Below are 230,686 nucleotides of genomic sequence, written 5' to 3' on the forward strand. Positions count from 1 at the left end.
CTGGAATCTCATGTTTTTCGTTGGTTTGGTTGTTAAACACTCTAACACCTGTTACAACTTGGCCATCGCCTAAAACTTCATCAGTTTCAGTATTAAATAAAATTTCAATATTCTCAGTGTTCCTAACTCTTGATGCCATAATCTTAGAAGCTCTAAACTCATCCCTTCTAACTAGCATTGTTACTTTTTTACAAAGTTTCGATAAATAATGTGCTTCTTCACAAGCTGAATCTCCAGCTCCAACTATTACTACTTCTTGGTTACGATAAAAGAACCCATCACAAATAGCACATGCCGAAACTCCTCCACCTAGTTTCAAGTATTTTTGTTCAGATTCTAAACCAAGGTATTTTGCTGATGCTCCTGTAGAAATAATTACAGTATCACAGTGAATTTCTTTAGTATCGTTTACCCAAACTTTATGTATATCTCCTGAAAAATCGACTTTAGTTATCCAACCATCTCTTACATCAGTATCAAATCTTTCGGCTTGTTGCTGTAACTGAATCATCATTTCCGGACCAGTAACCCCTTCTGGGTATCCTGGAAAATTTTCAACTTCGTTAGTGGTTGTTAATTGTCCCCCTGGTTGCGAACCTTGATATAACACAGGATTCATATTAGCTCTTGCAGCATAAATTGCTGCGGTATAACCTGCAGGTCCTGAACCTATAATTAGGCACTTTACTCTTTCTATTGTTTCTGACATGTTATTAATCAATTTTTAAACATTAAACCAATTACTGGTTATTTTTTTCTCTATTTCTAAATTTTGGGTGTGTTCGAATTCGTTCTTAATCGCATTATATTCGTAATCCTTACTCCAAACTTCAAAGTTTTCTGCAACGTCTTTAATAGCATCACAAATAAAATAAATTTCTTCATTAGTCATTGTTGGATGAATAGACATGCGCACCCATCCTGGTCTTTCAATTAAACAACCTTCTAAAATTTTAAGCTCAATAGCTTTAGAGGTTGGCAAATCTACATTTAACAGAAAATGTCCATACGTTCCTGCACATGAACAACCTCCACGAGTCTGAATACCATAATAGTCGTTTAAAAGCTTTACTACTAAATTATAATGTGCATCTTCAATATAAAATGAATACACACCTAAGCGATCTTTATGATGTCCAGCTAAAATGCGTAGGTTTTTAATTTTTGATAATTTGTCGAAAATAATATCGTTTATTTCATGTTCTCGTGCCAAAATATTTTCAACACCCATTTGGTCTTTAAGCTTAATTGCCAAAGCTACTTTTATAGCTTGCAAAAATCCTGGTGTACCTCCATCTTCTCTAGATTCTATATCATCAATATAATCATGATCTCCCCATGGGTTTGTGTAAGATACGGTTCCTCCTCCTGGATTATCTGGCACTAAATTTTTATATAATTTCTTATTAAAAATTAATACTCCTGACGCTCCAGGACCTCCTAAAAACTTATGTGGTGAAAACATGACAGCATCTAAATAGGCTTCATCATCTTCTGGATGCATATTAATCTCAACATAAGGTGCCGAACATGCAAAGTCCACAAAACATAATCCATTATTTTGATGAATTAATTTCGCAATAGCGTGATAATCTGTTTTTATTCCTGTAACATTAGAACAAGCTGTTACTGCAGCTATTTTTATAGGATGATCTTTATACTGATTAAGCAGTTTTTTATAGCTTTTCATGCACACCGAGCCTTTTTCATCGCAAGGTATTACCTCAACTTTTGCAATGGTTTCTAACCATGAAGTTTGATTAGAATGGTGCTCCATATGTGTTACAAATACTACTGGACGTAATTCTTCTGGAACGGTTGTGTACTCTTTTAAATTCTCTGATACTTTTAAACCTAAAATGCGCTGAAACTTATTAATAGCTCCAGTCATTCCTGTACCAACAGTTATTAAAACATCATCTTTAGAAGCATTTACATGTTGTTTAATAATGTTGCGTGCCTCGTGGTACGCATGCGTCATTGACGAGCCAGTTATAGAAGTTTCGGTATGTGTATTAGCCACATAAGGGCCAATAACATTCATCATCTTTTCTTCTATAGGTTTATACAACCTTCCACTTGCAGTCCAATCGGCATATATAATGTCCTTTTTTCCATAAGGAGACACAAAAGATTGGTCGATTCCAACGATGTTTTCTCTGAATTTTTGAAAATAGTTTTCTAGCTGTGTTGACATTATCTTCTTAAAATTTAGCGTGTACAAAAATAGTGAAAAGAATTGCTTTAAGTAACTAAAAAATTAAGGTGTTATATTAAAGTCTGTTTTATTGGAGTTTTTAAAAACATTGAGTCCACATTCTAAAAACCGAGCATATTCATCCTCATTTGGAGTGTAAGCAACAGGCTGGTTTAAAATTTTGGTTCCATCTGGATTTAACAAGACATAATAAGGTTGCGAATTGGTTTGAAAAAACTGTGTTTGAAAATGCGCCCATTTGTGTCCATAATTTTTTAAGGTTCTTGTGCCTCCATTAATCCTAGGCACATCTATTTGCTGGCTTTCTGGCAATTCTTTTTTATCATCAACGTATAACGAAATTAGTACATAATCATTCCTTAAATATTTATCAATAGATGGTAATGGCCAAACATGCTCTTCCATTTTTCTACAGTTTACACAAGCATATCCTGTAAAATCTAACATAATGGGTTTGTTAACTTTTTTTGCATATGCAATTCCTGTTTTTAAATCTTTAAAACAATCTAGATTGTTTGGGCAGTCATTAGGTTTCAAGAAACTATACCCTACAGGTGGTGCTAAACCACTTAAAAGTGTTAAAGGTGTGAACGTGTTTGTTTCTTTATTAACCCTAAATCCTGATGCTAAATACACCACAAATGCTGCTACCAAAACTCCTGAAGATATTCTAAAGAATGATAATTTTCTAATAGGTGAATCGTGCGGAAACTTGACTTTTCCTAAAATATATAAAGCTAATCCAGCAAATATAATAATCCATAAACCTAAGAATACTTCAATTTTTAATATTCCCCAATGTTGTACTAAATCGGCATTCGATAAAAACTTAAATGCCAATGCTAATTCTAAAAACCCTAAAACAACTTTGGTTGTATTTAACCAACCTCCCGATTTTGGTAATGCATTTAACATATTAGGGAACATGGCGAACAATGCAAAAGGTAATCCTAAAGACACACCAAATCCTGCCATTCCTGCCGTGAGTTGCCACGCACCACCATCAACAGTTAATGATCCTGCCAGTAAGGATCCTAAAATTGGTCCAGTACAAGAAAACGATACAATAGCCAAAGTTAAAGCCATAAAAAACACTCCTAAAACACCACCAAAATTCTCACCTTGTGTTGTTTTATTTGTCCATTTTGCAGGTAAGGTTAATTCGTAATATCCAAAAAATGAAAATGCAAAAAAGATAAAAATGATAAAGAAAATAACATTCAACACTACATTGGTTGAAATTTCGTTAAGGATATCAGGATTTACAGAATCCAACAAGTGAAATGGCACACTTAATACCACATATACGGCAAAAATAAAAAACCCATAAAGTAGTGCCTTGTAAATTCCAGAGCCATTATCTCCATTGTCTTTTTTAGTAAAGAAACTTACTGTTAAAGGTATCATTGGAAACACGCAAGGCGTTAACAACGCTAACAAACCTCCCAGAAAACCAAGTCCGAAAATACTCCAAAGCGATTTCCCTTGTTCTTTAACATCTGTAGCAATTGAACTTCCTTCATTATTACATTTAATATCTGATTTTGAAATATCTCCTACAGACATCCCATAAAGCAATTGATTTGTATCATTAGAGTTTATAGTAGGCACATTAGTAAGTAAAGCATCCTCTTCATTTGCAACATCCAAGCCTTTATTTACTGAAAAACTAAACTCAAATGGGTTGTCTGGTTTAAATATACACTGCTCATCATCACAGGTCATATATTCAATATTCCCACTTATTCTAAATTGATCTCCAACCACTTTAATTCGTTGCTTAAAGGTGGCTTTATTGAAGAATTTAGAAACCTCCATATCAAACACTTTATCGTGCTTAGTGACTTTGTTTTCATCACTTTCAACAACGCTATCTATGAGTTGATAATTCTCGTTTTCTTCAAAATTAAATATGGTTGGTAAAGGCCCTCCTTCTTCAACAAATTGTGAATATACAGCCCATTTATCTTCAATGTTAGCTGTAAATATGATGTCATATTCGTCATCGCTAATTTTGTTTGTTTCAAATTGCCAAGATACTGGATCTAATATTTGAGAATCTCCTAAATCAAATTCAGGCATGCTTTCTTGCTCCATTAAATTATCTGAAACAACAAACTCAAAAGGCACATCTGTTGGTGGTAAACAGCGTTTATCATCACAAGTCATAAAATTAAGCGTTCCTGTGATGATAGTATTAGGGTTTAAAAGCGTTACGACTTGAGTAAATTCAGCTTTATTATAAAATTTAGATAAGGTCATGTCAAACACTGGATCGTGTTTTGTCACTTTATTCTCATCACTCTCTACAACGTCACCAACTAAAGTCACAGCAGCGTTCTCATCAAAATTAAAAGTTGTGGGTATTGGCCCATCTTCTGGAATGCTTTGAGAATAGATTGCCCAATTATCGTCCACCAAGGCAATAAACTTTAACTTATATTCATTTTCAGAAATCTTTTCTGTTTGAAACTCCCACTTCACAGGCTCTAAAATTTGGGCAGAAAGTGTGACACTCAATAAAAAGGTGAAAAGGGCAATAATATGTTTCATTCTTCTAGTTTTGTTCATGGTAAAAATAAAACAATAGAATTAATGTATTTTAAGTCTCATTTATTTTAACATAACATTAAATGGGTTTTCTATTGTCAATTTATTGAATTAGTGATTACACCCGAAGCTGTTTTCTTATTACTATTTACAAAGTTAACTTTTCAAATAATAACTCTAGTTTATCATCAGATGGTCTAGGAGCATCGGCATCTACAACATATCCTTCTGGGTCAATTAAAATAAATCGTGGAATACCACTACCAGCAATGGCATATTTTTTAATAAAACTTGATTTCCAATCTTTATCCGCTAAAAGTTGTGTTCCTCCTAAATTTTCTTCTTTAACCATTCTTTTCCATTCTTCCTTTGCTTTTGGAGTATCTATAGAAATACTAACAAACTCAATATTCTTATCCTCATATTCTTTCTCTAATTTTTTCAAATAAGGCACTTCTTTTTTACAAGGAGCGCACCAAGTTGCCCAAATATCAATATAGACATACTTTCCTTTAAAATCGCTTAAGGATTTAGTATCGCCAGAAGCAGTTTCATAATTAACAAAACTTGGTGACACATCTCCTTTATTAGGCTTAGCTATTAACTTTTTATACTTATTTGTAATGTATTGTTTATGCTCATCATTGGTAGAGCCTTCAATAAAGGTGTTATAATAATCATCTAACTGGTTAGCATTGTTAATTCCATACATTGCTTTTTTAAACAATAAGTAGTTTTTAACAATAGGGCTTTTTGAATACTTGATTACAGCTTTAAAGTAAGCAATGTTTTTATCCAGTAATGTATCCTCACTATTTAGCTCTTGCGATAATTTATCATATTCTGTCAATATAAAAGTTTGGTATGGCTTTATATTTAACAGTGCTTCATTTTCTAAATCATATAATTCTTTTGGAATTGTTGGGAACGCCTTTGAAACTGTAAACCCATCATCTTTGAGCACATAACGTCTATAGTCTTGGTAGCGGTTAATTCTATTTACCCATTCATATTCAATCTTTTTCTGTTCAATATTTCTCAACTCTTTGGTTAAGTTTTTATATTCCTCCAAAAAAATCAACATCTCTTTTTTAATAAGGTTAATTTTATTTAAAAAAGCAGGCTCATCTAATTTTGCTAACGATAAAAGAGAAGGATTCCCATAGGATAGTTCTTTTAAGTGCTTCTGTATTAAATAGATGTTTTCTATACTTCCCTTCCCTTCAAAAGTGAGCGTTTTGTCAAAATTCTTTATATCAAATTTTACATTTAATTCATTTCCTGGTTTTAAATATATATATGCTTTTTCTCCTTCATAATACATTGAATAATGCCCTTCTGCGAGGTGTAGTGTATCCCTAAATGTACCGTCTTTATGTACTAAAATATTATGAATAGGTTCTTTATCTCTACTACTAATAGCAAGTTTATCGCTATTTTGACTTAATTCAGTATCTACTTTTGCGTTTTTAATAACTCCAGATATTATTATATAATCTGTTGTTTTTTCTGCACAAGATGTAAAAATCAATGTCAGTATTAAAATAGATATTATATTCTTCATTTAATTAAATTTTTAAATAGTGTTTTTTTACTGTTTCCTTACGAAAACATCAGTATTATAGCCTTTAATTTGAATTTCTGTTCCTCCTCCATTTATTGAGGTAGTCAGCCATTCTTTAGCCTTTATTACATATTGACTTCCTTTTTTTCTAGGGTTTGCTTTTTCTGGTTCTTTTTTAGATGAAATTATTTTCCAATCGAAGTTTGAATATATATCTCCTCCTTCTAAGTTTATTTTCATATCTGCTTTAATGCTGTTAGGAAAGGTGACATCTATATCACCATTCATACAACTAAATGCCATTGGCTCATTAGGATTAACTTTTAAAAAATTGGTTATAATATCACCATTCATAGCACTGGCAATTACAGAACCACTAATATCTTTTAATGTTATTTTACCATTTGTATTATTAATGTCCATTATGCCATTTACATTCTCTACATGAACTTCCCCTTGATTATGAGTAGTGACTTTTAAAGAAAATTTTTCAGGTACTTGCACTTCAAAATCTATTATTTTTTTTGAAGAATTTCTGACATTTACTTCATTACCATATTTTTCTACTCTAAACTCAATAGAAGTATTGGAAACTTTTTTTAACCCATTAACTAATTGTTCTTTTTCGTTTGCTTGTATCCTAGCCGTTCCTTTTACAATGACTTCATTCCCAGAATACCCTTTTATGCTTATAGAACCATTCATTGTCGCTATTTCTAGTAGTCCCTTTTCATTAGGGTTATCCATAGGAACAGTAATTATTTTTTGTGCTGTTATATTTAGTGTTAGTAAAAATAACAGTGTTGTAATCGTTTGTTTTAAATGTTTAGTCTTCATTGCTTTTTTGTTTTTTTTAATTCATTTTAAGTCTTAAAGTATAAGGTACATTAAGCTTATTGCATTTTTTTAGTAATTGTTCTAAATGGCTATACTCTGTATACTTTCTTCCATTTTTTCTTTTGCACTTTCATTAATGTTCTCTTTTTCAATTAATTCTTTAAATATTTCAACAGCATCTTTTTCTTGCATTTCTACCATCAAATCTGCCATAGCTATCTGTACTAAAGGTGACTCTTGGTTTATTATTGATGCTACTAAGCCTTCCCTTACCAATGAAATATTTGTATAATTTTTCAAAGCCTCTATGGCTGACAAACGAACATTTACATTCTCATCATTATTTAAGGTCATAAATAACGCTTTAATAATAGTTTCTGTAACATTGTCCATTTTATTCACCTCATTAACCGCTTGTAGTCTTTTATTTGCCGAAGGCTGGTCTAATAAGGTTACAACCAATTGTGAGCGAACATTCTCTATCTCTTGCTTGGCCACAGCCAACTCCTTTTCAGGGAAGCTTTTTGAAGGATTTATATGGTTTCCTATAAAAAACCCAATAGCTAAAGTTGCAAGTGTATATGCTAATTGTTTTGAAAAACTACCAAATAGAAAGTTTTCTATGCTTTTAATAATTGATACCTCTTTAGTGGATTTTGTTTGAGAGTTTAACATTGCGTAAAACTTCATATCCATCTCTGGTGTTGGATCTGGAGTTTCATTATCAAACTCGCTCCAAAATAGCTTTGCTGTTTCAAACTCAATGTTGTACTGAGGGTTTTCTACTAAAAACTGCTTGAACTCTTGTTGCTTATCTTCTGATAAGTTCTCAGATAGATAATCTACTATTGTTTCTTTAAATTCTTTGTAATTCATTGCTATCTGTTATCTAGTGTTAGAAAAATATTTTTTAATTCATTTACAGCCCTATGCACCTTAATTCTTGCGTTTCCTTCTGAGCACCCAATAATTTTACCTATCTCCTTGTATTTTAATTCTTTAAACTTGCTAAGTAAAATGACCTCTTTTTTTTCTGGTGACAACAATTCAATTGCTTTTTTTAAAATGGCTGTATTCTCATTTTTAACAATCACCCCATCAATATCATCTGTTGCGTTTAATGAATACTCTACATCTTCTATATCTTTATGAACATTCTTTTTATTTTTCTTAAAGCTATCATAACTTGTATTTCTAGCAATTTGAAAAATCCACACAACAAATTTGCTCTCCTCTGTATAGGTGTGCTTATATTTCAATATTTTCATAAAGACATTTTGAACTAGATCCTCACTTAAATACGCGTCTTTATTCATGTTATAAAAGAATCCAAAAAGTCGCTTTTTATAACGCTCGTACAATAAGCCTAACTTATGGTTATCTCCAGCTTTTACTCCAAGCATTAAGGCATTGTCTGATAATGTATTCAATTTTATCTTTGTTAGTTGGTTCTTCAATAATTAGGGTATCGTATTTTGCCAATAGTTTCTAGTCAATTTAATATCCCTCTAATAAAAATTAGTTTACTAATTCTTTAAGCTCTAACTATTTTCTACTTTAGAAAAAACAAAAAGTTTCGCTTTCAGTATAGATATACATCTATTTTCTAAAAACGTTACAAAAAATAATTAAATACTTTAAATATTTGATACACTAAGCTATTTTATAATAGCAAAAAACAGATTTTGATGGTGAGCTCGTAAGTAGTAATGCCACTGACCTCCCATAATAATAGATAGCAACTCGAAGTTTAAGTATAGCAACTTCAGAAAGAACGATATTTAGCTACTAAAGAATAAAACAAGGGATTAAAAATCCTTGCATGTAGCAAACTAATGCTTCTTAATATTTTCCTTATGAAGTGCAAATATTACTCAATAGGTTTAAACACAATTTCAAACGATTTATGGTTGTCTAACAGTCTTTTTACCATATCTTGAATATCATTCTTTGTGATTGATTTAACAATGTTCTTAAAATTTTCAGGTGCTTCCATATTATAACCTTCTAAAATTAGGTTTTTTAATAACGACATCTCGTATGCATTAAAGTTCTTACTATCTTCTCTTTCTTTTATAAGATTTGTGGTGACCTTATCAAGGTCGGTTTGAAGTACTGTTCCTTTCTTTATTTTATCAATTTCAGCGTGAACAATGCCAATTAGCTTTTCAACTAAATCCGGATTACAATCGAATGTTACTGACAAATAGGCTATTGATCTTGGCTCTTTAAATACTTGTCCCCAACTACTTGCTCCATAGGTTCCTCCTTCATCTTCTCTTAATAATTCATTATATCTTAATTGAAGTATTTTACCTAATGCTGTCATTAACAATTGATCTTTCAAGTTAAAAGGCATTTCTTTTTTAATGGCCATTTGTACTGATCCTTTAGGGTCTTCCATAGGTAGATAAATATCTTTATCTATGTTTTTAGCAGACCATTCTACTGCATTATTCACCCAGTTTTCTTTAACATTTGTTGTTGGGATACTTGCAATATAATTTTCTAATAGAGGCTTTACGTCTTCTTTTTTAACGTCTCCAACTATAAAAAATGTAAAATCAGCAGCATTGTTAAATCTACTTTTATAAACCGCTTTTGATTTCTCGAAACTCATATCTGCCACAAACGATTTATTAAAAATACGCTTTGTAGAATGATTATGTCCATAAAGCGTCGTAGTAACACTATCGGACATTTTTGAGTTTAAATCTTGACTTCTTCTTACTAAGAAATTATCAATATTCTGCATTAACACTTTATAGCTGGTTTCGTCAAAACGTGGTTTTGTAAAACGCAAGTTTACCATTTGCAACATGGTTTCAACATCTTTAGTTGAAGATGCTCCAACAATAGCCTCAGTAGTTTCTCCAATACTAAAACTTGTATTGGCTGTTTTTCCTGCAAGCACTTTTGGTAAATCGGTCATAGAAAATTCTCCCAATCCAGATAACTGTACCACATTACTAACAATTTCTGCTGAAGGTAATTCATCAACTTTTAATAATGATTTTCCGCCATCGCTTATAGCTTCCAATTTTACATCATTTTTGTTCTTATCTGCAAATTTGTAATACACCTTAATACCATTGCTAAGAGTAAAAGTTGTAAATCCTAACTCGCTGTTTTCTTTTTCTTCTACAATCTTACCAGGAACCAAGTTTACACCATCCATTAACGATTTTGCTTCTTCATCTTCTTCATAAGGTTGAAGCGTTGTGTCATTTTCGGCGTCTTTAATAATCTGATTTGCTTGTTCTTCGGTTAAGTTATTTTTCCCTTCAACTCCTGTAACCACAAGAGTTCGGTTTTTTTGAGTATAAATGTCTTGCATTCTTTGAAGTAAATCTGCTTGAGTAATTTGACTGAACAGCCCTTTTACTATTTCAAATTCTTTTTCAATATCAGTTAAGTGAGCGTTCTCTAAATAATTCTTTTGAATAGATTGAATAATTTGCCCATGCGGACGATCGTTACGTTTCGCTATTTGATTTTCGTAAAAGCTACTAAACTGTGCTTTTACAAGTTTAATTTCAGCATTGGTAAACCCAAATTTTACAGCTCTATTAATTTCGGTCATTACCAACTTAAAGGCTTCTTGTTGTTTTTCTGGTTTTGGTGCTACACGAACATTAAACGCATTGTGCACTCTTGTCATGTCTCCAAAACCAGCTCCAACTGCTATAAATGGTGCATCTGGTTGTTGTGAAATTTCTCGAAAACGCGTACCTAAAATACTTGAAATCATGCTATTTAAAAGTCCAATTCTTAAATCGGCTACAGTTTCATTTTCTAAAGATTTATCGTGACGAATACCAAAAGAAATATTTGCTGTTGACACCTCTTTATCCATAGCAATATCATACATGAGCTTATCATTATCTTCAATCTTTACAATGAAGCGTTCAGGTGCATTTTCAACAGCTGGAATCGTTGAAAATTTTTCTTTAATTTTTACCTCCATGTCATCAACATCAATATCTCCAACAATAGCTATTGCTTGTAGATCTGTTCGATACCAATCGTGATAAAAATCGCGAAGTGCTTTGTACTCAAAATTCTGAATAACATCCATATTGCCAATTGGAATGCGTTTAGCATATTTTGAACCTCCAAACATGGTCTCGATAGATTGCTGCAAAATTCGCATTTGCCCACTTTGGCGTGTTCTCCATTCTTCTTTAATCACACCTCTTTCGGCGTCAATTTCTTCGTCAGTTAACAATAAATAATTAGACCAATCACGAAGAATTTGCAATCCAGTTTCTACTAGCTCAGGTGTGGTTGGCACATTATCAATATTATATACTGTTTCATCAAAAGATGTATAGGCATTAATATCTTTTCCAAATACAATGCCTTCTTTTTCTAGCGTATTTAAAATACCTTTCCCTTCAAAATTCTCGGTACCATTAAAAGCCATGTGCTCTAAAAAATGTGCTAATCCTTGTTGATCATCATTTTCTAAAACTGATCCAACGTTTTGGATGATATAATAACTTGCCACATCTTTAGTGACATCTGTACTATGCAAATAATACGTCATTCCGTTGGGTAAAACGCCTTTTTTAATGGTATTATCTAATGGCAATGGTTGATTTAAATTTAGTGACTGTGCATTAACTACAAACACACATGCGAGAGCAAAAAATTGTAAAAGTATTCTTTTCATCTTCTGTTAGCTTTTCTTAAATTTTATTGAAGTTGCAATTTAATTACTTTTCTTATGGTTTCCTTGTTAAAACATTCTTAATGATAAACAGCAACTAGTTTAAGACATTAAATTAGTGCTTTTTTAATAGCGGAATTGTAAACTTTTACATATTTTTCGAACTAAAGAGAACGACTTAAACCTTAATAATACATGTCTAAATCATATTACGACCCAGCAGACCTTAGGAAATTTGGGAACATCACCGAATGGAGTGAAGAATTAGGAACCAAATTCTTTGATTATTACAACTCTGTTTTTCAAGAAGGAGCACTTACAGCACGTGAAAAATCATTAATTGCCTTAGCAGTATCACATACCGAAAAATGTCCTTACTGCATAGATGCATATTCAAAAGATGGCTTACAACGCGGCTTAACCAAAGAAGAAATGATGGAAGCTGTTCATGTTGGCGCTGCTATTAAAAGTGGTGCTGCATTGGTACATGGTGTACAAATGATGAATAAAGTAAATAAACTAGATGGATAAGAAAGCTTAACGACAAAAGATTTTTTATCTATTTAAAATTTAAATATGGCAAAACTTAAAATACAATCTTTACATAAACGCGACAGCGAATTAGCTAACAGCAACAGGCAATTGGAAATTCTATCTAACGGTATTTTTAAAACTGGAGAATTACCAAAATTTAAAGATAAAATTGCAGAAATAGGTCAGTTTCCTTTAAAACCAAGAAAGCTTGAGGTATTACAGATTAATGTGGGCTATATGTGCAACCAAGTTTGTGAACATTGTCATGTTGATGCTGGACCAGACCGAAAAGAAATTATGACGCGCGAAACTATGCAACAATGTTTGGAGGTTATAAAAAACACTGGAGCACATACGTTAGACTTAACTGGAGGCGCGCCAGAAATGAATCCAAATTTTAAATGGTTTGTCGAGGAAGCTTCAAAAGCTGGTATTAAAGATTTTATTGTACGTTCTAACTTAACCATTATTAGAGCCAATAAGAAATATTACGATTTACCTGATTTTTTTAAAAAGCACAACGTACACGTTATAAGCTCTATGCCACATTGGACTCGTGGAAAAACAGATAAGCAACGTGGCGAAGGTGTGTTTGATCAATCCATAAAAGCGTTGCAAGATTTAAACGCCATAGGTTATGGTGTGCCTAATAGCGATTTAAAATTAGACCTAGTTTATAACCCTTCAGGTGCTTTTTTACCAAGTGATCAAGCCTCTATGGAAAAAGACTTTAAAAGAGCCTTATTAGAAGATTTCAATATTCAGTTTCACAATTTATTTGCTATTACTAATTTACCTATTTCTAGATTTTTAGATTATTTGATTGCTTCCGAAAACTATGAAGATTACATGTACGCATTAGTAGAGGCCTATAATCCGATGGCTGTTGCGAATGTTATGTGCACCAATACCATTTCTGTAAGTTGGGATGGTTGGTTATACGATTGTGATTTTAATCAAATGTTAGATTTAAAAGTAGCTAGTAAAGTAAAACATATAAGTGAATATAATGAAGAGGTACTCAATGACAGAAATATTGTTATTTCGCAACATTGCTATGGGTGTACAGCAGGTGCAGGTAGTAGTTGTCAAGGCTCTGTTGTATAAATTTATTTCTATGAAACTTATAACTCAAATCTTAATTCTACTCTTTTCGATATTTAGTTTCTCACAAGAAACAATGTGTGATTTATTAAAAAACCACAATACTAAAAATATTCCTTATATATCTGTACAAGAATTGGCAATGCCTAAAACAGAAGCCATTATTTTAGATGCTAGAGAACCTAAAGAATACGAAACAAGCCATATAAAGAATGCTATTCATATTGGATACGATAATTTTAATATTGAAACTGTTTCAAGCATCATAAAAAACAAAGATATGCAAATTGTAGTGTATTGTTCAATTGGTATTCGATCGGAAAACATTGCAAAAAAACTAAAGAAAGCTGGCTACACTAAAGTTTATAATCTCTATGGAGGTATTTTTGAATGGAAAAATAAAGATTTTAATGTTTATAATTCAGAAGCAACAGAAACAGAAAGCATACATGTTTTTTCTAAAGAATGGAGCCAATGGCTAACAAAAGGAATAAAAGTATATGAGTAAAAACTTGCTCATCATATTCACCCGAAATCCAGAGCTTGGTAAAGTAAAAACCCGTTTAGCAAAATCTATTGGTGAAGAAAATGCATTAACCATTTACAAAACCCTTCTAGATAGAACTGAAAAAACAACCAGAAATTTAAAGTGCGACAAAGCTGTTTATTATTCAGTAAAAATTAGAGAGCATGATATTTGGGATACTTCAATTTATCAGAAACACCAACAACATGGAGACGATTTAGGTGTTCGCATGCACAATGCTTTTTTTGAAGCATTCAGCAATAATTATGACAAGGTTGCAATTATAGGAAGTGACCTCTTCAATTTAAATCCAAACCATATAAATGAAGCCTTTAAAGCGTTAGGTGAAAATGATATAGTCATAGGTCCTGCTCATGATGGAGGCTACTATTTATTAGCAATGAAATCTTTATATTCACAAGTCTTTAAAAATAAAAAATGGGGAACCTCTACCGTTTTTAAAGACACTATAAAAGATTTAAAAAACAAACATCTTTATTTACTGGAAACATTAAATGATATTGATGTTTACGACGATTTAAAAAATATTCAAGCTTTTAAAAAATATTTAAATAAATGATTAAACAAATAAAAAAAACCACCGAATATTTAATAGAAAAAGGATTTGACAAACCAGAAATAGGCATTATTCTAGGTACTGGTTTAGAGCAGCTTCTTAATGAAATAGACATTATTAATGAAGTTAGTTACAACCATATTCCATACTTCCCAACAGCTACTGTAGAGTTCCATAAAGGAAAGTTAATTTATGGTGTTTTGGAAGGCAAAAAAGTAGTCGTTATGCAAGGTCGCTTTCATGTATATGAAGGCTACTCACTTCAAGATGTGACGTATCCTGTTCGTATTATGGAAAAATTAGGCATTCATACGTTATTAGTATCTAATGCCTCAGGCGCAATTAATTTGAATTTTAACAAAGGTGAATTAATGCTTATTGATGACCATATTAATCTTCAAGGTAGTTCCCCTTTAGCTTTTAAAGGCGTTTCGCAACTAGGAGAACGGTTTACAGACATGAGCACTCCTTACGACCAAGACATTAATTCTAAGTTTGAAAACATAGCTAAAGACAAAGGCATAAAATTGCACAAAGGTGTTTATGTAAGTGTTGTTGGACCTCAATTAGAAACAAGAGCTGAATATAGAATGCTTAAAATAATTGGCGCCGATGCTGTTGGTATGAGTACTGTTCCTGAAATAATTGTGGCCAATCATTTAAAATTAAAAGCAGCAGCAGTGTCAGTTTTAACAGATGAATGCGACCCAGATAATCTAAAACCCATAAACATTGCTGAAATTATTGAAATGGCAGCAAAAGCAGAACCAAATATGATTACGCTTTTTAAAGAATTAATAAAACAATTATAGTGCATTTAAACAAACAAATAGCTGTATTAACTTTAAGATTCCTCTTAGGCTTCATATTCTTTTTTCAAGGATTTGGAAAAGTTTTTAAGTTTGGCCTAGAAAACGTTTATCAAAACTTTTTCTTGTCAAGTTATGCTGACATAATTCCTGAATTCATATTATATTTTACAGCTTATTACACCTCATTAGCAGAATTAGTTGGAGGCGCACTCTTAATAATTGGGTTGAAAATAGATTACACACTGTATATATTAGCATCTGTATTAATAATTGTTACCATAGGCCACGGCTTAAAAGATCCTATTTGGGATTTATCACATGTTATGTTCAGAGCCATATTACTTATAAGCATTTTACTTCTCCCAAAAAAATGGGATACTATTTCTATCGATTCTTTAATGACAAAAAAATAAATAAATTCGACAAAAACTATGAGCAATTATTTAGAAACTACTTACGACGTATATAAAGAAGCGGCATTAACACCAGATGTAGGCTTATGTTGTACCACTAACCCTATTTGGGAATTACCAGGTTTAAAAATTCCTCGTATCATGCAGGAAATGAATTATGGTTGTGGTAGCACAGTACATGCACGTGATTTAACCAACAACCCCAAAATGCTCTATGTTGGCGTTGGTGGTGGTATGGAACTATTGCAATTTGCTTACTTTAATCGTCAAAAAAGTGGTGTAATTGGTGTTGATGTGGTTGATGAAATGCTAGAAGCATCTCGTAAAAATTTCATTGAAGCCGAAGCGCAAAACCCTTGGTTTAAAAGTGAGTTTGTTGATCTTAAAAAAGGCGATGCTATGAATCTTCCTGTTCAAGACAATAGTATTGATGTAGCAGCACAAAATTGCTTATTCAATATTTTTAAAGCAGACGACCTAAAAAAGGCCATTGCCGAAATGTATCGTGTATTAAAACCTCACGGACGTTTAGTAATGAGTGATCCAACCTGTGAACAACCAATGAATGATGAGCTTCGTAATGATGAGCGTTTAAGAGCTTTATGCCTAAGTGGTAGCTTGCCAATTGCTGAATATGTAAAAGCACTAACAGATGCTGGATTTGGAACCATTGAGATTCGTGCAAGAAAACCATACAGAATCTTAGATTCTAAAAATTATCCTACGGACAAATTGATTTATATAGAATCTATTGAAGTTGCCGCAATAAAAGATCCAATGCCAAGTGATGGTCCATGTATATTTACAGGGAAAGCGGCTATCTATTTTGGTGACCAAGACTATTTTGATGACAAAGCTGGACATGTACTTTTAAAAAACCAGCCATTAGCAATTTGCGATAAAACCGCTGGAACTTTAGCAAATCTTAATCGTGATGATATTCATATTAGTGAATCTACTTATCACTATGATGGTGGAGGCTGTTGTTAAACACAAAAAAACATACTATAATGAATCTTATAAAAAAACTATTATTTGTTCCTCTATTTATACTAGGAACTGCAGTATTTGCACAAAAAGTTAATCACGATCAATGGACTACTTTGTTAAAAACCCATGTCGATTCTAAAGGAAATGTAGATTACAAAGGGTTTAAAAAGAACGTTAATAAGTTAGATGCTTATTTAAAAACACTGTCTCAAAACAAACCAGCAAGCAACGCATCTAAAAACGAAAAATTAGCCTACTGGATAAATGTTTATAATGCCTTTACCGTAAAATTAATTATTGATAATTACCCTATAAAAAGCATAAAAGACATTAAACAGCCTTGGGATCAAAAATTCTTTAACATTGGTGGCGAGACCATGTCCTTAAACCATGTTGAACATGAAATACTTCGTAAAATGGCTGAACCACGCATTCACTTTGCTATTGTATGCGCTTCTTTTTCTTGTCCTAAATTACAAAACAAGGCCTTTACAGCCCATAATTTAGAGACACAATTAACAGATGCCACAAAAGAATTTTTAGCAGATACCAACCGAAATGAAATTTCAAAAAATAACATCAAGATTTCAAAAATATTCGATTGGTTTTCAAAAGACTTTACCAAAAATGGAAGCTTGATTGATTTCTTAAATCAATATTCAGACATAAATATTTCACCAAACGCTAAAAAGCGATACAAAGATTACAATTGGGACTTGAATGACTAAAATTTTAATCATTATTCCAATACTTAATGAAGCAGAAACTATTAAGCATCTGTTAGAACATTTATTAAAAAATTCATCAAAAGAAAACATTGCAGAAATTATTGTTGTTGATGGTGGAAGTACTGATGCATCGAAAGATATAGTTTTACCTTTTGTCACTTCAAGTGAATCAAATGTCAGTTTGAGTGTGGTCACTGAGCAAAGTCGAAGTGCAGTCGAAAACAAATTTGATTTGTATCGAGAATCAGATAAAAAAGGGCTTGATACTTTTCCGCAAAGCGAAAACACTCGACCTGACATTCTATTAAAAAACTCAGAAAAAGGCAGAGCCAAACAAATGAATACTGGCTCAAGCTTTGCTACAGGTGATATTTTATACTTCTTACATGCCGATTCGTTTCCTCCTAAAAATTTTGACCTATACATTATTAATGAAGTTGAAAAAGGGAATTTAGCAGGTTGTTTTCGATTACAGTTTAATCATAACCACTGGTGGTTGCGCTTAGCAAGTTGGCTTACACAGTTTCGTTGGAGAGCCTGTCGTGGTGGCGACCAAAGTCAGTTTATTACAAAAGAACTGTTTGATGAGATTGGTGGTTTTGATGAAGCTTATACAATTTATGAAGACAACATTTTAATTAACGAGCTTTATAAACGAAAGCAATTTACAGTCATTAACAAAAAGCTCATCACCTCTGCACGTCGTTACAAACAACACGGTATTTGGAAACTACAATATCACTTTTGGACTATTTACGTGAAAAAATGGCTAGGTGCTTCTGCTGAAGAGCTTTATGATTACTATAAGAAATATGTTGCTTAATTGCTTCAGTATGTTTCCTTAATTATTGCTTCAACAGGCTTATTCTGTGGTGTAAATTGGGTGTTGTTTTCACCACCACTTTTTTCATGGTTGCGAAACCATTTCCAAATAAAGCCTCCAGCAAACCAGTCTTCTTGCCAAAAGGTATCGAATAATGCCTTGGTAGTGTTTACCTGAGCTTTCATGTTTACACTGTTCATATTTCTGTCAGATTTCCAAGGTTCTTTTCCAGAATAATCCACACTTCTATATCCAAATTCAGTGAATAAGATGGGTTTGTCAAATTTATCAGAAACCTCACTTATAACTGCTTTATGTGCCTTCCAACCTTCTAAACATTCTTCAACAGTTGGTGTTTGTGCATCGCTAACAGGAAAGTAAGCATCCACACCAATATAATCTAATTCACTCCAAAATGGTGTACGCTTAAATTCATCCCAATTGGCTGCATACGTAAGTTTGCCTTTATAAACTTTTTTAATTTTATTTATTAATTCGTGCCAATACTCTGGTCTGTGCTCAATAAATTTTTCTAATTCTGTTCCAATACAAAGTAATTCAGCATTTGTTTGTTCTGCTAATTCGGCAAAATCCAAAATAAACCTTGAATATGACGCTTCAAACTGTTGCCATTTTTCTTCCGATGTCATTGTTACATGACCAGTAAAATTACCTCTACCTATCCAAATATGAGGTTTCATCATAACTTTAACTCCTTGCGCATGCAATACTTCTATATACTGTTTAGCGCCTTGCTTTGATTCGCCAAACCATTGTCTCTTTGTATTATAGATAATGGTAGGACTGTTAACATCTCTAAAAAAACCAAAAGGCATAATAGCTGCGTAGTTGGCGTTAATGTTAACTAATGGCTTTACGTGTTCAACTGAAATAGAATCTCTAGACGCTACAAAACTCACACCATTTATTTTTGGAGTTTTATACGTTGTCATACTACAAGAGCATAAAAGGAATATCAAACAAAGCCTAAAAACTATCTTCATAAGTGTTAATTAATTTCTAAATTTAAACAATCTGAAATTATCTAGTTAAGGATTTAACAAAACCTTCGACAAACCTTTTAACTAAACCAAAACTATGGAGCATATTGTTATTATTGGAAATGGAATTTCTGGCGTTACAGCCGCTAGACATATTCGAAAACTTTCCGATAAAAAAATTACTATTGTTTCGGCAGAATCAGATTATTTTTTCTCTCGCACTGCTCTTATGTATGTGTATATGGGACATTTAAAGTTTGAACATACACAACCTTATGAAAATTGGTTTTGGAAAAAAAATCGCATCAATTTAAAAAATGGATATGTCGAAAACGTAGATACAGAAAACAGCACTTTACATTTTGCTAATGGCGACAGTTTACATTACGACAAGCTTATTATTGCCACTGGAAGCAAACCCAACAAGTTTGGATGGCCTGGGCAAAACTTAAATGGTGTCATGGGAATGTATCACAAACAAGATTTAGAGAAGCTAGAAACATATGCGCCTAATAATAAAGTGTGTAAACGTGCTGTAATTGTTGGTGGTGGACTCATTGGTATTGAACTAGCAGAAATGCTACATTCTCGTCATATTCCAGTAACGTTTTTAGTTCGTGAATCTAGTTTTTGGAATGGTGTACTACCCAATGAAGAAAGTCAAATGATAAATAAAGAAATTATAAGCAACGGCATTGATTTACGTTTATCATCTAATTTAAAAGAAATAATTTCGGATAAAAACGGAAAAGTTAAATCTGTAATTATTCAAGAAACTGGAGAAGAAATTCCTTGTAATGTTGTTGGATTAACAGCTGGTGTGTCCCCAAATATTGATTTTTTAAAAGATTCAAATACTCGTACTGAGTCTGGTCAAAGTATTGAAACTGGTAGAGGTGTGAAAGTGAATCGCTACTTAGAAACTAACATCTCAAATATTTATGCTATTGGTGATTGTGCAGAGCAACTTGACCCAATAGGAAATCGCAGACCAATTGAAGCAGTTTGGTACACAGGGCGTATGATGGGAGAAACCATTGCGCAAACCATTTGTGGTAATCGTATAGAATATAAACCTGGACATTGGTTTAACTCAGCTAAGTTTTTTGACATTGAATATCAAACCTACGGTTGGGTTTGGGCACAACCTAAAGAAAATGAAGCGCGTTTTTATTGGGAACATGAAAGTGGCAAGAAATGCATTCATATTAGTTATGATAAAAACACAGGCGAATTTATTGGAATCAACACTTTTGGCATACGAATGCGTCATGAGTTTTTTGATAAAATGCTGACTGAAAAACAATCGGTAAAATATGTGCTAGAACATTTAGCTGACGCCAATTTTGACCCTGAATTTTATAAACTCCATGAAAAAGAGATTGTAACAAAATTCAACATTGAAAATGTCTCAAATATTCAATTAAAAAAGAAAAACTGGAAACGAATCTTTAAAGTCAACTAACTATGAAGCATATACAAAACACAGGGCTTGCTATATTTTTGGTTGGTCTTTTAACATTTACATCGCTCATCTTTATTGGAAAGTATGAAGTGACTCCTGAAATTTTAAACAACCTCATAGATAGCAAAGGCATAAAAAGTGAGCTTTTTATTGATAATATGAAAAACAATGTGGTTGGGAAAGAATTTACCAATCCGTTTTCGCTTTCTTCTAAAATTATTTCTTCTTTAGAAACAGCCAATGAAACGCATAAACAAAATAGCGAATGGGACAAAGTAATTTGGGACAAACCACATAGCTTTTCTTATGAAATAGCCAAACTATCTGGCAGTGGTATTGTTAAGGAGCATAAGTGGTTGTTTTGGTGGTTAACTTTTGGACTTGGTATTCTTGGAGCACTCATGTACATTATTCCAAATGTGATTGTAAAAGGACCTCCAGGGATAAAAAATAATAGGGTTTGGTTTAATGCTGCAACAAATAGAGGTTGGATTGGTTGGTTTGTATTTATCTTTTTGGTTGGTTTTTATTTGCTGCTTTATTTTAGACCAGATTATATTGTTAATTGGACATACATTGTTGACCCTATTAGTAAAAATATTAGTGGAAATTTAGCAAGTCAGTGGTTTTTATATGGATTTTTATACTGTGTTGTTATGACAGTAATGGCAGTACGCATGTACATTAAATACCGTCATAATAAATATCAAATATTACGAACAACCTCTGTATTATTCTTCCAAATTGTATTTGCATTTTTAATTCCTGAAATATTAGTACGCTTTGAAAAACCTTGGTACGATTTTAAAAATGCCTTTCCGTTAGATTACGATTTCTTTTACAGTTGGAATTTAGACCAACTCATCGCCAGTGGTGGATTAGGATTGTTTATTTTAATTTGGGGAATTGTCCTTACACTCGTTATAGTTCCTATAATGGTATATTTCTTTGGGAAACGTTGGTACTGCTCTTGGGTTTGTGGTTGTGGTGGCTTAGCTGAAACACTAGGTGATCCTTACAGACAATTATCCGATAAATCTTTAAAAGCATGGAAGCTAGAGCGATGGTTAGTACATAGTGTTTTGGCATTTGCTTTGGTTATGACAGGGTTTACGCTCTATGCCTATTTTTCTGGTGCTGATGCAGTTTTAGGCATTAAAACACAAACCATACAAGATATTTATGGCTTCTTAATTGGTTCTATATTTGCTGGAGTAATTGGCACAGGATTCTACCCTATTTTTGGAAATCGAGTTTGGTGCAGATTTGGTTGCCCTTTAGCCGCTTATTTAGGCATCGTGCAACGTTTTAAATCACGTTTTAGGATTACCACGAATGGAGGACAATGTATTTCTTGCGGAAATTGTTCTACCTATTGCGAACAAGGTATTGATGTAAGAGCTTATGCACAAAAAGGTGAAAATATTGTACGAGCTAGTTGTGTTGGTTGTGGTATTTGTTCTGCGGTTTGCCCAAGAGGTGTTTTAAAATTAGAAAATGGACCTGAAAAAGGACGAATTAACCCAACCGAAATACTTTTAGGCAATGATGTGGATTTAATGGATTTAGTGAATAACAAATAACTACAAAACTATCGTACTTTTGCAACTCGAAAACAAACACTAAATGCCAATAATTAAAGTCATCATTCCAGCGTATAACGAAGCTGATTCAATAGCAAAGGTCATTAATGATATTCCAAATATTGTTAATGAAACTATTGTAGTGAGTAATAACTCTACAGATAACACCGAAATAAATGCTAGAAAAGCTGGAGCAACCGTTTTAACCCAACCTCGTAAAGGTTATGGTTATGCTTGTTTAAAAGGAATGGACTATGTGGCTGAGCAATCACAAAAACCAGATATCATTGTGTTTTTAGATGGTGATTATAGCGATTATCCTGAAGAATTAACCAAAATAGTACAACCAATTATTGAAAATAATATTGATTTTGTAATTGGTGCTCGCGTTAAACGACTTAGAGAACGGGGTTCTATGACCATGCCACAAATATTTGGAAATTGGTTAGCAACTAGTTTAATGCGGATTATGTTTAGATCAACATTTACCGATTTAGGCCCTTTTAGAGCAATTAAATATGATAAATTATTAGCTCTTAATATGGAAGATAAAACCTATGGCTGGACAGTAGAAATGCAATTAAAAGCCTTGAAACAAAAACTAAGTTATGTTGAAATTCCTGTAAATTATAGAAACCGTATTGGAATTTCTAAAGTTTCAGGAACAATAAAAGGCGCTATCTTTGCAGGTGTAAAAATACTTGGTTGGATTTTTAAATACAGTTTTAAACAATGATTTTAGAAACCATTATAATCATTATATATTCTACTGCACTCATACTTATTTTTATGTATGCATTGGCACAATTAAACCTGTTATTTAACTACTTATCTGCTCAAAAAAAGGAAGACACCTCTCCAAAATTTGATTTAACCAACCCAAATGAAGTGCCTTTTGTTACCATACAACTTCCTGTGTATAACGAATTGTATGTCATGGAACGTTTACTGGAAAATATTTCAAAAATTGACTATCCAAAAAACAAACTAGAAATACAAGTTTTAGACGATTCTACAGACGAGTCGTTTCAAGCTACCGAAAAACACATCCAACTATTACAACAAACAGGTTTAGACATACAACATGTGGTTCGTGAAGATCGAAAAAACTTTAAAGCTGGTGCTTTAAAAGAGGGATTAAAAGTGGCCAAAGGTGAATTCATAGCCATTTTTGATGCCGATTTTTTACCTAAAAAAGATTGGTTACAACGTACCATTCCATTTTTTAAAGACAAAGAAGTTGGCGTAGTGCAAACACGTTGGGGACATATTAACAGAGATTATTCAGTACTTACTAAAATTCAAGCGTTTGCGTTGGATGCTCATTTTTCATTAGAGCAAGTAGGTAGAAATAGTAAAGGGCATTTTATTAATTTTAATGGTACTGCTGGTATTTGGAGGAAAGAATGTATTATTGATGCTGGAAATTGGGAAGGTGATACATTGACTGAAGATTTAGATTTAAGCTACAGAGCGCAGCTTAAAAACTGGAAATTTAAATACTTAGAAGATATTGAAACGCCTGCCGAATTACCTGTGGTGATTAGTGCTGCACGTTCACAACAATTTAGATGGAACAAAGGTGGTGCCGAAAACTTTAGAAAAATGCTATGGAAAGTATTAAAAAACCAAAATATTTCGGCTAAAACTAAAGTTCATGGATTGCTACATCTATTAAATAGCACCATGTTTTTAAACGTCTTGATTGTTGGCATTTTAAGTATTCCAATGCTATATATTAAAAACGAACATGAACAATTAAGCATATACTTTTATGTAATGAGTTTCTTCGTCATTAGTACGCTCATCTTTTTTATTTGCTACTGGTTTATGTTTAAAAAAACGTATGGCAGTAGTTTAAAAAGTTTTGTACAGTATATTGGAATGTTCATTACCTTTTTCTCCATAGCCATGGGCTTTTCACTGCATAACTCCATTGCAGTGATTGAAGGGCATTTAGGAAAACGAAGTGATTTTATACGCACGCCAAAATTCAATATCAATTCGCTTAAAGATAGCTGGAAAGATAATAAATACCTTAAAAAGAATATCTCGTTAAACGTGATTTTTGAAGGCTTATTGATGCTGTATTTTGCCTTTGGAATGTACAGCGCATTCGTAGTTGGTGATCAAGGTGGCGATTTTGGGTTGTTCCCTTTTCACTTAATGTTATTTCTTGGTTTTGGCTATGTGTTTTTTAAGTCACTAACATCTAAGGCTTAATGCAGTTTTGGAAGCTTCATAAAATTCTTTTACTACTTGCTGTAACGTCTATTTTATTCTATTGGTCGTTTGCTTACGATTTAGTAAGAACAGATTATATTAAGCTCTTGAGCCTGTATTCTGGTTTGTTTTTTCTGTTTTATAAACTCATTCAAATATCTAAACACGATTTAAAATTACTCACTTGGATTGCCTTTATATTTCGAACGGTGTTTATACTTGCTATTCCAAACCTATCACAGGATTTTTACCGCTTTATCTGGGATGGTCGTATGATTTTAGAAGGTTTTAACCCTTATCTCTATACGCCAGAATCGTTTATTGCAAATGGTGAATTTCTAGTAGCTCAAGCACAAGAATTATATACTGGAATGGGAGGCTTAAGCGCAAGTCATTTTACCAATTATCCTCCTTTAAATCAGTTGTGTTTTGTATTTGCTGGCTTATTTGCTAGTAAAAATATTCTTGGCTCTGTTGTTGTTTTAAGGCTCATTATTATTGCGGCAGATTTTGGTACGCTTTACTTTGGACAAAAATTACTTGAGAAATTAAAGTTACCAGCACACAACATTTTCTGGTACATTTTAAATCCGTTTATTATTATTGAACTTACTGGAAATTTACATTTTGAAGGTGTGATGATTTTCTTTTTAGTATGGAGTTTGTATTTGCTGTATTCTGGTAAATGGAAATGGGCTGCGGTGGTTTTTGCCTGTTCGGTGTCAATTAAGTTAATGCCGTTGTTGTTTTTGCCTTTGTTCTGGCAATGGTTTACTAAAAGAAACGTCATTGCGAGAGAAACGAAGCAATCTGTTTCTATTAAAGAGATTACCACGTCGCAAGCTCCTCGTAATGACACAGATGTTTTAATTCTGCCGAACACAACAAAATTGATTGGTTTTTACGCTATAATTGGCGTAACCACTATTTTACTGTTTCTACCTTTTTTCTCACAACAATTTATAAATAACTACACTGAAACAGTTGTATTATGGTTTCAAAACTTCGAATTTAATGCTAGCATATATTACATAATTAGAGAAGTTGGTTATTTGTTTAGAGGCTACAACGAAATTGCCATTATTGGAAAGTTTACAGCAATAATGATTCTTATGTTTGTAATTGGCATGGCTTTTCTTAAGAAGAATAAAACCATGGTGCAACTCATTACTACAATGCTTTTTGCTTTATCGTTTTATTATTTTACAGCAACTACTGTACACCCTTGGTATGTTGCTACATTACTTATTTTATCTGTCTTTACCAAATACAAATTCCCGTTGGTGTGGAGTTTTGTAATCATTCTCAGTTATTTGTCGTATGTACAAATAGGAAACGCTAACAAAACAGAAAACCTATGGATCATAGCCTTAGAGTACAGTATTGTATATGCTGTATTTATTTACGAGGTTTGGTTACAACCTAAGCGCAATTTGACTTTGTGAGAAAAAACAACTAATTTTGTTTAGCTGTCGATAAACTTCTAAAACTGAATTTATCTTAACATTAGCAAAAATTAAACCCTTACATATGAAGAAAATCTATTTACCAATATTGACAATCTTATTTGTTTTTACAGCTTGTAATGACAGTGCTAATCAAGAAGAACTGGACAATAGCTCAACCGAATGTGTAGGAGATATTATTTTAACTTCTCAAAATGAAATAAATGAATTTGGGAATAGTGGCTGTACAAAAATAAACGGCTCTTTATTAATCAAAGATAATGATGAATTTGAACCAACTGATTTGACAGATATTGTTGACCTAACACCATTAAATAATTTATCAGAAATTACCGAGGGTTTATCTATTGTTTTCAATGATAAATTAATATCATTGAATGGTTTAAATAATTTGATTAAAGTCGGAGCTTTAAATATTTTCTCAAACAATAATCTAGTTCATATAGATGGTTTTGATAGCTTGATTTCTGTAAACAATGGAATGTCAATCGACAGTAACATCGCATTAGAAGATATAAATAGCTTTAATAATCTAAATACTATAAATAGTTATTTACATATTGACTTCAATCATAACTTGGACAAAATAAGTGGTTTTAATAATCTTCAAGAATTAAATGGATTTTTAAGCTTAAGGTCAAACCTTGAACTAACAGAAATTGATGGATTTAGTGAATTGCAAGTAATAAAAGGTTATTTATATATTGGTGGTAATACGCTATTAAATAACATAAATGGCTTTTCTAATTTAAATGATATACAAGGTCATCTTAACATAGACACAAATAACTCTTTAACAAACCTTGATGGTTTAGAAAACTTGACTAGTATTAGTGGAGATTTAACAATCGGTAAATTTTCAGGAAATGATTTACTAATAAACATCACTGGTTTAGGTAATTTATCTAACGTCGGTGGTAATATTTATATTGGACAAAATGATAGTTTATTAAGCCTCAATGGATTAAATAATTTGACTTCTACAAATGAATTTGAAATACAATATAATGACAGTCTAATTAGTTTAGATGGATTAAACAATTTAATTTCAGTCAATGGAAATTTAAATATTGGTAGTAATAACAATCTGACTGACATAAACGGCCTTTCTAGTCTAGAAGTAGTTTCAGAAAATTTGGGTTTCCATTGGAATTTATCATTAAAAAACTTCTGTCCCTTAACAGGTTTTATACTAAATGGTAATATATTTGGCACACACGGAAATGGATATAACCCTAGTTTTAATGATATTGTGAATGGGAACTGTTCAATATAACTTTTGCTAACAATGCATATAAAAAATTACTTAATCAACTAAATAGAATGATTGACCCGTCCTAAAATAACAACTTTCCCACAAACATATCCACCACTTCCACTAGGATTAAAATAATAATGATCCATTCCAGTTTGCTACTCTCTTTATGATCCATAATATCTTTAAAGAGCTCTAGGTTTTCTTTAATAATATCTATACGGTCGTGAATGAGGTGGTAACGATCTTTTAAATCGAAGGTTTTTTTAAGCTCTATGTTCAATCGATTCAATTGAGCATCTTCCCAAGTAATATCTGGCGAATCGAAAATATACAAGTTCTCCGAAATTTTGTTTTTAATATTAAGTATCTTACCAATAAAGCGTTTAAGCTTATTCCCTGAAATATCGAGTTTTCCTCTATTTTCAAGATATTTTGTATGCTCATTGGTTTCAATTAACAAAGCTTCAGTAATTTCTGAAAAACGGTTTAACGCCACCGATTGTGATGCGTTGAGCATTACTAACCTTATCATTTCAGAATCTAGCTTAGGTAACACCACATGTTCAAACTGAACTTTTAACGTATGGTCTTGAACCACTACATTGATTTCTTCTAAAATTCTTTCAGAAAAATAATTATCGCAATAGGGTTTTATTTGTTTTAAAATTGCGTCTATTTCATTATTGGTCATGTTGAAAAAACTCACCATACCATAATGAAAAATATATACAAACTTATCTTTTGAACTGCTATAAAACAGTTCGTCACTATCTTGAAACAGTAATTGCAACTGCAACTGCTGTTTACTTGCCTTAATATTGATAGTGTTGGCTACGTGATACGCAACAACAGGATACATTGCTAGTTTAACATAATACTAAATGTGTAATAAAATAGTTATAAAGGAAGTTTCATACTTTCTATACGATAGGCTAAATAATCTTCGTCTAAATCGTCATAAACCTCAACAAACGATACTCTAAAGGTTTGGTCAATAAGCGTGTCATCATTTTGAAGGTCAAATTGTTTTAACACTCTTGGATGTACCTCTTCAAAAACCATTTCTCCTCCATTATTAAACAAAAACGTGTAAAAACCGTTTTCGTAAGACTTAAAAACAGCTGTTTGCATGTTATAATTTTTTAATCGTAATTTTCTGGTTCGTCTGATGCTTCTAAATCTGGATCTTGTACAGCTGTAGGGTCATCATCATCATAATCTTCATAATCATCCTCATCGTAATTTTCCATAGTTTTCACTAATTTGGTACTTACTTTTACCAAATACCTAGTATCATCAGTATCTACTTGTACTGCTTCAACAACTTCATTTTTTGCATTCCTAAAAGAAATAATATGATCTTCATCATATCCATCAGGATACTTCTCAACTAACAAGCCTAATATTTCAGGTGTTAATTTCTTAAAATCTACGATAATACGTTTACGATTGTCGTCTGCTCTTTTCATGAGTTAAAAATTATGCTCTATTTGAGGTTTCTTGTAAATTTAACAACAATAACCTTACAAATCCAAAAGATATGCAAAAATTAAAGGTGCAACTATCGTTGCATCACTTTCAATAATAAATTTTGGTGTATCAATATCTAATTTTCCCCAAGTAATTTTCTCGTTTGGCACAGCTCCAGAATACGAACCATAGCTAGTAGTTGAATCACTTATTTGGCAAAAATAACTCCAGAATGGTGTGTCTGTACGTTCCATATCTTGATATAACATTGGCACGACACAAATAGGGAAATCACCTGCAATTCCGCCTCCTATTTGAAAAAAACCAATGCCTTTTTTAGAATTATCTGTGTACCAATTGGCTAAAAAAGTCATGTATTCAATTCCAGATTTCATAGTGCTAGCTTTGAGTTCGCCTTTAAGCACATAGCTTGCAAAAATATTCCCCATAGTACTGTCTTCCCAACCTGGACATACAATGGATAAGTTTTTCTCTGCAGCAGCATACATCCAAGAATCTTTTAAGTCGATTTCATAATATTGCTCAAGCACTCCAGACAACAACATTTTGTACATATATTCGTGTGGTAAATAGCGTTCGCCATTAGCTTCAGCATCTTTCCATATTTTATAAATATGTTCTTGTAATCTTCGGAAAGCTTCTTCTTCTGGAATACACGTATCGGTTACTCTATTTAATCCTTTTTCCAATAATTCCCACTCTTCTTGAGGTGTTAAATCGCGATAGTTAGGTACGCGTTTATAATGCGAATGTGCTACCAAATTCATGATGTCTTCCTCTAGGTTAGCTCCTGTACATGAAATAATGTGTACTTTGTCTTGACGAATCATTTCAGCAAAACTTTTACCAAGTTCTGCAGTACTCATAGCACCTGCTAATGATACTAGCATTTTTGAACCAGACTCTAATTGTGCCTCGTAACCTTTTGCTGCATCAACTAAAGCAGCAGCGTTAAAGTGCAAATAATGTTTTTCTATAAATTGCGAAATTGGGCCTTTAGTAGTCGTCATCTTCAACAAATTTTAGTGTGTTATTTTTATTTACGTAAGTACTTTCAAATGAATTATCATAATCATCATCAGCATCTTCATTTTGGAACTTATAACTTAACATTTTATAATATAGTTTCGCCGCCAGAAAATCAGATGATTTTTCTTTTGCATTAGGACAAAGCTCTACTATATCAAAACCAACTACATTTTTTTCTTCAAACACTTGTTTTAAGAACTCAAGAGTTTCATACCATAACAAACCTCCTGGTTCTGGTGTTCCTGTACTTGGTAAAATTGATGGATCAAACGCATCTAAATCAATGGTGATAAATACATTATCTGTCATTTGGTCAATAGCAGAGTCCATCCAAGTATCGTCTGTTACCATGTCATGAGCAAAATAGGTTTTTTCCTCATCCATAACTGTTTTTTCAATAGCATCCATAGAACGAATTCCCACTTGAATTAAGTTAGTAGTTTGGCTTGCTTCATATACAGCACAAGCGTGATTGCAGGTAGAACCTTCATAGCTTTCACGTAAATCGGCATGTGCATCAAGTTGTAATACAGTTAAATCTGGAAACATTTCGTTAAAAGCTCTAATAGTACCAATAGAAACAGAGTGCTCGCCGCCAAAAATGGTCACAAATTTGTTCTTTTTAATATACTTCTTTGTGGTTTGGTGTACTGCATCAACCATAGCTTCTGGCGAGCTATTTTCAGTTACTGCATCAGCAAGATATATACCTTGTTTATACACTTCGGTATCTGTTTCAATGTCGTAAAGCTCCATGTTTTCAGACGCATTTAAAAATGCTTCAGGACCTTTATCGGCTCCTTTTTGCCATGTGCTTGTACCATCGTAAGGCACAGGAATTAATACAATTTTTGCTTGCTCTAATTTTGCAAGTTCTGCCGGAATTCCAGCATAAGTTTTAGTTTTCATTTTTTTATTTATCAGCTAACACTATGTTAGCATTTTTGTTTATTGTTTGTGTTGTGTTAATATCAGGTTTTGGATCGTAACCCAAAATTTTAAGTAAGTCTTCGCTTTTTTGTTGCTCACAAAAAAGCTCAGTCGTTATATTTCCTTCAGCATCTTTGTTAATTAAAACATGCTTTGGTGTTGGAATTAAGCAGTGTTGCAACCCTCCAAAACCTCCAATGGTTTCTTGATAAGCTCCTGTATTAAAAAAGCCTATATACAATGGTTTTTCTTTATTATACTTTGGCAAATAAATAGCATTCATATGTTGCTCACTATTATAATAATCGTCGCTATCGCAGGTTAAACCACCAAGTAACACACGCTCGTAACTATCATTCCAACGGTTTATAGGCAACATAATAAAGCGCTTATTAATAGCCCAAGTATCAGGAAGTGTTGTGATAAACGACGAGTTAATCATGTTCCATTTTTCACGGTCGTTTTGTTGCTTTTGGTATAGCACTTCGTAAATCGCGCCACCACTTTCACCTACTGTAAAACTTCCAAACTCTGTAAAAATATTTGGCACTTCAACACCTTCTTCTTCACAAGTAATATTGATTTGATTTACAATTTCATCTACAAGATATTCGTAATCAAAATCGAATGCTAATGAGTTTTTAATTGGAAATCCTCCTCCAATATTTAAGCTATCTAAACTTGGACAAATCTTTTTTAAGCTCGTATAAACCTTTAAACATTTTAATAATTCGTTCCAATAGTATGCATTATCTCGAATTCCTGTATTAATGAAAAAGTGAAGCATTTTAAGTTCAACTTTTTCATTATTTTGAATTTGATTTTTGTAAAAAGGTACGATGTTTTTGTAGCCAATTCCTAAGCGAGACGTATAGAATTCAAATTTTGGTTCTTCTTCAGATGCTATTCGTATTCCTATATTGAAGTTGCCATTGATTTCTTGTGATAACAAATCGATTTCCTCATAATTATCAATGATTGGAATACAGTTTTTATGTCCTTCATTAATAAGTCTTGCAATATTAGTAACATATTGCGCGCGCTTAAAACCGTTGCTAATAATATAGGTATTATTGTCAATTTTACCTTCACGCTTTAGATTTTCAACGATATCAATATCAAAAGCCGAAGAGGTTTCAATATGGATATCATTTTTTAACGCTTCATGCAACACATGCTTAAAATGCGAACTTTTAGTACAATAGCAATAGTTGTATTTACCTTTATAGTCATACTTTTCAATAGCAGCAGTAAACCATTGTTTTGCTCGTTGAATATTATTTGATATTTGTGGTAAATACGTGAATTTTAAAGGTGCTCCATACTGTTCAACCAATTGCATTAGGTTAACATTATGAAAGCGTAGTTTGTGTTCCGCAAGTTTAAATTCATCTTGTGGAAAATCGAATGTTTGATTGATTAGATCAATATATTTAGTATTCATTATTAGTTTAAAAAACGTGATTAATTAAAAATTGAAATAAGAAACGCTACGTTTCAAAAAAAACGGAAATAATAATGATGATATATCAAACCTGAAGTGGATTTTGTGTTGTTGGCACAAAACCATACATATGCTGACTAGCAGCGATTGGAGTAACGGAAGTTAGCTTTAAAATTCGGTCGCTTATCCTATAAGCTGCTTTTGAATATGACTTCCTAATTTTCAAAAGCCCGAACATAGAAACAGGTTTCAATTTGTTCAGCTAAATGCGTAGCAAATGTAATTTATTTTTTAATACGCAATACTTTTTTGTGATTTTTTTTGTTGCCTTTGAAAACCCTCTACTAAAATCTCCTTTTCAACAAAAAGGAGATTTTAAATTATAAAAAAAGACCGTTTGAAAAAACGGTCTTTTTTTATACATAATGCATTTCTTTATAAGACAAACATTATTTTTAGGGTTTAACTTATAACTTCAACGTTTATTGCGTTTAAACCTTTTCTACCTTGCTCAGTGTTATACTGAACTTTGTCATCTTCTCTAATTTCATCTGTTAAACCAGAATTATGTACGAAAATATCTTCACCTGTTTCTGATGATTTAATAAATCCAAATCCCTTGATATTGTCAAAAAATTTTACTGTGCCTTCTTGCATCTTTACTTAATTTTATAAATTATTAATTGTTATTTTCACAATAAAGAACATCCTAATTAAGAAAAGCATACTAAAAAATTATTAATGAAATTGAAAACAATTCATATAATTTAAAACACTATTGAAAAAGTAATTGTAAAATAAAATTGGAAAGAAGAGAAAAACTCGTAAAACTAATTGTACTATATACTACCTTAAAACTCTATAGGTATCTTTTATTGTGATGCAAAAATACAACATTTAACTTGCTCTATCTAATATTTTGACATAAATGTTGTTTTGCATATAAACGTTAAACAAAACTAAAAAACCTTAAAGCATCTTCAAGTTATTAACTTCTAGCTCGGTTAGGTGTTTCCAGTGACCACGAGGAATATCTTTTTTAGTAAGTTCAGCTATCATGACACAATCCACTTTAATAATGTCGTATTTAAAGTGTTCAAAAATGGTTCTAATAATGGTGTTTCCAGTGTTTTTAATTTTTAACCCTATTTCTCTTTTAGGAGCACCATCAATATAGCTTATATCTTCAACAGCAATTTCTTTTCCAGCTATTTTAAACCCTTCTTTTATTTGCTTAAGGTCTTCGTATTTTAAGTTTTTATCCAACTCGACATGAAATAATCTTGCCACTCCATTTTTAGAGTTGGTAAATTTATTATGCACAGCATCATCATTAGTAAATAATAATAATCCCGTAGAATTTCTACCTAATCGTCCTATTGGTTTTATACGCGAAGTGGTTGCGTTGGCCACTAAATCCATTACTGTTCTACCTTTACCTTCACTGGTAGTAGTAGCAAAACCTTTGGGTTTATTTAATAGTACATATGCTTTTTTCTCAGGGCTAATACGCGCACCATCATAACGAACTTCATCATCCAGTTTTACCTTATAACCCATTTCGGTAATTACTTTACCGTTTACAGTTACCAAACCAATAGCTATATGCTCATCGGCTTCACGACGTGAACACATGCCTGAATTAGCAATGTATTTATTTAATCTAATTTCGTTAGGATTAGGCGTGCTTTTTTGTTGAGGCTTTTTCTTTATTGGAGCATTTCCTCTTGCATAACTTTCCTTACGTGTGTGATTTGCACCACGTCCAGAAGGTTTTCCTTTTCTTTTATTATCTCGCTGTTTAGCCATTGCTTAAAATTTTTGCAAAGATACTACAATAGTTTGCATTAACTATTAAAATCTACGGTAGATTGACGCTCTCTATTCACACTTAGTTTTGTAACATCAGGACGTGAATAATGCCCAACAGGATCAAAGTTTTGACGCTCTTCATAGACACGATTAAAGTCAATGGTTTGCATAATTAACCCTTCTTTTTCTAGTACAGGTTCCATAATCCATTCGCCATCTGGTCCTGCAATACAACTACCACCATTAGCTAAGGTTTCAGGAGCATTTTGAAGTATTTGATTTAAATGAGGAGTGGCTCGTGGAAAATCACTTTTACTCATTAAACTAGACACAGACACCACGTATGAACGTGATTCTCGTGCTATAAAACGCGTAATATCTTTAGTGTTATGGTCGCTTCCAGGCCATACTGCGATATGCAAGTTTTCACCTAAGCCATAGAGCGCTGCTCTTGGTAATGGCATCCAGTTTTCCCAACAGTTTAATCCTCCAACGGTAAATTGTTTAAGAGGGTGTACCTGCAAACCATTGCCATCTCCAGGTGACCATGTTAAACGTTCATCGTAAGTTGGCTGTAGTTTTCTATGTACCGATTTTATCTCTCCTTTTTGATTGATATACACTAACGAGGCATACACACTATGTCCTCCTCTATCTAACGGACGTTCAATTACACCTAAGTAAATCGCCATTTTATGTTCTTTTGCTAATTGGCAAATACTATCTAAATCGCCATTTTCGATGGTAATAGAATTAGCAACATAATGTCTGTGTAATTCTTTATTAACTTTTTTATCCCATTCGGCGCCTCCTGTTAACGCTAACCAAAATGGATACCCAGGAATTAAACCTTCACCAAATACTATTAGCTCACATTGCTCTTTAGCAGCATCATTAATTGACTGCTCTACTTTTTTAATAGTTTCTTGCTTGTTTAACCATACAGGTGCAATTTGAGCCATGGCTATCTTTAAGGTGTTCTCCATTATAAAATTCGGTTTAAAACAACATTTATGTCAATTAATACTATGCTAAATACGCCAGCAACAATTATAAATTTCAATATGTTATGCAATAATAAATAATGTGATTTGCTGTTTGATTTCCATACTAAAATTAGAAAAATTAAAAGTAACACTACACTTAAATAAAAGAAATACGTCATGCGTCCTACTTGAAAATTGTAAATTAGTAAATAAGCTGGAATAAGTGTTAATATAGCTAAAATGGTAAGCATTACTTTAGACGTCTTCTCACCATAAACTATTGGTATGGTCTTATAACCTAGTGCTAAATCGCCTTTAATATTTTCGAGGTCTTTAGTGAGTTCTCTCATAGACAAAATTAAAAACAAAAACATGGCATGTACAAAAATGACAGATTCAAAATTCTTATAATAAATAAATACTGCAAAAAAGGGTGTAATAGTTAGTATTGCTGATGTTACATTACCAATAATTGGCATTTTCTTTAGTTTGTGCGAATAAAACCAGATACCAAAAATGTAAAACGAAAAGAAAATAACTGCCCTAAATGACACATAACTTGCAAAAATGACTGCGATAAAATTCAACACAAAATAAAACACTAGTTTGGTGTTTTGACTTACCAATCTGTCTAACATAGATTTTTGAGGACGATTGATTAGGTCTTTCTCTGAATCGTAAAAATTATTAATAATATAACCACTTGCAATAGTTGTTGCTGAGGCGAGAATAATCATAAGTAAATTCAAATCGAAAACGACAGATTTTATTGGTTTGTCGTGAGCAAGTATATATATTGCTGATAAATACTGTGCTATAATAACGATGAGTACATTGTAACCTCTAACGACAGAAAACATACTGAAAAACTTCAGTAAAACGTGTTTTTGTTGTCTAGAAAACATATGAAGGTATTTAGAAGTTATAGACTACTTCTAATTTATAATCGGATAATGATTTTTGGGCTTTATCAAAGTCTTCAGTGAAACCTAAAATATAACCTCCTCCTCCAGAACCACAGAGTTTTAAATAATAGTCGTTGGTTTCAAGTCCCTTTTTCCATAACTCATGAAATTGTTTAGGAATCATAGGTTTAAAATGGTTCAATACGACTTTAGATAGTTGCTTTGTATTACTAAATAACGATTTAATATCGCCTTTCAAGAAGTCTTCAACACAAGCATCTGTATGTTTTATAAATTGATCTTTAAGCATTTTTCGGAAACCTTCTTGCTTCATGTTTTCCATAAAAATACCAACCATTGGTGCTGTTTCTCCAATAATGCCACTATCTAATAAAAACACAGCTCCTTTTCCATTACTTTGCTGTGATGGAATTCCAGTGGCTTCAATATTATCTTTGGAGTTGATAAGAATTGGAATACTTAAATAACTATTTAAAGGATCTAGACCAGAAGATTTTCCATGGAAAAAAGATTCCATTTCAGAAAATATAGTCTTTAATTTTAATAGCTTTTCACGAGTTAAGTTCTCTAAAACCGTTATTTTATCTTGAGCGTATTTATCGTAAATAGCTGCTACTAAAGCACCACTACTACCAACACCATATCCTTGTGGAATTGAGGAATCAAAATACATTCCAGAATTCACATCGGCTTTAAGCGATTTAAAATCAAAAGACACTAAATCAACATCTATGGTTTCTAAATAGTTGACAAATGATTTTAGGTTTTTATTAGAAATAATTGCATGTTCTGATGGGTTATCGTCTTTCTTCAATGCACCATTGTAGAAACTATAAGGAATAGAAAGTCCCTTAGAATCTTTAATGATTCCGTACTCTCCAAAGAGTAATATTTTTGAATAAAATAAGGGTCCTTTCATAAGTGTTATACTATTTTGTTTAACAATATAGTAATATTTTTAAACATTTATACAAATCTAACTAATTTTTTTAGCACCAAAGCCAATTCTGTCACAAATATAATGACCATTTTGGCAATACACAACTAACTCATTATTAATGAATTCATAAATCTCTTTCGCCTCCTTTTCTGGATATAAAATATGTACGTTTGCTCCTGCATCTAAAGTAAAGCAAATATGCAAACCTGTGTCTTGTCTAAAACGCCAAATTTTATTGATTATTTCAAGTGTATTAGGCTTCATTAAAATAAAATATGGCATACTTGTCATCATCATTCCATGGAGCGTTAGAGCCTCGCTTTCAACAATTTTAATAAACGATTTTAAATCTCCTTCTTTAAATATGCTTACCAACTTAGAGAGATTTTCATGAGCTTGTGCAAAACGCTGTTCAGCAAAAGGATGGTTATGCATTAAGTTATGGCCTACTGTACTACTTACTTGCTTTTCGCCTTTATCAACCAACAAAATCGTATCATGATAGTTTTTAAAATTCTCGTGAACTTCAAAAGGATATTTTACACCAAATAAATCGGAACTATTAGGAATCTCTTTATGATTCCCCCAAACTATTAAATCACCCTCAATACTTCTGCAAGCACTACCAGAACCTAATCGCGCTAAAAATGATGCCTTTTGGTTGAAAAACTCGTCAGATATTTCAGGGTTTAACGCTTTTTCCATACTCATTAAACAAAGTGACAATGCACTCATTCCTGATGCCGAAGATGCAATACCTGAACTGTGGGGGAATGTGTTTTTTGTATCTATTACAAAATGATAGTCTCTTAAAAAAGGTACATATACTTCAATTCGCTCTAAAAAAGTTTGGATTTTTGGTTTAAAATCATCCTTTTTTTCTCCATCTAGGAATATTTCAAAAGAAAAGTCAGTATTATTTTCTTTTTTCGAACATGTTAAAGTTGTAGTTGTCTTACATGCGTCAAGTGTAAAACTAATGGAAGGATTTGCTGGAATTTGCTGTTTCTTTTTTCCCCAATATTTTACTAGAGCTATATTACTAGGTGAAGACCAAGAGTATTTATCTCCTACAAAATTTTTATTATAATTTTTTAATATAAAGTCTTTCTCTGCCATTATTTATTAATCTACTGACAAAGATAACAACTTTAACATTGTGTTGTAATTTCTTGCTGTGGCATATGTGTTGAGTTTTCGTTCAAAAAATTTGGCATCAAATTTTGACTGACCAAAACCATTCGCCGAATAATAATAAATAAAATCTTCAATAATTTGATACGCTTCTCCTTCGTAAATCTTTTCTGAAGTAATTTTTACTAACTCTTTATCTGGAGTATTGTGCAACATTATAAAGTAACTAGCCTTTTTTTCGTCTTCTGAAAATGGAGAATTATTAAAAATACGTTGTAAATCTTGTCTGGTTTTAACTAAAACAGACACTTCAAATCCAAAATAATTTGTAATAGCCTCCTTAACTGTTTTTTCAATTTTTAGATTACTTTTTTCTGAAGATTGTAAAATCACATTACCGCTTTGAATATAGGTGCGTACATTTTTAAATCCAGATTGAGAAAACAATTCACGCAACTCTGCCATTGGCACTTTTTTATGCCCTCCAACATTAATTCCTTTTAAAAGCGCAATGTATGTACTCATTTTGACATGGCTTTGGCTGCAATATAAGCTCCTGTCCAAGCATTTTGAAAGTTAAAACCTCCAGTTATAGCATCGATATTAATAACCTCTCCAGCAAAATATAAATTGTTATGTAATTTACTCTCAAAGGTTCTAAAATTGATTTCTTTTAAATTCACTCCTCCAGCTGTTACAAACTCTTCTTTAAAAGTACTTTTTCCATCTACACTAAAAACAGCTTGAGTAAGTTGCGAAGCTAAATTTTCTAATTGCCCTTTGTTTAAATCTGCCCAACGAGTTTCTCGATTCATATTGGAAGCTAAAACCAGTTTTTGCCATAGGCGCTTTGGCAGCTCAAACTGTGTAGATTTATAAACTGTTTTCTTTGCAAATTCCTGTTTAAACTCTTTCAAATTATCTAAACAATCTTCAAGTGATTGTCTTATAAAATTGACTTCTATTTTGAATTTATAATTGCGTTTAGCTAGCTCTATCGCTCCAAATGCAGACAGCTTTAAAATTGAAGGCGCGCTCATTCCAACATGTGTAATTAGCAAAGGACCTTCGCTCCAAAGATTAGTTTCTAGGACTTTAACCTCAACATTTTGAGCGACTACACCAGGAATATCTTTAATGCGCTCATCCTTAATATCGAATGTAAAAAGTGATGGAACAGGTTGCAAAATAGTGTGACCTAATCCTTCAAGTAATTGCCAAATCTTAGTATTGCTTCCTGTTGCAATTAATAATTTTTTAGAAAAAAAATTTCCTTGAGACGTTTCTAATTGCCAATAGTTTTCTTCTTTTTGAATTGACTTTACCGAATGATTATATAAAACTTCTACTTGATGCTTTTTTGCTTCATTTAAGAAGCAATCTATAATGGTTTGAGAAGAATCTGTAATAGGAAACATACGTCCATCTTCCTCAATTTTTAATTCTACGCCACGCTTTTCAAACCACTCTATAGTATCACCTGTCATGAATTGATGAAAAGGTCCCAACAATTCTTTTTCTCCACGAGGATAATTGAGTACTAACTCTGAAGGAATAAACTCGGCATGTGTGACATTGCATCGACCACCACCTGAAACTCTAACTTTATGCAAACCTTCTTTTCCGCGTTCAAGAATGGTAACTTTTAATTTAGGGTTTTGTTCAGCAATATTGATAGCTGCAAAAAAACCTGCGGCTCCACCACCAACTATAATAACATCGTAATGTTTCATTATTTATGTATTGGTCTCATTAATCCTTCTTGAGCTACTGAAGCAATTAATTTTCCTTCTCTAGAAAAAATATTGCCTTTTGCAAATCCTCTAGCATTAGATGTGTTAGGTGATTCAATAGAATATAGTAACCAATCATCAAAATCAAAGTCTCTAAAATACCACATCGAGTGGTCTAAACTTGCTGTTTGTGTATTTCCCCAATGAGCTTTACTGGCATGACGATTCATAGCTGCTGCTAAAATATTATAATCGGAAATATAGGTAAGTATTTGTTGCTTTACTGCTAAATCTAGTTGTGTTGGATTTCCTTTTAATTTAAACCACACATTCGTGAATGGTGGTAAATCTTCTTTATTAAAAGGGTTAACAACCTCAACAGGTTTAAACTCTACAGGTCTGTCAACCTGCAAAAACTCTTTGGTTCTTGGAGGGATTACTTCGCCAAACTGCTCTAACATATCTGTCCAACTCAACAACTCTTCTGGTTGTTTAATAGTATTATTCATTTCTATTTGATGATTATAACCCTCTTCTTTTTTATGAAATGAAGCTGATAAAATAAATATAGTTGTTTCTTTTTGATGTGCTGTTACTCTACGTACTGAGAAGCTTCCACCATCTCTAACAATACTAACATTATAAGTTATGGGCAACTCTAAATTTCCAGCTTCCAAAAAATAAGAATGCATAGAGTGTAATATTCTACCATTAGTAATCGTTCTACAAGCTGCATTTATTGCTTGCGCCAAAACCTGACCTCCAAACACATTTGGACTCCCAACGGTTTTACTTATACCATTATATTCATTATTGCCTACCTTTTTTAAGGTTAAGATGTTTAGTAAATCATCAACAGTCGTCATTATTAATCATTTTTATTAATTCTTTATTGCCTTTTTAAGCTCCCTATCAGTTAAAGGTCTTGTTAATTCATTTCTGACTCTTATTTTTTTATACATCATTCTTCTACGCTCAACACCAAAAAAACCGACCTTTATATGTGCTAAAAAAATCTTATCTAATTCGTTAAACTTTTTTAAATCAAATTCGGCTCCTTTATCATCTCCCAAGACCTTTTTAATTGCTGCCCTTTCAAAATAAAACCTAGCCTCATCTTTATATTTTTCAACAAATTTATTGTACATTTTTAAAGCTTTTTCATATTTTCCCTTTTCATTTAATCGCTTTGCTTTACTATAATCATCATTAAATGTACCCTTCTTATTTATAAAGTGAAATTTAATTTTATAGGTATAACTTGCTTCTTTTCCATGAATTAAAGTTGGGTTCCATAAACCATCCGTTTTTTGCACTGCCAACATAGCGTTTAATCCATTGGTTTTACTGCTATTAATTTCAGGAACAACATCTATTACTTCACCTTTTTCATTAATTGTAAAAGAAATTATTACTGTACCATCGCCTGTTTCTTTATTCCCATTAAACATGAAGAATTTTGATGTAATAAATTCACTAACATCTTCTTCCTTGAAAGTAGCTCGGGTAAATTCTTCTTGAGAAACTATACTAGCACAATACATTAAAAGTATTATAAATAAAAAAGTGTAGTGTTTCATAACTAGTAGCGCTTTTATTGCTCTTAAAAGTAAGAAAACTATATAGTTTTTTGTGAATGTATTATGTAGTTTTAATAAAAAGATTCACTTAGATATAAATTTATAAATAGTTTAGCATTTTAAATTTTATATTACCTTATTATCTCAATATATTGATATTAAACCCAATATTTATGATGTTGCAAATTCATCAACTAATTATCTTTTTTCTTTTTTTTACCTCTTGCGATACAGGAGAGCTTACTGTAATTGCTGATTTACCTAACGATTTAAAAGAAATTTCTGCAACTGAAACTTTACCAAACTCCAATTTAATTTGGGTTATTGAAGATGCAGGAAACAAAAACAATATTTATGGTTTAAATACTAAAGGAAAGATTATAAAAGATATTGATGTCAATAACGCTAGTAATATAGATTGGGAAGATTTAACCTCAGATAGTTTTGGCAATTTATACATTGGTGATTTTGGAAATAACAGTAAAAACAGAGATGATTTTACTATTTATAAAATTGCAAATACAAATACTGCTGAAAATAAAATTACTGCAGAGAGGATCAATTTTATACTTCCAAAGGACATGAAATCTAAAGATTTTGAAGCCTTTTTTCTTTTAAATAATCACTTTTATATTTTCAGTAAAGAAAATAAATCTAGTGTGCTTATAAAAGTTCCTAATAAAATAGGAAAGCATACTGCAGAATTAGTGATTGATTTTAATTTAGATGGCAAACACCACAAAATAACTTCGGCTGATGTTAGTGATGATGGTAAAACCATTATACTTTTAAACCATGACAAACTATGGAAAATTACCGATTTTAAAGATGATGCTTTTTTTAAAGGCACTATTGAAGAATTACCCTTTGAGCACGACTCACAAAAAGAAGGTGTTTGTTTTTTAAGTAAGACGGAAGTTTACATTACAGATGAAAAAAACAAAGGTGAAGGTGGTAACTTATATCTTTTTAATATGAATTAAAAACTTAACCCAAACCCAAAAGAAAATCGAAATCCTTCAGCACTATTAAAGAAATTAAAAGTACCTGATAAACTTTCGGCTGCTGTTATCCACAAACCACCACCATAATCGTTGTGCCATTTGTTTGAGTTTTTACCTCTTAACCAAACCCTACCAACATCAGCTCCTCCAAAAACACCTATTTGTAATGGTAATATATTAGTTTTAAATGATGGAAAACTATACCTAAGATCTGCACTTCCAACAAACGAGCTTTTACCTGTAAAACGCTCAGTTCTATAACCTCTTAACCCATTATTACCTCCAATATTAGCAGCTTGATAAAACACAAGTTCATCACCAAATCTTACTTGGGTTCTTACATCTGTTTTTAGTACCAGTTTTTTATTTTTTGATAACGCATTATAAAACCCTAGATCAGAATTAATAAAGCCGTAGGTGTTTTTAGTATCCTTAAATTCGGTTTTACCACCAATATTCAACATGAAGTTCATCCCTCTCGAAGGGTTTATAGTATTATCAAAACTTTTGTAGTTATATTCTATTTCTACACCTCCAAATAAGCGTCTTTTGTAAAATTCGGTATTAATTTCAGGAGCAAATTCTGATATAAATCGATCTTTGGTTTCTTCAATTTCTATACCTTCAAAAATCGTTCTAATTCCAAAGTCGCTACCAAAACCACCTTTTTTCACAACGCCTATTTTAGTGGCAATAATGCCTGTTTTAACCCTATTAAAGTCTAAATCATCTTCATTGTTTTCTGTTTCATTACCATAGCCAAAAAAGTTATTAGTAAAATTCTCTGAAGTAAATGTTCCAGATACATTTAAATTCCAATCTTGAAATATATTTGCAAACTCTCCATTATAATTGAGAGCAAAACCTTTAGTTGCAAAAAAGTAACCACCTTTAAAGCGATGTTGTTGTGAAAAAGGGTTTCGCTGAAAGCCCTTAACCGTTTTTACAAACGAGACACCTAATTGAAACCCATCATCTGGGTTATAACCCATATTTGGGGTGATGATTGATGCTTTTGTAATGTTTTTATTAAAATCAAAAAGATTTAGAGTATAGATATCGGTAAATTTTATTTGCCCTCCCTTATTTTCTTGTATTGTGTTTTCTTTATATTTATGGTCATACACTTTAATACGCCTGCCATTTTTTATAATATAAGTGTCATTTCCTTGACCTCCAATAAGTCTTGTATAGATTAAATTATTTGCTTTTCCTGTAACTTTAAAAACATCTTTATCATCTAAACCGTAAATCCAAATCTCTTTAGTAATATCCCTATGGAATGTTTTATCAACCAAAACCTCACCTTTTTCACCATCAATAATTCTTGAGATTTTTATGTGAGTTTCTTTATTGCCTGTTCGGGTTACTTCAATATAATCGTCCTTATCTGTACCTTTAAGAATCACTAATTCGCTTAAATAATTGTAATATCGTATTGCAATATCTTGCAGGTTAGCATGTCTTCCTTTAAATTTTTGCTTGATATCTTTTAATGTTTCATCCTGCACTGATTCTGGTACTTTTGAGAACGCTAAATCAATAACCTCATCTGTAATATTGTCTTGTAAAAATTTAGCTTGTTCTAACCACTTATTTTTATTTGCTTGTTGAATAAGAACTCGGTCTAATTTAATTCCTGCACTATTCATCCACTCAATATCTCTTAATTCTTCGTCATACACCTGAAGTTGCTTTGTAGGCCCCGAAATAATTTTCATAACCCCTAATAATGCACCATCAAAATTTGAAAACACCTGATCCCTATCCCTTGGAATTGGTTTAAAGTAGGTATCGCCATTTTCCAAATCAAATTGTGCCCATTGCCATTGGTCTTGGTGCCTATCCCAATCGCCAATTAGCATATCAAAAAGGCGTGCTCTTACAAAAGCATCTTCATCTATTTTATACTTTTCGTCTTTACGGATTTTTTTTATAATATCATATGTGCTTTTAACATCATTAACATACCCAAAGTTTTTTTCTTTAGCATAATTTTTTTCCGGACGCTCCTCAATAGTATATAATTCTCCTCCAAATTCTTCATTATATATTCCTAAGGCTTCATGCTTAGGAATATAATATAGTTGTGGATTGGTATGATAGACTTTTGCTGCTTCTGACAAATCTGGCACTACAGTAAACGCATAAGGATGTGCAGCTGTATAAAAATCTAGAACAAGATTTTCTACTGTTGTTTTCTCAAACTCATCTTGTATATATGTGTCTTTAAAAAGTACTGTTTGTAAATATTGTGTTGCGCTTTTACGAAGTGCTCTCATATTAAGTTCTTTTCCATCTTTGGCTCTTAATCGGAGTGAACGTGTTTGATGACCCCCACCTTTCCTTACAACTTCTAACCCTCCATAAAGCGTGTCGAGAGTAGCTACCTTAGCTTTAATTTTTGTGCTATAAATATCACGATAATGGTTTCCCCAAAGCGATTTAAAGAACCCTGTTTTATCGGTTTCTTCTTTGGTGTAAATAGACACTTCTATTTCTTGAGGGAAGCTTTTTGGTAGCTTAAATTTAGAAACATCAAACTCTTTTCTTGGTTTAAACACTTCTTTTTGATAGAGTAGCTTAGCTTTTCCATTTTCCACTCCATGAAATTTCACCCAACTACTTCCATCCTTAAAAACGGTTAACTCAGCAAAGCCTTGTTTGCCATATGAGAACAATCCGTTTTTACCCAATGAGGCTACAGATTCTTTAGACCCTGAACCAGATACTATTTGTTTTATAGATTTATTTTCTATGTACTGTAATGAATGCTCATGACCTGAAACAAAAACCACATTTTTGGCATTTAAAGTCATTGTTTCCAACCTATTCATTAACTTATTGTAACGTTCATTATAACGATCTTGTATTGAAACGCCTCCTTGGGTTCTTACTTGTGCTAAAAGTGATGCTATAATTGGAACAGGAATTTTCTTTTGCGTTGGAAAAATATGCTTTGAAGCATTATAATAACCTCCATGAATGCCATTGGTGTACATTGGATGGTGCATTGCAAAAATCACCGTTTTATTTTGTGCCTTTTTTAATTCACCTTCAATTTCTTCAAATAATCGTTCTCTAGTTTTAATTTCACAATCGTCATTAATGGTTGGGTTATCGTTCCAGTTTTCTAGATACCACTGAGTATCTATAATAATTAATTGAATTGTTTCACCTATATCTACACTTTTTAAGGGGCAACCATCTTCTGGCAAAAAGGTATTTTTACCTAATGCTTCTTCTATATACTTTTCTTCGCGTTTTAAACCTTTAAGTTTGTTTGAATACCAATCATGATTCCCAGGGATAAAAATGGTAGTTCCTTTAAAATTCTCAACAGCATTTATTTGTGCATTTAATGCGTTTTCGGCACTTGCTCTTCCTTTTTGATTTTTATCAGGTAACCCTGACGGATAAATGTTGTCTCCCAAAAAAATGGTATAGTCTCCCTTTGTTTCCTTATCTGAAATATACGATTGAAACGTTTTTAAACCATCCGAAAGATTGTTTTTTGGAGACAAACCAGCATCTCCAATAAGGTAAAATGTTTTATCTATTTCTTTATCTGGAAAATTGTTTTGAAACTTATCTGCATTTGCATATTGTACTTTATGAGTTGCACATGCATTGAATAACAACGATAAAAAAAAGACAGCTATTATTTTAGCATTTAATTTCATTAAGGATTGATTAAAAATCTAAGGTTTAAATTTCATGTTACATGTTTCACAAAGATAAGTATCTGCTTTTAAAGTTATTTTGTCTAAACTACGAACAACCTCGTTTATAAAATGTGAATAAGCATCAGTATTTGGTGATACATTCTTAGAGCTAATTTTTTTATAGAACTCCCCATCCCATTCCTGACTTCCCCAACAATTAGGGCAAATACCTTCAGGTGCTTTACCTGTTTCTTTTTTTTCTAACTTTTTCCCAAAATAGCTTTTAACATTGTTTATTAAATTCATTTTTCTTAATCTTTTTCTAATTATAATAGTTTGTTATATACATTATTTTAATTTTTTAGCATGAAGCTTTCTAAATTTGGCTAGCTTTGGTGTAATAACAAAGCTGCAATATCCTTGTTCTTGATTGTTTTTATAGTAATCTTGATGTTCTTTTTCTGCTTCATAAAAGATACTGAAAGAACTAATTTCGGTTACTATTGGATTTTCATAATAAGATGCCATTTCTTTAAAAACAACTTCGGCTATTTCTTTTTGAGCTTCATTATGATAATAAATCACGGAGCGATACTGCGTACCTCTATCAGCACCTTGACGGTTTAATGTTGTTGGATCGTGGGTAGTCATGAAAATACTTAAAATGTCATAATAAGAAATAATGTTGGCATCAAAAGTAATTTGAACGACTTCGGCATGACCTGTTAAACCAGAACACACCTCACGGTAAGTAGGGCGACCTGGAGCATTCCCTCCAGAATATCCAGACACCACTTTCTCAACACCCTTAACCTCTATAAACACAGCTTCGGTACACCAAAAGCAGCCTCCTCCAAGGGTTGCCAATTGCAAATTTTTAGTTGTCATTTACTCTCTCTTTATCTAATTTTATGGCTTGTGAGTTAATACAATAACGCAACCCACTAGGTTCTGGTCCATCTGGAAACACGTGTCCTAAGTGTGCGTCGCATGTGTTACACATTACCTCTACACGCACCATACCAAAGCTTGAATCTTTTTTATACTTAATGGCATTTTCTTTTATAGGCTGTGTAAAACTTGGCCAACCTGTTCCTGAACTAAACTTAATTGAAGAGTCAAACAAAGGTGTGTTACAACAAATACAATTGTATTGTCCTTCGTCATAAACACTACAAAGAGCTCCGCTATGAGCTGCTTCAGTTCCCTTTTTTCGGGTAATTCTATATTGTTCAGGAGTTAATTGAGCTTGCCATTGTGCTTCTGTTTTATCAACACGTCTATCTGGCTTTGCATTTCCGTTAACTGCGAAATTAATTACGTTTTTCCAAGTGAGCATATTCTTTAATTCTAATTAGTAGCCATATAATATTCTAAGCTTAGTCTAAAATATATAAATATCCTTACAGTTGCTTTTGTTAGCATTAAAAAATAAAAGCGACCAATATGCCACTTTGCTTTACATTAATTAAAGTTTAGTATTTTTACTTAAAATCATTGTATTCGCATGGATAATATTCTTGTTGAAACTGAAAAATTTGTCACTCAGTTATTAAACAACCATCTTGACAATAAATTTGTTTATCACAATTTAGCTCATACACAACGTGTTGTTGAAAAAGGAACTGAGCTTGCCGAACTTGCTGAACTAAACGACATTGAAAAAGAGCACCTTTTACTTTGTGCTTGGTTACACGATACAGGTTACACAAAAACCATTGAAGATCATGAAGATGAAAGCATTAAAATAGCTTCTAGTTTTTTAAAGAAACAAGGCTATAATAATGAAGGTATCGACATTGTAAATGGTTTGATTTTATCAACCAAAATAACTCACGAACCAACAAATAACCTAGAAAAATTGATTCGTGATGCAGATTGCTCTCATATTGGTAGCAAAAGCTACCTAAACACCTCGGAGTTGCTAAGAAAAGAATGGGAATTAACTTGTAACAAGACATTAACCGAACATGAGTGGTTAAACGAGAATATTGATTTTTTAACTAACAGGCATCGTTTTTACAGTGATGAAGCTTCATCTATTTGGGATAAAGCAAAAGGGAGAAATTTATCACAATTACTAAAAATGCAAAAAAAATTAGTATTGGAGCGTTCTAAATTAAAGCAAAAGAAAGAAGAGCTAAAGTTAAAAAAGAACAGGGTTAAATTACCTGAACGCGGTATTGAAACCATGTTTAGAGTCACTTTAAAAAACCATATGCATTTAAGTAATATTGCCGATACGAAAGCAAATATTTTGCTGTCTGTAAACGCCATAATTATTTCGTTAGTGCTTTCTAATTTAGTTTCTAAGCTAGACAATCCATCAAACAGTTATTTAATTTGGCCTACAGTAATTTTTGTCGCTTTTACGGTTGTTTCTATTGTACTATCTATTATTGCAACACGTCCTAATGTGACTAGTGGTAAGTTTACAAAAGATGATGTTGCAAATAAAAAAGTAAATCTTTTATTTTTTGGAAACTTTCACAAAATGAGCTTAAACGATTTTGAATGGGCTATGGGAGAGATGATGCAAGACAGAGATTATTTATATTCTTCAATGAAAAAGGATCTTTATTTTTTAGGAAAAGTTTTAGACAGAAAGTATAAAATATTACGCCTTACTTATACTGTTTTTATGATTGGCATCATAGTTTCTGTAATTACCTTTGGAATTGCATTTAGTTCTATTGGGTAAACCAAAGCTTCAACAACATGTTTTAGATTTTTTAAGATTTAACGTTATTTTTTAATTTCTTTCATTAAATCATTATAGGTATAGAAGGCTTTGTCGTTGTCTTTTTTATGATATAGCACACTTACCCTTATGGCTTTTAAACCTGTAACACCTTGCAAATCTTGCAATTCTAATATTTCTATATCACAATCAAGAATAGATTTTGATTGTAAAAAGTTAATGTATCTTAAGTATTCTGCTTCATCTTCTTTTTGTGAATACACAATAGCTATTTTACCAGATTGCGTAACACGTTCGTTTGTGCCTTTTATAAGTGCCTTATCAACGCGTTTTTTAACAACTTCATATCTTGCGTTATAGGTGCCATCTACATCAAAGCGCTTTTCATCCATTCTAAATCGTATAGATAAAGGCTGGTTAAATACTAAAATCATTGATGCAACATCTAGTGATAGTGGGTACTCACTTTGGCTATTGTAAAACTCTCTTTCCATTTCACACATTACCTGTAACTGCCATAATCGCAAATTATAAAGGTAAACAACATTAAAGCTATCTTCTTTTGTAATGGATTCGCCAATATACATATTGTGCTCAACACCATCTGTTTTATAACGCTCGAAAAAGTGAGGATACATTTGTTGTGCATCTACTTGCTTTTGATCTAAAAGGTTAGACATTTTTTTATTAATTAAAGCAATAGTATCGTCATACTTTTTTCTGTAATAATAAACTACTCCTAGGTCTTTATTTATTTTACCAAAATAGTCTTCTATGTCTTTAGAATAAGCTTTATCTTTTTTCTGAAGAAACCTAAATAACGGCTCTATTTCTCTTTTAAAAAATCCAGATATTTGTTGCTCGCTATCAACTTTAAAATCTACATTAATCTCTTTTGTGTAAGATTGTATTTGAAATTTTATTTGCTCATAAATTGGCATGTGTTCTTTCTCAGGAAGCTTTTTAAATATTTTTTCAGCTAACGACAATTGCAGAATTAAATCTTTTTTTGTGGCATTGTTTCTAGAGTGTGATGATCCTTTTACATCCATTTGCCCAAACAAAGGATATACTTTTTTAAAGCTTATATTTTTGAATGTTGCATTGGCTGCGAAACGTTGTTTATCTATTAAAAACTGCTTAGCAGCACTTTTAAATTTCCAAGACACGCTTGGGTGAATAGAGGTACACTCTTGTTGTATTATTGCTTCAATTAAATTTTCTTCATCATTTTTAGAGCGCTCAACTGCCGACACAATAAATGGCATTACATCTTCTAATTTATTAGCATTAATACTATTTAACGCTAGTGGTTCATTTGATGCTATTTCTAAAACACCCATTAACCCATCGTCATTTGCTATTGGAGCAAAAATAGCACTTTTAATACCCTGCTCATGAAGTGCATCTATATGTGGCGTTTTTCTCTTAGAAGCCTTAAACATCTTATCAACATCTGATACTGAAAAATATTTATTGTCTTGTAACAACCTTTTGTATGACCATTTACACAATGCATCTGAACATTTTAATTTTTCTGCTTTATTTAACAGAAAACTTTTTCCTCCTACATCATAAATACGCTCAAAAGTACTTTCTTCCTTATTATAAATTGAAAAGCCTATTTGAATATCATTAACTCCTAAAAGAGATCTAAAAATTTTGCTAAAATCTTCTACGATATTCTCATCACTACATTTTTCATCGCCAATAAGTGCTGACTTTACGTTTGAAATGGATTGATCATCAGTAACATCAAAAATATTTGAAATTACAAATCCCTTGAAAGTGTAGCTATTTGGCGGGAATTTTTCTTTCCACAAATCGATATTCTCAAAACTATCCAAAAGTATTTCATAATCTTCTTGGGTAATTTTGGGCGCACTCTTTTTAGGGGTTATTTCAATAAAATCTGCATTATACAGTATTTTATAATAACGCATAACGCCGTTAACATCTGGAATTTCGTAATAAAATGGACGCTTAAAATTTAAACTATAACCATAACAAAAAGCTAATATAATAGTACATGCCATAATGTAGGTATCATCTTTTGGCATGTTCTTAATTTTTAATTCAAAGTCATCACCTGCAGTGCTAATAATGTTTTTAAATCGATCTGAAGAATTAAAAATTAAATTATGAAATGGTACAGATGCTGTCTTAATCTCATTTTTTGTTAACACAGGACTAAAAGAATCTTGAAGAATTACACTAATTTCTTTTTTTCTTTTCTTTAATATACTAGTCTCACTAAATCCTTTTCTTAGCTCAGGGTACGTCTCAGCTATTTTTAGTATTCGTTTAGCTTTTTCTAAAATCAATTCGTCGTCACTCTCAGCTAAAACCTCATAATGCTTAAGCAGTTTATCAAAGCTTACTTTAAGCTCTAAGGGAGATTCAATATTTTCATTAATATCATGCATAATCTCATAAATACTTTAAGCAAATTTACGAATATTTAGCTTTAGTCGTGTATTAAGTAAGTTCATAACATATTATTTAATTGATAGGCAAAAGCTAGCTAATTATCTCTCCATCACTCATAGTAATGATTCGATCTGTTTTTTTGGCAAAATCTTCATCATGGGTTACAATAAGAAGTGATAGTCCTTGTTCATCGCAAAGTTGTTTGAAAATATTAAAAACATTTTCAGAGTTATGGCTATCAAGGTTTCCTGTTGGCTCGTCTCCCATAATTATTGATGGGTTATTAATTAAGGCTCTGGCAATAGCTACTCTTTGCTTCTCTCCTCCAGAAATTCTTGATGCTCTTTTTAACGCTAAATGTTCAATGCCAAGAATTTTTAATTTTTGCATGGCTTCGTGCTCAATTTCTTCAAACGATTTTTCGCCTAATTTTTTTGCTGGTAGCATCACATTTTCTAAAACTGAAAATTCAGATAACAGATAATGAAACTGAAAAACAAAACCAATATGTTTATTCCTTATACAGGAAAGCTTGTTGTGGTTCTGACCAGTAAGCAACTCATTATTTAAATATAGTTGTCCTTCATAATCTGTATCCATTGTTGAAAGAATATATAGCAATGTTGACTTACCACAACCTGATTTTCCCATAATTGAGGCAAATTCACCTTTTTTTATTGAGATATTGATGTTCTTGAGCACATGAAACAACACAGGTTTCCTGAAATATTTATTAATGTTTTTTGTTTGAAGAACGATACTCATTATTGCCCTCTAATTATGTTAACTGGATCTATTTTTTTAGCTTTTTTGGATGGTAAATACCCTGCAAAAAAAGTAGAAATTAATGCAAAGGTGATTCCTATAACATAAAACCAAGGATCAAAGTTTACAGGAAAGGTTTTAATGGTTGGCAACGCCTCTGTTTCAAAAGGTAAATTATTAATCAAACTTGTAAGTCCGAAACCTATTAACAACCCTAAAACACCTCCAACAACACCAATGATTAGTGCTTGACTCATAAAAATGTATTGCACATCTTTTCCTGAAAACCCTGTAGCTTTTAAAATAGCTATATCGTTCATCTTCTCATAAATAAACATGTTAAGAATGTTATAAATACCAAATCCAGCCACAATTAATAAGGTAATTGAAACCGCATATGTAATTAAGTTTCTAATGGTAGTTCCGGTTTCAAATTGTGCATTGGCTGTTTTAATATCAATTGCTTTTAGCTTAAACTGAGTTTCTATTTCTTGAGCCATGTTGTAAGCAACTTCAATATCAAAAAGTTTTACATTAACATCTGTTATATAATTCTCTGCTTCGCCTAAAATTCGTTGTACTGTTTTAATATTTGCAAAACTTTGTATGGCATCTAAATCGGCTAAACCACTTTGATAGATCCCAACAATTTTAAGAGGAAAAATATCACCTTTAATAGTACTTATTTGAACTCTATCGCCTACATCTAGCGACATTTTACTAGCAACTCCAGACCCAAGCAAAATACCATTTTCTGTTTTTTGTAAATCTTCATGGCTTCCTTTTACAATGTAATTTTGAAAGTTGAATAAGCGTGCTTCTTCTAGTGGTTGTATGCCTGTTAAGTTACCTCCCAATTCTATAGAACCTGCTATATAAAATATTTGTGTTTTTATTTGCGGAATGGCTCCTTTAACTCGCTTATCTTTTTTTAAATATTTAACTATTGGCAATGCATTATGAATCTTTTTCTGACTTTGCTTTGGCTTTATGGAGTGTACTACCTTAAAACTGTTTTTAACTTCTTCATATAATGCTATAGGCTGTTTTTTGGAAGGCTCAATTTCGTTGTAAATATGTATATGAGGTGTTTGATTCAATATTAAACCGTCTAACATTTTATTCAATCCTGTCATAAAGCACACCAAAGTAATATATGCACCTATACCAAACGTTACACCAAGTGCAGCAACCGACGTTTGTTTGAGTTTACTCAACAAGTGTGTTTTTGCAATGGTTAATATGATTTTCCAATTAATCACTTTTTGGCTTATATATATAGGTTTCAGAATCTATGCCTTCAAGAATTTCAACAAACTCGAGGTTTTCTAATCCAGTTTTAACAGTAACCAAACCATCTTCTGTTTGTACTTGATTGCTTGAAGTTAAATACGCCTTAGGAATTGTAAGCACTTTTTCTTTTTCACTTACTATAATATTTGCTTCTCCTGATAGCCCTGAATACAACTTATTAGGAGTGTCAATAAATACAGCTTCTATCGTAAATGTTTGATTTCGTAAATCTTTTTTGGGTAATATTTTAGAAACTTTTGCTAAAAATATGTCATCTTTATAAGCATCTAAACTAACCACGACTTTTTGGTCTAATTCAATTTTTATAATATCAACTTCGTCAATAAGCATTTCAATAATAAAATTATTAGAACTTCCAACCGCTGCTATTGGTTCCATTGTAGTAATAAGTTCACCCTTACTCTTATAAAGTGCATAAACCACACCATTTATCTTACTTTTGATGGTAAAGTCGGTTGTATTAATTAATGATGCCTTATAACTATTTTCAGCTTGTTTAATGGCTGTACTAAGTTCATTTTTAGTACGCTCATATCTACTACGTAACAATTGCAAATTGTTTTTAGAAAGTCTGTAATTAAGTTCTTTTGTATCGTATTCTATTTTTGAACCAATGTTTTGCTCCCAAAGGTTTTTTTGTCTGTAAAAATTAATGGAATCATTTTTATATTTTAAAGAAGCGGCTTCAATTTCATCTTGTACGCCTTTTAAAATAGCAGCACTTCCATTATAATTATCTCTTGCTAAATCGAGAGCTAATTTTGCGTTTTGTGTATTTAATTTTGGTGTGCTATTTGTTATTTGAATGATGGGATCCTCTTTTTCGACCTCCTGACCTTCTTCAACTAAATTAGCTTCTAAAATACCTGATACTACCGAATATACCTGGTATAGACTATCAGGTTGTATTATTGCAGATGAATAAACAGACTCCGTTAGGTTTTGTATTTGAGGTAAAATTTTGTCTTCATCATTTTTACATGATACCATTAAAATAAAGAGTAGTACCCAAATTATATGTTTCATTATTTTTACAATAAGTAGTAAATATATCTACATTAAAGATACTATAAAATGACTTTGGTCAAGAAAATGAAATAAAAAAAGCCTCTCAATTCGAGAAGCTTTTTGTTTCGTGCGGATGAAGGGAGTCGAACCCCCACGCCTCGCGGCACTAGATCCTAAGTCTAGCGTGTCTACCAATTCCACCACATCCGCAAAATTGTGCGTGCAAATATAAGCATTACTTTGAATAATCAAATGCATCTACTATAAATTTCTAGTTCTTTTTGTTACTTTTATAATCCTTTAAAATTACTTTAATGAATAACATAACATCTTACGTTTCTAAAAACAAAGAACGCTTTCTAAGCGAACTACTAGAATTATTGAAAATTCCTTCCATAAGCGCCGATTCTGCTTATAAAAATGACGTTTTATTAACTGCTGAATTTGTTTCAGAAAGTTTAAAAAAAGCTGGCTGTGACAATGTCGAAATATGCAAGACAGAAGGGTATCCTATTGTTTATGCAGATAAAATTATTGATTCTAATTTACCAACCGTTTTGGTTTATGGACATTATGATGTACAACCACCAGACCCATTAAATTTATGGAATTCTCCTCCTTTTGAGCCTGTTATTAAGAACACCGATTTACACCCTGAAGGCGCTATTTTTGCAAGAGGAGCTTGTGATGACAAAGGGCAATTCTACATGCATGTAAAAGCCATAGAGTTTTTAATATCGACAAACCAATTACCATGTAATGTGAAGTTTATGATTGAAGGCGAAGAAGAAGTCGGAAGCACAAGTCTAGCTGGATTTGTAAAAAACAACCACGAAAAATTGGCCAATGATGTCATTTTGATTTCTGATACAGGCATGATTGCCAAAGATGTGCCTTCTATCACTACTGGACTTAGAGGTTTAAGTTATGTTGAAGTAGAAATAACTGGCCCAAATCGCGATTTACATTCTGGCTTATATGGTGGCGCAGTCGCAAACCCAATCAATGTTTTAACAAAAATGATTGCATCACTACACGATGAAAACAACCATATTACTATTCCTGGGTTTTATGATAAAGTGGAAGAATTATCACTTGAAGAACGAGCTGAAATGGCAAAAGCACCTTTTTCATTAGAAGCATATAAAAAAGCATTGGATATTGATGTGGTTTATGGCGAAGAAGGTTATACAACCAATGAGCGTAATTCAATCCGACCAACACTTGACGTCAACGGAATTTGGGGAGGCTACATTGGTGAAGGTGCAAAAACGGTCATTGCTAGTAAAGCCTATGCCAAAATTTCTATGCGCTTAGTACCAGATCAGGATTGGTTAGAAATTACCAATTTATTTAAAACACATTTCGAAAGTATTGCGCCTAAAGGTGTTAAAGTAAAAGTCACACCGCATCATGGTGGTCAAGCATATGTAACACCAATTAATAGTATAGGTTACCAAGCAGCATCTAAAGCCTATGAAGACACTTTTGGAAAAACACCAATACCACAACGAAGTGGTGGAAGTATTCCAATTGTGGCATTATTTGAAAAAGAATTAAAAAGTAAAACCATATTAATGGGATTTGGTCTAGATAGTGATGCTATTCATTCGCCTAATGAGCATTTTGGACTTTTCAACTACTACAAAGGCATCGAAACCATTCCTTTGTTCTATAAATATTTTACCGAGTTAAAAATGAAATAGTTCCAAATTCCTTACATTTATACATCCAACTAAAACATAATTCTCATGAAATCTAAATTTGTACAATTAATTGTAATAGTTTTTACAATTTCAACGGTTTTCAGCTGTTCAAATTCAACCTCTTCTGAAAAAAAACAACTTACCGAAGCCGACTATAAAAAAGCTACTGCTCATATGAGTAGTGATTTAAATAAGCTTATTTCTAATCAAATTACAAGTCAAAAATGGCTAGACGATGGTTCTTTTTTATATTCAAAGCAAACTGAAAATGGTAACGAATACATTCTTGTAAATCCTACTTCCAAAGAAAAAACAATGGCTTTTGATATTGAAAAACTGGCTTCTAGTTTATCATCAAAACTAGATGAAACCATTGATGCAAAAGATTTATCATTAAGAAATGTTGATTATTCAAAAAATTCAAACAGCCTTACATTCTCTTATGATGGGAATAATTATTCTTGTAATCTTGCTGATTTTTCAATTTCAGATTTTAAAGATACTTCGCCAGAAGTAGGTCGCATTGAACATCTATCTCCTAACGGAAAATTAGCTGCTTATATAGACAATTTCAACCTTTGGGTAAGAGATGTAAATACTAATAAAAAAACACAGTTAACATTTGATGGTATTGAAGATTACAGCTATGCGATTAACAACGCAGGATGGACCAAAGGGGATAATGCCGTTTTAAAATGGTCACCTAATTCTGATAAAATTGCCACTTTCAGGCAAGATGCACGAGGTGTTGGCGAAATGTATTTAACCTCCACAAATGTTGGTCATCCTAGACTGGAAGCTTGGAAACACCCTTTACCTGGAGATTTAAAAGTATTTAAAATTGAGCGTGTTATTATTCATTTAGATGGTACACCAAGAATGACACAACTAAAAATGGAATCGGATTTTCAACGTTCCACAACAACCGATCATATTGCTGGAAGAGGTGGTGAGTTTTTGGATGTAGAATGGAGTGAAGATGGGTCTCAATTGTCTTTTGTATCATCTTCAAGAGATCATAAAATTGCACATTTAAGAATTGCCAATTCAAATACTGGTGATGTTCGCTCAGTTTTAAAAGAAGAAACTGAAACCTATTTCGAATCTGGTGTGAGAATGAGAAACTGGCATTTATTAGAGAAAAGCAATGAAGTGATTTGGTTTTCCGAAAGAGATAATTGGGGACATTTATACTTATACGATTTAGCAACTGGAAATTTAAAACAGCAAATAACTAAAGGTGAATGGGCTGTTCAGCAATTAATACATATTGATGAAGACAGTAGAGAATTATTTTTTACAGCAGGTGGAAAAGAAGACGGAAACCCATATCATCAATACTTATACAAAGTAGATTTTGATGGTAATAATTTGACTAATTTAACACCAGATGCTGGAACACATAGCATCAATTTTTCACCTAATTACGATTATTTTGTTGACACCTATTCTACAGTCGAAAATCCTCCTATAGCTGTGTTAAGAAATAGAAATGGAGAAAAAATAGTTGACTTAGAAACCGCTGATATTACTAGATTAAAAGCCAACAACTGGCAGCAACCAATCGAGTTTAATGTAAAGGCAAGAGATAATAAAACCGATTTATACGGTATTATGTACTTACCTAGTCATTACTCAGAAACAGGCTCATATCCTGTGTTAAATTACATTTATCCTGGTCCACAATCTGGCAGTGTTCGTGGTTTTGGTTTTAGCGCAGTAAGTAGAGATTATCAAGCCGTGGCAGAATTAGGTTTTGTAGTAGTCGCTGTAAATGCTATGGGAACTCCGGGACGTTCTAAATCTTTCCACGATTTTTATTACGGAAATATGGGCGACAATGGTATTCCTGATAATATAGCAACTATTAAGCAATTAGCTGAACAATATAAAGGAATGGATCTTGATCGCGTTGGTATTTGGGGACATTCTGGTGGTGGTTTTGCATCAACAAGAGCATTATTTGCTTACCCAGATTTTTATAAAGTAGCTGTTTCTGGTGCAGGAAATCACGATAACAGAAATTACGAAGCAGATTGGGGCGAAAAATGGCAAGGGCTTTTAGTTACCGATAAAGAAAGTGGCACAACAAATTATGACAATCAAGCAAACCAGTTGATAGCTGAAAACTTAAAGGGAAAACTTCTTATAACTCATGGCTCAATGGATAATAATGTACCTCCATCAAACACGATGTTGGTTGTTGAAGCCTTAATTAAAGCCAATAAAGATTTTGATTTTATTTTATTCCCAAATAAAAGACATGGTTATGGTGACATGACTGACTACATGACAAGAAGGCGTTGGGATTATTGGGTAAAACATTTATTGAATATGGAACCTCCTAAAGAGTTTTCATTAGATAATTTTTAATCAAATTACTGCTTAATAAAGCATGAATGAAGAATGACCATTTAGTTCGACTGTTAGAACTAAGTTTAGCCACATTATTTATTAGCACCTCAGGTGCTTTGGGTAAATTTATTGCAATGCCAACGCCAGTTATTGTATGGTGGCGTTGTGCATTGGCTTTGGTGCTTTTGTTTATTTTTTCTAAAATTGTTAGAATTCGTTTAGCTCCTAAATCGAAAAAAGATTTACCAACCATAATTATTAGTGCGTTGTTTCTCGGCGCGCATTGGATAACCTATTTTTATTCGCTGAAACTATCCAATGTAGCTATAGGCATGTTGTCGTTATATACATTTCCTGTAATTACTGCGTTGTTAGAACCTTTTTTTACAAAAATAAAACTCGAAATAAGTCATGTGTTTTTAGGGTTACTCATTTTAGCAGGTATTTATATTTTATCGCCTGAGTTAAATCTTGAAAACTCGCAAGTTAAAGGATTGCTATTAGGAATACTTTCGGCTGTTTGCTATGCTTTACGAATTTTGATTTTAAAGAAGCACGCCAAAAATTATCATGGTACAACATTAATGATTTATCAGCTGATTGTGTTAACCATTGTATTAGTACCTTTTATATTTGTTATGGATACCAGCGGAATTAAAACTCAGTATCCTTATGTGATTTTGTTAGCACTACTCACAACTGCCATTGGACATTCTCTATTTGTACACAGTTTAAAATATTTCTCAGCAAGTTCAGCAAGTATTATTAGCAGCTTTTTGCCTATTTATGGGATTATTATTGCTTACTTTTTCTTAGGAGAGGTTCCTAAACTAAACACCGTTATTGGTGGCAGTTTAATTATGTTAACCGTAATTATTGAAAGTGTGTTGTCTAAAAAAAGGATGGTTAACAAATAGCATTCCTACCTATTGTACATTTTGACTCATTAAACATTATTTTATGTCAGTTCGAGTCATTTTCAATAGAAAATTGTATCGAGAACTCTTCGTTTGAAACAAAAATTTGATTCTCGATACTAATTTCACTCATTTTCGATCGTGAAATTCACTCGAATTGACAAATTTTAATCAAAATGCATAATGGGTTTATTCCTTTACAACTTTATAGGATAACGTTCGTCCTTCGTTTTCAATATTCACAAAATAAATACCATTAGAAAATGGTGAAAAATCGACTTCAATATATTGTTTATCAATAGGCTTTTTTAAAACCTCTTTTCCTTCAATCGACACTATAGATAGCATTGCTTTATGTATGTTTTCAGGGATTTTAATATTCAATTTTGAGGTTACTGGGTTTGGAAACACTTCAATACTTTCCTTGTTAAACCCATCAATATCAAGTGTATTAAAGTTTACACAGCTACTAACTTCTACGCAGGAACCTACAGTTACTTCTACGGCATAATTACCATTGGATGATGGTGTAAAGGTTTGTCCTGTTTCAGAAGGAATTACAGTCATATTATTATCACAATCTAACCATTGGTATGTTGCTCCAGGTTGATTTGCAGAAATATTAGATACTGTTGCTGTCACTGTATTATCAATAGGTTGCAAGCTTCCTTTTGTCGCTATATAGTATAATGACAACTTTGTTAAATCTGTAAAATAGTCCATATCTAAATCGGAAAATCTATCATTAGCAGTATGGTAATTTGGTGTTTCATCATTATTAAACCACGATTCTCCCATTAACACAGCTGGATACCCATTACTCCAAAACCATGCATGATCAGATGCAGCTGTTCCAGGATTTACCACATTGACATTTAAATTTAGCCCTGAATTTGTCAATGCTGTTAATATATCGTCCTTTACAGTTAAAGAACCTGCAATGTTTCTAACATCAATGTCAAAGTCGTTATCACCATCACTATCGTGAGCCATCATATCCAAATTTAAAACACCTAAAATAGTATCGCCATTAGCTCCTGCTGCATTAGCATAATATCTAGAGCCTACCAATCCATCTTCTTCTTCATCCCAAAGGGCATAAACAATAGTATTATCAAAACATTGCGTCGATAGTATTCTGGCAATTTCCAATATAGCTGTGGTTCCGCTGGCATTATCATCGGCACAGTAATCGGCTACAGTGTCGTAATGTGCACAAATAATGTAGATATTGTCTGGATTGGTTTTACCTAATTGTGTAGCAATAATGTTTCGTCCATTATAAGTTGTAGAACCATATGTAACTGTATAAGCTTGATCGTTAATGGTTAAATTATTGTATTTAGATAGTTTTTCTATTAAATAATTAGCAGCTAAATCGTTATTAGCACTCTGTCTGTTTAAAATAGTAACAGTACTTCCATTGACAGTAGCTTGATCTTCACCAGAAAATTCGCGAATAGTTTTCGTCAACGTATCTTGACTCACCTTATTCATTAAGTCTGAAACTGTTTGAGCAGACATTGCAAACGACATTAAGAATGTCATTACAATAAAAGTCGTAAGCTTATTCATTTTGGGTTTGTTAAGTATTCCTTATCAAATATAAGTCATTTATAAAAAAAGGCTCGTTTTAAACTTAACGAACCTTTTTTATTGTCTATAAAATCAAACATTAAAATCAACAAATAAAGCCAACTAACTAAACTTTTATTGCTCTAAATGTTTTGTAAATGTAGTGCATAACTTTAAGCTACACAGTAACATTTGTTACAGAAACCTCTATTTACTTGTTAAAATTGTTCCTATTTTAAAATAAATATTTGGTTTTTATTTTTTTTATTCTACATTTGTAGAGTTAATTCTAATTTTGTAGAGCTATGCAGTTATCTAAAACCGAAGAGCAGTTAATGCAACATTTATGGCGACTTGAAAAGGCATTTATGAAAGATATTTTAGAGGCTTATGACGACCCTAAACCTGCAACCACAACAATTGCCACCTTATTAAAACGTATGGCTGGAAAAGGATTTGTTGCTTATAATCTTTACGGAAAATCTAGGGAATACTATCCGCTTGTAAAAAAGAAAGATTACTTTTCCAAGCATGTAAACGGACTTATAAAAAACTTTTTTAATGATAGTGCCACACAATTTGCATCGTTCTTTACCAAAGAAACGAACTTGAGTAAAGATGAACTGGAAAGTCTAAAAGAGCTAATAGACAGTGAAATTAAAAAGAAATAAAAATGGGGTTGTATCTTTTAAAATTTTCGGCATGCTTGCTTATATTATTAGTGTTTTATAAGCTCGTTCTTGAAAAGGAAAATATGCATATGTTTAAACGCTTCTATCTTTTAGGAGCCTTAGTTTTAGCCATTGTTATTCCTTTAGTAACTTTTACACAATATGTTGAGCCATTAGATCAAACTATTAGTTTATCTACTCAAGATGCACTTATCACTAATAGCATTGCTGTTACTGAAACAAATACCAACTATTTGCCTTACATCATTTGGTTAATTTATACAATTGGCGTATTGCTATTTGGCTTTAAGTTCTTTAGAAATTTGTACCTATTAAATCATAAAATCAAACACAACCCTAAGCAACATTATAATAAATTTACGCATGTATTATTAAAAGATTTAATTGTCCCACACACTTTTTTTAATTATATCTTTTTTAATAAATCTAAGTTTGAGGCCAACGATATTCCTGAGGAAGTTTTTTGGCACGAACAAACACATGCTAATCAAAAACACAGTATAGATGTTGTGTTTATTGAAGCTTTACAGGTGCTGCTTTGGTTTAACCCGTTAATCTATATTATTAAGCACGCCATTAAATTAAACCACGAGTTTTTAGCAGACCAAAGCGTCTTACAAAAAGGCATCAAAACAAACAGATATCAAGAAATTATTTTAGCATTCTCATCAAGTGCTGCACAACCACAATTGGCAAACGCCATAAATTATTCATTAATTAAAAAACGATTTACAGTTATGAAAACTCAAACCACAACACGAGGTATTTGGCTCAGAAGCCTCATACTATTACCATTACTAGCATTAATGCTATATAGCTTTAGTGATACTAAAGTTGTTGAAAAAACAAGTATTAAGTCTATTGATAAATATCCATCAGCTAGTTCTCAAGAAACAATAACCAACAAGATAAACAAAAACTGGTTTATTACCATAGATGGTATAAAGTACTACTATACTTTTAATAACAAAGTATCTAAATATTACAACGAAAAAGGAGAAGAAATAAAATTAGATATTGTTAAAGAGTACAATAAGAAGTATGCAAGTTATATTGATTTAAAAGACAGTGGAAATCATTATGTTCATAAGGCTAAAGAAGAAAAACAGGCTATTGATGTTGTTTTCTCTGATTTAGGAGGCATGTACTTTAGAATGTCTTCAAAAGACAAAGCTAAAGTTAAACGTCCTATTTCACCAATTAAACCTTATATAAAAATTACATATAAAAACGGTAAAGTTGTTTATAAAAAAAGGAGTGAGCTTACAGAAAAGGACAAAGAAAACATGATCGTTCCACCTCCCCCAGCAAAACAACAAAAAGTCACAAAATCTCAGCTCAAGGAATATAATAAACTTGCTAAAAAATACAACAACATGTCTAAAGATGAGATGCGTGTTAAAAAAAGTGATGTGGAGCGTTTAAAGTACCTTTACAGCATCATGAACGATGCGCAAAAAAAGGATGCAGAGCCATTCCCTAGTATTCCGCCGCCACCTCCAGCACCAAAAGCTCCTATGGCGGATAAAGAAGTAGAAGCAGCAATGCCTCCTCCACCACCAATTCCAGCAGATGCTACACCTGAGCAAAAAGCCAAGTATAAAAAAGTAATTGCTAAATATGCCAAAAAATATCCTAAAAGTGTGTCTAGACGTAAATCTAAGTCTGGTGAAATGATTGAAGAAGTAGAAGTTCCTATAAGCATGTTTCCACCTCCACCACCTATGCCTAAAAATGCAACGCCTGAGCAAAAAAGAAAATACGAAGAAAGTATAAAAAAATATAAACTAGCAGTGGCAGAGTCTAAACAAAAAATGGCTAGAGTGAGAGAAGCAAGAAGTACTGAAAGAGCTCAACTTAAAGAAGTAAAAGAACAATACGCTGCCCAAAGAAAAGCATCACAAGAAGTGAAGCTTGCAAGAGTTGCCGAAATGAAGCAGCGACAAGAAAATCTAAAACAAGAAAAATTACAACGTGTTGTTGAAAGGGGAGCTATTAGTGAAGAACGCAGAAAAGAACTAGCAAAAGAAAAGCTAAGGCGTGTGGAATTAAGACAAGTTGAAATGGAACAACGCCAAGAAAAGCTAAAACAGGAAAAAATGCAACATGTAGTTGAAAGACAAGCCATTAGTGAAGAACGAAAAGCGCAATTAGCAAGTGTGAAGCTAATGGAAGTAAAAGAACGGCAAATTGAAAAAGAAAAACGACAGGTAGCTCTTCTTAAAGAAAAACTTAAACACGTTGAAGAACGCAAGGCAATGTCAGAACAAAAGAGGGAATATGCTGCGCAACAAAAAGCATCGCAAGAAGAAAAACCGTATAAGTTATCTTTAGTTGACAAATCACCAGTGTATAATGGTTGTAACAATTCCAGTTCTGAATTTGAAATTAGAAAATGTCTCTCAGAAAGTTTTACTAATCACTTTGAAAAAAACCTTAATTTAGAAATTATTAATAAAGTAAGATCAAAGGCAGATAGAAAGTTTGTTTTGGTAATGTTCAACATAGACAAAAACGGTCATCTCTCTTCGGTACGCAGCTCATCTAAAAATGAAGACCTAAAAAAAGAATTAGGGCGAATAATAGAACTTGTTCCAAAATTAAAACCTGGAATAAGAAAGGGTGAAGTTGTGAAAACCAAATATAGTGTATCTATTAATTTTGAAACGGACAACATTATAATTAAAGGGACATCTTCAGTTTACTAAAACAAAAGCCTCGATTTTCGAGGCTTTTTTGTAACAAATAGTAAAAAAAAGCGTTCTAATAGACAAACTTGTCCTGAGCTTGTCGAAGGATCAATCAAAACTACGACACTATGTTACAGCAATTTTTCATCATCTGCTCAGGTTCCGACACCGATATTTTAAAAAACTGCTCCAAAGGTGAGCAAAACAAATATGCAGGCATTGGCGCAACCGTGTTTTTTACAGCATTTATGGCCTTTATAGCTGCTAGCTATGCCCTTTATACCGTTTTTGACAATTTGTTTACAGCTATAGGATTTGGTCTTGTTTGGGGATTACTTATCTTTAATTTAGATAGATATATCGTTTCTACTATCAAGAAAACTGGCAACATTATTGATGAACTCATACAAGCCTCTCCTAGAATTATTTTAGCAATCATTATTGCTGTGGTGATTTCAAAACCATTAGAGTTAAAGATTTTCGAAAAAGAAATTAATCAAGTCTTATTGGAACAAAAAAACGAATTTACACTGGCCAATAAAGAACAGATTGCACAACAATACACGCCAACGGTTGAATCTTTGACTAGTGATATTAAAGCACTTCAAGATGAAATTGACACCAAAGAAGCCGAAGTAAACAATTACTACAACACATATATCGCTGAAGCCGAAGGACGTGAAGGCACCATGCTTTTAGGCAAAGGGCCTGTATATAAAGAAAAGCGTGATAAACATGATGCCGAATTAGCCACTTTACAAGAATTAAAAGAAACCAATAAAGCTAAAATCATAGCTGCTGAAGCACAAATAGCACAATTAAATGCCGATTACGAATCGGCCGTAACAACCTCGCAACCTATAATTGATAATTTTGATGGTTTAATGGCGCGTGTCAATGCTCTAGGTGAATTGCCTTGGTTGCCTTCTTTCTTTATTTTCTTATTGTTTTTAGTGATTGAAACATCACCAATTTTTGCAAAACTATTATCTCCAAAGGGTGAGTATGACATTAAGTTTTTAGAAAACGAGTCGAAACTTAAAACGTGGGCAGAACAACAAGAGCATCAACGAAAAGCCGTTTTAAATACTGACAACATCATTAATGACCGAGTATATGGTGATATTAGTGAAGAAGAAGAATTGTATGCATACAAGAAAAAAATTGCTCGTGAACTCATGAAAAAACAGCAAGAAGCTTTTTATAAGAAACAGACTAAAATGCTATAAATCTCAATTAGATTTTTCTATTTTTAGCTAATCTTAACCATCAGATTAGCTACATTGAAAAAAAGTACTATATACTCAACTCAAGAAGCCGAAGACATCCTTTTTCAGCTTTATAATATTAAAGGGAAAGCGTTTGAGCTTCCAGGAGAAATTGATTTTAATTTTAGAATTAAAACTGAGAGTCATGACGACTATATTCTAAAAATTTCCCGTCCGAACGAGAATAAAAACTATTTAGATTTTCAACAGCAATTATTGCAACATATTGAAAAAAATGAGGAAAAAATTGTCGCACCTAAAGTCATTAAAAATTTTGACAATGAGTCCATTTCTTCAATAACTGATGATGCTGAAAATATAATCTTTGTAAGATTATTAACGTGGATTCCTGGACGGCTTTGGAGTCAAGTAAATCCGCAATTAGATAATTTGCGTTTTAGTTTAGGTGAGCAATGTGGTTTATTAACCAACGCTTTACAAACATTTGACCACAAAGAAGCCCATCGTAAATTTGCGTGGGATACCGCACAATCACTTTGGACTAAAGAACACCTTCATTTATTTGAAGTTGATGAGCAAATAATTCTTCTTTCATTTCAACAAGAATTTGAGTTATCACTAAGTGATTACGACAAACTTCGAAAAGGTGTCGTTCACAATGATGCTAATGATAATAACATTGTTGTTTCAACAGAGCTTATCAACCCTAAAGTAAAAGCATGTATCGATTATGGCGATGCAGTTTATACACAAATCATTAATGATGTTGCCATTACTTGCGCTTATGCTATCATGCATCATAACGACCCTTTAGATGCAGCTTTATCTATTGTAAAAGGGTATCATGAGTCGTTTCCTTTGCTAGAAGAAGAACTAAAACATCTTTACAATTGCATTGCCATGCGTTTGGTTATTTCGGTTACTAAATCTGCTATAAACAAGTTTAAAGAACCCAATAATGAATATTTACTTATAAGTGAAAAACCAGCTTGGGAGGTTTTAAAAAAATGGCATCAAATAAGTTCGGATTTTGCACATTATAGCTTTCGAGTAGCTTGTGGTTTTCCAGCGCATCCTGATACTGAAAAATTTAACAATTGGGCTTTAAAAAACATATTTAAAGTATCTGATTTATTTCCTAATGCCTCAAGTGATGACTTTCATCATATTGATTTGAGTGTGTCCAGCACTTGGATAGGGCATGAAAAAGAATTTAATGATTTAGATTTATTTCAGTTTAAAATTGACAGGCTACAAACAAAACATGCTAACAAGGTCATAGCAGGAGGTTATTTAGAACCTCGACCTATTTATACCTCAACCGCTTATGATAAAGTTGGAAATAATGGTCGTGAAAGTAGAACCATTCACTTAGGTATTGATTTTTGGTTTCATGCCAACACTCCTGTGCATGCCTTGTTTGATGGCGAAGTTGTTACAGCTTGTAATGATGCTGGCGATAAAGAATATGGTGGCTTAGTGATTCTTAAACATTGTGTTGAAAATTTCGAATTCTTCACCTTGTATGGACATAATACCGTTGAAAGTGCTAAAAAACATCAACTTGGAGACATCATTAAAAAAGGCGATAAAATAGCCGAATTAGGTAATTATCCAGAAAACGGTAATTGGGCACCTCACCTACATTTTCAGATTATGATGAGTATGCTAGATTATGAAGTAGATTTTCCAGGTGTTGCTTATTTCAAACAGCTCAATGTTTGGGAAGGACTTTGTCCAGACCCAAATTTGCTGTTTAAATCTGATGCTCTTAAGAGTTCAAATACATCAACAAATGATGAGCTTATTACTTACAGAAAACAACATTTAGGTAAAAGTTTGAGCCTACAATACAAAACACCCATTAAAATGGTGAGAGGTGCTGGTGTGTATTTGATGGATCAATTTGCTCAAAAATATCTCGATACAGTAAATAATGTGGCTCATGTTGGCCATGAACATTTTAGGGTTGTAAAGGCTGGACAGGATCAAATGGCTTTACTAAATACCAATTCACGCTATTTGCACGACAATATCAATGCACTTGCTAAAGAACTTATTGAAACCTTACCGCCTGAATTAAATGTGCTTCATTTTGTGAATTCAGGAAGTGAAGCCAATGAATTGGCCATTAGAATGGCTAAGGTCTATTCTGGAGAAAAAGACTTTATTGTTAGTGAATTTGGTTATCATGGCAATACCAATTTGTGTGTCGATATATCGTCTTATAAATTTGATGGAAAAGGTGGCAAAGGTGCTCCTGAATACACACATATATTTCCAATCCCAAATACATTTAGAGGAAAATATCGAGGAGAAAATACAGCAGACAATTATGCTAAAGAAGTACAACATTGCATTGATAATATAAAAAGCAAAAAACGTAATGTTGCAGCCTTTATCATTGAGCCTATTATAAGTTGTGGTGGACAAGTAGAATTACCTGAAGGTTTTTTATCAAAAGCTTATAGCATGGTTCGAAAAGCAGGAGGTGTTTGTATTTCTGACGAAGTTCAAACAGGTTGTGGTCGAATGGGAAAAACGTTTTGGGGGTTTCAACTTCATGACGTTGTTCCAGATATTGTAACCATTGGTAAGCCTCTTGGTAATGGTCATCCAGTTGCTGCTGTGGCTTGCACACAAAAAGTTGCCGATGCATTTGCTAATGGCATGGAGTATTTTAACACCTTTGGTGGTAACCCTGTTTCATGTGCTATTGCTTCAGAAGTTTTACGAACTGTAAAAACAGAACAATTGCAACAAAATGCTTTAGAGGTAGGTGAGTTTTTAAAAGCTGAGCTAAAAAAGCTATCGAAAAAATTTCCAATAATTGGTGATGTACGTGGTCAAGGTTTGTTTTTAGGTATTGAGCTGGTTGATGATAGTTTGAATCCTTTAGCATCACAAACAGATTATCTCTCAAATAGAATGAAAGATCATGGTATTTTAATGAGTATTGATGGCCCAGACCATAATGTCTTGAAAATTAAACCTCCTATTGTGTTTAGTAAAGAAAATGCTAAAGAATTATTATTCTATTTAAGAAAAATTCTAACTGAAGATTTCATGACGACTTATTAAACCTAATATTAAGCAGCACTATGCGTTTTAATATGCTCATAAAGTTCTTTACAACCCAAACCAATAATTGTGAGTTTTTTGTTTTTAGAAATAGCTCTGTTGTGAAGTTTGGTAATAGCACTTACTCCATCTCTGTCAATACTGTCCAATCCTTCAATATTGATTTTAAGCTCATCAACTTTAGAGAAAATATTTTTAAAAGTATGTTGAAAAATACTAAGATTTTCTTTGGTAAGATTACCTTTTATCTTGTAACAATTATCGCAATTAGAAATTTCCAGAACCATAGGTTAGTGTTTTATAGGTGTATAGCTGCTGAAAATCAAATATTTAATCTAATTTCTGAAAAATAATCCTATATCTATATATTTTTCGATAAACGGAATAAATTTTAGATTTGAAAACTATTATAAATCAACTAATATCATCTACTAAGAAATATGACTCCAATTGTTAGAAAAGCAACTCTAGAAGACCTCCCTGTTTTGATGGAATTTATGGATGGGCTAGTTAACGCCGAAAGACCAATGGATCCAACTATTAAGGACGGAAAAGTAATATATTATGACCTTACTGAAATCATGGCGAATAAAGAATCTGATTTATATGTTGTTGAATTAAACAACGAATTAGTGGCTTCAGGTTATGCTAAAATAAAAGACGACAGACCCTATTTAAAACATAAAAAACAGGGTTATTTAGGTTTTATGTTTGTTCCAGAAAAGCATCGTGGCAATGGTTATAACAAACTCATTATGGATGCTTTACTAAAGTGGTGCAAAGAACGAAACGTTTTTGAAATACGTTTAGATGTTTATGAAGATAACCCTTCAGCCATTAGAGCTTATGAAAAAGCTGGCTTAAAAAAGCATCTTATTACAATGCGAATGAATTTAAAAGATTAAAACTTTCTATCTGGATGAAAAGGGTTTATATCTAAAGATAGTTTTTTATCTGAAATTATCTCTGAAACCAACTTTCCTGTGGCAGTAGCCATACTCCAACCCATCATGGCATGTCCTGCTGCTATGGTTAAATTATTGCATTTTTTAGACTTCCCAATGTAAGGCAATCCATCTGGTGATACAGGGCGTAATCCGCAAGCTGCATTGTTTTTTTCTTCTTCGGTTAGTTCAACATTTGGGTAATATTTTTTTGCCGCGTTTGCAATGGCTTCTACTCGTACTTTATTAATATTTTGATTGATTCCTGCTATTTCCATAGTCCCCGCAAATCTTGTAAACCCGTTCATTGGTGTTATGGCTACCTTAGCCTCAGCTAAGATTGCTGGAATAGTTATTCCTGTATCCCTCTCAGAATTAACACGATAGCCTTTTCCTGCTTGCAAAAGGAGTTTAATCCCCAATTTTTTACTCAACATGCTACTCCACGATCCTGCTGCAAGTACAAATTCATCAGCTTCAATTGTCTGCTTATCTGTTTTAATGGATTTTATACTATTATTATTAACCTCTAAATCAATGACTCTTTCATTGGTATAAAATTGCACATCCTTGTTTTTAAGAGCAGCTTTTAACCCAGTCATAAATTCATGTGGTGTTGTATGGTGGTCACATTTAAAATAAGCGGCTCCAATAGCATTTATCTCAACATTAGGCTCTAATTCTTTAATTTCAGCAGCACTAACTTCTCTAGCTTCTAAACCTAATCTATTAGCGTAATGCGCAATGTTTACTTCTGTTTCAAGCGCCTTCTCTGTTTGGCATAGCATAAACAATCCTTTAGTTACATAATGGGAATCTATATTTTCAGTCTTAGAAATGTCCCTGTAGAGTTCTTGACTTAAAACTGCAATATCTTTAATAACTGGTGCAGCCTTTTCAACATGTCTAGGATTACAAGATTTATTAAAAGCCCAAGTCCATCTTAAAAAATCTGACTCTAATCGTGGTTTTATATATAGAGGACTCGATTTATCAAACATCCATTTTATACCTTTTCTCATCACTCCAGGAGCAGACAATGGTATAATATGACTTGGCGATAAATAGCCTGCATTCACATAAGAGGCTCCAGCATCCATGTTTGATTGATCTATAACTGTAACCTGATATCCTTGATTTTGAAGGTAATACGCAGATGATAAACCCATTATCCCTCCGCCAATAACTACAACTTTTTTACTCATTTAATCCCATTTAAAATCCCATATTGGTTTTACCTCCAATAGGTGTTCAATAAAATAATTCCAACGTTTTTTAATAAAATATTTTCGAGCTTTGCCTTCATAACCATGTCGCTGACTTGGAAAAATTAATAAATCAAAATCCTTATCTGCATTGACCAAAGCTTCAGCTAATTTAAAGGTTGCTGATGGATTTACGTTATCATCAATACCACCATGAACCAATAACAATTTTCCTTTTAATTTTTTAGCATTTGTAATGTTTGACACTTTTTCATAAGTCTCATCAACTGGCCAACCTTGATACATTTCTGGCCACCACGCTTTCTCCATTCTAAAATCATGGTCTCCAGAACTCGCGACACCAACTTTATAAAAATCCGAAAAACCTAACATAGCTCTTCCTGTATCATAACCACCAGCTGAGTGACCAAAAATACCAACTTTTTCTATATTAATCCATGAATATTTTTGAGCCAGATGTTTTATTGCTAATACATGGTCTTCTAAATTATTTTCCATGTTTTTATAGGAATGGTTGTGAAATTCTTTAGAGCGTCCTGACGTTCCTAAACCATCAATTCCAACAACAATAAAACCAAACTCTGCTAAAGATTGATTACTTAAACCTCTATCAAACGATTTTGGAAACACTTGCGTATGTGGTCCTGTATATGTGGCATCAATGATTGGGTAGAACTTAGAAGCATCAAAATTTGTTGGTTTCCAGATTGCACCATAAATGGTGGTTTTTCCATCTTTGGCAGTTAGTTCAAAAACTTCTGGTGATTTCCAGCCTTTAGAAACGACTTCAGAAACATCAGCTTTTGTTAATTCTGCTAGAATTTTTCCGTTTTTAGAGTCTCTTAAAACTGTTCTTGTCGGAATGTTTATGGTTGAATAGTTATCTGTGAAATACTTTCCATCTTCTGAAAAACTAACAATATGATGTGTATTCTCAGGCGTCAACAATGTGACTTTACCTTCAAAATTAACTCTATAAAGTTTTTGATGATAAGGGTTTGCATTAGGTTCTTTCCCTGAAGCTAAAAAGTAGATGTTTTCTTTATCTTCATCAGTATGTTCTACGGAATTTATATAATAATTCCCAGTAGTTAAAGGCTTTGTTTCTTTGGTTTTTATGTCAACCATGTATAATTGTCGCCAACCGCTTCGCTCTGATAAAAAGACGATTTTTTGTTTGTCATCAAGCTTTCTAAACCAAAAATTATCAATATTTGTTTCGCTGGTTTTCTCAATTAATGTTAGCTCTTTACCATCATGTAAATTAATATGTTTAAGGATTTCTTTCTTATAACCTCGTATAGGGTAATTAGCTAATAATTCTCCCGGATTTTCCATCCATTCAACAGCAACCGAATTAATATGTGTTCCCGTTGGCAAGCTTGTTTTTACTTCTTTTTTGTTTGAAATATCATAAAAAACAGGAGTTATATGTACCATTGTAGTATCTCCTGGTGAGCCTCGATAATAGGATAATAGTTTTGGTTTATAAAGCGAGTCGATGCTATGATCTAACATATACATTTTCTCAGCATTTCGAGTATCTACAATACTTGTTGCAATCCATTTTGAATCTGGAGACCAGTTAACAAAAAACCGTTTTGGTCGCTCACCATTTTCTCCTTCCATTTTGTCATACCAACCATACCATGATGCATATTCATAGCCTTTTTCCCCTTTTGAGCTCAATTGGTATTCTTGATTATTCTCGGTTGATTTTATGAATAGATTATAATCTTTGGTAAAGGCAATCCATTTACCATTAGGTGATTTAGATTCAAATTCGTTGTTTTCTTCTTGCTTTTTTTCTTCTTTCAGTTGAAGTTCATAGGATTTAAGATTTAAAGTATAGGTCTTTCCATCAAAACTCAAATCCAAATTTCCATACTTTAGTCTTTCAATATTGGAAATAGAGATATTATTTGCTTCAACAGTTTTATCATTCAATTTGCTTAATGCTGTAGCCAACTTTACGTGATCAAACAAATCAACAACTTTATAGTTTTTGAAGTCAACTGTTTTATAAGATTTGTTGTTGTTACTATAATCATTAAACCAAAGTCCCGAACCATCTTTAAACCAATTAATAGTTGTATAAAGGTTGAAAGCTGTTTTGTTATTATAATTGTCGTACATAAAACTGACAGCTCTTTTATAATCTTCTTTTGTAACCTCTTGCGCTTGAAAAGGCATTGAAATTAACATTAACGCTACAAACAAAATTGAAATCTGCTTCATGTTTTATTATTTTATAATTACTACAATCCCAAAACAAGTTTGAGAAGATTTGATTCAAAATTAAATCACTTGAAACCCATGTGCATAAGGATCGTCTTCATCATCAATAAAAATGGTATTGTACCCATACACTTTTGCCCAACCTTGGATACTTGGTACAATGGCTAATTTACTGTCTAAAATAGTTTCTTTTTCAACACGACCAATAAATTTACTACCAATAAAACTTTCATGAATAAATGGTTCTCCAACTTTTAGTTTTCCTTTAGCGTATAATTGTGCTAATCTTGCAGAAGTTCCTGTTCCGCAAGGCGAACGATCAATAGCTTTGTCTCCATAAAATACTGCATTTCTACCTGAAGATGTTGGATCGATAGGATTTCCTGTCCACAACATGTGTGTGACATCACGAATGGTTTCATTTTCTGGATGAATAAATAGATTTGGGTATTTTTTATTGATGCGTTCTCTAACCACTTGTGAATACTGTACAATTTTACTCGCTGTAAAATCATGCACTCCTGAAAAATTTTGCTGAGGATCTACAATAGCGTAATAATTTCCGCCATAAGCCACATCAAATGTAATTTCGCCTAGTTCAGGACATTCAACGGTTAAATTTTCGGCAGCTAAATAACTTTTTACATTAGTGAGTTTCACCCAATCTACTTTTCCATTGGTTTGCTGATACTCAATTTCAACCAAACCAGCAGGTGCTTCCATTCTAATTTTTCCAGGAATTTTTGGCATTACTAAGCCTTCCTCAATGGCAACAGTAATGGTTCCAATAGTACCATGCCCACACATTGGCAAACAGCCTGAAGTTTCTATAAACAAAATAGCAAAATCGTTTTCTGGATTGTGAGGTGGAAATAAAAAACTGCCACTCATCATGTCGTGACCTCGAGGTTCAAACATGAGTCCTTTACGAATCCAATCGAACTCTTTTAAAAAATGTTGGCGTTTTTCGCTCATAGTTGCACCAACCAAATTTGGATGCCCTTCGGTTACCACACGAACTGGATTTCCACAAGTGTGAGCATCAATGCAAACAAACTTTGTTCTACTCATTTAATTTATTCTGAATATAATCATCCATTCGCTTTTCCATAATAGAAAGTGTTACCGTTCCTTCTTCAAGAATTACTTCATGAAATTCACGAATGTTAAATTTTTCTCCAAGAGCTTCTTCAGCTTTTTTACGGAGTTCTCTTATTTTTATTTCTCCTATTTTATACGATAATGCTTGTCCAGGCCACGAAATATAACGATCAGTTTCGGTAGTTACTTCATGAATGGATAGGGCTGTATTTTCAGCCATATAATTAAGCATTTGTTGTCTTGTCCACCCTTTTGCATGAACACCTGTATCTACTACCAATCTGCAAGCTCGCCACATTTCGTAGGTTAATTGTCCAAATTTTTCATAAGGTGTTGTATAGATGCCCATTTCCTCAGCTAAATATTCAGAGTACAATCCCCAACCTTCACCATAGGCAGATAAATATAGGTTTCTTCTAAATTGTGGAATAGTTTCTGGTAATTCGTTGTTCAAAGACATTTGTAAATGGTGTCCTGGAACTGCTTCGTGAGCTGTTAATGCTGGAATTGTATAAAGTGTTCTACTCGGTAAATTGTAGGTGTTTACCCAATAAAATCCAGCAGTTGCATCACTATATGACCCTGAATATCTTCCGCCTGTATAATTTGGTGCAATTGCTGCTGGAACTGGAACAACACCATATGGTTTCCTTGGTAATGTGATGAAGTATTTTGGTAGTTCAGCATCAATTCTTTTTGAGATATCACGAGCGAACATTAATAGTTCTTTAGCTGTTTTTGGATAAAATTGTTCGTCTGTACGCAAAAATTTTAAAAAGTCTGCAAAGCTTCCTTCAAACCCTAAATCATCAATAATTTTTTGCATTTCTGCTTTAATTCTTGCCACTTCATTTAATCCAATTTGATGAATATCATCTGCTGTATACTTCGTGCTTGTAGTATAATAATTGATCCTATTTTGATAAAATGCTTCTCCATTAGGTGTCGAAGAAACCCCTAATCCTTTTCGGGTATTTGGAAAATAGTCATTCTCAAAATAGCTTTTAATCTTCTTATATTGATTGACTGCGTTTTTTTGCACACTCACCTTGGCAACTTTAATGATTGAATCTTTTAGTGCTTTTGAAAACGAGTCTGGTAGGTTTTGGAATGGCTTATAAAATTCGCTTTTAGTAACATCTGAAACGATGTGCTTATCATACGTAATTTCATAATTATTAAACACTGCTTTTGGTTGTGAAATACCTTCTTTAACTCCTGCTCTTAATAAATCTAAATTATAATCAACTCGTTGTGGCAACTCTTCAAGCTGCTCTAAATATTTAATGACTTGCTCTTTGTTTTTGAATGTCCTATTAGCCATTCTACTTAAATTCAAATGAAAAGCTCTCTCATTTGTAATAGGATTCAAGTACATCTTAAACGTATGCGTATCTATTTTATCCTGTAATACAAACAGTAGTAACTCTCTTGAAATTTGCTCAGATTCTGATAAGCCTTCAACACTAACTTTTTCTAATTCTGCTTTGAGTGATTTTGCAAAATCCGATTCTTCTTGATAGTATTTAATAGTGTTTTCAACAGATTCATTGCGCTTGAAATCGTAATTTCTATCTGCTTCATATTTTGCAATAATGTCATTCAATTTATCGGAATTCGAAGAAGCTTTAAAAGCTAAAATTCCAAATAAAACGAAGACAACTAAATACTTGAGCAATTTCATAATTATTCTTTTTAAATTTTTTGGCTAGTTAGTTTGCCATTAACATTTCGAATAATTCCTAATGGGTTTTCATTTTTTAACTCATCTGGAAGTAAGTCATTTGGCCAATCTTGAAAGCTAAATGGTCTTACAAATCGTTTAATCGAATCTACACCAACCGCTGTAAATCTCGAATCTGTTGATGCTGGATAAGGTCCTCCATGTAGCATTGAAGGACACACCTCAACACCAGTTGGAACTCCATTGAATATAATGCGTCCAACTCTATTTTGAAGCGCATTAACAACGTTAGAGTATTCTGCTACTTCATTATCATCTGAAATAATAGTTCCAGTAAGTTGTCCTTCTAAATTAGAAATAATATCTTCTAATTGTTGTTTGTCTTCACACTGTACAACTAACGAAAATGGTCCAAATACTTCGTGATGTAATGTTGGATTATTTAAAAAAGTATCTCCTTCAACAGTTGTCACAACTTGTCTGGCATAATTAGGTTCTACATCATTTTCATAACCAGCTAATACTTTTATTCCGCTTTGTGATAATGCTTTAGATTTATTGGTTTCATATGCTCCAGCAATATTTGGATGCAACATACAAGACGGTTCAACTTTTACGATTTCTTCAGCTAAAGTATTCACAAAACTGGTCAACCCTGCAGATTTCACACCAATAATCAAACCTGGATTTGTACAAAACTGCCCTGTTCCTAAAGTAATTGAGCCTGCATACGTTTTAGCAATTGTTTCAGCTCTATTATTTAATGCTTGTGGCAAAATAACAACTGGATTAATACTTCCCATTTCAGCAAATACTGGAATTGGTTCATCTCGTTTTGCAGCTAAATCGTATAATGCGCGACCACCATGAATACTGCCTGTAAAACCAACTGCCTTCACTTTAGGATGCTGTACTAATTGTTGTCCAACTTCTATTCCGCTAGAATTAAGGTTAGAAAATACACCATTAGGCATACCAGTTTTTTCTGCAGCCTTAATCACTGCACTACTAACCATTTCGCCTGTTGCTGCATGCATTGGATGCGATTTTACAATTACAGGGCATCCTGATGCAATGGCTGCTGCTGTATCTCCTCCTGCTGTTGAAAATGCGAATGGAAAGTTGGATGCTCCAAAAACAACAACTGGTCCTAAAGGCACATTCATTTTTCGTAAATCTACTTTGGGTAGTGGTTTTCTATCTGGTTGTGCAGTATCTATAGATGCATCTACCCAATTACCTTCTTCTACATGATTCGCAAAAGCACGTAATTGCCCAAGTGTTCTTCCTCTTTCTCCCTTGGCTCTTCCATTCGGCAATCCACTTTCTGAAGAATAAACCTGTAATAACTCATCGCCTAATGCTTCTATTTCGTCTGCAATAGCTCTAAGGAATTGTGCTTTTTTTGCTCCTGAAGTTTTGGAATATGTTTTGAAAGCTTCAGTAGCTAATTCTGCTGCTTGATTAACCTCATCTTGAGAAGCCTCAGTTATTTCCCATTGGTTTTCTATGTTCAACAAAGGGTTAAACGTTTTGAACGTTTTGCTTCCTTTGGCTGATAGTTGATTTCCTATATAATTTTTCCCTGTTATCATTGATTTTCAATTCTTTTTAGGTGAGTTTCAACATCGACAGGTTTATGTACTATTTTGGTTGAAACTGGATATTTTTCTAATAAATTTTTTGGTCTAATTGGTCGTTTTTCAAAACCACCTCCACAATTTGGGCATACATGCTGTAATACACTCTCAACACAATCTTTACAGTAGGTACATTCAAACGTACAAATCATTGCCTCACTAGAATCGTGTGGCAATGATTTGTTGCAATGTTCGCATGTTGGTCTTATTTCTAACATATATTACATAACTATACTAACTCTTGTAAATTCTTATATTCTGGAAGTGTTGGTCTGGTTCGCATTCCTTTAGCAATAATTGCTAGTACTTTTGTTCTTTCTTCTCCAAAAAGAGGTAAACGTGGTGCACGTACATTTTCGGTTCCTATTCCAGTAGCTACTTCAGCTAGCTTGATATTTTGTACTAATTTAGGGTTAATATCTAACTCTAGCAATGGTAAAAACCATCTATAAATTGCTAAAGCTTCTTGTATTCTTCCTGCTTTTTGCAGTTCGTAAATAGCAACGGTTTCTCGTGGAAAAGCACAAACCAAACCTGCTATCCATCCATCGGCTCCCATTAATAAACTTTCTAATGCTAAAGTGTCAACTCCAGTCATTATTTTAAGCCTATCTCCAAATCTGTTTTTTATTCTCGTTACATTAGATATATCTCTAGTTGATTCTTTTACAGCTTCTATATTATCACATTTTAAGAGCTCATCAAACATATCTAAAGTCACTTCAATTTTATAATCTACAGGATTATTATACACCATAATTGGCAACGATGTATTGTTAGCAACTGCTTTAAAATATTCTACGGTTTCTCTATCTCCGGCTTTATAGCGCATTGGAGGTAACATCATTAAACCTTTTGCACCATCATCTTCTGCTTTTTTCGCCGCTGCAATAGCTCCTTTAGTTGATTGCTCAGCTACATTCATTAACACAGGAACTTTTCCGTTAACTATTTTAACTGTTTCTTGTGTTAGAATGCTTTTTTCCTCATCTAATAAGGTACTTGCTTCTCCTAGGGTTCCTCCTAAAACAATACCGTGGACTCCAGCATCTAATTGTGCTTTGATATTGGTTTCAAACATTTGTAAATCTAAAACATCATCATTTGTGAACTTTGTTGTTACTGCAGGCATTACGCCTTTCCATTTTAAACTCATTATACTAAATTTTGTTTTGATAAAAGTAGCATGGATTTTAAATAAAATATAATGTTTCTTTATCCATAATTTATACTATATTATCCTTAAATATTATTAATTATAATATATTGAATATTATTTACATATTTTAGTGATATGAAAGTATTACCGTTTCAAATACCAAAACCAGAATATCATGCACTAATTTATCAAGAAGATAAAGAACTAGTGTTCTATGATAAGTTTCATCAGCATGAAGAAATTCAGGTGAGTTTTATTGCCGAAGGTGAAGGTACTCTTGTGGTTGGAGACACCATTAACTACTACAAAAAAGGTGATCTTCTTGCTATTGGAAGCAACTTACCACATGTTTTTAAAAGTGATATCTCATTAAATAAAGCTTCAGAAATGTTGACCCTATTTTTTTCAAAAGATGCCTTTGGAACCTCTTTTTTTGAACTAGAAGAATTAAGGGATCTAAAACCTTTTTTTAAAAAGGTTAATTACGGATTTAAGGTATCTCCAAAATCAAAAATCCTTGAAACTTATTTTCTACAATTAGCTAAAAGCAGTAAACTGCAACGTTTTATCATACTGCTAGAAGTTTTAAAAACGCTTTCAAAATCTAGAACACAACCGTTATCTTCTTTTATATATGACAAAAAATATACTGATAGCGAAGGGAAACGTATGAGAGATGTTATGGATTTTACCATGCAGAATTATCATCAACAAATTAGTTTGGACGATGTGGCTCAAGTTTCATCTATGACAAAAAATGCGTTTTGTAAATACTTTAAAAAGCGTACTAACAAATCTTATTTTACCTTTTTAAACGAGTTACGTATTGAAAATGCGTGTAAATTGCTCATATCAGAAGAAAGGTTGCTAATTGCAGACATTGCAGAAAAATCTGGATTTAATAATATCTCTAATTTTAATAGGCAATTTAAAACTATTAGGAAAATGTCGCCATCAGAATTTCGAAAAGCTAAAGTTGTTTAATCGATTCTATAAAAAATCATAACAGTTTAATTAGAGGTAACTTTTAAGCCTAATCTAACTCCTTTAGTTTAGCTTGAGCATCTTGATTTCCATCTATTTTGACGGCTTTTTTATAGTTTGTAACTGCCTCTGATTTATTTTTTTGGGATAAAAAATAATTACCTAAAGCAACAAAACTTTTTGACTCATTAGGATAAAAATTGGCATTCATTTCTAAATAGGCTAAGGATTTTTTAGGAAGGTTATGGCCATCTAACATAAAGAAACCAATGTCGTTGAGCATTTGCCATTCTGGTTTTACTTCACGCTTTAAACGAGTACTTAATTTTTTATAATGCGAATAAAACGGTTCTGTTAATTCTTTGGCAGTATATGCTTTTGGTGTGTTAAAACGCCACATCTCTGGGAATGGAAACCAAGAGAAAACAGATCGTAATCCATTATATTGAGCTGGAACAACAACACTTCCATGATCTTCATCATTAAAATATTCCCAAGTAAAATTAAGCATTTCACTATTTTTTACTAATACATCATGAAACTTTAGATTTGCTCTAATCTGTTCAGTAGGAACTGTTTTATCTTTTCTCACCTTAACTGTATCCATTTCTTTTCCAATACTATTTGCTACAGCTATATATAATGACTTTTCCTTTTTATTTCCTTTACTTATTTGGTCTTGAGTTGCTTTTACTAGATTTTCTTTATCCCACCAAAGACTTGGATCTATTGCTAAATAATTATCAAAAGAGTTTTCGTGATACAAATAAGAGTAAAGCACAAAGAGACCGCCCGTTGAGTGACCAATAATTGTGTTGTTGTTTTCTGTTGGATATTTATTATTTATAAATGGTTTTAATTCTTTGTCTATAAATTTTATAAAATTACTAGCACCTCCTGAAGTTTCCGATTTGTGCCCACGTTGAAAAGGCACATTGGTATGTGTAAAATCTCTTGTTCTGTCAGTATTTGTAATACCAACAATAATAGATTTAGGAGTTTTAAAAGGTATTAATTGTTTTTGCATTCCGGTAACAACATAGAAAAGTTGGGATGCATCTAAGATGTATATAACAGGATATTTTTCACTATTATCAAAATCTTCGGGTAAGTGTATCCAAATTTTCCTTTGTTCTTTTAGTATATTAGAATACAAGCTATCAACTTCTCCTATTACTATTTGCATTTCGCTATTTTGATCAAACTGTGCTATTCCTTTGAAGCATAAGCACAATATAATTGTTGTAATTATAATTTTAAGCTTTCTCATTTGATTGGTTGGCTTTAGTCTTTAACTAAGCAGTGTTATCAATAATAATGCCAGATACAAACACATTTTTTACTTTAATTTATTGAAATTAGAATACGTTTTTCAAACTATCTTTAACTTAAAAACAGAACTAAGCCATTTACAATAATTGAGCGAAGTATTAATTCAAATATTAAATCCAAATTGCTTTAATTTTGACTTTATATTTTTTTAACGTAATCGGTAATAATTACAATTTGGGTTGGTCCAACTTTGCCTTCGATATATTTTTCATTATCTCTATCTAAACGAATATTTCTAACAGCAGTTCCTTGCTTTGCAACCATACTTGAACCTTTTACTTTCAAGTCTTTTATAAGCACTACAGAATCACCAGCTTCTAAAACTACACCATTAACATCACGATGTATTACTTTATTTGAGTCGTCTTCACCTTCGCCAGTTGCTTTTGCAAATTCTAGGATTTCTTCATCTAAATACATCATATCCAATAAGTCTTGTGGCCAACCTTTGCTTTTTAATCTTGAAAGCATTCTCCAAGCCATTACTTGAACAGGACGATGTTCACTCCACATACTATCGTTTAAGCATCTCCAGTGATTTGCATCTGTGATTTCTGGATTATCAATTTGCTCAACACATGTTTTACAAGCCATTAGTGCGTTATCCAAACTTTCATCTTTTGATGGAGGCACTACATACACTTGAAGGTTTTCGTTACTTGAACATAACTCACATTTTTCTTGACTTCTCTTTTTTAGTTCTCTTTCTAAACTCATCTTTTTAGCTTCTAGATTTAAAATGCAATAATACAGTTATATAATTGTTTCTACAAGTTGTTAAGCTCTTCTCGAAGCTTCTTTGTCATTCCTTTTACAACCATATCGTAACTATGATCTATGAGTTCTAAAATCAATTTTGGCGGCAGTTCATTTTTATGAATAGCTAAAGTATTCCAATGTTTATTACTCACATAAGGTCCAGCGTAAACACTCTCGTAGCTATCTCTTAATTCCTCTGTATATTCTGGATCACATTTTACGGTAATAGCAGCTTCTCCTTTTTCAAACTTGTCTAAAGGTGCCATTAAAAACATTTTATTCATTACTTTAAATACAAGTGTATTTTCATCAAACGGAAAACTTTCAGTCGCAGCTTTTTTTGATAAGCAATGATCTCTTATTTGGTCTATGTGCATCAATCTATGAGTTTTTGGTCTTTATCTTGAATTTTTAAGGATCCATAATCTAGTTTCCAACCAATAGTTTGCACAATATTTTCTATTAATAAAATTGCTTCTAAGGCTTCTTTTTGTGCAGCTTGATACAAACCACTTTCAGGAATTTTATCTTTTATATGAATCTTAGCTTCGTTCTGCAAATCGGTAAGATCGTTTGCTTCAAATTTATTGAAGTATCCATCTTTTTTATCGTAATAATCTAAGGTGGTTTCGATTGATAATACTTCAGCTTCAGGAAAATTTTGTAATACAAGCGTTTTAGTATTCGCGTTTGCTTTCATTTCTATTTTAGATAAATCAAATCCTATGTAGGCTTTAGCATTAACCACAACAAGTGCCTTTTTTTTACTAGTGATAAGCTTTAAGAATTTTTGCTTGACATCTTGATAATGATATATTTCTGCGAAATCACCTTCAACTGTTATGAATTTGCAAACGCTTTTAACTTTATCTAATAGTATAACAGATTGTGAATTAGCCAATTTTTTTGACTGCTGAAATTTTAAAAAAACAATGACACCTACTGTTAATAAAACACCTACTACTAATCCTAAAATCGCTTCCATTTTATTCGTATAACTTATATAAAACAGGTTTACTTGGAGTCGCATCATTCTCAAATGGTGCAATTTGAAGGTTTAATATGTACTTACCATCTTCAATGGTATTTGGTACAAAAATAAATTCTGTGATAGTTGCTTCAGTGCGTATTTTTCCATCGGTATTCCAAAAAGCATTATGTGAAAGTAATTCGCCATCATCTCGCTCTCTATCTACACTTGGTAAGTCTATAAGCAAATGTTTAACACCTTTATTTTTTAAATAAATAGCTGCTTCTTCCAATAAATATGGTGGGTTTGTATTTGAATATTGCTGCGTTAGTTTTTCCTTGGTATTAGGCAACGTTCTAATAATCACTGCTTCGCGTTTCTTGTTGCCAATAGCAAAACGTAATTGTTTTGCTGAAATAACAAAATCGTCAGCTAGCTTTTCAGGTGCTACAGTTACCACTTCAGCTACAAAAAAGAACTGTTTTAAACATTGATTAATGCTGTATTTCTTTTCAGTAATATGTCCAACACACTCGGTATGTGTACCATGAGCATGCGGATTAAACTTTATATTATTGAAATTTACAGGAGCTCCATGTTTTACGCTTACAATAAAATCGTCCATTTCAACAGGTTCAATACTTGGTTCATTAATATACCAAGCATTTACGTTGCTTTTTGTGGCACGTAGAGGAATTGAAATATCTAAAGGTTTATCAATATAAATGGCGTAGGTACGACTGTTTACGTTTATAACTGCTTTCATGTAATATGGTTGTTAAGCGTAAATTTAAGGATTATAAGAGAAACAAACTTGATGAAATTCCATCAATTAAAAATTTTCCTTTTTGGGTTGCTTGTAACTTCTCGATACAATTGCTATCGCAATCACTCGAAGTGACAATTAGTAATTGTTGATTAATAAATTCTTTTGAAGCTGTTAGTAAATGCTCTTTAAACTCAGACCCGAAATCTTCTTCAATTTTTAATAATGAAACTCCCCATATGGTTCTTAATCCTGTCATAACACACTCATTAAATCTATTTTTTTTAGTGAGTGTTTCAACTGTTGATGGTAGTTGGTTTTGTTGAATAGATTTGATGTATTTAGTATTATTAGCAATATTCCAGCTACGCTGATTATTATAAAACGAATGTGCTGAAGGACCAATGCCTAAATACGATTTTCCTTGCCAATAACTTGTATTGTGTTTAGAGAAATAATTAGGTTTTCCAAAATTTGAAATTTCATAATGCACAAAGCCTTGTTTATCGGTTTCAGCTATTAAATGATTAAAATGCTCTAAAGCTAATTCTTCATCTATTGGTGGATAGGTGCCTTTTTTTATAAAACTATCTAAGGCTGTTTTTGGCTCCACTGTTAAGGCATAACTAGAAATATGATTGACACCAAAGTTGAACGCTATTTTTAGGTTTTCATTCCATTTTTCTAAGCTCATGTTTGGGATGCCATAAATTAAATCAATCGTGATATTATCAAAATAACGAGTTGCTTCCTTCAAACATTCTTTGGCTTCTGTTGCATTATGCGCACGATTCATGCTTTTTAAATCGTCTTCAAAGAAGGATTGAATACCAATACTCAATCGGTTGATTTGCGAATTAGCAAGTTCTTTTACTCGTTTTTCTGTTAAATCATCTGGATTGGCTTCTAATGTAATTTCGGGATTATCGACAACTTGATAGTTAGTGTAAACTGCATTAATTAGTAACGATAATTCTTCATTCGTCAATAATGATGGTGTGCCTCCACCAAAATAAATAGTTTCTATAGATTGATTTTGAAACTCCTCTTTTCGTAATTCCAATTCTTTTATTAAGGCATTAATGAGCTCTTCTTTTTTCTTTAATGAGGTAGAAAAATGAAAATCGCAATAGTGACACGCTTGTTTACAAAATGGTATGTGGATGTAGATAGCTGCCCCATCTAACTTCCCCAAAGGGGAAGAATTATTACTCAAATAATCTGAAATTTTTATGTTTTCCATGCTAATCGAAACCTATCTGACTGCAACTGCATACTGCTAACTTATTTTTTTAGAATTCTGTTTTACAAAACTCTCCCAACCTGAATAGCTTTTACCAACATTGACACGTCCTGAGTTGTAAAAATGACATACTGCTGCTGCTAGACCATCTGTCGCATCTAGATTTTTTGGTAATGTTTTTAATCCTAAAGTACTTTGCAACATTTTGGCGACTTGCTCTTTACTTGCATTACCGTTTCCAGTAATGGCCATTTTAATCTTTTTTGGTAAATATTCGGTAATTGGAATTTGTCTTGACAAGCCAGCTGCCATAGCAACACCTTGTGCTCTACCTAGTTTTAACATACTTTGTACGTTCTTACCGAAAAAAGGTGCTTCGATAGCTATTTCATCTGGGTGATGCGTATCGATAAGTTCTATAGTGCGTTCAAAAATGAGTTTTAATTTTAAGTAATGATCGCTATACTTTTTTAAATCCAACTCGTTAAGTTGCAAAAACTGCATTTGCTTACCAACTACTTTTATAAGCCCAAAACCCATAATGGTTGTCCCAGGATCTATTCCTAATATAATTTGTTCTTTAGCCATTAATTACAATATCTACAACCACTTAAAGCTACTGAAAGTCCAACTGTGGCATACATTAAATCTCCATTAAATGAGTAACCGTCTGTTACAACATCATACTTTACTTTATTCGTGAAACTTTTTGCATAAGCTACATCTACAAACAAAGACAACTTACGCGATAAGCTATAATACACTTCCAATCCTATCAATCCATTTAAATACGTATAGGTATTCTCAGAATCATTTAATAGTGGCTTAGTAAAACTTACTCCTGGTCCTGCATGTGCTTGGATTGACATTTCTTGAGGCAAAAAACTCAATAAATCATTAAAATCATACACCACTTGCGCATTAACACGTGTATAATTTAATTTAAATTTCTGTGAGCCTTCATCACTTTTTGACCTGTTATAACCAACATCCAGTTTTGCCCCTAATTTGTTAGGCTTAAACATATAACGAACACCAAAATTAATGGTTGGTAAGTTGATGTCTTTAGCAAAATAGCCATCATTTTTGCCATTATCAATTGGGTTATTTACTCCAACTGCCAATTGTAATCGTATCTTTTCGGAATCGCCTTGAGCAAAACTAAAGGATATGACGCTAAATAGAAGTAAACAAAGTAAAGGTCGTTTATATTTATTTTTTATAAAGGTCATTTACAATAATAGTTTTAATTTGTGACAAAATGATTAGCAGAATTCCATACAAAACTAAGCAATTCTTTTTTGTACTTATTAAGTTAAGCATTGTAGTTGGTGCTGCCTATTTTATTTATGACAAACTTGTAAATAATAAGGAATTAGATTTTTTAGTCTTTGTTGATTTTTTAGTTAAAAATGGTGCTTTTTCGCTCAAAAACATCATTTTTTTATTGGTTTTAACCATTTTTAATTGGTTTTTTGAAATTTTAAAATGGCAAAATTTAGTAAAATCTATTACTCAAATCTCATTTTTAGAAGCATTTAAACAAAGTTTAGCATCGCATACAGCATCTTTATTTACGCCAAATAGGATTGGAGATTATGCGGCTAAAACTATATATTTTAGAAGTGACCAACGCAAAAAAATAGTCCTTTTAAATTTAATTGGCAATATGGTTCAGATGAGTATAACCCTTTTATTTGGAATTGTTGGCTTTTATATATTTATTTCTCAATATGAGGTTGATATTTCTTATTACAAACTAGTTAGACTATTAACCTACGCTTTAATAGGCGTTGTTGCTATAGGGTTTGGTGTGTCGCATAAACGATTTAGTATCAAAGGATTTTCGTTTTTAAAAATATGGACGTTTGTAAGGAGTGTGTCTGCAAAAATTCACCTGAAAAATATAGCCTATTCCTTGTTTAGATATCTTATTTTTTCATTTCAATTTTATTATCTATATATAGTATTTGGAGTAGATATTACCTACATAAACGCCATGGTTTTAATATGTACCATGTACCTCTTGGTTTCTATTATACCAACCATATTTATTTTTGATGTTATCGTTAAAGGGAGTGTAGCTTTGTACATATTTGGTTTTGTCGAAATCAATAATATTACCATTTTAAGCGTTACTACACTAATGTGGCTATTAAACTTTGTACTTCCAAGTGTGTTTGGAAGCTACTATGTACTTAATTTTAATTTGCCAACTGCTTCTAACATCGATGACTAAATGATTTTTATCATTATAATTACAACCGTTTTATATAGCCTTTTGATAGGTAGTTTTGTTATTGGATTTAACAAAATAAGAATGTTTAACGAACCTTTTTTGAGACACTTAACGCGATTCACTATTATAGTCCCTTTTAGAAATGAAGAAGAACATTTATCCGATCTAATCAAGTCTTTAGAAAGTTTAAACTACCCTAAAAATCATTTCGAAGTGATCTTTGTAGATGATGATTCTACTGACAATTCTGTGGAACTAAGCTCAAGACTATTAAGTTGTTCGCAATTAGATTTTCAAATTATAAAAAATAATCGTGCATCTAATTCACCAAAAAAAGATGCTATTACCACAGCCATTAAAAAAGCTAAGTACCATTGGATTGCAACCACTGATGCCGACTGTGAAGTGCCCAATACATGGTTAGAAATAAGCAACTCCTTTATCAACAGTTATGATGTTGCCATGATAGTTGCGCCTGTTGTTTTTAAATCTTCAGATTCATTTTTCAACCAATTTCAAGCCTTAGATATGTTAAGTCTTCAGGCTGCAACTATTGGAGGCTTTGGTCTCTCATTTCCTTTTTTATGTAATGGTGCCAATTTAATGTATCGAAAAGACTTATTTAAAGAACTTAATGGCTTTGAAAACAATGACGACATTGCCAGTGGTGATGATATTTTTTTGCTTGAAAAAGCAATAAAAAAATACCCAGAATTAGTTAAGTATATGAAGTCTAAAAATGCTATAGTTTTTACTAAGGTAGAAACATCTTTATCTGACCTTATACAACAACGTATTCGTTGGGCTTCAAAAACAAGTACTTACAAAAATGCGTTTGGGAAGTTTGTTGGCTTACTAGTTTTATTGGTGAATGCTCTAATTGTCATTACTCTTTTTTTAAGTGTTTTTGGTTTATTTTACTGGCTTTACTTTGTTGCTGTTTTAATACTAAAACTATCTGTAGATTATATACTACTGTATAAATCGGTTAACTTTTTTAATCAAAAACATCTTTTAAACAATTACTTTTTTAGTGGTTTACTATATCCGTTTTTTGTTGTTTTTATTGCTTTTAAAGCAATGTTCTCAACATACAAATGGAAAGATAGAAGTTTTAAAAAATAAGTATCTTTCTAATCGATATGCAAAAACTATCTAATTATAAAACGTCTAATCCTGCGTTTTCCAATTATTTCTGGAAAAACAACCCAAACACTTCAAAAACGATGAGTGTTAGAGGTATTATTATTAAATCGATAGTTTGCATTTTTATTATTGCTTTAATAACTGGTTTTATTTGGAAATTATATGATAATGGTACCAATGTAAGGTGGTTTACTTTAGGAGGAATGCTCGCTGCGATAATAATAAGTATCGTTATTTCGGTAAGGCAACATTGGTCGCATGTTTTAGTGCCATTATATGCCATTGCAAAAGGCTGTTTTTTAGGTGGGTTTAGTGCTTTTATAAAAGCGAAGTATCCTGAACTGCCTTTTCAAGCCATTGGTGTTACCATTATTACCTTTTTTACCATTTTAGTATTGTATCAAACACAGATTATAGTCCTTACCAAAAAACTTAGAAGTGTTATTATTACTGCTGCTCTCTCAATATTTATCGTGTATTTCATTTCATTTATTTTAAGCCTTTTCGGTATAAGGTCATTTCTTTGGGGAACCTCCTGGTTAGCAATTGTGTTTAACATTATTGCAGCAACAGTCGCTGCATTTACATTGCTGTTAGACTTTAATTATATTGAAAAACATAAGAATAAAGCCGACAAATACAAAGAATGGATTGCCACTTGGGGATTATTAGTATCACTCGTTTGGTTATATACCGAGATTTTAAGACTTATGAGAAAATTTGCTATTAAATTTTAACTATTCTACCTTGATTATGATTGGGATTTTAAACTCAGTCTTTACTTGCTGGCCTCTTTTAATAGCTGGAGAAATTTCAGGTAAATTATTAAGACTTTCGATTAAAAAGGTATTGATATCAGGTATTTGAGAAGTAATGTTAGGATTATCTTCAATACTTAATACTCGTAAATCTCCTTTTTCTGAAATAGAAAAAGACATGTTTATCGTGTCGTTTAAATCTTTTGTAACCACAATTTTTCTTAGTGCTAACTGCGACATAATATGGTTTGTAAGTGTTGTCTGAAAACATTGCTTACGAAGTTCTTTTGTACCTGAGTTATTACAATTATCAAACGAAGGATATTCATCAACATCGTTCCAATTAAACGTTTCGAGTTCCTCATTGATAATATCCTGAGTATTTACCTTTTTCTTTTCAAAATAATCGCAAGAGGTTAGGCAAATAATTAAAACAAAAAACTTTAGGTACTTCATTTTCAAAAACTGAAGTGGAAAAGTACGATTTTTTTAAATCAATCGGTGGTTTGGTGCTTTTCTTCTTTTAGTTTGTATTAACAAAAAAGCCAAAGTTATAATAACTAAGGCTTTTCAATTTACACCAATAATGTTTCAAATAAATGTATAACCAACTAATTTTTCTTTTTCTCTAACTCATAAATTATTGGTACAGAATATGGTACAATTACGGTTTCACCATTGTGCTTTCCGGGTGTCATTTTTGGCAGTAATTTTATAACTCTAATGGCTTCTTTTTCCAATTCTGGGTGCTTAGCTCTGGCTCTAATATTTGTGATATCTCCTGTTTTACTAATTTTAAACATGGTAGGCACTTTTTGTCTTGGTAATAAATCAAGATCTTTAGGTAAGTTTTTACCAAACTCGTTTAAAATAAAGTTTGAAATACCCTCGGTTGTACATTTTCTTAATTCTTCCCTAGAGGTTTTTGATTTACAACCAGGATATATAGGCATTTCATCAATGACTGCAAAAGGAACTTCTTTATGGTTTTGTTGGTTTTTTACTTCATTTTTGTTTTTATTAGATTCTATTACTTCTCTATTTACTTGAAAAATAATTGGTAATGAATAAGGCACTACCACTGTTTTGCCTTTTTGCTTTCCAGGAATCATTTTTGGCAGGCTTTTAATCACTCGTTTAGCTTCTTCTTCTAATCTTGAGTGTGGTGCTCTTGCTTTAACATCTTCAATATTACCTTCTGTATTAATTTTGAACATGACCCTTATCATTTGTCTTCCTAACAATCCTAAGTCTTTAGCTAAATCTGAATTAAAGTTTTTTATAACATGCTTTGTAATGGCATCCGAAGTACATTTTCTTCTTTCATCGGCGGATAGAGTTTTGCAATCTTCAAACATTGGTGGTTGTTCTATAACAGCATAAGGTATTTCAATCTCATTTAGCATTCTTAACTTGGCCTCTTCCTGTTTGACTTTATTGCCATTAGTAGGTTTGTCGTCTGTTTTGTCGGCTACTTCAAAAATAATAGGTAAGGAATAAGGCACTACCACTGTTTTGCCTTTTTGCTTTCCAGGAATCATTTTTGGCAGGCTTTTAATCACTCGTTTAGCTTCTTCTTCTAATTTTGGATGTGCTGCTCTTGCCATTACACTTACAATATCGCCTTCCTGATTAATTTTGAACATGACCCTTATCATTTGTCTTCCTGACAAACCTAATTCTTTAGCTAAATCTATGTTGAAATTTTGTTGTACATGATTTGTGATAGCGTTAGAAGTACATTTTCTTCTTTCATCTGCGGATAGAGTTTCGCAATCTTCAAACATTGGTGGTTGTTCTATCACAGCATATGGTATTTCCACTTCATCAATCATTACTAATTCTTGTTGTCTAGGTTTATTATTATCCTTGCTAAAGGAAGCTGTCATATTCTTACTCTCGATAATTAGTTTTTTATAATAGTTGTTATTCTTAATTAATGCCATTTTTTCATCATACTCTTTTTGTTTAGCTGTTGTTAAATTGCTAAAATCATCAACGACTATTCTTAGAGTCGAAGGTGCAGCGTTATCTTCCCATTCTTTTTTGGCTATTTCAGTTTTTTTATAAGCTAAATAATCATCGTAGTCTCCTTTAATTATTCCAAATCCACTATGAATTTTTTCTGTTAATCCTTCTACTACGTCTGATGGTAATCTTTTTGGGTTTTCATCAATATATTTCTGATAAGCCATAAACTTATAATATTCTTCTTCTGAAAGCCTATACTTATTATAATCAGGTAAATACTCATCAGCAATTTGTTTAAGCGATACACCTTCCTTTTCTTTCTTTAATAATTCTTTATAAAATTTCTCTTTTAGCTTTTTCTGAGATATTTTCTGACTTGTTTCACTAGGAATTTTGTTGTCTTGTGCATAAGATGAACTATACATTAACATTCCTAACACCACTGGAATCAGCAACGCATATTTAAGCTTTAGTATTTGTTTTGATTTTGATTTAGATAACATCATGATTCGTTTTTTAATTAATGATTTTTTAAAAAATGCATTGATAAATGACACATTTTGCGTTTCAAAAACCTGTGTTAATAAATTTTGATAATAGTCTGATTTGTTTTGTGTTTTCAAAGCTTCTTGGTCTGCTATAAATTCATGCAAAGAGCGAATTCGTGCTTGGTACATATATACCAATGGGTTAAACCAAAATAGTATGCGTTGTAGCTCGAAGAACAATAAATCTAAAGTGTGTTTTTGCGTTACATGCACCAGCTCATGTTTTATAATGACTTTTTGTTCTTCTTTTTTTAGATTGGCTCCTAAAAACACATAATGAAAAAAAGAAAATGCCGAGGTGCTGTTTATTAATTCCACTAACAATACATTACCCTTCCAACGCTTTGGGTTTTTGTAAATAAGTATAAAAATGTGTGTGATTTTAAAAAGAAACAACAAGCAAGCCAACATAACTCCTAAGTAAAATATAGTTTCTAAATCCCAAGAAACAGCTTGTTCGGTAATTTCAACTTCTGGCAATACTACGGTTGTATTATTAATCGCTTTGTTTCCTATAAACACTTCTGGCAAGGCAACCACATAATCTTTAGGTACAATTTCTTTAAAAGCCGTTACTTTAATAAATGGTAAGATTAAGGACAATATAGAGGTGCCGATTAAATAAAACCTGTTCCAGTTAAAAAAGGTTTCCTTTTTTAAAAACACATCATAGACCAATAAAAAGAACACCTGAAATGCTATAATTTGAATAATATATTGTACCATAACTATTCCTTTTTATTGATTTCCTTCAATACCGATTCCAACTCGTTTAAATTAATATCGTTCTTTTTTACAAAAAACGACACCATACTTTTAAATGACCCTTGAAAGTAATTATCTACCAATTTATTTAGAGATTGATTGCTGTAATCCTGCTGCTGCACTAGAGGAAAGTATATATGTCCTTTGCCTTTCTTCTCATAATCAACAAAGCCTTTACTTTCAAGAATTCTAACAATTGTTGATACTGTATTATAAGCAGGTTTGGGTTCTGGAAGCACTTCTATAATGGCTTTTACATTAGCCTTTTTTAATTGCCATAGCACTTGCATAATATCTTCTTCGGCTTTTGTTAACTGTTTCATGAATTGATAATTTTAAACTAAGTTTTTAGTTGAACAATAAAACAAATATAACTAAATTTTTAGTTTGAACTAATTTCTTAGTTAAAAAATGTAACATTTAGGGTGTAACTTCGTCAAACAATCAGTATTAATCACACGTATTAAATGGATATATTTTTAGTTTTTGTAGCCGCATTATTTATGTTTTTGGGTATTATTGGTAGTTTTTTACCTGTGTTGCCTGGGCCATTAACCAGCTGGTTTGGATTATTAATTTTACATCTAACCGATACCATTCCAATGAATTGGACATTTCTAGGCATTTGGTTAGCTGTTGCGATATTTATTTGGGTATTAGATTATGTTATTCCTGCCATGGGAACCAAAAGATTTGGAGGCAGTAAATATGGTATGATTGGCACAACCATTGGACTTCTAGTTGGGTTGTTTTCCCCTATTCCTTTTGGGATTATTATAGGTGCTTTTATTGGTGCTTTAATTGGCGAGCTCATTAATAAAAACGATAAAGATGTTGCATTAAAAGCTGCATTTGGCTCTTTTCTTGGGTTTTTAACCTCAACCTTTTTAAAATTTATTTTTGCAATTATTTATTTAGGGCTATACTTTATGAAGGTCTGGGAATACAAAAGCGCTTTGTTTTAAATAAAAAAACCGCATGACCAACTTTTGTTGGTCATGTGGCGTGTCAATTGCTATTAATTCAACAAATAAATTAGAGGGATAATTAATTTTCTTCGTTGTCTTTTTCAAATATAAATGTAAGCTTGCAATTTTTGTTGTGGTAAAACCGTAAACTTATTACGGGAAAACCGTAGTTTATGTATAATTCATATCTAAATGAGAGATTTTAAAAAATCACAAAAGTGAAAATTTAACATTTAAGTTATGAGGAAGTATATATTTTTCTTACAAGAACCCTTTATGTCTTGCTTCTTTTAGGAGTGTTTCATCATTTCCATCTTCAACATCAAATAATAGTTTTAGGTGTTTTTTTCGTTTTTCAATAGCACTCATTGACAAATCAATATGTTCCTTAAGTGATTTTGTTTTTACACCTTTTGATAGTAAGTGAAGTATTTTACGATTGGTTTCATCTAAATAGATATCGCTTGTAATAGTAGTTTTTAAAAATGTATTTACAGTACTACTGTAATATGGTGGATTTGTTAATATATGCTGAAAAGCTTCGGCTAACTCACTTGATGTTAAGTCGCTTTTAATTAATAAGCCTTCTGGGTTTATTTCTTTAATGATATTTAATATTCTAAATGATTCATTAAACATGGTTAAGATAACAACTTTAGCATCTGGCAAATATTCTCTAGCTATTTTTGCAAGATCTTCTCCAGAAGTAATCAATCCATCTTTTGAAGCTGGTAAGCTAATATCAAAAAAACATACATCATATAAACTATCTAGACTGCTTGATGCTTTTTTTATTAATTCAAAAGCCATGTCGCAATCGTGTGCTATGTCAATATCTAAATGTTGGTGTGGTTTTTTTGTAGCTACTAAGGTCATTTGATATCCTTCTATAATCATTGGATGATCATCGACCATAAGTATTTTTAAATGTTGTTCCATAATAGCTATTAGACAGGAATAAATATTTTAATAATGGTTCCAACATCAATTTTAGAATATACTTCGACTTTACCTCCTATATCCCTAATTCTAGAGTCAATGTTTTTTAATCCTATTCCTTTTCTTGCTTTATTGACATTAAAGCCAGAACCATCATCTTCTATAGTACATAAAATTACGTTATTTTTTAATTGGAAACTAATTTTTACAAGACTTGCATTAGCATGTTTGTAAATATTTTGCATGGTTTCCTGTAACATTCTATAAATGTGAATTTTAGTTTTGTTAGGCATTTCCTCCCAATCAATACTATCGTCATTTGTAAATTTATAACTAATATTATATGCTGTAGTTTGGGTTTCTACTAATGCTTTTATAATATCTATAAATCTTGAATCTGCAACAAAATCGGAATTTAAATCGTGAGATATTTTTCTAATTTCGGTTTCTATGGTTTTAAGTTGTTCTATATATTGACTTCTACTTTTGGCAGCTTCTTCAGTTTGCACTAGGTTTAAGCTATCTAAGCTTAACCTTGTTCCAAATAGTTTTCCTAAAATACCATCGTGAAGTTCTTCGGATATTCGTTTTTTCTCATGGGTTCGTCCTTCTTCAATTTTATCTTGTTGTGCTAACATTAAATTATAAATTTCTTCATTAGCCTCTTGTTGCTTTTGAATAAATTCTAACTTACGGTTTTTTGCTCTTTGTGTGATAACAAAATATAACAGCGTTAAACTAATAAGGAGTCCAACAGAAATAATTAGAAACAATTGTCGTTCCTTAGATAATTGTTCTTTTTCTTCTTCTAATATATCTGTTTCGTATTCAATTCGGGCAAATTTGTCTCGAATAGCTCTTTCATTATTTAAAAGACTATCATTAAGCTTTATATGCTCATATAAATACGCTTTTCCTTTTTCTCCTTCTTCTGTAAAAGAAAGTAATTTTAAAGACCTTAATATCTCTTCTGTTGAGTTTAATTCTCTAGCAACATCTAATGTCTTTTTTGTGTAAAATTCTGCTGACTCTTTATTGTTATTCTCTAAATAAAATTCCGCCATATCATTACCAATACCTAAAAGTCCATAAGGGTCGTTCAAACTATCTGTTATTTTATATGCTTCTTTAAAAATTTGTTCAGCCTCTTCTTTATTATTTGGGTTTAATTTTAATTTTGCTAATGCTTCATTGCCTTTTGCTATGACATAAATAGAAGGGTCTAACTCAATAAACGCTTTGTTTTTTGAAATCTCATTAAAAATATTAAGTGCTTCATTATATTTTCCTTTTTGCAATAAGGAATACCCTATGTTATTCCTGCTATTGACCAAATACCATAGGTTCTCCTTAATATCTTCGCTAACTTTTAGTGCTTGAGTTTGGTAATTAATAGCCTGATCATAATTCTCCAGTTTCACAGATATGACAGCAAGTAAATTTAATAAATGATATGTCGTTTCTAGATTTCTCTGACTAGCCTTTAATTCCCTAATAAGCTTTAAAGCGCTTATAGCATTCTTTTCAGAGCCTATATAGTCCCGTTCCGTTTCTTGAATATTAGCCATTGTAAACAATGTCTCAGCTCTATTGCGAATATCTCCCATTCTATCATAAACTTTTACTGCATTATAGTAGTAGTAATAAGCACTATCGTTTTGTGTTTGGGTTTTATAATAGTAGCCTAGATTTTGATAGGTATATGCTATATAGGTGGTGTCTTGAAGTTTTTTTGCCAAAATGAGATTTGATTTATTGATTTTACCAAACTCATCATTCAAATCAAAATATAAGTATAAGCGAGATAAATTCCAGCTGCTTTTTAAGAGTGTTGTATCTATCGCTAGTTCTTTAGACTGTTGAACTGCCAAATTAGCCAGTGTAATTCTTTCATCAGGGCTAAGTTCCCTATCATTAGATAACTTCCTCAAATTTAAAATACTATCTAGTTGTACTTGAGGCTCTTTAGATTGCGCTGAGAGACATACACTTATAAAAGATAGCATTACAAAAAAACAGTTTTTCAAACCTTAGATTTTCAATATATTCAAATTTAAGCTAAAAATAATAACTTTAGGTGAATTAAAAAGGTATATACATAAAAAGAAAAAGCCCATTATATATTAATTATAATGGACTTTTTTATTATAAATTAGCAATCTTTACAGTTGCTCTTGACCTGGTTTAATTCCATCCTTTTTTCCAACAGATGCAATAAGTTTTGTATCCTTTTTAACTTCTTTATAAGAAGCTACTTGAGATTCTGAAAAGTTTAGTTCTGTTTCTGTTTGTTTACTTGTTCCTGAAATAGTTAAGCAAAATACTGCTGCTACTAATAATGTAATTTTTAGGGATTTCATAGTTATTCGTTTTGGGGTTATTATTATATCTATTATTATTTTACATTTTTAATGTACTAATAGTTATAGTTTGTGAGGGAGCACAATGGACCAATAATAACTAAACACAAACAGTGTTTAACAAATAATTTTTGAGGGTTACAATTAAATAATTGTAAAAAAGGATTAATTAAATTTTCTTAAAAAGCATGAGGGAATTGTTTGGGGCTTTTAAGAGACGTAAATATAGTATTGGATAGATGGAAGAATTAAAAATACCGATTAAGTGTTTGATATATTCGATGAAATACATTAAAAAGATAATTTTCCTACAAATAAAATGAGTTTACCTGTTAAAAATTGCATTGCTAAGATATGGCTTTTATTTAATAATTAAAGTAATGCTTCTTTTAAAATAGATACTGGATGCTTTGACTCTTTATCTATTCCGTCTTTTATTTGATGTCTACAACTTGTCCCTGAAGCCACAATAGTTAAGTCTTTATTTAGATTTCTGAGCTTTTTAAATAGTGATTCTTCTCCTATTTGCATGCTTAGGTCGTAATGTTCCTTTTCGTAACCAAACGATCCTGCCATACCACAACAACCACTATTTATAATAGTAACGACGTAGTTTTTAGGAAGCGATAACATATTAAACGTATGTGAGCTGTTACTCAATGCCTTTTGATGACAGTGCGCGTGTATTTTAATAGTTATTGCTTTATCATGAAACCTTTGCGATGATATTTTTCCTTGCGTAATTTGATTATCAATAAACTCTTCAATTGTAAATGTATGTTTTGAAATATTTAGTGCAGACTTTTTATCATCAGCTAATCGCAAATATTCATCTCTAAATGTGAGTATGGCTGAAGGCTCAATACCAACAAGAGGCACTTCCTTATCAATAACATCCTTAAAAATAGTAATGTTTTTATTTGCTATGGCTTTTGCTTTATCTAAAATACCTTTCGATATATAACTTCTCCCGCTTTCTTCGTGATTAATAATGTGAACTTTATAACCAAGGTTCGTTAATAGGCTAATGGCATCAATACCTACCTCAACATCATAAAAATTTGTAAACTCATCAATAAATAAATAGAGTTCTCCGTTTTTGTTTTGCTCTATCTCAAACCGTTGCTTATTCTTTTTATACCTGTTAAAAAAAGTTGTTCTATGTAACTTAGGAATACTTCTTTGTACAGCAACTCCTATTATTTTTTTAACAATTGAAGTATTTAATAAGGCATTTGTAATTGCTGGAAACTTACTTCCTAACTTATTCCATTTGTTACTAGACGCAAATAGTTTGGTTCTAAACGGAATACCATGCGCTTTATAATATTGATATTGAAACTCTGCCTTTAAAGCTGACACATCTACATTACTTGGGCATTCACTTGCACAAGCTTTACAACTTAAACATAAATCGAAAACCTGCTTAAGCGCTTCACTATCAAATTTATTAGTTTTCTTTGAAGTAGTTAATACGTCTCGCAACGCATTAGCACGTGCTCTAGTAGTATCTTTTTCGTTTTTAGTGGCTCTATAACTCGGACACATAGTACCTCCAGCAAAGGCAGGTTTTCTACAATCGCCTGAACCATTGCATTTTTCGGCAGCACGAAGAATGCCTTGGCTATCCGAAAAATCCGTTATAGTTTCAATGTCTGGTTCAATTCTATCTGTTTCATACCTCAAGTTTTTATCCATTGGAAACGGATTTACAATCTTACCTTGATTAAAGATATTATCAGGATCGAAAGTAAATTTGACTTTTTTTATCAACTGATAATTTTTTTCTCCAATCATTATTGGAATAAATTCTGCTCTTACAATACCGTCTCCATGTTCGCCACTAAATGATCCTCCATTCTTTTTTACTAGAAGTGCTGTTTCGTAAGTGATTTGTCTAAATAGTTGTACATCTTCTGCTTTTTTAAGATTCAGTATTGGACGTAAGTGCAATTCGCCAGCACCAGCATGTGCATAATACACTGCTTTTTGGCCAAACTTATCCATCATCGCTGTAAATTCTTCAATATAATCTGGAAGGTCATCTACTTCTACTGCTGTATCCTCAATACAAGGCACTGCTTTTTTATCTCCTGCTATGTTTCCAAGCAATCCTAAACCAGCTTTTCGTAAGCTAATAGCTTTATTAACATCCTCGTTAAACAACATTGGGTAAGCATACCCCAAATTATGTTCTTTTAAAACAGCAATGACATTTTCAGCAAGTTGTTTTGCTATTTTTAAATCGTCATGTCTTACTTCTAACATTAAAATAGCTTCAGGATCGTCTTCGATAAAAAATCTATTTTTAAGTTGCTCACGATTATTTTTAGTACAGTCTAAAATGGTTTTGTCCATAAGCTCACACATGTATAAATTATGTTTCATAGCATGAACCACTGCTTGTAAACTCTCATTCACACTTGTAAAATGCGCTGCAATTAACACACTGTTTTCAGGAGGAAGTGCATCTAACTTTAAGGTTATTTCTGTAGTAAAAGCAAGCGTTCCTTCGCTTCCACATAATAACTTCGCAATGTTTATGTGGTTATTAGAATCACTAAAAATCTCCGAATCAATTAAAGCATCTAGTGCATATCCTGTATTTCTACGATGAATGTTAGGTTTTGGGAACCTCTTAGCTATTTCTTTTTGAACATGTTTATTTGAAAGCTCCTTAAGAAGGGTTTTATAAATGCTACCTTCTAAATCATCTTGAGATATTTTTTGTTCAAATTCTTTTTTTAAAAGTGAGCCAAATTCAACTTCAGAGCCATCACTTAAAATAGTATTAAGAGTTAATACTTTATCTCTAGTAACTCCATATTGAATGGAGGTGGTTCCAGATGAATTATTTCCAACCATACCACCTATCATACATCGATTACTTGTAGAGGTGTTAGGCCCAAAAAATAATCCGTGAGGTTTTAAAAATTCATTTAATTCGTCACGAATAACTCCAGGTTGAATTGTTATAGTTTTTTCTTCTTTATTAAACTCAAGTATTTTATTGAAGTATTTAGAAACATCTACAACCATGCCTTTACCAACACACTGTCCTGCTAAAGATGTTCCTGCTGTTCTTGGAATAAGCGTTGTTTTGTTGTTTTTTGCAAAGCGGATTAACAACTTAATATCCTTAACAGTTTTTGGTAACGCTACTGCTTCAGGTAACATTCTATAAGCCGAAGCATCGGTTGCATAAATAGTACGATGAAGCTCATCAAAATAAAGCTCTCCAGAAAAATTTGCTTTTAAATCGTTATAACGTTTGCTATCTACCTGCAATTAATAATATTTTATAAGGTAAATATAAACAATGACTCCATATAGTAGATATTAGATAACGCCATAATTAAACTAATTAAGGTTAGTTAGCTTTATTAAGCTTTTCACAATGTATAACATGTTCGGTTACTCCTCCTTTAAGAGACACAACATGATACTTTTCGAAAACTTCATGAAACTTTTTAAAATTAAATTTTGTTAAAAGCACTTGACTAAAGAAAGTGTTTTGCCTCATAAGTTTATGAGTACTTTTAATAATATTATTGCTTTTTTCTTTACTAAAAAACGAAAAAGGAATTGACGATACAACACCATCTATATCCTTGTTTAAATACTGATTAATGTTTTCGGCGCCATCATTAATAATAATTAATCTATCATCCGAAATATGTTCTCTTACATAATCACAAAATTTCTTATTTACTTCAAAGGCATAGAGCTTTGACGAAAGTGAAATGGTATTTAAAATTTCTTGAGTTATATTACCATGTCCTATTCCAAATTCAACAATAATTTTACCTTCTTCTTTAGGTAGTTGTTTACATATTTCAATTTCTACTTTTCTACTAGTTTCAGTTATAGCACCAGTAACTAAAATGTTTTTAGCAAAAGCTATAGATGTTTTTAATTTTTTTTTCATTTATGAGTGAAAAATCTATTTACGGCGAAGATATTAACGAAACCTGAAATCCCAAGATATTCCAAAAGAATAAATCCAAAAATAATTACCAGGATCAAAACTTATTTCTTGATGTGAAACACCAGCCTGAACTCCCCAAGAATTTTTATTATTACTTGAGGTAAAATAATAGCCTACATTAAATTTTTGAGACTTAAGATTAATGATTTCATCCTCGTTGCCTTCAAAATTAAATCTATAAATATCAGGTGAAAACCCCATACCAGCAGCTATACTTAAATAATTGTTTGCATCACTTCTATATTTTCTATACGTAAGGGTTCCCGATTTACTTGCTTTTGGTTCTCCTGGTGTTACATAGGCTCTAAACGACCAATAACTATTGCCAGAATACCAGCCAACCGAACCTGTATAAATGGTTGTTGTTGAACTATATTTTAAAGCTCTAAATCCTAAGGAAGCTTCTAGACTTAATGGCAAGGATTTGTGCAATTCGGCACCATAACGAATATCAGGATATAAAAATGAATTAGATACACCAAAGTTAAGATACGCATACAATCCAGGAAGTATTCTTGGGTACGCATCTACTTCAAACTGTGCTCCAGTAGATGCAAAACGATGACTAACATTTAATTTTCCGTGAATGCTACCAAATTTTGTTTGCCTTACATACTTTAAGAGGTAATACTGCATTGGATCAAAAACTTGAGAATACAAATCGACAGAACTTTTTAAACCAATAGTGTTTAGGCTTAAATCGCTAATTAAACTTGTTTTATAAGCAAGCGTTTTTTCATGATTTGGATGTAATAAAAGACTGTTATTAATTGTTTTTAATGCTTCCTGCTTATTGCCTGAAGCATCTTCGGCGCTTGCTTTTAAATATAAAATATCTGGATTGTTAGGAAACTGCTTTAATGCCTTTTTAGACATTTCCAGAGCTTTAAAAGGCGATTCGCTCCACAACTCGTTTTTTATAGCTGCTTCCCATGTGGTTAATCGTTGAGGGGATTTTTCCAAAACATATGAAAACTCTTTTCTAGCTTTATCATAAGCTCCATCCCAAGAATAGGTACTAGCCAAAAACGAACGTATGTCATGATAATCAGGGTACTTTGTTAATATTAGCAGTAATGAATCTTGAGCTTGAGCTCTTTGATTATTAAAAGCCATGTCTCTAGCTACTTTAAAAACTCTATCTGGATCGCCTTTAAATTCTTTTTCCTGAGCAAATCCGCAAAGTGTTAAAGAAAACAGTAATAAAAAAATTGTCTTTTTCATGTTTTTGGATTGCTTTATTTTAGACTTGCTTTAAAGGTTTTATATTCTTCAACATCAGGGTGAACCTTAAGAATACTATCAATAACTACATTGGCTTGCTCCACTTTTTCTAATCGTTGGTATGCTTTTGCCATTTTAAAGCTTATGTCTGGGTTTAGCACATCATTTTTAATTGATTGTTGAAATATTATTTTTGACTTATCATCCTGACCAGACCACCAATACAAATCTAAAATTGCCAAATATGCATCGTCATAATATGGCGATCGTTGTATGGCATTTAACAGTACTTTTTCAGATTCCTCGTAAACACCTTCCCAAGCTAGTGTTCGTCCTTTTAAAATGATTGCATCTGTATAATTTGGGAATTCATTTAAAATATAATCGCAAAGTATTCGAGCTGTTTTATAGTCTTTATTAAAAGCCTTATCTCTTGCTATAAACAATAGCTCGTCAAAGGTTTTATCTTTTGAGTGTTTTTCAATAACCGCTAGTTGTTGTTTTGTAAACTTAATTTTTGGAGTGACATAAATATTTAATGAGTCTGGGAAAATTTTATTTCTTTGGGTGACGTAAGCATTCATTTTTTTAAACGCCATCAACGAGTCTTTAATGACTGACTCTACCTCATCTTCTTTAACTTTATAGGTGCCAAAATTTTCTTTTATTTTAAACAACTCTCCATTTGCATATAAATAATCTTTATAAATCATGTCATTTAGACTGCCTTTATACCTCATTAACGGAATATTTTTAGTGTTCCTAAAATGCTTAGCAGTATCCAAGCCTTTACCAATCCAAGGAGTAGCTTCAAGTGGTTTTAATTTATGGTTGTTCGACAAATAGCTTAATACACTTGGGGCAACATCCCAATGTGATGAAATAGATTTAAATTTTTCTGATTTTTTAAGCATTGGGCTATAAATAAAAAAGGGCACATGAAACCTGCAAAGCTTATCTTTTTGAGTAATTGGAATTAACCTATGGTCTCCTGTGATTATAAAAATAGTATTATTATAATCTGGTCTTTTTGAGTATGCTTCCATAAATGTTTTAATACTCTCGTCAGTATAAAGTAAACACCCAAAAATATCTTTATGATTTGAAACCCTTTCTTTGTAGTTACTAGATTTCACTGATGTTTTTAACATTTCATCAACTCTCGATATATAGGCTTCTTTATTTGGAAATTCAAATGGTTCATGATTAGATAATGTCATAATTATATCTAATCTAGGTTGCTTCTCTACATCAATAGATGATATTGCTTTTCTAAAGATTTCACTATCAGGATAACCCCAAGAAAACCCTCCATCGTTGCTTTTTGTTTTAACGAAATCTGAGCCATATTTACTTTCGTCAATTAAATTATGAACCCCATTGTACTCAAGGAAATTTACTTTTCTATCGAAACTAGATGGTCCTCCTGAATAATAAGAAGTTTGGTAACCATTATGTTTTAACACACTTATTAACGATAAATGTGAAGGCACATCGGTTAATTCTAAAAATCCAGTTTCTCCAAAAGGTAAAGAACCAAACAAGGATGGTAAAATTCCAAAAGATCTTCCTGTGGTGCTTACAAAATTATCCCAATACAATGATTTAGAAATAAGAGAATCTAAATAAGGTGTGAAGCCACTATATTGATTGTCTGCAACAAACTCAGCACCTAAACCTTCAACAACTATTACTACCACATTAGGTTTTTCTTCGCCACTTTCAATAAATGTTGATAAAACATCTTCTGTTTCATTAAATGGTTTTAATAACGGGTAATCTTCTCTATCGAATAGATTTAGGGCACTTATTTTATTTTTCTCTTTTTGAAACTTAACAATATCCTTGGTTAAAAACGCTGTTTTATTTTGATATAATTCTGAAGATGTTTCTGAAAAAACCAACTTTAAACTACCAAATAACAATACAAAAAATAATAAAACGCCTAATACTTTTCTATTGTTTGCATATTTATTGATTACTAAAAATGTTGCAAAAAACAACAATGGGAACAGTATAAATGGCAACAAATATGTTAAAGACATAGACTCGGAAGCTGACACTGTACTAGTAACATCATCATAAGAGTACCCTAAAATATCTGCTCCTAAATTAATAAGCGTGGTTAAACTGTATTTTACTAATGAGAATTGTAATATTATTAGTAAAAGAAATATCAAGTTAACAGCTACAAATGCTGCTTTTTTTGAAAATAGCTGAATGGCATAAAATATTGGAAAGAATATTATGCCAATAATTAGTCCTGTCCAAAAATCATTTATTAATTTATATAGCGCAGCACTTCCTAAGTTAGAAATTACTATTCCTGCTGTTTTAGAAAAATATAGCTCGTATAGGCTTATAACCCAAAAAGCACAAATTAGCGCTAACGTTAAAAACACATAACTGTAAATTTTATCTTTTTTAATTGTAAAGTTCATGTCTATATATTTTAAGCTTCAACGGTTGAAAGTCCTTTTCTCACCATTTCTCCCCATTTCTTTTTCTTATTAAAATAATAATCAATATTTCCTCTAATAGCTGCATACAAAATAAACGGATGTAACACAAAAGGCTCTAAAGCACTAAGCAGCACTAGCTTAAAACCCGTTCCTTTCTTTTTGTATTGATGAAAGGTTAACTCTTCTGAATAAATAGCTACAATTGAGAATAGTACTGAGAACAAATATGATAGAAGCAAAAATGTTAGCGCAAATTCCCATCTCACTTCCTTTAATGCTACTAAAATTGTAAAATAAATAATTCCAACAGCTTCAATTATTGGAGCAAGGCGTTCAAAAATTAACCAATAAGGATAACTTAATAAACCAAACGATCCATATTTAGGATTGAACCCTATTTTTCGGTGTTTCTTTAAAGTCTCTATGGTTCCTCTAGTCCATCTATTACGCTGAGAGATAAATATTTTGTAGGTGTCTGGAGCTTCAGTCCAACACAAAGGATCTGGAATATAGGATACTTTATATTTTCTTCCTTGTTCTTCCATATAGCGACGCATACGCACAATAATTTCCATATCTTCGCCAACAGTATTTGTATCGTATCCACCAACTTTAATTGCGATTTCTTTATCGAAAATTCCGAAGGCTCCAGAAATAACCAACAAACCATTTAACCTACTCCAAGCCATTCTCCCTAAGAGAAATGCTCTTAAGTATTCTAAAATTTGAGACTGAACCAATAAATTTTTGGGAAGATTTACGTCAATTAATTTCCCTCCTCTAATGACACATGAATTAGCAATACGAATTACTCCTCCTGTTGCAATAACTTTAGAATCGGTTACTTCAAGAAAAGGCTTTATCATTTTTTGAAGCGCATCTTCAAGCAATAAACAATCAACATCAATACAAGCTACATATTTACTTTTGCTTATATTAAGTCCCATATTTAACGCATCGGCTTTTCCACCATTTTCTTTATCTACAACCATTAGCTTTTCAAAAGCTGGATTTTTTGATTTAAAAACGCCTGCTCTTAATGGTTGTGTTTTTAATTTTTCGTTTACTACGTAATCTATTTTCTCAAGATCGTATGATTCTATTAACTTTTCTAAGCTATCATCCCTACTCCCATCATTTATAATTACAACGCTATAGTTAGCATAATGATTAGAAAGTAAAGACCTTACATTTTCTACTATGTTTAAGCTTTCATTATATGCTGGAGCAATTATTGTAATGGAAGGAGACTCTGTTGATGATAAAATATCTTTATAATTAACAAAGCTGTTTTTCTTTAAATATTTTAAGGTTTCTTTTCCTGAAAGAATTGAAAGCACTATGTATGATGTAATAGCAGCAAATGCATATCCAAAAAACAAATAATGAAGTATTTGTAAAATTATTTTTACTGTACTAGTATCCATACGCTATACGTTTTCGAGTTTTAACATTGCTAAACTTTTTTGACTAGGTGGCAGCTTATTTAATCCTAAGTATTTATCTATATTGATAGATTTTAGAATTTTAAGGGCTAGTAATTGTATTTCAAAGTCTTTATGAAACAAATGCTTTTCTACAAAAGGCTCATCGTCTGGAATGACTAATTTTTCCAACAATCCGAAGAAGCTTATTTGTTCTTCTAAGCTTAATTGGGTGAAGTTTGCTTTTAACACATCTTTAGCTTCAATTCCATATAAATGTGTAAGAACTTCAATAACCTGTATTCTAACCTGTTTACTGTTATGAGAAAGCATATTCATTAACTCATCTTTCACTTCATATTGATTGTAAACTTTAGCGAGTTTTAGTGCGAATAAAACAACGGTTTCGTTTTTAGATTGTAACCATGGTTTTATATCGCATATTTCCTGATCGTTAGATTTTTGAAGAATTTCTAGTATTTGTATTTGATCCCATTCAGATAGTGGCGTCTTAATTATATCTAAAAAATTTAAGCCTTCAAAATAGAATAGATTAACAAAATATAGATGGGCTTCTTTCCTAACCTCTCTTACAGGATGTACTAATAGTTGCTCTATTTTTTCTTGAACAGATTCTATTTTAAACTTAGTAAGTTCTCCAATACCTTTAGCTTTTACATGCCATTTTTTACTGTTTATTTTGATTAATGCGTAATGCATTAAACCTGTGTTTTTATATAGTACTTTTAAGGCATCTGTCACCTCTCCTGACACTTCGTTCATTAATTTGTATAACACAGAGATAATGACTTTGCGCTTAGATTTTACTGTGACGTGTTTTTTTAGTTCTTCAATGATGTTTTTTTGAATTTCAGATATCCCTCCTTCTTCTGTTCCTGAGTATAAATATTCAATAAGCAATGCTTCATATTCTTTTCTGAACTCTAAACTATTAGCTTCTTTCTTCCTTAATATTGTACGAACAAATTTTAAATATACCGTCAATAAAATAATTAGAGCACCTAAAATAGCACTGACTACCCAAGCCAACTTAATTAGGTAAGGGTATTCATTAAAATTATCTATAAGTATTTGAAAATCTATCATTGGGGCTGAGGGTTTTCTGTACTTAATTTAATTGCCGTTTGACTCGGATAACCAACTCATTTGGACTAAAAGGTTTTCCCATAAAATCATTAGCTCCTAAATCAAAGGCCTTTAAAACCATTTCCTCTTGACCAGCAGAAGAAAAAACAATAATAGGAACATTTAATTCTAGTTTATTTCTTACGTGACTTATCACTTCTAATCCGCTAATAAAAGGCATCATAATATCTGTAATTATCAAATCTGGTAATTGCTCTTCAATTAAAGCTAAAGCTTCTTTACCATCGGCTGCCATAAACAATTCATGCCCTTCTTTTTCAAGTCGAAACTTTAAGAGTAAGGATAGTGTTGAGTTATCTTCGGCAAGAACTATTTTTTTTCTATCCATGAGACATAACATTAAGTTCAAATTGTATTTCTTTCTTTACATGAATTAAGTTTTGTACTACTAATTCTACTAAATCATCTATCTTTTCTAGATGCATTTCCTTTCTAAAACAAGTTTCTAATTCTAAAATAGGATCTACTAAAGAAGCTATTCCAAACATTGCTATGTTTGGCTTAATCTTGTGAGTTTCTTGAAACAAAGGCTGCCAATTTTTAGTTGGTAATTCTTTTTCTATTGTAGCTAAATACTCGTCAATTCCTTCAACAAATAACTCTAGTATAGTGTTTAAAATTTCCTTATCACCAAAGGTTTCTTCCTTTAAGCTTTGCAGATTTATATAACTGTAGGCTGTTTGATTCACAACGTTAAATATTAAATTTGGGTTAATTTTATTACTAACTCTCAATGATTAGCTTAAAACATGGTGCAATATATAAAATAATATCGATTAAATGACGTTTTTTTTCGATGAAATGCGTTTTTGTGTTAATATTTTTGATTTTTGTACTTTTCATGAACTAAAACCAACCACATGAATTCTAGAATACTTTTATTATTTTTTGCCATATCTCTTCTTTTTTTTAGTTGTAGCAAAGGCATTACTTACGATATTATTATTATAAACGGTCAAGTGTTTGATGGCACTGGAAGCGATGCTGTTTCAACAGACATTGGCATTAAAGATTCTATTATTGTAACCATTGGAGATTTATCTCAAGCTAAATCCAACCGCATTATTAATGCAAATGGTCTTGCCGTTACTCCTGGTTTTATAGATGCACATGCACATTTAGAACCAATTTTTCAATTATCAAATTGCGAAAGCCATATTAGACAGGGTGTTACTACAAGTCTTGGAGGCCCTGATGGTTCTGGCCCTTGGCCATTTGGCAAATATTTAGATAGCTTACAACAAATAGGTGTTGGAATGAACGTAGCTTATTTAGTTGGTCATAATACCGTGAGAAGGAATATTATGAACTTAGATAACAGGGCTCCAACTGATGATGAATTAGACCAAATGAAAACTCAAGTATCTCAAGCCATGGACGAAGGTGCTTTTGGTATTTCTACAGGATTAAAATATTTACCTGGAAGTTTTTCTGAAGTAGATGAAGTTATCGAGCTATCAAAAGAAGCTTCTAAAAAAGGTGGTATATATACATCGCACTTAAGAGATGAAGGCTTAGGTTTATTTGATGCTGTTAATGAAGCTATTGTTATTTCGGATAAAGCGAATATCCCTGTTGTGCTCACCCATCATAAAGTTATAGGCAAACCAATGTGGGTAAAAAGCAATGAATCATTAGCACTAGTTGATTCAGCTAGGGTAGCAGGATTAAATATTATGATAGACCAATATCCTTATAATGCTAGTTACACAGGAATTTCTGTACTAATTCCTGGTTGGGCAAGAGCTGGAGGCAATAAAGCCTTTATAGCGCGAGTTGCAAATCCAAAACTTAAAGACAGTATAAAAGCCGGAATAGTGTTTAATATTCTAAATGATCGTGGAGGAGACGATTTAGACAGGATTCAGTTTGCAAAAGTAAGCTGGATGCCAGAATTAGAAGGTAAAACTTTAAAATATTGGTGTGAGCAAAAAGGATTAGAGCCTACAGTCGAAAATGGTGCTGACCTCGTTATTGAAGCACAAGTAAATGGAGGTGCATCTTGTGTGTTTCACGCTATGGATGAACGTGATGTTGAAAACATCTTGAAACACCCTCAAACTATGGTCGCTTCGGATGGTAGATTGGTTAAACCAGGCGATGGCCACCCTCATCCTAGATGGTATGGCACATTTCCAAGAGTTTTAGGTCATTATGTTCGTGAAAAAGGAGTCATTACATTAAGTGAAGCCATTTACAAAATGACAGCTTTACCAGCAAAAAACATAGGGTTAAAAGACAGAGGTCTTTTAAAAGAAAACATGAAAGCTGATATTACAATTTTTAACCCTCAAACCATTATTGATAAAGGTACTTTTGAAAAACCTCATCAATATCCAGAAGGCATTTATTATGTTTTGGTAAATGGCCAAATAGTTATAGATGACAAAAGCTTTAAAAACATTAAAGCTGGTGTAGTTTTAAGAAAAAATTAAAATTACCTAACTATAATTTTCTTATCAATTACTCCGTGAGAAGACGTGTTAAATTTTAAAACATAAACACCATGACTTACATTAATAGCTACTTGATTAGTTGACGCATCAATACTATGCACCGATAATTCTTGACCTGCTATGTTATAAATGGTTAATTTGTTTAAGTCAATATCATTAATATTATTAATTCTAATTTTTGAAATATTAGAGTCGTAATACGCTAAAAGTCCATGATTAATTTCAAGCACTTCGTTGTTTATTGAGTATTCTTGCGCTTTAAACACTAATAAAAATCTATCATTATAGATGCCTGCTTTAAGTTTTAAATTAAATACATCATTATTAATTTTAAAGCTCTCATTTGTCTCTTTATCTTTTACATAAATTGATGCTCTTGGATCAATATTTTTAAGCTCTTTAATTCTAATACTAATAACTCCAGCTTCATCAACAACTAACCCTAAAGGAAATTCTTGGGTATTATTTAAGTCATCTACTCCTTGAATTACAAATTTTTCAGCACCAATAGTCCAGTACATATCCTCTTTGTTTACATCAACCATAAATGCATCATACCCTAAATCAAAACCTTTTGAAGCATTGTTATTAACGCCCAACAATAATTGACGATGATAGCCTTTTGGCGAATCGTAAATTATTCTAATAGATGGTGTGTCTTTAGCTACTTTATTAGTACTAGTATTTGGTTTATTTGATTTCTTTTTTCCTGAAGTCCTCAAAAAAGAAGACGAAGCATCTTGTTCTGTCACAAATACACGCTGAGTATTTTTAAATACTATATTCCCTCCTGCTATTGTAGATATATTAGCTGATGGCGTATTATTATCTGGATGACTATCTAAAGCTGTTAATACAAAAAAGCCTTGATTTACAGGAATATATTGACCTGGAACCTTAGTACCAATTGCTGCGTTTCCTCCATCCGAAGTATTGTTAATTCTAGTATCATTTGAAATTGCTGGAGTTCCTCCAGTTAAATTATAAGTAGCATAGCCACCTACATAATCTCTTAAGTAATGGGAATTTTCTTCTCCAAAATGGTCCCAAAAATATACAGCACCATTAATAACATTTACAGTATTATTTCCACCATCGTTTTCACTTAAATGATCTAAAATAAACTCTCTTGCATCAATTGCAGATGGATAAGGATTTCCTATTAATCGTTCTACATCGCCAGAACTTTTATCGAGTGGTAAAGTAATATCGCCATTATTTGGTAAGCCTTTAAACACATAATTCTGATTATTGACTATAGTAACAGAACCTGATGTACCTTTCATTGTAAACCCTTCGCCTGCTAGTAAAAGCGATGTTTCGTCAATAGGAGTCCAGGCATCATAATTGTCTTGAGATCCGTAAAATTTATACATCCAATAGGTACTAAGTGTTCTTGGTGTTGTTGGCGTATCGGAATCTGCTGCAGTATGAGCAGCATCATATGTTAAGCCTTGATACGCGGCAGAATTAGTTCCATCGTTTAAAACACCACTAATCGTATGGTTTGCATTTGTACTTGCGGTTCCTGTTCCTCGTGTTCCAGCATTACCAGTTACAGGACCAACAGAAGACGACCAATAATTGTAATTAAAACCATTAGCTGTTCCTTGTTGATCGCGCTCTAGATGACCACCACTATCAGCATCAATAATACTACCATCGGTTTGTATTAATTGTGATTCGCCCACAAGGTCTATCACACCATCTATTTCTAAATAATTAGTTACTGTTAAAGCCTGACCTGCATTATTTTCTATTGGTGCAGTTACAACTGGATCTGCTATTGTAAGTGTTCCTGCTGTTTGCTTTAAACCCAATAGTGTAATATCTCGATCACCAGACGTAATATCATGTGCAATTTCAACAATATTCCAATCTATTATTGTGCTACCATCTAAACTTAGTGAGTTAGGTATTATTTGATCTGCACTATTACTCCATGTTGTACCAGCATCCCAAGCACCATTGGCTACCGAAACATAAGGTAAAGGTGTTGTTTGGTCGTCAAGTATTGTTTTTGTTTTATTCAAGTAATTTAACCTCAAGAAATACCTATCGTCTGTTAAGCCTTCTATGGTTGAGCCATAAAACGAATTAAAGTCATAATACACTCTTAAACTACTCCAAGGTATTGTGTCTGTAGGATTGTTTATTGCAGCTTGAGGAAGTATTTTACCTTCAACATAATCCGTCCCAGCAATATCAAACCTTTCAATTTCTTGATTCATTAAATATCTTACCTGATCTTGTGATAGTGCTATATCCCAAACATAGACCTCATCTATGTCTCCTAATAGCGGGTTGGTTACAGTATCTTTATCTGTATATAAAGCTCCAATTGCATAATGGTTATAGTTTGGAGATGGGTGTACGACATTTTGAACCGATTTATCCAATACACCATCTACATACATTAATAACGTTCCGCTATCGTAAACATATGTTGTGTGATGCCATTTACCGTCATCTATATCCATATTGGAAGTAAACTTGGGTGTTGCAGGATCATCGATATATACCTCTACATTTCCAGTTGCATTTAATCTAATTTGAAGCTTATCGCCCTTTGCCATTACCGTTCTATTACTAGCATTTGCTGGAATTTTTAACCACGCAGAAATAGTAAAATTGTCTGTATTCAAGTTCAATAAATAATCTCCCACCAGATAATCACCAGAAGCAATGTTTATAGAATGATTTTCTGTTAATTTTGATGTTTTTCCAAAGGTGAAATATTTAGTACCATCAAAATTATACCACGTTTCTAAGTTTGTGCCTCCATCAGACCTTAACGGAATGACATCAATAATATCTCCATTGGCAAAATTGGCGTTATCTGCTACTATTAAAGCATATTCTTCATCGGCTGTTTTTGTAAAACTACTAAAGGCTACTGAGGGTATAGAAACATACACTGTTTCGATATCGCCACCAGAACCAGATTCTATAGATTCTACAATTTTCCATTGTCTATCAATACGAGTTAATGTAGTTGTAACTCCAGTGGCTATTGTTACCGTATTGTTATTTGCACCTGTAAAAGCACCATTGTTATTTCCCCACACAAGAAAATCGCCATCGGCAACAAACTCATTTGGATTAGCACTATTTGTAGTGGCAACTCCTCCTAAGCCTATAGTTACAGCATTAGCATAGTTAATAGATTTTGATTGTTTTTGATTTAAATCGGAAATGGAGTCTCTACCTATACCAGCTACATGATAATTATAGCCTGCATTAGCAGTAGCATCCCAAACCTTGGTATTAAAAGAGTTAATATAGTCTTTTGTAGCTTCGGTTGAGGCTCCCAGAGTAATCCCATATTTAATCCCTAAATAAGATTCAACTTTTTGCCTATCTGCATCACTTAAACGTTCAGCAAAGGTGAAAATTTCAGCGACCCTACCATTTAAACTTCCTTGTATATCATAATTTCTGCCAATCCAAAACCTAGTTCCGTGAACTGTAAACGGTGGCAATATATCAGTATAACCAACATTTGAAAACAATAAACTATTTTTAGTCGATGTTGTCAACACATTAGAGTTATATAAAATATCTTGGCCTGTCGGTAAAATCGAAGCATTGTTCCTTACATTTATAATCCCTGCTTTTTCGTACGACGAATTAAGCTCTGCTTCACCATGATATGACAATATCCCTGGATAATTTTGATTATAGGACAAGGTTTCATTAGTAAATTCAGATGAATAATCACCAAAACCAATACCTGTAATATCTCCAGCAGCACCAGAATCTATTCCAGCAAAAATGGTATTTTTTGCAGATGCATTGGTAATTGTAGCATCAGGAGTCATAACAATGAATATATCTTGACTATAAAATCCATTGCTATTATTATACATATACTGCTCTAAAACCCCTCCATCATTTTCAAATTTTATCACAGGGTTGAAGTTTATATTATCTGTGGCAGTATCCAAATATGTTGGTTCTTTACCTACAACTGTTGTTGCGTCCTTACCATTGGTTCCTAAGTCTAACCAATCTGTAACACTTAAACCAGAAGTCACAACACCTCTTGTAGATTTTAACCATAATCTAAAATCTGCTGTAATACCACCAGGTCCAGGAATATTAAAGTTAAACATTTCGGCACTAACCGTAAATGTAAATGTTGTATTATCTGTATTACTTATACTTATTACTGATGATTGCGTTCCTGTTCCTGCCACTGGAGCAGTAAATGTTACCGAAATTACTGTGTAATAATACGGATCTAAACTAACTGGCAATGTACCATAAGGCCAAGTAACTGCAAAATCATTATTAGAACTAGCTAATGCAGTAACATCAAGACTACAGCTACCTATGTTAGCAACAATAAAATTTCTTGTTACTGTATTCCCTTCATCCAACACTCCAAAGTAGGTAGCATTAGTATCTGAAGTCGTTGTATCTCCATGGTTTATATCTTGCCACGGATTACCTCCTAACACATAAATTTCGGGGGAGGAAGTTACTTCTAAGGTAAATGTAAAATCTGGTTGATTTTTTATTTCTACTGTAACTAAAGTACTTGCTGTAGCACATGAAGGACTTATATTTTCTATTTCAAAATCAAGAAACTTTTTCCCTCCTCTACATGAATAAGGTTTAATATTTCTTTTAGGATTGTTTGGGTTTATATCAAAATCTACAGTATTAAATATATCTACATCTTGTATCTTTAAATTTTTGCAGCTTGTTGTTGATACATTTGTAATTCTGAAATCTAAACTTGCACCTGCTGTAATTGAAATTGTAGAACCCTGAGTTACAACTGCTCCACCTACTACTTCCAGTTGCATAGTTTGCGAATACACAGTTGAGCAAAACAACAATAAAAACACTATTGTGTTGAAATACAATGTTTTAAAGATTAGAGCCCTTTTCATTTTTACCAATTTAGGGTTAATTTTCACGTCTTAAAATTTGATAAAAACATATCAAATTATCGATAAAACGCTTTAAATCATCGATAAAAGTACACTTTTTATTTGATTTTGCAAAAAAACAAGCCTTATAGTTACTATGACATAACTAAAATAGTTGTCATAATAATAAAAAATACTATAAATCTAAATGAAATATCCCTAAGGGGGTTAAACTAAAAAAACAAGGGTTGTTTTAATTTTACAATTATTTCACGATAAGCTTTTTATTAATCATTCCGTGAGACGGTGAATTGAAGTTTAAAAGATAAACACCATCGCTAACATTAATAGATACCGCTTTAGTTGATTTATCAATTTTATAAGCCAAAATTTCTTGACCTGCAAGATTATAAACAGCTAAACCACTTAAGCCAATATTGTTTGTATTATGGATTAGAATTTTTGAAGTTTTAGAATCGTAATATACCTGTAGTCCATGGTTCAATACTTTTTCTTCTGTTGACAATTGTTGATTTTGAAACACTAATGAAAATCTATCATTATAAATACCTGCATCAAGCTTTAAACTAAATACATCATTATTAATTTTAAAATGCTCATCTGTCTCATTATCTTTTATATAAATTGAAGTAGAGGTATTTATATGCTCTAATTCATCAATTCTAATATTTATAACTCCACTTTCTTCAACAATTAATCCTAACGGAAATTCTGAAGTCTCGCTTAAATCATCAACTCCTTGTATTACAAATTTCTCATCATTAATAGTCCAATACATATCCTCTTCATTAACATCAGCCATAAACGCATCATACCCTAAATCAAAGCCTTGTGAAGCCTTAGCATTAACACCTAATAATAATTGACGATGATATCCTTTAGGAGAATCATACATTAGCCTAATTGATGGTGTGGTTTCTGTAGCTCGATTATTAGACACTTTGCTTTTAGACATTTTTTTACCAGATGTCCTTAAGAAAACGGATGATGGGTCTTGTTCTGTCACAAAAACACGTTGGCTGTTTTTAAAGACAATGTTTCCGCCGTCAACCACATCAATTGCAGCACCATTATTATCATTAAAACCATCTAATGCAGTTGACACAAAAAAGCCTTGATTTACAGGAATATATTGTCCTGGCATTTTAGTACCTGTCGCCATATTATTGTTAATTCTAGAATCATTAGAAATTGCTACAGTGCCTCCAGTTAAATTATAAGTTGCATACCCTCCAACAATATCATTTAAACTATGTGAGTTTTGCTCACCAAAATGATCCCAAAAATACAAAGCACCGTTAATTACCGTTCCATTTGTATTATTACCTCCATCTGCCACACTTAAATTATCTAATATAAATTTGGTAGCATCAATTGCTGATGGATAAGGATTTCCTATTAACCGATCTACATCTCCAGAACTTTTATCAAGTGGTAAAGTAATACTGCCATTGTTTGGCAAGCCTTTAAACACATAGTTTTGATACGTTGAAATTGCAACAGTTCCTGAAGTTCCTTTCATTGTAAAGCCTTCACCTGGAAGCAATGATGATGTTTCGTCAACAGATGTCCAAGCATTGTAATCGCCTTCTGAACCATAAAACTTATACATCCAATAGGTACTGAGTGTTTTTGGTGTTGTTGGCGTATCAGAATCTGCTGCAGTATGGGCAGCATCATATGTTAAGCCTTGATACGTGGCAGAATTGGTTCCATCGTTCAAAACACCACTAATAGTATGGTTTGCATTTGTACTTGCAGCTCCTGTTCCTCTAGTTACCATATTTCCTGTTATTGGGCCAACAGAAGACGACCAGTAATTATAATTAAAACCATTAGCGGTTCCTTGCTGATCTCGTTCAATATAACCACCACTATCAGCATCAATAACACTTCCCTCTGGTTGTATTAATTGTGATTCGCCCTCTAAATCTATAACGCCATCAAGCTCTAAGTAGTTATTAATTGTTAAACTATATCCAGTACCAGTGCCTGTAGCAATATTAGTAGCCCCATCTATGGTTAAAGTTCCAACTTCGGAAACCAAACCAGAAACTATAATATCCCTATTTCCCGAAGTTATATCGTTGATTAAATGAACAATATTCCAGTCTATCATAGTAGTTCCGTCAATACCTAAAGAGTTTGGTAAATAAACATCCGTATTATAAAGCCAAGTCTCTGGTGTATCCCATGTACCATCACCATCAGTTTCATAAGGCAATGGTGCTGTTACAATTTGAGAACCTGTAATATTTTGAGGAATACCATCTACACTACTAATTGAACTATCAAAAGCCGTATTGGAATCTAGAGGATAATACCCTATTAAATTTGTCCATAATAGCCCTCCAGAAATATTCAACTTAGTTTCAGCTCCTTGAACATTCGTTGTATTTTGTTGGATATGCTGATTCATCATTTCTCTAATTTGAGTTTCACTTAAAGCAACATTCCAAATACGAACTTCTTGAATCGCTCCATCAAAATAATTCATATGAGTTGGTACTGTAGCAAAATTTTGCGTGTTGGCACCTATTAAAAAATCATTTGCTGAGTTAATTGGTGCTGAAGAAGGTGAAGCTGAATTAACCTCTATACCATCTATATACATTCTCACAGTTGTCCCGTCGTAGGTAACAGACACATAGTGCCATTCATTATTAGGTATAGCATAAGGAGAAGTTATATTTACCACTTCATTATTAGAATTGTCATACCAGATTAAATTTGGATAATTATTTTTTAAACTTAAATGATAACCTGTTTTTAATGAATTGTCTATATTCCCTTTAGACATTATAGTACCTGTAGCTACTGTATTTTCTTGATAGACCCATGACTCTAATGAAAAAGAACCATTTAAGTCATGATTATCATCAATATCAACATATTCATCAACGCCATTAAAATCAATTAAATAGTCAATAATATTAATAGAATAATCTTCAACTTCACCATCAAAACCAGAATCACAACTCAAAGGATAATTATTATATCTTGTAGCAACACGCATTCTTGTAGAACCAATAACTGCTCCCGTAGGCGGTGTAATTGACATAGGAGAATTAGAAGTAAGCCCATCAGTTACGTTAGTTGCAGAGCCCATATCATATTCTTCTCCAGGGTCGTTAAAATCTCCATCTCTATTCCAATCAATCCAAACATTTGTATATATAGTATAATTACCATCTGTATTTACTCGAACTGTCAAATCATGAATTGAGCTTTTATAAATATTAGTAGACATATTGGTAAAGTCTTCGTAGGCGTTATCTTTTGGAATTTCATTATCTGCATTATCAATCGTATTAAAAGAAACATACGTTACACTTGTATCCCAAGTAGTATTTCCTCCAGAATTACAATAATCACCAACGCCTTGTATATTGAATGTATATGGATTTTCATCAGAATCATTATTTGCAATAGACACGGTTGCTGTATGAACTCCCACAGTAGTAGGGTCGTAAGTAATAGTAAATGTAGTGTTATTTGTTATTGTAGGGTTTGGGACTGTTGTTAATGTAAAATCAGCAGTATTACCAGTTAAAGTTATATAAGGATTAGGATCTGTTAAAGTAACGTCTGTACTCCCCAAGTTTTGGATTGTAAACGTATGAGCGACTGAACCAGTAGTTGTTAAAACACCCCCAAAATCAGTATTATCAGCGACTGAAATTGCAGTATTTCCATTTGGGATATCTACACCATTACCAGTAACGTTTATTTCTGGTCCAATAATAACAGTTTGCAAACCACTTAAATCTACTATTTGAATTTCATGATTCATTGGATTACCACTCCTATGAGCCCAATGTGCTGCTTGGGTTGTAGATTTTAAATAATAATTTCGCCAACCCCTACCATAAGCCGTACCTCTTCCTCTAGTTATAGATGTTCCTAAAATTAGAGCTTGATTAACATCTGTTAACCCTGCGGAAGTAATATCAATTGTATTTTCTCCACCCCTGTTTGAATTATCTTGAAACCGTGTTACATTTAAACCTGTGTTTTCCAAGACATGTACAAAATGCCTATTAGTACCATTAGAATCATGATCGTTGTTAAATGTCCAATCTACACGTTGATTATTATTTCCTGGTTCTGTTAAAGGCCATAAATCGGAAATGGCGTCATTGACACCACTAGCATTAGTATCGGCTCTAAAATGACTAAAAATAACTGCATCATTCCATGACGTTACATTAGTTGCCGCACCTGTACCGTCGGAGCCATCTCTTAACGTTATTGTTCCTGCATCACCATTTACATTACCTGAATCACCATGTAAAACTGTCCAATTAACTCCAGTAAACTCGACAAGTGTAATATAAACGGTAACATTATTTGCATTAGATCCTTTTTGCACCCTTAAGGTATTAGCATTTTCTAAATAAGCAATTGCTGTTCCAGAATCCCCATCTTGATTTGTTGAATTATTCATTATACCTGTTACAAAAGGAATACATTTGTTGGCATTAATAATTCCTACTAAAGCTTGTGTAACACTATTGTTGGCACCATTTAAATTAACAGCATACCTACCTCTTACAATCAATTCATTGCCACCACCTATGGGTCCAATATATTCCCAAAGAGACGTATTAAACCTCATGTCTCTGTTATCAGAATTCGCTTCTCTGTAATAGGTTAAAGTATTAACACCTGTAAGCTGTCTAGCACCTGCCATATCATCTCCAGATCTGTTTGACGAATTTGTGGGTGAACCAGCGTGTGACTTACGATTATTGTTGGCTAACTCAATAACACTGTTTAATGAATTCACTGATGTAAATACGGTATTTACACCGCCTGTTCTAGCAATATCGTTTTCTATATGCTGAACTTTAAAATCTGGTGTTTGCGCATAAACGCCATAAAACACAAATGTAAAAATGAAAGCAAGGACATTATTCCTTAATTGAGGGGTAATTAGGTACATGGATTAATAACAATTGACACCTCAAATATAAAAATATTTTAAAGATTAGCGTGAATAAATTACTACAAATACCTATAAATGAGATTTTTTTAATTAATGTTAGAGTTAATTAATTATTTTGCCTATCAATTTTAATATATTTACTACTATACTTAAATACGAAAAGTGTAGCTTAATTTAGAATCATTATGAAAGTCTTTTTAAAAGAAGCTACTGTAGTAATGAGAATGAGCAAAAATGAGACTGAAGCATTATCATTAGATGGTTGGATATTAGGCTTCGTGAAATTTATTAATAATAGAAATGTCAAAGCGACAGGATTTGAAGAAAAAATTATAAAAATGAAATCTATGATATTTGAAGATATTGCTTATATGCTGGTTTTGTACACTTCATATATTCCTAGAGTAAGTAAAGCACCTCGCGAAGGTGTTGATAGTTTTCATTTAATTAAAAAAGACGGAAGCTGGAAGATTGTTTCAATATTAAATGAAATTCCGAGTGCAGATAGACCTAAACCAACTATTCTAGAGAATTAAATTCAAATAAAAAGTTGACAACTTGACTTTGACAACTTAATTTATATTAAACCATCTTCAATAATTTTTAAAACCATTGATTTATTAGATTTACTAACTGGGATTTTAATATCTGACAGTAATAGGTGGTTATCTTTAAAAGCAGTTACTTTTTTGAAATTAACAATATAGGAATAATGAACACGAGCAAATTGTGTGTTTGGCAATGTGGTTTCCAATTTTTTTAAACTGTTATTTACAATATATGTTTTTTTTGATGTAACAAATTTCACATAGTCTTTTAACCCTTCTATAAATAATAAATCATCAAAATCTACTCTTACGAAATCCCTTCCTGACTTAACAAAAACAAAATTTTCATTTAAAAGCTCTAAGTTAATTTCTCTATTTAACGGGAACTTATAAACCGCATTCACAAAGCGATCAAAATTTATTGGTTTTACTAAATAATCTAATGCATTTTTTTCATAGCTTTCAACTGCATAAGAGGAATAAGCTGTTGTAAAAATCACCTTTGTTTTATCCTGGTTTATAAAAGACAAAAACTTCATCCCGTTAATATCAGGCATTTCTATGTCTAGAAATATTAAATCTACCTTATTATTTTTAATGAATGTTATAGCTGTGAGAGGACTTACAAATACACCTAACAACTCTAGAATTGGTGTTTTATCAACGTATTCTTGAAGTAATTTTTGAGCATAAGGCTCATCGTCTATAATAATACATGAAATTTTCAAATCTTGGGAATGATTAATTTAGATTTAAATACTTTTTTATTTTTATCAAAAGTCAGTTTATAATTGTTTCCAAATAATAAATCCAATCGTTTTTTTAAATTATTAATACCCATACCGTCCCTACTATTATCAATGGTATTATTTAGCCATAAACTGTTTTCAACTGTTAAAATAATATCATCTGTTTCATTAATTTCAATATGGACATAGTTTTCTGAGTTATTCTTATTTATGCCATGCTTAAAAGCATTTTCTACCAATGGCAATAAAAGCATTGTAGGAATATTAATATTTTCATTTTTAATATTAACTTTAAAATTAACAGATACATGAGGTATTCTTATCTTTTCTAATTCTAAGTAAGCTTTGATAAACTCAACTTCTTTTAGCAAAGGTATTTCATCAATATCATTATGCTCTAATAAATACCTCATTAATTCAGAAAGCTTCTCAACCACATCAGGTGCTAAATCAGATTTATTCCTTGTTAGATATAATAAGCTATTTAACGTATTAAAAAGAAAATGAGGGTTTATTTGAGCCTTTAAATATTTCATTTCCGTTTCAAGTCTACTTTTAGACTGCTCTAATTGTTGTTTTTGAAGTAAAAAGTTATCAAAAGTAAATTTTATTAAAGCGCTAATGATAAGTGCATTTATAGCTGAACCAATCGTTCTGACTATTTGACCTCCACTAAAATTATAATACTCTGAGAAACTTGATTTAGGTTCTGACTTAGAAAAAGCAAAATATTCAAAACTTAAGCTCAAAACAATAATAATGAATAAAAAAAGCAATGTAATAATTGAGTATTTTAGATATTGCTTTCTTTCGACAAATGGTAGGATATAGAAAGCATGAAAGTAAGTAAGCACAGAGTAAAAAACTGTTGCCTTAGCACTAAAAAGAACAGAGTTTATAACATTGTTATACTGCCTTTCCAAAAAAAAGAAATATATAAAAAAAGAAACCCAAAATATAAATTGAGCAATTACTATTGTTTTTTTTGGGTTTTTTATAAAAATATCACTCTTTATCATTAAATAAATATAGGACTTTTGAACTACAATAAAGCACTAATTAATTAGAGAGCTAGGTAAGCAACACTTATTAATCATCTTATCTATTCTTAACTCTTTTATTCCTTGTTTATACTATTAATGCTGTGCAATAATTCTCTCAAAGTTTTTCTGACCACCATGATATGTTGATTGCTATATCGATTAAATTGGTTATCTCTTTTAAACTTCAAATAAGCATTAAGATTTAGTATTGTTTTTTAAGGCTTTATACCTCTCAATATTAATTTCTATATGGTATATATCTAGAAAACCATTTTGAGCAGATGTTAAAGAACGATATAAATCTTTATAAGTATCATAAACTAAAGGTTGTGAATTTAAGCTACCTCCATAAGAATAATACAATACTTTTCCATCTGGAGATAATCCAGGTTGACCATCATTCCCTGATGAGTTAATTTTAGCGCCAAGATTTATTGGCTGTCCCCAAATGTCTTCTTCTTTAAAACTAATCCAAAGGTCATTACCACCAAACCCTCCTTCCATATTAGCAGTGAAAATAATAAAAGATTCATCTTTAGATACGACAGCGTCTAAATAGTTAATATCATCATTAATAAAAGATAATTTTTTTGGTGCAGAATATTCACTTTCTTTTTCATTCCATTTTGACACATACAAAGCATTTTTATTTTCTCCCTTTGCCGTGAAATAAAGATTCTTGTTCTTGCTTAAAGATGGGTACAAAAGCATTCCAAGGTCATTAAATGAACCTTCTAAGTATATTGGTTTACTCCATTCATTATTTATTAGTGTAGAATACCAAATATTATAATCCCATTTCTTATACTCTAAATTAGATTCTGTAGGTCTATCGGAAATAAAAAACAACTGATTCTCATTAAAAAGAAAAGGATCTGCATCTAAATACTTTCCTGAAAAAGGAAGCAGTTTAGGTTTGTTCCATTCTCCTGCTTCTTTTTCTGAATAACAAATTGCAAGACTAGACCACATAGGGTTTCCTATTGTAAAAAATAACACATCATTATTTTTTGTTAAAGTAGCATTAAACTCCATAGCTCCTCTTGATATGATGCCTTTGCCCAATATTGTTGGTTTTGATTGACTGTATGAGTTTGTGATACAAAGGAAAAACCCAATAAAAAACAATATAGTGTGTAAATATTTCATAGATAAAAATGATATTATTTATATAACACGACAAATTAAAAACCTTAAAACACAATGGAAAACATTAATCTACAGCTCGACCTGATAAATAGATAAGTGATACGTTTTAATCTATATAATGAAGTTATCTATTAAGTGAGTTTGAAAGTAGAATAAATTTTTTAACGAGGTGTTCATCTGTTTTTTTTGTACAAAAATTAATAGTATGTACTACTCAACAAAAAATATCATGAAGAAACTATATTTAATCCTATTATTTATTATTTCAAGTAACAATGTGTCTGCACAAATAAAAGATACTATAACTATTTCGGGCAGCAACCTAAAAACTGAATTTATAAAAAAAGGCAGGCATAGTTATATAGTATATTTTAAAGACTCATTACAAGCACCATCTAAAAATATTCAAATAGTTGAAATTAACATTAAAGATAAAATCCATAATGGTAAAAAAGCCATTACTATAGAGCAATCATGGGAAAGAGATACCGTAATACACACTGCCAATACCATCTTAAAACATTCAGATTTATCAACTCTTTACCATGAATATTTTTGGAAAGGCAATAAGTCACACATTTCATACGATTTTGTAAATAAAAAGATAAACTTCAAAAGTAAAGTTGCCGATTCTACTAAAACAAAAACACAAGAAAATTTTATTAACTCATTTAAAAATTATAACCTTAATTGGCATTCTGATTTGGTGATTTTTCCTCTTCTCCCTTTTAAAGAAAATCGAGTTTTTAAAATAAATTTTTATGACCCTCCTTCGGAATCAATGGAAGTTTATTATACAGTTATTGGCAGTGATTATCTTACAAATTCATTAGGTAAAAAAATAGATTGCTGGGTATTAGAATTTCCTGTACCAAAAAAATATGGAGGCGGTTATCAACATTTCTGGATTTCAAAAAAAGATAGAGAACTTCTAAAAGAAGAAGATTTATTTGGCAAAATGTACCGCTATAAACTAAAACTAGGTGTCTCTGAAAAAAATTAATAAAATAACAGCTAAAAACCACAACCAGAATGTTGTGGTTTTATGTTTTTATATAAAAAATCGCTTAGCTTTTCAACCTCTTCATTTTCCTTTACCCTATACTTTCCTCTTATCTAAATCTAAATAGAAAAGTATATTGATTTCTTATTATTCATGATTTTATATTTTTGGTTAATGGTGTCCCTAAGTATGTTTTAGATACACCTTATGGTATGTTTTTAAAGGAATACACTTGGCAAATTGGCATTTAATTAAAGAATACTAAATGCTATAAAACCAAAAAAGCCTCTCCCTTTCAACACTGTTCAGGGCAGGCTATAAGGAAAAGCTTCTATAATTAGCAAAAAAAATCAATCTACATCTCTTCTAGTCCAACAATTACTGAAGCTCCAAATGAGGAGTAATTTACTCCTTCAATATCATTAGAGTTGGTGATAAACTGATAAATATATTCATCTGATGAAATAGAAAAAACAGATCTAGATTTATCAAAATAATTGCCATTATAAACTTTATGATAAATTTTTATAAGATCAGAGTTTGTTCTAAAAATAACCGCATCTTGATTATTCCCATTTCCTAAATCTCCAATTATTAATAAACCTTTATCTTCTGTTTCTAAAACTTTGTTTGCAAATGGTTGCTTTGTGCTAACTCCATTTAAACCAATGGTTTTATCGTTAACTACATTTCCATCTCCATCAATTGTTAATATACTATAATCAAACAAACTTGTACTAACTGAAACTAATCTACCATTGGATAGTGTGTTTATCGCACCTGAATTAGTAGAATTCAAATTCAACTTCCAATTAAGTTCTCCTAATTGATTTAAGTTAACAATCCAGTTATCCACCTTATTGAAGTCTCCATCTAATGAATTTACCTTACATAATAGTGAATAGCCTCCTTGTGTAATCAAAACTTCACGACCATAGTCTCCTTCACTTCCACCAAAGTTTTTTTCAAATTCAATATCTCCAGTTGAAGAAATTTTAACAAACCAAATATCATGATCACCATAACTATTAGAAACATCATTATCATCAGACTCAGTAGAACCAACAAAAACAAAACCTCCATCATTAGTTTGCTTTATTAGATGCTCCCCTCTTAAAGATTCTGCTTTACTTCCTCCATAATTTTTTTCCCAAATTAAATTTCCATTACTATCTGTTTTTATAACCCAAATATCATAATCACCATAATTATTAGAGACATCACCATCTGAAGAAGTTGTCCAACCAATAATTAAATAACCTCCATCATTAGTTTGGATAATTGACTCTGCATAGTCACTCTCTGAACCACCATATTCTTTGTCCCATGTTATGTTAAAATTTGAATCAAGTTTTATTATTTCATAGTTACCAGAATGAACTATGCCAATATAGCCACCATCAGTAGTTTTTATTAATTTCCAGAATTCTTTCCCATCAATTACCTTCATCGTGCTAAAATTAGGATTAACCTCATCGGGTGTCTCAGTTGGATTATTGGTATCATCTTTTGTTGAACAATTAAAAAGGAATAGAAATAAAATAAGTAGTAGGTAAGAGTTTTTCATTTTTATTTATTTATAAAACATTTAAGGGTTTTTCAAGACAATAATACAAAAATTCCTACAAAAATAAAAAAGCCTCTCCAATAAAGGAAAAGCTTCTCAAAGGTCTGTTTCCAGACTACTTGAAACATCTCTGTGTCACAACACAACTAATTTTTGTTGCTAAAAAAGTTCAACTTAGCTAGAGCTTATTATAATCCTTATATCTTTTTTATTTTTTAGAAACAATCTTTCCTTTATATAAAATTAGCCATGAGCTATTTATATTGTCAATATCATCTATCGGGTTCTTTTTCATAATAATTAAATTAGCTAATTTATTCTTCTTCAATTCTCCTGTGTATTTATAAAGTCCTAAAAATTCTAAAGGATTTTTGATAGTTGCTTTTAAAATTTCAAAAGTGTCAACTCCAGCTTTTTGGGTTAAAGATAATTCATTATATATTGAAACTCCCGTAATAACTCCAGGGGTACCAGCATCAGTCCCAGTAATTAAAATGTTACCACTTTCTTGTACTTTTTTAGTATTAAAATAAAGATTTTCTAATTGATACTTCAATGATTCTGCTTTTGGCCACCAGGTATTCCATTGTTTATTTGACGCATCATTGGTTAAAGAATCCTCATATTTTTCAGTATAACTATTCCAAACATCAAACTTAAATTGCCTTTTTACTGATTTTTGAAAATTAAAACTTGTTTCGTATATTGTTGCTGTAGGTATATAAATAGCATTATTTTTTTGCATTAGTTTTAAAAATTCATCATCTACTTTCTCAGTTACAATACCATGCACTAACCCGTCTACTCCTAATCTTAAAACTGTTTTAGCCTTTTCTAAATCGGCTACATGCACTAAAACTTTCATATCTTTACTATGAGCATAGTTAATTAAAAATTTCATTAATTCTTTATCGAATATAGGGTGTTCACCACCTAACCAAGACATATCATCGTAAGTAAACTTAACATGTCTAAATTTTAAACTATGAAGTGAATCTATTATTTTAATTACCTCTGTATTATTTTCAACATAATAACTTCCCCAACCACCATTCTTAGGAGCTATCGAAGGACCCGTAAAATATGTAAAAGGGTATTTATTGGCTTTATCTTTAACTTTTTCAATAACTTCAGAACTAACCCCTATTGGATTATTTGGGTTGAGAATAGCTTGAACGCCATATAAAACTAACTGTTCAAGAACCTCCAATTGTTTTTTCGTACTACCTCCTCCACTAAAATTAAAATCCCCCATTGTCATGTGGTGATGCATATCAACTAAAGAAGGAATGGCATAAGAACCCTTACAGTCAATGATTTTTCCATCAAATTTTTTTAATAATGTCCTTTTTGTTTTTGATACATCTACAATTTTATTATCAACCACTAAAATTGACTTATTTTTATCAATCCGCTTTTTTTCTAGATTAACAATATTTACATTCTCAAGAAGTATAGCATTTTGCGATAAAGAGATATTAGCAATTAAGGTTAGAAATAATGTTAGAGTTGTTGTTTTCATCATATTTTGTTTAATAATTTTTACACTTTAAAGATTACAAAAAACAAAGAAGTGTTACAGTATTTTTAAAATATGCTGTGTATGGCTATATTTTTGATTTGGTTCACAACTATATAGCTTTAAATACTTAACCATCCTATTCTCTGATCTCAAATGGTATTATTATTTGAAAGTAATAGTGAAAGCAAACAGTAATCTTAAGTTGTAAAAAATAACCAAACTTATTACCCCTATTAGAATTTTACAAACTTAAATTTTACCTTATTATTACAGTAAATTAGTTAGATTAACAAATTTGTTTTCACCTTAAAAAGGACGACATAAAACAAAAAAAGCCTCTCCAATAAAGGAAAAGCTCTTTTTATTATGCTAGTAAAGCCTCAATATGATATTATTTTGATCGACATTTTAAGCTTAAGCTTCTTTCTTTCTTCCTAAGAACCATCCAACAACTCCACCAACGATAGCCGAAATAATTGTCATTACAATAATATCTACAATAACTCCGGTTAAATTTGGAATGTGTGTAGAACCTAACTGAATTAAATCGAAAGAAGCTCCAATTAAAAAGCCTAATAGAGCTCCTGTTTTAGCTCCACTTGTGAAGGTCGAAATGTTTGCCCATCGCCCATAAATAATTGCAAAAAGTAATCCCCATGTTATGTGTCCTAAAATCATTGGAACCCATTGCATTTCATCATCACCTCTCATAACTCCACTTGCTGATCCAGAATTTTCCACAAAAAAGTCAGTTAATACATTTCCGTAAACAATAAAACCCAGTAAAAAAGCGATAACCGCTCCAACCAAGCCTGCTAATAAAACCTTGTTGTTTGACATAATAATTAGTTTTAGTTAGTATTTTATTAAGTTAGCCAATAACTAAAATAAGAAAAATAACTATGGTATTGTAAATTAGATAGTTAAAAGCTTAAATCACTTGTATTTTACACTCACTAAAAACAAAAAAGCCTCTCCAATAAAGGAAAAGCTTCTCAAAGGTCTGTTTCCAGACTACTTGACACATTTCTGTGTCACAACACAACTAATCTTTGTTGCTAAAAAAAAGCCTCAACTAGGTTAAGGCTTTTAACAATCTTGCGGTCTGGACGGTAGAAACAAATAACCTTACTTCATTTGTGTAATAATTAGGTTGGAAACCATTTTTTTATCATAGACATGAGCCTTTTCTAAGCATTCATCTACAAGGAAAATATAATTCCTTGTCTGCCCTATATATTTATTTTGGCTATCAGATTTAATGCTTTCCTTATTATAAATAAACTCAACCATTTTCTTTTCTTTGTTAATCTCCTTAATTTCAGTGAAAGATGACTGAACAGTATATAAAAAGAATAAAAAAATGACGTATGACAAATTAGTGTATGAAGAGCTTATATTGTTACCATTTATAAGTTTATACTTTCTTCTAAATTCAAACTCTAAAATATTAAACAAAAACAAGGAAGGTATAATTAGATTATTTAGAATATAAGGTAACAGATTATCTGGATTTCTAAATGCTTCAACTATACTAAATACTATAATAGTATAAACCCAATATGCCAAAAAATTATGATGCTTAATTATTAATTTTAATCTCTTAAAAAATCTTTTTTCATCAATTATCTTCATATTCATTTCTGCGTTTTTTTCCATTCTACCAGAGGTTATCACCAGATATGCTATGAAAAGAGAGCCAAACAGAATTATACTATTCCTAACAATGTCTGGCATAAAAAGAGTTATTATTTCTGAAAACTCAAGGTAATTATAAATTTCTATATTAAAATGATTGTAAACCAGTGACAACTTTATATATCCACAAACAATTAATGTAGTTCCTAAATAAGGAATTAATAGCTTTAATATCTTAGATTCTATATGCATTATACATTTTGTTTTTTTTAAAGTCATAAAGTATTGTAAAGAGGATTCATCCGTTGAGCTAAAAATAATATAATTAATCAACTGAGTGGAAATCTTTAAATTTAATGAATATAGCAACTATATCATTTTCTATACCATGCTTTATTAATGCTTTAGTTATTCTATTAGTGCCATAATCTAGTTGTGTTGAATAATAATTCTTTACTAATATTAGAATCTTTTCTTTTTCTTCCTGAATGAAATTGTCTGAAGATAAATGCGTGATTAATAAATCATATTCTGCCATAATAAACTTCCAATTTTGATAGATAGGCTCATTTATATGGTGCACAATTTGGGTCTTACTCCAATTATCTTTAATTGCATTTGCATATGCGTTTAAAGCTCCTTGACCTTTAGCATGACCAAAATTTAGGTTTAATAAATCTAATTTTAATTCTTTAAACAGTTCAAGAGCTACTTTAAAATTACTAGATAAGCCTTGATTTATAATATCTTGATTTAGTAGTTCAAATTGTATTCTATTCGCTTTTATTTGAGCTTGAAATGACAAATACACTAAAATAGCACCAAGCAAATTTATTATTGGAGCAGTAATGCCACCAATTGTGTCACCAATTTGACCTGTCTGGGTAAAATCAAATCCATTCCAAATTGCTGGTCTTGTAAACATATACACACTTGTTATAAGCATAAGAATTATTCCTATTAACAAGAGAATAGATGTCTTTTTATTAAGTGGCTTTTTCATTTATTTAAAGATATTTATTTTCAATGAGGTATTTTATTAGCTCATCTAATTTTTCAAAGCATGATTTAGTCATTTTATTCATTTTGGCAGTTTGTTGTTTAGCATTTTCTTTTTGCTTAACTGTATCTTTGAATGGTTTTAAGTAACCTCTATCTCCAGATAGTCTCATTGAACTATATTCATGGAAACTCTTTAGTTCGTTTGTAAAGCTATTAAGCAAAACGTTTAATTTTGGGTCTGATATTTTATTCTTAATCAGCCTAACTTTATCATAAAATTTTGTGGTTTTATAAATAGCTTCATCTTTATATCCATACCAAGCGTCTTGCTTGTAGATATCTTCTTGAAAGGAGTCTAAATCTAAATAATTAAGTAACTTTTTAATTACCTTCTGGTCTCTTTTGTTTGGCTCTAGCTTTAATAACAAGTGTTTTTTATTCAAACGGTAAAGTTCATATACTAAAATACTGATAATAATAGTTAGTGTTGCAATTAGAGAGTCTTTCCAATTAGCTAATATATCAGGTAGTTTGAAGTAGTTAGTGCTATAAGTTATAATAACTGGGATAAAAATTAGACCTATATACCAGCGGTTTATAATTCTACTCATATTTGGAATCTATTTGTTATAATTATTTGTAAGTTTATACTGTAAATATAAGATTTACAAGACGTTCTTTAAAAATAAAAAGTTGCTTAGGAGAGAGACTATAAATATAATGGTTTAAAGTGAAATTTAGTACTTAACGCACTGCAATTATTAAACCACTCTTGAGGTCTGACCAAGACCGCAATATTTTCAAAACTATCTAGCATTAATACACCTTTCACAACAACCCAAGCTCAACACCAACCTTATATTAACCCTATTAGGTTAAATATTCCTCAGATATAATTATAGCACTCGCAAACTAATAACCTCCATCTACAAAACTACAATAGTCCTCTTTAGAAATAATCATATTATCCAAAATGGTGACATCTAAATAATCTGCTACTTTTTTAATCTTATTGTATAGTTGTTTATCTGCTTGACTAGGCTTAAGGTTTCCACTTGGGTGATTATGTACCAATATGACATTACTTGATGCTGATTTTAGTATGACTGCAAACAACAATTTTAAATCAACCATAGTGGCATGTAGTCCTCCTTTGGAAACTGTATAAATACCTAACACTTCATTAGCCCTGTTAAGTAATAATACTTTAAATTCTTCATAAAGCTCTATTGTGTCCTTATCCCAATTATCAAGTAATACTTTATAAGCAGATTGGCTATTTATTATCTTAGGACGATCTTGTTTGGTTGTAGTTGGACTGTATTTTAATTCTATTTCTGATATGGTTTCGGTCATGGTTTAGTTTTAAGTTAGATTTTTAATTGAATGTTCCTATAGATAAATAAAAAGGACAGCTTTTTAGGCCATCCTTTTATCATTTAATTATTTGTTTTTTCCTTTACGGAGTACCTCTTGAAACCCTTATGAATAAAGGGATTGAAATTAAAATGATGAAGTTGTTTTTCATCACTTAGTTTTAATTCAATTTTATGCTGCCATACTTAATGACTTATAATCGGTGTCATTTAACCATTCCGATAATAAAGTACGCATCCGTTTACTAGGTATAAAAAGATTCATTTCTTCATGGTTACGTATAGCTCCTCTCCATATCCATTGCAAAAGTTCAGCTAAAGCCCAATTATTCTCATCCACTTTAACATTACCGCTTCTAAAGAAATCAATAATATTTGGGTCTAAAAACCTATTGGCTAGATATATCATAGTTCCTTTATGGGCATATTTATTGGTTGCTCGTTCATTAACTGGAACAAAACCTCTGGAATAGCCTTTGCCTTTTAATTTACTTTCAAACTTTTTAAAAGTTGTAAATGCCGTATCGTTTGATGTTGCTGCAAAGTTCCTTTGAAGTATGTTAGATACCGTGTCCTTTATCTGCTTAAATTCCTTTGAGGTTTTATTGCGCAACCAACTCACACAAAATGCTGAATGGTGGTCACCCCATTTATTACTTAACCCTTCATAGATATTCAATAGTTTGGAAATCTTGAATTTCATTATCGCTTCATCTTGGTCAGAATGCTTTTCTAATTCATATGGTATTTTATAATACTTAAAATAACTTGCCAATAAACTCCCCTCGAACAAATAGGTTAATACTGTTACAGATTTAAAACTTTGGAATATTTCAGGTGGGAATGCCCATACTAATAGTCTGTCATTGACATGTACAACATTGGCAGTATCACAATATGGCTTTAATGCTGAATAAAACCCTTTGTAATCATCACCTGTATAGGTCACTTCTCCTGTTTTATCATTCTTTACCAATAACCCTTGTTTAAAGGCTATTTTAATGTCATCAGCACTTATTTTAATAACCTCAATAGGCGTTAAAACTTCATCTAATATCAAATCATAATCTTTAAAGAAACTATAGTCACTGCGTTGTAATTTGGAAAACAAACTATGCGTTGTTACTATGTTCTTGCCGTTATTAGCCATAGTTAAAAGGTTATTTCTCTTGTGCAATATTTCCCATTCGCCCAAATGGTTCTTAACATTTGTTACTTTAGGTTGGAACGTGTTTGGTACATTCTCTAAAATCCGTTCTACTTCATTTAAAAATGGGGTCACATATAAAAAACTCCCCTTGTTCTTTTTCATATTTGCTATGGCCTTGGTGGTTTTTCCACTGCCCATGATAGCATCATGAATCTTTACTTTTTTCATTCTTTTAATCATCTTCGTTTGCATGCATTGTACATGCGTTCATATTGTTCCAGTAATAACCTCACTGGAATCCTTTAGTTTAATATGTACGGTGGTTATTATTTGAACTGAATAGAAACTTGTTTGTGTCCAAATAACTTATATGTGTAGTTGCTTTGATTTATCACTGTCATTCTTCCTCTTCATTTCAAACCGCATTTACATAAAGATAGTGAATATAAGCTCTCAAAGCAAGTTTTTTGCTATGTATTTTCTCACAATAATTATTATAATCTATAATGAAAAAAGCTTACAAATCATACTTGTTCCTTTTTAAAATTTGGGTTTACAAGTCATTTATTTCTCTAAAACGATATCGAAATAATGGTACTGGTAGAATTCATTTTTGATTTCAAACACGGTCACTAACTTATCGGTATTCCATATTCTATCGACAGTAAGTTCTTGACCAAGTGTAAAATCATTTACAGGCTTAATAACTCTCACTTTGAAAGGTGTCCTCAATGCTTTTAGTTTATTTTGGAAATTAATGATGTATATCACTCGTGGCGAGCTGAATTGAAGTGTTTTTAAAAGTTGTTTTGCATTCATGGGTTAATTGAATTAATTATAGGTTGTACTTGATTTTGTATAAAAGTGCTATGATATACTATGTAGATGTATAATTTTTGATGTTATAATCACTCATTTTAGGGGTTTATTGATAGAGGCAAGTATTTAATTCATCTGTTGAAAACTACAGACATAAAAAAAAGCCTCTAGGTTTCCCTAGAAGCTCATGTTGTTAGTGTACTACTTCTGATTCCAGTAATTGTTCTTTCATCACTTCTTCTGGATTATCGACATAATCCCATTTGTATGAAAGCTCTACTACCTTATCCGTATTCGGAATTGTGTAGCTGTATGGCTCACAAGGTACTTTCTCAATACTGCCTGGAAACTTAGTTCCTATTAAATCCTTACACATTTCTTCATCAAAACTAGCAGCTACTGTGCATGTTCTTGAAGTAAAATACAATTGACCATCTGCGCTCTTTACTGGTTCGATTCCACCGCTTAGAACTAGAACAAAAAATTCTCCTCCTTTTTTACTTTTTCTTTTTAAATAATCTTTTACTGTGACCATCTTTTTTAAATTTTAATTAAACAATAGGGGGAGTGAAGCCCCAAATGTTAAATAAGGGTGCTTTGGTGGTGGGTTACATCACGCTTTCGATAAAAAACGTTCTGAAAAAAATTATAAAAATTTTGAAAATATATTTTTAAGGACAAGTAGGACTATAACCAGTAAGATGATTAAAACTAGCTATAGTAATTCCTACCTGTAAGTTTGTAAAGATGCTGTTATTTATCTGTGGGAATATTTGGTTTTATCTATACATCCACAATAATGACCTTACCTAATCTATCTACTGCCGATATGATTTCGTTTGCTGATAGTTTCTTTTTAGGTTCAAAATAAAGCTTGCATGTTATATCATTAGATTGATGGTGTGTTTGACAATTGATTAAATAAGATTTATCTAATTCAAATCCTGATTCTTCTGCTTCCTCTCGGTGTAGTAATAATGCTGCTGGGGATTTCCCTGCAATTGGTTTGATTTCAAAAATATCTAGTGTTGAATCATCTGTATCTTTATGATATAAACGTACAGTGCCAACAAATAAAGACTTAAAATTGGTATTGTCATCAACTGGCTTGAAAACTTCACTATAGACCTTTAAATAAGCTGATTTCAGAGCCTTATTCATGTCTTCTTTTGATACATCAAATTGGTTTCGCTTAATCACACCCTTTAATTCCTGTTGTGAATTTAACAAGCACATGATTATTCCAATAGTGTCAACTGATGCTCCTAATTGGTTTTTATCATTGATATACTGCTGTAAACCCTTGAGCATTTTGGTTTCAAAATAAGTAGCAAGGTCAGTTGATTTCATGTTAATTTACCTTTTGAAAAACATAAATTTCTGATTCTATTGAATTTGGGTCAGTATCTGCATCTATTTTAAGTGTAGTTGCAGTTAGTTCAACTATCAAGTAGTCACCTATATTTCCATTATCAACTTGACCATTTAAAGTAATTCTTAAGATATTTTGATTAACAATCTGCCAATCTCCAGTATTATCGAATTCAAGCCCACATGTTGTTACTGGATAATACCCTGTTTGAGCAAAGTTTCCATTGGTTGAAATTGTAGTTCTTCCTGTTTGTTCACAGTCACTATAATTGTCTGTTGTCATTGTGCCACTAGAATCTATAAATACAGCTTGTAACGGCTTCCAAACGCCTATTATTTCATCATTTGTATCGTCATTATTATCTGTGGAGTTATCGGAACTACACCCAGTTAATAATAGACTTAACATTACGATTCCTAGAATCGATTTTAAAATTTGATTTTTCATTTTATTAGGTTTTAAGTTAAACAATAGATTTAGTATCCATCAAATATAATTAAAAATGTAGTATTTTAAGGTTACAATAAATAATCTCTGAAATTGGAATTTTATTGCATGGCGCAATTATCTGATAAGAGACTTAATCAATTAAAAGAATCTATTCCAAAAATAGTTGGATTGAGAATTAAAGAATTAAGAAATGAAAGAGGACTCACTCAGACTGAACTTGCTGAATTAGTAGGTAAGGATAGACAGTATTTATACAAAATAGAAAAAGGTAGAGTAACACCAAACGTTGTTACAATCTCAGCATTAGTTTATGCATTAGAAATTTCATTAACGGACTTTTTTGATTTTAAAATATAGACACCCTCTTTAAATTCAAATAAAAACTTGACAACTTGACTTTGACAACTTGCCAAGTTATTCTAAAGTTTTATATGGGTAGTATATTTATCTAGATGGACTCCTTCCTTTAAAACTTTCCAAAAATTAAGGAAAGTCATTAAGTTTTTTAATGTTTTTCCTTAATAGAGTGTACATTAGTTTAGGTAAATTACACTTCTAGTTTTTTTTAAAACCCTTTTATTTAATATTCAAAATATACGTAGTTCTACGTATTGTATGAAAATAAAATTCTTTCTAGCTTTAAAAACATTAAAATCCAAACTCTAAAATATAATGAAAAAACAATCCAACCCAATCCAGCCCCCAAACGTTTTGTATAAAACAAAATTCGTTTATCAAGTATAAACACCTACTACATCAACCTTTTTTAATCTATTTATTTATATCAACAATTAGTTGATATAAGTCACATTTTTATTAACCAACAACAAAACAATGAAAAATATACGTTTTATTACAATAACACTATTTGCCCTATTACTCCTTAACCTAGTTAGTTGTGAAAAAGAACAAGTAATTATTGAAGAGCACTCAAGATTTAATGTTAAAAGCTTAAATCAGGAACAAATTCAATCTAATCCGCCGTTAATAAAAAAACTATCTAAGTTAAACTATAAGAAAAAATACAAGCACTCAAATAATAGTGAAGCTAGAGAAATTTACAATCCAAAATATGGTTTTACAATTAATACAGATTACATAAAATATATTGAGGACACAGAAAATGGGAACCATTCTTATAGTTTCCCAATAACAAGGGACAATCCTACAAATGATAAATTAGAAAACCTCTTACTCCATTCTAATTCAGAAAACGGATATGATGCATATATTATTCAATACGGATTTACAGCTAGTCAATATGCATCACTTGATGAAAATAATATAAATACATTTAAAACTTTATTATTTCCAATAGATTTTGACACTTCTATATTTAATAATGGAGAATTAACGAGAGCTGTTTATGAGTGTAGTGAAACTTGGGAATACATTACTCATACAGGGCACGAGGGTGGTGAACTTCACGGAATAAACAGTGATGGCACTTGCGCTGTTGGATGTAATTATGGAACATCTGAATGGGTTTTAACAGACATATCCTGTGGGTGGTACGATGATGGAACTGGTGGTGGCGATGATGTAGATGAAACAGAGCCTGCTGAAGGTGGCGGTGGAGGAGTTGATTATAACAACCCAATTGCATCACCCACAACAAACCCTGAACCTTCTGATGCAGAACTATTAGCTAAAAGCATTGCAGGTCGCTTGAACCTTTCAGAAATAGAACGTAATTGGCTAATGAAGCAAGACGCTCTAGTTATGAGTTTAAATGAAACTTTAGCTTCAAATTCCATTGAAGCTGAAAATGAAGTTAGAATGATCATTAAAGCTGAAATAGTTAATCATCCTGACAATAATACTCCTCAGTGGGATTATTCCAGAAGCGGTACTTTTCCTAATCGTCCTTCGCTAGAATATAAAGCAACTCATAACCCAAATTTAGGTGAAACGATGTATTTACTTAAAAATGGATTAGTTCTTTATCAATCTTCAACAAATAGAAAAATTAATAAATCTGTTTCAAATAGTATTTCATCAACCGAGGTGTCTACTGATGGTTACAATTACATTTATAGTTACCAAAATAAAAAATGGTATGAATATAGACTCCCTCCTCCAACATATGTTAGTGCTGATATAGATTTTTTATTAGGAGCTTTCTGGGACGGAGTTAAAATTGTTGGGCGCTATGCCACTCCTGTTGAGGATATAATAATATTAATTGATGGAAATGATTTTGACGGTGTAGAGCAAAGCAAAGCACAAACTGCTGGCTTCATGATTTTAGGATTTATACCTGGAGGAAAAATTGTAAAACCTATCTCTAAAGTTGTCAAGGGAACTCAAGTATGGAGAGTTGTAATAAGGTCTGGAGGCAAAACATTTACAAGGGTTGTTAGAGAACTTACAGAAGATGTGTTGCAGCATCTTGAACGTTATGCCCCTGGCACTAAAGATTTAATTGATGATGCTCTAAGGAAAGGTGAGGTTTTAGACCATGAAATTATTATTGAAGCATCGGAAGTTATTGAAGATATATCAATCTCTAAAGGTAGAAATTTAACTTGGCAAGAAGTAAAAGCACTCTTTAAAAGAGGAAATGATTTTAATAAAAAGGCTCTAGATGAGGAATGGTATGATTTTCATGAAATATATTTATCTAATGGAAAAAGATTAGATAGCTATGATCCTCTAACTGGAGAAATAGTTTCAAGGAAAGCAACAGATTTAGGAGAAGTTCAATTTTCTACATTTGAAAAATATTTAAGGGAAATGCATCAAAAATATGCACCAGGTACAGTTATTAGATCCAATAAATATTCTGATTTGGATGGATTAATTTTACATGGACAACAAATTCTAGAAATCCCAGCTAGCAATCAATCTTTATCAAATATTCAAGATTTTATTGATTTTGCAAGAGATAATTACGATATTGAAATCCGTTTTAGACCTGAATAATTATGAAACTACTTCCTGAAATAAAACTAATATTAGAAAACATAAAATTTGAAAACACTTATAGAACCATTTCTAAGAACTATTCTGTAGATAAAGAAGAAATGTTAGAAAACCATTCTATTGAAAAAGTTTTATCAATTTTTAAATCTTTAAACTATAGTTTTAAATATAATAAAAAGGAAAAATTTTATGGTCTTAACCAAAGTGTTGAAGATTACCTCTTCACTTTCAATATTTCATTAAGATATGGTATAGTAGAGTTCATTTGGGCACTTCGTAAAAATGGTGAGTTAATTACACTGGGGGGACCTTGGGCTTTTATTATTAGATTGTTAAACAATGGAGATAAGGCTAATATAAAAAAGCCATCTTTTAGTAATTATGAAGATTTGGAATCTATTTTAAAAGAAGGCTTGTCTTTGTATGAAGATTTTAAATTAGAAGTCTTAAAGATAGAACCTTAATAAGTTAGGTTTAATATTAGATTAAAATCTAAATGCCTAGTGTGGATTGACTTTTCTACCCTTAAACAAATGAAAAGGGAAGTTAACTACTTCCCTTTATTCTTTTTATTTCTTTAGCAATCCTACTTTCTACAACCTTACCATAATGGTCTTGTGTAGTCTGTAATTTAGAATGACCTAATAGCTTACTTACAATTTCCATTGGCACATCATTAAATAACAACACAGTACTGGCAAAGGTCTTTCTGGCTATGTGATGTGTTAAATTAAACTCTATACCGACCACATTAGCTATTTCCTTTAAATAAACATTAAACTTAGTATTAGACATTCTAGGGAGCACATAATCGCTTTCACTACTATATAACTCCATTATAGCTTTAGCCTTTGGTAATAATGGCACTTTAAAGTTCTTCTTGGTCTTCTGCCTATTAATGTTAATCCACAACTCTCCATCAAATTCTGTAGTGAATTGATTCTTCTTTAAATTACTCATCTCACTAAATCCTAATCCAGTATAACAGCAGAACACAAACATGTCTTTTATCTGTTGAATCCTAACAATAGAAAAAGTAGTTTCCTCTAGTTTTTTAAGTTGCTCTGGATTTAAAAAAACTATAGGTTTTCTCACTGTTTTAGGTCTATACAACATAAACGGGTCTTTACTTAAATAATCCTCTGCAACTGCAAACTTTATCACCTTTCTGAACCTCTGTACAGCCTTATTTAAGGTGCTTTGTTGGAACTTCTTCTCCACTTTAAGGAAATACACATAATCATCTATAAAATTGCTTCTAAGAGCCTTTAATTTGATATCTTTTTGCTTGTATTTATGCTTAATAAAGTCCTTTAAATGCTTACCTGATTCTAAGTACTTTTTATAGGTTACTTCTTGAATATCTATGCCTATTAGTTTCTTTATTCTTTGGCTGTGCATATCATACACTTCTACTACTCCACGTTCTTTTTTAAGTGGTTTTCCTTTGTACTGCATATAGATATCATGTACATCAAAGTTCACTTCATTAACCTGTAGAAATAAAAAAGCCTGATTAAGTTTTGTTCTTATCAGGCTCAGTTGAGTGTTTATTAGTTCTGCATCTAGTTCAGGTGGTTCTACTAACTGTTTTTTAGAGTTCCAGTTATTTGGGTTGATGAATTTTCCTGTTGAGAATTCTTTACGTTCTAGTTTATATGTAATTCTACATTTTAGAGCAGAACTTCCTTTTTTATTATTTCTACTACGTACTAATAGAAACAATATTTTCATATCATATTTATTCATTGTTTTGATTATTAAATTGTTAGAAAAAAAGGTGTGCATTTTAGAAAAGAGAAAAGACACCTAATTACACACCTGAGCAATATCTTTTAAAACAGTTTTACATGTTTTTTGTTATTAAGTTATGGACACTACGGAAATTGGATTTTAATGTCCTTTTATGAAAGAGCCCTTTGGTTTAACTTGTATTTCAAATGAGATTAATAACAAAAATACTTGGCTTAATTTCTCTATACTTAATCATATTATTTATGATAGGAATAGGCTTTTCAGGCATACTTTCTATATGGGTAGATAACTCATTTGAAATTATTTTCCAAAACATGATAAACCCAATGATAATGGTCTTTACACCATTTTACATATACTATATTTTACCTGAAAAAATAAGAAAGAAGATTAAAGATATTTTTAAATAACCTTATAAAAACAAAAAAGCCTCTCCAATAAAGGAAAAGCTTCTCAAAGGTCTGTTTCCAGACTACTTGACACATTTCTGTGTCACAACACAACTAATCTTTGTCGCTAAAAAAAAGCCCCAACTGGGTCGGAGCTTTAAGCAATCTTGCGGTCTGGACGGGACTCGAACCCGCGACCCCCTGCGTGACAGGCAGGTATTCTAACCAGCTGAACTACCAAACCGTTGCGTTATTGCGGTTGCAAATATACATTGCATTTTTTATAACACAAATCTTTTTTAAAAAATTTTCAATAAAATCTCCCTAAACAAATTTTTGTCGTTCTAACATATAGGTTGTTAGCACCTTATTAAAACTCTCATTTATATCAGCCTCAAAATATTTTATTTGATACTGCCCACACTTAAGCTTAATATTGTTAAAATATCGCGCCACTGCTTTTTCATAGTTCTCCTTAATGTTTTCAGCATATAAATCAATATACTCGCCTGTTTCAACATCTACAAATCGTTTAGGGGCATTATCAAAATCGAAATTAAATTCCTTTTCTTTATCCATCACATGAAACAGAACAACTTCATGCTTATTATACTTTAAATGCCTTAAAGCATCAAAAAGTTTAACATCATCAATCCCATCTTGAAACATATCTGTAAACAAAAATATTAGTGAACGTCTGTGAATTTTTTCTGCTATTTGATGAAGATATTCGTAAGTATTAGTTGTTTTTTGAACAGATTTTGAAACAACCATTTTACTTAACTGGTCTAATAACATTCTATGATGACGTTCACTCCCTTTTTCAGGTGAATAATAATCGTAGGTATTACTATAAATACTTAAACCAACAGCATCTCGTTGTTTTTTTAATATATGCATAATGGATGCAGCAGCTAATGCTGAAAACCCTATTTTATTTAGCGAATCTATATTAAACTCCTTGAACTCTGGATAATGCATGGAGCTACTATTATCAATAATTAAGTGACACCGCAAATTAGTTTCTTCGTCGTATCGCTTAGTAAACAACTTGTCAGTTTTAGCAAATAATTTCCAATCTATATGGCGTGTACTTTCACCTCGATTGTATATTTTATGCTCCGCAAATTCTGCCGAAAACCCATGAAACGGACTTTTATGCATGCCAGCTATAAAGCCTTCAACCACTTGTTTAGCTAGTAATTCGAGATTTTTAAATCCTGAGGTTTTATTTACTTCGTCTCTTAAATTCATTATTCTTTGATGCTTTCAAAAATAGTTTGTGCTCTAAAAATTGGATCTGATGCTTGAAGCAACTTGTTTTTTAATATAGAACTAAAATCAGGGTTTTCACTTAAAAACTCTTCAATAATCGTTTTCGCATACGCTGAATTATATCTTCCTATAGTACTACTAAGCCATCTTTTTGGAAAAAATATATCTCCAGTAAGTTGAATTTCTTCCAACAACTCTAAACTTTTCTTTAAATGTTTTTGCCCACTTTCTTGACGTAATGGATGATGTATGTTTCCCAAAGCATTTAATACCCAAGATTCTTTTGCTCTGTTTTTAGCATCTTTAAACGATTCGAATAATTTGTCGCGTGTTGTTTCATCATTTGATAGGGATGGTAATAAAAATTTGAAACGTTCCAACTTATCAGGATTAGTGATTTGTATTTCGGCTGTTTTTAAAATATTTTGTGTTTCTGGGTGATTATATAACGCTAATGTTGATGCCAAATTGGTGTAATCATCTTTATTTAATTTTAGATCTTTAATGTTGGTTGTTTTACTCCAAATGGCGTATAAAAAATCTTGCCCTTTGTTTGAATAGGCTACCGCTTTATAAAGACCGAATAGTGACTTTTTAATTCCTGAGGTTTCTGTTCCTTCTAATCGTTGTCTAACATCTGTCTCTAAAGCTTCTTGAACATTATCCCTTTCCTCTTTGGTTAAATATGTCCAAAAAATACTTTGTAGTTTTCCTGAAATCAATCGTACTAAAACTTCTTCCTGCTCTTCTAAAACTGCTCGTTTAAATAATTGATAGGTCTCAATTGGTGCTACGTCATTATTCAACGTTTTTTCATATAAATTAACATAAGAATAGCCTCTTGCAACTTCATCTTTAAGATTTAATATAGCATTTAAACTTTTGTTTTGAACCGGAAAAACACCATAACCAAATCCGTTGTAATTATAAATTATATCTAATGGTCTTTGCAATCCAATGGCCTCTTTAATAGTAATGTCCTTATTTTGCATTGCTACGTTTATCACGTGAATCGAATCTTTATATACAAGTCCAATCTTAAATTTTTGTGGCCAAATTTTATCGCTTTTATCTTCAGCTTTTTGACTTATAGTAAAGTTGGAAATCGTGTTATTTGATGTGTAATTAATATCGTCAGTAAAAATTGGTCGCCCTGATTGATTTACCCAAACATCGCTCCAAGCTTTCATATCAACCTCTGTTTTCTTATCAAGAATAGACACCAATTCATTCCAATCGGCATTTCCATTTGCGTAGGTTTTAATATACTCCTGTATGCCTTCCTGAAAAGCTTGTTTTCCCATAGTAGCCTCCAGTTGTCGCATCATAATTGGCGCTTTGTTGTAAATAATATTCCCATATAAAGAGCCAGCATTTTTTAGATTGCCTAAGTGTTGACGAATAGGTGTTGCTCCTTGTGTACGGTCTTCGGCGTAAGCACTAGAATAGTGTGATAATACAAACTGCAAATCGTGATTAAACTCTGGAAAACTAGGATTGGCTATTTTATCTGCCATAAAATTGGCAAATACTTCTTTCATCCAAACATCGTTAAACCATTTCATAGTCACTAAATCTCCAAACCACATATGTGACACTTCATGGGCTATTAACTTCCCTCTACCTAACTTAGAGCTTTTAGTAGCTGTTTCGTCTAAAAACAGAACTGGTTCTCTATACTGTATTGCTCCAACATGCTCCATGCCTCCATATTGAAATCCTGGAATGGTAGCAAAATCTAATTTTTGAAACGGAAATTTATAATTGGTATAATCTTCTAAAAAACGAACTGCTTCATAATGCAGTCTGAAAATTTCTGGAACACTAGCTATGATTTTTGCAGAATCGGTTTCTCGATATAACAAATTCATTTTAAAATCGTCAATGGTTTTTTGACTCGTCTCGAAAACACCTGCAACAAATGAGAATAAATACGTACTCATTTTATCGGCAGGATGGTATATATGCCTAGTTGTATTTTCTTCTGTAATAGTTTCTTGCAACAATGCGCCACACAATACTTGCCAATCTTTTGGAGCCGAAATGTTTAAGTGATAAACCGCTTTTAAATCTGGTTGATCAAAACATGGAAACAATGTACTTGCTCTATCTGGCACTAATAAGGTATATAAATATTCTTTGTTCCTATTTAATGATAATTCGCCAGCATTAAAGTTAATTTCAATAGTATTTTTTCCTTGTTTTAAGTGTGTAGCATCAATTATTAAATGCTCATTTTCATGCTTTATATCAATATCATCTTCATTAGCATTAACATTTAAAAGCAATGACTTGTCTGCATTGAAATCTAAAATAAGTGGTTGTTGTAGGTTATTAATATTGACTTCCAATGTTAACTTTGAAACGACAGGTTTACCTAGCGATTCTGGTATATTAAAGGTTAAATAATACTCGATATTTGAAAGTTGCTCTGCTCTAAATTCAGCCAAATCTAACGAAATACCTTTTGCTAATAACTCTGTTTTGGTGGTTGTATTATTATTACATGCTACCAAAAAAAGGGCTAAAAGCCCTAAATATATTTGCTTCATCATACGACTATAAAAAGTAAGAGGTATTAAAAATAGAAAAGGTTTGGCGCATTGCCAAACCTTTTCTATAAGCTTATTTGTTAAATTTTACTTATAACAATGAATCGATTGCTTCAGTATATGCATTTTTAGGTGCAACACCAACTTGTCTCCCTACTACTTCTCCATTTTGAAATACTAAAACTGTTGGGATGTTTCTAACACCATACTTAGCAGCAAATTCTTGATTTGCATCTACATCTACTTTACCAACAACAGCTTTACCATCGTATTCCTCACTTATTTGGTCAATGATTGGTCCAACCATTCTACATGGTCCACACCAAGCAGCCCAAAAATCTACCATTACTGGTTTGTCGCTTTTTAAAACCGTTTCTTCAAACGTTGCATCTGTTATTTCTAATGCCATAATATGTTTATTTAATGTATTTTATTACTGATTTATATGCAAAATTAGTCAAAAATTTTACCAAAGCTTACAAAGACACTATTTGTTTTGCTTATTTCAAGATTGATTGATGTTATAAAGCTTAATTCAACTTATAAAACACTTGTTGACTTTCTAATTCTTCAAGTAACTCTTGAGAAATTCTAACCTTTTGTTTACGACTAGGCATTTGCAGCTTTATTTGCTCTTTGTTATCGTAAATCACAAAGTTTAAATGATGATTTCCTTCATGCATTCTCAACAACTCCTTAATACTTTTTATGCGTTCTTCTTTTATATCTTTTATATCGAATTGAATAGATAGTTTCTTAGCATACGTATCCAAAACATCATGCAATAACTGGAAATTATTAAACTGAATTCTCGGGTCGCTCTTTTTGCCAGTTTCCCTATTTACCCAACCTTCTTTAATAAAAGCTCTTACATACACAAAATTACTTACCATTAAAAAATGCCTAAACTTTAAATACTCTTCCCCAAAAATTCTGAATTCAAACGAATCCATATAGTCTTCAATAGTAAATAGTGCCCACCCTTTTCCTTGCTTACTCACACGATGTTGCACATCGGTTACCACACCTCCAAAGGTTAGTTCTCTATTAACATAACTATGCAAATCTTTAAACAAAGACACTTCAGCATTACAAAAGGTGTTCATTTCTATTTTAAAATCATCTAAAGGGTGACCGGAAATATATATACCCACCACCTCCCTTTCTCTAGCAAGTTTTTCCATGGTTCCCCATTCTTCACAAGGAGGCACTTCTGGTTCTGGAATTTGCACATCACTAGCCTCTCCAAATAAACTCACTTGCGCTGAATTTTCGCTTTCTTGATATTTATTGGCATATTTAATTGTTTTTTCTAAAAATGTAATACCATCTCCTGTATCGTGAAAATATTGTGCACGATGTGTCTCTTTAAAACAATCAAACCCTCCTGCATTGGCTAGATTTTCAAAAGCTTTTTTATTGGCTGCTCGCAAATCGATTCGTTTAGCAAAATCGAAAATAGATTTATAGTGACCATCTTTTTTTCTATTCTCTACAATAGTTTTTACAGCACCATGACCAACACCTTTTATAGCTCCCATCCCAAAGCGAACGGCATTATCTTGGTTTACCGAAAATTTATAATACGATTCATTCACATCTGGCCCAAGTACATTTAATTTCATACGCTTGCATTCCTCCATAAAGAAGGTTACCTGCTTAATATCGTTCATGTTGTTTGACAACACCGCTGCCATATATTCGGCTGGATAATGCGCTTTTAAATAAGCTGTTTGATACGCTATCCATGCATAGCACGTAGAATGCGATTTATTGAAAGCATAACTTGCAAAAGCTTCCCAGTCTTTCCAAATTTTCTCAAGCTTCTTCTTATCCATTCCTTTTGCAGCTGCTTGGTCTATAAATTTAGGTTTCATTTTATCAAGTACAGCTTTTTGTTTTTTACCCATGGCTTTACGTAGCACATCGGCTTCACCTTTGGTAAAATCTGCTAGTTTTTGAGATAAGAGCATTACTTGCTCTTGATAGACTGTAATACCATAGGTTTCCTTAAGGTATTCTTCCATTTCCGGAAGATCGTACTCAATGTCTTCGTCACCATGTTTACGAGCAATAAAGCTTGGAATGTATTCCATTGGCCCTGGACGATACAAGGCATTCATCGCAATAAGGTCATCAAAAACCGTAGGTTTTAAATCCTTCATATGCTTTTGCATTCCTGGGGATTCGTACTGGAAAATCCCAACCGTTTCCCCTCTTTGGAATAGCGCATAAGTATCTTCGTCATCTATCGGAAAATTATCAGGTTCCAGCTCAATACCATGTTTTGCCTTTACAATTTTGACCGTATCCTTTATAAGTGTTAAGGTTTTAAGGCCAAGGAAATCCATTTTCAACAGTCCAGCATCTTCCACAACTGAGTTATCAAATTGTGTGACATACAAATCGGAATCTTTTGCTGTAGCTACAGGCACATAGTTGGTAATATCACTAGGCGTAATAATGACACCACAAGCATGAATTCCTGTATTTCTAACGGAGCCCTCTAAAGTTCTTGCGAGATTAACCGTTTCGGCTTCTAGGTCTTCACCATCTGCAATATTTAGTAATTGGTTGACTTTTTCTAAATCTTCGGCTCTAAATTTTTTACTTAATTCCTTTTCATCTAAACCAAAAATTTTATTCAATTTAGACATTGTTGGAATAAGCTTTGCTATTCTATCGGCATCAAATAATGGTAAATCCAACACTCTTGCGGTATCACGAATGGAGGACTTTGCAGCCATGGTTCCATACGTGATAATTTGCGCTACTTGATTAGCTCCATATTTATTAATTACATAGTCCATAACACGACCTCTCCCTTCATCATCAAAATCGATATCAATATCAGGCATACTCACACGATCTGGGTTTAGGAAACGCTCAAAAAGTAAATCGTACTTTAAAGGATCAATATTAGTAATCCACAAGCAATAAGCCACCACAGACCCAGCTGCCGAACCACGACCAGGACCAACAGACACATCCATGTTTCTTGCTTCTCGAATAAAGTCTTCAACAATTAAGAAATATCCTGGATATCCTGTGTTTTCAATGGTTTCTAGTTCAAAATCCAATCGCTCTTGAATCTCTTCTGTGATTTCCCCATAGCGCTTTTTGGCACCTTCATACGTTATGTGCCTTAAATATGCATTTTCGCCTCGTTTACCACCATCAACCAGATCTTGATCATCTTTAAACTCATCTGGAATACTGAACTCAGGTAACAAAACGTCTCTCGCTAATTCAAATGCTTCAACTTTGTCAACAACTTCTTGAATATTAATGATAGCCTCAGGAGCATCCTTAAACAACGCTTTCATTTCATCAGAAGACTTAAAATAATACTCTTGATTTGGCAAACCATAACGGTAACCGCGACCTCTACCTATTGGAGTGCCTTGTTTTTCACCATCTTTAACACATAGCAAAATATCATGCGCATTGGCATCTTCTTGCTCACAATAGTAGTTATTATTAGTAGCAACTAGCTTAACGTTATGCTTTTTTGCAAATTCTTTAAGTACTATGTTTACACGTCGTTCATCTTCTTGATTATGTTGCATGATTTCTAAATAGAAATCATCTTTAAATTGTTCTTTCCACCAAACAAGTGCTTCTTCTGCTTGTTTTTCACCAACATTTAGAATCTTACCAGACACTTCTCCATAGAGATTTCCTGAAAGTACAATAATATCTTCTTTGTATTGCTCAACAACAGTTTTATCAATTCTTGGCACGTAATAAAAACCATCTGTATAGGCAATAGATGCCATTTTTACCAAATTTTGATAGCCATTTTTATTTTTGGCCAGCATGACTATTTGATACCCATAGTCTTTATGAGATTTGTTTAAATGGTCTTCACAGACAAAAAACTCGCAACCTACAATGGGTTTTATTTCTTGACCAACTGGTATTTCTCCTTTTTCAAGAGCCTCTTTGTTTTGCTCTTTAATGATCCTATTATGATTTTTCACCTCTTTTACAAAGTGAAACGCTCCCATCATGTTAGCATGGTCTGTCAACGCCACAGCATTCATGTTGTGCTTTGCGGTTGAAGCCACTAAATCCCTAATACTTATGGTAGATTGCAATACCGAAAATTGCGAATGGTTATGCAAGTGAACAAAATTGACCTCTTCTAACTCTGAAGCATCAACTGAGCTTTTTTCAATATTAACTTCTTGCGATTTTTGAAGCTGCTCATTAATTTTAGCTGAAGCCTTTTTAAGGTTAATATGCTTTAACCCTATTAGCTGAATTTCCTTTGGATTAGCCTCAGTAAATTTTTCGAAGTAATCTGGTTGAACATCTAATTGTTCTTTGGTGTACTCTTGTCTTCTTATTAATTCTAGAAAACAGCGTGTGGTTGCTTCAACATCGGCAGTGGCATTATGAGCTTCGTTAAAAGCTTCACCAAATAAATATTCGTGAAGTTCTGTTAAAGTTGGCAATTTAAATTTTCCGCCACGACCTCCAGGAATTTTACACATTTCGGCTGTATGCTCTGTACATGTATCTAGAATTGGAAGTTCTAATAATTTAGTTACGGTATCTTCACGAAAAAACTCGCAACCCATAATATTTAAGTCAAAACCTACATTTTGCCCAACTACAAATTTTGACTTATTGAGAGCTTCATTAAATTTTTCTAAAACCTCTATTAGCGGCAACCCTTGTTCTTGTGCTAACTCTGTAGAAATGCCATGAATTTTTTCGGCATCATATGGTATATTAAAACCCTCAGGCTTAATCAAATAATCTTGATGTTCGATACAATTTCCTGTAGCATCATGCAATTGCCATGCAATTTGAATAGCTCTAGGCCAATTATCAATGTCTGTAATTGGAGCATCCCATCGCTTAGGCAAACCTGTTGTTTCTGTATCAAAAACTAAATACATAAATGAGTTTTAAGGTGAAAATTTAGAACCTTAAAAATAGGAATAATTATAGGTTTAAAAACGGAAAGTTATAAACAGTTTTAAACAAAAAACGCAACCAAAATGGTTGCGTTTTTTCTATAGTATATTAAAAGTGTTATGAAACTAACTCTTCATGTACTTTCTCTGTATTAATGGCTGATTGAATAGCATTTCTCTGCTTTGTTAGTAAAGAATCAATCGTTGGTGGCAATACGCTGTTTGCTAAAATTTCGTTATATTCTTCTAAATTAGCTTCTTCGCCTTTAATAGCTTCTTCAAGAATAGCCTCTTCATTGTTGGACGAAAATGTCGCTTTTAGTGTCATCCAGTTTCTGTGCATTGCTCCTTTAAAAGAACCATTGTCTTCCGGTATTTCACCATATCTTAGAATCTCGGTTCTTAAGTCTTTTGCAAATTCACTTCTCTCAGATGCTCTTTTTTTAAAATACATTTTTAAATTTTTATTATCAATATTGTCAATGGCATTTAAATAGCCTTTTTCAGCATCGTAATTTTTAACTAATAGTTCGTTTAACTTGTTTGAAATTTTTTCGGAATACTTCATAATATCTTTTTCATTTTTAAATTTCAATAAATTCTTTAAAGATGCGTATTGTTTCACATCTGCATACATAACCTAACGATTATTACGCTTCATGTCAAGTATATTAACACCTTTAATAAAAGTTTAAGATTCTTTAACAAATTGAAGTTAAAGTTGTTAGCAGAATTTGTTTAAGTGCCTACTGAATTTGCAACAAGCCACCTGTTAAAGGCACTTTATAAAACACGCCTTTATTGAAGTTGATTACTTTTAACCCATCAGCAGTATATGCATAGAACCAAAAGGTTCCATAAACATTCTTAGGATCGTCATTATCTATATCTTCAACAATAATTTCGCCACTTGTTGGGTAACTACCTAAGCTTGGATCTGGAGCATTTTTGGTGGAATAAATAGTACCATCAACATCTTTAAAAATTGCAACGTTATCACTTTCTAATCCAAGACTAAATGTTCCTCTAGCATCACTTGTTGTTATTAATTGAATTGTTTCACCGGAAAATCTACCTTCAATAACGAAACCTCCATTATCGATATCTGCAGCAAAAAAATTTGATCTCCATAACTCATTCTGCTTACTTGCCTGTAACGCTGGCGAATTAAACCTAATTTCATCACTACAATTTAACAGCAAAAAAACAATCAAAAAGCTTACAACTATTCTTTTCATAACAAAATAACGACTTTAAGACTTCAAAAGTATAATAAAAAAGCAAACTAAATAATTGTGAATTAGAAAAATATAGTATCTTTGCGCTCTTATTAATAATCGAGGTCGTGAACCTCACTAATTAATTTTTATGGCAGTTAAATTAAGACTACAAAGACACGGTAAAAAAGGAAAACCTTTTTACTGGATTGTTGCAGCAGATGCAAGATCAAAAAGAGACGGTAAATTCTTAGAAAAATTAGGAACTTACAATCCAAACGTAAACCCAGCAATTATAGATTTAGATGTTGATGGTGCAGTAAAATGGCTTCAAAATGGAGCACAACCTACTGACACTGCCAGAGCTATTTTATCTTACAAAGGTGCTATGTTAAAAAATCATTTAGCAGGTGGTGTACGTAAAGGTGCTTTAACAGAAGAAGAAGCTGAAAAGAAGTTTCAAGCTTGGTTAGACGAAAAAGCAGCTAAAGTAGAAGCTAAAAAAGATGGTTTAGCAAAAGCTGATGCTGATGCTAAAGCTAAAATTCTTGAAGCAGAAAAAGCAGCAAACGAAGCTCGTATCGCGGCAGCAGCTCCAGTTGTTGAAGAAACAACCGAAGATGCACCTGCTGAAGAAGCACAAGCTACAAACGAAGAAGAATAAAAAAATATTTTTTTATACTTTTAAACCCAGACCTTGTGTCTGGGTTTTTTATTCCCACATAAGTATGAATCTTATAGTTTGAGTTAATAACATTAAAAGATTTCCATTTTCATGGAAACAAAAACATCCATTTTTGATGAAAAAAGAAGATTGTTTTTATTTAGGAAAGATTGTTAAAAAGTACAGCTTTAAAGGAGAACTATTGGCTAAACTAGACACTGATCAACCTGATCTTTATGAGCATTTAGATGCCATATTTGTTCAGGTTAGAAATAATTTACTCCCTTTTTTTATTGAAAGTTCACAACTTCATAAATCTGATTTATTGCGTATTAAATTTGAAGAAGTAGATACCGAAGCCGATGCTGATGCATTACTAAAAAGTGAACTGTATTTACCTTTAGAGTTATTACCAAAGCTCGAGGGGAATAAATTTTACTTTCATGAGATTATTGGCTTTAAAATTCATGATAAAAATTTTGGGGACGTAGGCATCATTAAAGGTATTAACGACTCGACAGCTCAAGCACTTTTTGAGGTTGATAGAGATGGTGTTGAAATTTTAATTCCAATGAATGATGAGTTTATTGTAGAAGTAAATAGAGAAACAAAAACTATTTTAGTTGAAACACCAGAAGGCTTAATAGATTTATACTTCTAAAGTCTCCTTTACTTTAATACTATCTATTTTAATACTATTCATTTTAGAATGAAGTAAATCTCGTTGTTCCGCCAACAGCTTGCATAAAGATAAAGACAAGTTAAGCTCCTGTAGTAAATCATTGTAATTATCAATGCTCCACTCTTTAATATTGCATATTTGATCGAGCAATTCTGGAGTATAATCTTCCTTTAGCAAGGGTCTTAAATTTTTCCAAAAAATATAATAGGCTCTACTTAATTTATTTAATCCTTCAAAATTTTGGGGTTTTTCTCCCAGCTTAATTGTTTCTTTTCTTAATGCTCTAATAAACTCATTTCTTTCAAAAGCGAGTTCTCTAAAAAAAGATTTTAAATTATTATCATTAACAATATCATGGGCATCTGTAAAAATTTTTTCAGCCTCATAATTCATCATTAATAGATTATTAGCTTTTTTTATAACCTTTTCTGAATGCTTTACTTTCATATTCCTACTTCTTAACATTTACATAAATATAACTCAAAAAGTGTGTTTAAATTATAAATTTTAACACGATTTAATAACTAAGTTTTCAACATTTAAAGAATTACTCTTTCAATGAAGTTGACATCACAAATTATTAATACATTTAGTCTCAAAAATTCAATATGCCTTACAAACCTTTTCTTTTTAAGAAGTTTAAAGTCAACCAAAATAAAAGTGCTATGAAAATTGGCACAGATGCTGTATTGCTTGGTGCTTGGACATCCATAAATCGAAATCCTTTTTCTGTTTTAGATATTGGAGCTGGAACTGGAGTTGTGGCGCTTATGTTAGCTCAAAGATGTTATGCAGAACTCATAGATGCTGTTGAAATTGAAGATAATGCCTATGAACAATGCACTGAGAATTTTGAAGACTCTCCATGGAACGATAGGTTGTTTTGTTATCATGCTTCATTAGAAGCGTTTGTTGAAGAAATTGACGAGACATACGATTTGATTGTGTCTAATCCTCCATTCTATTCAGATGACTTTAAAAGTAAAAATAACCAGCGTGACTTAGCAAGGTTTGAAGACGCTTTACCTTTTGACCATTTATTAGATAGTGTTTCAAAATTACTTTCAAGTAATGGTCTGTTTTCTGTTATTATTCCATTTAAAGAAGAACAATCTTTCATGGACATAGCAACAAGTTTTAATCTATTTCCAAAACGGATTTTAAGAGTTAAAGGTAATCCAAATTCAGACACAAAGAGAAGTCTTATAGAATTTTCTTTTACTAAAGGTCAGGTCGAAACTAATGACCTTATTATAGAAAATGGACGTCATCAATACACACAAGACTACGTCAATTTAACAAAAGATTTTTATTTAAAAATGTAATTAATAACTGCGATGCATAGGTCGTGTTAAACACGTTGGACCTCCACCACCTTTCACACTAATATCCTCACCTTTGTAAGTCGTTACTTGGCATCCTGCATCTTCTAACAATTGCTTTGTTTTTGGATTTCCTGCAACCATTAGGCATTGTCTTGGTGCAATTACCAACACATTACAACCCATGGATTCAAATTCTTCATTAGGCACTTCAATTAATTCGAAACCTCTATTTAGTAATTCGTCTCTAAATTTAATAGGCATTAAAGGCGAATACACCACTACTAAATCTTTATCAACTGGACTTAAAATACTCATTAAATGAAATACATCATTTTTTCCTTTATAATGTGGTAATTCAGCAACGACAACATCAATACCTTTAGGCTCTAATAAGGCCTTAAGTTGTGCGATGCCTTCTTCATTAGTTCTGTAAGTATGACCAACTACTAAGGTTGTTGAATCTAACCAAGCAACATCGCCTCCTTCTAGAGTTCCAGGTGCTTCAATAATTCCTAATATTGGAATATTAGCTTGTTTGTAAATTTCTGAATGCGATTGAGGTTCATTAATACGTCCTCCTTTTCCCATATTACAAATTATCATCCCAAAATCTGTAGCAATCGAAGCATCTCTGCAATATATAGAATCAATTTGTACATTATTATCAAAAGGAAAATCATGTGTTTCAATATTGTTGTTTAAAAAATACTCTTGAAACGTTTTATATTCTTCCAAAGCACTATCAAAATCTGGACGAGACAAATAATTAAGTTCACGCCATTGTTCACCTAAATAAATGTCTGATACGAATGCATTTTTTGCTGGTTTTATATATACCGCTTTTAGTTTTAAATATTCTGAATGATGTGTTGCTTTCTTCATACTAGTTTTTACTTTGATTCCATTTCATCATTACGTAAAACGGAACGCCTGCCAATAATAATAAAAATCCATAGAATACTGTATCACTTCCTGAGCCATAAATTGCCCAAAATGAATAGGCGAATCCCAAAATAGAAAGCAAGCTAATTTTAAATTTATTATTCAAAAAAACACCTTTGTTAATTGTAATTATCACATATGCTGCTGCTACAAATAGATACGGAATTAAAGCTGTTAAAGTTGTAAGGAGTGCTATAAACTCAAACTGATCAACGAGTCCTTCCGAAAAATTCATTAGCATAACAATAGAGCTTAAAACACTTCCAATAATTAGCCCTAAATAAGGAGCTTCTTTATCGTTTTGCTTTTTAAATACTCTCGGAAACATATTATCTCTTGCAGTTGCCATTGGTAATTGTCCTGCAATTAAAATCCATCCATTAAGTGCTCCAATAGCTGAAATAGCTGCTCCAGCTGCTACAAAATAGCCTGTATATTCTCCTCCAATAATTTTTCCTGCTTCTGCAAAAGGTGCTGGCGATATCATTAATTGGTCGATTGGCAAAATCCCAAACAACACAACGGTTCCTAGAATGTACACTAAAGTTGTAATAGTTGTTCCTAACATTGTAGCTTTTGGTACTGTTTTTTCTGGATTTTTGACATTTTCAGCTGGAATAGTTGCACATTCAATTCCTAAAAAAGCAAATAACGTTAATGTTGCTACAGCTGAAAAAGCCTGTAAATTATTTTGACCTGAAATATTAAATTCTGGGAAATTGTCCAAGCTAAAAAAGAAAAAACCGAGAATAATTATAACAACTAAAGGCAATAATTTTAAAATAGTCGTCACCACTTGAAACTTTCCAGATGTTTTTACACCCTTGATATTTATCCAAGTAAAAAACCAAATAAAACCTAATCCTATTAATACAGCCAATAATGAGTTGGTTTCTAATATTGGAAAGAAAATGGTCAGGGCACTAATAATAGCCACTGCAATTCCAGCATTAACAACCCAACACGAAATCCAATAACCCCAAGCCACTAAAAATCCTATAAAATCACCAAATCCTTCTTTGGCAAACACATAAGGACCTCCGCTTTTGTTCACTAAGACCTTACTTAAATTGCTGAATATCTTTGCTAAAACTAAAGCTCCTGCAGCAGTAAATAGCCATCCTAATAAACTAATACTTCCGTATTTTGCCAATGTTGCTGGCAATACAAAAATACCTGAACCAATCATATTCCCAACAACTAAGGAGGTTGCAGTAATTAATCCTATCTTTTGGGATTTAGATGCCATTTATTTAGTTTAAAAAGAGATAAGGTTTAATTACGTAAATTAGGAGCGACGTACGAATATACAATTATATTATTTTTAATGAAGACATATCATATCCATCCAGATATAAAAAAGGCTGAAACACTTCCTGCTAAATTTTATAAAGACGCCGAAACTTTTGAGGCTTTAAAAGAATATGTGTTTTTGAAATCTTGGCAATTTGTTGGTGATGAAAATCTGGTAAGACTTCCTCAATCTGTACATCCTTTTGTGTTATTAGATTCTTTTTTAACTGAACCTATGATGTTGACTCGAGATCAAGATGATGGAGTTAGTTGCTTAACTAATGTGTGTACGCATCGTGGTAATGTTGTAGCTTTACATTCTGGTAAATCTAAAAAATTAACCTGTATGTATCATGGAAGACGCTTTAACCTTAAAGGTGAATTTGAACATATGCCAGAATTTAATGACGCCGAAGATTTTCCCAGACCATGCGATAATTTACACCAATTTCCACTAAGGAAATTTGGACCTTTACTGTTTGCAGGTTTAAATCCTTCATTCGATTTCCAACAAGTGATTGATAAGATGAACGAACGTATTGGATTTTTACCTTTAGATGAGTTTCGTTTGGATAATTCTATTTCAAAAGACTTTTTAGTGCATGCACATTGGGCTTTGTATTGTGATAATTATTTAGAAGGCTTTCATGTGCCTTTTGTTCATGAAGACTTAAATGCAGTTTTAGATTACGGAAGCTATAAGACTGAAGTTTACGACTATTGTAATCTTCAAATTGGCTATACCGATGAAGCTACTGAAGTGTTTGATTTACCTATAGACCATATTGATTATGGCAAAAATGTTGCAGCCTATTATTATTGGGTATTCCCAAATATGATGTTCAATTTTTACCCTTGGGGATTATCTGTAAACGTAGTAAAACCCTTAGACATGAATCGTACAAAAGTATCATTCATGTCTTATGTATATGACCCATCAAAACTTGACAAAGGCGCAGGAAGTGGTCTTGAAAAAGTAGAACGAGAAGATGAGTTTGTGGTTGAGCATGTTCAAAAAGGTGTACGCTCGTCTTTTTATAAAGCAGGCCGCTTTTCTCCTACGCGAGAACAAGGTGTGCATCATTTTCATTTATTACTTAGTAAGTTTTTAAGCAGTTAAATTTCTCGTTAAAATCCTTAGTGATTCGTTTTGCTTTAGTTAAATTTGAAGCTCAAAATTAAAGCAGATGAATCGAGCATTTATGCGAACACCATCTGACAACTATTTAAAATAAAAATCACCAGATGAAACCAGATTTATTTGAAGCTCCAGATTACTACAATTTAGACGAGCTTTTATCCGAAGAACATAAATTAGTACGTGATGCAGCTAGAGAATGGGTAAAACGTGATGTATCACCTATCATAGAAGAATATGCTCAAAAGGCAGAATTCCCTAATCAAATTATAAATGGATTAGCTGACATTGGTGCTTTTGGGCCTTACATTCCAATGGAATATGGAGGCGCAGGATTAGACCAAATTTCTTACGGATTAATTATGCAAGAAATTGAGCGTGGCGATTCTGGTGTACGAAGCACAGCATCTGTGCAATCATCATTAGTGATGTATCCTATTTGGAAATATGGAAATGAAGAACAACGTCAAAAATATTTGCCAAAATTGGCTTCAGGCGAATGGATGGGTTGCTTTGGTTTAACCGAGCCTGACCACGGAAGTAATCCTGGAGGCATGACCACTAATTTTAAAGATATGGGAGACCATTATCTTTTAAATGGTGCTAAAATGTGGATTAGTAATGCTCCTTTTGCGCAAGTAGCTGTTGTTTGGGCTAAAAATGAAGAAGGTCGTATTCATGGGTTGATTGTAGAGCGTGGAATGGAAGGTTTTTCAACGCCAGAAACTCATAACAAGTGGTCACTTCGTGCTTCAGCAACTGGAGAGCTTATTTTCGACAATGTAAAAGTTCCAAAGGAAAATTTATTACCTAACAAATCAGGATTAGGAGCACCTCTTGGCTGCTTAGATTCTGCTCGTTATGGGATTGCTTGGGGAGCGATTGGTGCAGCAATGGATTGTTATGACACTGCACTCAGATATAGTAAAGAACGTATTCAGTTCGGAAAACCAATTGGACAATTTCAATTACAACAAAAAAAATTAGCCGAAATGATTACCGAAATCACTAAAGCACAATTATTAACTTGGAGACTTGGTGTACTACGTAACGAAGGCAAAGCCACCTCAGCACAAATTTCTATGGCAAAACGAAACAATGTTGATATGGCAATTAATATTGCTAGGGAAGCAAGACAGATGTTAGGAGGTATGGGAATTACTGGTGAGTATAGTATTATGCGTCACTCCATGAACTTAGAAAGTGTGATTACTTATGAAGGCACCCATGACATCCATTTGCTAATTACAGGTTTAGACATTACAGGGCTAAATGCTTTTAAATAGGTCGCTAAGCGACATTTAATTATCTCACTCTTGTGAATAATTATCCTTTTTAGTTTAACTAATGCTTCTATTTATTTAGGAGCATTTTTGTTGAAATTTATTTACATTTACTAAATGTCTTCAAAATCAAGATTAGATCGCGCATACAAAGAAGCAAAAACACTGTTGTTTGACAATTCCAGTAAATTTATTTTGTTTAGTGATTGTCACAGAGGCGATAATAGTTTTGCTGATGACTTTGCAAATAATCGAAATATTTATTTTCACGCTTTAAAGCATTATTATACTGAAGGATTTCAATATTGTGAACTTGGTGATGGCGACGAACTCTGGGAAAATTTGTCGTTTGATTCTATTTTAAATGCTCACAAGAACGTGTATATGCTTGTGAAACAATTTCATGAGCAAAAACGCTTACACATGATTTGGGGAAACCATGATATGATATATAGAAATCCTAGTTATGTTGAAAAACATTTATCTACTTACTTTGACCCCAAAATTGGTGAAGATGTTGAATTATTCTGTAATATTCAGTATCATGAAGGGATTGTTTTAAAGCATTCAGAAACGAATCAAGAGTTATTTTTAACGCACGGTCATCAAGCCGATTGGTGGAATTACACATTTTGGAGATGGAGTCGTTTTTTGGTTCGTGTGCTTTGGAAACCATTAAATGTCATGGGAATTGCAGACCCAACAAGTCCAGCAAAAAACTACAAAGAACTTATTAAAGTAGAGCGTCGAACAAAAAAATGGATTGCTGAAAACAACAATTTAATTACCATTGTTGGACATACGCATAGACCACGTTTTCCTCAACCTGGTGATATTGCATTTTTTAATGATGGTAGCTGTGTACACCCAAGAAGCATTACAGGCATTGAAATTGAAAATGGTGCTATTTCATTAATTAAATGGAGTATTGCGACTAAAGAAGATGGCACACTTCAAATCAAACGTACCTTACTAGAAGGCCCTCAAAAATTGATTGATTATAAAACAGAATAAATCTAAATATCATTACGAGCATAGCGAAGTAATCTATTTGTTTTCAACTCTAAATTAAAAAGATTGCCACATCCTTCGTCCTCGCAATGATAGTGCCAACTAACTTTCAGGAGCTAACTCGACTTCCAAACCATCCATGTCTGGTGTGATTTGAATTTGGCAACCCAAACGAGAATTATCCTTTACATAAAAGGCTTCACTTAGCATAGCTTCTTCGTCATCCTGCATTTCTGGAAGTTCATGATTTGACTTTACATAGCACTGGCAGGAAGCACACATCGCCATACCGCCACAAATACCAATAGTGCCTTCTGGTGCAAGTTCGTAAGCACGAACAACTTCCATAAGGTTCATAGCCATATCAGTTGGTGCATCAATAGTATGAGACACACCATCTCTATCAACAATTGTTATTTTAACGTCTTGATTTTCTTCCACTAATCAATCTTTTTAACTACTGCTTTAGGTGCTGTTTTACTTGTACCATCAAACCCATGAACACCACTTACGGTTGTATATTTTAGTACATATTTTTTTCCTGGATTAATAATTTGATAAGCAGCTTGACACATTAACGTTGCTTCATGGAAACCACACAAAATCAGCTTTAATTTTCCTGGATAGGTATTAACATCACCTATGGCAAAAATTCCTGGAATATTAGTTTGGTAATCTAAAGCATTATTTACTTTAATAGCATTTTTCTCAATTTCTAATCCCCAATTTGCAATTGGTCCAAGCTTAGGTGACAGCCCAAAAAGAGGCACAAAATGGTCGCATGTAATATTAAACTCCTTTAACTCCTCTCCTGATTGTTTTACTACAACACCTTCAACATGACCATTACCAATAATACCCATAACTTCGGCAGGAGTTACGAGATTGATTTTCCCCAGGTTTTTTAATTCTTGAACTTTCTCTACAGAATCGAGATGACCTCTAAACTCATTTCTTCTGTGTATCAAAGTTACTTCACTTGCAACATCAGATAAAAAAATACTCCAATCGAGAGCAGAATCTCCTCCTCCAGCAATCACTACTTTTTTATCTCTATATATTTCTGGATCTTTAATGATATATTCAACTCCTTTGTCTTCAAAATTTGCAATATTCGGAATTAGGGGTTTACGTGGCTCAAAACTTCCTAAACCTCCAGCAATAGCAACCACTGGTGCTTGATGCTTTGTGCCTTTATTTGTAGTGACAATAAAGGTGCCATCTTCTTGTTTTTCGATAGTTTCAGCACGCTCTCCTAAAGTAAACCCTGGTTCAAACTGCTTACATTGTTCCAAAAGCTTTTCGGTTAAATCTCCTGCAAGTATTTCGGGATAAGCAGGAATATCATAGATTGGTTTTTTTGGATATATTTCGGTACACTGTCCTCCTGGTTGTGGTAATGCATCTATTAAATGGCACTTTAATTTTAGTAGTCCTGCTTCAAAAACGGTAAATAATCCTGTAGGTCCAGCTCCAATAATGAGTATATCAGTAGAAATCATTAAAATTCAATTTATTAAGCGCAAAAATATTAATTAATAGTGTGGCAAAATGTGATAAAAGTCACTTTAGGCTTCAATATTGATAACACGTTCTATTTGAGGCGCATACTTTTTTATGGTCATTTCTACACCAGATTTAAGTGTCATTTGATTGACACTACAACTTGTACAAGCTCCTTCTAGTTGTACTTTTACTAATTTATCATCTTCGATTGCTAATAGCGAAATATCTCCTCCATCACTTTGCAAGAAAGGACGAATTTCATCCAATGCTTTTTCAATGTTTAGCTTAAGTTCTTCCGATGTCATCATATCTTATTTGTTTACTGCTGAGCATCCAGCCATTGTCGTTATTTTAATGGCTTCCGTTGGAGGCAAATCTTCATTTCTATTTACAACTTCTTGAACCACTTGTCGTGTCAAACCCTCAAAAGCTTCTTGTATTGGCGTTGCTGTTTGCATAGCAGCTGGTCGTCCAACATCACCTGCTTCCCTTACACTTTGAACTAAAGGAATCTCACCAAGGAAAGGTACTTTTAAATCTTCTGCTAAATTCTTAGCACCTTCTTGTCCGAAAATATAATATTTATTTTCAGGTAATTCTTGAGGTGTAAAATAAGACATATTCTCTACGATACCTAGTACTGGAACGTTGATATTTTCTTGCTGAAACATTGCCACTCCTTTTTTCGCATCTGCTAAAGCTACGTTTTGAGGTGTACTAACTACAACAGCTCCTGTTATTGGAAGTGATTGCATAATACTTAAGTGAATATCACCAGTTCCTGGAGGTAAATCTATAAGTAAAAAGTCTAACGCTCCCCAATCAGCATCAAAAATCATTTGATTTAATGCCTTTGCAGCCATAGGTCCACGCCAAATAACCGCTTGATTTGGTTCTGTAAAAAAGCCTATCGATAAAATTTTAACCCCATAATTTTCAACGGGTTTCATTTTAGATTTCCCTTCAATGTTAACTGCTAACGGTCGTGCATCTGCAACGTCGTACATAATTGGAATAGATGGTCCGTAAATATCGGCATCTAAAATACCTACCTTGAATCCCATTTTAGATAACGTTACAGCCATATTTGACGTAACTGTAGATTTTCCAACGCCACCTTTTCCTGAAGCAATGGCAACAATGTTTTTTATTCCAGGTATGGCATTCCCTTTTATTTGGTTAGAAGCATCAGCTTTTGGGGCATCAACTTTTACGTTCACTTTTACTTTAGCTTTTTCATACACAAGGTCATGAATGGTTTTCATGATATCCACCTCTGTACGTTTTTTTGCTTGTAAACTTGGATTTTTAATAGTAATATCAACAATAACTTCATCTGCAAAAGTCATTACATTCTTAACAGCACCACTTTCTATCATGTTTTGTCCTTCACCAGGAACTGCTATAGATTCTAATGCTTTTAATATATCTTCCTTGCTTAACTTCACGTGTATCTTATTTAGATTAATTCTAAGATGCAAATATAATTAATATAGCTGGAAGAGTGAAGCTAGAAGTTTGAAGTTTTTTATAGTACTATTATTGATTTCTATGGAATGTAAATTCAATATTATTTGTAAATTTTTCAAAAAATTAGGAAATAGTTACAATTCCCTAAAAGGATCCCAATATAGTTTTTCAAAATCTTGAATCTGGTTATCTATAACTTTAACACCTTCGCTTTCTAAAAGTTGCTGCATAAGGTTTGTACCATCAAAATGATGTTTGCCTGTTAGCAGCCCTTTTCTGTTAACCACACGATGCGCTGGCACATCTTTTCCGCTCGATCCATTCATGGCATAGCCAACCATACGTGCGCTTCTAGCTGCACCTAAATACTTTGCAATAGCTCCATAACTGGTTACTCGTCCATAAGGAATAAGTTTAGCTACTTCATATACCTTATCAAAAAAATTAAGTGTTTCAGGTTTCATTCGCTAAAGTTCTTTTATAATATTAATTAGTGTAAAAATTGCTATAACACCTGTTATTGAGCCTATAAAATAGTTCATGGTTTTTTGTGATGTTAACTTTTCATTTTTTATTTTATCGAAAAAGAAAATATAAATATACAGCATTACAAAAGTTCCTGTTGCTGCTCCAGCTACATAGGCAATAATGCTATACATTTCGAATGTTAGCCAACCAAAAGACGCTAACGTAATCGTCATATAGGCTTGATATGGAATAGGAAATACGTTTAATGCAGACAACAACACACCTTTAAAAAAGCTACTGCGCTTACTTATTATGCTTGCTTCAAGGTCTGGTTTAGGCTGTTTTCTCGCCAGCAACAAAAAATAGATAGTAATTAAAACAAATATCACAAACGCTACGCGCTGTAAAATATCAATCACCTCTGGATGGTTACTTAAATATTTCGCAAAAATTGTTGCAACATAGGTTTGCACACAAACTATTACACAAACACCTATTGAAAATAAAATACCATGATTTGAGCCTTCTTTTAAACTAATTTTAGCAGCAGTCATATTTAACAAACCAGGAGGAATAACACCAACCAATGCAATAATTAAACCTAAAAAGAAGATAACAGTAATGCCCACTAATTACTTTATTTTAAATCTAATATACGTAATTGGTTTGTTTTGTTCTAAATATTGGCTTTCATAAAATGTTTGAATACTAGTAACTTCTTCTGGACTGCCCTCTTGTTTATATACATTATGGTTAGCATAAAGTACCTCATGACCCTCGCCATGTAGTAATCCTAGCGTGTAACCATGCATAAACTCGCTGTCGGTTTTTAAGTTTATAACACCATTTGGTTTTAGTACTTTTTTATAACGTTTTAAAAACTTAGAGTTAGTCATTCTATGTTTTGTTCGCTTGTATTTTATTTGAGGATCTGGAAAAGTTATCCAAATTTCATCTACTTCATTTTCGGCAAATGCGTATTCAATAAGTTCAATTTGAGTGCGTAAAAAGGCTACGTTTTCAATTTGTTCTTCTATAGCTGTTTTGGCACCTCTCCAAAAACGTGCTCCTTTTATATCAATACCAATAAAGTTTTTGTTTGGATATTTTTTTGCTAATTCCACACTGTACTCACCTTTACCGCAACCTAATTCTAAAACTAGTGGATTATCATTTTTAAAAAATTCATGCCTCCAATTTCCCTTTAAATGATAGGTGTTTTCAACCAAATCTGCTCTAGTTGGCTGAAACACATTGTTAAAAGTTTCGTTTTCTTTAAATCTTTTGAGCTTATTTTTACTTCCCACGTGTTATTGATATTTGGGCAAAAATAAACAAATTAATGAGAGGCATTAATATCCTTATATTTGATTTTCATTATGAGCAAGAGAATTTTAATAGCCCCTTTAAACTGGGGATTAGGTCACGCTACACGATGCATACCAATTGTGAATGCCTTACTAAAATTTGGTTTTGACCCAATTATTGCAAGTGATGGAAACGCTTTATCGCTCTTACAAAAAGAGTTTCCCAATTTAAAAAGTATTGAGCTACCATCTTACAACATTACATACTCAAAAAATGGAAGTCATTTAAAATTAAAACTGCTGAAAGATGCACCAAAAATATTAAAAGCCATTAAAAAAGAGCACCTTGTTATTGAAGATTTGGTTACTAAAAATAAGATTGATGGCATTATTTCGGATAACCGATTTGGTGTTTGCTCAAAAACTGTTCCTTCAGTATATATTACACATCAATTGCATGTTTTAAGTGGGAGTACAACATTTATAAGCAGCAAGTTACACCAAAAAATCATTAGAAAATTCGATGAATGTTGGGTTCCTGATTTCGAAGAGCACAATAATCTTAGTGGTAAACTTGGTCATTTAAAAAACTTAAATGTTTCTATAAAATATATTGGAGCATTGAGTAGGTTTAAAAAAATAGATTTACCAAAAACCTATAATGTTATAGCTATATTATCTGGTCCTGAACCTCAGAGAACACTTTTAGAAAACAAACTTCTATTAGAATTAAATAATTACAGTGGAAATGTGATTTTAGTTAAAGGTGTAATCGAGCATGAGCAACAAATAATAACCCAAAATAATTTAACAATCTATAATTTTATGACCTCAACAGAACTACAAACAGCTATTAATGAAAGTGATTTAGTGTTGTCGCGTTCTGGTTATACTACCATTATGGATTTAGTCAAACTAGAAAAAAAAGCGTTTTTTATACCAACGCCAGGACAATTTGAACAAGAGTATTTAGCAAAAAAATTTAAAAAAGAAAACATTGCGCCTTTTTGTAATCAAAATGATTTTTTTGTTGAAAAGTTACAAGAAGCAAAAAACTACAAAGGGTTTTCGCCTATTAAAAGTAAAACTAATTATAAAGAATTATTTAGCCTTTTCGAGCGTGAATGAAAACTCACTTCCAATACCATACTCGCTTTCAACATATAGTTTTTCTTGATGCGCCTCAATAATGTGCTTAACAATGGCCAACCCTAATCCAGAGCCTCCTTCTTTTCGCGAGCCACTTTTATCAACCCTGTAGAAACGCTCAAATAATCTTGGAATATGAACCTTCTCTATACCTTCGCCATTATCGGTCACTCTTACAATAACTTTATTTTTAATAAGATTTTCTATGCTAACTTCTGTTGTCCCATTAATTTCTCCATATTTTATGGAATTTACAATTAAATTAGACAACACTTGTTGGATACGTTCTTTATCGCCATTTACCATTATAGGACGCTTATATTCCATATCGAAAGTGAGTGAGATTTTTTTCTTGGAGGCTTTCATTTCCAATAAGTCAAAAACGTTTTTCACCAACTCTACAATATCAAACGTTGTAACCTCCAATCTCAAATCACCAGCTTCAAACTTGGTAATCATATCCAAGTCCTTTATAATGTAGATTAATCGCTCTACACCCTTATCTGCTCTTTTTAAGTACTTTTCCCTAAGGGTTTCATTTTCGGCTGCGCCATCAATTAATGTACTAATATAACCTTGCACCATAAATAGTGGTGTTTTAAGTTCGTGTGATACATTGCCAATAAACTCCTTTCGGTATTGTTCACGTATTTTAAGAGCTTCTATTTCAATTTTTTTATTCCTAGCATACTTATCAATTTCCTGAGTAAGCGTTGCCATATCTGTGGTGATTTTATTTCTATCGAAGGTACTGGATTCCAACAACGTTAAATCGTCGTATATTTTTTTAACCCTCTTATAGATAAACTGTTGTACACGAAACTGAATTATGAGAAATGACACTAAAAAACACACTAAAGTAAAGGTTGCTATAGCTAGTATATTTAAAGAATAAAACACATACAAAAAAACACTCACAAAGAGTGTTAGGATTAACGTTATAAATATAGACGATTTAAACGCAAATTTATACGATCTTTTAAAGGTTTTTGCCATTAATCAACAAACTTATATCCAACGCCTTTTACTGTTTTAAACGTTTTGTCACCAATTTTTTCTCGAAGTTTTCTTATATGAACATCTATGGTTCGTCCTCCAACAACAACTTCATTTCCCCATACTTGGTCTAAAATTTCCTCTCTTTTAAAAACTTTTCCTGGTTTGGAGGTCAATAAAGATAATAATTCAAACTCTTTTCTAGGAAGAATAATTTCCTTTCCTTTTAATAGTATTTTATAAGCATCTCTATCGATGGTTAAATCACCTATTTTAACTACGTTTTCTTGTTTTTCTTGCTCTTTATAGCGCCTAAGTAAAGCTTTTACTTTACTAACTAATACCTTGGGTTTAATAGGCTTTGTAATATAATCGTCGGCTCCAGCTTCAAAACCTGCAACTTGCGAATAGTCTTCACCTCTAGCGGTTAAAAACGTTACCAATACATTTTTAAGTTCGGGAATAAGTCTAATTTGTTCACAAGCCTCAATGCCATCCATTTCAGGCATCATCACATCTAAAATAATAAGCTGTGGCTTTTCTTTTTTTGCTTTTTTTACAGCCTCAATGCCATTTTCGGCTGTTACAACTGTGTATCCTTCTGATGACAAGTTGTAACCAACAATCTCTAAAATATCGGGTTCATCATCAACTAAAAGTATTTTAATGTGCTTTTTATCCATTAGTGTTATGTCGTAAATTCTACACTACAAAGATAAAATTAAACAAAAAGAATAAGAATTAAATTAGGTTTAATAACATTTTGGTAACGTGCCTCTTACATTATTTTAACTTTTTCGACAAAACACTCCTTTTTTTAACAAGCCTTTGGTATAACTTTTGCAGTTCTTTTAGTAGCTTTACAAACAGTGATTAACAGCAGAACCCATTTTTATGAAAAAAAACTACATTTTTAAATTTTTAATTGTAACGATGCTTTTTGCATCTGTATCCTCTTTTGCGCAATCTAATGATGGAATTGCTGCAAAAAAGAACATTGAAAATATTGAGGGTTTAACCATTTTTCCAAACCCAGTAAACAATGGTAAAGTATATATAAGCACCAAACACAACCTTACTAAAAACATTGAAATATTTGATGTGTTAGGCAAAAAAGTGATCTCGCAAGTACTTTATGGTAAAGAACTTAAAATACAAGACCTAAATCCAGGGGTTTATATTTTAAAAATTAAAGAAGGTAAATTCTCTGCTACACGTAAATTAGTAGTACGATAGTTTAACAAAACGTTATATTTATATGAAAAACAGCCTTTTAGGGCTGTTTTTTTGCATTTAAACGTAAAATTTTTCTTATATTAGGTGTCCTAATTAATTAATCCTCGTTTTATGAAAAAATTTTACTTTTTATTTAGTGCCCTTTTTATAACCTCTTTGTCCTTTGGGCAATTAGTCATTAATGAAATTGATGCTGATTCTCCTGGAACCGACGCGGCTGAGTTTATTGAATTGAAATGGACCCCAAATACCTCTCTTGATGGTTTTGTTGTAGTTCTATTTAATGGCTCTGATGATTTAAGTTACGATGCATTTGATTTAGATGGTTATAGTACTGACGCAAACGGATTCTTCATTCTAGCAAACACTGCCCTAATATCTCCTGGTGATTACGATATTCCACCTGGAGGATCCGGAGCAATTCAAAATGGAGCAGATGCTATTGCTATATACCAAGATGATGGCTCAAACTGGCCAAATGACACAGCTATCACTCTTACAAATCTAATAGATGTTATTGTATATGACACTAATGATAGTGATGATGCAGGCTTGTTATCTGGATTTTCAGTATCTACTCAATATAATGAAGGAGCTAATGGTAATAAGGATGGACATTCTTTACAAAGACAAGGAGATGGTACCTTTGAAGCCTTAAGCCCTACATTTAGAGCAGATAACGCTACACCTTCTGGACCAGTTCAAGTAGCTAATATAGCCGCGCTTAAAACTGATGTAGATGCCAATGGTGCTGGAGGATCATATGAGCTTCAGAGTACACCAACCATAACTTACACTAGGGTTTCCAGAAATCAAAAATACATACAAGATGCCACAGGTGGCATTTTAATTGATGATGCCTCAGGAACCATTACCACATCTTTCTCTGTTGGAGATGGTATGAGTGGTTTAGTCGGTACTGCTTCTATATATAATGGTATTTTACAATTTGTACCAACACAAGATGCGTCTGTTGCAGCTGGTTCAACAATTACTCCTGAAGTGGTAACCATAGCAAACCTCTTAGCAAATGTTGATGATTATGAGTCTAAATTGGTTAGAATAAATACTGTAAGTTTTACAGAAGCTGGTGGCACCTTTGCTACTGGCACTGATTACACTATTAATGATGCTTCCTCTCGTGGAGGTTCAAGTATGACTTTTAGGACTAGCTTTAGTGAAGCAGATTATATTGGACAAACTATTCCTTCTGGAAATGTTAATATGGAAGTTTTAGTTGGTGAATTTAATGGCACTCCTCAAGTAACTGGAATTGATATGGCTGGTATCACCCTTTCAACCAAAGAAAACCAAATAGATGGTTTTGAGTTATATCCTAACCCAACATCAAGTGCGTTCGTAAATATTTTTAGCGATAAACGTACACCAATGAAGGTAAGTGTGTTTGATATTTTAGGTAAACAAGTAATACAAAAAACTATTACTAACAATCGTTTAAATGTCTCTAACCTAACTACTGGTGTGTATATTTTAAGAGCAGAACAAGACCATGCTTTTACCACACGAAAATTAGTAATTAACTAATTATAATTAAATAGAATTAAAAAAAGCGTTGCCAATGGCAACGCTTTTTTATTTTATATACTTTTGTTCTCGATACATCCAGACGTTTCTGTCTGGACACTCGAACTGACAAAGGTTATATGACTAGCAAAAATGATATATTTAGCATAAACTCTCAAAATCAATTTGAGCAATTGGCTTTAGCTATTTTTAAGCATCAATTTGAAAACAATACCGTATATCGTTCTTTCTGTGACTTGTTGTACAAGCATCCTAGCGATATATATTGTGTTAATGACATTCCATTTTTACCCATTCAGTTTTTTAAGTCTCATAAAGTGGTTAGCTCTCAAGCAAAAGCTAAAGAAATCTTTACAAGTAGTGGTACCACAGGGCAAACAACTAGTAAGCATTTTGTGACTGATATTACACTATACCAAGAAAGCTTTAGAAAAGGATTTAAGCATTTTTATGGTAATATTGAAGATTACGTCGTGTTAGCCTTATTGCCATCTTATTTAGAGCGTGATGGCTCGTCATTAATCTACATGGTTAATAATATGGTTACGCACTCTAAACAGCCTGAAAGCGGATTTTATTTAAATGATTTAAAAGCTTTAAAAAACACGTTACTTGACTTAGAATCTAGAAATAAAAAAACGCTATTGATTGGTGTATCGTTTGCCTTGTTAGATTTTGTAGAAAAACACCAACTTAAGTTAAATAATACTATTATTATGGAAACTGGTGGTATGAAAGGTAAACGCAAAGAGCTTATTAGAACCGAGCTTCACGATATTTTAAAACAAGGTTTTGGCGTAAACACCATACACAGCGAATATGGCATGACTGAATTACTAAGTCAAGCCTATTCTAAAGGTGATAGTCTTTTTAAAACACCTCCTTGGATGCGTATATTAACTCGCGATACTGAAGACGCTTTAACCATTCAAGACTATGGTAAAACTGGAGGCATTAATATTATAGATTTGGCCAATATAAATTCATGTGCTTTTATTGCCACTCAAGATTTAGGAAAGGTATATGAAGATGGTAGTTTTGAGGTTTTAGGGCGTTTTGACAACTCCGATATTCGAGGCTGTAACCTCATGGTTATTTAAAAATTAGATTATTTTTTTATTATGTAAGCATATCTATAGACTTGCGACTTAAAGGACATAGTAAATAGATTTGCTATGAAAAAGTAAAATTAGGTTGGTTAGTTTTTTTGAAGTCTGGTTGTAATAGTCTTATTTACAACCAGACTTCTTCTTTTTATATCGCTTTTAGAATATAGGTATTACGCTTTCCTTTGTTTAAAATGACGTACGTATCGTTTATTAAATCGGCTGTTGTAATTTTATAATCTTCTTTTACTTTTTCTTTATTAACAGACACCGAATTTTCTTTTAAAGCGCGTCTTGCTTCTCCGTTTGATACTAAAAAGTTGGTTTTAGCTGCCAAAGCAGCAATCATGTCTAATCCTTCTGTTAAGTCTGCCTTAGACAATTCGGCTTGTGGCACGCCTTCAAACACATCTAAAAAGGTGGCTTCGTCTAAAGTTTTTATATCTTCTTTAAAGCTCTTACTAAATAAAATGTTCGATGCTTTTTCGGCATTTTCAAAATCTTCAACAGAGTGTACCATAGAGGTAATTTCTTTAGCTAAACGCTTTTGTAAAATTCTTAAATGTGGTGCTTCCTGATGTTCCTTTATTAGGGATTCCACGTCATCTTTCGTTAAAAAGGTGAATATCTTTATGTACTTAACAGCATCTTCGTCGCTAGAGTTTAGCCAATATTGGTAAAACTTATAAGGCGATGTACGTTTGGCATCTAACCACACATTTCCACCTTCAGATTTACCAAATTTAGACCCATCCGATTTTGTAATTAAAGGACACGTAATAGCATAACCTTTACCGTTTCCTATACGTCTAATAAGTTCGGTTCCTGTGGTGATATTTCCCCATTGGTCACTGCCTCCCATTTGAATCGTACATTGATTATCTCTGTATAAATGAAGAAAATCGTAACCCTGAACCAGTTGATAAGTAAACTCGGTAAAACTCATCCCTTCGGAAGCTTCAGAAGAAATCCTGTTTTTTACAGAATCTTTACTCATCATATAATTTACCGTAATATGCTTACCAACATCGCGAATAAACTCTAAAAATGAGAATTCTTTCATCCAGTCGTAATTATTCACTAACACCGCAGCGTTAGCTTCATTACTTTCAAAATCAAGAAAGTGAGCTAATTGGTTTTTAATAGCTTCTTGATTATGGCGTAAGGTTTTTTCATCTAACAAATTACGTTCACTAGATTTTCCGGATGGATCTCCAATCATTCCTGTAGCACCACCAACTAAAGCCACTGGTTTGTGTCCACAGCGTTGGTAATGTGCCAATAACATAATTGGCACTAAATTCCCAATGTGCAAAGAATCGGCAGTTGGATCAAATCCAACATAAGCACTACGCATGCTTTCTTTTAAATGTTCTTCTACTCCAGGCATGGTGTCGTGTACCATCCCTCTCCATGTTAATTCTTCAATGAAATTCTTTGCCATTTGATTTAAAAATTTGAACAAAGATAATTTTTTACCTAATGATGAGAAAAGAAAAAACACTAATTTAGTTGTATGATATTAGTTACAGGAGGAACAGGTTTAGTTGGCAGTCATTTACTCTATCAATTAGTTGTAAGCGGAAAAGCTGTTAGAGCAATTTATAGAACTAAAAAAAAGATTAAAGCAGTAAAAAAAGTGTTTTCTTATTATAGTGAAGATTATGAAAACTTGTTTGCTAAAATTGAATGGTTTGAAGCTACTTTAAATAATATACCTCAAATAAATGAAGCTTTTAAAGATATTACTTATGTGTATCATTGTGCAGCATTTATCTCGTTTGACCCTAAAGATTACCATACTTTAAGACGCGTTAATATTGAAGGCACTGCAAACATAGTAAACCTTAGTGTTTCGCAAAATGTGAAAAAACTCTGCTATGTAAGTTCTATAGCTACTATTGGTAAAAAAGAAAACAACCTATTAATTACTGAAGAAACACATTGGAACCCTGAAGCTGAACAAAGTGTTTATTCCATTACTAAATATGGTGCCGAAATGGAAGTTTGGAGAGGCACTCAAGAAGGTCTAGATGCAGTAATTGTTAATCCAGGTGTTATTATTGGCTCTGGATTTTGGAGAGGTGGTGGCAGTGGTAGCTTAATAAAACTGGTCTATAAAGGTTTTATTAGGCTCACTGAAGGCGTGGTTGGCTATGTTAGTGTGAAAGATGTAGCTAATACCATGATTAAGTTAATGGAAAGCAACATCATAAACGAGCGTTATATTTTGGTATCTGACAACCTATCTTATACAGATTTTTTTACTAAAACAGCTAATTATTTAAATGTTAAAGCTCCACAAAAAAAGGCCTCTAAGTTTTTATTAAGTATAGCTTGGAGATTGGATTGGTTACGAAGTAAGTTATTTAATAAAAAACGTAGGTTGGTTAAACAAACTACAAAAACCATTACCACAAAATCGTATTACAGTAACAACAAAATAAAAAATGCTATTGATTATAACTTTGCACCTATTGACGAATATCTACCTGAGACGTGTCAATTTTTTTTGAAGGAATTATAGTTTCAACTTCAGGCGCTCGGGTTGATTTTTCTTGATCGCGTCGTTTTTTTCGTTCTTCAGCTTCTATATTTTTAATGGAGTCTAAAACTTTCTTTTCTTCAGTCAGTCTATTTTTTACTTGGTTAAAAATCTCCTCGTAAGTTTCTAGTTTATAAGCATAATACTCGTTACTTAAAGCAAATTGCACACTATCTATTCCATATTTTTCGTACACAAAATCTTCCGGAAAAACACCATTTTCTTCAAGTAATTTTTTATTAACTCCTTTTGACGCAGTTAAAATTGACATATCGTACAATATGTTAACCATGTCTTGTTTTTTAATCAGGTTCTTTGGTTTTTTAGGTCTTTCAATATTGTTAGAATTACACCCAACAAAAATTAAAACACACAGTATTGCAACTATTTTAAGATACTTCATTATCTATTAAACGTTAATCGTTTTGCGGCTTTTACTTCATGAAATTTTGAGTTTTCATAAACTAAATTTCCATTTACCAATGTATGTGTTACCTTCGATTTAAACCTTGTGCCCTCAAAAGGCGACCACTTACATTTATATAGCACGTTGTCTTTGTTAACTGTCCAAGGATCGTTATCGTCAACAATTACCAAATCTGCAAAATAGCCTTCTTTAATATAGCCTCTTTTTTCTACTTGAAACAATATCGCAGGGTTATGACACATTTTTTCTACTAATTTTTCTACTGAAATTTTCCCTTGGTGATGCGCTTCGAACATTGCTACAAGTGCATGTTGCACTAATGGACCTCCAGAAGGTGCTTTAGTATAAACGTTATTTTTTTCTTCTAAAGTATGTGGCGCATGGTCGGTTGCAATCACATCTATTCTATCATCAAGTAAGGCGTCCCATAACTGCGCTCTATCATTTACAGTTTTTACCGCTGGATTCCACTTTATTAAGGTTCCCTTTTCTTCATAATCCTTATCAGAAAACCAAAGGTGATGTACGCATACCTCAGCTGTAATTTTTTTATCCTTTAGCGGAATTTTATTTGTAAATAAGTTGGTTTCTTTCCCTGTTGATAGATGAAAAACATGTAATCTTGCACCTGTTTTTTTAGCAAGCTCAATAGCTTTAGACGATGATAAATAACAAGCTTCTTCACTTCTAATAATTGGGTGGTATTTTATTGGAATATCCTCACCGTATTTTTCAATATAATTTGCTGTGTTTTTTCTAATGGTTGCTTCGTCTTCGCAGTGTACACTAATTAATAAATTGGTGTTTGAAAAAATGTTCTCCAACACTTCAGGGTTATCAACTAGCATATTTCCTGTTGATGAACCTAAAAATAATTTTAAACCTGCAACATTTTTATCATCAACCTTTAAAATTTCATCTAAATTATCATTAGTGCCTCCAAACATAAACGAATAATTTACAAAAGATGTTTTTGAAGCTATTTCAAATTTATCTTCTAATTTTTCTATAGTTGTAGTCTGCGGATTTGTGTTTGGCATTTCAATAAACGAGGTAATGCCTCCTGCTGCCGCAGCTCTAGATTCGGTTGCAATAGTTGCTTTATGAGTTAATCCTGGCTCTCTAAAATGTACTTGATCATCAATAACTCCAGGCATTACATACTTGTTCTCGGCATCAATAATTTGTGCCTCAGGAGCGTTAATAGTGCTGCTTATTTCTCTAATAAATTCGCCTTCAATTAAAATATCGCCTTTAGTAATACTTCCTTCATTTACTATTCTAGCATTCTTAATAAGTACTTTTTTATTACTCATGTTATCTTTTTCTAAATAAACTTTTTAATTTCATTGAAATCACTCCAAATATTGCTTCAGAAATTATGCCACCACTCAATTTAGATTCGCCTTTTGTTCTATCGGTAAAAATTACCGGAACTTCAGTTATTTTAAATTTTTGTAAGTAGGTTTTGAATTTCATTTCTATTTGAAATGCATAGCCTACAAATTTTATCTTATCTAAATTAATACTTTCTAGAACTTTTCGTTTGTAGCATACAAATCCAGCTGTGGTGTCGTGAATTTTCATTCCAGTAATTATCCTAACATACTTAGACGCTAGGTAAGATAGTAATACCCTAGACATTGGCCAATTAACTACATTAACGCCTTTTACATAACGTGAACCAATAGACATATCTGCACCATCTACATGACAGGCATTGTACAACCTAGATAAATCGTTGGGGTTATGCGAAAAATCGGCATCCATTTCAAAAATATAATCATACCCTTTATCTAAACACCATTTAAATCCGTGAATATAAGCTGTACCCAAACCCGACTTTTCCTTACGAACTTCTAAAAACAATTTATCTTTAAACTCGTTTTGTAATTCTTTTACCTTTAATGCGGTTAAATCTGGTGAATTATCGTCAACCACTAAAATATGAAATTGCTTTTCTAAAGAAAATGTCGCTCTAATAATGGCTTCAATATTCTCAATTTCGTTAAAAGTTGGTATAATAACAATTGTGTCTTGCATTAAAAAAGTAATTTTAGCAAAAGTAAGTTTTTTAATGCATTAATTTTATAGAAATATTCTTCATAATTTAGCAATTATGTTACGCGAAATAATCTCAAACGAGTGGTACACAATTCTTTTTGTTTTATGCCTATCAATTTTGGCATTTGCAAAATATGCCTTTACTATTAGGTTTAATGACTTTTTATTACTTGTTGGCAACTCTAAATATTTAAAAATTTATGCTAGAGAGCAAAAGTTTATTGACCAATTTGATGCTTTGCTTTTTATAAATTTCGTCATTTCAATATCATTATTTTCTTTCTTAGGATACACCACTTTTATAGACAATATTGAATTTAATATAGCTTTATTTTTTAAGATTTTATTTGGTGTTGGAGCCATTATACTTATTAAGGTCTTAATTGAACGACTTATTGGAAGCCTTTTTGAAATAGATACGCTTATAGATTCTTATCTTTTTCAAAAAACTAATTATAAAAATTTTATTGGATTACTGTTATTTCCATTAAATATATTATTAGTTTTTACTGTAACCTTAAACCATACTGTTTTTTATATAGCTATCGGGTTATTGTTTCTAATAAACTTCATTGGCTTTATTACATCTATTAAAACGCATCAAAAAACAATAATAAATAACATTTTCTATTTTATTTTGTATCTTTGCGCACTTGAAATTGCACCTTATGTGATTTTATATAAACTGTTATTAAATAGTTAATTAAGAGTAAAAGCTAAGTCAACCTATGAAAGTGAAAACAATTTTGGTTTCCCAACCAGAGCCTAAAGTAGAAAATTCTCCTTATTTTGATTTACAAGAAAAGCAACGAGTTAAAATTGATTTCAGACCTTTTATACATGTTGAAGGCGTTTCTGCAAAAGAAATAAGATTACAGAAAGTTGATCTTAGTAATTATACTGCTATTATTTTAACAAGTAGAAATGCTGTAGATCACTTTTTTAGAGTTGCCGATGAGATGCGCTTTAAAGTACCTGATACCATGAAGTATTTTTGCCAATCAGAGGCTGTTGCCTACTATTTGCAAAAGTACGTTGTCTATAGAAAACGAAAGATTTATGTTGGAAAACGAAATTTCTCAGACTTATCACCTCTAATTAAAAAATACAAAGACGAAAAATTCTTACTTCCAACAACTGATAAGCTTAAACCTCAGGTTCCTGAAACATTAAACGATTTGGGTGTTAATTGGAAACAAGCTACTTTTTACAAAACTGTAATTAGTGATTTATCTGATTTAGAAAACGTATTTTACGATGTATTAGTATTTTTTAGTCCATCTGGTATAGAGTCGTTATTTCACAACTTTCCTAATTTTAAACAAAATAATACACGAATTGCTGTTTTTGGCAATACAACCATTAAAGCAGTTGAAGATAAAGGGTTACGAGTTGATATAGCTGCGCCTACTCCTGAAACGCCATCAATGACAATGGCTTTAGAAAAATACATACAAACTGTTAACAAAAAATAAGTTACCTGTTTTTAAATAACATAAAAAAGCGTGATTCTTCCGAATCACGCTTTTTTATTATTTGGACTACAAAATGTTCTATCTCACTTTTGGAGCTCCAGCCATAATGTCGTCATTAGCATAATCTTCAAACTTTTTAAAGTTTTCTTTAAAAGAGTTTGCTAGTTTATCTGCCATGTTATAATAACCTTCATCATTATTCCACATAGTTCTCGGACTTAAAACCTCATCTGGCACATTAGGACATGTTCTTGGTTGTTGAACACCAAAAACAGAATGAACATGATAATTTTCTTTATTAGCAGCTTCTAATTCTCCATTCATTGCTGCTGTAATCATAGCTCTTGTGTATTTGAGTTTCATTCTCGTACCAACACCATAAGGACCTCCTGTCCAACCTGTATTAACTAGCCATACATTTACACCAGCTTCCTGCATTTTTTTACTGAGCATTTCGGCGTATTTTGTTGGATGTAGTGGCATAAATGGTGCTCCAAAACAAGCTGAAAAACTTGGTAAAGGTTCATCTATACCTGCTTCAGTTCCTGCTACTTTTGCAGTATATCCAGAAATAAAATGATACGCTGCTTGACCTGGTGTTAGTTTTGAAATTGGAGGTAAAACTCCAAAAGCATCTGCGGTTAAAAAGAATATATTTTTTGGGTTCTTACCAATTGATGGTTTTTGAATATTATCAATGTGGTAAATTGGATAGCTAACTCTTGTATTTTGAGTGATAGTGGTGTTCTCGAAATCTACCACACCATTTTCATCCATGATCACGTTTTCAAGAATTGCTCCTCTTTTAATAGCACGATAAATGTCTGGTTCCTTTTCTTCTGTTAAATCAATAACTTTTGCGTAGCAGCCTCCTTCAAAGTTAAACACTGTATTTTCGTTGGTCCAACCATGTTCGTCATCGCCTATTAATTTTCTTTCAGGGTCAGCAGATAGGGTTGTTTTTCCAGTTCCAGATAACCCGAAGAAAATAGCAGTATCACCATCTTTACCAACATTTGCACTACAGTGCATTGGCAATGTGTTTTTAAATACTGGTAATACAAAGTTTAGAGCAGAAAAAATGCCTTTTTTAATTTCACCTGTATAACCTGTTCCACCTATAATTGCTGTTTTTCTAGTAAAGTCTAAAATTGCAAAATTATGTTGACGTGTTCCATCTATTTCAGGATCAGCCATAAAACCTGGTGCGTTTATGACAGTCCATTCAGGTTCAAAAGATTTTAATTGTTTTTCAGTAGGGCGTAAAAACATGTTATAAGCAAACATATTGCTCCAAGGGTATTCATTTATGACACGAATATTTGTATAGTAATTTTCATCAGCACATGCGTAGCAGTCTCTAACAAAAACTTCTTTTTCTGATAAATAATTAGTTACTTTATCATACAATTTTTGAAATGCATCACTTTCAAACGGAATATTAATGCTTCCCCACCAAACTCTATCTTTAGTAATATCATCTTTTACTATAAAACGATCTTTTGGAGAACGTCCTGTAAATTCACCAGTATTTATAGCTAAAGCTCCCGATGATGCCTCAACGCCTAAGCCTTTTGCTATTGTGATGTCATGAAGTTGATCTGGTGTTAGTTGGTAATTTACTTTTGCATTTTTGATCCCGTATGTTTCTAACGAAATCGTTTTCGAAGTATGGGTGTTTTCCACCATAATTTTGTGTGTTGTTTAGAGTACAAAAATATAAATTTTTATAAAATCACGTTTTAAAACTCGATATTATTCTTCTTTAAATTTTATAAAACTAATAAGCATAACTATCCAAGATAGAATTAATAATAAACCACCTATGGGAGTTATAAAAGCTATCGATTTAAAATTAAATGATGTAAGTGTGTTTGTCGCTAGACCATAAATAGAGCCAGAAAACAGTAGTACACCTAAAACAACCAAATAAAGTATTCTTTTTTTTACAATTGCATTTAAATAAGTGGCGTTTGCTATAAATAAAAGTAATAAGGCATGATACATTTGGTATCTTACCCCAGTTTGAAACGTATCTATTTCTTCAACCGAGAGTTTTTTTTCCAGTCCGTGTGCAGCGAAAGCGCCTAATATTACTGCTAACACACCTAAAATACTTGCTGAAATTACTATTTTTTTGTTCATATTATTTATAAATTTTAAGTTTTAAAAACAATTTCATTTACTACATTCGTGAAACATTTAATTACAAAATTACTCATCTAATTTCATTATGCGAAACATATTAGTTATAGGTTCTGGCAAATCAACATCTTACTTAATAAAATACTTTCTAGAAAAATCAGAATCAGAAAATCTGCATATTACTATTGGCGATATAAATATTGAAAACGCTAAAAAACTAATTAATAATCACCCAAATGCAAATGCCATAACCTTAGATGTTTTTGATAAAGGTTCTCGAAAAAAAGCGATTGAAAATGCCGATATTGTTGTATCAATGCTTCCAGCACGTTTTCATATTGAAGTTGCAAAAGATTGTATTACTTACGGAACAAATATGGTAACTGCTTCCTATGTAAGTCCCGAAATGCAAGCCTTAGATTCGGCTGCTAAATCTAAAGACCTTGTTTTTATGAATGAAATTGGTGTAGATCCTGGAATAGATCATATGAGTGCTATGCAAGTGATTGATAAAATTCGTGATAAAGGCGGTGAAATTATACTATTTGAATCGTTTACTGGTGGACTTGTAGCACCTGAAAGCGATAACAACCTATGGAATTATAAGTTTACATGGAACCCAAGAAATGTTGTGGTTGCTGGTCAAGGTGGTGCTGCTAAATTTTTACAAGAAGGCACTTATAAATACATTCCGTACCACCGATTATTTAGACGCACAGAGTTTTTAGATGTTGATGGCTATGGCCGTTTTGAGGCTTATGCTAATCGCGACTCCTTAAAATACCAAAGTGCTTATGGACTAAACAATGCTAAAACGTTATATCGTGGCACTATGAGACGCGTTGGGTTTAGTCGTGCGTGGCAAATGTTTGTATTACTTGGAATGACTGACGACAGCTATACTATTGATGATAGCGAAAACATGAGCTACCGTGATTTTATAAACGCTTTTTTACCGTACAGTCCAACCGACTCAGTAGAACTAAAATTTAGACATCAACTAAAAATAGATCAAGATGATATTGTTTGGGAAAAGTTAGAAGAATTAGATGTTTTTAACTCTAAAAAAATGGTGGGTCTTAAAAAAGCAACGCCTGCCCAAATATTGCAAAAAATACTTATGGATAGCTGGACACTTGATAAAGAGGATAAAGACATGATAGTTATGTACCATAAATTTGGATATGAATTAAAAGGAAAGAAATACCAAATAGATTCAACCATGGTATCTATAGGAGAGGATCAGACCTATACAGCCATGGCAAAAACCGTTGGTTTACCAGTAGCCATTGCAACGCTTGCTATTTTGAACGGAAAAATAACCACCCCTGGTGTTCAAATTCCTATTTCGAAAGAAGTATATGAACCTATTTTAAAAGAATTAGAAACTTTTAATATTGCTTTTACCGAAAAAGAAGTGCCTTATTTAGGATACAATCCATTAACAACTTAATCTTTCATTCTAATATACTTTTAGTACTTTTATGTTTAATTATGAAAGTATAGTAACAAATGAAGTTTGTAAATCAAAACCTATATATAGATGGTATCGATAAAAAGATACTTCGTGCGTTAATGAATGATGCACGAACTCCTGTTTTAGAAATTGCACGTCAGGTTGGTATTTCTGGTGCAGCCATTCACCAACGATTACGAAAATTGGAAAAATCTGGTTTGTTAGCAGGTTCAAAATTTATAATTAACCCAAAAGTATTAGGTTATACTACTATGGCTTTTGTTGGTGTATTTTTAGACAAAGCAATGAATAATCCTGATGCTGTAAGACAACTTAAAAAGATTCCTGAAGTATTAGAATGTCACTATACCACAGGAAACTGGAGTATTTTCGTTAAAATATTATGCAAGGATAATGCACACCTTATGCATGTATTGAATACAGACATACAAACCATTTCTGGTGTTTCCAGAACTGAAACTTTCATTTCTCTAGACCAGCAAATTGACAGGCAAATCAATATATAACGTCACTTCGAGTAATTTTTTGTAATACAAAAAATTGTATCGAGAAGGGCTAACAGATAACCCGTTCTCGATACAAAATTGTTCCACAATTTCACTCGAACTAACTAGGGTCAAAAAAAGCCAGATAAAAATATCTGGCTTTAGTTATATTATTTGAATCTTAGGTTAATCTCTTCCTCCAAACACTTGAAGTGCCCAGTACAACAATGATGCTAAGGCACCAATAGCTGCAACTAAATACGTTCTAGCAGCCCACTTTAAAGCATCTTGTGCTGCATCATGTTCTTCTCTGGATACCATATGTTTATTCTCTAACCAAACTAAAGCCCTGTTACTTGCATCATACTCCACAGGAAGCGTAATAAAACTGAATAACGTTGCAAAACCCATAAATACTAAACCAGCAACTGCAACCCACCATCCTAGACCTAATCCTGTAGCGCCTCCTAAAACAAGACCACCAATAACTAGCCATTGTGACATTCCTGAAGTAATACTCACAATTGGCACTAAAGCCGAACGCATACCTAAAGCACTATACGCTTGTGCGTGTTGTACAGCGTGTCCACACTCGTGTGCTGCAACCGCTGCCGCTGCTGCATTTCGTTGATTATAAACCGATTCACTTAAGTTTACCGTTTTATTTTTTGGGTTATAATGGTCTGTTAGCTGTCCTGGAGTAGAAATCACTTCAACATCATAAATACCATTATCTGCCAGCATTTTTTCGGCAATTTCCTTACCACTCATACCATTACGTAATTGTACTCTTGAGTACTTGGCAAATTTTTGTTTTAATTGATTACTCACTAACCAACTTACTAAAGCAATCGCTCCAATTAATATATAATATCCTATCATTTTTTTATTTTTAGCATTGTAAATTTAGACAAAGTATAGCAAAAAATAAGCCAAATTTTCGTTAAGAAATTTTGTCAGTATTATTTTAAATTCCTTCCCTAAAAAGGAAAGGTGTCACGTAGTGACGGAAGGGTTATTTAACCACCTCGCCTTTCAGGTATTATAAAAACTGAAGGCACTCCTCCTTAAAAAGAAGGAGAGCGAATTCCTATTTAAAATATTACCACGTCACTTCATTCCTCGTAATGACGTTACCCAACAATATTCACAATTTTACCTGGAACTACAATCACTTTTTTAGGTTCACGACCTTGTAATTGTTCCTTTGTTTTATCGTTTGCCAACACAGCCGCTTCAATCTCTTCTTTGCTTAAATCTAATGACAACTCCATCGTAAAACGCATTTTACCATTAAACGAAATTGGATAATTCTTCGTGCTTTCTACCAAATGGCTTTCATCAAATTTTGGAAAATCGGCAGTTGAAATTGATATATTATGACCTAATTTGCTCCACAACTCTTCTGCAATATGTGGTGCATACGGCGACATTAACACCAATAATGGCTCTAAAACATCTCTACTTGTACACTTTTGGGCTGTTAACTCATTAACCGCAATCATAAAGGTTGAAACAGACGTATTGAATGAAAAGTTCTCGATATCTTCTTCTACTTTCTTTATGGTTTTATGCAGTGTTTTTAAAGCGTCTTTTGTTGGTGCAGCATCAGTAACTTTTAAGCCATTATCGTCGTTATACAATTTCCATAATTTTTTTAGAAAACTATGCACGCCTGTAATACCAGCTGTATTCCAAGGTTTGTATTGCTCTAATGGTCCCAAAAACATTTCATACAACCTTAAACTGTCTGCGCCATACTGTTCGCAAATGTTATCTGGATTAACGACGTTGTATTTAGATTTGGACATTTTTTCGACGTCTCGTTTTACTTTAAAAGTTCCGTCTTCTTCACAAATAAACTCGGCATCCTTAAATTCAGGTCGCCAATTTTTAAATGCTTCAATATCTAATTCATCAGAGGAATTCACAAAAGATACATCTGCGTGAATTGGAGCAATACTAAAGTCATTCAAATCAAATTTAGAATTAGAAATATTGATTTCTAATAACTTTTTAATATCTGCCTTTTCTTTTATCAACTCATTAGAAATAAAAATGATAGGAATATCAGAATGTTTTACGCCTAGTTCTTTATTCTTTTTGCGACTTTGCAAATCATTTTTTAAATTCAAATTAACCCTATAAACAAAAGCACTCGTCCCTAATATCATCCCTTGGTTAATCAGCTTTTTAGCAAACTCATCATAAGGCACTAACCCTAAGTCAAACATGAATTTTTGCCAGAAACGCGAGTACAATAAATGTCCTGTAGCGTGCTCGCTTCCACCAATGTACAAATCTACTTGCTCCCAATAATTAATCGCGTCTTGAGAAAAAATCTCCTCGTCATTATGAGGGTCCATATAACGATTAAAATACTGTGAGCTTCCTGCCCAACCAGGCATGGTGTTAAGTTCGAGAGGATAAATGCCGTTATCGGACACTGAGGTTCTCGAAGTGTCCGATGAGTCGGTGGCTTCGAGTGCCTCAGCCACCAAATCATTTGAAACAACTTTATTTGTTTTTGTACACCAAGCCCAAACCGTAGCGTTTCCTAATGGTGGCTCGCCAGTTTCGGTTGGCAAATACTTTTCTACTTCAGGTAAGGTGATTGGTAAATGCTTAGCATCAATCATTTGAGGCATTCCATTTACGTAATACACAGGGAAAGGTTCGCCCCAATAACGCTGACGAGAAAACACAGCGTCACGTAATCTATAATTGGTTTTTCCTTGTCCTTGACCCAGTTTTTCTAATTCGTAAATGGCTGTTTTTACCGCTTTCTTATACGTCAGTCCATTTAAAAAATCACTATTAGTAATAATGGTATTGTCTTTATCTGCAAAGGCTTCTTCCGAAATATCAACCCCTTCAAAAATATTTGGAATTGGAATATTAAAATGTTTAGCAAAGTCGTAATCACGTTGGTCACCACAAGGCACCGACATGACTGCTCCAGTTCCGTAACCAGCTAATACGTAATCACCAATCCAAATCGGGATTGGTTCTTTGGTGAATGGATGTTCTGCGTAAGCACCTGTAAACGCACCTGTAATGGTTTTTACATCTGCCATTCTATCGCGTTCACTGCGTTTTGCAGTGGCTTCAATATAGGCGTCCACCTCAGCTTTTTGTTCAGGTGTTGTGATTTTTGACACTAGCTCGTGTTCTGGAGCTAAGGTCATGAAAGACACTCCAAAAATAGTGTCAGGTCGTGTGGTGAAGACATCGATTTTATGAGACCCTATAGCTGCGTTCGACACAACAGATTGCTGAATTTCGGACACTGAGGTTCTCGAAGTCTCTGATTTGCTTTGTTGCGCTTCGAGAGCCTCAGCGCCCAAAACGTTAAACGTTACAGAAGCACCAACTGATTTTCCAATCCAGTTGCGTTGAATTTCTTTTAAAGGTTCTGGCCAATCAATGGTGTCTAATCCTTGAAGTAAACGCTCTGCATATGCTGAAATACGCATACTCCATTGAGTCATTTTTTTTCTAATAACAGGATGTCCACCACGTTCAGAAACACCATTGACAATTTCGTCATTGGCTAGCACTGTTCCTAAAGCAGGACACCAGTTTACTTCGGTTTCAGCTAAATAGGTTAATCTATATTTAAGTAATATTTCTTGTTGTTGTTCAGATGAAAAGTTGTTCCATGCTTCAGCAGTAAACACTTCAACATCATCATCACAAGCAGTATTAACACTTTTGTTTCCTTCAGCTTCAAAAATTTTAATTAATCCTGAAATGTTTTCAGCTTTATCTGCATTATTATTATACCATGAATTGAATAGCTGTATAAAAATCCACTGTGTCCATTTGTAATAACTAGGATCACTAGTTCTTACTTCACGAGACCAATCGAACGAAAAACCAATTTGGTCTAACTGACGACGATAAGTTTTAATGTTTTCTTCGGTTGTTATTGCTGGATGTTGCCCAGTTTGAATAGCATACTGTTCTGCAGGCAACCCGAAACTGTCATAGCCTTGAGGGTGTAATACGTTAAATCCTTTATGTCGTTTATAACGCGCATAAATATCACTAGCAATATACCCTAATGGATGCCCAACATGCAAGCCTGCTCCAGATGGATAAGGAAACATGTCTAACACATAATACTTAGGTTTTTCGCTATTATTTTCGGCTTTAAACGTCTGGTTTTCTGCCCAATATTTTTGCCATTTGGCTTCTATCTCGTTGAAATGGTATTTCATCGTATTGCTTTCCGTAATTAAAAGCGCAAATTTACGGTTTATAAACAAACTGTAAAACCTTTATAATATTTAGTGGTTATTATTTTGCAAGACGCTACATATTATGTAACATTGCTACTTTAAATGTAGCAATATGAATTACAACTCACAACCAACTCCAGGAAAACCAGTAAGAGGTTCTAAGACAGGACAACCTATTATGGTCATTTTCGATTTGCTTGGTAGAAAATGGGCTATGGGAATAATTTGGCACTTAAATAATGGCCCAAGCACTTTTAGAGCATTACAAGCGTATTGCGAAAACATTTCTCCCACCACATTAAATAAGAGAATAAAAGAACTTTCCAATGCCCATTTAATAATGAAAACACTTGATGGTTATGCGCTAACTGAACAAGGTAAAGAACTCTTTAACCTAATCTCTCCGTTAGGAAAATGGGCTAAAACATGGGCTAAAAAAATTACAATTTAAAATAATGGACACTTTTAGAATAATTGAAAAACCTAACTCAAGTGAATATCCAGAATATTCAAATATATACATGAGTTTATTGGATGAAAATGAAAGCATACTCATTCAGCTTTGGCAAAATTTCTTATCAATAAAAAAATTGATTTATAGTTTGCCTGAAGAAAAGCTTTACTTTAGATATGCAGAAAACAAATGGACTATTAAGGAAATTTTAGTTCACCTTATTGATGACGAACGTATTTTTTCTTATCGTGCATTAAGATATGCAAGGAATGACAAGACAGCTTTGCACGGGTTTGAGGAAAATGATTATGCATTTTATTCAGATGCAAATAATAGAAGTTTAGATAGTATATTTGAAGAATACGAATCAGTAAGAAAAGCAACTTTAACACTTTTTAATAACCTACCAGAAGATTGTTTTTTAAGGAGTGGCTCTGGAATAGATACTGATGGAAGCATTATTAATAAAAGAACTGTTAGAGCATTAGTCTATCATATAGCTGGTCATGAATTAAGGCATTTAAATATTATTAAGGAACACTATTTATAACTCACAAATAATTTTAACTATTGAAAAATAATATTTTTAAAGCGCATTTAGCTTTACTAGGTGCCAATGTTATTTATGGAGCCAATTACCTAATTGCAAAAGGTATTATGCCTAATAAAATAGGCCCTTCGGCTTTTGTGTTTTTAAGGATTATTGGAGCTGGCATTTTATTCTGGATTATTAAGTCTTTTATAAAAGAACGCATTGCGAAAAAAGATTTATTGAGACTAATGCTTTGTGGAATTTTAGGTGTTACCACCAACCAATTACTGTTTTTTCATGGCTTAAATTTAACATCACCAATTGATGCTTCTATAATTATCACCTCTATTCCTGTAATGGTTTTGGTGTTTAGTGCCATTATTTTAAAAGAAAAAATCACCACTAATAAGCTTATTGGAATCACCGTTGGAGGTATTGGAGCTATACTATTGGTTTGGTATGGTAAGAGTGCTGCTGGAACCAGTTCAACCATAGGAAACTTGTTTGTGTTTATTAATGCATGTTCTTATGCGTTGTATTTGGTAATTGTAAAGCCTATGATGAAAAAATACAATGCGTTAAATGTGATTAGTTGGGTGTTTTTATTTGGTTTTGTTTTTATGTTTCCGTTTGGTATAGGCGATTTTTTAGCTACAGATTTTTCGGCTTTTGACTTAAACACTTATTTAGCTGTAGGTTTTGTGGTTGTGTTTACTACGTTTTTTGCCTATTTATTTAATATTTATGCGCTTAACTATGTATCGCCTTCGGTTACTGGAAGCTATGTGTATTTACAACCTGCTGTTAGCTTTATTATGGTAAGTATTTATGCTTATGTATTAATGCATAACGAATATGCACAAGACATAAATCTTATTAAAATATTAAGTTGTTTATTGGTGGTTTCTGGCGTGTATTTAATAAGTAGAAAGCCTAAATCAAAGTTAACATAATCCGCGTGCTTTTCTTTCCTGAGGCAATAAACAGTGATATATAAAGGCATTTGCAGGTGTTGATATATGTAATTCTTTACCTTGTTTTACAATATAGCCATTAAAATTTTCGAGCTCACTTGGTCGTCCAGCCATAACATCGCGTTGCATTGATGCTGTGGTTCCGTGATTAAAATTATCTATAATCCTTAAAATCAACTCAATATCATCATTAGTAAGTTCAATCCCTTTTATATTAGCTATGGCTACAATTTCATTAGCTGTTTGATACATAATTTGCCTTAATTCGTTATCTTTTCTAATCTCTCCATAAACCGCTCGCGTAATAGCTCCAATACCACTAATAGTGGTGATAAACAAAAACTTTTTCCAAATATCTAATTGAATATTTTTTGAAATAGTGCTTTTAAACCCTGCTTTATCAAAAGCTGATTTTACTTTTTTTACTCGTGAAGTCAATTCGCTATCATATTCACCGAACACAATTTCTGGTTCAAAAGCGAAATGATTAATTACACCTGGTGTTTCAATTTTACTTACTATTTTACATAAACCTGCAAGCACATTTTCATGTGGAAGAATATTGCGCAACCTATCAGCATTATCAGCACCATTTTGCAATGGCAACACCATAGTGTTTTTAGTAATAACATCTTTAAGCTCTTTAGCAATCGCTTCAATTTGCCATGATTTTACACCAAGAATGATTAAATCTGGATTTTTTATGCCTCCATAATTATCCGTAGCCTTAGGATGAACAGTAAAATCGCCATCCACACTAAGTACTTTTAATCCGTTAGTTTTTATAGCTTGATGCGTTTTTCCTCTAACTATAAACGTAACATTAAAACCAGCTTGAGCTAGTTTTCCACCAAAATAGCCACCAACACCTCCTGCACCTATTACAACAATGTTCATATGTTTTAGTTATTATAATTATAGATTAAAGATACTTTTATATTTTTACGCTAACAAGAAAAAGTTTATGAGTTCAGCATTTGAAAAACATCAAAAACGTCGTTTAATTTCGTCTTACTTTTCGGTAGTGATTAGTATTGCATTAGTCCTATTTTTATTAGGCCTTTTAGGCATGTTGGTTTTAAATGCTAAAACTATTTCGGATAATTTCAAAGAACGTGTAGTGATGACTATTTACCTAAACGATACTGCAAAAGATGTAGAAATTAATCAATTGGAAAAAAGTTTAACACTAGCTAGTTATATAAAGGAAACCAAATACATTTCGAAGGAAGATGCTGCCGATTTTATGAAAGGCGAATATGGTGAAGATTTTTTGGATGATATAGGACATAACCCTTTACAAAACTCTATTGAGGTTAATTTAAAAGCCGATTTTGTTACCGAGCAACGACTTGATAGTATTTCGCAAGCTACCTTAACTAAGGCATTTGTAGATGATGTGCGTTACGACAAAGATTTAGTATCGATGATGAATAGTAACGTTAAACGTATAAGCCTTTGGGTGTTAATTATTAGTGCCTTATTTACGCTTATTGCTGTATTGCTTATCAATAGCTCTATTAGATTAGCTGTATATTCTAAACGTTTTACTATAAAAACCATGCAAATGGTTGGTGCAACCAAACAGTTTATTAGACGTCCTTTTATTTGGAAAAGCATTAAACTAGGTATTATTGGAGCTGTGTTAGCTTTGATAGGTATGGCCATTGTCCTGTATTATGTGGATAAAACGTTTGCCGATTTACAATTATTAAGTAACACAATATTAATTGCTGGTTTGTTTTTAGGTGTGTTTTTAATTGGCATTTTAATTACTTGGATAAGCACTTACATTGCCACACAACGCTTTTTAAATTTGAAAACCGATCAGTTGTATTATTAATTATTTAAAAATAAAGTTTGTCAAATCTCGTTAATACATTTAATTGACCAACAATTTAAAGATGAAACAAAAAATACCATTTTTTGTCCTTACCCTTTTTTTTTCTGTATTTTTAGTTTTTAAATCGTGTGTTATTAATAATCCGCAACCCGAAAATTGCGACATTGTAGATGTAACCATTAAGAAAATAACCGAAGGATCTTCATACGATATTGTGTTTCATGATACGGGAACAGATTCCTATTATATCGATAGAGGTTTAGAACAAGGTTTAAATTTAGAAACCCTTAACGCTAAAGTTTTAAATAAAACTGTTACTTTGCACTTACCAAAACTAATGTTTGGCACATCGGAACATATTGCACAATTAGCCATTGGTGATGACATTATTTTTACCGAATTCGATTAATTATGGGAGAACAAAAACGCAAGCAAGACTCAAAAAGCAATTTCCTCTTTGGAAAAAAGAACTATAAATTTATGCTTATTGGCATCATTTTTATTGCTGTAGGCTTTATTTTAATGTCTGGTGGTGGTAGTGACGACCCGAATGTTTTTGATGAAAGTATTTTTAATTGGAGACGTATTCGTTTAGCTCCAACACTAGTGCTCATTGGATTTGGTATTCAAATTTATGCGATTCTTTTAAATCCTGATAAAACCAACACTAAGAAATAAAAATTCCTACCCTTAAACTAAGGTTAGTCAATTTTAATACTTTTGCCCACATGGAAGTAATCGATGCTATTTTATTAGGAATTATTCAAGGGCTTACCGAGTTTTTACCTGTTTCGTCTAGTGGTCATTTAGAACTTGGCAAAGCTATACTTGGTGATGATTTAGTGCCTGAAGAAAGTCTTTTATTCACTGTAGTTTTACATTTTGCTACAGCCTTAAGCACCATAGTTGTTTTTAGAAAAGACGTTTACAACATCCTAAAAGGTGTATTTGCTTTTAAATGGAATGAAGATACTAAGTTTGTGGCAAAAATTGCCGTTTCCATGATTCCTGCTGCTATTATTGGCTTTACTTTCGAGAGTGAACTATCAGCACTTTTTGATGGTAACATTAAGTTGGTTGGATTTATGTTAATCATTACAGCATTGTTACTCTACTTAGCTGATAAAGCAAAAAATACTAATAAAAAAGTATCATTTTCTAACGCTTTGGTTATTGGGTTTTCTCAGGCTATTGCCATGTTACCTGGAATTTCACGTTCAGGTGCCACTATATCAACCTCAGTGCTTTTAGGGAATGACAAAACAAAAGCGGCTCGTTTTTCATTTTTAATGGTAGTGCCTCTAATTTTTGGCAAAATTGCTAAAGATATTTTAAGTGGTGATTTAACTTACGAAAGCCAAAATTTTTCACTACTGTCTATTGGCTTTGTGGCGGCTTTTATCTCAGGCTTATTTGCCTGCACATGGATGATTGCTTTAGTTAAAAAGAGTAAGTTAAAATACTTTGCTTATTACTGTGTGATTGTGGGTTTAATTGCCATTGTTTTCTCATTTTACAACTAGATGAAAACGTTAGAAGACTTTAAAAACGGTCAAGTATTATTAATTGACAAGCCTCTAAATTGGACATCATTTCAGGTGGTAAATAAGCTACGTTGGCATATTAGAAAGACCTTCGGTATAAAAAAAATAAAGGTCGGTCATGCAGGTACTTTAGATCCTCTTGCTACAGGTTTATTAGTGATTTGTACTGGAAAAATGACTAAACAAATAGACACGTTTCAAGCACAAGTAAAAGAATATACAGGAACCATTACCTTAGGCAGTACTACACCATCGTTTGATCTTGAAACCGAGATAGACAACACCTTTTCTACTGAGCATATTTCAGAAGAATTGATTAAAAAAACCACAACACAATTTATTGGCGATATAGAACAATATCCTCCTGTGTTTTCTGCCATTAAAAAAGATGGGAAACGGCTGTACGAATTTGCTCGGGAAGGGAAATCTGTAGAAATTAAATCAAGAAACATCCATATTTCAGAATTCGAAATTACGCGATTTGAAAATAAAGAGGTAGATTTTAGAGTGGTTTGCAGTAAAGGCACTTATATTAGGTCGCTCGCTCACGATTTTGGTAAAGCCTTACAATCTGGTGGTCATTTAACTGCTTTAAGACGAACAAAAATTGGAGATTTTCATGTTGACTCGGCGCAAACAATCGAGACGTTTATTGATGGTTTAAATATTCCTTAAAGCATAACTTTATTTGGAGATAATTTCTATTTAAACTATTTTCCACTATTGAACGTATATCATTATGCGCAATTTATTATTGTAAATGTCTGTTTCGAACACATATAAAGCTTTAATTATAACTGTATTACTATCTACTGTTGTACTATTCCTTGGGTTTACTATTCATATTAAAAAACAAACCAAGTTAGTAGCCGAAACGTTCTATGAAATGGACACAGAAACTGTTGAAGATAAGGAACAAGAGGAACTTGATGATATTTTAAAAAGTTTAGACAACTTATTATCAACTCCTGCTACCAATCAAGCTTTTAATGAAACTAAAACTTATGAAAATGATAAGGCAGTTGATGAGGCTTTTGAAGAGCAAATGGAAGCCATAAAAAATCGTACAAGTATTGAAGAACTAAAAGCTGCTAATCAAAACAACAATGTGTTAACTGCTTCAAATAGCGGAAGCAATAAAGACAAGTCTTCTGCTTTTGGAAATATAAATGACATTGTTAGCAAACGCCTTGAAAGTCAAAAAAACGCTCAAAATAGTGCTAATAAAAATAGCTCTGTAAGCTACTCTTTAGTTGATAGATTACATACCTTTTTGCCAACACCCATTTATTTATGTGAACAAGGCGGAAAAATAGTCGTTAATATTACTGTAAATCATGAAGGAAATGTTATAGATGCTTATATTAACGCTTCGTCATCTTCAGAAAATGGTTGCTTAATTGACCATGCTTTAGAGTATGCCAAAGAGTCTAAATTTACACGCAATCCAAAAAAAGCAACCCAATTAGGTACGATTACTTTTTTGTTTAGAGGCAAAAACTAGGCTGAAATTCACAAAGCATTTCCGTTAAGTCTTCTAGTGTACTTTGTCCTTTATCTTTATTATACCAAACCTGCAAATCTTGTTTAAACTCAGGTGTTAATTTTCCATGCTGCTCTTTATAGTCGTTTACCAGTTTTGTTGCCTTTTTTGGTCTAGGACCATAGGTAGAAACCACCTCCATAGTATTGGCATCAATCATTATTAATTTAGGAATAGACTTGTTTCCATTGGTTAAAAATAAATTCATTAAATCTTCATTATCGTCACGCAATGCGATACGCAATTCAATAGTATCGCTTAACTCTGCAACTTTATTTACAACAGGCAAAACATGAGCCGCATCACCACACCAACTCTCAGTAATAACCAACCAGATAACTTTAGTATTGTAAGCTTTTATTTTTGCTTCAATATCTTTTGGAATTTCTATTTTTTTATCCCATCTACTCATACGCTTTTCATTGAGCATTGTGTAGTTAATATATGCTTCAGAAATTACATCTCCTGTAGTAAACTTATCTAAAGCCAGCCTTTTCATTAATCTTTTAAAGTCAGAATAATTAATACTATTTTCTAAACCTTGTTTTATAATTTGCTGCATAATTGTAACTTTATAGTATGTAAAATTAATTTACTTACATACTTTATTTTATGATTTTTGTCATACACTAAGTCTGCTATTAACTTATATCCTTACAATTTTAAATATGAGCACTAAACACAAATGCGGTTGGTGTGTTGGAGACACACTATATGAAGCGTATCATGATAAAGAATGGGGCGTTCCTGTTTACGATGACGCTACGTTGTTTGAATTTTTAATTCTTGAAACATTTCAAGCTGGATTAAGCTGGATTACCATATTGCGTAAACGTGAAAATTTTAGACTCGCTTTTGATGATTTTGATTATAAAAAAATAGTGTGTTATAATCAGGAAAAAATTGACTTATTGCTTCAGGATGCTGGTATTATTAGAAATAAACTAAAGATTAATGCAACCATTACTAATGCACAGGCCTTTATGAAAATTCAAGATGAATTTGGGAGTTTTAGCAGTTATATTTGGAAATTTACTAATGGTAAGCCTATAAAAAATAACTTGGTAAATTATAAAAATGCTCCAGCAAATACAACACTAAGCGACACCATAAGCAAGGACCTGAAAAAGCGTGGTTTTAAGTTTGTTGGCAGCACTGTGGTATATGCACATATGCAAGCTACTGGAATGGTTAACGACCACGAAGTATCTTGTTTTAGATATAATGAGGTTTAAAAATTGACAGGTTTTATGAGTTCTAGATCCTTTGCATCGTATGGAATATGCTCCAATATTCTTTGAATGGCTTCAATTCTTGCTTTGCTTTTTCTATTGGCTTTTATAACTATCCAAGGTGCTAATTGGGTGTTTGTTTTTTCAAACATTTTCTTTTTATAATCTGTGTAATCATCCCAAAGCTCTAGTGCTTTTGCATCTACATCACTAAATTTCCAGCGTTTTAAAGGGCTTTTCTTAATGTCTTCAAATCGTTCGGCTTGTTCTTCTTTAGAAATTGAAAAATAGAATTTAATAAGTCGAATACCAGATTCAATAAGCATTCTTTCAAACTCATTAACCTGATTCATAAAAATTTGATATTCCTCTTGAGTACAGAAACCGTTAACAGGTTCTACAACAGCGCGGTTGTACCAGCTTCTATCAAAAAATACAATCTTTCCTTTTTTAGGCAAATGATTTATATAACGTTGAAAATACCATTGGCTTTTTTCGTCGTCGGTTGGTTTTGGTAATGCTACTACTTTAAACTCACGAGGGTTTAGGTGTTGTGTTGTGCGTCTAATTGCGCCACCTTTACCTGCAGCGTCTCGACCTTCAAACAGAATGACTACTTTTTCATCGTTATCTTCTACCCATTTTTGCAACTTTATTAACTCTTCTTGTAGTTCTTTTAGTTTATTTTCATACTTCACATAACGCAATATTTTAGGAATGGTATAATGCTCTTCTTTTAAGAATTGCTTGATGCCTTTTTTTGAGTTTAAGAGTTTTAAATCTTTTGGTGTTAAATTTTCTGTCATTTTCAATGTCTTTACTTAATGGCTCTGTGGTAACGTTGAACTACATTTGGATCTCGTAACATGGTTAAACCTGATTTACGCTTTCCATCATAATCAAATTTAGAGAGTACATAGCGCATACTTTCTAATCTAGCTTGTTTTTTATTATTGGTAACGATTAAAATCCATGGACTAAATGTAGTATGCGTTTTGCTAAACATTTGTTCTTTATAAAATGTATAATCATCCCAACGCACTTGACCTTCTTTATCTACTGGACTAAACTTCCAGCGTTTTAAAGGGTTTTTTAGTCTTGATTCAAAACGTCGTGCTTGTTCGTCTTTAGTTATTGAAAACCAAAACTTTATAATATCGACACCGTCTTCATAAAGCATATGTTCAAACTCGGTTACTTGCACCATAAATTTTTCATATTGCTTATCGGTACAAAACCCCATAACAGGTTCTACAACAGCGCGATTGTACCAACTTCTATCAAAAAATACGATTTCTCCAGGCTCAGGAAGCTCTTTAATATAGCGTCTAAAATACCATTGTCCTTGCTCAACTTCGGTTGGTTTTGTAAGTGCTACAACTCGCATAGAACGAGGGTTTAGGTGTTCGGTAAACCTACGTATAGACCCTCCTTTTCCAGCAGCATCTCGTCCTTCAAAAATAATACAAACACGTTTTTTATGTTTAGCCACCCAATGTTGCAAGTTCACTAACTCAGCTTGTAATTGCTCGAGTTCTTTTTCATACTCAGCCTTAGCAATAATTTCATCTAAAGTATTTTTATCAATCTTATTCTTAAGAATCTCTAAAAATTGTTCCTTGTTTTCGTAATGTTTAAAATCTTCTTTTGTAAGCATTAATTCCCTATTATGTTTACGAATATTAATATTTTATTTTTTCCAGCCTATGAAATATGTCAATTTAAGTGTTTTATAAACTCTTTTCTTGGTATATGTTCTGCTCCTAGGCTTTTTAAATGACTTGTATATACTTGGCAATCTATTAAATTATAATTTGAATTTTTCACAAATGTTATAAAACCTACTTTACTAGCATTGCTTTTTTTAGTAAACATGCTTTCACCACAAAATACTTTTTCGTTTAAATCTATGCCATAGAGACCAGCAACAAGATTTTTGTCTTCCCAAACCTCAATAGACTTTGCATATCCCAAGTCGTGCAATTTGCTATAAGCCTTAATCATCTCATCGGTAATCCACGTACTAGATTGTCCTTGTCTTTTTGCAAGTGCACATGCTTTAATTACGCTATTAAAGTCTTTATTGACCGTAACGGTAAAATTGCTGTTTTTTAAAACTTGTTTCATGCTTTTGCTTACTTTTAGTTTCTCCGGAAAAAGTACAAATCTAGGGTCTGGAGACCACCATAAAATAGGCTGACCAACTTCGTACCATGGGAAAATTCCTTTTTTGTAGGCATCTATTAAACGATCAACCGTTAAATCACCTCCTATAGCAAGCAACCCTTCTTCGTTGGCCATAGAAACTTTTGGAAAGCTAATTTTATTAGTTAGGAAATGCATTTTAGTAATACGACTTATTTAGTTTCTTGTTGTTCGAAAATTACCAAAATTTACAGCAACAAAAAAGCCTCAATGTTTTTATTGAGACTTTTTGTTTTGATTAGTTTTTTTAAAAAGGAAGATCATCGTGCTCGTCTTCGTTTAAGCTATCTACGGGCTCAAAAGCTTCAGCTGGTGGTACTGGAGGCACATTACCAGAAGCTTCTTGTTGTATATTTTCAATTCTCCAACCTTGTATTGAGTTAAAATATTTTGTTTCTCCTTGAGGGTTTACCCACTCTCTTCCTCTAAGGTTGATGTTTATTTTTACCTGTTGTCCAACTTGATAATTATTTAATAAATCTGTTTTATCTTGAACAAATTCAATCATTATATGTTGTGGATATTGCTCTTCGGTTGTTACTACAATTTCTCTCTTTCTAAATCCATTTGTTCCAAACGTTTGAGTTTCTCCAATTACTTTAATTTTTCCTTGTACTTCCATCGGTTCTTATATATTATTTATTTCTGTTTATTTTTCTGTTAATAATAGCTTCCATGCACTTTCTACATCGCCATAACTCAAATAGTTTTGAGCAATTTTATGCCTTTCTCTATGCGACATGTCTTTAATATTAGGGTAACGTTTACTTACATCAACTAAAAAAGCCTCTACCTCTTTGCTACTTGGTAGTGCTTCAACATTACCTAACATGCCTAAATCGTTTCCTGTTAAAATCATACTATTTTTAACATGTTCTGGCATTGCATCTACTCCAATTCCTAGAGTTGTTAAGGGCTTTGGTATTTCAAAAAATCCTTTATTTGCTCTACTGTAATAACTTCCTCCAGCTCTCGCAACTAAATCTAGTTGTTCTTGATTAATGGTTTTATCGTCATTAAGTACTTCGTCTGTGATATGAATTTTAACGACTTCACATATTATTAAATTTCCTGCGCCACCTTCGGTTCCTAATTTGACAATATCGTTCACTTTACATTCAAATTGTATTGGAGACTCTGCTACACGAAAAGGTTTTACAGCATCTGAGGCAAGCATTGTTAATCCTGCTTTATCAAATTCGTTAACATTTTCAGGATATTCGGTACTACTTAAAGACATTTGCTGAACAATGTCAAAATTCACCACATTTATAACCACTTCTTTTACTTGCTCAACATTATCTAAAGTATGTTTTGTTGAACTATCTCTAACGCGTCTTGCAGGAGAAAATACCAAAATTGGTGGATTTGCACTAAACACATTAAAGAAGCTGAAAGGTGACAAATTAGGATTTCCTTCAGCATCTAAAGTACTAGCAAACGCAATAGGCCTTGGCGCTATAGCACTAAGCAAATAGCTGTGCAATTTTGCAACTGGCAATTCTTTTGGTTCAAATGAAAACATATTAAATTTTTTGAGCAACAAAGTTAACAATCTAAGTAGTAACTAAAAACCATTTTACTAACAACTAGAGCAATAATATTAACATAATTGCATTATATTTAAAATTGAAAACCAAACTTATCTTTTTTGAGTAATAGAAACATTTTACGTTGGGTTATTATAGTAGCGTCTTTTGCTATTATTTCGTTAATTCTTTGGAATACTTATACGTTTTTTCAACACTTTAAGGCTGAAGAACGTGTGAAAATGGAGAATTGGGCAAATGCTCAAAGAGAAATTAATAGGACCCTAGATTTAAATGCTGATTTAGGTGACCTTCCTCTTCAAATTCTTTCAAGTAACAAAACAACTCCCATGATAAGGTATAATGTTGATGGAAGTTATAATTATAATAATATAGATGAAGAAAAAGCCAAAGACACTTCATATATAAAGAAATTAATAATACAATTCGAAAAAGAAAATGAGCCAATTGAAATGGTTTATAGCGATCCAGTAACTAACGAAACAGAAAGTGCAGGGATTCTTTATTATGGAAACTCTCCTTTATTGGAAAAGTTAAAATACTATCCTCTTGCCTTAATACTAATCATTGTATTGTTTGCTGCTGTGGTATTTTTCTTTTACAGAAGCTCCAGGGTAGCTACCCAAAATAAATTATGGTCTGGAATGGCTAAAGAAACGGCTCATCAAATTGGCACGCCTTTATCCTCATTAATTGGTTGGACCGAAATACTAAAAATGGAGAACACAGATCCTGAGCATATTAAAGAAATTGAAAAGGACATAAATAGACTTCAAACCATAACGGATAGATTTAGCAAAATTGGGTCTGTTCCAACCCTAGAACTATCAAACATTGTAAACGAAACCAAAGACTCTTATGATTATTTAAAAAGTCGGTCTTCTAAACTGGTTGAATTTGAGTTTTTAGCACCAAGTGAAACCATTAATGTTAACTTAAATAAACAACTTTATAGTTGGACAATTGAGAACTTAGTAAAAAATGCCATTGATGCCATGAAAGGAAAAGGGCATTTAAAAATTGAAGTTGTTCCTAACGACAAGTATGTTCATATAAAAGTGACTGACACTGGAAAAGGCATTCCTAAAGCTAGATTTAAAAAAATATTTGAACCTGGGTTTACTAGTAAAAAACGTGGTTGGGGATTAGGCTTGTCGCTTGCTAAACGTATTGTTGAGGACTACCATGATGGAAAAATTAAAGTAGTGTCTTCTGAAATTGGCAAAGGCACCACCATACAAGTTTCTTTGAAAATAATCAATTCATAACATAATGAAACACAATTATGTTCATATAAAAACTGAGTCACTTAACAACCATTGCCCTGAGTGCTTTTCAACTGAAGGGCTACAATTATCTTTTAAACAAAAATATAGCGAAGCACTCTTTTATAAAGCAATAACCGATGATATTGCTTATACATTAAGCTGTAAGGTATGCAATACTGAAATTTTTCCAGTACGTTGGACAGACGATATTGAACGTGTTGTTGATTATAAGAAAAAAGCATTTACACCAAATCCAAAATCGTTTAAATTAAAACGTTTAGCTTGGATGCTTATAATTACTCTAGATGTTTTAATATTACTTGCAATTTTATTTACAGTTGGTATTATTAAAATTTAAAGATTACTATGTATAGCCTTTGCAGTTGCTTCAAACTCCTTTTTAGACAAGGAAACTTTACTTGTAAAACGTACATCCTCCATTGAATTTAAAGGAATTAAATGCACATGTACATGAGGTACTTCCAACCCAATAACCGACATGCCAACACGCTTACAATCAATCGTTTTTTCAATAGCAATGGCTACTTTTCTAGAAAAACTCATAAGTCCGTTATAGGTCACCTCATCGAGATCGAAAATTTTATCTATTTCTTTTTTTGGAATACATAATGTATGACCTTTAGCATTTGGGTTTACATCTAGAAAGGCTAAAAAATCTTCGGTTTCAGCAACCTTATAACAAGGAATTTCTCCATTAACTATTTTTGTAAAAATGCTTGCCATTAGGACCTTGATATTTCTAAAATTTCAAAATTAATGATGCCATTAGGAACTTGAATAGCTGCAACATCACCTACAGATTTACCAAGTAACCCTTTTCCAATAGGAGAATTTATAGATATTTTACCTGAGGCTAAATCTGCTTCTCCATCAGCTACTAAGGTATAAGTCATTTCCATACCATTGGCTTGGTTTTTAATTTTAACAACAGATAATGCCAACACTTTTGATAAATCTAATTGGGATTCATCAATTAATCTTGCACCTGCTAAAGCTTCTTCTAGTTTAGCAATTTTCATTTCAAGCATTCCTTGTGCTTCCTTTGCTGCATCATACTCAGCATTTTCGCTCAAATCTCCTTTATCTCTAGCTTCAGCAATGGCATTAGATGCTTTTGGACGCTCAATATCTTTTAATTGCCTTAACTCGTCTCTTAGTTTCTTTAATCCCTCTGCAGTGTAATACGATACGTTGCTCATAACTTCATAGTTTATTTAATAAAAAGATTCCGAAACTCACTTCGATGTAGCTCAGTGCAAGCATTCGGAATAAAAAAATCTCGCTCACACGAGATTGTAACACAAATATACAAAATATTACATTAATTACGTTTTTATTGTAAATTGCAAATGATTTATTCTCACTATGAAAAAGCCCTTATATAGCCTTGTTTTAATTTTTCTATTCTCTTCGTGTAGTAAGAGCGATGTTAACAATAGAAACTGTAGATTTTTATTAAATGTTGGTGTTAATACAAGTATTAATTTAAATGTTTTTCCTTATAGTAATTTACAGTTTGTAAGTAATTCGGTATATGTTCCAAATGTTGGAAATGGTGGTGTTATTGTCACCAATTCTGGAACTGGTTATTTGGCTTGGGACGCTAGCGACCCTAATCATACACCAAATACTTGTTCGCGATTAGAAATAAACGGATTAGAAGGCACTTGTGGCTGTACTGATGCTAATGTTTATAGCCTAATTACTGGACAACCATTAAGTGACCCAGACTTAAACTGCGGATTAAAAGCTTATCGTGTTGAACAAAGTGGTAATGACCTAATTATAAGTAATTGACAAAAAAGCGACCTCTAAAAGTCGCTTTCTTGATTAGGCTTAAGGCAGGAAATTAAAATTTCAATGTCATGCCAACTAAAAAGTTAATGGTTGCTTGCGGATAATAACCTTGTTCTTCAATAGCTGTTAATCCACTCCATGTATTTAAGTACGTATAGCCTCTATCAACATACTCGTTATTAAAAAGATTATTTATTAATCCTTTAAAAACTATTGATTTAAAAACACTATTCATTTTTAGCTCATACATCGCATTAAAATCACTCACAAAATAACCATCAATTTTTGATGCCTCAGTATCGGTATTACTTAAATATTGAGAGCTCACATACTTACCTAATAAAGCTAGTTGTATATTCTTAATTGGTTTATATGTAATAGAATTTCCAGAAATTAAGCTAGGTGAAAAAGCAATGTTTGTTTTTCCAAAGTTGGTTAAACCTCCATCTCTATCAATTATTAGCTCATTTATTTTATTCTCACTTATGGCAACATTAGAATTAAGTGTCCATTTATTTGAAACATCAAAATTTGCATCAATCTCTAAACCTAGTCGATAACTCTTATCTATATTTTCTCTTAAATATTCACCTGAATTATCCAAAGCCCCTGTAAGTACCAACTGGTTTTTATAGTTCATGTAATACAAGTTTGTATTGACACTTAGTTTTTCGTTAGCAAATCGCCATCCTAATTCAAAATCGTTGAGGCTTTCATGTTTTACTCGAGCAGCGTTACTTTCAAAATCGTTTCTGTTTGGTTCTTTATTGGCTCTTGCGTACGATGCATATAAACTATTATTATTGTTTATTTTATAAGTTAACCCAAGTTTTGGATTGAAAAAACTATAATTTTCATCTACATTAATGGGTATTCTATTAGATGTTAATCCAACAGTTTTATAGTTTACAAATCGTCCTTGTACATCTACAAATGCCTTTACATTATTTGATACTTTAAAACTAGCTTTTGAAAAGATGCTCCAATCGGTTTTATCGGATGTGCTAAAGTAGTATCTATCATTTATATTAGTATTAGGTGCTAAATTACTAGCCCAAATTACTTCACCATAATGGTCGTTAGTATAAGTACTAACTGATGCGCCTGAAATAATTTCAATGCTATTCTCTATGTAAGTTACAGAACCATTTGCTACGTAAAAATGATTATCTAACCACCTGCGTACAATGACATCACTACCATCATTAATTAAATTATTGTAATCTTCGGCATCCCTATCATCTTTAAACTGCTCAAAATAGCCTTCACCTCTTGTGTAGTTAAGTCCAAGGTTTGTTGACCATTGACTATTTAATTGCTCGTTCCAATGTAATTGATAATGGTTTTGCCAGTAATTATCGGTTTCATTATCGTATGTATAAGGGTTTTGACGTCTGTCTTCCTCTAGCTCCTCAGCCGACAAACCATACCATGCTTGATAGGTGTGCTCTTCTCCTCCAAAGACCAATGCTTTTATTAACGTATTTTCATCAACATAACTTCCTTGCAAGAAATACGATTTTAAATCGGCAAATGCTCTGTCAACATAACCATCAGAATAGATGTTAGACAATCTTCCAGCAAATTCGAAATGGTCATTGATTTTTCCTGTAGTGAATTTTACCGTATGTTTTCTAGTACCAAACGATCCGAATGAGTTTGAAACTTCACCTCCTGCTTCATTAGAGATAGCATCAGTTAAAATATTTAAACTTGCTCCAAACGCCCCAGATCCATTGGTTGAAGTCCCAACACCACGCTGTAATTGCAGGTTTTGTGTAGATGAGGCAAAATCGCCTAGATTTACCCAAAATGTTCCTTGGCTTTCGCTATCGTTATAAGAAATTCCGTTAATGGTAACATTAATACGTGTAGCATCCGAACCACGAACACGAAGATAAGAATATCCAATTCCAGCTCCAGCATCAGAGGATGTTATTACCGAAGGTAAATAATTTAATAGTGCTGGAATGTCTTGTCCTAGATTTCGTTTTTCTAGGTCTTCTTTCTTGACATTGGAATGCGTTATAGGTGATGTAGGTTGAACACGTACAGCCTTAACTAAAATCTCATCCAGTTTTTCGATTTTGGTCGTGTCTTGTGCTTTTTGATTTTCTTGTGCTGTTACACTGACTGACAACACGAGTAGTGTTAAAAAAAGAAATAAATTTTTCATATCGATTAAATAAAATTATAATCGAATAAAAAGAGGTAATTATTCTTTTGTTGTTAAAATTGATTTTGAAAAAGACCTTTCGACTGCGCTCAAGGTGACAGAATCAAAAAATTATACATTGGCGATTATCGCCTTCCTAAACAGCATTACCTGTTCTAGGTTCAATGGGTATGATCTCAGCCTCTCGGAGTTAAAAGTTAAAAGTTGACAATTAAAAGTTTTTAAGAATACTGATAACTGCTTACTGATGACTGCTAACTGAAAAGCACCCCTTTATGAGAACGCTACAAATATAAATATGTATTAGGAATTACAAATTATGAATTGCTATTTTTTTAGTTCTATAAAAAATTAATTCTGTTATTAAACTTATTTCTCTCTGAACTGCGACTAAAACTGAAAACTTAATCTAAATCTGGTTTTTTTCTGTTCGCTTTCTTTTCGGCTTTTTGACGTTTTTTTGCTAATCTTTTGTTTTTAACTGCCTTAGGCGTTTTAGTTGGAACACGTTTTTTTTGCTCTTTTAGTCCTTTTGCTATTAAATCTAAAAACTTTGCAATAACTATTTGCTTGTTTTTAAGCTGGCTTCGAGTTTCTGAACATTGCAAGATTAGTACATTGTCATTATTTAATCGATTGCTTAAAAACTCTTTTAATCTTTCTTTCTCTTGATTAGTTATATTTTTTGAGTTTTCTAAATCGTAGTATAGTTCAACTTTTGTAGCAACCTTATTTACGTTTTGTCCTCCACTGCCAGAGCTACGTACTGCTTTAAATTTAAGTTCGGTTATGAGCTGCTCTTGATTCAATTTATTTTAACTTGATGTGTTTCTTTTAAAAGGTCGTTAACCGTTTTTATAGGGTTAAATGTAATTAGCGGAACTTCAACAAAAATGGTATTCCAATAGGCCATACTACCATTCCATAAACCTGGAAGCTCTAATGCTTTTAAGTCTTTTCCAGATTTTGTTTTTGTGGTAATAAAGGCTGTATTTTTGTCAATAAATTTTGTTAAATCATACTTTTCTCCTTTATAATTTTTAACCCCACACACTAAATCTACAGGATTAAAATGAGTCGCATTTTTAAGAATCTCAATCTGTTGAGGGTCGTTTTTATCTATTTGTGCAGACTCTACAATTTGCAAAGAAACAGTTGCCGAAGCATCTTTCACCCAAAATGGACCTCCTCCTGGTTCGCCTTGGTTTTTCACCATTCCACAAACACGAATGGGTTTATTAAGCTGACTTTTTAAATACGTTTTCTTCTCTTGAAAGTTTAGATTATTGAAATTATAATTTAATACAATATTAAGTTTCTGAGTTAAAAAATTAGTAATCTCTATAAGCTGCTCATTACTTACCTTAGTGTCTAGAATATGTTGATAATTAAAAATATTCTCTTGAATTTTTAAAAGAATTCCTCCAAGCATTTTTTTGTATTTAGCAACCTCATCTACATAGTTGCTAACAACTACGTTATCTATATTTTTTATAAAAATAACATCGGCATCTATATTGTTTAAGTTTTCAATAAGCGCACCATGCCCTGAAGGTCTAAATACCAACTTCTTATTTTTATCTCTTAAAGGCTCATTTGATAATGTTACAGCAATGGTGTCGGTTGCTTGCTTTTGATATGAAAACGAAATATTGAACTTTGTTAAAGTAGAGTGTTCAATTACATCTTTAACTGTATTTATTTTTTTAGAGAATTTTTGTTGATGCGTTTTAGAAACTGTAAAATGTAAATCGGCTTCGTTTTTAGAGGATGCATATTTAGCAGCTTCAAATAAATGTTCTTCAAAGGCTGTTAAAACATAGTTTTTATATTGATGAAATGGCAGTAGTCCTTTTGGTGACGAAGAAAAATTTAAAAGGTTTTTATCCAACATGGTTTTTACAAATAACCATTGCTGTTCATCGCTGGAGAGAGTATTATAATTTGAGTGCGTGTCATTTAATTTTAATATGACCTCATTAAAAAAAGGAAGTTTATTTAATCCTTCAAAAAAAATAGCTAATTCCTTATTATTTGAGTTTTTTAAATAAGCCTCAAGAGGCTTATTTTTAGGATTGTATCCTTCTAAAAACTGGAACAATGCTTTAAACATTCTTGTTGCAGCTCCAGAAGCTGGAACAAATTTTACAATTGAAACATTGTCTTTTTTAGAATTGTAAAGTGTTATTAGTTCATTAATATCTTCTTCGTTAAAAGACCAAATACCATCTCCAACTGTTGCAGCACTTTTAAGGTTAACAAAAGGAATTCCTTTTTTAAAAAGTTCTAATTGAGATAATACTTTATCTACTGTTAATCCTTTTTTTTCTATTTGCTTAATGTCTTCTTTAGTAAAATTCAATGGTGCTCTTTAATTAATTTATCAATATGCTTAACTGCTTCTTCCAGTCGTTCTTTTTTATTGCCTTTAAGCAATACATAGGGTCTGTTATACTTTTTTAATGCATCTTCAAAGGCCTTAAACATACGCTCTCTCTCATTGGGCTTGTCACGTAAGTCATCTGCTTCCCATGGTACATCTATATAAGTTAAAAAATACAAGTCATAGGTGTTTTCAATAGCATACTTATCCAAAATAGGATCACAAGTTCCAGAATAATAAGCTTCAGAATACACTTTGGTTTCTAGCAAATCGGTATCGCAAATTAAAACAGAATCTGTTTTTTTAGCAAGCTCGTTTTCTAAAGCCATTTGCCCAATAGCAATAGGAACTAAATCTTTAGGCTCACATGTTCTTCGCTCGTTATTCCAAACATTTTGCAAATATTCTCTGGCATATTCTGGTACCCAAACAGAATTATAATATCTAGCTAAATGCCTAGATAAGGTTGTTTTTCCTGTCGATTCGGGACCAAACAGCACTACTTTGACGCAGCTTGCAGGTTCTTGTTTAAGTTGTTTTTCCATTCAATATATCCTAAAACAGCTAGTATTAAAAATATGGTGAATTGAATTCCTGAGAAACCCAATCCTTTTATAAAGTATAACGGAATTGAAATAATGTTACCTCCAATCCATAATAGCCAATGTTCAATTTTTTTGTTTGCCATCATCCACATGGCAGCAAAGAAAATACCTGTTGTAAATGTGTCAAAATAATCGGTAATTCTATCAAATCTATTAAAATACAAGTAAACACATATCACAAATATTGCTGTGCTTATAAAAATACCAACAGCTTTTAGTATATCTTTTTCTGAAGATTTCGTGATTTCAATATGTTCTCCTTGTATGAGTTTAGTCCACATATACCAACCATAAATACTCATTAATGTGTAGTAAATATTTATAATCAAATCACCATAAAGTGTAAACTGATAGCATATATACACATAAATAGCTGTGCTAATAATACCTGTTGGATACACCCAAATGCTTTCCTTTTTTGCAAACCAAACACTGGCCACTCCAAAAACAACTGCTAGTATTTCTAAACTAATATTTAGTGTTGTAGCAGTTTTATAAGGTTCGATAAAAAAATTAACTATCTCGTTCATACTAATTCATTAAAAAAAGATACATCTTCTTCGAAAGCAGTTCCAATAACCACGATGTCTGCTCCTGATTTGAAAGCTTTATCTAGTTGTGCTTTGCTTCGTATGCCACCACCAATAATTAATGGAATATTTAGATCTTGTTTTACAGTTGAAATTATCTCTGTACTAACGGGATGCAACGCACCACTTCCTGCTTCTAAATAGATGAGTTTCATTCCTAGTAATTCTCCAGCTTTAGCTGTATCCGAGATAGCTTGAATATTATGTCTTGACATTGGAATAGTCTCTGTAATTCTTTGTACTGAGGTTTCTTTACCATTTTCAATCAACAAATATCCTGTTGGAATAATCTCAAGATGAGTTTTACGTAATTTTGAAACTGATTCTATATGTTTTCCTATCAAATAGTCTGGGTTTCTACCTGAAATCAATGACAAAAACAATAAACCATCTGCTCTATCAGTAAGCTGGTTGACGTCTCCTGGAAATAAAACAATAGGTAAGCTTGTAAAACGTCTTATTTCTGTTACTAATTTTTCAGTAGCACTCTCAATTACTGAACTACCACCAACAAAAACATGAGTTACTTTAGATTTGTTTACTTTTTCAATAAAACTAGATATATCATTAAGTTTTATTTTATCAGGATCTATTAAAACTGCTAATAATTTTTTCTTCTCAGAAATCGAGTCAAGTATATTTTGGTAGATGCTTTTCATTTAGCTAATAACATAAGCACAAGTAAACCCTTCAAACTCTAAAAACTTAGTGTTATAACGATACTTTTTGTTTTTAAAATCTATCCAAGCCACTGTTTCACTATCTTTTATCATAAATGGAATGACTAAAAAATGATCTTTAAAAACCATTCCAGGCGTTGCAAACAACTTGTATAACGACTCTTTAACACACCAAATAATGGTTAATTCATTAATATAGTTTTCTGAATCTTTTTTTAAATAATTGAACTCATAATCAATAAACTTTGGTGCAATTCGAGCAATTTTATCGCGCTGCATTTCTATATCAATCCCAACCTCTGCATCACTAATAATAACACCAACAAATAAAAAAGAATGTGTAATTGAAATACACTTACCATCTTTTAAGTGAGGCTTCCCATAATCATCATAAAATAAATCTTGGTCTGTGTAACCTAAATCCCGGAGAATATGTCGTACACTTAAAAATCCTCTTTGATGCCATTCGCTTTTCATTCCTAATACACGCTCCATACTATTAGGTTTCAAATCCAACGGCTTCAGTAATTCGTCATAAGATTCGGTAATCTTCCAGATTTTAACAGTAGTTTGTGAATTTGGAGTAAAGGTTTTATAAAGTGGCATTTACTTTTCTGAAAGTTAATAGTTATCTTTGCAACGCTAAAGTGTACTTGGCATTTTTAACATAGCGAATTTAACTATTTTTAAATTCTAAAACCAAAGTTGTCGCTTTTAAAAACACATAGAAAAAATATACTTATATGAACACAAAAACAATTCCTTACGTAGCTAACAAAGTTAAAGATATGTCGCTTGCGGCTTGGGGAAGAAAAGAAATTGAATTGGCTGAAGCTGAAATGCCTGGATTAATGAGCCTTCGTGAAGAGTACAAAGATTCTCAACCCTTAAAAGGCGCTCGTATTGCAGGTTGTTTGCATATGACGATTCAAACGGCTGTGTTAATTGAAACATTACAAGCTTTAGGTGCTGAAGTGACTTGGAGTTCTTGTAATATTTTCTCAACACAAGATCAAGCTGCCGCTGCAATTGCTGATGCTGGAACTGCTGTTTATGCATGGAAAGACATGACAGAAGAAGAATTTGATTGGTGTATTGAGCAAACCTTATTTTTTGGTGAAGATCGCAAACCATTAAACATGATTCTTGATGATGGAGGCGATTTAACCAATATGGTCTTAGATAAATATCCTGAATTGGTTGATGGCATTAATGGTTTAAGTGAAGAAACCACTACAGGAGTTCATAGATTATATGAGCGTATGGAAAACGGAACGTTGCCAATGCCTGCAATAAACGTAAACGATAGTGTTACTAAATCTAAATTCGATAACAAATACGGTTGTCGTGAAAGTGCTGTTGATGCAATTAGACGTGCTACAGATATTATGCTAGCTGGAAAACGCGTGGTTGTTTGTGGTTATGGTGATGTTGGTAAAGGTACTGCTGCCTCATTTAAAGGTGCTGGAAGTATTGTAACTGTTACTGAAATTGACCCAATTTGTGCGCTACAAGCTGCTATGGATGGTTTTGAAGTGAAGAAACTTGAGACCGTAGTTGGTAATGCAGATATCGTTATTACAACCACTGGAAATAAAGACATTGTTCGTGGCGAACACTTTGAAGCTATGAAAGACAAAACCATTGTATGTAACATTGGTCATTTTGATAACGAAATTGACATGGCTTGGTTAAACAAAAACCACGGTCATACAAAAGATGTTATTAAACCTCAAGTTGATAAATACGATGTAAATGGAAAAGACGTGATTGTTTTAGCGCAAGGTCGTCTAGTAAATTTAGGTTGTGCAACAGGTCACCCAAGTTTTGTAATGAGTAACTCATTTACAAATCAAACTTTGGCTCAAATAGAACTTTGGAATAATAAAGATGCCTACGAAAACAAAGTATATATGTTACCAAAGCATCTTGATGAAAAAGTAGCCAAGCTTCATTTAGAAAAAATAGGCGTTGAATTAACAGAGCTTAAAAAAGATCAAGCAGATTATATTGGTGTTAAAGTTGAAGGGCCTTATAAACCTGAGTATTATAGATACTAAAGTATTTTCATTCTTGTGAAGACAAAATCTATTATATAAAAAAACCTCCCAATGTCGAGAGGTTTTTTTATTTTTAATCTCTAAATCAATCTATAACTCTTTCTGAAAAAAGATTAATGTATTATAGTTTTTTATGGTTTTAGGTTAGGTATTGGGTATAGAAATAGCGAAGCCTACAGGAAAATGTTAAATATGGAGATTATTCAAAGATTAGATTTTTATTCTATCTTATTATTTATGAGTATGGGACAGCTATTTCTAAGTATGTTATACTTAATTAGTAAACCTAATAAAGATAGTAGTGCCATATTTTTAATCTTAGTTCTTTTTATTTTCTCTTTAAATATAGTGGAACCTGTTTTTATAAAAACCCATTTTTTATCTTCTGTTCCTCATTTACTTTATATTGGACCATTCTTTCTGCTTTTGCTTGGTCCAGCAATGTATTTTCAAACTATTGCTATTAAAGAAGTAAAGTTTAAGTGGAGGACTGTTTATTTTCTTCATATACTTCCTTTTGTTTTAGATAAGCTATGGAGATTTCCTAATTTTTTACAATCTGCATCTGAAAAGAGAAAGATTATAGATAGGTTTTATGAATTTAAATTGTCTGATGAATATCTATATCCAAATATTGACATTGTTTCATTATTGTTTCAATTACATCCAGTTATTTATCTTTTTATTTCAATTACAATTCTCCTGAAGGATATAAAAACACCACAAACAAGATTTCATAGAAATCATACAGTTTATATTATTGGATTTACTTCTGTAGTGTGCTTTTATTTATTTGGAAATTGGCTCTTTTATTCTTTACAACCATTTCCGAATGAGATGTATTGGCAAGTACTTTCAATTTTATTTTTCATTCTTGCTAGCTACATTAGTTATGCAGTTATTAATAATCTTTTAAAACCAAGAAAGCAAAAGAGAAACCTTAGATTAAATTCTAAAATGATTGACATGCATGCTCAGATTAAAGAATTAATGTTAAAAAATAAGCCTTATTTAAATGAGGATATTTCATTAGATAAAATAGCTAGACAAATGAATATGTCTTCCAAAGTATTTTCCAAAATCATCAATGAATTTGAGCAGCAAAACTTCTCTGATTTTATTAATAGCTATAGAATAGCAGATGCAAAAGAATTAATCATTGACCCTAAAATGGAACAATACACTATAGAAGCAATAGCACATGAAGTTGGCTTTTCTAATAAAATGTCGTTTAATAGAGCTTTCAAAAAGTATTTAAACATGACACCTTCTGAATATAAATCAATAAATAAGTAACAGAATAGGTTATTGTTACCTAAAAGATCTTCATTTTAACGTCTATTTAACAAGTCCTAAAATAGTTTTGAGCAAATTCAAACTATAAATAATGAAGACACTAGTTTCTTTTTTCTTTTTATTGATACTTTCTAACCCCCTGTCAGTAAAAAATAATTTACATCTACAAAAAAACAAGTACATTTATTTCTCATCTAATTTAAATTCGAGAGGCAGAGATATTGTTAGAATTAGTGCAGATGGAAGTGGCCCAAGAGTAAAGCTAACTTCAAATAATGGTAGAGGGCATTATCCACATCACAATGGACCTAAATTATCTCCTGATGGGACAAAAATTGCATACCATAGTGATACAGATGGGCATGATAATTATTCTATCTGGGTGATGAATATCGACGGAAGCAATAAAAGAAGACTTACAAAAGAAGAAGGATTGTATTCAAATTGGAGCGCAGATGGGAAAAGCATCATTTTTAGCGGTAGAAGAAATGGTACTTGGGAAATCCTAATGGTTCCTGCTATTGGAGGAAAAGAAATAAACTTAACACAAAACTATAAAAAGAAGAAACGACCAAGTTGGGGAGCTACAAGTACTTCTCATCCAGATGGAAAATCAATTATCTATTCTTATATAAGAGAAAAAGTTTTATACTCAATGAATCTCCAAACTAAAGAGATTAAACAAATATCTCCTAATGGAGAAAGTTATACTAATCCCTCATTTTCAAAAGATGGCAAGAGAATAGCTGTAAACAGAAAAATAGATAAAAGCTACGATATGATTACGATGTCTCCTAACGGAAATAGTATTAGTCTCATTGTCAAAAATGTTATTTCATACTCTGCTCCTTCTTGGTCAGATTCAGGAAGAGAAATTTTATTTGTGGGGTCGGCGAAAGGAAATCAAGAATTGTTCAAAATCAGTTTAGATACAAAAAAGGAAATTCAATTGACAAATAATTCCAATTTTGATGCTTTTCCCACTTGGTAACTAAAATCAATTTAAAAAACGAATATATTATGAGAAACTTCTTAGCATTATTAGTAATTACTTCAATAAACTTCAGCAAAATTTTTGCGCAAGCACCTTCAGATTTTGCACCATCAATTTCCCCTAATGATAAATTTATTACATTCTATTCCTATCGTCATGGAAATGCAGAAATTTTCAAAATGGCATCGGATGGGTCTAAACAAACTCGCTTAACTTTTAATCAAAAATCTCACGATTTTGAACCTGTATGGTCTCCAAAAGGAAATGCAATAGCATATATATCAAGCCCGATTGACGATTTTAAGAATTCAGAAATTATGATAATGGATACGACTGGAAGGCAAATTAGTAATGTAACTAATTCCCCAGGAGCTGATTTTTCTCCATCATGGTCACCTGATGGTAAATCAATTGCTTTTTACTCAGAACGTGACGGAAATCCTGAAATTTATACACTTTCCTTAAAAGAAGGAAAAGCAACAAGAATTACCCATTCTTCCTCTCGGGATATTTACCCTTCATGGAGTCCAGACGGAAAAAAGATTGCTTTTGTTTCTAATAGAGACAATGAAAAGGAAGAGATTTATACATACGATATAGATACCAAAAAAATAAACCGAATTACAAATAATGATTTTAGTGAACTTGGACCGAAGTGGTCATCAAAAGGGGATAGGTTAATATTTGGAGCTAATTTAGATGGTGACATAGATGTATTCACTATTGATTTAAAAGGAAATAACATTAAAAATCTATCAAATAATTATGTTGATGATTGGTTTGCTATTTATTCAAATGATGACTCAAAGATTTTTTTTACATCAACACTTAATGGAGGTAATGATATTTATAGCCTTAACATATTAACAAAAGAGTTGAAAAACCTTACTAAAACCTCAACATTTAATGGGAGCCCATCTATAGGCAATGACAGATATATTTATTTTAACTCTAAAAGAGATAACAACTCTGAGATTTATAGAATAGATATTGATGGAAGAAATGAAATGAGAATTACTAATAGCCCAGAAGCCGAATTAGCTCCATTTGGTTTTAAGGAAAAAATCGTCTACGAAGAAAATAAAGACATTTATTTGTTAAACACGAAAACTAAAAAGAAAAGAAACCTGACAAAAAGTAAAGCTGAAGAGCATTCAGTGGTTTTTTCTCCTAACGGTAAATCAATACTCTTCATTTCAAATGAAAATGAATCTCATGATCATATTTATGTAATGGATTTAAAAACTCAGAGAAAGAAACAACTAACCACAGGAAATGCTCACAATGGTTATGCTTCCTGGTCTTCTGATGGCTCTAGAATTGTATTTCATAGTCAGATAGAAAAAACTACAGACGTTTGGATAATGAATAGCGATGGGTCAAATCAAAAAAAAATTACAGATGGTAAAGGATCCAACTATAACCCTACAATAGCTCCAGATAACAAAACCATTGTTTTTGTATCTAATCGTGATGGTAGAAGTTTAAGAGAATTGTATAAAATAAATATTAATAATCAGAAAATTGTACAGATTACAAAAAATCATGGAAGAAACAATAACCCTAGATGGGCCAATGATGGGAAAAAGATTGTTTTTGAATCAAATAAGGATGGAAATTATCATATTTACTCTATGGATCCTAATGGGAAAAATTTGAAACAACTTACTTTTTTAAAATAAATAATAAATCTTAAAATTTTTTTGTGATAAAAAAACCTGTCCAAATAAGAGGTTTTATATTTTTTTAGACTTAAATTTAATTCATATCACTTGGCTAAAATTGGTGTTGAGTTAACAGAACTTAAAAAAGATCAAGCAGATTATATTGGTTTAAAGTTGAAGGGTCTTATAAACCTGAATATTATAGATACTAAAAAAAGACCGCTAGCACTTCTAGAGTATAGATCGCTTCGCTTTTAGGTATTAAAAAAACCCCAAACACTTATGTTTGGGGTTTTTTATTTAATCTATCGTAAAATGTCACTTCAAGTGATTCCGAAGTATGAGGAATTGTATCGAGAACTGACATTAATCATATTGCTTTATTCAATCTTATTTTTTAGTAGCTTAGAGCATGTTAAAAAGACAACCAAAAACTCTTATTCCATTAATTCAAGAATTAGAACGCTATGTCGCTGTTAAAGACAAAAGAAATGCCAAGGTTTCTACATCTGATGTGGCTTGGCAAATAGACCATTCATTAAAAGTTATTAATTTGGTCTGCGACACTTTATTAAAATCTAACCCAGAGGATTATAAAAGAAACTTCAATACATGGCGACTATTATTGTTCACTATTGGTTATTTTCCAAGAGGAAAGGTAAAAGCCCCAAAGTTTGTTAGACCTCCTGAAATTATTTCTATTGAAGATTTGAATGTACAAATTCAAACAGCTTATCAAAATATTGAAAAGCTAAAATCTGCTGATAAACATGCACATTTTAAGCATTTTGTTTTTGGTGTGTTACATAAAAAAAGAACCATTCGCTTTTTGCAACTACATACAAATCATCATTTAAAAATAATTAGAGATATATTAAATTCTAATTAAAGTAGTAAGCCCTAAATACTATAATTTTAGTCACTTCGAGTGGTTCTGAAGCATGAAGAATTGTATCGAGAAGTATTTGTAAAAAGTTCTCGATATAAAATTCTTTCTCAAGAATTTTACTCGAACTGACGAACAACAAAAACCCCTTTCTGAAAACTGAAAGGGGTCTTAATATCAATATTAATGTTAATCTTTATTTTTTTATTGGAAATTTAATGAAACTATCGTTATACCATTTTACAATTAATGGCTCTTTTGCATCAGCAATGGTTTCATCGCTCACATCTTTTCCTGTACCATAATTTAATTGCTCATAAGCATGTTTATTAACATTTAACACTATTACCAAACGACTTCCTTTTCTCAATTTCTTACTGGTCATTCTAACATTGGTAAACGGAAAAGAGGTAATTTCATTAGGTTTCAATAAGTGTCTTGTTTCAATATTTTTAGCATGACTTGCTCTCCCCACATATCGCAATGTTAATTTAAAATATTTTCCCTCGGGTGTCTGTTCATATAACAACATAGAACAATCCATATCTTTTTTATTGATGGCTATTTTCAATTCTCCAAAAAATGATCCATTAAGCTCTACATCTTCTTCGAATGCAGGTGTAATAAACGAAAAACCGTTTCCAACAGTAAGTGTTTCATTAATTGTGAATGGTGTAAAATAATTGTGCTGCGCTTCTGGTGCCCTATCCGAAAAGTCAACTTCTTGCTCTAAATACTCTAAAACTTCTGGTTTTCCCTCCGTAAACGAAAAATGTTGATTGCTCCCATTATTACCTGAGTCGAACGTGGACTTAAAAACTACTCCAGATGGTTTATTATTGAAATAGTATTTCAATGTGTGATTACTCATATTATTAATAGAGGACGCATGTCCCCAAGTATTAGCACTCATAATCTGGTAATTAATCTTATCCTTTAGCAACTCAGGCTTTGGAGCTTCTTTAAAAATATAATCAAACCAATCAAAAATTAAATTTGTGATGTTAATCTGTGCGACTTCATCAATAGCATAACCCCCCACTTCTTTGTCTGGAATACTCTGTGAACCAAAATGGGTATAAGGACCGATTACTAGATAGTTCTCTGCGTTTTTATTATATTTATAATGTTCTTTTAAATAATGCATAGCACCAATCTGCCCACCATCGTAATACCCCGTTGTTGTTAATACCGGAATATCTATTTGAGCAAAATCCTCCTTGTATGGCATCATGTTTTGCCAATAAGCATCATATGTGGGATGATCTAGCCATTTTCTAAAAATGGGATTGTCTAAACCGTCCAGACTATCCATCGATCGATACGCTGTTCCTTTTTCATATTGTTCCTGATATAAGTTCCCCCACCTTTTACCATCATTGTACAATTCGTTATTTAAATATTTGTTTGTGGATACATAATGAGGCCAAGGGTAAAAAAAATGTGGGATAACCCCGTTTTCCATGGGCTCTGCAATCCCTGGAGCCGCAGTTGCTGAGGGGACAATTGTTTTTAAGGCAGGATGTAGTTTTTTTGCTGCTGCCCATTGCACAAAGCCTACATAACTGCCACCATACATGCCTACTTCCCCATTATTCCAGGATTGTTTACTAATCCAATCAATAACATCATAAACATCGTTAGATTCATGTTCATAAGGTATAATTTCATCTGGACTCAACCCCTTCCCTCTTGTGTAAGAAACCACCCCAACATATCCATTATTAGCAGCTTTTATCGCTCTATTAATATCCGTTTTTCGAGTATAAACGGTATGAAATAAAATAGCCGTTTGCGGTGTTTTTATATTTTTATCTCTAACTATGATTGTAGCTATTTTGGCTCCGTCTCTTGTGGTTATTAATACAGAATCCTGAACCAAATATTGCTTTCCTTCTTTTTCAACTGTTCTTGGTTTTTGAAATGACTCTGTTGTTTGGCAAGAACCAATAGATGTTATCGTTAACATCAAAAATCCCATAATGTAAATTGGTATTGTTTTCATAATATAGTTCCTTTTTAATTGATTGATGTATTCTTATAAATTGTATAATGCCCTTAATTCTTATTAGGGTTTGAATACTTAATTAATTCGCTTGAATACAAAAAACCATTTCCACTATCTTGTGTGTGCTTTAAATAATCTTTTAAATCTGGACAATACCACCAAAAATCAACCATTTCCCCTTTTCCTCCAGTTGCAAAATTTTCTATTACTCCGTCGTACTTTATTTTATAAGCCCAAAATTCACCAGCCTTTACAGTTATTTTCTCAAATGAAACAACTTCAACATCACGATTATATCTTCCTTTCTCTCCTGATTCATTTTCCCAATTTTCTATGTGTTTCCACTTTTTACCTAGCTTCAATGGCCAATCACGAAAAGGATTTTTACTTTGCTTTCTGTTTACAATTTCAGTTATTTTAACAGTGTCTTTAAGGTGGACGTAATGAAAGCCTAAATCGCCTTTATAGTTTACTACTTCTTTAACATCTACTCCCTCTCCAAGTACTTCACCTTCAACGGAACGTTGCCATTTCCAAGTCCATTTTTCTCCAACAGTAAAATCATTTAATGTTGGTTTATTTGTTTCTAACAATGTGTTTTCACCACAAGAAAACAGTAGTGAAATTACAGCTACGTATAAAAATTTAAGTATGTAATGCATTATTTTAGTCTGTTTCATAATATGATTTTATTATTTGACTCTATTTATGATACAAAGCAATGAAGTTTTTAAATAAATAAAAAGAGAAAGTACAGGAGCGTAAATAAACAGAAATGAGCGTAAAATACTTTGTACAATTATTCTCTTACAGGCTATTCCAATTTTTAAACCTTACGGATTGTCTACTTGACACCTCTATCGTTTCACCCGTAGTTAGTGTAATATGAAGTCTATTATTAAAATGTGGATGAATTTCTTTTATGTAGTGTATGTTGATTATCTGACTTCTATTGGCTCTAAAAAAAACAGTTGCATCCAACTTCTCCTCTAGTAGGTTTAACGATCTCTTTATCATTGCCTTATTTTTGCCAAAATATAATCTGGCATAATTATCCAAAGACTCTATAAATCGAATATCGCTTAAAGGAATAAAATAACATTGCTCGCCATCTTTGATGAATATTTTTTTATTCATCTCATAAGGTTCTTGTCTTATCTCTTCTTTTTTCGATAGTTCCAATTTTACCTTCTCCATGGTACTTGCAAAGCGCTCATCCCGTAAGGGTTTTACAATATAATCTAAGGCATTCACTTCAAAAGCTTGAACTGCATATTGATTATAGGCCGTAGTAAATACCACTTCTGGTACAGTTGTTAGCTCTTCCAGCAAATCGAACCCTGATTTTTCAGGCATATGAATATCTAAGAAGATAAGATCTGGTTTTTCTTCTGCTATTAGAGCAATTGCAGCATCCACATTATTTGCTTCACCAACAATTACAAATTCAGGATAGGGCAAAAGCGCTCTTTTAACCTCCTCACGTGCCAATCGTTCATCATCAATTATTATGGTTTTATATGTGCTCATTCTGTTACAATTGGAATTAATAAAGTTGCAACTATTTTTTTTCCTGATGCTTCGCTTATTTTTATACTTGCTTTTCCCTTATATTGTATTTCTAATCTCTTTTTTAAATTACTTAACCCCAACCCATTTTTCTTTTCATAATTAAGCTTTCCAGGATTTTTTACTATAATTTCAATAAAATTAACGGTTTCTTTAATTGAAATTTCAACCAACCCTCCTTCAACATATTTATCAACACCATGTTTTATAGCATTCTCAACTAAAAGTTGAATACTTAAAGTCGGGATCATAAAATTTTCTAAAGATTCATCAATATCAAATATTACATTTAATCGCTCTTCAAATCTCATTTTTTCAAGTTCTATATAATCCTTAACTAAAAGTAATTCTTCTTTAATAGGAAGTAGATCTCGATCTTTTTCATAAAGTGATGAGCGTAATAGATCCGACAACAAATCCACAGCTCTTCTAGCAGTTTTAGGATTTTCCATGACCAACGATTTAATAGAGTTCAAGGAATTAAATAAAAAATGTGGGTTTAATTGCGCCGATAAATTATCTAATTGTGCTTGTTTTGCAATAATTGAAAGCTGAGCATTCGCTTTTGCAGTATGTATTTCTTTTTTATAAAAATGATATAAGTGATACGCAAGCACCCAAATAGAAATTTGTCTTAACCCAGTCAATAAAACAGGATTCCACACTAAAACATTCTCTAAGAACACATCCCGATTAAATACCATATATACAAAAAAAGAAGTCTTTAGCATCATTATTTGCATAAATGCAACGGACAATAAAAGCACAAGAGGGATTGCCTTAATTAATAACTTTTTTATATTTAATTCGTTCCATTTTCCTCTCAATGCATAGTAACGATATAAATGTGTAAGACCAATACAAATAGCTACATCTAAAACATAATTTATTAATGCATGAAAAACATTAAATTGATCTCTTACTAAAGCAATATAAAGCCATAACAACGATACAACACCCCAACCTATAAGTTGGCATTTCCAGTAAAGCGATATTGAAATCAATTTTTTAATTTTTCCAAGCATAGTACAAAAAAAAGTATCCCAATTCAGTAAATAAAGAAAAAGTACATAAGTGCAGATATTTGGCATTAAGTGTAAAAATATAGGTTTTACACCATACTCAAAAAACAAAAGCCCTTTCTGAAAACAGAAAGGGCTTTAAATATTTTAAAAAGAAACTATGTTTTAAGCCTCAAAAGGCTCTATAGAAACATACGACTTATTATCTTTCTTTTTCTCAAATTTTACTATGCCATCAACTTTAGCATGTAATGTATGATCTTTTCCAGCGTAAACATTTTCACCTGGATTATGTGCAGTACCTCTTTGTCTTACAATGATGTTTCCTGCAACAGCAGCTTGACCACCAAAAATCTTAACACCCAATCGTTTCGATTCTGATTCTCTACCGTTTTTCGAACTTCCGACTCCTTTTTTATGTGCCATTTTATTTCGATTTTAGTTTTTAAAAATTAACTTAAAGCAGCTATTAAATCGGCTTTCTTCATAGAAGAAATTCCAGAAACTCCTTTTGCCTTAGCCATCTCTTTTAATTCAGCAACGGTCATTTTGCTTAAATCTTGAGTAGCTTCTTCTTTTTTAGCTGGCTTTGCTTCTGCTTTTGGAGCAGCAGCTTTTGGTTCAGCTTTTTTAGTTTCTTTCTTTGGAGCAGTTTTTTCAGCTTTAGCTGGTTTTGCTCCTGAAGCAACAATCCCTTCAATTTGAATTTCAGTTAAAGATTGTCTGTGTCCATTTTTAACACGGTAACCTTTACGTCTTTTCTTTTTGAAAACTATTACTTTATCACCTTTAAGGTGCTTTAAGACTTTTGCACTTACTTGTGCTCCGCCTATAGCTGGGGCGCCTACAGTTACATTGTCACCATCTGCCACTAAAAGAACGTTATCGAAAGCTACTTTCTTTCCTTCTTCAGTTTGTAAACGGTGAACAAACACTTTTTGGTCTTTTTCAACTTTAAATTGTTGCCCTGCTATCTCTACAATTGCGTACATAGCGTAACGTTTAAATATTTATTAATTAAAATTTTTATTCAAAAATGAGTGCAAATATAAGCCTATTTACTTAATCTACAAACGTTTTAAAGTATTTAATAGGTTTAATTTAGAGTATCTAATTGCGTTTATTAGCAAGATAAATACCTAAAAGAATTAAAATAGTTGCTAAACCCTGCAAAACACTAAAGCTTTCACCATCTAAAATTCCCCACATTAGTGCAATTAATGGCATAGAATAGGTTACTGATGATGCAAAAACAGGTGTTGCCATTTGCACTAATTTATTAAAAAGTACTTTTGCTAAAGCAGTTCCGAAAGCCGAAAGAATAACAATATAGAGCATTGACATAGCAAAATCATGATTACTAAAATCTACCTTGTCTAAAAAATTGGTTGATAACAACACTATAATGGCTGGAATGATAATAGTTACAAAATTTCCAACTGCTATGCTTATAGCTTTAACGTCTTGTAGATGTTTTTTTATGATATTGACATTAATACCATACATAATTGAGGAAAGAACAACTAACCCTGCATATAAATAGTTTTGTTGAGGGTTTAATTCAGCACCTTTTAATATTAATAATGCTGTACCAACAAAGCCAATAATAACACCCAATATTTGTCTTTTTGTTGAAGCTATTTTAAATATTGCAAAGCCCAACAAAATGGTATTTAATGGTGTAAGTGAGTTTAATATGGATGCGACTGAACTATCTATTTCAGTCTCTGCAAAAGCAAATAAAAATACTGGAAAAAAGGTCCCTAAAAGCCCTGAAATAGCCAGCCATTTCCATTGAGCTTTGGTAATATCTTTTATTGTATAGAAGCCAAAAATAAAGATAAAACAAGCAGAAATAATAATTCTTAAAGCACCTAGTTGTAGTGGTGTTAAGCCAATTAAACTCTTTTTAATAAGAATAAATGAGCTTCCCCAAATAAGAGATAAAATAGCTAGATATATCCATTTTTTATTTCCTAAATGCATGTACTATATCTTCTTTACAAATAAATTTAGAATGCAAATAACAGTATTTATTACTAATTTTGTAAACAACTCTAATATTTAAAACCTATGAAGACATTAAAAAACACATTAGTACTTGTTATGGCAATAGCACTAATGACATCTTGTAAAAATAAAACCACTCCTGAAGTTAAAACGGTAAAAACAGAAGTTGCTATTAATACAGAAAATGTTTTAAACCCTGATGCTACTTTTATAAAATCAGAATTTACAATTGATGGTATGACTTGCGAAATGGGTTGTGCTAAACTTATCGAAAAAAACATTAGCAAAATGAATGGTGTAAAATCTGTTAAAGTAGATTTTAATAAAAAACTTGCTATGGTTGAATATGATGAATCCATGGTTAATCATTCTTCATTAGAAGCAACAGTAACCAATTCTGACGAGACTTATAAAGTCAGCAACATGAAAATTGTTAATTCATTTTCTAACGAAGACAAAGAAGTCAAAGAATGTGGAATGGGGTGTTGTAAAGGAAAAACCGAAGCTGAAAAAAAGGAAATTAAAGAAAATTGCAATAAGGCTTGCTGCGCTGATGAGAAAGCAAAAGCATAATTTTAAAAAATTACCCAAACAAAAAAAAGCCACTTTAAAGCGGCTTTTTTTGTTTATTTATTCATCAAATCCTCAATTTCATCGGCTTCAATTGGGATGTTTTTCATTAAGTTTATCGGTTCACCTGCTTCTTGAATCACTACATCATCTTCCAATCTAATTCCCATACTTTCCTCTTGAATATAAATTCCAGGTTCCACAGTAAACACCATATTTGCTTTCATTGGTGTTTTTAATTCACCATAATCATGTGTGTCTAATCCTATATGATGTGATGTTCCATGCATAAAGTATTTTTTATAAGCAGGCCATTTAGGGTCTTCGTTTTGTACATCGACTTTATCTAACAATCCTAAGCCTAATAATTCTGAGGTCATTATTTTACCTACCTCAACATGATAATCCGCCCAAATTGTTCCAGGAACCAACATTTTAGTTGCTTCATCTTTTACACGGTTTACAGCATTATACACAGCTCTTTGTCTGTCTGTAAATCTCCCATTAACAGGGATCGTTCTTGTCATATCACTAGAATAGTTGGCGTATTCTGCACCAACATCCATGAGCAACATATCGCCATCTTTACAGACTTGGTTGTTTTCAATATAATGTAATACGCAAGCATTAAAACCAGAGCCTATAATTGGTGTGTAAGCAAAACCTTTAGACCTATTTCTAAGAAATTCATGCATATATTCGGCTTCAATTTCATATTCCATAACACCTGGTTTTATAAACTCCAGCACGCGTCTAAATCCTTTTTCAGTAATGTTACATGCTGTTTGCAATAACGCTATTTCTTCTGACTCTTTCACGCCACGAATGTTTTGCATTATTGTAAAACTCTTTGCCCAGTTATGAGCTGGAAACTTATCTTTTACACCTTTAATAAAACGCGCTTCACGAGACTCTAACTCTACTGCTTGACGGTAATGTTCATTGGTATTAAAATAAACGGTTTCAGCTTCAGTCATTAAATCAAAAAATACTTTATCAAAATCGCTTAACCAATACACCGTTTCTATGCCAGATGTTTTTGTAGCTTGCTCTTTTGTAAGTTTTGCACCTTCCCAAATAGCAATGTGGTCATTGGTTTCTCTTACAAATAACACTTCACGATGTGCTTTATTGATCGCATCCGGAAACAACAACAAAATACTTTCTTCTTGATCCACACCACTTAAATAAAAAATATCGCTCTGCTGTTCAAAAGGCATGGTACTATCTGCTCCTGTTGTAAACACATCATTGGAATTAAAAACCGCAATAGCTTTTGGTTTCATTTGAGCTATAAATTTTGCTCTATTCTTTATAAAAAGCCTGTTGGATATTGGATGGTATTTCATGTATGTTTTGTTTATAAGTTTTCAATGAAAAACAAATGTAACCATTACTTTATAGAAATAAAAAACATCCTTATACAAGTGTTATTTTAATTAAATGCTTGGTCGTTATTATTGATTTAAGTAATTTCAACTTTCTTTTTAACCAACCAAAAAACAAACACTATTCAAAAATGAAAAAATTAAGTATTCTTTTAACAATCGCTTTCATCGCATTTTCGTGTACTAAAGAAGATAAAAAGTTAAGCAATGCTGAGTTATTTGCTAAAATAGACACAGAAATCAAAGCTAATTCACAAGCCTATAACGATTTAAAGGTTTCATCTGAAACAATTGGTCATCGACTCACAGGCTCTGAAAATGGTGCTAAAGCGGAAACATTTACCTACAACAAATTTAAAGAATATGGTTTTGATGACGTGGTTTATCAACCTTTTGAAGTTGAAGCTTGGTCACGCGGAGATGTATCTTTACAAATTGATGGAAACGACACAAAGGTTGTTACCTTAGGGCACTCACCTGTTGAAGCCAGTGTTAGCGGAACTATTGTAGATATGGGAAATGGGCTTGAAGCAGATTATGCTGCAAATCCAGACGCTGTAAAAGGTAAAATTGCTCTAGTCTATATTGGAATCCTTCCCGGAAGTGAAGAAGGTTTAACGAACCTACATAGAAGTGAGAAATCCGCTATCGCTATTAAATATGGAGCTATTGGTATCATTATTATCAATCAAGTTGATAATGGTGTATTACTTACTGGAACTGCTTCGGTAACTGGTGCTTTATTACCAATTCCTGCAGTTTGTATTGCAAAGAAAGATGGAATGGCATTAAAAGAGAAATTAAAAACATCTTCTTCTACTGCTACTATTAATATGACTAACAATAGTAACATGATTAAAGCAAGAAATGTTATTGCTACAATTAAAGGAAGTGAACTTCCTGATGAAGAAATTGTTATTGGAGGTCACTTAGATTCTTGGGATTTAGCTACTGGTGCAATAGATAATGGAATAGGCTCATTTGCAGTTATAGATATTGCTCGTGCTTTTAAAGCAAATAACTTAAACCCAAAACGCACCGTGAAATTTGTAATGTTTATGGGTGAAGAACAAGGTTTATTTGGTTCAAGACACATGGTTGCCGAAGCTGTTAAAGATGGTAGCATCGACAACATAAAATATATGATAAACCTTGACATGGCTGGAAATCCTGTTGGAATGAACGCAGGCGGACAATTAAACAATGAGAATTTCTTTAAAGAACTAGGAGCAACTATCCAGCAGCAAGATAGCATCTTTAAAAATACGTTTTCTAACAGATCTGGACTGCATAGCGATCACCAACCATTTATGTTAGAAGGAATTCCAATTCTTTCTCTACATAGTAATTTAGATCGTTCTATTTACGGGTGCTACCATTCTGATTGTGATAGCTTTGATTTAGTAAACGAAGAACATATTACCAATACCGCTCGTTTTGGAACCATGATTCTATATGGTTTAGCTAATGCCGAAACACTTCCTGCTACAAAAATGGATAGTGAAACCACAAAGGAATTTATGATTAAAAATAACCTAAAAGAAAAACTAATTATTGGTGGTGATTGGAAATGGCAGGAATAACGATTTTTTAATTATTCCTGAAATTCTGGATACAAGGTTTTAAGTTCTGTTTCAGATATTGAAATCATATTTACATCTAACGTAATTTTAGAAAGAGGCTCGTCAATCGAGTCTCTTTCTACATTAACAATAGTGTCAACCACATCCATGCCTTTAATCACTTTTCCAAAAACCGTATAATCACCATCCAAACGATGTAATCCATCTTTATTATGAACAATATAAAATTGGCAACGCGCAGATAATTTCTCCGGATTTCCATCACGTCCAGCTCCCAAAGCTCCATAGGTGTGTGTTAACGAATCAACAAACTCTGGTTCTAGTAAGTATTCAGGGTCGTTAAATCCTTCAGGTGTATCTGGGCAACCTCCTTGGGCAACAAAATTTGGTATCACTCTGTTAAAAGATAAACTGTCCCAATAGCCTTTGTTTGCCAACTCAATAAAACTAGCTTTATGATTTGGCGTTTCATCATACAACCAAAGTAATATCTCACCCTTTGGTGTATTTATTTGACCTATATCATGCATCTTTTCAGTGTTGCACGATATCATTAAAAGCGTAATAAATAGAGTTGCAATTTTTTTCATAACGACTAGTTTAAGTTTAAAATTAGCAAATAAATGTTAAAAAATGTTTTTTAATAAGTAGCATTTGACCGTTTATGAAGTTTTAAGTATTTTCATCACTTCTTAAAACAACCAACCAAAAATGAAAAATTTCAAACTATTTCTACTTCTAAATCTTGCATTTATATTTAGTATCAATGCTCAAGAATCCATTGTGAAAAATGTGCCTTTCACCAATATTGGCCCAACAATTATGAGTGGTCGTATTGTTGACTTTGATGTGAACCCAAATAACCCAATAGAATTCTATGCAGCTTATGCTTCAGGTGGTTTGTGGTACACAAATAATAATGGTACTTCGTTTACTCCTGTTGCCGACAATGCTCCTACACAAAATATGGGTGATATAGCTGTAGATTGGAACAGTGGCACCATTTGGATTGGAACTGGTGAAAGTAACTCGTCTCGTTCATCTTATTCAGGAATTGGAATCTTAAAAAGCACTGATAAAGGTAAAACATGGACTAATGTTGGCTTAGAAAATTCACAACATATTGGCAGAATAGTTATCAACCCAAATAATCCTGATGATGTAACTGTTGCAGCTGTTGGAAACTTATATACTTCAAGCTCAGAAAGAGGGATTTATAAAACTACCGATGGTGGAAAAACTTGGAAAAATGTATTGTTTATAAATAACGGTACAGGAGCAATCGATTTAAGTGTCTCTCCAACAAACCCTAACGTGATGTTCGCTGCAATGTGGGAACGCGAAAGAAAAGCATGGGATTTTGATGGTGATGGAGAAAATTCAGGCATTTATAAAAGTACTGATGGTGGACATACATGGACTAACATGACACCAGAAGGCAGTGGTTTTCCAACAGGAACTGGTGTTGGCCGTATTGGTGTATCAGTGTTTAATGACAATGTTGTGTATGCACTTTTAGACAATCAATTTAGACGTCCTCCTGGAAAGACAAGAACATCTCAAGGATTACAAAAAGATGATTTTAAAACTATGAGTAACGCCGATTTTTTAAGCTTAGATAACAAAAGTTTAAATGGCTATTTACGCAATAACCGTTTCCCTAGAAAATATACTGCCGAAAGTGTAAAAGCATCTGTTAAAGATGGAAAAGTAAAACCAAGTGATTTAGCTCTATATCTTGAAAATGCTAACGCAGCTTTATTCAACTCACCAGTCATTGGTGCCGAAGTGTATAAATCTACCAATGGTGGAAAAACCTGGAAAAAGACCCACGATGATTACTTAGATGGCGTATATAGTTCGTATGGATATTATTTTGGTGTAATTGCTGTAAACCCTTCTAACGAAAGTAAAGTTTATATTTTAGGTGTACCATTGCTAAAATCGGATGATGGTGGAAAAACGTTTTCACGTATTGGAAAAGAAAATGTACATAGTGACCATCAAGCTATATGGTTAAATCCAAAAAAAGAAGGACATATTATTAACGGAAATGATGGTGGTGTTAATATTACTTATGATGATGGCGAAAACTGGACAAAAAACAACTCTACATCTGTAGGTCAATTCTATTATATAAATGTTGACAATCAAAAACCATACAATGTATATGGTGGTTTGCAAGATAATGGCGTATGGTTTGGACCAAGTACTTATAGAGCTTCCAAAAGTTGGGAAGGAGGAGGTAGATACCCTTACCGAAGAATTGGAGGTGGAGACGGTATGCAAGTACAAATAGATAGCCGCAACAATAACATCGTATATTCTGGATCTCAATTTGGGTTTTATTCAAGACAAAATCTAGAAACTGGAGAACGTATTAGCATCAATCCTAAGCACGAATTAGGAGATTCTCCTTACAGGTATAATTGGCAAACGCCTATTTTATTATCGCCTCACAATCAAGATATTTTGTACATGGGTTCTAATAAGTTACTACGTTCTTTAGACCAAGGTGAAACATTTGAAGTGATTTCAGATGATTTAACCACAGGTGGTAAAAAAGGAAATGTCCCTTACGGAACACTTACAGCAATTTCTGAAAGTCCTTTTAAATTTGGAATGATTTACACAGGAAGTGACGATGGTTACATTAACTTAACTACTAATGGTGGTGGTTCTTGGACTAGAGTATCTGATAATTTACCTCAAGGACTTTGGGTGTCCAGAGTTATTGCGTCTCAACATAAAAAAGAACGTGTATATGCAACACTTAATGGTTATAGAAATGACGACTTTAAAGTATATGCTTATGTAAGTGAAGATATGGGAAAAACGTGGAAATCTATTACTAACGGTATTTCTGATGCACCTGTAAATGTCATTAAAGAAGACACTAAAGACGAAAATATTTTATACTTAGGAACAGATAATGGTGTGTATGCATCGTTTGATAGAGGCAATAATTGGCACGAATTTTCAAATGGTTTAACAAAAGCTGCAGTGCACGATTTAGTGGTGCATCCAGAAGCAAATGATTTAGTAGTTGGTACACATGGACGCTCTATTTACAAAGCAAATATTTCAGACTTACAAAAATACAGTACTATTGGTACAAAGGCCATTACTGTTTTTAAACCATCTCCTGTACAAATGCCTAGGTTTAGAGGAAGATCGTTTGAACCTTCAGCAACCATATCATTTTATTCTAGCGCCAAAGCCACTCAAGGCATTAATATTTTGTCTGAAGGAGGTGCTTTATTAAACTCCATTAAAGTGAAAGCTGACAAAGGGTTTAACTATGCTAAATACGATTTAACGATATCAAGCGGCGGAAGAAAAGATTTAATGAAAGAAAACAGTAAGTTAAACATTCCAAAAGCTCAAAACGGTAAATACTATTTACCAAAAGGCACTTATACTATAGAAATTGGTAGCCAAAAAACGATTTTAGAAATAAAGTGAAAAATTTAAAACACAAAAAAACTCCATGATGATTGTCATGGAGTTTTTTATGTTTTATTAATAGTATAACAAGGCTAATTTGGTCTCTCAAAAGCTATCATTTTGAGATTTTTGTTTTTTAAATAAACGTTGTTGCTGTTTTACGGTCATAGTACTATTATCGTGACTCCATCCTGGAGGCCCAAATACATACATTAACTTGTGTGCTAATTTTGGGGATTTTTTGGTATCGTTCCAAATGTCTTTAAATTCATGAGTTAGTATCACTAATGGGTTGTAAGACTCAGGTGCATGAATCACACCGTATTGTATATCAATATCATCATCCAATTCTTTCCAAGTGCCAAATAGCTTGTCGAAAATATTAAGAAAACCTCCATGGTTTTTATCTAAATACTCCACATTTTGAGCATGGTGGACTTGGTGCATTGTGTGAGTGTTAAATATTTTTTCAATAACACCCATTTTAGGAACATATACTGAATGTAGCTGAAACTGCCAAAGCGCTTCAATACCTAAACAAACTACAACCATTTCTGGAGGAAAACCAATAGCAGGCATCCACATATAAAAAAGTGGTTTATATAAAATCGTAAACCATCCGTTTCTAATGGCTGTTCCTAGATTAAAATTGTTTGAAGAGTGATGTACAATATGTGCAGCCCATAAAATACGTATTTCATGATTTGCTCTATGAAACCAATAATAAGAAAAATCATCTGCTAACTGACAAAGTATCCAAACATACCAAAAATAGCCAAACGACTCATATCCCAAAATATTGGTACGTACACCATTTTCCACGACGTTAAACAAATCGTAAGTAAAATTAAAGATAACAATTGCCGAAATAATTTTAATTAGTGGTGCAATAACAACCGAACCTATTCCCATTATACCACTAGCCATAAGATCTTTCCAGTCATAAAGATTTTTATCTCCATGAGCTTTACTGTAGGTTAATTCTAATAAAATAAAAGCGATAAAACTAGGTACTCCATAAACCAAGGGGTTGGTAAAATCCATAAATATTTTAAAATTTTGATAAAGGTACTAATATTGAAAACGAAAAATGTAACATCTATGTTTTAACTATTACGAAGATTTTAAAATCTCTAATAAAACGTCTTTTTTAACAATGCTTGACACTTCTTTTACACTTTTTTAACACTACTTGCTTAAAATCAATTTAGCTTTACTCCTTTTTACAAATTCCTTTTAAAAAGTTGTTGTTCTTTTTGGAACAATATTTGTGAGATAAAAAGACTAATAAACTAACTAAACCATCAATCAATGTCAAAATCCTTCATAGCACTTATTATAATGTGCTTAACTTTCTCGTTTCAATCTAATTCACAAGAAACACCTCAAAACGACCAAACAGAAGATCTTAAAATATATCTAGATTGCAGATTTTGTGATAATACATTTTTAAAACAAAACTTAGGGAATGTACAGTTTGTTCGCGATCAAGCACAAGGCGATGTCCATTTGTTTTTCCTCGCACAAGGTACTGGTAGTGGAGGTAGACGTTATGATGTTGATTTTATTGGTAAAAATGACTTTGAGTCTATAAACTATAAATTATCATTTACCACTGATTCAAATATGACAGGTGACGATGTTAGAAAACGAATTTTAGAAAAAATCAAGTTAGGTTTGGTTCGTTTTTGGATAGAAAAAGGAACTTTAGACGGTATTTCGGTGTCTGCACCTACTCCTAAGGTTGAAGAAGCCGAAAAAACAAAAACAGAAGTTGAAGACCCTTGGAATTCTTGGTTTTTTAGACTTGGAGCTAATGGGTGGTTCAATGGTCAAGAAACCAATAATTCAAGTAATATAAATTTAAATATATCTGCGAGACGTGTTACCGAAAAAAACAAGTTCTTTATGCGTATTGGGTTTAATGAAAATAAATCTACATTCTCTTATAATGGTGATGATATTGTTTCAATAAACAGCGGGAAATCTTTATATGTAAACGATGTATTGAGTATTAATGACCATTGGTCTTATGGCTTTTTTGGAGGTTTAGGAACGTCTACTTTTGGTAATTATGCATTATACTGGAATTTTAAACCTGCATTGGAATACAATTTTTTTAAATATAACGAATCCGCTAACAAACAATTGGTGTTGAGTTACAGTAATGGCATTAGATATAACGATTATACTGAAAGAACAGTCTTTCTTAAAAATTCTGAATATCTATGGGAACATTCTATTTCACTTGGTGGTAGTGTAAGGCAAGAATGGGGCGATGTAAATGGTGAAATATCTTTTGACCAATATTTACATGACACTACACTAAATTCTTTAAATTTTAACTTAAGAACAAATATAAGATTATTTAAAGGTTTTAATTTCAACATTGGTGGTGGCTATAGTATCACTAGAAATCAAATTAACATATCTTCTGGAGGCGCATCGCTTGAAGATATCCTATTACGACAACAACAATTACAATCAGGTTATAATTACTTCTTTAATGTTGGGATAAGCTATTCGTTTGGCTCTATTTATAACACAGTAGTTAATCCAAGGTTTAACTTCTAAATTATAACCATTCTAAATAACAAAATCAACACTCTTGTTTTTTGCTAGAAAGACCACCCTGAAGTATTTTTGTGTCAACTTATAAATAACGACACATTATGAGTGGATTTTTTAAATCTTCGATTGGAAGAAAAGTAGCCATGGCATTATCTGCCTTCTTCCTAATGTTTTTCTTAATAATACATTTAGCTGTTAATATTACATCCTTATTTAGTGTAGAACTTTTTAATCAGTTATCACACTTTATGGGAACTAATCCATTAGTGCAATTGGCATTACAACCCGTTTTAATTTTTGGTGTGGTATTCCATTTTGTAATGGGCTTTATTTTAGAAATAAAAAACCGCAAAGCTATTGGTATTTCATATGCCAAAAATAACGGTGCTGCAAATTCAACTTGGATTAGCAGAAACATGATTTACAGCGGACTTGTTATTTTAGCCTTTTTAGTCTTACACTTTATAGATTTTTGGTTTCCAGAAATGAAGCTAAAGTATATTGAAGGAGACATGACAGGAGTAATCGCTGGCACACAAGAGTTTAGATACTTTGAAGAGTTGCAACACAAATTTCTTAGTCCTATTAGAGTTGGAGCATATGTATTAGCCTTTATTTTTCTTGCATTGCATTTACTACATGGTTTTACCTCAGCGTTTCAATCAATGGGCTCAACTGCTGGGCGCAAAAAAGCGTTACAAACTTTCGGGAAAATATATGCTTATGCAATTCCACTAGGATTTATTATCATCGCTGTTTGGCATCATTTTAATCACCTATAACATTTTACAACTATGAGTGTTTTAAATTCAAAAGTACCTAAGGGTCCCATTAAAGATAAATGGACCACTTATAAAGATAAAATAAATTTAGTAAATCCTGCCAATAAGCGTCATATAGATATTATTGTTGTTGGAACTGGTTTAGCTGGAGGTTCAGCAGCTGCTACCTTAGCAGAACTAGGCTATAATGTAAAAGCCTTTTGTTATCAAGATTCTCCAAGACGTGCGCACTCTATTGCTGCACAAGGTGGAATTAACGCCGCAAAAAACTATCAAGGTGATGGCGATTCAACCTATAGATTGTTTTACGATACTGTAAAAGGTGGTGATTATCGTTCGCGTGAAGCAAACGTCTATCGTTTAGCTGAAGTATCAGCAAACATTATTGACCAATGTGTAGCTCAAGGAGTCCCATTTGCACGTGATTATGGTGGGTTACTTGACAACCGTTCGTTTGGAGGTGTGTTAGTATCTAGAACATTTTATGCTAAAGGACAAACAGGACAGCAGTTATTACTTGGTGCTTACTCAGCAATGAACAGACAAATTGCTCGTGGAAAAATTCAAATGTATAACCGTCACGAAATGTTAGACGTTGTAAAAGTTGATGGAAAAGCACGCGGAATTATTGCACGCGATTTAATTACTGGAAAAATAGAACGCCATTCAGCTCACGCAGTTGTAATTGCTTCAGGAGGGTATGGAAATGTTTATTTCCTTTCTACTAACGCTATGGGAAGTAATGCTACAGCTGCTTGGAAGATTCATAAAAAGGGAGCGTTTTTCGCTAATCCATGCTATACACAAATTCATCCAACATGTATTCCGCGTTCGGGAGATTACCAGTCTAAACTAACATTGATGTCTGAGTCACTTCGTAACGATGGTCGTATTTGGGTGCCAAAAAATATGGATGATGTAATGGCTATTCGCGAAGGTCGTAAAAAACCAACCGATTTATCGGAAGACGAACGCGATTATTACCTAGAACGTCGTTATCCAGCCTTTGGTAACTTAGTGCCACGTGATGTGGCTTCTCGTGCTGCAAAAGAGCGTTGCGATGCTGGCTATGGTGTCAATGCAACTGGTGAAGCAGTATATTTAGATTTTGCTTCAGCTATAGAACGTTATGGAAAAGAGCAAGCAAAACTTAATCATATTGAAAACCCTACAAAAGAAAAGATTACTGAGTTAGGTGAAGGCATCATTGAAGCTAAATATGGAAACTTATTCCAAATGTATGAGAAAATTGTAGATGAAAATCCATACAAAACACCAATGATGATTTATCCTGCAACACATTACACAATGGGTGGTGTTTGGGTAGATTACAATTTAATGACCACAGTTGACGGGTTGTATTGTATTGGTGAAGCCAATTTCTCTGATCATGGTGCTAACAGACTTGGTGCTTCAGCATTAATGCAAGGATTAGCAGATGGTTACTTTGTGCTACCTTACACTATTGGAGATTATTTATCTAATGACATTAGAACTGGTCCTATTTCTACCGAAACTAAAGAATTTGAAGACGCTGAAAAAGAAGTAACAGATAGAATTAACTTCTTTATGAATAACAACGGAACAAAATCGGTTGACTACTTCCATAAAAGGCTTGGAAAAGTTATGTGGGACAAAGTTGGTATGGCTCGAAATGAAAAAGGTTTAAAAGAAGCTATGGCTGAAATTAAACAAATTCGAGAAGAATTTTGGAAAGACGTAAAAGTTCCTGGAAATGCTAACGAGATGAATCCAGAATTAGAAAAAGCAGGTCGTGTTGCCGATTTTCTTGAATTAGGAGAGTTATTTGCTAAAGATGCTTTAATACGTAATGAGTCTTGTGGAGGTCATTTCCGAGAAGAATCAGTAGAATTAGAAGGCGAACAAAAAGGTGAAGCAAAACGAAACGACAAAGATTTTGCTTTTGTTTCTGCTTGGGAATATAAAGGAGAACCTGCTGATGCAGTGCTACATAAAGAAGAATTAGAGTTTAAAGACATCGAACTAAAACAACGTTCATACAAATAAGAAGACATTATGAATTTAACACTTAAAATTTGGAGACAAAAAGACTCAAATGCAAAGGGTCAAATGGTCGATTATAAAGTCAATGATATTTCAGAGCATATGTCTTTTCTTGAAATGATGGATGTTTTAAATGAGCAATTAATTAATTCTGGAGAAGAACCTGTAGCTTTCGATCACGATTGTCGAGAAGGTATCTGCGGCATGTGCT

Annotated in this window: 210 protein-coding genes, 2 tRNA genes and 1 pseudogene (2 of these 213 running past the window's edge); 77 read left to right on the forward strand and 136 right to left on the reverse strand. The window is 32.3% G+C overall.

The window, feature by feature from the left end; all coding sequences use genetic code 11:
* The 8 genes from trxB to E5167_RS00845 all read right to left on the reverse strand — a co-directional run.
* Positions 1–709: the 5' portion of a thioredoxin-disulfide reductase gene (trxB, locus tag E5167_RS00810; protein ID WP_136840051.1), read on the reverse strand. It extends 242 nt beyond the left edge of the window; the window shows 709 of its 951 coding nt (coding positions 1–709); the start codon lies at positions 707–709; its stop codon lies off the left edge, out of view.
* Positions 710–724: 15 nt separating this feature from the next.
* Positions 725–2,197, reverse strand: coding sequence for an aminotransferase class V-fold PLP-dependent enzyme (locus tag E5167_RS00815; RefSeq protein ID WP_136840053.1), 1,473 nt, complete (start codon positions 2,195–2,197; stop codon positions 725–727).
* 63 nt (positions 2,198–2,260) lie between these two features.
* Positions 2,261–4,771 carry a protein-disulfide reductase DsbD family protein gene (locus E5167_RS00820; RefSeq protein WP_136840054.1) on the reverse strand — a complete coding sequence of 837 codons (2,511 nt, stop codon included), beginning with the start codon at positions 4,769–4,771 and terminating at the stop codon, positions 2,261–2,263.
* 145 nt (positions 4,772–4,916) lie between these two features.
* On the reverse strand, positions 4,917–6,332 hold the full coding sequence (locus E5167_RS00825) for a TlpA family protein disulfide reductase (protein ID WP_136840056.1): 1,416 nt from the start codon (positions 6,330–6,332) through the stop codon (positions 4,917–4,919).
* A 27-nt stretch (positions 6,333–6,359) separates the two neighbouring features.
* On the reverse strand, positions 6,360–7,169 hold the full coding sequence (locus tag E5167_RS00830; RefSeq protein WP_136840058.1) for a DUF4097 family beta strand repeat-containing protein: 810 nt from the start codon (positions 7,167–7,169) through the stop codon (positions 6,360–6,362).
* Between the two features lie 81 nt (positions 7,170–7,250).
* Positions 7,251–8,045, reverse strand: coding sequence for a HEAT repeat domain-containing protein (locus E5167_RS00835; protein WP_136840059.1), 795 nt, complete (start codon positions 8,043–8,045; stop codon positions 7,251–7,253).
* A gap of 2 nt (positions 8,046–8,047) precedes the next feature.
* Positions 8,048–8,599, reverse strand: coding sequence for an RNA polymerase sigma factor (locus E5167_RS00840; RefSeq protein ID WP_136840061.1), 552 nt, complete (start codon positions 8,597–8,599; stop codon positions 8,048–8,050).
* 440 nt (positions 8,600–9,039) lie between these two features.
* A complete protein-coding gene (locus E5167_RS00845) occupies positions 9,040–11,844 on the reverse strand; it encodes a M16 family metallopeptidase (RefSeq protein ID WP_136840063.1) in 2,805 nt (934 codons plus the stop codon).
* A gap of 192 nt (positions 11,845–12,036) precedes the next feature.
* Here E5167_RS00845 and E5167_RS00850 point away from each other — a divergent pair, with 192 nt between their 5' ends.
* The 9 genes from E5167_RS00850 to E5167_RS00890 are packed head-to-tail and all read left to right on the forward strand — an operon-like array spanning position 12,037 to position 18,348.
* On the forward strand, positions 12,037–12,372 hold the full coding sequence (locus E5167_RS00850) for an arsenosugar biosynthesis-associated peroxidase-like protein (protein WP_136840065.1): 336 nt from the start codon (positions 12,037–12,039) through the stop codon (positions 12,370–12,372).
* 45 nt (positions 12,373–12,417) lie between these two features.
* Positions 12,418–13,482 (forward strand): arsenosugar biosynthesis radical SAM (seleno)protein ArsS, encoded by a 1,065-nt coding sequence (arsS, locus tag E5167_RS00855; RefSeq protein ID WP_136840067.1) that lies wholly within the window; start codon positions 12,418–12,420, stop codon positions 13,480–13,482.
* Positions 13,483–13,492: 10 nt separating this feature from the next.
* Positions 13,493–13,987, forward strand: a complete 495-nt coding sequence (locus E5167_RS00860; protein ID WP_136840069.1) for a rhodanese-like domain-containing protein — start codon at positions 13,493–13,495, stop codon at positions 13,985–13,987.
* The gene (locus E5167_RS00865; RefSeq protein ID WP_136840071.1) at positions 13,980–14,585 is read left to right on the forward strand and encodes a TIGR04282 family arsenosugar biosynthesis glycosyltransferase; all 606 of its coding nucleotides are present in this window, start codon (positions 13,980–13,982) and stop codon (positions 14,583–14,585) included. Before E5167_RS00860 ends, E5167_RS00865 begins: the two co-directional genes overlap by 8 nt.
* Positions 14,582–15,394: a purine-nucleoside phosphorylase gene (locus E5167_RS00870; RefSeq protein ID WP_136840073.1), complete on the forward strand. Its 813-nt coding sequence runs from the start codon at positions 14,582–14,584 to the stop codon at positions 15,392–15,394. Before E5167_RS00865 ends, E5167_RS00870 begins: the two co-directional genes overlap by 4 nt.
* Positions 15,394–15,807 (forward strand): DoxX family membrane protein, encoded by a 414-nt coding sequence (locus E5167_RS00875; protein WP_169301350.1) that lies wholly within the window; start codon positions 15,394–15,396, stop codon positions 15,805–15,807. The genes E5167_RS00870 and E5167_RS00875 overlap by 1 nt, the downstream gene beginning before the upstream one ends.
* An 18-nt stretch (positions 15,808–15,825) precedes the next feature.
* Complete coding sequence (gene arsM, locus E5167_RS00880) at positions 15,826–16,797, forward strand: arsenosugar biosynthesis arsenite methyltransferase ArsM (protein ID WP_136840076.1); 972 nt, start codon at positions 15,826–15,828, stop codon at positions 16,795–16,797.
* Between the two features lie 20 nt (positions 16,798–16,817).
* A complete protein-coding gene (locus tag E5167_RS00885; RefSeq protein ID WP_136840077.1) occupies positions 16,818–17,525 on the forward strand; it encodes a DUF547 domain-containing protein in 708 nt (235 codons plus the stop codon).
* Positions 17,518–18,348 carry a TIGR04283 family arsenosugar biosynthesis glycosyltransferase gene (locus E5167_RS00890; RefSeq protein ID WP_136840079.1) on the forward strand — a complete coding sequence of 277 codons (831 nt, stop codon included), beginning with the start codon at positions 17,518–17,520 and terminating at the stop codon, positions 18,346–18,348. The genes E5167_RS00885 and E5167_RS00890 overlap by 8 nt, the downstream gene beginning before the upstream one ends.
* Positions 18,349–18,353: 5 nt before the next feature.
* On the opposite strand, the gene E5167_RS00895 is transcribed toward E5167_RS00890, so the two are convergent.
* A complete protein-coding gene (locus tag E5167_RS00895) occupies positions 18,354–19,301 on the reverse strand; it encodes a glycoside hydrolase family 113 (protein WP_136840081.1) in 948 nt (315 codons plus the stop codon).
* A 145-nt stretch (positions 19,302–19,446) separates the two neighbouring features.
* Between E5167_RS00895 and E5167_RS00900 the strand changes: the two genes are divergently transcribed.
* From E5167_RS00900 to E5167_RS00925, 6 genes are all read left to right on the forward strand, one after another.
* On the forward strand, positions 19,447–20,814 hold the full coding sequence (locus E5167_RS00900; protein ID WP_136840083.1) for an NAD(P)/FAD-dependent oxidoreductase: 1,368 nt from the start codon (positions 19,447–19,449) through the stop codon (positions 20,812–20,814).
* Between the two features lie 2 nt (positions 20,815–20,816).
* Positions 20,817–22,397, forward strand: coding sequence for a 4Fe-4S binding protein (locus E5167_RS00905; protein ID WP_136840085.1), 1,581 nt, complete (start codon positions 20,817–20,819; stop codon positions 22,395–22,397).
* A 43-nt stretch (positions 22,398–22,440) separates the two neighbouring features.
* Complete coding sequence (locus tag E5167_RS00910) at positions 22,441–23,133, forward strand: glycosyltransferase family 2 protein (protein ID WP_136840087.1); 693 nt, start codon at positions 22,441–22,443, stop codon at positions 23,131–23,133.
* The gene (locus tag E5167_RS00915; protein WP_136840089.1) at positions 23,130–24,620 is read left to right on the forward strand and encodes a cellulose synthase family protein; all 1,491 of its coding nucleotides are present in this window, start codon (positions 23,130–23,132) and stop codon (positions 24,618–24,620) included. Before E5167_RS00910 ends, E5167_RS00915 begins: the two co-directional genes overlap by 4 nt.
* Positions 24,620–26,065: a mannosyltransferase gene (locus E5167_RS00920; protein ID WP_136840091.1), complete on the forward strand. Its 1,446-nt coding sequence runs from the start codon at positions 24,620–24,622 to the stop codon at positions 26,063–26,065. Before E5167_RS00915 ends, E5167_RS00920 begins: the two co-directional genes overlap by 1 nt.
* A gap of 85 nt (positions 26,066–26,150) precedes the next feature.
* Positions 26,151–27,362: a hypothetical protein gene (locus tag E5167_RS00925; protein WP_136840093.1), complete on the forward strand. Its 1,212-nt coding sequence runs from the start codon at positions 26,151–26,153 to the stop codon at positions 27,360–27,362.
* A 61-nt stretch (positions 27,363–27,423) separates the two neighbouring features.
* On the opposite strand, the gene E5167_RS00930 is transcribed toward E5167_RS00925, so the two are convergent.
* From E5167_RS00930 to E5167_RS01005, 16 genes are all read right to left on the reverse strand, one after another.
* Positions 27,424–28,203: an RMD1 family protein gene (locus E5167_RS00930; protein WP_136840095.1), complete on the reverse strand. Its 780-nt coding sequence runs from the start codon at positions 28,201–28,203 to the stop codon at positions 27,424–27,426.
* Positions 28,204–28,241: 38 nt separating this feature from the next.
* Positions 28,242–28,475, reverse strand: a complete 234-nt coding sequence (locus E5167_RS00935; RefSeq protein ID WP_136840097.1) for a hypothetical protein — start codon at positions 28,473–28,475, stop codon at positions 28,242–28,244.
* An 11-nt stretch (positions 28,476–28,486) separates the two neighbouring features.
* Positions 28,487–28,813: a hypothetical protein gene (locus E5167_RS00940; RefSeq protein ID WP_136840099.1), complete on the reverse strand. Its 327-nt coding sequence runs from the start codon at positions 28,811–28,813 to the stop codon at positions 28,487–28,489.
* 54 nt (positions 28,814–28,867) lie between these two features.
* A complete protein-coding gene (locus E5167_RS00945) occupies positions 28,868–29,845 on the reverse strand; it encodes a deoxyhypusine synthase family protein (protein ID WP_136840101.1) in 978 nt (325 codons plus the stop codon).
* On the reverse strand, positions 29,832–30,773 hold the full coding sequence (gene speB / locus E5167_RS00950) for an agmatinase (RefSeq protein WP_136840103.1): 942 nt from the start codon (positions 30,771–30,773) through the stop codon (positions 29,832–29,834). Before speB ends, E5167_RS00945 begins: the two co-directional genes overlap by 14 nt.
* Positions 30,774–30,777: 4 nt before the next feature.
* Positions 30,778–32,238 (reverse strand): arginine decarboxylase, encoded by a 1,461-nt coding sequence (locus E5167_RS00955; protein WP_136840105.1) that lies wholly within the window; start codon positions 32,236–32,238, stop codon positions 30,778–30,780.
* Between the two features lie 462 nt (positions 32,239–32,700).
* Positions 32,701–32,895, reverse strand: coding sequence for a cold-shock protein (locus E5167_RS00960; protein WP_136840107.1), 195 nt, complete (start codon positions 32,893–32,895; stop codon positions 32,701–32,703).
* Between the two features lie 312 nt (positions 32,896–33,207).
* The gene (locus E5167_RS00965) at positions 33,208–34,047 is read right to left on the reverse strand and encodes a pseudouridine synthase (protein WP_136840109.1); all 840 of its coding nucleotides are present in this window, start codon (positions 34,045–34,047) and stop codon (positions 33,208–33,210) included.
* A 38-nt stretch (positions 34,048–34,085) separates the two neighbouring features.
* Entirely contained in the window at positions 34,086–35,036 is a 951-nt protein-coding gene (locus E5167_RS00970) for a carbon-nitrogen hydrolase family protein (RefSeq protein WP_136840111.1), read from the reverse strand.
* Entirely contained in the window at positions 35,036–35,941 is a 906-nt protein-coding gene (locus tag E5167_RS00975) for a geranylgeranylglycerol-phosphate geranylgeranyltransferase (RefSeq protein WP_136840113.1), read from the reverse strand. The genes E5167_RS00970 and E5167_RS00975 overlap by 1 nt, the downstream gene beginning before the upstream one ends.
* Before the next feature lie 10 nt (positions 35,942–35,951).
* Entirely contained in the window at positions 35,952–36,881 is a 930-nt protein-coding gene (locus E5167_RS00980; protein WP_136840115.1) for a mevalonate kinase family protein, read from the reverse strand.
* A 57-nt stretch (positions 36,882–36,938) separates the two neighbouring features.
* Positions 36,939–38,021, reverse strand: coding sequence for a diphosphomevalonate/mevalonate 3,5-bisphosphate decarboxylase family protein (locus tag E5167_RS00985; RefSeq protein WP_136840117.1), 1,083 nt, complete (start codon positions 38,019–38,021; stop codon positions 36,939–36,941).
* Between the two features lie 6 nt (positions 38,022–38,027).
* Positions 38,028–38,561 (reverse strand): DUF1697 domain-containing protein, encoded by a 534-nt coding sequence (locus E5167_RS00990; RefSeq protein WP_136840119.1) that lies wholly within the window; start codon positions 38,559–38,561, stop codon positions 38,028–38,030.
* On the reverse strand, positions 38,558–39,769 hold the full coding sequence (locus E5167_RS00995; protein WP_136840121.1) for a BaiN/RdsA family NAD(P)/FAD-dependent oxidoreductase: 1,212 nt from the start codon (positions 39,767–39,769) through the stop codon (positions 38,558–38,560). Before E5167_RS00995 ends, E5167_RS00990 begins: the two co-directional genes overlap by 4 nt.
* Complete coding sequence (locus tag E5167_RS01000; protein WP_136840123.1) at positions 39,769–40,635, reverse strand: acyl-CoA thioesterase; 867 nt, start codon at positions 40,633–40,635, stop codon at positions 39,769–39,771. Before E5167_RS01000 ends, E5167_RS00995 begins: the two co-directional genes overlap by 1 nt.
* Positions 40,636–40,650: 15 nt before the next feature.
* Complete coding sequence (locus tag E5167_RS01005) at positions 40,651–41,349, reverse strand: energy transducer TonB (protein WP_136840125.1); 699 nt, start codon at positions 41,347–41,349, stop codon at positions 40,651–40,653.
* Between the two features lie 173 nt (positions 41,350–41,522).
* On the opposite strand from E5167_RS01005, the gene E5167_RS01010 reads away from it, so the two are divergent.
* Positions 41,523–42,332: a hypothetical protein gene (locus E5167_RS01010; RefSeq protein ID WP_239021912.1), complete on the forward strand. Its 810-nt coding sequence runs from the start codon at positions 41,523–41,525 to the stop codon at positions 42,330–42,332.
* On the opposite strand, the gene E5167_RS01015 is transcribed toward E5167_RS01010, so the two are convergent.
* The 4 genes from E5167_RS01015 to msrB are packed head-to-tail and all read right to left on the reverse strand — an operon-like array spanning position 42,329 to position 47,357.
* A complete protein-coding gene (locus E5167_RS01015) occupies positions 42,329–46,036 on the reverse strand; it encodes a metallophosphoesterase (protein ID WP_136840127.1) in 3,708 nt (1,235 codons plus the stop codon). The two genes, E5167_RS01010 and E5167_RS01015, sit on opposite strands and share 4 nt — an antisense overlap.
* 18 nt (positions 46,037–46,054) lie before the next feature.
* A complete protein-coding gene (locus tag E5167_RS01020; protein ID WP_136840129.1) occupies positions 46,055–46,324 on the reverse strand; it encodes a hypothetical protein in 270 nt (89 codons plus the stop codon).
* 42 nt (positions 46,325–46,366) lie between these two features.
* Complete coding sequence (gene msrA / locus E5167_RS01025; RefSeq protein ID WP_136840131.1) at positions 46,367–46,906, reverse strand: peptide-methionine (S)-S-oxide reductase MsrA; 540 nt, start codon at positions 46,904–46,906, stop codon at positions 46,367–46,369.
* Entirely contained in the window at positions 46,896–47,357 is a 462-nt protein-coding gene (gene msrB / locus E5167_RS01030) for a peptide-methionine (R)-S-oxide reductase MsrB (protein ID WP_136840134.1), read from the reverse strand. Before msrB ends, msrA begins: the two co-directional genes overlap by 11 nt.
* A gap of 168 nt (positions 47,358–47,525) precedes the next feature.
* Between msrB and E5167_RS01035 the strand changes: the two genes are divergently transcribed.
* Entirely contained in the window at positions 47,526–48,719 is a 1,194-nt protein-coding gene (locus E5167_RS01035; protein ID WP_136840136.1) for a Pycsar system effector family protein, read from the forward strand.
* 44 nt (positions 48,720–48,763) lie between these two features.
* Here E5167_RS01035 and E5167_RS01040 read toward each other — a convergent pair whose 3' ends face one another.
* The 5 genes from E5167_RS01040 to E5167_RS01060 form a co-directional block, all read right to left on the reverse strand.
* Positions 48,764–51,145 carry a GAF domain-containing protein gene (locus E5167_RS01040; protein ID WP_136840138.1) on the reverse strand — a complete coding sequence of 794 codons (2,382 nt, stop codon included), beginning with the start codon at positions 51,143–51,145 and terminating at the stop codon, positions 48,764–48,766.
* A gap of 94 nt (positions 51,146–51,239) precedes the next feature.
* Positions 51,240–51,914 (reverse strand): ABC transporter ATP-binding protein, encoded by a 675-nt coding sequence (locus E5167_RS01045; protein ID WP_136840140.1) that lies wholly within the window; start codon positions 51,912–51,914, stop codon positions 51,240–51,242.
* The gene (locus E5167_RS01050) at positions 51,914–53,176 is read right to left on the reverse strand and encodes an ABC transporter permease (RefSeq protein WP_136840142.1); all 1,263 of its coding nucleotides are present in this window, start codon (positions 53,174–53,176) and stop codon (positions 51,914–51,916) included. The genes E5167_RS01045 and E5167_RS01050 overlap by 1 nt, the downstream gene beginning before the upstream one ends.
* Positions 53,169–54,254 (reverse strand): efflux RND transporter periplasmic adaptor subunit, encoded by a 1,086-nt coding sequence (locus E5167_RS01055; RefSeq protein WP_136840143.1) that lies wholly within the window; start codon positions 54,252–54,254, stop codon positions 53,169–53,171. Before E5167_RS01055 ends, E5167_RS01050 begins: the two co-directional genes overlap by 8 nt.
* A gap of 110 nt (positions 54,255–54,364) precedes the next feature.
* Positions 54,365–54,446, reverse strand: a tRNA-Leu gene (locus E5167_RS01060).
* Between the two features lie 104 nt (positions 54,447–54,550).
* Here E5167_RS01060 and E5167_RS01065 point away from each other — a divergent pair.
* From E5167_RS01065 to E5167_RS01075, 3 genes are read left to right on the forward strand one after another with little or no spacing between them, the layout of a single operon-like run.
* A complete protein-coding gene (locus E5167_RS01065) occupies positions 54,551–55,942 on the forward strand; it encodes a dipeptidase (RefSeq protein ID WP_136840145.1) in 1,392 nt (463 codons plus the stop codon).
* Positions 55,943–55,987: 45 nt separating this feature from the next.
* Positions 55,988–58,315, forward strand: coding sequence for a S9 family peptidase (locus E5167_RS01070; RefSeq protein WP_136840148.1), 2,328 nt, complete (start codon positions 55,988–55,990; stop codon positions 58,313–58,315).
* 26 nt (positions 58,316–58,341) lie between these two features.
* On the forward strand, positions 58,342–59,214 hold the full coding sequence (locus E5167_RS01075) for a DMT family transporter (RefSeq protein WP_136840150.1): 873 nt from the start codon (positions 58,342–58,344) through the stop codon (positions 59,212–59,214).
* Positions 59,215–59,403: 189 nt separating this feature from the next.
* On the opposite strand, the gene E5167_RS01080 is transcribed toward E5167_RS01075, so the two are convergent.
* The gene (locus E5167_RS01080) at positions 59,404–60,789 is read right to left on the reverse strand and encodes a M28 family peptidase (RefSeq protein WP_136840152.1); all 1,386 of its coding nucleotides are present in this window, start codon (positions 60,787–60,789) and stop codon (positions 59,404–59,406) included.
* A 305-nt stretch (positions 60,790–61,094) separates the two neighbouring features.
* Here E5167_RS01080 and E5167_RS01085 point away from each other — a divergent pair, with 305 nt between their 5' ends.
* The 4 genes from E5167_RS01085 (at position 61,095) to E5167_RS01100 (ending at position 68,481) form a co-directional block, all read left to right on the forward strand.
* Positions 61,095–61,460, forward strand: a complete 366-nt coding sequence (locus E5167_RS01085; protein WP_136840154.1) for a BlaI/MecI/CopY family transcriptional regulator — start codon at positions 61,095–61,097, stop codon at positions 61,458–61,460.
* A 2-nt stretch (positions 61,461–61,462) separates the two neighbouring features.
* Positions 61,463–64,189: a M56 family metallopeptidase gene (locus E5167_RS01090; RefSeq protein ID WP_136840156.1), complete on the forward strand. Its 2,727-nt coding sequence runs from the start codon at positions 61,463–61,465 to the stop codon at positions 64,187–64,189.
* Positions 64,190–64,299: 110 nt separating this feature from the next.
* Positions 64,300–65,400 (forward strand): DUF4407 domain-containing protein, encoded by a 1,101-nt coding sequence (locus tag E5167_RS01095; RefSeq protein ID WP_136840158.1) that lies wholly within the window; start codon positions 64,300–64,302, stop codon positions 65,398–65,400.
* A 54-nt stretch (positions 65,401–65,454) separates the two neighbouring features.
* Positions 65,455–68,481, forward strand: coding sequence for an aminotransferase class III-fold pyridoxal phosphate-dependent enzyme (locus E5167_RS01100; RefSeq protein WP_239021913.1), 3,027 nt, complete (start codon positions 65,455–65,457; stop codon positions 68,479–68,481).
* An 8-nt stretch (positions 68,482–68,489) separates the two neighbouring features.
* On the opposite strand, the gene E5167_RS01105 is transcribed toward E5167_RS01100, so the two are convergent.
* Complete coding sequence (locus E5167_RS01105) at positions 68,490–68,768, reverse strand: hypothetical protein (RefSeq protein ID WP_239021914.1); 279 nt, start codon at positions 68,766–68,768, stop codon at positions 68,490–68,492.
* Between the two features lie 153 nt (positions 68,769–68,921).
* Between E5167_RS01105 and E5167_RS01110 the strand changes: the two genes are divergently transcribed.
* A complete protein-coding gene (locus E5167_RS01110) occupies positions 68,922–69,386 on the forward strand; it encodes a GNAT family N-acetyltransferase (RefSeq protein ID WP_136840163.1) in 465 nt (154 codons plus the stop codon).
* On the opposite strand, the gene E5167_RS01115 is transcribed toward E5167_RS01110, so the two are convergent.
* Genes E5167_RS01115 through E5167_RS01145 form a run of 7 tightly spaced genes read right to left on the reverse strand, consistent with a single transcriptional unit; the run spans position 69,383 to position 78,470 of the window.
* A complete protein-coding gene (locus tag E5167_RS01115; protein WP_136840164.1) occupies positions 69,383–70,630 on the reverse strand; it encodes an NAD(P)/FAD-dependent oxidoreductase in 1,248 nt (415 codons plus the stop codon). The genes E5167_RS01110 and E5167_RS01115 overlap by 4 nt on opposite strands.
* Positions 70,631–72,889 (reverse strand): prolyl oligopeptidase family serine peptidase, encoded by a 2,259-nt coding sequence (locus E5167_RS01120; protein ID WP_136840166.1) that lies wholly within the window; start codon positions 72,887–72,889, stop codon positions 70,631–70,633.
* A 60-nt stretch (positions 72,890–72,949) separates the two neighbouring features.
* Positions 72,950–73,960 (reverse strand): 4-hydroxyproline epimerase, encoded by a 1,011-nt coding sequence (locus E5167_RS01125; protein WP_136840168.1) that lies wholly within the window; start codon positions 73,958–73,960, stop codon positions 72,950–72,952.
* Positions 73,953–75,674, reverse strand: coding sequence for a DUF885 domain-containing protein (locus tag E5167_RS01130; RefSeq protein WP_136840171.1), 1,722 nt, complete (start codon positions 75,672–75,674; stop codon positions 73,953–73,955). The genes E5167_RS01125 and E5167_RS01130 overlap by 8 nt, the downstream gene beginning before the upstream one ends.
* A gap of 11 nt (positions 75,675–75,685) precedes the next feature.
* Complete coding sequence (locus E5167_RS01135) at positions 75,686–77,269, reverse strand: aldehyde dehydrogenase (NADP(+)) (RefSeq protein ID WP_136840173.1); 1,584 nt, start codon at positions 77,267–77,269, stop codon at positions 75,686–75,688.
* Entirely contained in the window at positions 77,266–77,532 is a 267-nt protein-coding gene (locus E5167_RS01140; protein WP_136840175.1) for a DUF1272 domain-containing protein, read from the reverse strand. The genes E5167_RS01135 and E5167_RS01140 overlap by 4 nt, the downstream gene beginning before the upstream one ends.
* 11 nt (positions 77,533–77,543) lie before the next feature.
* Positions 77,544–78,470: a dihydrodipicolinate synthase family protein gene (locus E5167_RS01145; protein ID WP_136840177.1), complete on the reverse strand. Its 927-nt coding sequence runs from the start codon at positions 78,468–78,470 to the stop codon at positions 77,544–77,546.
* A 138-nt stretch (positions 78,471–78,608) separates the two neighbouring features.
* Here E5167_RS01145 and E5167_RS01150 point away from each other — a divergent pair, with 138 nt between their 5' ends.
* Entirely contained in the window at positions 78,609–79,457 is an 849-nt protein-coding gene (locus E5167_RS01150) for an AraC family transcriptional regulator (RefSeq protein WP_136840179.1), read from the forward strand.
* Between the two features lie 49 nt (positions 79,458–79,506).
* Here E5167_RS01150 and E5167_RS01155 read toward each other — a convergent pair whose 3' ends face one another.
* The 8 genes from E5167_RS01155 to E5167_RS01190 all read right to left on the reverse strand — a co-directional run bounded on the left by E5167_RS01155 (position 79,507) and on the right by E5167_RS01190 (position 85,759).
* Positions 79,507–80,643, reverse strand: coding sequence for an alpha/beta hydrolase (locus E5167_RS01155; RefSeq protein WP_239021915.1), 1,137 nt, complete (start codon positions 80,641–80,643; stop codon positions 79,507–79,509).
* A gap of 284 nt (positions 80,644–80,927) precedes the next feature.
* Positions 80,928–81,506 (reverse strand): PhnA domain-containing protein, encoded by a 579-nt coding sequence (locus E5167_RS01160; RefSeq protein ID WP_136840183.1) that lies wholly within the window; start codon positions 81,504–81,506, stop codon positions 80,928–80,930.
* A gap of 50 nt (positions 81,507–81,556) precedes the next feature.
* Positions 81,557–81,925: an MmcQ/YjbR family DNA-binding protein gene (locus tag E5167_RS01165; RefSeq protein ID WP_136840882.1), complete on the reverse strand. Its 369-nt coding sequence runs from the start codon at positions 81,923–81,925 to the stop codon at positions 81,557–81,559.
* The gene (locus E5167_RS01170) at positions 81,925–82,533 is read right to left on the reverse strand and encodes a DUF4230 domain-containing protein (RefSeq protein ID WP_136840185.1); all 609 of its coding nucleotides are present in this window, start codon (positions 82,531–82,533) and stop codon (positions 81,925–81,927) included. The genes E5167_RS01165 and E5167_RS01170 overlap by 1 nt, the downstream gene beginning before the upstream one ends.
* A gap of 1 nt (position 82,534) precedes the next feature.
* Entirely contained in the window at positions 82,535–83,284 is a 750-nt protein-coding gene (locus tag E5167_RS01175; RefSeq protein WP_136840187.1) for a cyclase family protein, read from the reverse strand.
* A gap of 31 nt (positions 83,285–83,315) precedes the next feature.
* A complete protein-coding gene (gene hemW / locus E5167_RS01180; protein WP_136840189.1) occupies positions 83,316–84,527 on the reverse strand; it encodes a radical SAM family heme chaperone HemW in 1,212 nt (403 codons plus the stop codon).
* Positions 84,528–84,563: 36 nt separating this feature from the next.
* Positions 84,564–85,115, reverse strand: coding sequence for a crossover junction endodeoxyribonuclease RuvC (ruvC, locus tag E5167_RS01185; protein ID WP_136840191.1), 552 nt, complete (start codon positions 85,113–85,115; stop codon positions 84,564–84,566).
* Complete coding sequence (locus E5167_RS01190) at positions 85,115–85,759, reverse strand: outer membrane beta-barrel protein (RefSeq protein ID WP_136840193.1); 645 nt, start codon at positions 85,757–85,759, stop codon at positions 85,115–85,117. The genes ruvC and E5167_RS01190 overlap by 1 nt, the downstream gene beginning before the upstream one ends.
* Positions 85,760–85,788: 29 nt before the next feature.
* On the opposite strand from E5167_RS01190, the gene E5167_RS01195 reads away from it, so the two are divergent.
* The 3 genes from E5167_RS01195 (at position 85,789) to E5167_RS01205 (ending at position 88,649) form a co-directional block, all read left to right on the forward strand.
* Positions 85,789–86,766, forward strand: a complete 978-nt coding sequence (locus tag E5167_RS01195) for a lysylphosphatidylglycerol synthase domain-containing protein (protein ID WP_136840196.1) — start codon at positions 85,789–85,791, stop codon at positions 86,764–86,766.
* A gap of 81 nt (positions 86,767–86,847) precedes the next feature.
* A complete protein-coding gene (locus E5167_RS01200; RefSeq protein WP_239021916.1) occupies positions 86,848–87,891 on the forward strand; it encodes a glycosyltransferase family 2 protein in 1,044 nt (347 codons plus the stop codon).
* 17 nt (positions 87,892–87,908) lie between these two features.
* Entirely contained in the window at positions 87,909–88,649 is a 741-nt protein-coding gene (locus E5167_RS01205; protein WP_136840200.1) for a Bax inhibitor-1/YccA family protein, read from the forward strand.
* Here the strand turns inward: E5167_RS01205 and E5167_RS01210 are convergent, their stop codons facing one another.
* The 3 genes from E5167_RS01210 to E5167_RS01220 form a co-directional block, all read right to left on the reverse strand.
* A complete protein-coding gene (locus E5167_RS01210) occupies positions 88,650–89,126 on the reverse strand; it encodes a hypothetical protein (RefSeq protein ID WP_136840202.1) in 477 nt (158 codons plus the stop codon). It abuts the gene before it with no gap.
* A 155-nt stretch (positions 89,127–89,281) separates the two neighbouring features.
* Positions 89,282–91,915 (reverse strand): energy transducer TonB, encoded by a 2,634-nt coding sequence (locus E5167_RS01215; protein ID WP_136840203.1) that lies wholly within the window; start codon positions 91,913–91,915, stop codon positions 89,282–89,284.
* 2 nt (positions 91,916–91,917) lie between these two features.
* On the reverse strand, positions 91,918–92,277 hold the full coding sequence (locus E5167_RS01220) for a BlaI/MecI/CopY family transcriptional regulator (protein WP_136840205.1): 360 nt from the start codon (positions 92,275–92,277) through the stop codon (positions 91,918–91,920).
* 144 nt (positions 92,278–92,421) lie between these two features.
* Between E5167_RS01220 and E5167_RS01225 the strand changes: the two genes are divergently transcribed.
* Positions 92,422–92,919, forward strand: a complete 498-nt coding sequence (locus E5167_RS01225) for a DUF456 domain-containing protein (protein WP_136840207.1) — start codon at positions 92,422–92,424, stop codon at positions 92,917–92,919.
* 264 nt (positions 92,920–93,183) lie between these two features.
* Here E5167_RS01225 and E5167_RS01230 read toward each other — a convergent pair whose 3' ends face one another.
* The 11 genes from E5167_RS01230 to E5167_RS01280 all read right to left on the reverse strand — a co-directional run bounded on the left by E5167_RS01230 (position 93,184) and on the right by E5167_RS01280 (position 107,175).
* Positions 93,184–93,861: a response regulator gene (locus E5167_RS01230; RefSeq protein WP_136840209.1), complete on the reverse strand. Its 678-nt coding sequence runs from the start codon at positions 93,859–93,861 to the stop codon at positions 93,184–93,186.
* A gap of 8 nt (positions 93,862–93,869) precedes the next feature.
* Complete coding sequence (locus tag E5167_RS01235; protein ID WP_239021917.1) at positions 93,870–95,888, reverse strand: tetratricopeptide repeat-containing sensor histidine kinase; 2,019 nt, start codon at positions 95,886–95,888, stop codon at positions 93,870–93,872.
* A 135-nt stretch (positions 95,889–96,023) separates the two neighbouring features.
* A complete protein-coding gene (locus E5167_RS01240; RefSeq protein ID WP_136840213.1) occupies positions 96,024–96,221 on the reverse strand; it encodes a hypothetical protein in 198 nt (65 codons plus the stop codon).
* 372 nt (positions 96,222–96,593) lie between these two features.
* Positions 96,594–99,509: an FAD-binding and (Fe-S)-binding domain-containing protein gene (locus tag E5167_RS01245; RefSeq protein ID WP_239021918.1), complete on the reverse strand. Its 2,916-nt coding sequence runs from the start codon at positions 99,507–99,509 to the stop codon at positions 96,594–96,596.
* Positions 99,510–99,591: 82 nt separating this feature from the next.
* Positions 99,592–100,149, reverse strand: a complete 558-nt coding sequence (locus E5167_RS01250; RefSeq protein WP_136840215.1) for a class I SAM-dependent methyltransferase — start codon at positions 100,147–100,149, stop codon at positions 99,592–99,594.
* A gap of 33 nt (positions 100,150–100,182) precedes the next feature.
* Entirely contained in the window at positions 100,183–101,433 is a 1,251-nt protein-coding gene (locus E5167_RS01255) for a YaiO family outer membrane beta-barrel protein (RefSeq protein WP_136840217.1), read from the reverse strand.
* Positions 101,434–101,447: 14 nt separating this feature from the next.
* Positions 101,448–103,874, reverse strand: coding sequence for an LTA synthase family protein (locus E5167_RS01260; protein ID WP_136840219.1), 2,427 nt, complete (start codon positions 103,872–103,874; stop codon positions 101,448–101,450).
* An 11-nt stretch (positions 103,875–103,885) separates the two neighbouring features.
* Positions 103,886–105,322: a glycosyltransferase family 2 protein gene (locus E5167_RS01265; RefSeq protein ID WP_136840221.1), complete on the reverse strand. Its 1,437-nt coding sequence runs from the start codon at positions 105,320–105,322 to the stop codon at positions 103,886–103,888.
* A gap of 3 nt (positions 105,323–105,325) precedes the next feature.
* Positions 105,326–106,426: a HEAT repeat domain-containing protein gene (locus E5167_RS01270; RefSeq protein ID WP_136840223.1), complete on the reverse strand. Its 1,101-nt coding sequence runs from the start codon at positions 106,424–106,426 to the stop codon at positions 105,326–105,328.
* 22 nt (positions 106,427–106,448) lie between these two features.
* Complete coding sequence (locus E5167_RS01275; RefSeq protein WP_136840225.1) at positions 106,449–106,814, reverse strand: response regulator transcription factor; 366 nt, start codon at positions 106,812–106,814, stop codon at positions 106,449–106,451.
* A complete protein-coding gene (locus E5167_RS01280) occupies positions 106,807–107,175 on the reverse strand; it encodes an Hpt domain-containing protein (protein WP_169301351.1) in 369 nt (122 codons plus the stop codon). The genes E5167_RS01275 and E5167_RS01280 overlap by 8 nt, the downstream gene beginning before the upstream one ends.
* Before the next feature lie 171 nt (positions 107,176–107,346).
* On the opposite strand from E5167_RS01280, the gene E5167_RS01285 reads away from it, so the two are divergent.
* Positions 107,347–108,921 carry an N-acyl-D-amino-acid deacylase family protein gene (locus E5167_RS01285; protein ID WP_136840229.1) on the forward strand — a complete coding sequence of 525 codons (1,575 nt, stop codon included), beginning with the start codon at positions 107,347–107,349 and terminating at the stop codon, positions 108,919–108,921.
* A gap of 2 nt (positions 108,922–108,923) precedes the next feature.
* Here E5167_RS01285 and E5167_RS01290 read toward each other — a convergent pair whose 3' ends face one another.
* The gene (locus E5167_RS01290) at positions 108,924–113,843 is read right to left on the reverse strand and encodes a LamG-like jellyroll fold domain-containing protein (RefSeq protein ID WP_136840232.1); all 4,920 of its coding nucleotides are present in this window, start codon (positions 113,841–113,843) and stop codon (positions 108,924–108,926) included.
* 244 nt (positions 113,844–114,087) lie between these two features.
* Positions 114,088–118,788, reverse strand: coding sequence for a LamG-like jellyroll fold domain-containing protein (locus E5167_RS01295; protein WP_136840234.1), 4,701 nt, complete (start codon positions 118,786–118,788; stop codon positions 114,088–114,090).
* A gap of 188 nt (positions 118,789–118,976) precedes the next feature.
* Here E5167_RS01295 and E5167_RS01300 point away from each other — a divergent pair, with 188 nt between their 5' ends.
* Complete coding sequence (locus E5167_RS01300) at positions 118,977–119,327, forward strand: hypothetical protein (RefSeq protein ID WP_136840236.1); 351 nt, start codon at positions 118,977–118,979, stop codon at positions 119,325–119,327.
* Positions 119,328–119,368: 41 nt separating this feature from the next.
* On the opposite strand, the gene E5167_RS01305 is transcribed toward E5167_RS01300, so the two are convergent.
* The 3 genes from E5167_RS01305 to E5167_RS01315 form a co-directional block, all read right to left on the reverse strand.
* Entirely contained in the window at positions 119,369–120,067 is a 699-nt protein-coding gene (locus tag E5167_RS01305; RefSeq protein WP_136840238.1) for a LytR/AlgR family response regulator transcription factor, read from the reverse strand.
* Positions 120,064–120,837 (reverse strand): sensor histidine kinase, encoded by a 774-nt coding sequence (locus E5167_RS01310; RefSeq protein WP_169301352.1) that lies wholly within the window; start codon positions 120,835–120,837, stop codon positions 120,064–120,066. Before E5167_RS01310 ends, E5167_RS01305 begins: the two co-directional genes overlap by 4 nt.
* 489 nt (positions 120,838–121,326) lie before the next feature.
* Complete coding sequence (locus tag E5167_RS01315; protein ID WP_136840242.1) at positions 121,327–122,280, reverse strand: TolB-like translocation protein; 954 nt, start codon at positions 122,278–122,280, stop codon at positions 121,327–121,329.
* 229 nt (positions 122,281–122,509) lie between these two features.
* Here E5167_RS01315 and E5167_RS01320 point away from each other — a divergent pair, with 229 nt between their 5' ends.
* Complete coding sequence (locus E5167_RS01320; protein ID WP_136840244.1) at positions 122,510–123,283, forward strand: hypothetical protein; 774 nt, start codon at positions 122,510–122,512, stop codon at positions 123,281–123,283.
* Between the two features lie 355 nt (positions 123,284–123,638).
* Here E5167_RS01320 and E5167_RS01325 read toward each other — a convergent pair whose 3' ends face one another.
* The 12 genes from E5167_RS01325 to E5167_RS01380 form a co-directional block, all read right to left on the reverse strand.
* The gene (locus E5167_RS01325; RefSeq protein WP_136840246.1) at positions 123,639–124,850 is read right to left on the reverse strand and encodes a hypothetical protein; all 1,212 of its coding nucleotides are present in this window, start codon (positions 124,848–124,850) and stop codon (positions 123,639–123,641) included.
* 208 nt (positions 124,851–125,058) lie between these two features.
* Positions 125,059–126,372, reverse strand: a complete 1,314-nt coding sequence (locus E5167_RS01330) for an amidohydrolase family protein (protein ID WP_169301353.1) — start codon at positions 126,370–126,372, stop codon at positions 125,059–125,061.
* A gap of 414 nt (positions 126,373–126,786) precedes the next feature.
* A complete protein-coding gene (locus E5167_RS01335) occupies positions 126,787–127,212 on the reverse strand; it encodes a hypothetical protein (RefSeq protein ID WP_136840250.1) in 426 nt (141 codons plus the stop codon).
* A 288-nt stretch (positions 127,213–127,500) separates the two neighbouring features.
* A complete protein-coding gene (locus tag E5167_RS01340; RefSeq protein ID WP_136840252.1) occupies positions 127,501–128,289 on the reverse strand; it encodes a hypothetical protein in 789 nt (262 codons plus the stop codon).
* A 46-nt stretch (positions 128,290–128,335) separates the two neighbouring features.
* A complete protein-coding gene (locus tag E5167_RS01345) occupies positions 128,336–129,013 on the reverse strand; it encodes a hypothetical protein (RefSeq protein WP_136840254.1) in 678 nt (225 codons plus the stop codon).
* A 4-nt stretch (positions 129,014–129,017) separates the two neighbouring features.
* A complete protein-coding gene (locus tag E5167_RS01350) occupies positions 129,018–129,623 on the reverse strand; it encodes a hypothetical protein (protein WP_136840256.1) in 606 nt (201 codons plus the stop codon).
* Positions 129,624–129,924: 301 nt separating this feature from the next.
* Positions 129,925–130,368, reverse strand: coding sequence for a JAB domain-containing protein (locus tag E5167_RS01355; RefSeq protein ID WP_136840258.1), 444 nt, complete (start codon positions 130,366–130,368; stop codon positions 129,925–129,927).
* Positions 130,369–130,560: 192 nt separating this feature from the next.
* A complete protein-coding gene (locus E5167_RS01360) occupies positions 130,561–131,766 on the reverse strand; it encodes a DEAD/DEAH box helicase family protein (protein ID WP_136840259.1) in 1,206 nt (401 codons plus the stop codon).
* Between the two features lie 336 nt (positions 131,767–132,102).
* On the reverse strand, positions 132,103–132,357 hold the full coding sequence (locus tag E5167_RS01365) for a hypothetical protein (RefSeq protein ID WP_136840261.1): 255 nt from the start codon (positions 132,355–132,357) through the stop codon (positions 132,103–132,105).
* A gap of 193 nt (positions 132,358–132,550) precedes the next feature.
* Positions 132,551–132,892 (reverse strand): hypothetical protein, encoded by a 342-nt coding sequence (locus tag E5167_RS01370; protein ID WP_136840264.1) that lies wholly within the window; start codon positions 132,890–132,892, stop codon positions 132,551–132,553.
* 248 nt (positions 132,893–133,140) lie between these two features.
* A complete protein-coding gene (locus E5167_RS01375) occupies positions 133,141–133,707 on the reverse strand; it encodes a hypothetical protein (protein WP_136840265.1) in 567 nt (188 codons plus the stop codon).
* 1 nt (position 133,708) lies between these two features.
* Positions 133,709–134,176 (reverse strand): lipocalin family protein, encoded by a 468-nt coding sequence (locus tag E5167_RS01380; RefSeq protein ID WP_136840267.1) that lies wholly within the window; start codon positions 134,174–134,176, stop codon positions 133,709–133,711.
* A gap of 108 nt (positions 134,177–134,284) precedes the next feature.
* On the opposite strand from E5167_RS01380, the gene E5167_RS01385 reads away from it, so the two are divergent.
* The 3 genes from E5167_RS01385 (at position 134,285) to E5167_RS01395 (ending at position 137,568) form a co-directional block, all read left to right on the forward strand.
* The gene (locus E5167_RS01385; protein ID WP_136840269.1) at positions 134,285–134,536 is read left to right on the forward strand and encodes a helix-turn-helix transcriptional regulator; all 252 of its coding nucleotides are present in this window, start codon (positions 134,285–134,287) and stop codon (positions 134,534–134,536) included.
* Positions 134,537–135,013: 477 nt separating this feature from the next.
* Complete coding sequence (locus E5167_RS01390; RefSeq protein ID WP_136840271.1) at positions 135,014–137,104, forward strand: hypothetical protein; 2,091 nt, start codon at positions 135,014–135,016, stop codon at positions 137,102–137,104.
* A gap of 2 nt (positions 137,105–137,106) precedes the next feature.
* Positions 137,107–137,568 (forward strand): hypothetical protein, encoded by a 462-nt coding sequence (locus tag E5167_RS01395; protein ID WP_136840273.1) that lies wholly within the window; start codon positions 137,107–137,109, stop codon positions 137,566–137,568.
* 82 nt (positions 137,569–137,650) lie between these two features.
* Here E5167_RS01395 and E5167_RS01400 read toward each other — a convergent pair whose 3' ends face one another.
* The 8 genes from E5167_RS01400 to E5167_RS01435 all read right to left on the reverse strand — a co-directional run bounded on the left by E5167_RS01400 (position 137,651) and on the right by E5167_RS01435 (position 149,241).
* Positions 137,651–138,853, reverse strand: coding sequence for a site-specific integrase (locus tag E5167_RS01400; protein WP_136840275.1), 1,203 nt, complete (start codon positions 138,851–138,853; stop codon positions 137,651–137,653).
* Positions 138,854–139,418: 565 nt separating this feature from the next.
* Positions 139,419–139,492: transfer RNA gene (locus E5167_RS01405), tRNA-Asp, on the reverse strand.
* A gap of 80 nt (positions 139,493–139,572) precedes the next feature.
* The gene (locus E5167_RS01410; protein ID WP_136840277.1) at positions 139,573–140,502 is read right to left on the reverse strand and encodes a DUF58 domain-containing protein; all 930 of its coding nucleotides are present in this window, start codon (positions 140,500–140,502) and stop codon (positions 139,573–139,575) included.
* A complete protein-coding gene (locus E5167_RS01415) occupies positions 140,502–143,078 on the reverse strand; it encodes a M1 family metallopeptidase (RefSeq protein WP_136840279.1) in 2,577 nt (858 codons plus the stop codon). The genes E5167_RS01410 and E5167_RS01415 overlap by 1 nt, the downstream gene beginning before the upstream one ends.
* Positions 143,079–143,166: 88 nt before the next feature.
* Complete coding sequence (gene trxA / locus E5167_RS01420) at positions 143,167–143,484, reverse strand: thioredoxin (protein ID WP_136840281.1); 318 nt, start codon at positions 143,482–143,484, stop codon at positions 143,167–143,169.
* Between the two features lie 121 nt (positions 143,485–143,605).
* Positions 143,606–147,985 (reverse strand): DNA polymerase III subunit alpha, encoded by a 4,380-nt coding sequence (gene dnaE, locus E5167_RS01425; RefSeq protein WP_136840283.1) that lies wholly within the window; start codon positions 147,983–147,985, stop codon positions 143,606–143,608.
* A 136-nt stretch (positions 147,986–148,121) separates the two neighbouring features.
* Positions 148,122–148,571, reverse strand: coding sequence for a ferritin-like domain-containing protein (locus tag E5167_RS01430; protein ID WP_136840285.1), 450 nt, complete (start codon positions 148,569–148,571; stop codon positions 148,122–148,124).
* A gap of 178 nt (positions 148,572–148,749) precedes the next feature.
* Complete coding sequence (locus E5167_RS01435; protein WP_136840287.1) at positions 148,750–149,241, reverse strand: DUF6252 family protein; 492 nt, start codon at positions 149,239–149,241, stop codon at positions 148,750–148,752.
* Between the two features lie 130 nt (positions 149,242–149,371).
* Between E5167_RS01435 and E5167_RS01440 the strand changes: the two genes are divergently transcribed.
* The gene (locus E5167_RS01440) at positions 149,372–149,884 is read left to right on the forward strand and encodes a 30S ribosomal protein S16 (protein ID WP_136840289.1); all 513 of its coding nucleotides are present in this window, start codon (positions 149,372–149,374) and stop codon (positions 149,882–149,884) included.
* A gap of 136 nt (positions 149,885–150,020) precedes the next feature.
* On the forward strand, positions 150,021–150,545 hold the full coding sequence (gene rimM / locus E5167_RS01445) for a ribosome maturation factor RimM (RefSeq protein ID WP_136840291.1): 525 nt from the start codon (positions 150,021–150,023) through the stop codon (positions 150,543–150,545).
* On the opposite strand, the gene E5167_RS01450 is transcribed toward rimM, so the two are convergent.
* The gene (locus E5167_RS01450) at positions 150,534–151,013 is read right to left on the reverse strand and encodes a DUF2383 domain-containing protein (protein ID WP_169301354.1); all 480 of its coding nucleotides are present in this window, start codon (positions 151,011–151,013) and stop codon (positions 150,534–150,536) included. The two genes, rimM and E5167_RS01450, sit on opposite strands and share 12 nt — an antisense overlap.
* 218 nt (positions 151,014–151,231) lie before the next feature.
* Here E5167_RS01450 and E5167_RS01455 point away from each other — a divergent pair, with 218 nt between their 5' ends.
* Entirely contained in the window at positions 151,232–151,891 is a 660-nt protein-coding gene (locus tag E5167_RS01455) for a tRNA1(Val) (adenine(37)-N6)-methyltransferase (protein ID WP_239021919.1), read from the forward strand.
* Here the strand turns inward: E5167_RS01455 and E5167_RS01460 are convergent, their stop codons facing one another.
* Positions 151,892–152,773, reverse strand: coding sequence for a dimethylarginine dimethylaminohydrolase family protein (locus tag E5167_RS01460; RefSeq protein ID WP_136840298.1), 882 nt, complete (start codon positions 152,771–152,773; stop codon positions 151,892–151,894).
* A 1-nt stretch (position 152,774) separates the two neighbouring features.
* Entirely contained in the window at positions 152,775–154,082 is a 1,308-nt protein-coding gene (locus tag E5167_RS01465) for an amino acid permease (RefSeq protein WP_136840300.1), read from the reverse strand.
* 78 nt (positions 154,083–154,160) lie between these two features.
* Here E5167_RS01465 and E5167_RS01470 point away from each other — a divergent pair, with 78 nt between their 5' ends.
* The 3 genes from E5167_RS01470 (at position 154,161) to E5167_RS01480 (ending at position 157,561) form a co-directional block, all read left to right on the forward strand.
* A complete protein-coding gene (locus tag E5167_RS01470) occupies positions 154,161–155,246 on the forward strand; it encodes an aromatic ring-hydroxylating oxygenase subunit alpha (protein WP_136840302.1) in 1,086 nt (361 codons plus the stop codon).
* A 125-nt stretch (positions 155,247–155,371) separates the two neighbouring features.
* Positions 155,372–156,550: an acyl-CoA dehydrogenase family protein gene (locus E5167_RS01475; protein WP_136840304.1), complete on the forward strand. Its 1,179-nt coding sequence runs from the start codon at positions 155,372–155,374 to the stop codon at positions 156,548–156,550.
* A 114-nt stretch (positions 156,551–156,664) separates the two neighbouring features.
* Positions 156,665–157,561 (forward strand): metallophosphoesterase family protein, encoded by an 897-nt coding sequence (locus E5167_RS01480; RefSeq protein ID WP_136840306.1) that lies wholly within the window; start codon positions 156,665–156,667, stop codon positions 157,559–157,561.
* A gap of 99 nt (positions 157,562–157,660) precedes the next feature.
* Here the strand turns inward: E5167_RS01480 and E5167_RS01485 are convergent, their stop codons facing one another.
* The 7 genes from E5167_RS01485 to trmB all read right to left on the reverse strand — a co-directional run bounded on the left by E5167_RS01485 (position 157,661) and on the right by trmB (position 162,309).
* Positions 157,661–157,999 (reverse strand): 2Fe-2S iron-sulfur cluster-binding family protein, encoded by a 339-nt coding sequence (locus tag E5167_RS01485; protein ID WP_136840308.1) that lies wholly within the window; start codon positions 157,997–157,999, stop codon positions 157,661–157,663.
* On the reverse strand, positions 157,999–159,060 hold the full coding sequence (locus tag E5167_RS01490) for an NAD(P)/FAD-dependent oxidoreductase (protein ID WP_136840310.1): 1,062 nt from the start codon (positions 159,058–159,060) through the stop codon (positions 157,999–158,001). The genes E5167_RS01485 and E5167_RS01490 overlap by 1 nt, the downstream gene beginning before the upstream one ends.
* A 66-nt stretch (positions 159,061–159,126) precedes the next feature.
* Positions 159,127–159,369 carry a NifU family protein gene (locus E5167_RS01495; RefSeq protein ID WP_136840886.1) on the reverse strand — a complete coding sequence of 81 codons (243 nt, stop codon included), beginning with the start codon at positions 159,367–159,369 and terminating at the stop codon, positions 159,127–159,129.
* A gap of 6 nt (positions 159,370–159,375) precedes the next feature.
* A complete protein-coding gene (locus E5167_RS01500; protein WP_136840312.1) occupies positions 159,376–160,512 on the reverse strand; it encodes an Mrp/NBP35 family ATP-binding protein in 1,137 nt (378 codons plus the stop codon).
* Between the two features lie 156 nt (positions 160,513–160,668).
* The gene (locus E5167_RS01505; RefSeq protein WP_136840314.1) at positions 160,669–160,998 is read right to left on the reverse strand and encodes an MGMT family protein; all 330 of its coding nucleotides are present in this window, start codon (positions 160,996–160,998) and stop codon (positions 160,669–160,671) included.
* A 3-nt stretch (positions 160,999–161,001) separates the two neighbouring features.
* A complete protein-coding gene (locus tag E5167_RS01510) occupies positions 161,002–161,631 on the reverse strand; it encodes a LysE family transporter (RefSeq protein WP_136840316.1) in 630 nt (209 codons plus the stop codon).
* 3 nt (positions 161,632–161,634) lie between these two features.
* Positions 161,635–162,309, reverse strand: coding sequence for a tRNA (guanosine(46)-N7)-methyltransferase TrmB (trmB, locus tag E5167_RS01515; RefSeq protein WP_136840318.1), 675 nt, complete (start codon positions 162,307–162,309; stop codon positions 161,635–161,637).
* Positions 162,310–162,381: 72 nt separating this feature from the next.
* Here trmB and E5167_RS01520 point away from each other — a divergent pair, with 72 nt between their 5' ends.
* A complete protein-coding gene (locus E5167_RS01520) occupies positions 162,382–163,437 on the forward strand; it encodes a glycosyltransferase (RefSeq protein ID WP_136840320.1) in 1,056 nt (351 codons plus the stop codon).
* Here the strand turns inward: E5167_RS01520 and E5167_RS01525 are convergent.
* Both E5167_RS01525 and E5167_RS01530 read right to left on the reverse strand, forming a co-directional pair.
* Positions 163,411–164,454 (reverse strand): sensor histidine kinase, encoded by a 1,044-nt coding sequence (locus tag E5167_RS01525; protein WP_136840322.1) that lies wholly within the window; start codon positions 164,452–164,454, stop codon positions 163,411–163,413. The two genes, E5167_RS01520 and E5167_RS01525, sit on opposite strands and share 27 nt — an antisense overlap.
* Positions 164,454–165,137: a response regulator gene (locus tag E5167_RS01530; protein ID WP_136840323.1), complete on the reverse strand. Its 684-nt coding sequence runs from the start codon at positions 165,135–165,137 to the stop codon at positions 164,454–164,456. Before E5167_RS01530 ends, E5167_RS01525 begins: the two co-directional genes overlap by 1 nt.
* A gap of 211 nt (positions 165,138–165,348) precedes the next feature.
* On the opposite strand from E5167_RS01530, the gene E5167_RS01535 reads away from it, so the two are divergent.
* The 3 genes from E5167_RS01535 (at position 165,349) to E5167_RS01545 (ending at position 168,335) form a co-directional block, all read left to right on the forward strand.
* The gene (locus E5167_RS01535) at positions 165,349–165,690 is read left to right on the forward strand and encodes a T9SS type A sorting domain-containing protein (RefSeq protein WP_136840325.1); all 342 of its coding nucleotides are present in this window, start codon (positions 165,349–165,351) and stop codon (positions 165,688–165,690) included.
* 111 nt (positions 165,691–165,801) lie between these two features.
* On the forward strand, positions 165,802–167,235 hold the full coding sequence (locus E5167_RS01540) for a DUF5689 domain-containing protein (protein WP_136840327.1): 1,434 nt from the start codon (positions 165,802–165,804) through the stop codon (positions 167,233–167,235).
* A 119-nt stretch (positions 167,236–167,354) separates the two neighbouring features.
* The gene (locus E5167_RS01545; RefSeq protein WP_136840329.1) at positions 167,355–168,335 is read left to right on the forward strand and encodes a LuxE/PaaK family acyltransferase; all 981 of its coding nucleotides are present in this window, start codon (positions 167,355–167,357) and stop codon (positions 168,333–168,335) included.
* Positions 168,336–168,489: 154 nt separating this feature from the next.
* Here E5167_RS01545 and tyrS read toward each other — a convergent pair whose 3' ends face one another.
* Positions 168,490–169,785 (reverse strand): tyrosine--tRNA ligase, encoded by a 1,296-nt coding sequence (gene tyrS / locus E5167_RS01550; protein ID WP_136840331.1) that lies wholly within the window; start codon positions 169,783–169,785, stop codon positions 168,490–168,492.
* A gap of 72 nt (positions 169,786–169,857) precedes the next feature.
* Between tyrS and E5167_RS01555 the strand changes: the two genes are divergently transcribed.
* Positions 169,858–170,868, forward strand: a complete 1,011-nt coding sequence (locus E5167_RS01555; protein WP_136840333.1) for an NAD-dependent epimerase/dehydratase family protein — start codon at positions 169,858–169,860, stop codon at positions 170,866–170,868.
* On the opposite strand, the gene E5167_RS01560 is transcribed toward E5167_RS01555, so the two are convergent.
* Genes E5167_RS01560 through E5167_RS01570 form a run of 3 tightly spaced genes read right to left on the reverse strand, consistent with a single transcriptional unit; the run spans position 170,816 to position 173,356 of the window.
* Positions 170,816–171,289, reverse strand: a complete 474-nt coding sequence (locus tag E5167_RS01560) for a DUF4296 domain-containing protein (RefSeq protein WP_136840335.1) — start codon at positions 171,287–171,289, stop codon at positions 170,816–170,818. The two genes, E5167_RS01555 and E5167_RS01560, sit on opposite strands and share 53 nt — an antisense overlap.
* Complete coding sequence (locus E5167_RS01565; protein ID WP_136840337.1) at positions 171,289–172,629, reverse strand: dihydroorotase; 1,341 nt, start codon at positions 172,627–172,629, stop codon at positions 171,289–171,291. The genes E5167_RS01560 and E5167_RS01565 overlap by 1 nt, the downstream gene beginning before the upstream one ends.
* A gap of 1 nt (position 172,630) precedes the next feature.
* Positions 172,631–173,356: a polyprenol monophosphomannose synthase gene (locus E5167_RS01570; protein WP_136840339.1), complete on the reverse strand. Its 726-nt coding sequence runs from the start codon at positions 173,354–173,356 to the stop codon at positions 172,631–172,633.
* A gap of 76 nt (positions 173,357–173,432) precedes the next feature.
* Between E5167_RS01570 and E5167_RS01575 the strand changes: the two genes are divergently transcribed.
* Together E5167_RS01575 and E5167_RS01580 are read left to right on the forward strand one after the other, a co-directional pair.
* A complete protein-coding gene (locus E5167_RS01575; RefSeq protein WP_136840341.1) occupies positions 173,433–174,080 on the forward strand; it encodes a DUF4271 domain-containing protein in 648 nt (215 codons plus the stop codon).
* Positions 174,081–174,105: 25 nt separating this feature from the next.
* Positions 174,106–174,852, forward strand: a complete 747-nt coding sequence (locus tag E5167_RS01580; RefSeq protein WP_136840343.1) for a uroporphyrinogen-III synthase — start codon at positions 174,106–174,108, stop codon at positions 174,850–174,852.
* Positions 174,853–174,930: 78 nt separating this feature from the next.
* On the opposite strand, the gene pckA is transcribed toward E5167_RS01580, so the two are convergent.
* Both pckA and E5167_RS01590 read right to left on the reverse strand, forming a co-directional pair.
* Entirely contained in the window at positions 174,931–176,541 is a 1,611-nt protein-coding gene (gene pckA / locus E5167_RS01585; protein ID WP_136840345.1) for a phosphoenolpyruvate carboxykinase (ATP), read from the reverse strand.
* A gap of 66 nt (positions 176,542–176,607) precedes the next feature.
* Positions 176,608–176,997, reverse strand: coding sequence for a DUF423 domain-containing protein (locus E5167_RS01590; protein WP_136840347.1), 390 nt, complete (start codon positions 176,995–176,997; stop codon positions 176,608–176,610).
* Between the two features lie 88 nt (positions 176,998–177,085).
* On the opposite strand from E5167_RS01590, the gene E5167_RS01595 reads away from it, so the two are divergent.
* Entirely contained in the window at positions 177,086–178,450 is a 1,365-nt protein-coding gene (locus tag E5167_RS01595; RefSeq protein WP_136840349.1) for a saccharopine dehydrogenase family protein, read from the forward strand.
* A 59-nt stretch (positions 178,451–178,509) separates the two neighbouring features.
* Complete coding sequence (locus E5167_RS01600; protein WP_136840351.1) at positions 178,510–178,980, forward strand: Lrp/AsnC ligand binding domain-containing protein; 471 nt, start codon at positions 178,510–178,512, stop codon at positions 178,978–178,980.
* Between the two features lie 165 nt (positions 178,981–179,145).
* On the opposite strand, the gene E5167_RS01605 is transcribed toward E5167_RS01600, so the two are convergent.
* Complete coding sequence (locus E5167_RS01605) at positions 179,146–179,841, reverse strand: zinc metallopeptidase (protein WP_136840353.1); 696 nt, start codon at positions 179,839–179,841, stop codon at positions 179,146–179,148.
* Positions 179,842–180,092: 251 nt separating this feature from the next.
* Positions 180,093–183,182, reverse strand: a complete 3,090-nt coding sequence (locus E5167_RS01610) for a leucine--tRNA ligase (protein WP_136840355.1) — start codon at positions 183,180–183,182, stop codon at positions 180,093–180,095.
* Positions 183,183–183,315: 133 nt separating this feature from the next.
* Here E5167_RS01610 and E5167_RS01615 point away from each other — a divergent pair, with 133 nt between their 5' ends.
* The 3 genes from E5167_RS01615 to E5167_RS01625 are packed head-to-tail and all read left to right on the forward strand — an operon-like array spanning position 183,316 to position 185,142.
* A complete protein-coding gene (locus tag E5167_RS01615) occupies positions 183,316–183,654 on the forward strand; it encodes a winged helix-turn-helix transcriptional regulator (RefSeq protein ID WP_211242125.1) in 339 nt (112 codons plus the stop codon).
* 4 nt (positions 183,655–183,658) lie between these two features.
* Positions 183,659–184,207, forward strand: a complete 549-nt coding sequence (locus tag E5167_RS01620; RefSeq protein WP_136840357.1) for a DinB family protein — start codon at positions 183,659–183,661, stop codon at positions 184,205–184,207.
* A gap of 20 nt (positions 184,208–184,227) precedes the next feature.
* Positions 184,228–185,142: a DMT family transporter gene (locus E5167_RS01625; RefSeq protein WP_136840359.1), complete on the forward strand. Its 915-nt coding sequence runs from the start codon at positions 184,228–184,230 to the stop codon at positions 185,140–185,142.
* Here E5167_RS01625 and E5167_RS01630 read toward each other — a convergent pair.
* A complete protein-coding gene (locus tag E5167_RS01630; protein WP_136840361.1) occupies positions 185,134–186,060 on the reverse strand; it encodes a ketopantoate reductase family protein in 927 nt (308 codons plus the stop codon). The two genes, E5167_RS01625 and E5167_RS01630, sit on opposite strands and share 9 nt — an antisense overlap.
* Positions 186,061–186,127: 67 nt before the next feature.
* Here E5167_RS01630 and E5167_RS01635 point away from each other — a divergent pair, with 67 nt between their 5' ends.
* From E5167_RS01635 to E5167_RS01660, 6 genes are all read left to right on the forward strand, one after another.
* Positions 186,128–187,006, forward strand: a complete 879-nt coding sequence (locus E5167_RS01635; RefSeq protein WP_136840363.1) for a cell division protein FtsX — start codon at positions 186,128–186,130, stop codon at positions 187,004–187,006.
* 61 nt (positions 187,007–187,067) lie between these two features.
* Complete coding sequence (locus tag E5167_RS01640) at positions 187,068–187,415, forward strand: hypothetical protein (RefSeq protein WP_136840366.1); 348 nt, start codon at positions 187,068–187,070, stop codon at positions 187,413–187,415.
* A gap of 2 nt (positions 187,416–187,417) precedes the next feature.
* Complete coding sequence (locus E5167_RS01645) at positions 187,418–187,684, forward strand: DUF3098 domain-containing protein (protein ID WP_136840368.1); 267 nt, start codon at positions 187,418–187,420, stop codon at positions 187,682–187,684.
* A 50-nt stretch (positions 187,685–187,734) separates the two neighbouring features.
* Positions 187,735–188,529, forward strand: coding sequence for an undecaprenyl-diphosphate phosphatase (locus E5167_RS01650; protein WP_136840370.1), 795 nt, complete (start codon positions 187,735–187,737; stop codon positions 188,527–188,529).
* Positions 188,530–189,225 carry a tRNA pseudouridine(55) synthase TruB gene (gene truB / locus E5167_RS01655; protein ID WP_136840372.1) on the forward strand — a complete coding sequence of 232 codons (696 nt, stop codon included), beginning with the start codon at positions 188,530–188,532 and terminating at the stop codon, positions 189,223–189,225.
* Between the two features lie 85 nt (positions 189,226–189,310).
* Positions 189,311–190,054 carry an energy transducer TonB gene (locus E5167_RS01660; protein WP_136840374.1) on the forward strand — a complete coding sequence of 248 codons (744 nt, stop codon included), beginning with the start codon at positions 189,311–189,313 and terminating at the stop codon, positions 190,052–190,054.
* Here E5167_RS01660 and E5167_RS01665 read toward each other — a convergent pair.
* Positions 190,038–190,655 carry a thioredoxin family protein gene (locus E5167_RS01665; protein WP_136840376.1) on the reverse strand — a complete coding sequence of 206 codons (618 nt, stop codon included), beginning with the start codon at positions 190,653–190,655 and terminating at the stop codon, positions 190,038–190,040. The two genes, E5167_RS01660 and E5167_RS01665, sit on opposite strands and share 17 nt — an antisense overlap.
* 106 nt (positions 190,656–190,761) lie before the next feature.
* Between E5167_RS01665 and E5167_RS01670 the strand changes: the two genes are divergently transcribed.
* The gene (locus tag E5167_RS01670) at positions 190,762–191,328 is read left to right on the forward strand and encodes a DNA-3-methyladenine glycosylase I (protein WP_136840378.1); all 567 of its coding nucleotides are present in this window, start codon (positions 190,762–190,764) and stop codon (positions 191,326–191,328) included.
* Here E5167_RS01670 and ppk2 (E5167_RS01675) read toward each other — a convergent pair.
* The 5 genes from ppk2 (E5167_RS01675) to E5167_RS01695 all read right to left on the reverse strand — a co-directional run bounded on the left by ppk2 (E5167_RS01675) (position 191,325) and on the right by E5167_RS01695 (position 195,055).
* Positions 191,325–192,131 carry a polyphosphate kinase 2 gene (gene ppk2, locus E5167_RS01675; protein WP_136840380.1) on the reverse strand — a complete coding sequence of 269 codons (807 nt, stop codon included), beginning with the start codon at positions 192,129–192,131 and terminating at the stop codon, positions 191,325–191,327. The two genes, E5167_RS01670 and ppk2 (E5167_RS01675), sit on opposite strands and share 4 nt — an antisense overlap.
* An 11-nt stretch (positions 192,132–192,142) precedes the next feature.
* Complete coding sequence (gene ppk2, locus E5167_RS01680) at positions 192,143–192,982, reverse strand: polyphosphate kinase 2 (RefSeq protein ID WP_136840382.1); 840 nt, start codon at positions 192,980–192,982, stop codon at positions 192,143–192,145.
* Positions 192,983–193,041: 59 nt separating this feature from the next.
* Positions 193,042–193,668: a leucyl/phenylalanyl-tRNA--protein transferase gene (gene aat, locus E5167_RS01685; RefSeq protein WP_136840384.1), complete on the reverse strand. Its 627-nt coding sequence runs from the start codon at positions 193,666–193,668 to the stop codon at positions 193,042–193,044.
* A 109-nt stretch (positions 193,669–193,777) separates the two neighbouring features.
* Positions 193,778–194,152, reverse strand: a complete 375-nt coding sequence (locus tag E5167_RS01690) for a DUF3127 domain-containing protein (RefSeq protein WP_136840387.1) — start codon at positions 194,150–194,152, stop codon at positions 193,778–193,780.
* Positions 194,153–194,179: 27 nt separating this feature from the next.
* On the reverse strand, positions 194,180–195,055 hold the full coding sequence (locus tag E5167_RS01695; protein WP_136840389.1) for a flavin reductase family protein: 876 nt from the start codon (positions 195,053–195,055) through the stop codon (positions 194,180–194,182).
* 126 nt (positions 195,056–195,181) lie between these two features.
* Here E5167_RS01695 and E5167_RS01700 point away from each other — a divergent pair, with 126 nt between their 5' ends.
* On the forward strand, positions 195,182–196,348 hold the full coding sequence (locus E5167_RS01700; protein ID WP_136840391.1) for an ATP-binding protein: 1,167 nt from the start codon (positions 195,182–195,184) through the stop codon (positions 196,346–196,348).
* A gap of 4 nt (positions 196,349–196,352) precedes the next feature.
* On the forward strand, positions 196,353–196,706 hold the full coding sequence (locus E5167_RS01705; protein WP_136840393.1) for a hypothetical protein: 354 nt from the start codon (positions 196,353–196,355) through the stop codon (positions 196,704–196,706).
* Here the strand turns inward: E5167_RS01705 and E5167_RS01710 are convergent.
* Positions 196,703–197,092, reverse strand: coding sequence for an HIT family protein (locus E5167_RS01710; protein WP_136840395.1), 390 nt, complete (start codon positions 197,090–197,092; stop codon positions 196,703–196,705). The two genes, E5167_RS01705 and E5167_RS01710, sit on opposite strands and share 4 nt — an antisense overlap.
* The gene (gene greA / locus E5167_RS01715) at positions 197,092–197,568 is read right to left on the reverse strand and encodes a transcription elongation factor GreA (protein ID WP_136840397.1); all 477 of its coding nucleotides are present in this window, start codon (positions 197,566–197,568) and stop codon (positions 197,092–197,094) included. Before greA ends, E5167_RS01710 begins: the two co-directional genes overlap by 1 nt.
* A 166-nt stretch (positions 197,569–197,734) precedes the next feature.
* Between greA and E5167_RS01720 the strand changes: the two genes are divergently transcribed.
* The gene (locus E5167_RS01720) at positions 197,735–198,166 is read left to right on the forward strand and encodes a Rieske (2Fe-2S) protein (protein ID WP_136840399.1); all 432 of its coding nucleotides are present in this window, start codon (positions 197,735–197,737) and stop codon (positions 198,164–198,166) included.
* Between the two features lie 52 nt (positions 198,167–198,218).
* On the opposite strand, the gene E5167_RS01725 is transcribed toward E5167_RS01720, so the two are convergent.
* The 7 genes from E5167_RS01725 to E5167_RS01755 all read right to left on the reverse strand — a co-directional run bounded on the left by E5167_RS01725 (position 198,219) and on the right by E5167_RS01755 (position 205,206).
* Entirely contained in the window at positions 198,219–200,342 is a 2,124-nt protein-coding gene (locus E5167_RS01725) for a TonB-dependent receptor (RefSeq protein WP_136840401.1), read from the reverse strand.
* 404 nt (positions 200,343–200,746) lie between these two features.
* Positions 200,747–201,151, reverse strand: coding sequence for an alternative ribosome rescue aminoacyl-tRNA hydrolase ArfB (gene arfB / locus E5167_RS01730; protein WP_136840403.1), 405 nt, complete (start codon positions 201,149–201,151; stop codon positions 200,747–200,749).
* Complete coding sequence (locus tag E5167_RS01735) at positions 201,148–202,704, reverse strand: DUF4301 family protein (RefSeq protein WP_136840405.1); 1,557 nt, start codon at positions 202,702–202,704, stop codon at positions 201,148–201,150. The genes arfB and E5167_RS01735 overlap by 4 nt, the downstream gene beginning before the upstream one ends.
* Positions 202,701–203,270 carry an AAA family ATPase gene (locus tag E5167_RS01740; protein ID WP_136840407.1) on the reverse strand — a complete coding sequence of 190 codons (570 nt, stop codon included), beginning with the start codon at positions 203,268–203,270 and terminating at the stop codon, positions 202,701–202,703. Before E5167_RS01740 ends, E5167_RS01735 begins: the two co-directional genes overlap by 4 nt.
* On the reverse strand, positions 203,225–203,860 hold the full coding sequence (pnuC, locus tag E5167_RS01745; protein ID WP_136840409.1) for a nicotinamide riboside transporter PnuC: 636 nt from the start codon (positions 203,858–203,860) through the stop codon (positions 203,225–203,227). Before pnuC ends, E5167_RS01740 begins: the two co-directional genes overlap by 46 nt.
* A complete protein-coding gene (locus E5167_RS01750) occupies positions 203,857–204,579 on the reverse strand; it encodes a geranylgeranylglyceryl/heptaprenylglyceryl phosphate synthase (protein WP_136840412.1) in 723 nt (240 codons plus the stop codon). The genes pnuC and E5167_RS01750 overlap by 4 nt, the downstream gene beginning before the upstream one ends.
* Entirely contained in the window at positions 204,580–205,206 is a 627-nt protein-coding gene (locus E5167_RS01755; RefSeq protein WP_136840414.1) for a 4'-phosphopantetheinyl transferase family protein, read from the reverse strand. It abuts the gene before it with no gap.
* A gap of 137 nt (positions 205,207–205,343) precedes the next feature.
* Here E5167_RS01755 and ahcY point away from each other — a divergent pair, with 137 nt between their 5' ends.
* From ahcY to E5167_RS01785, 6 genes and pseudogenes are all read left to right on the forward strand, one after another.
* Positions 205,344–206,660, forward strand: coding sequence for an adenosylhomocysteinase (gene ahcY, locus E5167_RS01760; protein ID WP_136840416.1), 1,317 nt, complete (start codon positions 205,344–205,346; stop codon positions 206,658–206,660).
* Positions 206,661–206,852: 192 nt separating this feature from the next.
* Complete coding sequence (locus E5167_RS01765) at positions 206,853–207,956, forward strand: helix-turn-helix domain-containing protein (protein WP_169301355.1); 1,104 nt, start codon at positions 206,853–206,855, stop codon at positions 207,954–207,956.
* 91 nt (positions 207,957–208,047) lie between these two features.
* Positions 208,048–208,947 (forward strand): TolB family protein, encoded by a 900-nt coding sequence (locus E5167_RS01770; protein WP_136840420.1) that lies wholly within the window; start codon positions 208,048–208,050, stop codon positions 208,945–208,947.
* A 29-nt stretch (positions 208,948–208,976) separates the two neighbouring features.
* Positions 208,977–210,632 (forward strand): DPP IV N-terminal domain-containing protein, encoded by a 1,656-nt coding sequence (locus E5167_RS01775; protein WP_136840422.1) that lies wholly within the window; start codon positions 208,977–208,979, stop codon positions 210,630–210,632.
* A gap of 87 nt (positions 210,633–210,719) precedes the next feature.
* Positions 210,720–210,826, forward strand: a pseudogene (locus E5167_RS15590) (adenosylhomocysteinase); the annotation flags it as partial.
* A 200-nt stretch (positions 210,827–211,026) separates the two neighbouring features.
* Positions 211,027–211,503 (forward strand): DUF1569 domain-containing protein, encoded by a 477-nt coding sequence (locus E5167_RS01785; protein WP_136840424.1) that lies wholly within the window; start codon positions 211,027–211,029, stop codon positions 211,501–211,503.
* Positions 211,504–211,696: 193 nt separating this feature from the next.
* Here E5167_RS01785 and E5167_RS01790 read toward each other — a convergent pair whose 3' ends face one another.
* From E5167_RS01790 to E5167_RS01820, 7 genes are all read right to left on the reverse strand, one after another.
* Positions 211,697–213,505 carry a CocE/NonD family hydrolase gene (locus tag E5167_RS01790; RefSeq protein ID WP_136840426.1) on the reverse strand — a complete coding sequence of 603 codons (1,809 nt, stop codon included), beginning with the start codon at positions 213,503–213,505 and terminating at the stop codon, positions 211,697–211,699.
* A gap of 53 nt (positions 213,506–213,558) precedes the next feature.
* Positions 213,559–214,188, reverse strand: a complete 630-nt coding sequence (locus E5167_RS01795) for a hypothetical protein (protein ID WP_136840428.1) — start codon at positions 214,186–214,188, stop codon at positions 213,559–213,561.
* Positions 214,189–214,315: 127 nt separating this feature from the next.
* Positions 214,316–215,038 (reverse strand): LytR/AlgR family response regulator transcription factor, encoded by a 723-nt coding sequence (locus tag E5167_RS01800; protein WP_136840430.1) that lies wholly within the window; start codon positions 215,036–215,038, stop codon positions 214,316–214,318.
* A complete protein-coding gene (locus E5167_RS01805) occupies positions 215,035–216,102 on the reverse strand; it encodes a sensor histidine kinase (protein ID WP_136840433.1) in 1,068 nt (355 codons plus the stop codon). The genes E5167_RS01800 and E5167_RS01805 overlap by 4 nt, the downstream gene beginning before the upstream one ends.
* Positions 216,103–216,264: 162 nt before the next feature.
* Positions 216,265–216,525 carry a 50S ribosomal protein L27 gene (gene rpmA, locus E5167_RS01810; RefSeq protein ID WP_136840435.1) on the reverse strand — a complete coding sequence of 87 codons (261 nt, stop codon included), beginning with the start codon at positions 216,523–216,525 and terminating at the stop codon, positions 216,265–216,267.
* A 26-nt stretch (positions 216,526–216,551) separates the two neighbouring features.
* The gene (gene rplU, locus E5167_RS01815; RefSeq protein ID WP_136840437.1) at positions 216,552–217,091 is read right to left on the reverse strand and encodes a 50S ribosomal protein L21; all 540 of its coding nucleotides are present in this window, start codon (positions 217,089–217,091) and stop codon (positions 216,552–216,554) included.
* Between the two features lie 118 nt (positions 217,092–217,209).
* Complete coding sequence (locus E5167_RS01820; RefSeq protein ID WP_136840439.1) at positions 217,210–218,085, reverse strand: DMT family transporter; 876 nt, start codon at positions 218,083–218,085, stop codon at positions 217,210–217,212.
* An 87-nt stretch (positions 218,086–218,172) separates the two neighbouring features.
* Here E5167_RS01820 and E5167_RS01825 point away from each other — a divergent pair, with 87 nt between their 5' ends.
* Positions 218,173–218,682, forward strand: a complete 510-nt coding sequence (locus E5167_RS01825; RefSeq protein WP_136840441.1) for a heavy-metal-associated domain-containing protein — start codon at positions 218,173–218,175, stop codon at positions 218,680–218,682.
* 53 nt (positions 218,683–218,735) lie between these two features.
* On the opposite strand, the gene E5167_RS01830 is transcribed toward E5167_RS01825, so the two are convergent.
* Positions 218,736–220,028 carry an aminopeptidase P family protein gene (locus E5167_RS01830; RefSeq protein ID WP_136840443.1) on the reverse strand — a complete coding sequence of 431 codons (1,293 nt, stop codon included), beginning with the start codon at positions 220,026–220,028 and terminating at the stop codon, positions 218,736–218,738.
* 170 nt (positions 220,029–220,198) lie between these two features.
* Between E5167_RS01830 and E5167_RS01835 the strand changes: the two genes are divergently transcribed.
* Positions 220,199–221,650: a M20/M25/M40 family metallo-hydrolase gene (locus E5167_RS01835; RefSeq protein WP_136840445.1), complete on the forward strand. Its 1,452-nt coding sequence runs from the start codon at positions 220,199–220,201 to the stop codon at positions 221,648–221,650.
* An 11-nt stretch (positions 221,651–221,661) separates the two neighbouring features.
* On the opposite strand, the gene E5167_RS01840 is transcribed toward E5167_RS01835, so the two are convergent.
* Complete coding sequence (locus E5167_RS01840) at positions 221,662–222,240, reverse strand: peptidylprolyl isomerase (protein ID WP_239021920.1); 579 nt, start codon at positions 222,238–222,240, stop codon at positions 221,662–221,664.
* Between the two features lie 121 nt (positions 222,241–222,361).
* Here E5167_RS01840 and E5167_RS01845 point away from each other — a divergent pair, with 121 nt between their 5' ends.
* The gene (locus E5167_RS01845; protein WP_136840447.1) at positions 222,362–225,115 is read left to right on the forward strand and encodes a VPS10 domain-containing protein; all 2,754 of its coding nucleotides are present in this window, start codon (positions 222,362–222,364) and stop codon (positions 225,113–225,115) included.
* Positions 225,116–225,202: 87 nt separating this feature from the next.
* Here the strand turns inward: E5167_RS01845 and E5167_RS01850 are convergent, their stop codons facing one another.
* A complete protein-coding gene (locus E5167_RS01850) occupies positions 225,203–226,141 on the reverse strand; it encodes a sterol desaturase family protein (protein WP_136840449.1) in 939 nt (312 codons plus the stop codon).
* A 267-nt stretch (positions 226,142–226,408) separates the two neighbouring features.
* On the opposite strand from E5167_RS01850, the gene E5167_RS01855 reads away from it, so the two are divergent.
* The 4 genes from E5167_RS01855 to E5167_RS01870 all read left to right on the forward strand — a co-directional run.
* Positions 226,409–227,671, forward strand: a complete 1,263-nt coding sequence (locus tag E5167_RS01855; RefSeq protein WP_136840451.1) for a hypothetical protein — start codon at positions 226,409–226,411, stop codon at positions 227,669–227,671.
* A gap of 98 nt (positions 227,672–227,769) precedes the next feature.
* A complete protein-coding gene (locus E5167_RS01860) occupies positions 227,770–228,450 on the forward strand; it encodes a succinate dehydrogenase cytochrome b subunit (protein ID WP_136840453.1) in 681 nt (226 codons plus the stop codon).
* Between the two features lie 12 nt (positions 228,451–228,462).
* Positions 228,463–230,478: a fumarate reductase/succinate dehydrogenase flavoprotein subunit gene (locus tag E5167_RS01865; protein ID WP_136840455.1), complete on the forward strand. Its 2,016-nt coding sequence runs from the start codon at positions 228,463–228,465 to the stop codon at positions 230,476–230,478.
* A gap of 9 nt (positions 230,479–230,487) precedes the next feature.
* On the forward strand, positions 230,488–230,686 hold the start of the coding sequence (locus tag E5167_RS01870; protein WP_136840457.1) for a succinate dehydrogenase/fumarate reductase iron-sulfur subunit. Its footprint extends 545 nt past the window's final position; only the first 199 of its 744 coding nucleotides appear in the window; the start codon lies at positions 230,488–230,490; the stop codon falls past the right edge of the window.

Origin of the sequence: Pontimicrobium aquaticum, from assembly GCF_005047595.1 — a bacterium.
GTDB lineage: Bacteria > Bacteroidota > Bacteroidia > Flavobacteriales > Flavobacteriaceae > Pontimicrobium > Pontimicrobium aquaticum.

Bases quoted from the DNA above. Each gene is read 5' to 3' on its own strand.
- E5167_RS00815 (WP_136840053.1), bottom strand. From the start codon at position 2,197: ATGTCAACACAGCTAGAAAACTATTTTCAAAAATTCAGAGAAAACATC.
- E5167_RS00820 (WP_136840054.1), bottom strand. From the start codon at position 4,771: ATGAAACATATTATTGCCCTTTTCACCTTTTTATTGAGTGTCACACTT.
- E5167_RS00825 (WP_136840056.1), bottom strand. From the start codon at position 6,332: ATGAAGAATATAATATCTATTTTAATACTGACATTGATTTTTACATCT.
- E5167_RS00830 (WP_136840058.1), bottom strand. From the start codon at position 7,169: ATGAAGACTAAACATTTAAAACAAACGATTACAACACTGTTATTTTTA.
- E5167_RS00835 (WP_136840059.1), bottom strand. From the start codon at position 8,045: ATGAATTACAAAGAATTTAAAGAAACAATAGTAGATTATCTATCTGAG.
- E5167_RS00845 (WP_136840063.1), bottom strand. From the start codon at position 11,844: ATGAAAAGAATACTTTTACAATTTTTTGCTCTCGCATGTGTGTTTGTA.
- E5167_RS00850 (WP_136840065.1), top strand. From the start codon at position 12,037: ATGTCTAAATCATATTACGACCCAGCAGACCTTAGGAAATTTGGGAAC.
- arsS (WP_136840067.1), top strand. From the start codon at position 12,418: ATGGCAAAACTTAAAATACAATCTTTACATAAACGCGACAGCGAATTA.
- E5167_RS00860 (WP_136840069.1), top strand. From the start codon at position 13,493: ATGAAACTTATAACTCAAATCTTAATTCTACTCTTTTCGATATTTAGT.
- E5167_RS00865 (WP_136840071.1), top strand. From the start codon at position 13,980: ATGAGTAAAAACTTGCTCATCATATTCACCCGAAATCCAGAGCTTGGT.
- E5167_RS00870 (WP_136840073.1), top strand. From the start codon at position 14,582: ATGATTAAACAAATAAAAAAAACCACCGAATATTTAATAGAAAAAGGA.
- arsM (WP_136840076.1), top strand. From the start codon at position 15,826: ATGAGCAATTATTTAGAAACTACTTACGACGTATATAAAGAAGCGGCA.
- E5167_RS00885 (WP_136840077.1), top strand. From the start codon at position 16,818: ATGAATCTTATAAAAAAACTATTATTTGTTCCTCTATTTATACTAGGA.
- E5167_RS00890 (WP_136840079.1), top strand. From the start codon at position 17,518: ATGACTAAAATTTTAATCATTATTCCAATACTTAATGAAGCAGAAACT.
- E5167_RS00895 (WP_136840081.1), bottom strand. From the start codon at position 19,301: ATGACAACGTATAAAACTCCAAAAATAAATGGTGTGAGTTTTGTAGCG.
- E5167_RS00900 (WP_136840083.1), top strand. From the start codon at position 19,447: ATGGAGCATATTGTTATTATTGGAAATGGAATTTCTGGCGTTACAGCC.
- E5167_RS00905 (WP_136840085.1), top strand. From the start codon at position 20,817: ATGAAGCATATACAAAACACAGGGCTTGCTATATTTTTGGTTGGTCTT.
- E5167_RS00910 (WP_136840087.1), top strand. From the start codon at position 22,441: ATGCCAATAATTAAAGTCATCATTCCAGCGTATAACGAAGCTGATTCA.
- E5167_RS00915 (WP_136840089.1), top strand. From the start codon at position 23,130: ATGATTTTAGAAACCATTATAATCATTATATATTCTACTGCACTCATA.
- E5167_RS00920 (WP_136840091.1), top strand. From the start codon at position 24,620: ATGCAGTTTTGGAAGCTTCATAAAATTCTTTTACTACTTGCTGTAACG.
- E5167_RS00925 (WP_136840093.1), top strand. From the start codon at position 26,151: ATGAAGAAAATCTATTTACCAATATTGACAATCTTATTTGTTTTTACA.
- E5167_RS00930 (WP_136840095.1), bottom strand. From the start codon at position 28,203: ATGTATCCTGTTGTTGCGTATCACGTAGCCAACACTATCAATATTAAG.
- E5167_RS00935 (WP_136840097.1), bottom strand. From the start codon at position 28,475: ATGCAAACAGCTGTTTTTAAGTCTTACGAAAACGGTTTTTACACGTTT.
- E5167_RS00940 (WP_136840099.1), bottom strand. From the start codon at position 28,813: ATGAAAAGAGCAGACGACAATCGTAAACGTATTATCGTAGATTTTAAG.
- E5167_RS00945 (WP_136840101.1), bottom strand. From the start codon at position 29,845: ATGACGACTACTAAAGGCCCAATTTCGCAATTTATAGAAAAACATTAT.
- speB (WP_136840103.1), bottom strand. From the start codon at position 30,773: ATGAAAACTAAAACTTATGCTGGAATTCCGGCAGAACTTGCAAAATTA.
- E5167_RS00955 (WP_136840105.1), bottom strand. From the start codon at position 32,238: ATGAATACTAAATATATTGATCTAATCAATCAAACATTCGATTTTCCA.
- E5167_RS00960 (WP_136840107.1), bottom strand. From the start codon at position 32,895: ATGCAAGAAGGCACAGTAAAATTTTTTGACAATATCAAGGGATTTGGA.
- E5167_RS00965 (WP_136840109.1), bottom strand. From the start codon at position 34,047: ATGGCTAAACAGCGAGATAATAAAAGAAAAGGAAAACCTTCTGGACGT.
- E5167_RS00970 (WP_136840111.1), bottom strand. From the start codon at position 35,036: ATGGAGAACACCTTAAAGATAGCCATGGCTCAAATTGCACCTGTATGG.
- E5167_RS00975 (WP_136840113.1), bottom strand. From the start codon at position 35,941: ATGTTTTCTAGACAACAAAAACACGTTTTACTGAAGTTTTTCAGTATG.
- E5167_RS00980 (WP_136840115.1), bottom strand. From the start codon at position 36,881: ATGAAAGGACCCTTATTTTATTCAAAAATATTACTCTTTGGAGAGTAC.
- E5167_RS00985 (WP_136840117.1), bottom strand. From the start codon at position 38,021: ATGGCAGAGAAAGACTTTATATTAAAAAATTATAATAAAAATTTTGTA.
- E5167_RS00990 (WP_136840119.1), bottom strand. From the start codon at position 38,561: ATGAGTACATACATTGCGCTTTTAAAAGGAATTAATGTTGGAGGGCAT.
- E5167_RS00995 (WP_136840121.1), bottom strand. From the start codon at position 39,769: ATGAAACATTACGATGTTATTATAGTTGGTGGTGGAGCCGCAGGTTTT.
- E5167_RS01000 (WP_136840123.1), bottom strand. From the start codon at position 40,635: ATGACGACTGTTGATGATTTACTAAACATCTTAACCTTAAAAAAGGTA.
- E5167_RS01005 (WP_136840125.1), bottom strand. From the start codon at position 41,349: ATGAAACACTACACTTTTTTATTTATAATACTTTTAATGTATTGTGCT.
- E5167_RS01010 (WP_239021912.1), top strand. From the start codon at position 41,523: ATGATGTTGCAAATTCATCAACTAATTATCTTTTTTCTTTTTTTTACC.
- E5167_RS01015 (WP_136840127.1), bottom strand. From the start codon at position 46,036: ATGAAATTAAATGCTAAAATAATAGCTGTCTTTTTTTTATCGTTGTTA.
- E5167_RS01020 (WP_136840129.1), bottom strand. From the start codon at position 46,324: ATGAATTTAATAAACAATGTTAAAAGCTATTTTGGGAAAAAGTTAGAA.
- msrA (WP_136840131.1), bottom strand. From the start codon at position 46,906: ATGACAACTAAAAATTTGCAATTGGCAACCCTTGGAGGAGGCTGCTTT.
- msrB (WP_136840134.1), bottom strand. From the start codon at position 47,357: ATGCTCACTTGGAAAAACGTAATTAATTTCGCAGTTAACGGAAATGCA.
- E5167_RS01035 (WP_136840136.1), top strand. From the start codon at position 47,526: ATGGATAATATTCTTGTTGAAACTGAAAAATTTGTCACTCAGTTATTA.
- E5167_RS01040 (WP_136840138.1), bottom strand. From the start codon at position 51,145: ATGCATGATATTAATGAAAATATTGAATCTCCCTTAGAGCTTAAAGTA.
- E5167_RS01045 (WP_136840140.1), bottom strand. From the start codon at position 51,914: ATGAGTATCGTTCTTCAAACAAAAAACATTAATAAATATTTCAGGAAA.
- E5167_RS01055 (WP_136840143.1), bottom strand. From the start codon at position 54,254: ATGAAACATATAATTTGGGTACTACTCTTTATTTTAATGGTATCATGT.
- E5167_RS01065 (WP_136840145.1), top strand. From the start codon at position 54,551: ATGAATAACATAACATCTTACGTTTCTAAAAACAAAGAACGCTTTCTA.
- E5167_RS01070 (WP_136840148.1), top strand. From the start codon at position 55,988: ATGAAATCTAAATTTGTACAATTAATTGTAATAGTTTTTACAATTTCA.
- E5167_RS01075 (WP_136840150.1), top strand. From the start codon at position 58,342: ATGAAGAATGACCATTTAGTTCGACTGTTAGAACTAAGTTTAGCCACA.
- E5167_RS01080 (WP_136840152.1), bottom strand. From the start codon at position 60,789: ATGAATAAGCTTACGACTTTTATTGTAATGACATTCTTAATGTCGTTT.
- E5167_RS01085 (WP_136840154.1), top strand. From the start codon at position 61,095: ATGCAGTTATCTAAAACCGAAGAGCAGTTAATGCAACATTTATGGCGA.
- E5167_RS01090 (WP_136840156.1), top strand. From the start codon at position 61,463: ATGGGGTTGTATCTTTTAAAATTTTCGGCATGCTTGCTTATATTATTA.
- E5167_RS01095 (WP_136840158.1), top strand. From the start codon at position 64,300: ATGTTACAGCAATTTTTCATCATCTGCTCAGGTTCCGACACCGATATT.
- E5167_RS01105 (WP_239021914.1), bottom strand. From the start codon at position 68,768: ATGGTTCTGGAAATTTCTAATTGCGATAATTGTTACAAGATAAAAGGT.
- E5167_RS01110 (WP_136840163.1), top strand. From the start codon at position 68,922: ATGACTCCAATTGTTAGAAAAGCAACTCTAGAAGACCTCCCTGTTTTG.
- E5167_RS01115 (WP_136840164.1), bottom strand. From the start codon at position 70,630: ATGAGTAAAAAAGTTGTAGTTATTGGCGGAGGGATAATGGGTTTATCA.
- E5167_RS01120 (WP_136840166.1), bottom strand. From the start codon at position 72,889: ATGAAGCAGATTTCAATTTTGTTTGTAGCGTTAATGTTAATTTCAATG.
- E5167_RS01125 (WP_136840168.1), bottom strand. From the start codon at position 73,960: ATGAGTAGAACAAAGTTTGTTTGCATTGATGCTCACACTTGTGGAAAT.
- E5167_RS01130 (WP_136840171.1), bottom strand. From the start codon at position 75,674: ATGAAATTGCTCAAGTATTTAGTTGTCTTCGTTTTATTTGGAATTTTA.
- E5167_RS01135 (WP_136840173.1), bottom strand. From the start codon at position 77,269: ATGATAACAGGGAAAAATTATATAGGAAATCAACTATCAGCCAAAGGA.
- E5167_RS01140 (WP_136840175.1), bottom strand. From the start codon at position 77,532: ATGTTAGAAATAAGACCAACATGCGAACATTGCAACAAATCATTGCCA.
- E5167_RS01145 (WP_136840177.1), bottom strand. From the start codon at position 78,470: ATGAGTTTAAAATGGAAAGGCGTAATGCCTGCAGTAACAACAAAGTTC.
- E5167_RS01150 (WP_136840179.1), top strand. From the start codon at position 78,609: ATGAAAGTATTACCGTTTCAAATACCAAAACCAGAATATCATGCACTA.
- E5167_RS01155 (WP_239021915.1), bottom strand. From the start codon at position 80,643: ATGCAAATAGTAATAGGAGAAGTTGATAGCTTGTATTCTAATATACTA.
- E5167_RS01160 (WP_136840183.1), bottom strand. From the start codon at position 81,506: ATGAGTTTAGAAAGAGAACTAAAAAAGAGAAGTCAAGAAAAATGTGAG.
- E5167_RS01165 (WP_136840882.1), bottom strand. From the start codon at position 81,925: ATGCACATAGACCAAATAAGAGATCATTGCTTATCAAAAAAAGCTGCG.
- E5167_RS01170 (WP_136840185.1), bottom strand. From the start codon at position 82,533: ATGGAAGCGATTTTAGGATTAGTAGTAGGTGTTTTATTAACAGTAGGT.
- E5167_RS01175 (WP_136840187.1), bottom strand. From the start codon at position 83,284: ATGAAAGCAGTTATAAACGTAAACAGTCGTACCTACGCCATTTATATT.
- hemW (WP_136840189.1), bottom strand. From the start codon at position 84,527: ATGGAAAACATAAAAATTTCAGATTATTTGAGTAATAATTCTTCCCCT.
- ruvC (WP_136840191.1), bottom strand. From the start codon at position 85,115: ATGGCTAAAGAACAAATTATATTAGGAATAGATCCTGGGACAACCATT.
- E5167_RS01190 (WP_136840193.1), bottom strand. From the start codon at position 85,759: ATGACCTTTATAAAAAATAAATATAAACGACCTTTACTTTGTTTACTT.
- E5167_RS01195 (WP_136840196.1), top strand. From the start codon at position 85,789: ATGATTAGCAGAATTCCATACAAAACTAAGCAATTCTTTTTTGTACTT.
- E5167_RS01200 (WP_239021916.1), top strand. From the start codon at position 86,848: ATGTTTAACGAACCTTTTTTGAGACACTTAACGCGATTCACTATTATA.
- E5167_RS01205 (WP_136840200.1), top strand. From the start codon at position 87,909: ATGCAAAAACTATCTAATTATAAAACGTCTAATCCTGCGTTTTCCAAT.
- E5167_RS01210 (WP_136840202.1), bottom strand. From the start codon at position 89,126: ATGAAGTACCTAAAGTTTTTTGTTTTAATTATTTGCCTAACCTCTTGC.
- E5167_RS01215 (WP_136840203.1), bottom strand. From the start codon at position 91,915: ATGGTACAATATATTATTCAAATTATAGCATTTCAGGTGTTCTTTTTA.
- E5167_RS01220 (WP_136840205.1), bottom strand. From the start codon at position 92,277: ATGAAACAGTTAACAAAAGCCGAAGAAGATATTATGCAAGTGCTATGG.
- E5167_RS01225 (WP_136840207.1), top strand. From the start codon at position 92,422: ATGGATATATTTTTAGTTTTTGTAGCCGCATTATTTATGTTTTTGGGT.
- E5167_RS01230 (WP_136840209.1), bottom strand. From the start codon at position 93,861: ATGGAACAACATTTAAAAATACTTATGGTCGATGATCATCCAATGATT.
- E5167_RS01240 (WP_136840213.1), bottom strand. From the start codon at position 96,221: ATGAAATCCCTAAAAATTACATTATTAGTAGCAGCAGTATTTTGCTTA.
- E5167_RS01250 (WP_136840215.1), bottom strand. From the start codon at position 100,149: ATGAAAAAAAAATTAAAAACATCTATAGCTTTTGCTAAAAACATTTTA.
- E5167_RS01255 (WP_136840217.1), bottom strand. From the start codon at position 101,433: ATGAAAAAGACAATTTTTTTATTACTGTTTTCTTTAACACTTTGCGGA.
- E5167_RS01260 (WP_136840219.1), bottom strand. From the start codon at position 103,874: ATGAACTTTACAATTAAAAAAGATAAAATTTACAGTTATGTGTTTTTA.
- E5167_RS01265 (WP_136840221.1), bottom strand. From the start codon at position 105,322: ATGGATACTAGTACAGTAAAAATAATTTTACAAATACTTCATTATTTG.
- E5167_RS01270 (WP_136840223.1), bottom strand. From the start codon at position 106,426: ATGATAGATTTTCAAATACTTATAGATAATTTTAATGAATACCCTTAC.
- E5167_RS01275 (WP_136840225.1), bottom strand. From the start codon at position 106,814: ATGGATAGAAAAAAAATAGTTCTTGCCGAAGATAACTCAACACTATCC.
- E5167_RS01285 (WP_136840229.1), top strand. From the start codon at position 107,347: ATGAATTCTAGAATACTTTTATTATTTTTTGCCATATCTCTTCTTTTT.
- E5167_RS01290 (WP_136840232.1), bottom strand. From the start codon at position 113,843: ATGAAAAGGGCTCTAATCTTTAAAACATTGTATTTCAACACAATAGTG.
- E5167_RS01295 (WP_136840234.1), bottom strand. From the start codon at position 118,788: ATGTACCTAATTACCCCTCAATTAAGGAATAATGTCCTTGCTTTCATT.
- E5167_RS01300 (WP_136840236.1), top strand. From the start codon at position 118,977: ATGAAAGTCTTTTTAAAAGAAGCTACTGTAGTAATGAGAATGAGCAAA.
- E5167_RS01315 (WP_136840242.1), bottom strand. From the start codon at position 122,280: ATGAAATATTTACACACTATATTGTTTTTTATTGGGTTTTTCCTTTGT.
- E5167_RS01320 (WP_136840244.1), top strand. From the start codon at position 122,510: ATGAAGAAACTATATTTAATCCTATTATTTATTATTTCAAGTAACAAT.
- E5167_RS01325 (WP_136840246.1), bottom strand. From the start codon at position 124,850: ATGAAAAACTCTTACCTACTACTTATTTTATTTCTATTCCTTTTTAAT.
- E5167_RS01330 (WP_169301353.1), bottom strand. From the start codon at position 126,372: ATGAAAACAACAACTCTAACATTATTTCTAACCTTAATTGCTAATATC.
- E5167_RS01335 (WP_136840250.1), bottom strand. From the start codon at position 127,212: ATGTCAAACAACAAGGTTTTATTAGCAGGCTTGGTTGGAGCGGTTATC.
- E5167_RS01340 (WP_136840252.1), bottom strand. From the start codon at position 128,289: ATGACTTTAAAAAAAACAAAATGTATAATGCATATAGAATCTAAGATA.
- E5167_RS01345 (WP_136840254.1), bottom strand. From the start codon at position 129,013: ATGAAAAAGCCACTTAATAAAAAGACATCTATTCTCTTGTTAATAGGA.
- E5167_RS01350 (WP_136840256.1), bottom strand. From the start codon at position 129,623: ATGAGTAGAATTATAAACCGCTGGTATATAGGTCTAATTTTTATCCCA.
- E5167_RS01355 (WP_136840258.1), bottom strand. From the start codon at position 130,368: ATGACCGAAACCATATCAGAAATAGAATTAAAATACAGTCCAACTACA.
- E5167_RS01360 (WP_136840259.1), bottom strand. From the start codon at position 131,766: ATGAAAAAAGTAAAGATTCATGATGCTATCATGGGCAGTGGAAAAACC.
- E5167_RS01365 (WP_136840261.1), bottom strand. From the start codon at position 132,357: ATGAATGCAAAACAACTTTTAAAAACACTTCAATTCAGCTCGCCACGA.
- E5167_RS01370 (WP_136840264.1), bottom strand. From the start codon at position 132,892: ATGGTCACAGTAAAAGATTATTTAAAAAGAAAAAGTAAAAAAGGAGGA.
- E5167_RS01375 (WP_136840265.1), bottom strand. From the start codon at position 133,707: ATGAAATCAACTGACCTTGCTACTTATTTTGAAACCAAAATGCTCAAG.
- E5167_RS01380 (WP_136840267.1), bottom strand. From the start codon at position 134,176: ATGAAAAATCAAATTTTAAAATCGATTCTAGGAATCGTAATGTTAAGT.
- E5167_RS01385 (WP_136840269.1), top strand. From the start codon at position 134,285: ATGGCGCAATTATCTGATAAGAGACTTAATCAATTAAAAGAATCTATT.
- E5167_RS01390 (WP_136840271.1), top strand. From the start codon at position 135,014: ATGAAAAATATACGTTTTATTACAATAACACTATTTGCCCTATTACTC.
- E5167_RS01395 (WP_136840273.1), top strand. From the start codon at position 137,107: ATGAAACTACTTCCTGAAATAAAACTAATATTAGAAAACATAAAATTT.
- E5167_RS01400 (WP_136840275.1), bottom strand. From the start codon at position 138,853: ATGAATAAATATGATATGAAAATATTGTTTCTATTAGTACGTAGTAGA.
- E5167_RS01410 (WP_136840277.1), bottom strand. From the start codon at position 140,502: ATGAATTTAAGAGACGAAGTAAATAAAACCTCAGGATTTAAAAATCTC.
- E5167_RS01415 (WP_136840279.1), bottom strand. From the start codon at position 143,078: ATGATGAAGCAAATATATTTAGGGCTTTTAGCCCTTTTTTTGGTAGCA.
- trxA (WP_136840281.1), bottom strand. From the start codon at position 143,484: ATGGCATTAGAAATAACAGATGCAACGTTTGAAGAAACGGTTTTAAAA.
- dnaE (WP_136840283.1), bottom strand. From the start codon at position 147,985: ATGTATTTAGTTTTTGATACAGAAACAACAGGTTTGCCTAAGCGATGG.
- E5167_RS01430 (WP_136840285.1), bottom strand. From the start codon at position 148,571: ATGAAGTATTCCGAAAAAATTTCAAACAAGTTAAACGAACTATTAGTT.
- E5167_RS01435 (WP_136840287.1), bottom strand. From the start codon at position 149,241: ATGAAAAGAATAGTTGTAAGCTTTTTGATTGTTTTTTTGCTGTTAAAT.
- E5167_RS01440 (WP_136840289.1), top strand. From the start codon at position 149,372: ATGGCAGTTAAATTAAGACTACAAAGACACGGTAAAAAAGGAAAACCT.
- rimM (WP_136840291.1), top strand. From the start codon at position 150,021: ATGAAAAAAGAAGATTGTTTTTATTTAGGAAAGATTGTTAAAAAGTAC.
- E5167_RS01450 (WP_169301354.1), bottom strand. From the start codon at position 151,013: ATGAAAGTAAAGCATTCAGAAAAGGTTATAAAAAAAGCTAATAATCTA.
- E5167_RS01455 (WP_239021919.1), top strand. From the start codon at position 151,232: ATGAAAATTGGCACAGATGCTGTATTGCTTGGTGCTTGGACATCCATA.
- E5167_RS01460 (WP_136840298.1), bottom strand. From the start codon at position 152,773: ATGAAGAAAGCAACACATCATTCAGAATATTTAAAACTAAAAGCGGTA.
- E5167_RS01465 (WP_136840300.1), bottom strand. From the start codon at position 154,082: ATGGCATCTAAATCCCAAAAGATAGGATTAATTACTGCAACCTCCTTA.
- E5167_RS01470 (WP_136840302.1), top strand. From the start codon at position 154,161: ATGAAGACATATCATATCCATCCAGATATAAAAAAGGCTGAAACACTT.
- E5167_RS01475 (WP_136840304.1), top strand. From the start codon at position 155,372: ATGAAACCAGATTTATTTGAAGCTCCAGATTACTACAATTTAGACGAG.
- E5167_RS01480 (WP_136840306.1), top strand. From the start codon at position 156,665: ATGTCTTCAAAATCAAGATTAGATCGCGCATACAAAGAAGCAAAAACA.
- E5167_RS01490 (WP_136840310.1), bottom strand. From the start codon at position 159,060: ATGATTTCTACTGATATACTCATTATTGGAGCTGGACCTACAGGATTA.
- E5167_RS01495 (WP_136840886.1), bottom strand. From the start codon at position 159,369: ATGACATCGGAAGAACTTAAGCTAAACATTGAAAAAGCATTGGATGAA.
- E5167_RS01505 (WP_136840314.1), bottom strand. From the start codon at position 160,998: ATGAAACCTGAAACACTTAATTTTTTTGATAAGGTATATGAAGTAGCT.
- E5167_RS01520 (WP_136840320.1), top strand. From the start codon at position 162,382: ATGAGCAAGAGAATTTTAATAGCCCCTTTAAACTGGGGATTAGGTCAC.
- E5167_RS01525 (WP_136840322.1), bottom strand. From the start codon at position 164,454: ATGGCAAAAACCTTTAAAAGATCGTATAAATTTGCGTTTAAATCGTCT.
- E5167_RS01530 (WP_136840323.1), bottom strand. From the start codon at position 165,137: ATGGATAAAAAGCACATTAAAATACTTTTAGTTGATGATGAACCCGAT.
- E5167_RS01535 (WP_136840325.1), top strand. From the start codon at position 165,349: ATGAAAAAAAACTACATTTTTAAATTTTTAATTGTAACGATGCTTTTT.
- E5167_RS01540 (WP_136840327.1), top strand. From the start codon at position 165,802: ATGAAAAAATTTTACTTTTTATTTAGTGCCCTTTTTATAACCTCTTTG.
- E5167_RS01545 (WP_136840329.1), top strand. From the start codon at position 167,355: ATGACTAGCAAAAATGATATATTTAGCATAAACTCTCAAAATCAATTT.
- tyrS (WP_136840331.1), bottom strand. From the start codon at position 169,785: ATGGCAAAGAATTTCATTGAAGAATTAACATGGAGAGGGATGGTACAC.
- E5167_RS01555 (WP_136840333.1), top strand. From the start codon at position 169,858: ATGATATTAGTTACAGGAGGAACAGGTTTAGTTGGCAGTCATTTACTC.
- E5167_RS01560 (WP_136840335.1), bottom strand. From the start codon at position 171,289: ATGAAGTATCTTAAAATAGTTGCAATACTGTGTGTTTTAATTTTTGTT.
- E5167_RS01565 (WP_136840337.1), bottom strand. From the start codon at position 172,629: ATGAGTAATAAAAAAGTACTTATTAAGAATGCTAGAATAGTAAATGAA.
- E5167_RS01570 (WP_136840339.1), bottom strand. From the start codon at position 173,356: ATGCAAGACACAATTGTTATTATACCAACTTTTAACGAAATTGAGAAT.
- E5167_RS01575 (WP_136840341.1), top strand. From the start codon at position 173,433: ATGTTACGCGAAATAATCTCAAACGAGTGGTACACAATTCTTTTTGTT.
- E5167_RS01580 (WP_136840343.1), top strand. From the start codon at position 174,106: ATGAAAGTGAAAACAATTTTGGTTTCCCAACCAGAGCCTAAAGTAGAA.
- pckA (WP_136840345.1), bottom strand. From the start codon at position 176,541: ATGGTGGAAAACACCCATACTTCGAAAACGATTTCGTTAGAAACATAC.
- E5167_RS01590 (WP_136840347.1), bottom strand. From the start codon at position 176,997: ATGAACAAAAAAATAGTAATTTCAGCAAGTATTTTAGGTGTGTTAGCA.
- E5167_RS01595 (WP_136840349.1), top strand. From the start codon at position 177,086: ATGCGAAACATATTAGTTATAGGTTCTGGCAAATCAACATCTTACTTA.
- E5167_RS01600 (WP_136840351.1), top strand. From the start codon at position 178,510: ATGAAGTTTGTAAATCAAAACCTATATATAGATGGTATCGATAAAAAG.
- E5167_RS01605 (WP_136840353.1), bottom strand. From the start codon at position 179,841: ATGATAGGATATTATATATTAATTGGAGCGATTGCTTTAGTAAGTTGG.
- E5167_RS01610 (WP_136840355.1), bottom strand. From the start codon at position 183,182: ATGAAATACCATTTCAACGAGATAGAAGCCAAATGGCAAAAATATTGG.
- E5167_RS01615 (WP_211242125.1), top strand. From the start codon at position 183,316: ATGAATTACAACTCACAACCAACTCCAGGAAAACCAGTAAGAGGTTCT.
- E5167_RS01620 (WP_136840357.1), top strand. From the start codon at position 183,659: ATGGACACTTTTAGAATAATTGAAAAACCTAACTCAAGTGAATATCCA.
- E5167_RS01630 (WP_136840361.1), bottom strand. From the start codon at position 186,060: ATGAACATTGTTGTAATAGGTGCAGGAGGTGTTGGTGGCTATTTTGGT.
- E5167_RS01635 (WP_136840363.1), top strand. From the start codon at position 186,128: ATGAGTTCAGCATTTGAAAAACATCAAAAACGTCGTTTAATTTCGTCT.
- E5167_RS01640 (WP_136840366.1), top strand. From the start codon at position 187,068: ATGAAACAAAAAATACCATTTTTTGTCCTTACCCTTTTTTTTTCTGTA.
- E5167_RS01645 (WP_136840368.1), top strand. From the start codon at position 187,418: ATGGGAGAACAAAAACGCAAGCAAGACTCAAAAAGCAATTTCCTCTTT.
- E5167_RS01650 (WP_136840370.1), top strand. From the start codon at position 187,735: ATGGAAGTAATCGATGCTATTTTATTAGGAATTATTCAAGGGCTTACC.
- truB (WP_136840372.1), top strand. From the start codon at position 188,530: ATGAAAACGTTAGAAGACTTTAAAAACGGTCAAGTATTATTAATTGAC.
- E5167_RS01660 (WP_136840374.1), top strand. From the start codon at position 189,311: ATGTCTGTTTCGAACACATATAAAGCTTTAATTATAACTGTATTACTA.
- E5167_RS01665 (WP_136840376.1), bottom strand. From the start codon at position 190,655: ATGCAGCAAATTATAAAACAAGGTTTAGAAAATAGTATTAATTATTCT.
- E5167_RS01670 (WP_136840378.1), top strand. From the start codon at position 190,762: ATGAGCACTAAACACAAATGCGGTTGGTGTGTTGGAGACACACTATAT.
- ppk2 (WP_136840380.1), bottom strand. From the start codon at position 192,131: ATGACAGAAAATTTAACACCAAAAGATTTAAAACTCTTAAACTCAAAA.
- ppk2 (WP_136840382.1), bottom strand. From the start codon at position 192,982: ATGCTTACAAAAGAAGATTTTAAACATTACGAAAACAAGGAACAATTT.
- aat (WP_136840384.1), bottom strand. From the start codon at position 193,668: ATGCATTTCCTAACTAATAAAATTAGCTTTCCAAAAGTTTCTATGGCC.
- E5167_RS01690 (WP_136840387.1), bottom strand. From the start codon at position 194,152: ATGGAAGTACAAGGAAAAATTAAAGTAATTGGAGAAACTCAAACGTTT.
- E5167_RS01695 (WP_136840389.1), bottom strand. From the start codon at position 195,055: ATGTTTTCATTTGAACCAAAAGAATTGCCAGTTGCAAAATTGCACAGC.
- E5167_RS01705 (WP_136840393.1), top strand. From the start codon at position 196,353: ATGAAACACAATTATGTTCATATAAAAACTGAGTCACTTAACAACCAT.
- E5167_RS01710 (WP_136840395.1), bottom strand. From the start codon at position 197,092: ATGGCAAGCATTTTTACAAAAATAGTTAATGGAGAAATTCCTTGTTAT.
- greA (WP_136840397.1), bottom strand. From the start codon at position 197,568: ATGAGCAACGTATCGTATTACACTGCAGAGGGATTAAAGAAACTAAGA.
- E5167_RS01720 (WP_136840399.1), top strand. From the start codon at position 197,735: ATGAAAAAGCCCTTATATAGCCTTGTTTTAATTTTTCTATTCTCTTCG.
- E5167_RS01725 (WP_136840401.1), bottom strand. From the start codon at position 200,342: ATGAAAAATTTATTTCTTTTTTTAACACTACTCGTGTTGTCAGTCAGT.
- E5167_RS01740 (WP_136840407.1), bottom strand. From the start codon at position 203,270: ATGGAAAAACAACTTAAACAAGAACCTGCAAGCTGCGTCAAAGTAGTG.
- pnuC (WP_136840409.1), bottom strand. From the start codon at position 203,860: ATGAACGAGATAGTTAATTTTTTTATCGAACCTTATAAAACTGCTACA.
- E5167_RS01750 (WP_136840412.1), bottom strand. From the start codon at position 204,579: ATGAAAAGCATCTACCAAAATATACTTGACTCGATTTCTGAGAAGAAA.
- E5167_RS01755 (WP_136840414.1), bottom strand. From the start codon at position 205,206: ATGCCACTTTATAAAACCTTTACTCCAAATTCACAAACTACTGTTAAA.
- ahcY (WP_136840416.1), top strand. From the start codon at position 205,344: ATGAACACAAAAACAATTCCTTACGTAGCTAACAAAGTTAAAGATATG.
- E5167_RS01765 (WP_169301355.1), top strand. From the start codon at position 206,853: ATGGAGATTATTCAAAGATTAGATTTTTATTCTATCTTATTATTTATG.
- E5167_RS01770 (WP_136840420.1), top strand. From the start codon at position 208,048: ATGAAGACACTAGTTTCTTTTTTCTTTTTATTGATACTTTCTAACCCC.
- E5167_RS01775 (WP_136840422.1), top strand. From the start codon at position 208,977: ATGAGAAACTTCTTAGCATTATTAGTAATTACTTCAATAAACTTCAGC.
- E5167_RS01785 (WP_136840424.1), top strand. From the start codon at position 211,027: ATGTTAAAAAGACAACCAAAAACTCTTATTCCATTAATTCAAGAATTA.
- E5167_RS01790 (WP_136840426.1), bottom strand. From the start codon at position 213,505: ATGAAAACAATACCAATTTACATTATGGGATTTTTGATGTTAACGATA.
- E5167_RS01795 (WP_136840428.1), bottom strand. From the start codon at position 214,188: ATGAAACAGACTAAAATAATGCATTACATACTTAAATTTTTATACGTA.
- E5167_RS01800 (WP_136840430.1), bottom strand. From the start codon at position 215,038: ATGAGCACATATAAAACCATAATAATTGATGATGAACGATTGGCACGT.
- E5167_RS01805 (WP_136840433.1), bottom strand. From the start codon at position 216,102: ATGCTTGGAAAAATTAAAAAATTGATTTCAATATCGCTTTACTGGAAA.
- rpmA (WP_136840435.1), bottom strand. From the start codon at position 216,525: ATGGCACATAAAAAAGGAGTCGGAAGTTCGAAAAACGGTAGAGAATCA.
- rplU (WP_136840437.1), bottom strand. From the start codon at position 217,091: ATGTACGCAATTGTAGAGATAGCAGGGCAACAATTTAAAGTTGAAAAA.
- E5167_RS01820 (WP_136840439.1), bottom strand. From the start codon at position 218,085: ATGCATTTAGGAAATAAAAAATGGATATATCTAGCTATTTTATCTCTT.
- E5167_RS01825 (WP_136840441.1), top strand. From the start codon at position 218,173: ATGAAGACATTAAAAAACACATTAGTACTTGTTATGGCAATAGCACTA.
- E5167_RS01830 (WP_136840443.1), bottom strand. From the start codon at position 220,028: ATGAAATACCATCCAATATCCAACAGGCTTTTTATAAAGAATAGAGCA.
- E5167_RS01835 (WP_136840445.1), top strand. From the start codon at position 220,199: ATGAAAAAATTAAGTATTCTTTTAACAATCGCTTTCATCGCATTTTCG.
- E5167_RS01840 (WP_239021920.1), bottom strand. From the start codon at position 222,240: ATGAAAAAAATTGCAACTCTATTTATTACGCTTTTAATGATATCGTGC.
- E5167_RS01845 (WP_136840447.1), top strand. From the start codon at position 222,362: ATGAAAAATTTCAAACTATTTCTACTTCTAAATCTTGCATTTATATTT.
- E5167_RS01850 (WP_136840449.1), bottom strand. From the start codon at position 226,141: ATGGATTTTACCAACCCCTTGGTTTATGGAGTACCTAGTTTTATCGCT.
- E5167_RS01855 (WP_136840451.1), top strand. From the start codon at position 226,409: ATGTCAAAATCCTTCATAGCACTTATTATAATGTGCTTAACTTTCTCG.
- E5167_RS01860 (WP_136840453.1), top strand. From the start codon at position 227,770: ATGAGTGGATTTTTTAAATCTTCGATTGGAAGAAAAGTAGCCATGGCA.
- E5167_RS01865 (WP_136840455.1), top strand. From the start codon at position 228,463: ATGAGTGTTTTAAATTCAAAAGTACCTAAGGGTCCCATTAAAGATAAA.